Genomic DNA, 219,300 nt, shown 5'->3' with positions numbered 1-219,300 from the left:
GCGGGCGAGGTCGGCGAGGTAGATCGGTCGCTCGCCGGCATCGTTGACGACGATCTGATCCCGCGCTTCCGAGAGGCCGGCCTCGATCCCGCCCCCCAGCACGATGATCCCCGCCGGTGCCGGACCGTCGGCCGGATAGGGCGGGAACCGCTGCTCGAGGGGCAGCAGGACCATTTCCGACACCGGCGACAGGCCGCCTGCGGCGAGCAGCAGCGCGCCGAAGAGCGCGCATCCGAACCCGGTTCTGCGCCACCGCGTCATCGCCGTCAGGCCGAGGCCGACCAGGATGGCGAAGATGCAGAAATTGGAGGGCGTGATCAGGAAGAAGATCAGCTTCGAAGCGGGGAAAAACACGGATCTCAAGCCGGCTTCGTCTCGGATTCGAACCGGGCCAGGGCGGCGGCATCCGGCGGAAGCAGGCTCGCGAGCGTGGCGCCCCGCTCCACCTCGCGCTGGATCCAGAGATCGAGACGCTGCTGCTCCACGGCTTCGAGGGCGACGCGCTCGGCGATCGCGGCCGGCACGGCGACGATTCCGGTGGATTCGCACACGAGGATGTCGCCCGGATGGATCGCCGCCCCTCCGCAGGCCACCCGCTCCTGCGTGCCGACCAGGGCGAGGGTGCCCCCGGCGGCTGCCGGCCGGCTCCAGGCCGGGATGCCGATCTCGTCCGGCAGGGCCGCGTCGGTCACGAGGCCGACGGCGCCCCGCTGGGCGAGCCGCGCGGCCAATATCGCCCCGAACGGCAGGGCGAGGCCGGACGCGGCGGCATCGATCACCACGACCGCGCCGTCCGGCACTGCGTCGATGGCGGCGGCGAGGTCGCCGGCGGCATCGTCACGGGCTGGAATCATCCGCATCGTGTAGGCGGGGCCGACGACGGCGCCGCTGCCGCGCGCCGAGAGGCCGTGCGGGGTGAAGGCCTTCACGCCGGCCCGCGTCAAGGCGCGGGCGAGGCTCGCCGGGGTGACGGCGGAGAGCGCATCGCGCAGGGTCGGATCGATGGCCATCGGGGGCTCCGTGAAAGGCCGGCCCCGGTCCGGGCGGCGCGGTCGGGAAAGGTGGATCGCGCCGGCGCGCCGGCAAGTCCGAGGGGGCCGTCAGGCGATGGGCTCGCCCAGGGCGCGGGCGGCGCCGGGCCGGGCGGCCACCCGCTCGTACCAGCGGTGCAGCGCCGGGCGCTCGATCCGCTCGGCCGGCAGGTTCAGCCAGCGATGCGCCGCGCAGCCGAGGGCGATGTCGGCGATGCTGAAGCCCTCGCCGACCATGTAGGTCCGCTCCGCGAGATGGCGGTCGAGGATCGCGGCCATGGCCTCGCTCTTCTCCAGCGAGGCGGCGATCAGGGCACGGTCGGGCTCGGCCGCCCGGTAGAGTTGCCAGAACGCGTCGCGCATGGCGGGCGTGAAGCTCGTGGCCTGCCAATCGACCCATTGCTCCACGTGGGCGCGCGCCCGCGGATCCGCCGGCAAGGCCAGGGCCGGACTGGTCGCCGCGAGGTAGCGCAGGATCGCGTTGGATTCCCAGAGGACAAAGCCGTCCTCCTCCAGCGTCGGGACGAGACCGTTCGGGTTCAAGGTGCGGTAGCCGGGATCGTTGACGACCCCGTGGGCACCGCCGGCCGCGACCCGCTCGTAGGGCAGGCCGGCCTCGTCGAGCCCCCATACGGCCTTCTGCACGTTCACCGAGGTGAGGCGGCCCCAAAGCCTGCGCATGGTCGAAGAGTCTCCGTCACACCTTGGGCGGGTAGGCATGATCCTGCCCGTTCGGATCGGTCACGCGGACCCCGTCCCCCGTCTCGCGGAGGTAGCCGGGGCCGATCGGCACCTTGCCGTGCCCGCCGGGAATGTCGAGCACATAGGTCGGCTGGGCGAGGCCCGAGAGGCGGCCGCGCAGGGCGCGCATCAGCTCCTGCCCCTCGGGTACACCCGTGCGGAGATGGCCCGTTCCGGGGGCCAGATCGCCATGATGGAGGTAGTAGGGCTTGATCCGGTTCTCGACGAGAACTCGCATCAGCGCCTCGAGGGTCGCGGCCTCGTCGTTGACGCCGCGCAGGAGCACCGACTGGCTCACCAGGGGGATGCCCGCATCGACCAACCGGGCGCAGGCGGCGCTGGCAGCGGCGGTGAATTCCCGCGGATGGTTGGCGTGGATGGCGACGAAGACCGCCCGCCCGAAGCGCTTGAGCGCCTGGACGAGCGCATCGGAGACGAGATCGGGTTTCACCACGGGCACGCGGGTATGGACCCGCATCACCCGGACATGCGGGATGGCGGCGAGGCGCTCCGCGATGACGCCGAGGCGGCGCGGCGAGAGCGCGAACGGGTCGCCGCCGGTGAGCACCACCTCCCAGATCCGCGGATCCTGCGCGATGTAGGCGAGGGCGGTGTCGAGCTCGGCGTCGGTGAGCGTCCCGAGGCCGTCGGGTCCGACCATCTCCCGGCGGAAGCAGAAGCGGCAATAGACCGGGCAGACATGGAGCGGCTTCAGCAGCACGCGGTCGGGATAGCGATGCACGATCCCGGTCACGGGGGCGTGGGCGGCGTCGCCGATCGGGTCGGCGCGCTCCTCCGGCGTCGCCACGGCCTCCTCGGCCCGGGGGACGAACTGGCGGCCGATCGGATCGTCGGGATCCTGCGGGTCGATCAGTTCGGCCATGTCGGGCGTCACCGAGACGGCGTAGCGTGCGAGGACGGCGCCGAGGGCTTCGGCCTCCGCCCCGGAGATCAGGCCGGCGGAGAGAAGGTCGTCCGCGCTGCGCAGGGCCCGGTTCATGGCCGCGTCTCCGCCACGGGTGTCCAGATCACGTCCTCGATCCGGGTCGCCCCGCAGGCCAGCATCGCCAAGCGGTCGAAGCCCAGGGCGATCCCGGACGCCTCCGGCATGACGGCGAGCGCCGCGAGGAAATCGTCGTCGATCGGGTAGCGCTCGCCGTAGACGCGCTGCTTCTCAGCCATCTCCGCCTCGAACCGGCGGCGCTGCTCCTCCGGGTCGGTCAGCTCGCCGAAGGCGTTGGCGAGTTCGACGCCGCAGGCGTAGAGCTCGAAGCGCTCGGCCACGCGCGGATCGTGCGGCGCCGGACGGGCGAGGGCGGCCTCGCTGATGGGGTATTCGCACAGGATGGTCGGGCGGCCGAGGCCGAGATGCGGCTCGATCCGCGCGACGAGGACGCGGGAGAACAGGTCGGCCCAGGTGTCGTCCGGGACGACCCGGAGCCCGACCCCGGCGACGGCGGCGGCCAAGGCATCTCGATCGGTCGCACCGCTCGGCGTGACGCTGGACAGGAGGTCGATCCCGGCGAAGCGGTCGAAGGCCTCCGCCAGGGTCAGGCGCTCCGGTTCCGCGAAGGGATCCGTCTCCCGGCCGCGGAAGACGAGACGACGGGCGCCCGCGGTCTCGGCCGCGCAGGCGAACAGCGCGGCGCAATCCGCCATCAGCGCCGTGTAGGCGGCGCCGGCCCGATACCATTCGAGCATGGTGAACTCGGGATGGTGCAGCGGCCCGCGCTCGCGGTTGCGGAACACGCGGGCGACGCTGAACAGCCGCGTCTCGCCCGCGGCCAGAAGCTTCTTGCAGGCAAACTCCGGTGAGGTGTGAAGGTAGAGGGGCGTGCGGGCACCGCTGGCGCCGATCGCCTCCGTGGCGAAGGCCGACAGATGCGCTTCGTTGCCGGGCGAGACCTGGAGGCAGGCGGCCTCGGCCTCGATGAAGTCGCGGTCGGAGAACCATGCGCGGAACGCCGCGAGGATGCGGTTGCGCAGGAGCAATGCCGGGCGCCGGTCGGCGTGGCGGCCGGCTGACCACCAGGGGGAGGCCGCGCCCGTCACGACCGGCCTCCGCGTCCGCTACGGAGCGAGTCCGGCCGGCTCCGACCGTACGGCGTCGCGTTCTGGAGCACTCTCAATCCTCGGCCCTGACTGGCTCCGGACCGCGGAGACGCGCCGCGGCCGAGGCTGTGTGCCATCGACGGTTCACGCCCGCCCGCTGGCAACCGCGGCGCAGATGCGATAGTGGCGGGGTCCGAGATGCAGCGCCCGCGCTTGGCGCGTGCCGGCCCCCATGTCAATGCAGGACGCAATTCCGTGAAGGTGATCGCCTCAACGCTCCGTAAGGGCAATGTCGTCGAGAAGGATGGCAAGCTCTACGTGATCCTGTTCGCCGAGAACATCCACCCCGGCAAGGGCACGCCGGTGACCCAGCTCGACATGCGCCGGATCACGGACGGCGTGAAGGTGTCCGAGCGCTACCGGACGACCGAGCAGGTCGAGCGCGCCTTCGTGGAGGATCGCGAGCACACCTTCCTGTACAGCGATGGAGAGGGGTTCCACTTCATGAACCCCGAGAATTACGAGCAGATCGCCGTACCGGAGGACGTGGTGGGCGATGCCGCCCCGTATCTCCAGGAGGGCATGGCGGTGATGCTCTCGGTCCATAACGGCGTCCCGCTGACGATCGAGCTGCCGCAGCGCGTGACCCTGGAAGTCGCCGAGACCGAGCCGGTCCTCAAGGGCCAGACCGCCTCCTCGTCCTACAAGCCCGCGACCCTGTCGAACGGCGTGCGCACGACCGTGCCGCCCCATATCGCGGCCGGCACCCGCGTCGTCGTCATGACGGCCGACGGTTCCTACGTCGAGCGCGCCAAGGACTGATCCGGTCCTCGCCGGTCGCCGGGCCCGGGCGGTTCGGCGCCGGGCTCAAGGCGCGGCCCGCGCGGCCGCGTCCAGGGTGGCGTAGCAGGCCTGCGAGAGCCCCTGCGCGCGCAGGCGCTCCGTCCCGCTGAAGGGGCGCCCATCCTCCCGGAACAGATCCTCGCGGAGCAGCGCCTCCGACGTGCAGCGCGCGGCGATGCGGCAGAGCGCCGGCTCGCCGCCCGTGCGGGTGCAGATCGTCACGTAATCGGCGCGGAACGCCCGCAGCCCGGCGCGTGGATTGGCGCCGATCACCGTGACGACACCGGTCAGCAGGGCCAGCAGAACGGGCTGGTGGATGAGGTAGATCGCGAGGCTGTGGCGGCCCGCGAAGGTGGCGGCGCGCCCCAGGCGCGTGCGTGGAGCCCAGGCCCCGAGGCGCGAACGGGCAAGCTTCGGCAGCGCCAGACGACCCAGGACGATCCCGGCCAGAACCAGCCCGAACCAGGGGAAGAGCGGCACGTAATCGTTCGTCCGCGGCACGACCGAGCCCAGGCCGAGAAAGGACAGGGCTGCGGCGTCGAAGATGGGCGCGTGCACAACATGCGGTGCGGCGAGGAAAGCGGCGGCCGTGACGGCCGTGACGGGAACCGGCAGGAACAGGAACGGCAGCCCCAGCAGGCTCGAGACGGCGATGCAGTGGAGCACGCCGAAGAACACGAAGGCGTCCGGGAACATGACCAAGGTGCCGAGGGTCACGAGCAGCGCCGCCCCGCCGATCCGCGCGAACCGCAGCAGGGTCGGCCGGACCCGGACGCCCCGGCCGTTCATCAGCACCAGCCCGACGCCGACCAGCAGCAGGAAGCTTCCGGCGATCGCCTCGGCGGCGTGCCGGCCCAACGGGGTCAGCGCGTAATTCTCCGCCGTCAGCCGCAGATGGCCGAGATCCCAGACCGTGTGGTAGCTCGCCATCGCCACCAGGGCTTCGGCCCGGGCGGCGTCGATGACCGGCAATCGGCGCTGCGCAGCCGGTGATACGGAGACGGGGCGGTCGAGGGTGACGTCAACGGACATGATGGTGCTCCCAAACCATGTCGGCGCCGCCCTTTCCACCGGAACCGGCTCGGGTCGCCTCGGCCCACCGTGACGCAGGCGCGAAGGCTCTCGGAAACGTGAAGGCGGTGGGCGGGCGAATGCGCGGCGACGGTCCGCAGCAGGGGATCGGAAAAACCCTTCGGCGGCCGCGGCGCTTAAACCCCGGTTTCCCCGGTAGCTGCGACCGATCGACTGTTGCGGCCCCGCCTCCGTGCGCCAAGATTGCAACTTCGCGGGGCTCATCAGCCGGCCAAATGGGCTTCCCGGACATCAGGACTTCGTTAATCTTGCCGGGAGAGCGCGCGGCGTGATTCGGTGTAGGTTGCTCGGCCATGTCTGACGAACGCGGATCCGGGCCAGAGAACCCCGAACGGTTGCCGGTCGCCCGAACCGGCGAACACGGTCAGTACGAGGACGAGGCTCTCGATCTCGTCGAGGTGGCGGGGCGCATCAAGTGGTTCGACGTCTCGAAGGGCTTCGGCTTCATCGTGCCCGACGACGGCGCGCCGGACATCCTGCTGCACGTGACCTGTCTGCGTCGCGACGGGTATCAGGCCGCGAGCGAGGGCGCACGCATCGTCGTGGAAGCCGTCGAGCGCCCACGGGGCTGGCAGGCGTTCCGGGTGATCTCCCTCGATCAGGCCACGGCGGTGCATCCGTCCGAGATGCCCATGCCGCGCACCCACGTTACCGTGACGCCGACCAGCGGATTGGAAACGGCCGTCGTGAAGTGGTTCAACCGCCTGCGCGGGTTCGGCTTCCTCACGCGGGGCGACGGAACGCCTGACATCTTCGTGCACATGGAGACGTTGCGGCGCTACGGGATCGCCGAGCTGAAGCCCGGGGAGTCCGTCCTCGTCCGCTATGGCGACGGCTCGAAGGGCGTCATGGCGGCCGAGGTCCGGCTGATCGACGGGGCGATGCCCGCCTCGCATTAGTTTGCGCCCTCCCGGCGGCGCGCCGCCTGCGCCATAGGCTTGGCGAATCGGCGGAAATCCAGCGCCGGATTCCCCTGTCGCACATCCTGGTCTAACACCGGCGCCGGGCGCGCGGGCCCGCGCGCCATTCCTCGAGAGGCTTGAGCCTGTGAGATCCATATTCCGCGCCGCCTCGGCGGCCGCACTAGCCTGTCTCGCCTTGAGCGCGGTCGGCCCGGCCCCGGCTGCTCGGGCGCAGGCTGCGGCGCGCGCCGCTGCGGTCAAGTCGGAGCCGCTGACGATCATCACGAAGTCCGGACCCAAGCGCTTCGACGTCGAGGTGATGCGCGACGACGCCGCCCGCGCCCGGGGCCTGATGTTCCGTCGGCACATGGCGGGGGACCACGGCATGCTGTTCGATTTCGAGCAGGACCAGCCCGTCACCATGTGGATGAAGAACACCTATCTGCCTCTCGACATGGTCTTCATCCGCGCCGACGGGACGATCAGCCGGATCGCGGCCGATACCGAGCCGCTCTCCACCGCGATCATCGCTTCGGGCGGCCCCGTCCTCGCGGTCCTGGAACTGAATGCGGGAACCGCGGCGAAGCTCGGGATCGCGCCGGGCGACCGGATCGAGCACGCCATGTTCAAGGCCCGCTGACGTCCATCCCGGCCCGCGAACGCACCGGGAACAAGTGCCTTGACCGCCGCCGAATTCCGCGCCAGTGTTCCGGCAATGTTCCGGTGCGCCGGAAGGCAGGTTCAGGGCGGAGGACCCGATGGGCAACGCAGCCGCGGCCGAACTGTTCGGCAATGACGACTGGTCGGTCCAGACGGACGGGATCGAGCACCGGGAGACCGGCTATTTCATCGCGCGCGGCGCCCTGGCAATGCGCCGGGCCGAGGGCTTGTGGGACTGGCCGCTGCAGATGGCCGAGAAGCGCTGGTGCCGGCCGAGCCTGTTCCGGGAAGCCTTCCTGGCGGCCCTCGACCGCTTCGGCATTGCGCGCGACGCCGAGCTGATCCGGTCCTTCGCACTGGGCTACGGCATCCGCGCGGTGGTCGCACCGGCCGCCGACACCTTCGTCAGCCTGGGTGAGATGCTGACGCCGCGCGAGACGCTTGAACCGATCCGGGTGACCGTGCGCCGGCCGGCGCGGGCCCTGGCTGCCGCAGGGGCGTGACGGACCAGCGGCGGGCGGATGATTTGACCCGGGCCGCCGCACGCGGATAGCCCTCATCCTTGAAGCAAGGGAGAGAGCATCATGGCGGATCACGACCGGGCTGGACTCGACGGGCTGATCACGCCGCCCTTGTCCCGGCGAGGCTTCGTGATGACGAGCCTGATGAGTGGCTTGACCCTCGCGACCACCCGCGTGGAAGCTCAGGTGATCCACACGGACCCGACCGGCATCGAGGCCGGCGAGGTCAAGATTCCGGCCGCAGACGGGCCGATGCCGGCCTATCGGGCGGTTCCGGAGGGCACCGGCCCCTTCCCGATCGTTCTGGTGATCGAGGAGATCTTCGGCGTCCACGATTATATCAAGGACATCTGCCGCCGGCTCGCGAAGGCCGGCTACTGCGCGGTGGCGCCCGAACTCTACGCCCGCCAGGGCGATCTCTCGACCATGTCGGATCCCACGCAGATCATCCGGGACGTCATCGCGAAGACGCCGGACGCGCAGTGGATCGGCGACCTCGATGCGGCGGCCGCCTGGGCGGCTTCGGCGGCGAAGGGTGATCCGAACCGGCTCGGCGTCATGGGCTGGTGCCGGGGTGGACGCGACGTGTGGCTGTACGCGGCGCATCGTCGCGACCTGAAGGCGGCGGTCGCTTGGTACGGGCCTGTCGGCGGCGAACGCACCGACATTCAGCCGCGCACCGCCGGCGACGTGGCCGCCGAGATCCACGCTCCGCTGCTCGGCCTGTATGGGGGAGCCGATACCGGTATCCCGGTAAAGGCCGTAGAAGAGGCGCGCGATCGTGCTCTGTCTGCGGGCAAGAGCGTCGAGATCGTGATCTATCCGGATGCGCCGCACGGCTTCCACGCGGATTACCGTCCGAGCTACCGGCGTGAGGCTGCCGAGGATGGCTGGACACGCGCTCTGGCTTTCCTGAAGTCACACGGTGTCGGCTGAAAAGACGTCATCGACGGTCGAGCGAACGCGTTCTGCGTTGGCTGTGTTGCCCAAGACACGGCCTCAATTTCTCAATTGTGCAAGGATCAAAGGAGGATCTGTGCCCGCGCGGGTGTGGCCCTTCGCGGCGTTCGGGCGTTGAACCGATCGAAGCGACCGCCGTTCAGCCCCTGTAGAGTGTCCTGGCCCATGAGCGAATCGGTACAGCCTGGCCAGAAGCCCGTGATCCTCGTCGTGGAAGACCAGCCCGACGAGCGCTTCCTCGCGGCCACGCTGCTGGAGGATACGGGCTTCACGGTCATCGAAGCCGAGACCGCCGATCGCGCCCTGGCCATTCTCAATGATCGCGCGGACGAGGTCAGCGTGGTGTTCTCGGACGTCCGGACCCCCGGGCCGATCGGCGGTTTTGAACTGGCGCGGATCATCGGCGTGACCTGGCCGCGCGTGCGGGTCCTCCTCACCTCCGGCGATGCCGGCGACCAGCCGAGCGACCTGCGCGTCTCGGCGACGTTCATCCCGAAGCCCTGGCGCGCCGAAGACATCCTCGCCTGGGTGGAACAGGCCGCCGGCCGGCCGTCCACCGAGCCCGGACCGTCCGTTATCGGACCGGGCGGCAAAATAATCCCCACCGGCCTGGAAACCTGAGGCGGCCACACAGTTGTACGCCACTCCGGAGCAGCAGCCCCCGGACATGCGCAGTACACTTGACCCGCGGCACCGCCATGAAGATCGTTGCAATCAACCACGCCGATTCCCTGCGCCGGCCCGGCGCCCGGGATACGGTCGAGTCCGTCTTTCTCGATACGGTCCGCGAGGGGCTGCTCAGCGTCTACGGCGCAGCGGAGCACGACATTCCGGCGGAGATGGCAGCGATCGTGCGGCGGCTCGACCGTCCGGATATGACGCGGTGCATGCTGTCCTGAGGCTCGACCGCCGAAGCTTGGCGGAAGACTGAGGCGATGAGTCGCCAAGGCGAGAGAATCTGCTATTCAGCGCATTCTGACCTGCCGACGCCAAGCGTCTCTCAGTCGAGTCCCTGATGCGTCTCACAGTTCTTCGCGGATCGCTGACTGCAGCCGCGATCATGACCCTGGCCGGCCTCGTATCCGTCCAGGCGGCGACGCCGCCCGCCCAGCCTGCCGATGGGGCGGGGGGTGCGGGTGACCGCAAGGCCACGATCACCAAGCGGCTGCTCGGGCGCGGCACGGCCTCCACCTATGCGTTCTACGCAGCGGGCGCTGCGCCGGAGGCGGGACGGCCCGTCGCCATCGTCCTGCACGGCTGGGGGGCGGTCAATCCGCAGAGCTATGGCGGCTGGATCGACCATCTCGCCCGCCAGGGCTGGCTCGTCCTGTTCCCCCGGTTTCAGGAGGTCAACCGGACGCGACCGGCCGATGCCCCGGCCATCGCGGAAGGCTTGGTCAAGGCCGCGCTTGCGGAACTTGCGACGGAGAGCGAGGCCAAGCCCGATCTTGGCCGCGTCGCGATGATCGGCCACCTCGCCGGCGCGCCGCTCGCCATGGATCTCGCAGCGGCCGCGAAGGCGCAGGGCCTACCGGTTCCGAAGCTGATCTTTGCGGCGACGCCCGGCGGTATCGCCAGCGGGCCGAAATCCAGAGGTATCGCGCTGACCGACCTGGCGGCGATCGACCCATCCACGCTCCTCGTGGCCATGGTCGGCGACAAGGACACGCGGGCTGCCGACCTCGCGGCGAAGCGTCTCCTGCGCGAGGCCAGCGGCGTGCCGCTGGACCGCAAGTTGTTCGTGCGGGTCCTTTCGGACGATCATGGCTTCCCGGCCCTTACGGCGACGCTGGCCGCCCCTGCGGGCGTCGACAGCGCCTATGACGGGGGCAACATCAAGCCCGCTCCGGAGCCCAAGGATGCGCCTAAGGAGTCGACCAAGCCGCCGCCGTTCCGCTGGTCCGCCGACATGGCCTTGACCGGCGAGCAGCAGACGCTGGTCTCGCAGATCAATCTCGCCCGGGTCGATGCCCTGGACTATCTCGGTTTCTGGAAGACCTTCGACCTCGCCGCCGCCGCGGCCTTCGCCGGGTCGGATGCGACGGCGCTGAAGAACAATCCACGCCTGGCCGACATGGAGCGCTGGAGCGACGGTTGGCCGGTGAAGCGGCTCGCCGTCGAGACGCCCCGGCCCACGCCGGCCGCGCAGGCGGGGACGCCGGCATCCGCGCCCGCAGGCCGCAAGCGCTGAGATCGGCGGTTCCGGCAGCTTGGCCCTGGCGCGGGGCTTGCTAATCTCCTTCCGTTCGACACGGGAGCGCGATCATGCCCGAGTTCGTCGCCAGCCTGCTGGCCGCTGCAGCCTTCTGCCTGACATTGCTCGCGCTGAACGCGCTGACGCGGCTGCTGATCCAGGCGCATTTCGCGCCCTCGGATCTCGGCGAGACCGGCCTCCTGCAAATCGGCGGCGCGCTGGTGATGGCCCGGGCGGCCTACCGCCGGGCGCCGCACCGCCGCATGGGCTGAGCCTCAGCGCAGGAAGGCGCCGAACGAGCGCGGGCCGTTGCCGGTGGGGATGGTCGCCAGCACCTTGAGCGTCTTGGAATCGAGGACGCTCAGGGTGTTGTCGCCCCAATTGGCCACGTAGAGGCGGCCGTCCGAATCCGCGGCGATCCCTTCCGGATGATCGCCGACATCGACGTCGGCGATCGGCTTCAGAGTGGCGAGGTCGAACGCCGTGACGCTGCCGGCATATTGGTCGGTGACGAAGCCGCGCCCGCCGGCGAGGGCGATCACGTAAGGCCGGCGGCCGGTCGGCACGCGGCCGATCTCGCGCCCGGTCTTCAAATCCAGAACCGAAACATCGTCCCCGGTGACATTGGCCGTGTAGGCGCGCCCGGCCGCGGCATCGAGGGTGATGCCGAACGGATGCTGCCCCACGGGAATGACGGAGCTCTCCCGTCGGGTCGCTGTATCCACGACGGAGACCGTGTCGGCCTCGCGGTTGGCGACATAGAGCGTTCCGCCATCGGGGCTGACGGCGATTCCCGAGGGCGAGGCGCCGACCGCGATCTCGCCGTCCGGGACCAGCGTACCGTCGCGCTCGGTCAGCACGAACAGACGGTGCCCGTACCAGTCGGCCACGTAGACGGTGCCGCCCCGCGGGTCGGCCGCGACGCCGAGCGGCCCGCCGGGCAGCGGCACCTCGGCGAGGACGCGGCCGGCATCGAGATCGAGGATCGCGAGACCGTGCCCCTCCGGACGCGTGACGTAGGCGCGCCGGCGATCGGGCGACAGGGCGATCCCGGCCGGGGCCCCGTCGACGGGGATGCGGCGCACCACCGTCCGGGTGGCCAGATCGACGATCTCGACCGCGCCGCCGAGCTGCGCGGTGACGATGGCCTCCCGGGCCGGTTCGGCTCGGGAGGCGGTTGCGATGAGAACGAGGCCGGCGGCGAGGGCCGCGCGGCCCCGAGACAGGCTCACGAGCCCTTCTCGACCTTGGCCTTCAGGTTGGCGAGGCTCGCCTTGATCCAGTCGCCGACGCCCTTCTCGGAAGCCTCGTCGTTCAGATCCGGCGGCGGATCGTTGTTCATGTAGCCGCGATAGAAGGCCGCCTTCCACTCGACCTTCGACTTGGCGTTGCCCTCGGGCTCGACCGTGATCGTCGCCGAGTAGTCGTTCGCCGGAAGATCCTTCACGTCGACCTTGTCGATGTAATAGGAGAACAGCTTGTCATCGGGCTTGTACTTGTTGCTGGTCTCCTGGATCTGATCGCCGTTCTTCAGGGTCAGGACACGCTTGAACTTGCCGGCCGGATCGCCGTTGAGCTCCGTCTTGGTGACGTTCTGCATCCAGTCGGAATTCTTCATATCGCCGAGCACGGCCCAGACCTTGTCGGCGGGGGCGTTGATCTCGATCGACTCGGTGATCTTGCGCCGGGTTGGGCCGTGGGCCTGCGCGGTAGCCGCCACTAGGGCTGCCGTGGCCGCCAGGGCCAGGGTGATTTTCTTCATCTTGTCCTTCTCCTCCCGCCCTCAGCGGTCGTCGCGATCGAGAACGCGCGCCTCGGGGCCGAGCGCCGCCGCGACCTTGTCCTCGATCCAACCCCAGGCCTCGCGCTCGCGCGGTCCAGCGGTCTTGCCGATGGCGATGGCGAGGTAGGCCATCTCCGTCAACACCTTATCGGGCTCCAACATGTGGAGCCGGGTCGAAAGAATGGCGCCTTCGAGGACGGCGGCCTGCGCGCGGTTATAGCCGATGAACGGCTGATGCGCGGCGCTGTGGACCATGCGGCCGCGGAAGCGCGGCCGCGTCTCGTGGGCCTCGACGGCGGCGACGGCGAACTCCGCGTGGCCGAAACTGTCGGCGAGGCGGCGGCCCTCGATCGCCGTGCAGGGCAGCGTCGGCCATTCGCGTCGGCCGGTCACCGCGCCGGCGATCACCCGGATGTCGCGGGGGCTCGAGGCTGCGAAGCAGGGGTTGGCCTCCAGATTGGCGATGGTCGGCGACGGCCGGAACGGCGCGAGGACGTAGCCGTCATCCTCGCCGATCAGTCCGAACGGAACGAGGTGCAGTTCGCCCGCCGGGGACAGGGTCGTGACGATGGTCTCGAGGATCAGCGGCATGGCCTCACGCCTTGTCGGCGGGGACGAGGCGCCCGCAGACCAGCTTCGTCGGCGGGTCCTGCGGACGCTCGGGCGCGGCCTCGGCCCGCACCTGGGCTTCGGGAATGGTCTCGGGCGGCGTTGCGCCGGCCTCGGGCCCGGTCAGCCGGGCATCGCGTGTCCCCGGTGGCGGCGCATCGGGTCCCGAATGCCGGGTATGGCCGGCCTTCTTGAAGGCGGTGGCATCCTCGATGTCGGCGTCCGCGGCGCAGCCCCAGTCGAGCGCTTCGTCCTGGACGTAGCGCTTGCCGAGCCGCCACGCCGTCTCCGCCTTGGCCAGTTCGGCGCCGAGATAGAAGGCGTGGGCGCCGTCGCTAGCCACATCGAGTTCGGGGAAGAAGGCCATCGCGTCGGTGCCGACCCTGTGGATGTCGCGATTGTAGAGGTGGATCCCGTCTTCGGCGGTCACGATCCGGTAATTCGGGTCGCGCACCTCCGCGGCGGCCTGGGCGATCTCGTCGGCCGTCTGCACGAACGGGCGCTTGTCGTGGAGGGCAAGCAGCGCCCGACCGTATCCCTTGGGCAGCGCGGAATCGGCCTTGGCCGCGTACATGACCCGTCGGGCGGCGTCGTGCTCCTCGACGGTGCGCCGGGTGTGGTTGGAGACCTGCACGATCAGCACGTTGCCGATCGACAGCTCCGAGCACATGCCGACGAGCAGCGCGGTGACGCCGAGGGAATCGGCCTCGGTCAGCTCGGTGAGATTGCCGGTGCCCATCATCATGTCGATCTCGGGCCAGCGGGCGCGGGTGTCGCGGTAGCGCGCGATCGAATCGACGAAGCCGTGATGGATCGGCTCCAGGATCGGATCGGCGAGGAAGGGGCGTCCCGCCTTCAGCATGCGCTCGATCGCGCGATCCAGGGAGGGCAGGTCGTCCGGCCGCAGGGGCACGAGGATCGGCACCGCGTCGGTCTCGAAGGCGAGATCGAGGGTCTCCTCATTCAGGCTCAGCAGGAAGTCGGCGCCGGCCCCGGCGCCCCGGACCAGCTCCTCGCGGGAGAAGGAATCGACGCTGACCTTCAGGCCTGCGCCCTTGAGGGCCTGGACGGACTCCTCGAGATGCGGAAACGGAGTGTCGGGCAAGCCGCCGAGATCGATGACGTCCGAGCCGCGCTGGGCGAGATCGAGGCCCTTGGCGACGATCTGCGCGACACTCATCTTCGACGCATCCACGATCTCCGAGAAGATCCGGAGGTCGTGCCGGGACAGATCGACCTTGCGCGCGGTCAGGCCGAGCCAGGCCGGCAGGTCGACCACCTCGTCGGGTCCCCGCTCCACGGGCACACCGAAATGGGCGGCGAGATGCTCCGGGTTGGCCCGGCACCGGCCCGGAAGGATGATCCGGGTGGCGCCCTCGGGGAGGACGATCCGTCGGCGGATGATCTCCTCGGTCATCAGCGCCGCGACCTTCACGCCGGCATCCGCGATGCTCCAGTGCAGATTCTCCGGCAGCCCCGCCGCGACCTTCTCGAGCCGCGCCCGGGCCAGACGGCCGGTGACGAAGACGATGTGCTCGGGGGTGCTCACGCGGCCGTCCTCGTCTCGACCGCAACGCGGCACTGCGGGCCCCAGATCTCGATCGCCCCCTCGAACTTGGCGGCGAAGCCCGGGAAGGCGCCATCCACGATCCCCTCCTGCGCCAGCGCGACGGGATCCCGGCCCTGCGGTACATCGATGGATTTCACCAGGACGCAGCGCTCGGCCCGGATCCGCGTCGCGAGCCAGAGGGCGAGGCTGTCCGAGGTCACGTCCCAGGTTTCCGGAATGTCCGGTTGGCCGCCGCGCAGGCCGCGCGGATTCCAAACCCGAATCCGGGCGGGCGCGGTCTCCGCCCAGGGCTCCAGGCTCTGCGCCAGACGCGGCTCGATCCCGCGGAAGATTCCGGCCGCGTCGCTCATGGCATCGAGGGCCCGGCGATGGGCCTCCGCATCGCCGAACCGCTCCCGTGCCTGCGCGGCACGGACGGCGTCGGCGAAGGCGCCGCCGCCCGGGACCACGATGCAGCGCCCGTGCGCCCCGTCGCCGATCGCCGTCAGCAGGGCGCGGCGGCGATGCGGATCCGCTTCGAGGCTGCCGCCGATCTTGATGACGGTGGTCACGCCGCGTCCTGCCGGCTCGGCCGGAGGGCGCGCAGCGCCTCGGCCACGCGCAGGGGATCGATGCCGTTGCGGCGGTCGAAGTCCCGGCACAGGCCGCCGCGGAAGCCGAGATAATCCGGCCGGTATGCGCACAGAACCGGGATGTCGATCACCCGGAGCGACCCGGCGAGGCCACTCATCAGGTCGTGCACCCGGCAGGCGGCGGTAAAGGCCGAGAGATCCGCGGGAGCGGCGAGATCGGGCAGGCGGGCGCCGGTCTTCCCTGCGGTATCGACCATGGCGCCCGCGAAGCCGGCGGCTGCGAGTGCGGGCACATGCGGGGCCGTCGTGCCGTCCTCGGCGAACAGCACGGCGATCAGCCGCCGCGGTGCCGCCGCGACAAGGTCGACCAGGGCCGACGGATCCCGGAGCAGGGCTGGCGCGATGCCCACCTTCACCCAGTCGACGCCGGTCTGCGCCAGGGCGGCCACGGATCGGACCGCGGGATCGGCCACCGCACTCGTCGCGGCACCGCCGGACACGCGGGCGACGATCTCCCGCACGATCCCGTCGTCCAGGGCGCCGAGCGCCCCGCGCTCCGGATCCTTGGCATCGATCAGGTCGGCACCCGCAAGGCGAGCGGCCTCGGCCTCAGCCGGATCGCGGACGCTGACGAGGAGCCGGGGCAGAGGATCTTGCTGGGTTGAAAACGTGGGCACGAAACACTCGGACTTGAACGGACCGTCTCAGGACTTCCCGGGCAGCGGCTCGGCGAGCAGGCGGTTCTTCACCACCCAGCGCATCGCGTGCGCCCAGGTATCGTCGGTGTCGGCGCGGATCGTCACCTGGCCGCCGCGCACCGCCTTGCCGGTATCGGCCTCGGCGATCGTGACGCTCAGGTTGAAGATCTGACCGGACCCCTTCTCCACATAACCGGTCACGACGAGGTCCGCACCCAGGCTCTTGGCGATGTCCGCCGCGCAGCCGTTGCATTTGTAGAGCGGCCCCTCCTTGGCGACGACGTCGGCCTTGGATGCGGTATCGACGATCTCCAGCCCGGCCCTGTCACGGAGGGCGTTGCGCAATTCGTCCGTGACGAGTGTGAGTTTCCGCGCATCGACCGGCCGCGTCCGGGTTCCATAGGAGGCGCCGGGATCGAAGAGTTCGACCGGAAACACGGCCGCCTTCTCGGCGGCGCTGGCCGCGCCGGGCAGGGCGGCCGAGAGCGCCACGAAACTGCAGGCAATCGCGGCGCGGAGAGACGTCAGGCGCATCGGCGGGAGCTTCCTCTCGAGGCGTTCGGCCGCCCGTATCGGCGGCGTCGTTCCCGCCATAGGTCGGGCGAAGGGACAATTTGGCAATGTACTTCCGCGTCCACCTATCCCACGACGGCAACGTGAACGTCGGGACGACACGCCGCGGTTGAGCGGCCAGAGCGGAAGCTGATAGAGGCCGCCCACATGCATCATCCTGCACCCGACACCGTCTTCCGGCCTCCGACGCGCCCAGCTTGGCTGCGCGCTGCCCTCGTCGCGCTGGCCCTGGCTCCGCCGTCGGCATGGGCCGAGGACCAAGCCCCGGCTGCGGCGGCGCAACCGGCCCAGCACGCGGCCCCGCAGGGGATCGAGACCCATATCGGCCTGATCTACCGGCCGCAGCCTGCGCCGTCCTCCTACGATGCTGAGGCGGCGCCCGAGGACGAGGGCCTGGCCGGCGCCAAGATGGGCATCGCCGACAACAACACCACCGGCCGTTTCACCAAGCAGTCCTACGTCCTCGACGAGGTGGCGCTGACGGACGACAAGCCGGACGCCGTGGCGGCCGCCAAGACGCTGATCGGCAACGGCGTCCGCTACCTCGTCCTGGCGCTCCCCGCAGATTCCGTCCTGGCGGTCGCGGACGCAATCAAGGACACGGGGGCCGTCATCCTCAACGCGGGGGCTGCCGACGACCGTCTGCGCGGCGCCGATTGCCGCGCCAACGTGTTCCACATCCTGCCGTCCCGGGCGATGCTGACCGATGCCCTGGCGCAGTACCTGACCGTGATGCGCTGGCGGAAGCTCTTCCTGATCGTCGGCCCGACCGAGGCCGACAAGGCCTACGCCGACGCGATGCGCAATTCGGCGCGGAAATTCGCGCTGAAGATCACCGCCGAGAAGCCCTGGACCTTCGGCCCGCTCGCCAAGGCGCGCGGCGACACGCCGACCCGGGCCGAGGCGATGGTCTTCACCCGGGGCCTCGACTACGACATGGCCGTCGTGGCGGATGAGGAGGGCGACTGGGGCGACTACGTTCCCTACCGCACCGTCGATCCGCGGCCCGTCGGCGGAACGCAGGCGCTGACGCCCACGACGTGGTCGCCGGTCCTGGAGACCTGGGGCGCCGCGCAGGCCCAGAACCGCTTCCGCCGGCTCGCATCGCGGCTGATGCGCCCGCTGGATTACCAAGCCTGGGCGGCGGTGCGGACAGTCGGCGAAGCCGTCACGGCGAAGAAGACCAACGATCCGGCCGTGATCGCCCCGTACCTCGTCGATCCCGCCTTCACCCTTCCGGCCTACAAGGGCGTGCCGCTGAGTTTCCGGCCTTGGGACCATCAGTTGCGCCAAGCGATCATCGTCGTGCAGCCCAAGGCGCTGGTCTCCGTCGCGCCCGAGCAGGGCTTCCTGCACCAGCGCACGCCCCTCGACACGCTGGGCGTCGACCTCCCGGAGACCACCTGCAAATTCAAGTAGGCCCGCGGCCTGCGGCGATGGAGAGCGGCCAAGGCCCTCGCAACGCGCGGGAATCGCACTACAAACCACCGGAGAGAACGTCCGCCGAGGACGCCGGGAAGCCGCAAGGGAAGGAATTGGGATGAGCCGCCCCGTCGAGGCATGTCTGAGTGGGATCGCCCTTGGGGCGTGGTTCGCCCTGTGCGGTCCGGCCGCCGCCTTCACCGCCTACGTCACGAACGAGAAGGGCAACTCGGTCAGCGTCATCGACACCAACACGATGGCGGTGACGGCGACCTGGAAGGTGGGGCGGCGCCCGCGCGGCGTGACCGTCTCCAAGGACGGCAAGGAGGTGTACGTCTGCGCCAGCGACGACGACCGGATCGACGTGCTCGATACGAGTTCCGGCAAGGTGGTGCGCTCGCTGCGCTCCGGGCCGGATCCGGAGCAGTTCATCCTCGATGCCTCCGGCAACCCGCTCTACGTCGCCAACGAGGACGACAGCCAGGTCACGATCATCGACATCGAGAAGAACAAGGTGCTTGCCGAGGTGCCGGTGGGTGTCGAGCCGGAGGGGATGGGCCTGTCGCCGGACGGCAAGGTCCTGGTCAACACCTCCGAAACCACCAACATGGCCCACTTCATCGACACGAAGACCTTCCAGGTCATCGACAACGTGCTGGTCGATGCCCGGCCGCGCTTCGCCGAGTTCACCGCCGACGGAAAGTACCTGTGGGTCTCGGCTGAGGTCGGCGGCACGGTGAGCGTCATCGACGTGGCGCAGCGCCGGGTGATCAAGAAGATCACCTTCAAGATCCCGAGCGTGAACGACGAGGCGATCCAGCCGGTGGGCATCCGGATCACCAAGGACGGCAGCAAGGCCTTCGTCGCCCTGGGTCCGGCCAACCGCGTCGCGGTGATCGATGCCAAGACCTACGAGGTCGAGAAGTATCTGCCGGTCGGCCAGCGCGTCTGGCAACTGGCCTTCACGCCGGACCAGAAGATGCTGTTCACCACGAACGGCACCTCGAACGACGTCTCGGTGATCGACGTGGCCGCCGAGAAGGTGGTGAAGAGCATCCCGGTCGGGCTCCTGCCCTGGGGCGTGGCGATCTCGCCGAACTGATCCGCGCGACCTCCGGGCGCCAAGCGAGGACGGCCGCGTGCGAAGCGGCCCTAGGGTGGAACACGACATGACGCGCATGTTTCGAACGGCGGCCCTCGGCCTGGCAGGGCTGCTCGCCGCATCCCCGGCGAGTGCCCTCGACCTGACCAAGAAACGGGAGAACCTGCCCGACCTCGTCCTGGGCGACGATCAGGGCAACGACTTCGTGGTCGAGAACAAGGACATCACCCTGGAATCCGGCAAGGCCTACCGGCTGCGGATCGTCGCCAAGGGGCGCCAGGAATACAAGTTCTACGCGCCTGAGTTCTTCCGTTACATCTGGTTCAACCAGATCGTGATCGAGCACAAGGAGATCCACGGCGGCGGACCGCCCGATCACCTGGAGTTCGACGATCCCGGCGAGATCGCCATCGAGTTCGTGGCGATCAAGCCCGGCACCTACACCTGGGCGGCGCGCGGCCTGGAATCCAAGGGCATGACCGGCACGCTGACGGTGAAGTGATGCGCATCCTCCTGCTCTCCGCCTGCCTCCTCGCTGCCGGTCCGGCTTTCGCGGCCGACGATGCCTCCGCCTGTGCCGAAGGCATCACGATGATCCGCGACGCCCTTGCGCTGAATCCGCCGGAGGCGGCCGTGCCGAAGCTCAAGAAGGCCCTGCGGGTGGCCGAGCGGGAGCAGAAGGAGGGCGAGTTCGACGAGTGCCTCGACGCCGTGGCCGACGCCCGGAAGGTCCTGGGCCGATGAGCGCATCCGAGGCGGCGGCCCTCCTGATCGAGCATGTCGGCCACCGGTTCGGCGCCCGCGCCGCGCTGGACGACGTCTCGATCACGGTGGAGCGCGGGCACTTTGCCGCGCTGCTGGGGCCGAACGGCGCCGGCAAGACGACGCTGTTCTCGGTCATCACCCGGCTCTACAACAACCAGACGGGGAGGGTCTCGATCTTCGGCCACGCCCTCGATCGCGAGCCGTCCCGGGCGCTGGCGCGACTCGGCGTCGTGTTCCAGGCCCGCACCCTCGACACCGATCTCACCGTCGAGCAGAACCTTCTCTACCATGCGAGCCTGCACGGCATCACCCGCACCGCCGCCAAGGTCCGGGTCGGCGAACTCCTCGATCGCGTCGGTCTGGCGGATCGGCGCCACGACAAGGTGCGCACGCTCTCGGGCGGGCAGTCGCGCCGCATCGAGATCGCCCGCTCGCTGATCCATCGCCCGGACCTGCTGCTCCTCGACGAGCCCACCGTCGGACTCGACCTCGAGTCGCGGGCCGACATCGTGGCGATCGTCCGCGCCCTGGTGCGGGAGGAGGGATTGTCGGTGCTCTGGGCAACCCACATCTTCGAGGAGATCGCGGACGACGACGATGCGGTGGTCCTGCACCGGGGCCGGATCGTCGCCCGGGGACGGGCCGGCGAGATCGGCATGCCCGGCGAGGCGCTCGCCGACGCGTTCCGCCGCCTCGTGGCCGAACCGGGGAGGGCGGCGGCATGACCCATCCGACACCCCTCGCCACACGGATCGGCGCCGCCCCGCCGCGGAGCCAGACGGAACGGATCGGTCGCCTCGACGCGGTGGGCTACCTGATCTGCCTCGGCGGCATCGTCCGCCGCGAATTGCTGCGCTTCTTCAATCAGAAGGAGCGGTTCTTCTCGGCGCTGGTCCGGCCGCTGGTCTGGCTGTTCATTTTCGCGGCGGGTTTCCGCAACACGCTCGGCGTGTCCATCGAGCCGCCCTACCAGACCTACGTGCTCTACGAGGTCTACGTGGTGCCGGGCCTCGCCGTGATGATCCAGCTGTTCAACGGCATGCAGTCGTCCCTGTCGATGGTCTACGACCGCGAAGTCGGCTCGATGAAGGTGCTGCTGACCTCGCCCTATCCGCGCTGGCTGCTGCTGCTTGCCAAGCTGATCGCCGGCGTCGCCGTCTCGATCGTGCAGGCCTACGCGTTCCTCGCCGTGGCCTATTTCTGGGAAAGCGACATCCCGGTGCTCGGCTACCTCACGGCGCTCCCGGCATTCCTGGCCACCGGGCTCATGCTCGGGGCGATCGGGCTGTTCCTGTCCTCGCTGGTCCGCCAGCTCGAGAACTTCGCCAGCGTGATGAACTTCGTGATCTTCCCGATGTTCTTCGCTTCCTCGGCCCTCTATCCCCTGTGGCGGATTCGGGAATCCTCGGAGACCCTGTACTGGATCTGTGAGCTGAACCCGTTCAGCCACGCGGTCCAGCTCGTCCGCTACGCCCTCTACGTCCAGTTCGAGCCGGTCGCCTGCGCCGTGGTGGTGGGCGTGGGGCTCGCCTTTTTCGGCATGGCGGTGGTCGCCTACGATCCCGGTCGCGGCATCATGGCCCGGCGCGGCGGCCCGGCCGGCGACAACACCTGATGGAGCCTGCCTGATGAACGTCCTCCTCACCCGCATCCTCGGCCCGGTGCTGGGGCTGGCCTTTCTCTCCGGCCCCGCCCTGGCTCAGCCGAAGCCGGACCCGAATTGGCCCTGCGTCCAGCGCAAGGTCGCCACCCTGAGCGCCGGCCAGTTCTGGACCGGACCGGACGTCGCGGCGGCCGGCGATTGGGGCAGCGACAACGATGCGGCGGTCCTGGCGCAGAAAATCGCCTCCCGGCGCACGGACCTGTCGCAGGTCGGGCCGCTCCTCGACACGTTCGTGGAGAAATTCGGGTCCGACAAGGACGCGAAGGACAAGGCCCTGACGCGCGTCTTCGCGGGCGTGTTCGAGGTGCTGAACGGCGAGCGGGACAAGGTGGTCAGCGGCATCGCGCGCTACGCGCAGGGGCAGCGCCGGATGGCCGAGCGGATCCGCGACGAGGCCGACAAGATCAGCCAGGTGAAGGACGCGCCGAGCGCCTCGGACGCCACCGAGCTTCCCAAGGACCAGTCCGAGCTGGAGACGAAGTTCGCCTGGGATCGCCGGATCTTCCAGGAGCGAAGCCAGTCACTGACCTATGTCTGCGAGGTTCCGCAGCTGCTGGAGCAGCGGCTCGGCGAGCTCGCCCGCCTGATCCAGGCGCGACTCTGACAGCGTTCGGCCTCCTCTTGCCGATTCATCCCGGGCACATTGCCGAAACGTCCCTAAGCCTCTGAGATCGTTATCGAAACTGTTGCCGTTTCACCACGTCGTGACGGCTTAGCTTGGCTCCGACCGGAAATAGAGCCGAAACGCGGCTCGCGTGTTCTTGAACCAATTGTGTGCGTCCCCGGCACCCGCCAAGAGAGACCCAAGCTCGGAAGTCACGAGCATGTGTTCGGTCTTGAGGGGGTTGGGGATGTCACTTCGGGCGCTTCGGAGCAGCCTGGTCGCGTCAGCATCGGTCCTGGCGGGGACGGTTCTCCCCACCGCCGTGCAGGCTCAGCAATCGGTGACGCTCGGCGAGATCAGCGTCGTCTCGACGTCGCCGGTCGGGTCCGGCGGCGGCAATTCGAGCCAGGCGCAGATCTTCAACGGGCCCGGCCCGGTGCCGCCGGCGGGTTCGGTGGGACCGAGTATCGGAACGCGGCTGCGCGGCTCCGAGCAGCCCCTCTACAAGATCCCCAGCACCGTCGAGTCGGTCACCGCCAGCGATCTCACGATTGATCGCGCCAGCAACAACCTGACCACGACGCTGGCCCGGCGCACCCCCGGCATCAACGTCTCCGACTCGCAGGGCAACAACAACCGCGTCGACATCACCTATCGCGGCTTCACGGCCTCGCCGGTCCAGGGCGTGCCGCAGGGACTCGCCGTCTACCAGAACGGCGTGCGCATCAACGAAGCCTTCGGCGACATCGTCAATTTCGACCTGATCCCCCCGCAGGCGATCCAGCGGATCGACGTCGTCACCGGCAACCCGGTCTTCGGCCTCAACGCGCTGGGCGGCGCGGTCAACATCCAGATGAAGAACGGCTTCACCTGGCAGGGGACCGAGATCTCGGCCTGGGGCGGCTCGGACGCGCGCACCGCCGGCTACCTCGAATACGGCAAGGTCTCCGGCCCCTGGAGCGTCTACTTCACCGGCGACGGCCTGAACGACCGCGGCTGGCGCTACGAGAGCCCGAGCACGATCGGCCGGATCTACGGCGACATCGGCTACCGCTCCCAGGATTCGGAGTTCCACCTGATCGGGCTCGCCGCCCGCAGCTTCTACGGCGCCGCCGCCGCGACCCCGGTGGACTTCACCCACCGCGACCCGCGGGCGATCTTCACCTACCCGCAGACCACCACCACCGAGGTCGGCACCCTCCAGCTCACCGGCCGGGTGGACATCTCGCCGACCTGGGATCTCGCCGGCAACGCCTATTTCCGCCGCTTCAGCCAGACCTACGTCGACGGCAACGACGGCAACTTCGAGAATTGCAGTACACGGTCGAGCTTCCGCGGGAATCTCTGCTTCGAGGATGACGGCTTCAGCCCGGCTGCCGGCCAGTCGCAGAACGCCTTCCGCAACCAGTTCCTGATCCTGGGCCAGCAGAACCAGCGGATCCCGTTCCGGGCGGGCATCCCGTACGGCACGCTGGACACGACCCGGACGGAAGCCACCGGCTTCGGCGGCTCGCTGCAGGCGGCCAACCGCGACCGGATCTTCGGCCTGTCCAACACGTTCGTGGTCGGCGGCAGCATCGACGCGGCCAACTACTCGTTCAAGTCGTCCAGCACCCTGGGCGTGATCAACCCGAACCTGTCGATCACCACCGATCCGAGCAACCCGTTCTACGGCAACATCCCGGGCCTCGGCACGCCGCAGCTGCGGACCGCGGGCGCGCTGGGCATCGCGCCGAGCTCGGTCAACGGCTCCAACCTCTATATGGGCCTCTACACCCTCGACACGCTCGACGTGACCGACCGGCTGTCGCTGACCGCCGGTGCCCGGCTCAACTTCGCGCGCATCCAGAGCGAGGATCTGACCGGCTTCTCGCCGGACGTGACCGGCACGCACTACTTCAACAAGATCAACCCGGTCGCCGGCCTGACCTACCGGTTCTTCGACGCGCTGAACCTCTACGGCAGCTACTCGGAGTCGAACCGCGCCCCGACCCCGCTGGAACTGGCCTGTGCCAACCCGGACCGGCCGTGCCTGCTGCCGAACTCGCTGGTGGCCGACCCGCCGCTCAAGCAGGTCACCGGGCGGACCTACGAGGTCGGCTTCCGCGGCCAGCTGCCGAACACCTATGACGGCGGCATCATCACCTACAAGATCGGCGCCTTCCGCACCGACCTCGCCAACGACATCCTGTCGCTGGCCACCCCCGGCAACACCGCCCGCGCCTATTTCGTCAACGTGCCGTCGACGCAGCGGCAGGGCATCGAGGTCGGCGGCGAGTACACGGCGGATTACCTGCGGGTCTACGCCAACTACGCGCTGGTGGATGCGACCTTCCAGTTCAACGGCACCCTGTCGTCGCCCAACAACCCGCTGGCGGATGACGGCGCGATCCAGGTCCGCAAGGGCAACATCGTGCCGCTGGTGCCGACCCATCAGATCAAGGCCGGGTTCGACTATTTCGTCACGCCCGACTGGCAGTTCGGCCTCTACCTCCAGGCCTTCTCCTCGTCCTACTTCCGCGGCGACGAGTCGAACCTGAACCGGAAGCTGCCGCCCTACTACGTGCTGAACTTCCAGACGAAGTATCAGGTGACGAAGAACCTCGAGGTCTTCGGCCTGATCACCAACCTGACCAACAACCGCTACGCCACGTTCGGCACCTTTGCCGAGCCGGGCGCGGTGGCCGGCAACCTGCGGATCAGCGATCCGCGGACCACGACCCTGGCGCAGCCGTTCTCGGTCTACGCCGGCATCCGCTACGCCTTCGGTGCCGACCCCGTGCCGATGTCGCCGGAGCCGATCATCCGGAAGTACTGATCCGTCCCAGGTGTCCAGAAGCGGGCGCCTCCCGCGGCCGACCGGCCGCGCGGGGCGCCCGTCGCGTTTCGCGGCCCTGCATGCGGCCTCCTGTCTCGGGAACGGGCCCGTCTGCCCGGCGTCTCCCCGGTAGCCGCGCCGGCGCGTCACAATCCGCTCAGGAGCGGGATGTCAGCGCCGGCCGCAATCCGACACCGTGGAGTTTCATCCTGATGATCATGCGTTTCGCCGTTGCAGCCCTGGCCCTGGCGGCCGCCACGCCGGCCCTGGCGACCCCGTGCGCCGACGAGGTCTCTACGCTGCAGAGGCGGCTCGACAGCGCCGGCGCCGTCGCAGTGACGGGCAAGACGCCGCCCGGCGGCCCAACCTCGTCCAACTCGCCCAAGGCGCTCGACACGCCTCCGAAGCTCACCGAGTCGGATGCCGCGGTGAAGCCCACGGCTGCGGGTGTCGAGGAGGCCAAGAAGCTCGTCGCGCAGGCGAGCCAGCAGGACAAGGCCGGGGACGCTCAGGGCTGCCGCGACACGATCATGAAGGCCAAGGAGAAGGCGGGCGCCCTGCCGTAGCGGCACCCGTGGCCGGCACCGTCCGGGTGCCGGCCCCTCCGCTCAGTAGGCGTTCTCGGTCTTGAACAGCGCGAAGGGCGTGGTGAGCAGGATCTGCAGGTCGAGCAGCACCGACCAGTTCTCAATGTAGTAGAGGTCGTGCTCGACGCGCCGCTGCAGCTTCTCGGACGTATCGGTCTCGCCGCGCCAACCGTTGACCTGGGCCCAGCCGGTAATGCCGGGCTTGACCTTGTGGCGGGCGAAGTACCCGTCGACCACCTGATCGTACAGCGTGTTGGCGGCCTTGGCCTGAAGGGCGTGCGGGCGTGGGCCGACGAGCGACAGGTCGCCCTTCAGCACGTTGAACAGCTGCGGCAACTCGTCGAGCGAGGTCTTGCGGATGAAGCGGCCGACCGGCGTCACGCGCGGATCGCCCCGCGTGACCATCCTGGCGGCGCCGGCGTCGCACTGATCCACGTACATCGAGCGGAACTTGTAGACCTCGATCAGCTCATTGTTGAAGCCGTGGCGCTTCTGCCGGAACAGGACCGGCCCGCGGGAGGTCAGGCGCACGGCGAGGGCGATCACCAGCATGAGCGGCGACAGCGCCAGAAGCATCATCAGACCGACGCACCGATCGAACACCGCCTTCACCACCACGTCCCAATCGGCGATCGGCCTGTCGAAGACGTCGAGCACCGGAACCGAGCCCAGATACGAGTAGCTGCGAGGACGCAGGCGCAGCTTGGCGGCGTGGGCCGAGAGCCGGATATCGATCGGCAGAACCCAGAGCTTGGCGAGCATCTGGAGGATGCGCGCCTCCGCGGTGATCGGGATCGTGAAGACGATCAGGTCGAGCCGGGCGTGCCGCGCATAGGCCACGAGGTCGTCGACATTGCCGAGCTTTGGATGCCCCGCCACCACGTCCGATGACCGATCGGCGTTGCGGTCGTCGAACACGCCGACAATGCGGATGCCGCTCTCGCTCTGTGTCTCCAGGGCGGCGATCAGGGCTTCCGCGGGCTGGCCGCCGCCCACGATGGCGGTGCGCCGGTCGAACCGACCGGCCCGGGTCTGGGCGTCGATGATCCGGAAGAGGACGAAGCGCCCGACCAGCAGCATCGCGAGTCCGGCGCCGAAGAAGGTTCCCAGCCAGAGGCGCGAGTAATGGTCGGCCACCTTGGCCAGCACGAGGCCGGTGGCGACCATCAGAAAGGTCAGCGACCACGCCACGATCAGCCGGATCGCCGTCCTGAAGAAGCTCCGGAAGGCGGCGATCCGATAGCCGCCGGACGCCTGAATCAGCGTCACGGTGGTCACGGCGATCATCCCGATGACGCCCGCATAGGTCAGACCGAACGGCACGCGACCGCGCAGCATCAGCACGTGCAGGAGCGTGCCGAGGCCGAAGATCAAGGCGCATTCCAGCGCGCGCACCAGCCCGGCCACGACGACGGGCGAGATCGCCGTGGGCCCGGGAACCGCAGCCTCGGCGAGGGGGACGCTGTCGCGAGCCGGCGCCGAAGAGGCCTCCATCGGCACGGCGGCGTCGAGAAGATCGCGAATATCGAACGCGCTCATCGATCGGCTCCCCCCGAGCCCTGCAGCCGCCACTTCGAACGGAGCTTGGCACGGGGCATTGATTGAAGACTTAAGGGCGAGGCTGTCGCCGCCTTTTCCACTGCGACGCACAAGCCCCGGCGCATCACGTCCCTGCGACCGAGCTCAGGCGGTCCGGGCTCCGGCGATCTCACCGGGGGCAGGCTTGCGGCTTTGCGCGCGGGCCTCGAAGGCCGCGGCGTAGCCGGAGATCACCTCGCTGCCCATGCGCTCCAGCGAGAAGCGCTGCCGGATCGATGCGCTGAGGCTCTGCGTCCGGGCGGCGAGCACATCGGGTGGGGCGTCGAGGACGCGCCGGATGCCGTCTGCGAGCGCGCCCGCATCCCCGGACGAGACCAGATCGGATGCGGCCGGACCGAAGATCTCCGGTATGCCGCCGACTCGGGTGGCGACCAGGGGCTGCGCCGCCGCCGCGGCTTCCAGCACGACGTAGGGCAGCGATTCCGCCAGCGACGGGACGACCAGGATCCGTCCGCGGGCGAGGACGGAGCGAATCGCCTGGGGCGGCTCGAATGCCACCGCGTCGGCGAGACCGAGGCGTGCCACGGTCTCGCGGAGGCTCTGGGCATCCGGGCCCGAGCCGACCATCAGCAGGCGCAGCGCCCGGCCCTCGGCGCGGAGCCGGACCAGGGCTTCGAGCAGATAGGGCAGACCCTTGGCCTCCCGCAGCTCGCCGACATAGAGCAGGTCGAAGGGCTCCGCGACGCGGTCCAGGGGCGCGAACTCGGCCTCGGCGATACCGTTGTGCACGATCCGCGTCACACGCTCGGGGCCGCCGACGAAGCGCCGGTGCCGGCCGGCGACGTACTCGCTTTCGAACAGGAACGCGTCGGTGCGGCGGGCCAGCATCGCCTCGGCCCCCATGTAGAGACGGTGGAGCCCAGTGCCCGGACGGTAATTGTAGCTGCCGCCATGCGGGGTGTACGCGCGGATCGCCGGTCCCGCCCCAGCAAGGCGTGCATACACACCGCCTTTGGCGCCGTGACCGTGAAGCACCTCCGCGCCGACCGCGGCAGCCCGTTGTGCGACGTTCCGGAGGCAGGACCAGTCCGACAGATGCGGATTGCGGCGCATGGGTATGCGGAGGAGGCCGAGATCCAGGATCGGCAGCAGATCCGCCAGGGCTCCCGCGGCGCGCTCGCCGCCGGTGGTGGCGTCGCAGACGATCCCGACCTGATGGCCCGCGGCGGCCTGCAGGCGGGCGAGATCCATTACGTGCCGGAACAGGCCGCCTACGGGCGCCCGGAACAAGTGAAGGATCCGGTAACGCTCAGCACTGCCAGAGGCGTTCGACTTCGGGACCACGGTTCAGCTCCCGGAAATATAAGTTCCCAGGTTATGATCCACCGGCGGTCGCGGGACACTTAAAGCAGGATCGGGGGGCTCGACCTTTCGGTCGGGACGGTAAGCGGAGTTTTACGTGCGAGGCCGCAACCGATCCTGCCCTAGGTCAGCGGTGCGCCGTTCAGGCTGGCCCAGATCGTCCCGTAATGGCAGGCCGCCGCGGCCAGGACGAAGCCGTGCCAGATCGCGTTCTGGAAGGGCAGGGTCCGCCAGATGTGGAAGATCACACCGATGGAGTAGAGCGCCCCGCCGATGCCCAACAGCCACAGAGCCGTGGGCTGGAGCGCTGCGATGACGGATTCGTACGCGAGCAGGCCGCTCCAGCCCAGCAGCAGGTAGAGGCCGATCGACAGCCGATCGAACCGGCCCGGCAAGAGGAGCTTCACCGCAATCCCGATCAGCGCCACCACCCAGATGATCGCCAGCAGCGCATAGGCTCGGATCCCCGACCCCACGAGGGCGACCAGCGGCGTGTAGGTGCCGGCGATCATCAGGTAGATCAGGGCGTGGTCGGCGCGGCGGAGCAGCCATTTGCGCGGACTCACGGGGTACAGGTTGTAGAGGGCAGAGACGCCGAGCATCAGGACCAGTGCCGCGGCGTAGACGACGACCGCCGCCCGCTCGCCGAGGCCGAGATGTGTGGTGACCGCCGTTGCCACCAGGGCTACCGCGCCGGCGAAACCGAGGAGAACGCCGAGGCCTTGGATCACGCCATCCGCCACGATCTCCCGCGGCGTGTAGTGCCAGGTCAGGGAGAGGGGTCGGCCATCTTCCGCGAGAGACATCTTGAAGCCTCCTGCAACGCTTGCAGCATAAAGCTTGAGAAGTCTAAGTCGTTCCCCGTGCAGATTGCTGATGCGGAGTTATCCCAAGGTTCCACTAAAAGCGGTAAAAGTCTCGTGCAGCGCAGCACGATGGCCGCACCGCACGATAGCCTAGATCCGGCCTCTCGCCAGCCCCTCGAACCCCAGGGGCGGCTCCGCGGCCGCCGGCATCACTACGCCGGATCCCCGGCTGATCCGGGCATGGACTGTCGCCATCGTCAGCACGGCCATAGCCAGCACCTGATGCGCGAGCGCCGCCCAGAGCGGAACGGCGAGGAGCAGCGTCGCGATTCCCAGCGCCATCTGGGCGAGAACGAGGATCACGACACCGTTGGCGCGGCCGGCCGCGTTCGCCGGCCCGGTGAGGCGGGCGTCGATGGCGTGAAGGATCGCCACGACCAGGACCAGATAGGCCGTCACCCGATGGTCGAACTGAACCAGGGCGTGGTTGTCGACGAAGTTCTCGATCCAGGGCCGGATCGCGAACAGGCTGTCCAGCGGCGGCACGAAAGCGCCGTCCATGGTGGGCCAGGTATTGAAGACGAGGCCGGCATGGGAGCCGGCGACAAGCCCTCCGAGGAAGATCTGCACCAGCACCAGGATCGGGAGCACCACCGCGGTCGCCTGCAGGCGTGCCGGGACCGGCGCCAGGACGCCGCGGCGCTCGCCCGCCGCCAGCCAGACGAGGCCGGCCAGGATCAGGCTGGCGGTGGTGAGGTGCAGGGCGAGCTTGAGCGGGGCCACCGCGGTCATGCCGGGCTGGAGGCCCGAAGCGACCATGATCCAGCCGATGGCGCCCTGAAGGCCGCCGAGCACGCCGAGGCCGAGCAGCCCGAATCCGAGACGCCGGCTGATCCGGCCCTGCCACCAGAACACGATCAGCGGCAGGAAGAACACGAGGCCGATGAGCCGGCCGAGGACGCGATGGCCCCATTCCCAGCCATACAGGACCTTGAACGCGGACAACCCCATCCCCTGGTTGAGGATGTTGTATTGCGGCGTGTCCTTGTACTTGGCGAATTCGGCGGCCCAGTCGGCCTCGGTGAGGGGGGGGATCGCCCCGGTGACGGGGCGCCACTCGGTGATCGACAGGCCGGACCCGGTCAGACGCGTCGCGCCGCCGACCGCCACCATGGCGACGACCATGGCCGCGACCACGTAGAGCCAGGTTCGCACCGCCCCCGACCGCCGGTCGCCCGCGCCACTCATGTCCATGCCCGTCCCTTCCGCGGATGCCGGGATGCCCCGGCCGCCGCCTTCGGGTTAGGGGATGTCCGACCGCCCAGCAACGGCGCCGGCGCCGCAGCCCGCGTCAGCGGGCGCGTTGCCAACCGGACCACAGGACGGTAGCCGTCCCCGGTCGGCGCCGGGAGCGCCGGCCGCGAGGCCACGGACACAGCAATGCGCCGCCGCACCCGAACCCTGATCGGCACCCTCGTGATCCTCGCCTTCGTCTGCCTCTACGGCCCGCTGGCGATGGCCCTGGCCGACAGCCGCATCGCGGAGACGCCCGCGCCGGTGCAGGCGGTGATCTACTCGATTCTCGGCATCGCCTGGATCTTCCCGCTGATGCCGCTGATCCGGTGGATGGAGCAGCCCGATCGCTGACGCCGATCCCTCGATTTTGCCGCACTCGGGGATCACAAGCCTGCCCGTTCCCGCTCGAGATCCCGCTCCGTGCACCGCCCGTCCCTATGCCTTACGCCTCTGGCTGCCCTCGTCGTGATGCTGGCGCCCTTGCCGGCCCTGGCTCAGGGGACCCCGCGCTCCATCGGTGAATGCGAGCGCCTGAAGAACGACCTCGCCTACAATCAGTGCCTCGCGATGTTCGGCCCCGCGGCCAAGAACGTCGCCGGCGGCTACGCCTCGGCCGACACCGCTGTGGCCACGGCTGCCACCCCGGCGGCCGCCATGGCAGAGCCGATCCCGCAGGTGGAGGAGACGGCCGAGGCCAGCACCAGCCGCCGCCGGCGCTACCGGTCCGCGCGCGGCCGGCAATACGCCTCGTTCTCGACCGGCTACCGGCACCGGCGCCGGCGCTGACGCCGGCCTCCGGATCGTCCGCTCCGACGCCTGGCATCTCGACCGGGATCCTCTGGGATCTCGACTTTAAGGCAGGTCCGGAGATTCCAGAGCCTCGAGGACCCGCGCGCCCGGCATCGAGCCGTCGCCGGGCCAGACATTCCAGTCGGCGACCTGATCGAGGGCTTCGGCGAGCCGCCGCTTGTAGACGTGCCGCGGCACCTCCTCGGCGCCGAACTGGGTGAGATGGTCGGTGACGAACTGGGTATCGGCGAGCCGGTAGTGCCCGGCGCGGAGGCGGGCCATCAGGTGGACGAGGGCGACCTTCGAGGCGTCGCGCACCTCGTGGAACATGCTCTCCCCGAAGAAGGCCGCCCCCAACGAGACACCGTACAGGCCGCCGACGAGCCGCCCGTCCGCGCCCGCATAGACCTCGACCGTGTGGACATGGCCGAGATCGAACAGGGCGCCGTAGAGTTCGCGGATCCGTGCGTTGATCCAGGTGCGCTCGCTGTCCCGGCGCGGCGCGGCGCAACCGTCGATCACAGCTTCGAAGTCGGTGTCGCAGCGGACCACGAACTGGTCGGACCGCACCGTCCGGGCGAGGCGCCGGGGGACGCGGAACGCGTCGAGGGGCAACACGCCCCGCGCCTTGGGCTCGACCCAGTAGAGCGTCGGGTCGTCGGCGTCCTCCGCCATCGGGAAGATTCCCGCCGCGTAGGCCTTCAGCAGGATCTCGGGGGTGATGTCCACGCGGGCGGAATCGTGCATGCCGTGAGTGTCGCGCGCGGCCGGCGCGAAGACCAGATCCCGCGCGTGGAGCGGTCGCCGCAGCCCCGCCCCGGTCCGGTCAGGCTTTCATGCCGCCGTCTTCCAAGAAATGCTCCAGCCAATGGATGTCGTAAAGGCCGTTCTGCACGTCCGGGTTGCGGACCAGCGTCCGGAACAGCGGCAGCGTCGTGTCGATGCCGTCGATCACGAACTCGTCCAGCGCCCGGCGCAGGCGCATCAGGCACTCGTTGCGGGTCCGGCCATGGACGATCAGCTTGCCGATCAGCGAATCGTAGTTCGGCGGGATCCGGTAGCCCTGGAACGCCGCCGAATCGACCCGGACCCCGAGGCCGCCCGGCGTGTGATAATGGGTGATCTCGCCCGGCGAAGGCCGGAAGGTCTCCGGGTGCTCGGCATTGATCCGACACTCGATGGCGTGGCCCTCGACCTTGATGTCCGCCTGGCTGACCGAGAGCGCCCCCCCCGAGGCGACCTGGATCTGCTCGATGACGAGGTCGATTCCGGTGATCATCTCGGTCACCGGATGCTCGACCTGGATGCGGGTGTTCATCTCGATGAAGTAGAACCGGCCGTCCTCGTACAGGAACTCGACGGTCCCGGCGCCGAGATAGCCGAGTTCCTTCATGGCGTTGGCGCAGATGCCGCCGATCTCGGCGCGCATCGATTCGTTGAGCGCCGGCGAGCCGCCTTCCTCCCACACCTTCTGGTGACGGCGCTGGAGCGAGCAGTCGCGCTCGGCGAGGTGGACGGCGCCGCCGCGCCCGTCACCCAGCACCTGCACCTCGATGTGGCGGGGCTTCTCCAGATATTTCTCGAGATAGACCGCGTCGTCGCCGAAGGCGGCCTTGGCCTCGGACCGGGCCATGCCGATCGCCTGCTCAAGCTCGGCCTCGGTGCGCGCGACCTTCATGCCGCGGCCGCCGCCGCCGGCCGCCGCCTTGACGAGGACCGGGTAGCCGATCTCCGCTGCGACGCGCTTGGCCTCATGGGGATCCTCGACCCCGCCCTCCGAGCCCGGCACGCAGGGGATTCCGAGTTTCAGCGCCGTGCGCTTCGCCTCGATCTTGTCGCCCATGGTGCGGATGTGCTGCGCCTTGGGGCCGATGAAACCGATCTGGTGATGGGCCAGCACCTCGGCGAAGCGGGCATTCTCCGAGAGGAAGCCGTAGCCGGGATGCACGGCATCCGCTCCGGTGATCTCGCAGGCCGCGATGATCGACGGAATGTTGAGGTAGCTGTCGCGGGCGGCGGGCGGCCCGATGCAGACGCTCTCGTCGGCCAGCCGCACATGCATGGCATCCGCGTCGGCGGTGGAGTGGACCGCCACGGTGGCGATCCCGAGTTCCTTCGCCGCCCGCAGAATGCGCAGGGCGATCTCGCCGCGGTTCGCGATCAGGATCTTGTCGAACATCGGACCCGTTAGGGCGTCCTGGCGATCCCGGACCGCGCAGGATGCTCTATCCTCTTGAGTTGCGGCATCGTCCGGGACGGAGCGGCGAGCGCCCGGCGGACGTCCTAAGTGATGACGAGCAGGGCCTCGCCGAACTCGACCGGCTGACCGTCCTCGACGAAGATCGCGCTGATCGTGCCGGCGCGGGGCGCCACGATCTCGTTGAAGGTCTTCATCGCCTCGATGAGCAGAAGCTTGTCGCCGACCTCGACCTTCGAGCCCACATCCACGAAGGCCTTGGCGTCGGGCGAGGGCCGGAGATAGGCGGTCCCGACCATCGGCGAGGGCACGGTGCCGGGCTGCGCGCGGGCCGGCTCGGCCGGGGCGAGGGGGGACGGCGCCGCGGCCGCCGCCGGGGGCGGGGCCACGGCCGCGAGGGGCGCGGGCGCCGCCACCTGAACATTCACGGGTTCGAGCCGCCGCGCGACACGGATGCGCAGGTCGCCCTTCTCGACCTCGATCTCGGACAGGCCGGTCTCGGTGACGAGGTTGGCGAGCTCGCGCACGAGTTCGGGATCGATGGCGTCGTTCTTTGGCATCCGGCCTACTTCGTCTCGCGGCACGTCGGTGCGTCCATCCGGGCTCGGCCCTGGACCTCCACCGCGGCCCTGCGGCTGGCGGCTCTTAGACGAAGGCGCCCCGGCGCGACAAGGCTGCGCGGAACGCCTTCGGGGTCCGTCGGGTCGATCCGTCAGCTCAGCAGGAGGCGTGGCCGCACTGGCGCACGTCGGCGATGGTCTTGCGGATCGGCTCGACGCCGACCGCGCCGGGAATCACCTCGTCGCCGATGATGAAGGCCGGCGTGCCCGAAAGGCCCAGACGGTCGCCGAGACCGCGGTTCTCGCTGAGCGCGGCCTTCACCTCGGGTGAGGCCATGTCCTTCTGGAGCTTGGTCGTGTCGGCGCCGAGGTCCTTGGCGACCTGGATCGCCCGGGCGCCGTTCACCCGGCCCTTGGTCTCCAGGAGCTTCTGGTGGAACTCCCACAGCTTGTCGCCCTTGAGCTGCTGGCGCACCGCGATGGCCACCTGGCTCGCCTCGAGGGATTCCGGGCCGAGCACCGGGAAGTCCTTGATCACCACCCGCAGCTTCGGATCGGACTTGATCAGCGTCTGGACGTCCGCCAGCGCCTTGCGGCAGTAGCCGCAATTGTAATCGAAGAACTCGACCAGCGTGACGTCGCCCGACGGGTTGCCGGCGACGACATCGTGGGGCCCGTTGAGCAGCGCCTCGCGCGACTCCTTCAAGGCGGCGGCCTGGGCGAGACGCTGCGTCTCGGCCTGCTGCTTCTCAGCCTCGGCAAGGGCCTCCTGAAGCACTTCGGGATGCTTGATCAGGTAGTCCTTGACGATCGCCTCGATGCCAGCGCGCTGCGCGTCCGTGAAGGGCGCGGCGGGGGGCGTCGCGGTCTGCGCGAGGGCGGGGACGGCGACGAGGCCGAGCGCCAGGACCAGCGCGGGCAGGGGGCGGATGAAAGGCATGGATCCTCGCTTGCGCGGCAGGCCGGCCCGCGCGTGGCGCGAGCGGTAGGGGCTGGGTTAGGCGTTTTCGCGGCGTCCGGTCAAATCCTGCCCGTGCCGATCGAATCGGTCGCGGCTGCCGGTCCGGCATCCGGTTGAGGCGCGGGCCGCGAGGGTCTACCCCCGGCGCGCCGGCAGCGCGGCGCAGACGACTTTGCAGCGAGGGATGCCATGACCCCGATCTCCCGGCGGGCCGCCGCAGTCCAGCCGTTCCTCGCGATGGATGTCATGGCCGCCGCCGCCGCCAAGGCGCGGGCTGGCGTCGACGTGGTGCGGATGGAGGTGGGCCAGCCCTCCGCCCCCGCGCCCGGCCCGGTGATCGCGGCCGCGCAGGCGGCGCTCGCCACCGGCCGCATCCCCTACACGGAGGCCCTCGGCCTGCCTGCCCTGCGGGCCCGCATCGCCCGGAGCTATGCCGAGCGGCACGGCGTCGCGGTGAGCCCGGAGCGGGTGGTGATCACGACCGGATCCTCGGCCGGCTTCGTCCTCGCCTTCATGAGCCTGTTCGATTCCGGCGACCGGGTCGCCGTGCCGCAGCCCGGATACCCGGCCTATCGCAGCATCCTGACGGCCCTCGACCTCGTTCCGGCGCCGATGGTGCTGCGCGCCGAGGACCGCTTCGCCCCGACCGCCGCCCTGCTCCGCGAGACCCATGCCCGCGCGCCGGTCGCCGGGGCGCTGGTGATGAGCCCGGCCAATCCCTCCGGCACGGTGATCACGGAGGCCGCCCTGCAGGATCTCTGCGCGGCAACGCGCAACCTCGGCCTGCCGCTGATCTCCGACGAGATCTATCACGGCCTCAGCTACGGCCTGCCCACGGTCACGGCCCTGCGCTTCGACCCCGACGCGGTCGTCATCAACTCCTTCTCGAAATACCATTGCATGACCGGCTGGCGCGTCGGCTGGATGGTCGTGCCGGAGGCGCTGGTCCGCCCGATCGAGCGGCTGGCGCAGAACCTCTACATCTCGGCGCCCTACCTCTCGCAGGTCGGTGCGCTGGCGGCCTTCGACGCCACGGAGGACCTGGACGCCGTGCGCGACGGCTACGCGCGCAACCGCGCGATCCTGCTGGACGCGCTCCCGGCCCTCGGCCTCGGCCGCGTGCATCCCGCCGACGGCGCCTTCTACCTCTACGCCGACGTCTCGAACCTCACCGACGACGCCTCGGATTTCTGCCGGCGGATGCTGGACGAGGCCGATGTCGCGGCGACGCCGGGTCTCGATTTCGACCCGGATCTCGGCCACCACCACGTCCGGTTCTCGTTCGCGGGCTCGGAGGCCGAGTGCCGCGAAGCGGTGTCGCGGCTGAAGACCTGGCTGCGCTGAGGATCAGGCGAGTGCGGCCGGTACGAGGGCGTCCACCGCCTCGACAAGCTGCGAGAAGTGCTCGATCACCCGATCGGGCCCGAGTTCGGAAACTGGGCGATCAGTATAGCCGAAGGTGACCGCCACCACCGGGATGCCGGCGGCCTTGGCGGTGTCGATGTCGGTCCGGGAATCGCCGACCATCACGGCGCGCGCCGGATCGCCACCGGCGCGTGCGATCGTGCCGGTGAGGTGGCGCGGATCGGGCTTGGCTTGCGGGAAGGTGTCGCGGCCGCAGATCGCCGCGAAGCGGTGACCGATGCCCAGGAGGCGCAGCAGCTCCACCGATTGCCCCTCGAACTTGTTGGTGCAGACAGCCAGCATGAATCCCGCCGCCTCGAGAGAATCGAGGGCCTCGACCACGCCGGGGAAAAGGTAGGTCGTGTCGGCAAGGTGGTCCCCGTAATGGTCGATGAAGGCATCGAACAGCCGGTCGTGGTCTTCCGGCGAGAGCGGCCGACCCTCGGCCTCGAAGCCGCGCCGGATCAGCGCCCGGGCGCCGGCCCCGATCAGCCCACGCGCCTGGGAAAGGGGCAGCTCCGACAACCCCTCGCGCGCCATCAGGACGTTGAGCGTGCCGATCAGGTCGCCCGCGGTCTCCGCGAGGGTCCCATCCAGGTCGAACACGGCGATCGGGGGCGGGGTCGTCGGTTCGGTGGGCATGCCTAAGGGGCTCCGTGCTGGCCGGGATCTCGAAACGGCGTCGCTATCGGGGCCGGCGATGCGGGGCAAGCCGGCGGAGGGGACGCGGCAGATGCACCGATCGTCTCACCCAGCGCCCCAGACTCGCCTGAAAGCGCGGCGAAACGCAGCGCGTACCAGCCCCGGGATCCGCGATGAAACCGTCTCTGCCCCTTCTGGCCGCCTGCGCCGTGCTCCAAACCCTGCCGGCGGCCGCGACCTCCTTCGAGTTCGTGCCCGCGCCACAGACCGACCTGAACCGGATGTACCGGGTCGACAAGGTGACCGGAGAGGTCACCTCCTGCCAGTACGGGCTTCAGGAATCGGCGGGGGGAATCGGCCAGACGGTCTGCTTCGGGCCGGGCGAGGGTGCCGGGCCCCAGACCCCGTCGGAATACGGGCTGGTGGCGAGCCGCCACACCCGCGAAGCCGGGGTCTTCCGGGTGAATTACCGGACCGGCGAGATGAGCATCTGCTTCGTGCTGGTTAAGAAGGAGCAGGTCGTCTGCACCCAGCAGGGCAAGCCCGGGGTCGAGAGCGCGTCCGATGCGCCGCTGACCGGACCCGCGCCCGGTCGGGCCGGGGCCAGCGCCACGCCGACACAGGGTGGGCGGCCGTGATGCCGCCTTGCCGGCGCGGGCGTTCCGGTCGGCCCGGTCCCGTGCTACGGGCCGACCGAATCTCACGGAGAGACCGGCTGCCCATGACGCGCGATTCCTCGCCCAACCTCGCCGATCGGGCGGTGTCCCGGTGAGCGGGCCGGATCTGCGCCGGGCTGCGGCCGCCCGCGCCCTGGACCTCATCGAGCCGGGCATGCGGCTCGGCCTCGGGACGGGATCCACGGCGGCGGCCTTCGTGGCGCTCCTTGGCGAGCGGGTCGGCGCCGGACTCGACATCCTCGGGGTCCCGACATCCGAGGCGACCCGGGCCCAGGCGGAGAGCCTCGGCATCCGCCTCGCGACCCTCGACGAGCAGCCGGAACTCGACCTGACCATCGACGGCGCCGACGAGGTCGACGACCAGCTGCGCCTGATCAAGGGCGGCGGCGCGGCCCTGCTGCGGGAGAAGATCGTCGCCTGCGCGAGCCGCCGCATGGTGGTGATCGCCGACGCGGCCAAGCACGTGGCGCGGCTGGGCGCCTTCCCGCTTCCGATCGAGGTCAATCCCTTCGGCCTCAAGGCCACGCACCGGGCCGTCGAGGCGGCGGTCGCGGCGGCCGGCTGCTCCGGTGCGGTCCGGCTGCGCGGCCGGCCCGATGGCAAGCCCCTGGTCACCGACGGCGGCCATTACATCCTCGACGCGCATCTCGGTGCGATTCCCGATCCCGAGGCTCTCGGCGCCGCGCTGTGGGCCGTGCCGGGCGTGGTCGAGCATGGCCTGTTCCTCGGCATCGCCGACGCCGCGATCCTGGCGGCGGCGCGGGACGGGCAGGCCGAGGTCACCGTTCTCGGCAGCCTCGCCTGAGGCGCCGTCCTCAATCGCAGGTCATCCTCGCAAGAAAGTCCAGCATGTCCCGACGCCTCATCGCCGCGCCCGGCCTCGCGCTCGGCCTCGCGCTCCTGGCGCTTCCGCATCCAGCTGCAGCCCAGCCTCAAAAACCCGCGCCGACCAAGCCGACGGCGCAGCCGAATGCCCCGGCGGGCGGCACCCCGGCCGCCAATACGCCGGCGGCCTCCACCTTTTCGCCGAGCCATCTGGCACTCGCCCGCGAGGTGATGCTCAGCTCCGGCATCGCCCGTTCGTTCGACTCGGTGCTGCCCGCCTTCGCCGATCAGATCCGCAAGCAGACAGTCACCCGGCCCGAGCTTTCCAAGGATCTCGAGGAAGTCCTGGCCTCGCTGCAGCCGGAGATGGAACTGCAGAAGCAGCGCATGATCGACATCGCGGCGCGGACCTACGCGTCGAAATTCTCCGAAGCCGAGCTGAAGGAGATCGCGACCTTCTTCCGCTCGCCCGCCGGGAAGCACTATGTCGAGGCGCAGCCGCAGCTTCTCGACGAGATGGTGCAGGAGATGCAGGACTGGACGCAGGACGTCTCGGAATACGTCATGGTCCGCGTCCGCGCCGAGATGGGCAAGCGCGGGCATCAGATGCAGTGAGGGTGGCCGCCCCCGCGGGTCGATCGCCGTGAGAGGTCGACCATGAGCGCGGCCGGCCGCCTCTACGCGGCGGGCGGCGTGCTCCTCGCCGTCATGCCGCTCGCCATGGTGCTCGCCAACCGGTCGAGCCCGCTCATCTGCGGGCTGGCGGCGCTCGCCTTCCTGGCCGGGCGCTGGGCGGAGGACGCGGCCGCCCTGCGCCGCCATCTGCTGGGACCGCTCCGGACGCCGCTCGCCGGCGCAGCGCTCGCCTTCCTGGCCTGGGCCCTGATCTCACTCGCCTGGAGCCCGTTCCCGGCCGCGTCGCTCCGGGTTCTCGGGGAGTTCCTGCCGACGCTGCTGGCCGCCTACCTGCTCGCCTGTCTGGCGCCCGGCCGCATACCGGCCTTCGCGCCGCGCCTCGGCGCGATCGCGGTCGGGCTCGCAGGCCTCCTGATCGCGATCGACCTCGCCTCCGATCTTGCCCTGGAGCGTGCGCTCGGGCGCCGGATCGCCGCCTTCGTTCACAACCGGCCGGCCTTGACCCTCGATCTCGTGGCCGGTCCGCTGGCCTTGGTGCTCTGGAAAGGCAGCGCCCGGGGCCTGGCGGCGGCGGTGCTGGGCTTCGCGGCGCTCGGCGTCCTCCGCTCGATCAGCGGCGCCGCCCAGCTCGGCCTGCTGGCCGGCGCCGCGATGGCCGCCCTGGCCCGGATGCTGCCCCTGCGGGTAGGTCTCGGCCTCGCCGGCCTCGGTCTCGGCCTCGCCGTGGCGCTCGCCCCGGTCGAGGGCGACCTTCTCGCCCGCGCCATGCCGGAGGCGGCGCACGAGCGGCTCGTCCAGTCCTCCTCCCGGGCACGGGTCGCGATCGCGCGCAGCTTCGGCGCCGCCGTGGCGGCCGATCCCTGGCGCGGCGCGGGCTTCGGCACCAGCGCGCGCTTCGCCGAGACGCCCGTCGCGCAGACGGTGCCCCCCGAGATGCGGGTCCTGCTCGGGGTCGGGCATCCGCACAACAGCTTCCTGCAGATCTGGGCCGAGCTGGGCCTGCCCGGCGCCCTCCTCGCCGCCTTGACGCTGATGCTGATGCTTGCCCGGATCGCGCGGCTGACGCAGCCGGACCGCGCCGCGGCCCTCGGTCTCGTGGCCTGCGCGGCCGCGATCGCCTTCGTCGAGCACAACGGCTGGGCGGCATGGTGGACGGCGGGGCTCGGCGCTGCCATCACCTGGATGCGTGCGGCGTCTCCTGCCGACGCGAACGAGAGATCCGAGCGGGACGGTCCGGCATGAGCGCGTTCGACGTCGACCTCTTCGTCATCGGCGGCGGGTCCGGTGGTGTCCGCGCGGCGCGGATCGCGGCCGGATACGGCGCGCGGGTGATGCTGGCCGAGGAGTACCGCGTCGGCGGCACCTGCGTGATTCGCGGCTGCGTCCCGAAGAAGCTGATGGTCTATGCCGGCCGCTTCGCCGACGAGTTCGCGGATGCCGCGGGCTTCGGCTGGACGGTGGGACAGCCCCGCTTCGACTGGGGCACCCTCAAGAGCCGGCGCGACGCGGAGGTGACCCGGCTCGAAGGCATCTACGACGCCAACCTGATCCGCGCCGGCGTCGAGATCGTGCCCGAGCGGGCGGTGATCGAGGATCCCCACACGGTCCGCCTGCTGAAGTCCGGCCGCACGGTCCGGGCGGAACGCATCCTCGTGGCGGTGGGCGCGCATCCGGTGAAGGAGCCGGCGGTGCCCGGGATCGATCTGGCGATCACCTCGAACGAGGTGTTCGAGCTGGAGAGCCTGCCGGAGCGCATCCTGGTGATCGGCGGCGGCTACATCGCGGTGGAATTCGCCGGCATCTTCGCGGCGCTCGGCAGCCGCACGACGCTGCTGCACCGGGGCGAAAGGCTGCTGCGCGGCTTCGACGACGAGATCCGCGACGCCCTCGCCGAGGCCTACGGCCAACGGATGGACCTGCGGCTCGGGCGCACGCTGCGGCGCATCGCACGGCAGGACGGCGGCCTCTGCGCGGAGCTCGACGACGGCAGCGAGATCCGGGTCGATCAGGTGCTCATCGCCACCGGCCGGCGGCCCAACGTGGACGGGCTCGGCCTCGATCGCGTCGGGATCGAGACCGACGGGGTCGGAGCGATCCCGGTGGACGCCTATTCGCAGACCAAGGTCCCGTCGATCTATGCGGTGGGCGACGTGACCAACCGCGCCAACCTGACGCCGGTGGCGATCCGCGAGGGCCACGCCTTCGCCGACACGGTCTATGGCGGCAGGCCCTCCTGCGTCGATCACCGCCTGATCCCCACCGCGGTGTTCTCGACCCCCGAGATCGGCGTCGTCGGCCACAACGAGGCGGCCGCCCGGGAGATCTACGGCAAGATCGACGTCTACAAGGCGCGCTTCCGCCCGATGAAGGCGACCCTGTCCGGGCGCGAGGAACGCATCCTCATGAAGGTGCTGGTCGACTGCGCCAGCGACCGGGTGGTGGGCGTCCACATCTTCGGCCACGATGCCGGGGAGGTGATCCAGGCGGTCGGTATCGCCGTGACCATGGGTGCCACGAAGGCCGATTTCGACCGGACCATCGCGGTCCATCCGACAGCCGCCGAGGAACTCGTGACCATGCGGGTTCCGGAGGTCACCAAGCATCCGGTCGGCGTCGGCTGAAACCTCCGTGCGGGCGGGGCCTCGACGCGGTGCGCGACCGAGCCATATCTGTGGCATGGGCAAGCCGAGCACAGGCAAGGGACGACGCGAGGACGACGCGCATGCGCGGCGGCAGGCGATCATCGATGGCCTGCTGGCGGACGCCCTGCGGCCGGCCTTCCATCGGCCACCGAGCCACGATGCCCTGCCGCCCGATATCCGTCAGGCCATCGACCGCCTGCTCGCCAAGGCTGAGGCGCAGCGCAGCCGCAACCTGACCTACGACGATCTGGAGGAGGCGCTGCCACCCCGGGACGTGTCGGCGGAAGACCTGGAGGCGATCTTCTGGATCCTGGCCGAGCACGGGATCGAGGTGGAAGACGGCGAGGCCTGACGCCGAGGCGCGCCTGCCCCCGGTTTCGCGGCACTCGCAAGTGTGAAGGAACCTCTCTATAAGCCGCGCTTCGCGCGACGGCGCGATCGCACGAAGAGGTGCGCGGAGAGAGACCATGGGCGAGCGTTGGACACCGAAAAGCTGGAGACATCTGCCGATCGAGCAGGTGCCCGCCTATCCGGACGCTGCCGCCCTGGGTGCCGTCGAGTCGCAGATCGCGAGCTTTCCGCCGCTGGTCTTTGCAGGTGAGGCCCGCAAGCTGAAGGCGGCGCTGGGGCGCGTCGCCGTGGGCCAAGCCTTTCTGCTGCAGGGCGGCGACTGCGCCGAGAGCTTCGACGAGCATTCCGCCGACAACATCCGGGATTTCTTCCGGGTGTTCCTGCAGATGGCGATGGTGCTGACCTTCGCGGGCGGATCGCCCGTGGTGAAGGTCGGGCGCATCGCCGGCCAGTTCGCCAAGCCGCGCTCCTCGCCCACCGAGACCCTCGAGGGCGTGAGCCTGCCGAGCTACCGGGGCGACATTATCAACGGCATCGGCTTCACCGAGGAGTTGCGGGTTCCGGATCCCCGCCGCCAGCTCGAGGCCTACCGTCAGTCGGCCGCGACCCTGAACCTGCTGCGCGCCTTCGCCACCGGCGGCTACGCCAACCTGGAGAACGCGCACCGCTGGATGCTGGGCTTCGTGAAGGATTCGCCGCAATCCTCGCGCTACCAGGATGTGGCCGGCCGCATGACCGACGCCCTCGACTTCATGCGGGCGATCGGCATCAATCCGGAGACGCATCCGGAGGTGCGGACCACCGATTTCTACACCAGCCACGAGGCACTGCTGCTCGGCTACGAGGAGGCGCTGACCCGCGTCGATTCGACCACGGGCGACTGGTACGCGACCTCCGGCCACATGCTGTGGATCGGCGATCGGACCCGGCAGCCCGACCACGCCCACGTGGAATACGCCCGCGGCATCAAGAACCCGATCGGCCTCAAGTGCGGCCCGTCCATGAAGGCCGAAGGCCTGATCCGGCTGATCGACCTGCTCAACCCGGAGAATGAGCCGGGGCGCCTCAGCCTGATCTGCCGCTTCGGCGCCGACAAGGTCGGCGACCACCTGCCGGCGCTGATCCGGGCGGTCGAGCGGGAAGGGCGCTCGGTGGTGTGGATCTGCGATCCGATGCACGGGAACACGATCCCGGCGGGCCGCTACAAGACCCGGCCCTTCGAGCGGGTGATGCAGGAGATAGAAGGCTTCTTCGGCGTTCACCGGGCCGAGGGCACCTTCGCGGGCGGCATCCATCTGGAGATGACCGGCAAGGACGTCACCGAATGCACGGGCGGCGCCCGGGCACTGACGGCCGACGACCTTCAGGACCGCTACCACACCTACTGCGACCCGCGCCTCAACGCGGAGCAGGCCCTCGAGGTGGCGTTCCGGACCGCCGAGCTGGTCAAGGCCGAGCGCAGCCACGTGGAGCGCCCGCGCCTCGACGCCGCCGAATAGGGCGGTCCCTCCGTCCACAGACCGATGGCGCGCGCGGCCTCCTCGCGGGGGCGGCGCGCGTCCGGCTTCGGCCGCCGTCCTGGCAATCCGGTCCGCCGCAGTGACGCGTGCAAAGCGGTGATGAGGCGTGCCGACGTGAACGCGCAGATGCGATCCGCCCCGAGGCTGTAGACCAGCCGATCACAGGCCTCGAAGATCTCCCCGGCGAGCACATCGGGCAGATCGCACTCCGGGATCCTGCGAACCTGGGGGCGCTCATCCATCGCAGGCCCGAAGAACCGCAACGCGCCGCACGCCTCGGCCTTTTCCGCGATCGCGGGTGGCCTCGGCGTTCTTGATGCGCTTCTCACAGCTCGTCCCGTCGCTCGGCGCGAGGGTGAGGCCGATGGTGAGCCCGACGCGGATTGCAGAGGGCTGTTCCCGGCCGATCAGCGTTGCGCCGATCGGAGCGGCTCCATCGACTGCGGCGGTTTCACGGGTTCGACCGACTGGCCGTCGCGCAAGTCCGGAGCCGGGCTGTAGATGATGCGGCTGTCCGCGGAGAGACCGGAATCCAGCTCCAGCGTGCGCCCGAGATCGCGCCGCACGCGGATCGTCCGCCATGTCACCCGGTCATCGTCGCCCAGGGTCGCGACCTGCAGGCCGTTGCTGTTGAACACCGTCGCCTCGGCGGGGATCGTTACGCCGGGCTCGGTCCGGGGGATCTTGAGGGTGACGTAGGCATAGAGCCCGGCGCGCAGGGTCCGGTCGGGATTGGGCACGTCCACCTGGGTGGTCAACGTACGCGACGCCGCGTTCAGCGCAACGGAGCTGCGCTCCACGAAACCCTCGAAGCGGCGGCCCGGCATCTGCGGGACGGTGATCGCTGCCTGGACACCGGGCTTGACGCCGATGGCGTCGTTCTGCGGGACGTTGACGGTGATCCGCAGGGTGCTGTCCTGATCCATGCTCAGGAGCGGCGTCCCGCCGTTATCGGCCCGGACAAGATCCCCGACATCGACATTGCGCACCGTTACGACGCCATCGAACGGGGCTACGACGCGCTCGAACGCAGTGAGCGCCTTCAGGCGGTCGACGACGGCCTCCTGCACCTTGATGTTGGCTGTGGCGACCTTCACGCCGGCCTCTGCGGCGGCGAGCGCCGCGGCCTGACTGAGCACACCGGCCTGGGTGTTGTCGGCGTTCTGCCGCGACGCCCAACCTTGCACCGCGAGCGTGGAGGTGCGGTTATTGGTGAGGTTGGCGAGGTTGACGTTGGCGCGCGCCTGCTCGACCTGCGCCTGTGCCTGGAGCAACTGCGCCCTCAACTGGCCGACCTGCGCCTCGGCCTGCGCGCGTTGCTGATCGAGATCCGGTGCGGCGATGCGCAGGAGCAGCTCGCCCGCCTTCACGCGCGATCCGATATCGACCCGGCGTTCGGCGATGTAGCCGGTGGCGCGGGCGGCGATCGCCGCCGTGGTGAAGGCCTGCATCTCGCCGGGAAGCACGAGATCGACGGGGCCCTCCGCCCGCACGGCCGCGACGGTCCGCACCTGGGGCACGAGGGTCTTGATCCGCTCCAGCGTCGCGGTCGCCTCCGCGTCGCGCTGCCAATGGCCGTAGGCGCCCCAGGCCAGGAGTCCCATTGCGGCAAGCCCTACGAGAAAGAACGGGACCTTGCCGGGCGGCGGTGGAACGTCCGCACCCGCGTCGTGCGCCTTCATCGATCGGCTCTCCGCCCCGAACGTCCGGTCGGGTCACGGTGAAGGTAGCGGGCGACGGCCGGGCCGGCCAGAGCGGTCACGGGCCGCATCCTCGCAGATGCGTGGGCCTAACGCAGGGGTCCGGTCACCAGCGGGCGTCGGCCGAGGCGCTTGTGGAGGTGGACCATCAGCGCGATTCCGAAGAGCGGCGTCAGCAAGTTGAGGATCGGAACGACCATCAGGGCCGCCAGCAGGCAACCGGCACCGAGTGTCCGGACGGAGAAAGCGCGGCGCATCTCGGCGGCCTCCGGAAGGGGCCGGAACCGGGCCGCCGCCATCTCGAAATACTCGCGGGAGAGCAGATAGGCATTGGCCGCGAAGAAGGCCGCGATTCCGATCACCGGCACGAAGAAGATCACCAGCGCCGCGAGATTGACCAGAAGCGTCAGGCCGGCGAAGCGCACCGCATAGAGCATGGCAGTTCCGAACGGCATGGGGCGTCCGGGCGGGTCATTCGGGAAATCGGTGCGCTCGACGATCTCGGCGGCATCGTCGAGGAAGAAGCCCGCCACGAGGATCGAGACCGCCGGCATCAGGTAGGCGAGGACCACGACGAGACCGACCCCCGCCAGATAGTAGGCGAGGTTGTCGAGGATCGGGTACTGGGTGGAGATGTGGTGGCTCGCCTGGAACGCCTGGATGAGCCGGGTCAGGCCGAGCCAGACCAGGAGCAGGAGCCCGACCGTCAGGCCGAGGGATTTCCACAGGATCGCCCGCAGCGGTGGCGAGAAGGTCTGGCGCAACGCCGCCGCGGCGGACTCGACGAGCATCGGGCGAAGTGTTCCGGCCCGCGCCGAAAGCGGCGCAGGCGCGTTGTGGAGCGGTGTGGCGACCGGTGCAAGGCCGGGAGCCGTCGCAGGGGCGAGAGGGTGCGGGGAGAACGCGTGCAGGATACCACCGGACAGGACACGACCGGACAGGGCACCACCGGACAGGGCACCACCGGACAGGGCACCACCGGACAGGGCACCACCGGACAGGTCGCGATGCCGCAGGCTGCGGAGTCCCGATGGATCGACCCGGCGTTCCGCCCCGCCTACAGGCCGCGCCTCGCGCCGCTTCCCGAAGTGGCAGACGTGCTGGTGATCGGTGCGGGTGCCGCGGGGATCGGCGCGGCCCGGACTCTTGCCGCACGGGGGGTTTCGGTGGCCGTGCTGGAGGCACGGGACCGCGTCGGTGGCCGCGCCCTGACTGTCGCCCTGCGCGGACATGCCCTCGATCTCGGAGCCCATTGGCTGCATGCCGGGCCGATCAATCCCCTGGTGACGCTCGGTCGGACGCGCGGCGAGCGGCTGCGCCGTGCGCCGCAGGAGAGCCACGTCTGGGTCGGGCGTCGGCCCGGCCGCGCCGCCGAGATCCGGGCCAACGGGCGTGCCTTCGACCGGGCCGACCGGGCCATGACCCGCGGCGCCGCGCAGCCCGGTCCCGACCGGCAGGCAGGCAGCGCGCTGCCGCCGGGGCTCGGGCCCTGGGGGGCGCGGGTGGCGCAGGTCCATGGCCTCGTGTCGGGCCGGCCGCTGAACGAGGTCTCGCTTCAGGACTTCCCCAGCCTCGAATACGGCGACAACTACTTCCTCGCCGACGGCTACGGCAGCTACCTCGCCCGCTTGGCGGACGGGTTGCCGGTGGCGCTCGCGACAGCGGTGACGCGGATCGACTGGTCGGGCGGCCGGGTCCGCGCGACAACCGCGGCCGGAGCCGAGCACGCCGCGCGCGCCGTGATCGTGACCGTACCGATGATGGTGTTGCGTGAGGGGCCGGTCTTCTCGCCGCCGCTGCCGAATGCGGCCCGCGCCGCCATCGACGGGTTCACCACCGGCATCTACGAGCACGCGGTGCTGCACTGGCCGTCGAGCCCGTTCCGCGGCCGCGACCGGCTCGCGGCGATCCATGGCGGGCGTCACGCGCCGCCGGGGCTTCTGACCCGCATCGACGGAACGCCGTTCCACTATTATGAACTCGACCTGCACGAGGCGGCGGCGATCGACGCCGCTGGCTCCGGCGCAGACGGCGTGCGCCGCCATGTCCGCGCGGTCCTGGCCGAGCATTTCGGCGGCGCACGGCTGCGCGACCTCACGATCCCGGCGGTGAGCGCGTGGCGCCACGACCGATGGTCGCGCGGATCGTGGGCGGTGGTCCCGCCGGGCCATGCGCCGGCGCGACAGGCCCTGCGCGGCGCGGTGGCCGATACGGTCTGGTTCGCCGGCGAGGCGCTGTCCCGGGAACAGTGGGGCACCGTCGGCGGCGCCTACGAGGAGGGCGTTCGAGCCGCCGAGGCCGTGGCCGCGGTCGTCACGGACGGGGCCGGGACGCGTATCCGTGCAGGCACAGGCTGAGATCCCCGCTGCGCGGAAAGCCCCGAAAAGCTTGCCGGAGCGGGGCAAGACAGGCATCCCCCGGCTGACACGCTTCAGGGGGCGGCCATGGATTGGGTCGAGGGCATCGGCTATCTCGGGACGGCGCTGACCATTTCGGCGACGGCCATGAGCACGATGATTCCGTTGCGGATCATCTCGCTCTGCGCAAGCTGTGCCGTGATCACCTACGGCATCCTGATCGGCAGCATGCCGGTGGTGCTCACAGAGCTGATCCAGATGCCCTTCAACGCCTATCGGCTCTGGCAGATGATGCGCCTCGTCCGCGACGTTGAGACGGCCGCCGACGGCGACCTGTCCCTCGAATGGCTGCGGCCCTTCGGCTCGCGGCGCCCGTTCGGTGTCGGCGAGGTGGTGTTCCGCAAGGGGGATCTCGCCGACGAGATGTACTACATCGAGAGCGGCGTGTTCCGGATCCCGGAAGTCGGCCTCGAGGTGCGCAAGGGCGGGATCGTCGGCGAGCTGGGTCTGCTGTCACCCGGCAATGCCCGAACCGCGTCGTTGGTCTGCGTCGAGGCGGGTCACGCGCTGTGCGTGTCCTATTCGGACGTGAAGCAACTCTACTACCAGAACCCTGAATTCGGGTTCTACTTCCTGAAGCTGACAAGCGAACGCCTGTTCCAGGGCGTTCAGGGCATGGCCAAGCCCCAGGCGGTGACCGGCGACGCCCTCTGATCGCGGCAAGACCGCCCGTGCGGACCCTCTGCGCTTCCGGACCGGCCGTCCACGCCGCGCGATCGAACCATCCCGTTCGCCGGCTCCGCGCCTTGCCCCAGGGAAACACGGCCGGCCATCTGCCGCATCGAGAGCGGCGTCTTCCGGGTTCCGGAAGTCGGTCTCGCGGCGGGCGCGGGCAGTGTCGTGGGCGAATTGGGCCTTCCGTCGCCGGTGCACGCGCGCAGCGCCTCGCGGTCTGCGCGGAGCCGGGCAAGGTGCTGTGCGTCGGCCATTCCGATCTGAAGGACCTCTCCGATCAGAGCCCGGAATGCGGCTTCGCTTTCCTCGCGCCGACCTCGGAGCGCCTGTTCCAAAGCGTCGAGGCCGCCAGAAAGCCGCTGGCGGCCTGAGGCCCCTCGAAGGCGCAGCGCTGCTCAGAGCATGCTGGGCAGGATGCGGTCCGGCGGCCTGTGGCCGTCCATGAAGGTCTTGATGTTGATGATGACCTTCTCGCCCATGTCGGTGCGGCTCTCATAGGTTGCCGAACCCATATGCGGCAGGAGCACGACCTTCCCCTGGCGCGCGAGCTTGACGAGCCGGGGGCTGACTGCGGGCTCCTGCTCGAACACGTCGAGGCCGGCCGCCGAAACCTCGCCGCCCTCGATCAGGCGCGCCAGGGCGTTCTCGTCGATCACCTCGCCGCGGGCGGTGTTGACCACGATGGCCTCGGGCTTGAGCAGCTTCAGGCGCCGCGCCGAGAGCAGATGGTAGGTGGCCGGCGTGTGCGGGCAATTCACCGACACGATGTCGACGCGCGCCAGCATCTGGTCGAGGGATTCCCAGTACGTGGCGTCGAGGGCGCTCTCGATGGCGGCGGGCACCCGGCGGCGGTTGTGGTAATGGACCTGCAAGCCGAAGGCGCGGGCGCGCTTGGCCAGGGCCTGGCCGATCCGGCCCATGCCGACGATCCCCAGCCGCTTGCCGGTGATGCGCCGGCCGAGCATCCAGGTCGGCGACCAGCCCGTGGTCCACTCGTCATCCGGGATGATCCGCGCGCCCTCGGTCACCCGGCGGGCCACCGCGAGGATCAGCGCCATCGTCATATCGGCGGTGTCCTCGGTCAGCACGCCGGGCGTGTTGGTGACCGTGATGCCGCGCTCCAGCGCCGCCGCCACGTCGATGTGATCGACGCCGTTACCGAAATTGGCGATGAGCCGAAGGTTCGGTCCGGCCTGGGCAATCAGGCCGGAATCGATCTCGTCCGTGACAGTGGGGACGAGGACATCGGCCTCGCGCAAAGCGGCCGCCAGATCGTCCGCCGCCAGCGGAGCGTCGTCGGCATTGAGCCTGACGTCGAACAGCTCACGCATCCGCGTCTCGACGGCATCCGGAAGGCGCCGCGTCACGACCACCAGCGGCTTGCGCTTCGACACGTCTCTCTCCCCGTCAGCCCCGCGGCCCTGATTGCGGCACGCGCCCGGCGGCTTCCGCCCGAACCGCTTCCCGCAAGCGTCCGTTAACCGAACTCGGCCAGACAGGATCGGTCACGAGGCGCCGGTTCCGGAGCCAGTTCCGACCCATCGGCCTCTCTACCAGAGGTGGGCCGGAACACAATCGGATGCGGCCCGGTCCGCGTGTCGAACCGGCCCTGCTTTCGACAGGTCCGGCGCCCACCAACGCCACGTCTGGATAGGGAGACGACCATGCGCGTGTCACGCCTCAGCTTCGCCGTCGTGGCGATGCTGGCCGGCGGCCTCGCGACCGGTGCCCGGGCGGCGCCGCCCGCAGGCCCCGAGGCTGGGGTCGGACCGGTGACCAAGCTGCCGCTGCCGCGCTACGCGAGCCTGAAGACCGATCGCGTCAACCTCCGCGAGGGCCCCTCCAAGGATCACCGCACCCTTTGGGTCTTCCAGCGGGCCGGCCTGCCCGTCGAGATCATCGGCGAGTTCGAGACCTGGCGCCGGATCCGCGATTCGGAGGGGACCGAAGGCTGGGTGCTGCACTCCCTGCTGTCCGGCCGCCGGACTGCCATCGTGAATGCCGGCCCCGACAAGGGCGTCGAGAAGGCTGCCGTATCGCTGCGCGCGAAGGCCGACGACGGCGCCGAGGACGAGGCCAAGCTTCAGACCGGGGTGATCGGCAGCGTCAAGAGCTGCACCGGCACGTGGTGCCGCCTGATCGTCGCCCTGCCGAACAAGCGGGACGTGGATGGCTATATCCGTCAGAACCGCCTGTGGGGCGTCTATCCGAACGAGGTCGTGGAGTAGCGTCCGGCGCGATCATCGCCGTCGGGCGATGCCGGCCGGCACGTACACTCCCATCCCGGGACCGCGCAGCAGACGGTATCCGATTTCCGCATCGAGCGCCGCACCCCGACCGGAATGGCCGGCGCTCCGGTGTCGCGCGACCGAGCGCAAACGCAAAGGCCCGGACGAACCCGGGCCTTCGCGACGATCCTGATGGTTCCTCGAGCCGTGCCGTGGCGTCAGCCCTGGCGGCGGCCCGCCGGCCGGCTGCGGCGCAGGCGTACGATCACCTCGACCCCGGCGATCTCCATCCCCTCGGGGGCCTCGGGCAGCGAATCAACCGTGATGCCGCAATCCGGCATGTCGATGACCTGGCTCTCGTCTTCCAGGTAGAAGTGGTGGTGCTCGGTCGGGTTCGTGTCGAAATAGGCCTTCGACCCGTCGAGCGCGAGCTGGCGCAGCAGCCCCGCCTCGGTGAACTGATGGAGGGTATTGTACACCGTCGCCAGCGACACCGGCACCTTGGCGCGCATCGCTTCGTCGTAGAGCATCTCGGCCGTGAGATGGCGGTCGCCGCGGCCGAACAGAAGCCAGCCGAGGGAGAGACGCTGCCGCGTCGGCCGCAGGCCGGCCCGACGCAGGCGGTCGCGGAGGTCGGACAGCGGGCACCCGCGCCGCGGAGTCCCGTTGGCCTCCAACTGGGGGGCGGGGACCCGGCCGTTGAAGACGGCCTGGAATGGCACCGGTTCGGACATCGCTGGACTGAACGCTCGACGAGGGGCCTGAAGGAACGGATGTCGCCCGAGTATATTGAAGTGGTCAGGCTGTCGCAACCCGAGCGTTGCCGCATGCCTGCGGCCGCAGGCTTTGAAGGCGCGACGCCCCGTGCTAACCCGCGCGCCAGCCGACGGGCCGAGTATAGTCGCCCGCGACGTGAAGATCGCGCACATCCGAGGAAACAGCCAACCCAATGCCGCCAGACGCCGAGACACAAGCGCAGGACGCGAACCGCCGGTCGCACTATTCTTACGAGGATCTTCTGGCCTGCGGGCGCGGCGAACTCTTCGGATCCGGGAACGCGCAATTGCCGCTTCCGCCGATGCTGATGTTCGACCGCATCACGTCCATCGCGGCCGAGGGTGGCGCCCATGGGAAGGGCCACGTGACCGCCGAACTCGACATTCGGCCGGACCTCTGGTTCTTCCCCTGCCACTTTCAGGGCGATCCGGTGATGCCGGGCTGCCTCGGGCTCGATGCGCTCTGGCAGATGCTGGGCTTCCATCTCGGCTGGCTCGGCTCGCCGGGTCGTGGCCGCGCCCTCGGCGTCGGCGAGGTGAAGCTCGCCGGCCAAGTCCTGCCGACGATGAAGAAGGTGGTCTACAATGTCGACGTGAAGCGCGTCCGTCAGGGCAAGCTCGTCCTCGGGATCGGCGACGGCTGGCTCGAAGCGGACGGCGAGCGCGTCTATCAGGTTCAGGACATGCGGGTCGGCCTGTTCCAGAGCTGAAACGCGTCGGCCGGGCGTCCGGTTCGCGGCTCGGCCGCAACGCCGGACGATCTCGGTGGTTGAGATTGTGTCCGCGTCACCTTAGCTGACCGGTACGTGGCCCGGGCGACCGAGGCCGCGACGGAGGTAGTGTCACCATCATGCGCCGTGTCGTCATCACCGGGATGGGCATCGTCTCGTCCATCGGCAACAACACGCAGGAGGTGCTCGCCTCCCTGCGCGAAGCCCGCTCGGGCATCGCGCGCGACGCCAGCTACGCCGAGCACGGCTTCCGAAGCCAGGTCTCGGGCGCGCCGACCCTCGACCCCGAAGGCGTGGTGGACCGGCGCGCCATGCGCTTCCACGGCGGCGGCACCGCCTGGAACCACGTCGCCATGGATCAGGCGATCCGGGACGCGGGTCTGGAACAGGGCGACATCTCGAACGAGCGCACCGGCATCATCATGGGTTCGGGCGGTCCGTCGACCCGGGTGATCGTCGAGGCCGCCGCCATCGCCCGGGAGAAGGGCCCCAAGCGCATCGGCCCGTTCGCGGTGCCGAAGGCGATGTCGTCCACCGCCTCGGCGACCCTGGCGACGTGGTTCAAGATCCGCGGCGTGAATTATTCGATCTCCTCCGCCTGCGCGACGTCGAATCACTGCATCGGCAACGCCGCAGAGATCATCCAGGGCGGGCGGCAGGACATCATCTTCGCGGGTGGGTGCGAAGACCTCGACTGGACCCTCTCGGTGCTGTTCGACGCCATGGGCGCCATGTCGTCCAAGTACAACGACACGCCGTCCCGGGCCTCCCGCGCCTACGATGCCAACCGCGACGGCTTCGTCATCGCCGGCGGCGCGGGCGTTCTGGTCCTCGAAGAGCTGGAGCACGCTAAGGCGCGGGGCGCCCGGATCTACGGCGAGGTGGCCGGCTACGGCGCCACGTCGGATGGGCACGACATGGTGGCGCCGTCGGGCGAAGGGGCCGTCCGCTGCATGCGGCAGGCCATGGAAGGCCTGAAGGGCGCGCGGATCGACTACATCAACCCGCACGCCACCTCGACGCCGGTCGGCGACGACAAGGAGATCGAGGCGATCCGCGAGGTCTTCGGCCGGGGCGACGCATGCCCGCCGATCGCCGCCACGAAGTCGCTCACCGGTCACTCGCTCGGCGCCACCGGCGTGCAGGAGGCGATCTACAGCCTGCTCATGATGAACAACGGCTTCATCTGCGAGAGCGCGCATATCGACGAACTCGATCCCGCCTTCGCCGACATGCCGATCCTGCGGGCGCGTCGGGACGACGCGCAGCTTGGGCACGTGCTGACGAATTCCTTCGGCTTCGGCGGCACCAACGCGACCCTGGTCCTGAAGCACGTCGACGCCTGATTACTGAAGGGAACCGCCGGCTCGAGGTCGGCGTTTACTGGATGTTGAGATCTGGTGGTGGCAATGGGGACTTTCATCTTCGGAACGCTGAGCGGACTGGTCATCGCCGGTTGCGCCGCGATCTACGCGAAGCAAGCCCTCATCGACGAGGCGCAGTCGCATACGGACGGCCATTTCTGAGTTCGGCCGCCCCGCCAGGAACGCCCCGCCAACAGGCGGGGCTTTTTTTTGCCTGCCGTCCGACCGCCGACCGGTTTGGAACGCACGGCGAGCCGCGCTAAGGCACCCTTTGGCGGTTCGCTTGCGCGGATCGCGGACCGTCCCCGCCTGGTAGGGGCGGCGTGCTTGGTCAGGATGTGAGTCGGCATGACGGGATTGATGGCAGGCAAGCGCGGCCTGATCATGGGCGTCGCGAACGATCACTCGATCGCCTGGGGTATCGCCAAGGCGCTGCACGCTGAGGGCGCGCGCCTGGCTTTCACCTACCAGGGCGAGGCTTTGGGACGCCGCGTGGCACCGCTCGCCGCCAAACTCGATTCGGATCTCGTCCTGCCCTGCGACGTCGAGGACCTCGCCTCCGTGGATGCGACCTTCGAGGCCCTCGATGCGCGATTCGACGGCAGCCTCGACTTCGTGGTCCACGCCATCGGCTTCTCCGACAAGGCGCAGCTCAAGGGCCGCTATGTCGACGTAACCACCCGCGAGAATTTCGTGCGGACGATGACGATCTCGTGCTTCTCGTTCACCGAGATCGCGCAGCGCGCGGCCAAGCGGATGACGCAGGGCGGGTCCCTGCTGACCCTGACTTACGGCGGGGCGACCCGGGTCATGCCGAACTACAACGTGATGGGCGTGGCCAAGGCGGCGCTGGAGGCGTCCGTCCGCTACCTCGCGAGCGATCTCGGTCCGGACGGGATCCGCGTCAACGCGCTGTCCGCCGGCCCGATGCGGACGCTGGCGGGCGCCGGGATCGCCGACGCGCGGCTGATGTTCAATCACCAGCGGGCCCATGCGCCGCTGCGGCGCACGGTGAGCCTGGAGGATGTCGGCGGCTCAGCCCTCTACCTCCTGTCGCCGCTCTCGGGCGGTGTCACCGGTGAGGTCCATTTCGTGGATGCCGGCTACAACATCATCTCGATGCCGCGCCCGGACGTGCTTCAGGCCCAGGACGCGGCCGGAGTCGTCGGCGACGCCTGAGCCTCACTCCTCCGGGATGCGGCCCGGAGGCAGCGGGCCGCGCCGGACGCCGCGTTCGTCGCGCACGTCCCGCCGCGCCCGCACGGCGCGGATTTCTTCCGCGGAGGGCGGCGCGGACGGGTAGTTCGAGGCGAACGGATTGGGCGGCGTCCCGCGCCCGGAACCGCCGAAGAGCTTGTCGAGGAACCCCTCCTCGGCGCTGGCGGGCCGGGCGACCAGGAGAAGGGCGAGGGCGAGAAGCGGGCGAAGCTGCATCGGGATCGTCTGGATATCGGGATCCGCTGCCGATAGCGGCACTTTCCGGCGGATCGGAGGCCGCCACGCACCACGCCTGGAACCCCCAGCGCATCCGGCGGGTTCGCGCTCAACAATGCCGGGCGTGAACAGGAGGCGTGATGTCTGAGGTTACCTATCGCATCGTCGAGCACGACGGCGGGTTCGCCTACAAGGTCGGCGACGTCTTTTCCGAGACCTTCCCGAGTCGCGAGGAGGCGCTGCAGGCGGCCCAGGCCGCGGCGGCAGAGCAGCAGGTCCCCGGCTCGACCGAGGGCATCCGCTACCAGGATCAGGCCGGCGGCTGGCACGACGAGACCGCCCAGGGCAGCGATCGGCCCCGCGCCCGCGTGGTGGAGTAGCCGGCGCGGACGGGACGGCCGTGTGGAACCCGACGTATCGATGGAGGCCATCGTGGCGCGCGCGCGGCGGGTGACACCGGAACCGCCGCCGCAGGGACGCCGGAAGGCGCCCGCCCTCCCGAAGGGCGTGCGCCGCACGACACCGTCGCCGGAAACGCTGGCGGCGCTCGGCCCGGACCGGTTGATCGGGCTGATCCTCGGCGAGACCGCGCGCAATCCCGCCTTCAAGAAGCTGGTGAGCGCCGCTTTGGCTTCCCTCCAGGGGCCGGACGCCGTGGCGGCCATCGTCGACCGGCGGCTGACGGCCCTGGAGGGGGCCCAGGGCTATATCGACTGGCAAAAGCGACGGACCTTCGCGGCCGATCTCAACGCCACCGTGACGGTGATCCTCGACGAGCTGCGCCCCCTCGATGCGGGCGCCGCCCTCGATCGCCTGAGGCGCTTCCTCAACGGTGCCGACGCGGTCCTGAACCGTGTCGACGACAGCACCGGCGCGGTGCAGGGCGTGTTCGATCGCGCCTCGACGGCCTTCGTGGAGATCGCGGGCAACCTGCCTCCGGCGGAGGCCGCCGGGTTGGCGGCACGCCTCGTCGAGCCCTTCGCGGCCGATCCGTTCGGTCCACTGGGACTCGTCCTCGGGGACATGATCCCGACGCTGCCCGAGTCGGCCCTTGCCGAGATCGACGACAGGCTCGCCGCGGCCGACGCCGCGATGCCGACGGGCGGCGATCCCCGCCGCGAGGCGACGCATCATCGGCAGGCGGCCCGGATCCAGATCCTGCGCCTCCGGCAGGCCATAGCCGACCGGCGCGGCGATCCGGACGCCTTCATCGCCCTGGAGCGCACGGTGCTGCCGGGGCGGGAGAACCGCGTCGAGATTGCCCGGCGCCTCCTCGCCGCCGGACGGACGGAAGAGGCGCTGGACTGGATCCGGCGCATGCAGGATCCGGGATTGCGCATCGCGACGCGGGCGGATCTGATCGCGGGTTTCGATACGCGCGGGCCGGAGCGCGAACGGCAGACGCTGGAGATCGAGATCCTCGATGCCCTCGGCCGGTCCGACGAGGCACAGCTCCTCCGGTGGACCCGATTCGAGCGGGAACTCGACGCGCCGATGCTGCGGACCTTCCTCGCCAAGCTTCCGGATTTCGAGGACGAGGAGGCGCTCCAGCGCGCCCTCGACCATGCCGAGGCCTTCCCGCAGCCGCACCGGGCTCTGACCTTCCTGACGGCTTGGCCGGATCTTCGCCGCGCCGCCACATTGGTGGTCGCGAGGCCCGGGATCTGGCAGGGCGATCAGTACGCGGTGCTGGCGCCGGCGGCCGAGGCGCTCGCCCAGGAACACCCCCGGGCGGCCACGATCCTGTATCGCCGGCTCCTCGACTCCATCCTCGAGGGCGGCCGCAGCGCCGCCTACCCGCATGGGGCGCGCTACCTCGCGGAACTCGACGCCCTGGCGGGGCGCCTCGCGGCCGGCGATGCCGAGCCGGATCCGAAGGCCTACCGCGCGGCGCTGCGGCAGACGCACGGCCGCAAGCACGGGTTCTGGAGCCTCGTCCGGGATTGAATCGGGTAAACCGGGCGGGTGACCGGCTCAGTCCTCCAGCGTGATGGCGTCGACCCGGTCCGGATAGAACGCCACGTGGTCCCGGATCGCCGCGACGGCCGGGTACGGGTCCCCGTAGCTCCAGACCGCGTCGGGGCGCCGGGTACCGTCGACGACGAGGTCGAAATAGTGGGCGTCGCCCTTGTACGGGCAGTGTGTGGTGCGCGCCGAGGCGACGAAGCGATCGGCCCGGATGTCGCTCCGCGGCACGTAGAAGACCGGCGGATACTGGGCCTCCTGCAGCCGGAGGGCGTTCCGGCTCTCGGCGACCGCGACACCCGCCACGACGACGCGGACGCGGCGGGGCTCGGGCTCGATGGTGATCGGGTGGTCCGGTCCAGGCACCTTCATGGCGTGCTCCCTCCCTCGGGCTTCAACTCGACGGTTCCGAGCGCGTCGGCGAGACGCGTCTTCGCGGTCCCGGGCCGAAGCGGCTTCTGCTGGGTCTCGTGCGGGACCCAGCCCGAAAGCCACAGCACCTCGAAGGTGGCCCGCACGCGCCCATCCGGATCCGCGAACCGCTCGGCATAGATCTCGGCCGTCCGCAGGAGCGTCGCCCGCCGCAGCGGCGTCCGCCGCCGCTCGGTGAGCACGTTGGTCATGCCCATGGCTCGCAGATCGCGCATCAGGCCGAACGGATCGGCGTAGCGGACCGTCAGCGTATCGGTATCGGCCACCGGCAGGGCGAAACCGGCCCGCTGGAGCAACCCGCCGGCCTCACGCACCGCCGCGAAGGGCGCCACGCGCGGGCTGATCCCACCCTCGACCTCGCTCTCGGCCTGGGCGAAGCTCTGGCGCAGCTCGGTCAGGGTGGCGCCGCCGAGCAGGCAGCCGAGGAACAACCCGTCCGGCCGCAGGGCGCGGCGCAGCTGGATCAGCGTGCCCGGGAGGTCGTTCACGGCGTGAAGGCTCAGCAGCGAGACGGCGAGGTCGAGGCTTCCGGCCGCCAGCGGCAGCGCCTCCGGGTCGCCGACGATCAGGCCGCCGCCCGTCTCGGGCCGGGCCGCGAGACGGAGATGCCGCGCCTCCGGATACCGGGCCGCGAGCATCCGGGCCGCCACCGGGACGGGCGTCGCGAGGTCGAGCACCGAAGTGAAGCGGCGCAGGACCGCCCCCAGGCGGTCATCGAGATCCTCGGCGAGCCGATCAACGAGGAAGCCCGCGTAGCCGCGGCCCTGGGCTCGGGCGAGGCGACGGCGGGCGAGGGCCGTGTCGAACAGGGCGGAGGGAGCATCCATTGCGGGGGAGATGGCATCTGAAGCCGTCCCGCGCCACCTCTCGCACGGCCGCGCGCACGGATCCGTGAGCCGCGCTAGAATGTCGGAACGACTCGGCAGCGTCGCTGTTCCTGCTGCAACCGGCTTAAACGGCCGAGATTCGTCATGGAGCATTGATCATGAAGCGTATGCTCGTCGGGGCCGCCGTGGCCCTCACCACCCTCGCGGCCGCCGGCGGTGCCGAAGCCAAGGGCTGCATCAAGGGCGCCATCGTCGGCGGCATCGCGGGGCACTATGCCGGCCATCACGGCCTCGTCGGCGCTGCGGCCGGCTGCGCCATCGGCCGTCACCGCGCCAACGCCCGCGACCGCCAGATGCAGCAGCAGCAGATGGCGCCGCAGGCGCGCCCGGTCTCGGCCCAGTAGAGGCGCGGATTCGGGCGGCGCGTCCGCCGCATGACGGCTCTCGAGGCCGTTGCAAGGACCCTGCGCGGACTGCCGCGCGGGGTCGTCTCGCTAATCTATCCGCCCACCTGCGCGGGCTGCGGCGGCGCCACCGCGGATCCCGGCGCCCTGTGCCCGGCCTGCTGGTCGAGCCTGCGGCTGATCGAGGAGCCGGTCTGCCAGCGCTACGGGACGCCGTTCGCGGTCGATCTCGGGGTCGGCCCGTTGCTCTCACCCCGGGCGATCGCCGAGCCGCCGGTCTTCGAGCGTGCCCGGTCTGTAGCCCTGTACGACGCGGTGGCGCGCCGCCTCGTCCATCGCCTGAAATACGAGGACCGCCTCGATCTGGCCCGCGTCATGGCCCGGATGATGGCCGCGAGCGGCCGAACCCTGATCGCCGACGCCGAATGCGTGATCCCGGTACCGCTCCACCGCGGACGCCTGTGGCGCCGGCGGTTCAACCAGTCCGCCCTTCTGGCCCGGGCGATTGCCGGACCGGCCGGGCTCCCCTTCGTCGCCACGGCGCTCGTGCGCGTCCGCGCGACGCGGTCCCAGGTGGGTTTGAGCCGTGCGGCCCGCGCCGAGAACCTGAGCGGCGCCTTCCGCGTGGCAACCGCCGAACAGCACCGGATCCGCGGGCGCCGGATCCTCCTCGTGGACGACGTCATGACCACCGGCGCGACCGGCAACGCCGCCGCTCGGGCATTGTTGCGCGGCGGGGCACGGTCGGTCGATCTCCTGACCTTCGCGCTCGTCGGCGACGCCGCCGGGTAAGCGCGCGGGCTCTCCGCGTGGAAGGCGCTCGCGGATTCAGGCCGGGGGCCGCATCTGCTCCGGAAAGCTTGCCGCCAGGGTGAAGTCGAAAGCCTCCGCGATCCCTTCGTACCAGAGGGAGAACGGCGTCGGACGCGCGAGGTGGAGGGCGCCCTCGATCTCACGCCCCTCGTGCTGGAGGGCCGCCCCGTGCTTGGCCGCGAGGCGCAGCATCGGTCCGTTCCCCGACAGGCAGCGCACGTGCAGATCGACGACGCCGCGATGCCGCGCCGAGCGCGCGATCCGCGCGAACAGGGCGGCGCCGATGCCGCGCCGACGGAATGCCCGCTCCACCGCGAAGGCCGCCTCGGCATGCGGCCCCAGGACGTAGCGCGAGGCACCCGGTACCATGGGCCGCAATTCGCCGAGGCCGCGCAGCGCACCACCCACGAACGCGCCGTACATCACGCCCTCGGCGGTCAGGGCCTGCGTGGCGTAGGCCCGGACCCCGGCCTCGCTGACATTGCCCATGAAGCGGCTCGCCCGGGTCTCCGGATCCAGCCGCAAGAAATAGTTCAGGACCGCCGTGCGGTCGGCCGGCCACAGACGGCGGACGGTGTGGGCCAGACCCTCGAGGGCTTGTGCCGCCATGATGAAGCTCCGGTTCGTGCGCGGTGCCGCGCAGGGAGATCCGGACGCTCCTCCCAAAGACGGAGCGGATCTCGCATCCTCAAAGTCGTTGTGCAATGCAGCGAAACGCTTGGCTGACCCTCCGCGGATCTGCCATGCGCAGGGCCGATGGGACGCTTTCCTGCGACTGTTCAGCCGCGGGGTTGATTCAGGCCGAGCTTGCGCGGCACTGGAACAGGTCCCGGGTCGTTGACCGCCGACGCGGGCGCGGGGGGTGCCGAACCGGTGCCGCGACCAGCAGCGAGGAACCGGCGGCGTGAACGACAGATCCGGCAAGCACATCGCCCCGTCGCCGGCGGCGCGGGCCAGCGCGGTCTCGCCTGGGCCGGTCCACGAGCGCTACGAGGCCCTGGTCGCCACCGGGGCGATCGAGCGCGATCCGGCCCAGGGTCATCTGGTGCGCGCCCTCGACCGCTTGGTCCTGGACCTGCAGCGTCGCAAGCGCGCCAGCAAGACGAGCGCCCTCGGCTGGCTGTTCCGGCGCAAGGACGAAGCCGAACCGATCCGGGGCCTGTACGTCTGGGGCTCGGTCGGGCGCGGGAAGACCATGCTGATGGACCTGTTCCACGAGGCGGCCCCCGAGCCGAAGCGGCGGGTCCATTTCCACGGCTTCCTGGCTGACGCACACGAACGCATCCACGCCTACCGGCAGGCGCTCAAGGCCGGCACCGTCAAGGGCGACGACCCGATTGGGCCGGTGGCCGACCAGCTCGCCGACGAGGCGACATTGCTGTGCTTCGACGAGTTCACCGTCACCGACATCGCCGACGCGATGATCCTGGGTCGCCTGTTCAACCACCTGTTCCGGCGGGGCGTCACGATCGTCGCAACCTCGAACGTCGAGCCGGACAGGCTCTACGAGGGCGGGCTGAACCGGGCGCTGTTCCTGCCGTTCGTCGCGACCCTGAAGGAGCGCGTGGACGTCGTCCGGCTCGACGCCCGTACCGACTTCCGACTGGAGAAGCTCGGCGGCGCGGCCGTCTATCACGTTCCCGCCGACGCCAAGGCGCGCGCCGCCCTCGACGCCGCCTTCAAGGGACTGACCGGAAAGGTTCGGGGCCTTCCGGCGACGGTCACGGTTCACGGCCGGGCCGTGGAGGTCCCCGAGCAGGCGACCGGCGTCGCCCGGTTCGGTTTCGACGATCTCTGCCGCAAGCCGCTCGGCGCCTCCGACTACATGGCGCTCGCCCGCGCCTACCACACGGTCATTCTGGACGGGATCCCGGTCATGGCTGAGGCGGACCGGAACGAGGCCAAGCGCTTCATCACGCTGGTCGACACGCTCTACGACCGGCACGTGAAGCTCGTGGCCTCCGCGGACGCCGACGCGCAGGAGCTCTACACCGCCGAGACCGGCCGCGAGGCCTTCGAGTTCGACCGGACCGTCTCGCGCCTCATCGAGATGCGGTCGCGGGAATACCTCGCCCAGCCGCACGGCCGGCCCGATTCCGAGGCGTCGGGTGCCAGCACCGGGCTGGTGGAGACGTGAGCGCCCCGTCTCGCGTCGGATCGATCTTCTCCTTGCGTCGGCGGAACTGGCGCAGCGCCGGCCCGCTCGGCTGGCTCCTGGGCTCCCCGGCGGCGTTCGTCCTGCTGGTCGTCGCCCTGGGCAGCGGCACGGCGAACTACCTAACCGGCGAGGCCGACCGGACCGCGACGGCCCACGCGAACGACACCGTCGCCGGGATCGAGCGCCTGATCTCCGAGGTGAAGGACCTGGAGACGAGCGAGCGGGGCTTCGTCCTGGTCGGCAGCGAGGATTACCTCACCCCCTACACGAGCGCCCTCACCAAGATCGAGACGGAACTCGCCGGCCTCGGCTCGGCCGCGCAGGATCCGGTCCGCGCCGGCGGCCCCTCTCTCGCCGGACTGATCGCGCAGAAGCGGGACTTCGCGGCCCGGGTCGTGGCGGCGCGGCGCAATCAGGGGTTCGAGCCGGCCATCGAGCTGGTCCGCACCGGCGAAGGCAAGCAGCTGATGGACGCGATTCGCGCCGAGGCGGCGGCCCGTCAGGCCGCGACGCTGGAGCGTCTCGCCACCCTTCAGGCGATCGAGGGTTGGCGCGGGCTCCTGCTGTTCCTGCTCTCGGGGGCGGCGGCGCTGGGCGCGATCGTGCTGCTCGCGCGCCTCGCTCTGGTGCGCCGGCAGGAATCCCTGCGCATGTCGCGCCTGCTCGACGGCGTGCTCGCCAACGCGCCGGTGGGCCTCGGCTTCCTCGACCGCGACCTGAAGATCCGGCACATGAACCGGGCGCTCGCCACGATGAGCGAACGCGGCTTCGGGGCCGATCTCGGCGCGCCGATCTGGGCCATGCTTCCGACCCTCCGGGAAGAACTCGCCCTGAAGCTCGCCGCGGCCCTGAAGGACGGCCTGGTCTCGCCGAACGTCCCGGTGGCCGTGCCGGCTCCCTCCGCTCCCGGCGGTGTCCGCCACTTCTCGATGAGCTTCTACCCGCTCCGGGGCGTGGAGAGCGCCGCGACCGATGAGAACGTGGAGGGCGTCGGCCTCGTCGTGGTCGACGAGACCATCCGCCATTTGGCCGAGGCCCGTCTGCGCCGCAGCGAGGAGCGGTTCCGTTCGCTAATCGAGGCCAGCGCGGCCATCGTCTGGACCGCCAACCCGGAGGGCAGCCTGCACCGACGCCAGGTGGCCTGGAGCCGCTTCACAGGTCAGGACGAGGCCGCCTATGCAGGGCTCGGCTTCCTGGATGCGGTCCATCCCGAGGATCGCCCGCACACCCGGGCCGCGTGGTCCCGCGCCCTGAGCAGCCTTGAGCCCTACGCGACGGAGCACCGGATCCGCGCGGCCTCCGGGGCATACCGGCACATGAGCGTGCGCGCCGTTCCGATCCTCGAATCCGACGGTACCCTGCGCGAATGGGTCGGGACCCATACGGACATCACCGAGCGCAAGGAGGCCGAGGCCGCCATCGAGGCGGCCCGGGCCGCCGCAGAGGCCGCCAACGCCGCCAAGAGCCAGTTCCTGGCCAATATGAGCCACGAGTTGCGCACCCCGCTCTCGGCGGTGATCGGCTATTCCGAGATGGTGCAGGAGGAGCTGGAGGATATCGGCGAGGCCGACTTGGTCGCCGACATGAAAAAGATCGAGACCAACGCCCGGCACCTCCTCGGCCTGATCAACGACGTGCTCGACATCTCCAAGATCGAGGCCGACCGGGTCGAGGTCTACGCCGAGGATTTCGACGTCGCCACCGTGGTGCAGGAGGTCGCCGTCACGGTCGAAGGTCTGATCGCCAAGAAGGGCAACACCCTGGCGCTGGCGCTGGAGGCGGATCTGGGCAGCGCCCACACCGACGTCACCAAGCTGCGCCAGTGCCTGATCAATCTCTTGAGCAACGCCGCGAAGTTCACCGAGAACGGCCGGATCACCCTGTCGGTCGCCCGGGCCGACACGACGATGCGCTTCTCCGTGACCGATACCGGGATCGGGATGACACCGGAGCAGGTGGGGCGGCTGTTCGAGCGCTTCACCCAGGCCGACGCCTCGACGACGCGCCGCTTCGGCGGGACCGGGCTCGGCCTCGCGATCACCCGTGCCTTCGCCGAGATGCTGGGCGGCGCGATCGCCGTGGAGAGCCGGCAAGGGGAGGGCACCACCTTCACGCTGACCCTGCCGGTCCGCTTCGAGACCGGTGCGGCGGAGGAAGCGGATGCGGACAGCGCCGCCGGTCCCGGCGAACGCGGAACCATCTTGGTGATCGACGACGACGCCGCGACCCGGGATCTGCTCGCCCGCTTCCTGGAGCGCGAGGGCTTCTCGGTAACGGTCGCCGAGGACGGGCGGCGGGGGCTCGATCTCGCCCGCAGCCTGCACCCGCGGGCGGTGCTCCTCGATGTGACCATGCCGCAGATGGACGGCTGGGCAGTGCTGCGGGCCATGCGCGCCGATCCCGAGATCGGCGCGACACCGATCGTGATGGTGACGGTCCTGGACGAGCAGAACCTCGCCTTCTCGCTCGGCGCCACCGACTACCTGCAGAAGCCGATCGACTGGGGAAGTCTGCGCCAGATCGTCGACCGCTTCCGGCCTTCGGCCGGTAGCGGGCCGATCCTCGTCGTCGAGGACGAGGCGGACGTTCGGGGCCATGTCTGCGCCTATCTCGAGCGCGAAGGTTTTCCGGTGCGCGAGGCCGAGAACGGCCTGCGCGCCCTCGCGACCCTCGAGTCGGAACGGCCGTGCCTGATCCTGCTGGATCTGATGATGCCCGAGATGGACGGCTTCGCCTTCCTGCGGGCGCTCCGGGCGCGCCCGGACAGCCGCGACGTGCCGGTGGTCGTGCTCACCGCCAAGGACATCACGGCCGAGGATCGGCGCCGACTGGCCGGTCAGGCCGACCGGGTGCTCACCAAGGGATCGACCGGTCTCGGCGAACTTGCCCGGGAATTGCGGGCCCTGGTCCCGACGATGGACGGCGCGGGCTGACCGGGAAACCGCAACACGAGCCGGGCGAGCCGACCCGGCAGCGCCCGACGGGACCGTGCGATCACCCCCGTCGCGCGGACCCGCGGTGCGGATTCACCCCCCGCGGAACGCCAGCATCAGCGCCCCGGCGGCAATCGCCCAGAGAGCCAGCGTCGACCAGATCGCCCGATAGCGTTCGTTGCGGGCGAAGCGCTCCAGGCGGCGGGCATCGCCCGTTCCGGCCTCGTCGAGGCGCACCAGCACGCGCTTCAACCGCATGGCGAGATCCGGAATATCGCCGACCACGTCGGAGACCACACGCAGGGCCTCCAGGCCGCTCTGCGCCCGGCCGACCGGGCCCATGTTGCGGGCGATCCAGGCGCGCACGACCGGCTCGGCCGTGGTCCACATGTCGAGCCGCGGGTCGAGGGAGCGGGCGACGCCCTCAACCACCACCATGGTCTTCTGGAGCATCACCAGCTCGGTGCGGGTGCTCATGTCGAACAGGGCCGTCACGTCGAACAGCAGGGTCAGGACCTTGGCCATCGAGATCTCGTCGGCCCGGCGCTGGTGGATCGGCTCGCCGATCGCCCGGATCGCCTGCGCGAAATCCTCCACGGAATGGTGGGCCGGCACGTAGCCCGCCTCGAAATGGACCTTCGCCACCCGGCGATAGTCGCGCAGGATGAAGCCGAGCAGGATCTCGGCGAGGAACCGGCGCTCGTTCGGGCCCAGGCGGCCCATGATGCCGAAATCCACCGCCACCAGGCGGCCCTCGGCGTCCACCAGCAGGTTCCCCTGGTGCATGTCGGCGTGGAAGAAGCCGTCGCGGATCGCGTGCCGCAGGAAGCTCTGGATGACGGTCCGCCCGATGGTCTGCGGGTCGTGCCCCTGGGCGGCGATCTCCGCCGCGCTGTGCAGGCGGGTGCCCTCGATCCACTCGGCCGACAGCACCTCGCGGGCGGTCAGCTCCCATTCGGGCTTCGGCACGCGGAAGTCGAGGTCGTCCTTGGTGTTCTCGGCGAGCTCGGAGGCGGCGGCCGCCTCCAGGCGGAAATCCATCTCCATCAGCACCGAGCGGGCGAGGATCTCCACGACTTCGCGGGGACGCAGCCGCTCCGCCTGCGGGGACAGGGCGTGCACCACCCGGGCCATGAAGCGCATGACCTCGAGGTCGCGCATGAAGCGCTCGCGGACGCCCGGCCGCATCACCTTCACGGCCAGCGCGCGCTGCGTGCCGTCCGCATCCTGGACGATCGCCTTGTGGACCTGCGCGATGGAGGCGGCGGCGATCGGTTCGCTGAACGACACGAAGAGCTGACTGACCGGCTTGCCGAGCGCCGTCTCGACGGTGCGGAGCGCGACCTCCTGCGGGAAGGGCGGAACCCGGTCCTGCAGCTTCTCCAGGTCGAAGGCCGCCCGCATGCCGACGATGTCGGGCCGCGTCGCCAGGAACTGCCCGAACTTGACGTAGGACGGGCCGAGGCGGGTCATGGCCGCCGAGAGCCGAGCGGCGCCGTCGTCGAGACCCGGCCGCTCGAGGGAGCGGCCGAGCCGCAGGGCGAGCCGCAGATGCGGCGGCAGCTCCGCGGGATCGGCGAAGGCGAGGGCGCCCTCGCGGGCCAGCACGAAGCCGACCCGCGCGCCGCGGAACAGGTTGATGGCGGCGCTGATCACCGGTGCTGGCTCCCGTCGCGCACGGCGGCGGTCAAGAGACCTTCCAGCCCGAATGGATCGCCACGATCCCGCCCGTGAGCGGCCGGTCGGTGACGTGCCGGAAGCCGGCACGCTCGATCATGCCCGCGAAGGCGCCGCGCGTCGGAAACTTCCGGATCGATTCCACGAGGTAGCGATAGGATTCCGCATCCCCGGCGACCCGGGCGCCGATGCGCGGGATCACGTTGAAGGAATAGGCGTCGTAGATCCGGTCGAGCAGCGGGATGTCGACGGCGGAGAATTCCAGGCAGAGGAAGCGCCCGCCGGGCTTCAGCACCCGCCGCGCCTCGGCGAGCGCCGTCTCGATCCGCGGCACGTTCCGGATGCCGAAGGCGATCGTGTAGGCGTCGAAGGTCGCGTCCGGTAGGGGCAGCGCCTCGGCGTTCCCGGTCACGAACGCGATCCGGTCGCCGGCCTCGTCGAGCTTGCGCTCCCGGGCCCGCTCCGCGCCGACGCGCAGCATCGACTCGTTGATGTCGAGAACCGTGACCCGGGTGCGGGGGCCGCCCGCGGCCAGGACCCGGAAGGCCACGTCGCCGGTGCCGCCGGCGACATCGAGATGCGCGAAGGCCCGGTTCTGGGAGGGCCGCAGCATCGAGACGAGCTGCGCCTTCCAGGCCCGGTGCAGGCCCGCCGACATCAGGTCGTTCATGATGTCGTAGCGGCGGGCGACCGAGTGGAAGACGCTGTCGACGCGCCCCTGCTTCTCGTCGAGCGCCACGCGCTCGAAGCCGAAATCCGCGCTCGCGCGCTCAGACGCCCCGTTTCCGGCCTTCATGACGCTCCCATTCCTCGATGGGCGCGTCATAGCGAAGGTCGGGCCCGGCCGCCATGCGTCGAAACACGCGGCTTGGGGACCGACCCCGATGCTGAGACGCGCCGAAGTCCTGTCTCAGCCGACGCGCGCGCGGAGCGCGTCCGCCACCGCCGCCGCCATGGCCCGGGTGCCTATCGGGTTCGTGCCCTCGCCGGCGATGTCGGCCGTGCGCGCACCGCCCGACAGGGCGTCGGTGATGGCGCCGTCGAGGGCGTCGGCGGCGTCGCCGAGGCCGAAGGAATAGCGCAGGCACATGGCGAGCGAGCCGATCATGGCGATCGGGTTCGCCTTGTCCTGGCCGGCGATGTCCGGGGCCGAGCCGTGGACCGGCTCGTACAGCGCGCGCCGCAGGCCGCCCGCATCGACCGCACCGAGCGAGGCGGAGGGCAGCATGCCCAGGGAACCGGTGAGCATGGCGGCGATGTCGGAGAGCACGTCGCCGAACAGGTTGTCGGTCACCAGCACGTCGAACTGCTTCGGCCGGCGCACCAGCTGCATGGCGCAGTTGTCGGCCAGGATGTGCTCCAGCTGGAGGTCGGCATAGTGCTCCGCATGGACCTTGGTGACGACCTCCTTCCAGAGGACACCGGACTTCATCACGTTGTGCTTCTCGGCGGAGGCGACCCGTCCCGAGCGCTTGCCCGCGAGGTCGAAGGCCACATGGGCGATCCGCTCGATCTCGGCCGTGGTGTAGACCTGGGTATCCACCGCCCGCTTGGAGCCGTCCTCCAGCACGGTGATCTCCTTCGGCTCGCCGAAATAGACGCCGCCGGTGAGCTCCCGGACGATCATGATGTCGAGGCCCTCGACCAGTTCCCTCTTCAGGGCCGAGGCTTCGGCCAGGGCCGGGTAGCAGATCGCCGGACGGAGGTTGGCGAAGAGGTCGAGTTCCTTGCGCAGGCGCAGCAGGCCGGCCTCCGGGCGGTTCTCGTAGGCGACGCCGGCCCATTTCGGCCCACCGACCGCGCCGAGCAGGATCGCGTCCGCATCCTTGGCGCGCTGCAGGGTCGCGTCGGCGAGCGGGCTGCCATGGGCATCCAGCGCGCAGCCGCCGACGAGGTCGGTCTCGGTCTCGAAGGTCGCGAGACCGGTCTCCTTGAGCGCCTCGAGCACGACCTGCATGCCGGCCGCCACCTCCGGACCGATCCCGTCGCCGGGGAGGAGCAGGAGCTTGTAGCTGGCCATGACGGTCTCGCGGGTTGGTCTCGACGTGCCGGCGGGCTTTATCGAGGCTGGCCCGTCATTGGCAAGGCGCCGGCCCGATCGTCGATGCGCGTCCGTCCTCTCAGAGGAGCGCGACCTTGCCGGTGGCGATGTCGTAGAAGCCGCCCACGACCTTCACCCGCTGGGCGGCGACGGCCTCCGCGATGATCGGCCCGGACTGCTCCAGCCGTCCGACGGTGTGCCGGACGTTCTGGGCGATGGCCTCGGCGAGGGGATCCTGCGCCCGGGCCTTCGCGGCCAGATCGACCGCGGGCCGAATCGCGTCGACCAGCACCGGGAGATGGCCGGGAAGCACCGCCTTGGTCCGCATGACGTCGATCGTCGCCTTCACGGCCCCGCATTCGGAATGGCCGAGGACCAGGATCAACGGGGCGCCCAGGACGGACACGCCGTATTCGAGGCTGGCGAGGCCGTCGGTGTTGACGAAGTTGCCGGCGACGCGGACGACGAACAGGTCGCCCGGTCCCTGGTCGAAGATGAAGTCCGGGGCGACCCGGGCATCGGCGCAGCCGACGATGCAGGCGATCGGATGCTGAGCCGCGGCCCGCGCCGCGCGACCGGCCGAAAAATCCCTGTTGGCGGGCGCGTTGGCCGCGTAGCGGCCGTTGCCGTCGAGCAGCCGAGCCAGAGCCTCCTCGGGCGTGATGGCCTTCGACCGAGCCCCGTCGGAGGCCGCTTCGGCGCGAAACGGCGGTGCGGACGCGCCGGCCAGGGTGCCGACGGCGACGGCCGTCAACAGGCCGCGCCGTGAGAGTCGCCGTGAGAGGGAGGGTCGATGCAGATCGCACACGCTTGGCGGTCCCCTTCGTCGTCCTTGCCGGCCGAGCCCGGCGAGCCGCTCGTCCCGGCAGCAGCGGGCCGAGCACTCCGGATCGTATCCCCTGCGGATCTTCACCGCCGAGTCCAAACTTTGCAGGAAATACTGGACCGAAGGGGCTGCGCCGGGCATCCCGAAGGCATGGATCCGGCTGCTGCGAGGCGCGGATGTTGGACGATCATTTTCGGGACCGGATCGCTCTGCTTCGGTCCGAGCGCGATTTCCGTCGGGCGGTCGCCGGTTACTGCCAGGGGATGATCGAGCCGTCGCAGATTGTTTGGCCGAGTCACAAGCTGCTCAATCAGATCGGGCGCTACGTGGTCTCGTTCATGCTGATCCACAACGACTACGCATGGCGCCACCATGGCGGCCCCCGTCCGACCCTGACGGCGCTCCAGGCGATGGTCGGACTGAGCCACCGGCAGACGGCCGGTTTCGTGTCGACCCTGAAGGCCGGGCGGTTCGTCACGGCGGTGGCGGATCCGGATGATGCACGCGTGAAATGCCTGCAGGCCTCGCCGGCCCTGGTGACCGAGATCGGCCGGTCCGGGCGCCTGTTCGTCGTCGCCATGGATGCCGTCGCGGGTCGCGATCCGGGCCGCGCGGAAGGACTCGACGGGCCCGGCCGGCTCGGGGAACTCGTCCGCCGGTCGGCGGCCCATGTGCTGCGGCAGGGGACGCTCATCGCGCCGTTCCCCCGGGTGCTGCATTTCGCCGGCCGGGATTGCGGCTACCCGCTGCTCGCCGCCCTCGTCGGCGCCCACTACGCCGCCACGATTCCCGGGGCGCCGCCGGCCGCGCCGCTCAGCCTGCGCGGCCTCGCCGAGCGGCTGGACGTGTCCCGGGCGCATGTCGGCAACCTGCTCGCCGAGGCGGAGGCGGCCGGATGGATCCGGATCGCCGACAGACGCCTGACCTTTTTCGATCCGACAGTGTTGGCGGAATTCGAGGACTGGGCCGCCGGACAGATGCTGTTCTACGACGATCTGGCGGCGGCGGTTCTCGCGGATCCGCCGGCCGTACGGGTTCCGGACTGTGCCTGCACCTCCTGATCCACCGGGTGCGCGGCGCTCGCTTGTGTTCCGGCCGTTCCGGGGATACCTACGGGCTGCACCGCGCCGTGAGACCATCCCGCGTGGGTCGCCGACAGGAGAGACGAGCCTTGGCCAGAGCCGGCTCAGCGCCCGAGATCGCCCGCGCCGCCATGACGGCGCCGCGGTCGCGCGCGCGCCGCGCCGGGCTTGCTCTTCCGCTTCTGCTTACCCGCCCCTGAGGGCCGTCCGGGCGCGCGCCTGGGCCTTCAGGGGAGTTCTTCCATTCGCGAATCCGCCCGCGAGGGCACCACGCCGCGCCGCGCCATCTCGAGCCGGGCGGCCCGCGACAGGGTAATGCCATGACCACGACGAACACCACCTCCGCCCGCGACCGCATCGTAATCTTCGACACCACGCTGCGCGACGGCGAGCAATGCCCCGGCGCCACCATGACCTTCGACGAGAAGCTCGCGGTGGCCGAGCTGCTCGATACGATGGGCGTCGACATCATCGAGGCCGGCTTTCCCATCGCGTCGAACGGCGATTTCGAGGCCGTGTCGGAGATCGCCCGGCGGACCAAGCGCGCCACCATCGCGGGGCTCGCCCGCGCGATTCCCGCCGACATCGCCCGGGCCGGCGAGGCGGTGCGCCATGCCCAGCGGGCGCGGATCCACACCTTCGTGTCGACCTCGCCGATCCACCTCGCGCACCAGATGCGCAAGAGCCAGGACGAGGTCGTCGACATCATCCTGAAGACCGTGGCCCAGGCCCGCGACCTCGTGGAGGACGTGGAATGGTCGGCCATGGACGCGACGCGCACGCCCCTCGATTATCTGTGCCGCTGCGTCGAGGCGGCGATCAAGGCCGGCGCCACGACGATCAATCTCCCCGACACGGTGGGCTACGCCACGCCCTCCGAGTACCGCGACATGTTCGCGAATGTGCGTGAGCGCGTGCCGAACGCCGACAAGGCGGTGTTCTCGGTCCATTGCCACAACGACCTGGGTCTCGCGATCGCCAACTCCCTGGCGGGCATCGAGGGGGGCGCCCGGCAGGTCGAGTGCACGATCAACGGCATCGGGGAGCGGGCCGGCAACGCGGCGCTGGAAGAGATCGTGATGGCCCTGCGCACCCGCGCGGACGTGCTGCCCTACGAGACGGGGGTCGAATCGACCATGCTGACCCGCGCCTCGAAGCTCGTGAGCCACGCCACGAACTTCCCGGTGCAGTTCAACAAGGCGATCGTCGGCCGCAACGCCTTCGCCCACGAGAGCGGCATCCACCAGGACGGCATGCTCAAGAACGCCGAGACCTACGAGATCATGACGCCGGCCTCGGTGGGGCTGACCAAGACCTCCCTGGTGATGGGCAAGCACTCGGGCCGGGCGGCGTTCCGCTCCAAGCTGGAGGATCTCGGCCTGCACCTGTCGGACAACCAGTTCCAGGACGCCTTCGACCGGTTCAAGGCTTTGGCCGACCGCAAGAAGAACGTCTACGACGAGGATATCGAGGCGCTGGTCGACGAGAACCTCGCCACGGCCCACGACCGCATCCGGCTGGTCTCCCTGTCGGTGATCGCCGGCACCCGCGGGCCGCAGCGCGCGACCTTGCGCATCGCCGACGAGGCCGGCACGCGGATCGAGGAGGCGGACGGCAACGGGCCGGTGGATGCGGTCTTCAACGCGATCTCGGCGCTGGTTCCGCATCAGGCGCAGCTGGAACTCTATCAGGTCCATGCCGTGACCGGCGGCACGGATGCCCAGGCCGAGGTCTCGGTGCGCCTGCGGGACGGCGAGCGCAGCGTCACGGCCCGCGGTGCCGATCCCGACACGCTGGTCGCCTCCGCGAAGGCGTATCTCTCGGCGCTGAACAAGCTCTCGGCCCATTCGGTGCGCGTGCATGCACAGCATGCGGCGGCGGAATGAGAAAAAGCGGCGGCGGGGGGTGGACACCCCCCGGCCGCGTTGGTATCAGCCCGTCACCCCGGACGGACTTGGTGGCCACCGGGCGGTCGCAGACGCGATCGGGCGCATAGCTCAGTTGGTAGAGCAGCTGACTCTTAATCAGCGGGTCCTAGGTTCGAACCCTAGTGCGCCCACCAAACAAGTCCCTCAGCCATAATGATTTTTCGCAAGGCGCCCCCGGGGCGCCTTTGTCGTCTCTGGGCCTTGGGCGGGGTTTGGGCGGGAGAAATCTTTATGAGCGACACGTACGATACGCGCCAGGCTTACGAGCAGGGTCACGCCGCAGCGCGCGATGGCCGGCCTAAGAGCGCCAACCCCTACCGCGACAGCGGGAAGTCCGAAGAGGCTTACTGGGACAACGGCTGGTCGGACGCGACGAAGGGCGTCTACCAAGCTCCGTGAGTGGGCTGACGGCTCTCGTCCTAGGTCACTCCTACGGCTCCCGCCCCTGCGCCTTGAGCTGGGAGTGAACAGATTCGTCACGCAGATTGCGGGGGACGGGGCGAGCTGCGAGTCTCGCCGGCATGAGACAGGCCCTCGCAATCACCGTGACCATCGACGCCGCCGGCCGCGTCACGGTCGTCTCCCCGGGCGAGCGCATGCGTGTGGTCGCGGTGCCGGAAAAGATCGCGGCCGCCGCCGGCCAGCGGGTCGCCGAGATCGTAGCTGAGGCCCTGCAGGGGCGCCCGGCATGCCCATGAGCGTCCACGACATGCTGGTGGCCTGGTCCGCCCGTAGGCTCACCACCGCGCAGGCGCTGGAGCTTACTGGCTGCCTCGACGAGGGAGAGCTCCGCCAGGCGTGCCTGAGCTCGGACGTCATCCCCCGTGCTGTTCTCTATCCCGTCGAGGACGGCCCCGGCGCCGGCCGCTACGTGGACGTCACCGTGCGCGTGATGGTCGGCCCCCGCCGGTCCACGGTCCTCGTCGAGAGGCAGGGCGAGCCCGCCTTAGTGTACGAGACCCGGGAGCACGGGCACGAGACGGACGGCCTGGGCGCGGTGGTCGAGGCGGCCGTGCGGGAGGGGCTCGCGGAGCTGCCCTAGCCCGTCAGGATGCCTTCCGACGCTTTGTCTGGGGCGCCAACACAACCGCCTCACGCATCGCCGCGATCAGGGCCTTGCCCGGGATCAGGTAGTCCTTCGGCGGCCCGATTTCCGTCCGGTTCAGATCGTCGACCAAACGGTACGGCAGGACATCCACGGCGATGCCTCGTCGTCCGTTCAAACGCATCCAGTGTGCGATCCGACCAAGGTTCCCGTCCTCAAAGAACGCACTGACCGAGCGCATCCTCACTCGTTCGGCCTCGACCGCCTTCAGAAGGTCAACGAGCCGGACAAGGCCCGTCCGGATCTCCCGAGTGTTTGTGCCGGCGGCCCGCAGGCGAGCGATGACCGCCTCTAGCTCGGCCTCAATCTCTTCCAACCGCTGAGCGACCGTAGGGCCAGACCGCACGAGGTCCGCCCCGGAGATTGCTCCCGGATCGCTCGATGCGACGAGCACCGTGAGCATGCCGTGTCTCTCAGCGACAGGGGGGCCACCGTCCAGCATTTCACCGCGGTCTGCGATCCGGACAAACTTCTCCCAAAGCTTGGGGCCCATGAATTCGCGAAGGCGGCGCTTGGTATCCGCGAACTCACGGATCGCCGGGTCGGCTCGCATGGCCCGCAGGAGTCCGACGAGGTCGTGCCGCTCCGACACCGCCCGCCGCTGGCGCTCGACGTAGCTGGCCCTGTCCTGGGCGGCGTCGAAATCTCGGGCCATGGCATCGAAGGCGACGCCGTAGTGTTTGCGGGCGCAATCGCGTCCGACCAGCCGGCGCTGTCCGGAACGGAACAGCATGACGACGCCCTTGTCGTGGTTGGGGTACCGACAGAACACGCATTGCGCCCGTCCTGCGTCCCGACCGGCGACGTCGTAGGCTAATTCGACCGCCGCCTCCTCGTCCGGCGGCGGATCATCCGAGACGTTTTCGAGGCTCTCGGGATCGTCTGTCGTAAATTGTGTCTGGAGCAACTCGTCGTCGGAGCGGGACTTCCAGTAGCCGCCACCCGTTCTATCGAAAAGCGCGTCGAGGTTCGCCAATTGGCATCTCCCAGCCATTGAAGCCGGGCACATGGTGGCATGGTTAACGGATTTCCACTACCAGACCCCAAATAATAACCCGCGTATCTGTGGATATCGCGAGCTCGCGGCGCGGATCATTCGCCTGTGAATAGCCCCAAGATCGTCATGATACTCGCCGACCTCAAACAGTTTCGTGGGTCGCTCAACCATGGAATGTCCCCACGGCCGGTAGGTCAGCGTCCCGCCTGGGTCTGTGGACGACGAGCTTCACGCCGGGCTCGGACATGGCGTCGAGGATGGCCTGCTGGAACGGGTACAGGCGCAGCGAACCATCGCGGGGTTCGTCGCGCCGCCCGGGCAGAAGGCGTGCGTGCTCCTCGCACCAGGCCACGAGGTCCTTCTTGGGGGCGGCCATCAAGCCCTCCTCGCCATCGCCGCGGCGGCACGCCGGGCCCGGCGGTTCAGGCCATCCGCTTGGGGCTGCGGCCTGGGCACCGCCCGCGCGGCCTCCCGCAGGGCCTGGCGCGCCGCCATTCGTTCCGCGGCCACCATCCGGCCGGCGGCCGCGTCGTAGGACCCGGCCATCGCCTTCAGCCATCGCTCCCACACCCGATCGAGGGAAGGCGCCTTCGCCGGGGCCTCACGCTGATCGTTCGCCAGCGCGCGCAGGGCCTCGGCCTCAAGCGGCGTCGCGATGGAGATCGTCATTCCGTCGAGGTGCGCCACGGAACGGCCTTCCGGGCGCGCCTGGATTTCCGGCGCCACCCGGTCGCCGGCCTGGCGCTTGAGCGCCTCGAACGCGGCATTGTCTTCGCAGTAGATTCCCGGCAGCAGGACGCCACCCTCGGGCTGGTACCAGTAGGTGCCCATGGCTCAGGCCCTCACGGAGAAGCTGGCGAGGTCGGTTTCCATCTTGCGGACAAACGCTTCGTCCTGCTCGACCAGCGGCCCCTGGTGCTCGTAGTTCCAGCCCTCGCCCGAGGCCCTGAACCCCCAGCGGTAGGCATCGCGAAGCATCGCCAGGAGAGGCCCGCCCCGGACGAAACCGCCGTCCCTGAGGATCCCGAGGACCTCGCCCGGATCAGGACGTGCGATCTGGCAGATGTCCGCCACCAGTTCCCAGTCGTCCTTTGCCCGCAGCTCGGCGAGGCGCTCCTCCGTGCGGCGGGCGCGTTCGGCCTTGATGGCGATCAGCGACCGGTCGAACTCGGCCGACTCGTTGGGCGACAGGGCGGCGATCTTTCCCGCCAGCGTGTGGCTCTCGGCCTCGGTCACGACGCCCTCACTGCAGCGCGGCGGCGCAATAGACGGCGGAGTGGGAGGCGAGGCAGTCGCTCCACTTCATGTGCTCCCAGGCGGCGATGCCCAGCAGGAAGGCGGCGCCGACGGCGGCCAGCCCGATCACGGTCCCGAAAGCCTTGGCCTCCTCCAGAATCTTGCGCACGTGCCGGCCCCGTTGAAACCTTGGTGCCCCGGGCTCGGAATCGAACCGGCCTCTCCTGCTTTTCAGACAGGCGCTGTCACCAGGTCAGCTGCCGGGGCTCACCCCGATCGAAGCACCTTTTGCGGATTCGCCTAGCCCCCCCCTGGCCACGAGAAAGGGGCCCCATTGGCGTGAGGACCCCTGATCGTTCCGGGACAAGGCCCCCTGGGATGGGCCCCCGCGCCGGCCGACGCGGGCTCCCGGGCCGGCCGGCTCAGGAGGAAGGCCGGCAGGGTCAGCGATGGCAGGGATTCGTCTAGGGCAGCCGGCGGGTGTGTGATCGGGGATCACAGGACTCCCCTTGCAATCCAAACTGTGTCTGCTAAATACAGACACACTGGATCGGTTCTCATCGGTCCGGGGACAACAAGAAGGCACACCCGATGACCAGCAGCATCACCATCGACACCGCCATCGCCGCGTGGAAGGCTGCCAAGAACCAGATCGACCGCGACCTCGCCGCCCAGGCCATTGGCGAGCACATCGCCTTCAACACCCCCGAGGGCGCCGACGACGAGTCCGCCACGGACGAGCTCCTCGCCCGCCTCAAGGCCGAGTTCGGCCCCGTCCCCGGCGAGGACCTCCTCTACGTCCTCAACCCGCAGCGGTTCTACATCGCCGTGCCGGCCGAACTCACCGCCAACGAGGTCGAAGCGATCTGGGGCATCGGCCGCAGCGAGGAGGAGGCGCTGGCCGACGCCTACCACTGGAACAGCACCAGCGCCCCGTCCGTGGAACAGGACGCCGATGGCAAGTGGACCGTGGCCTACGACGGCAGCCGCGAGACCTTCCCGGACCGCGCCGTGGCCGACGCCTACGCGGCGACCCTGGGCTACCGCGCCGAGCCCTGTACCCGGGCCCTCTACGACCGCGTCAGGCACGAGGGCTACGACGCCCACGGCCGGAACTCGTACTCGTTCGGAAAGAACGGCCGCCTGTATGACGTCGTCGAGCGCGACGCGGCCTGATCCCACTGCCCGCGCCCCGGCAATCCCGCCGGGCGTCCTCGTTTCCGGGATCACGCCATGGGCATATTCGGATACCTCGACAGGATCGCGGCCGATGCCGAGGCGCGGGACACCCGCACCCCCGAGCAGCGTGCCGCCGACGCCGCCGCCTACGAGGCCAGGGGTCGCGAGGCCGCCATCAGACTCGCGGCCGAGCGCGTGGAGTTCCTCGCCGCGGCCCCGCGCTACATCCTCCCCGACGGGAGTGCGTGGCGCTCGGCCGACATGATGGGCACGCTCCGCACCGGCCACCAGGGCGACCGGGGACGTCGCCTCCACGCCGTCCCCGAGGACGACTGCGGGGTCTGGTCCGGCGTCGACAAGGCGCTCTGCGGAGCCAAGCCCGGCCCCCGGTCTATCGGCTGGGGCGACGTCCGCGCCGAACCGGCTGACTGCCCCCGCTGCGTCGCCAAGCTCCGGAAGGCCGGGCTGTGACCCGGACCACCATCACCATCGCGGGCCGCGTCTACGCGGTCCGCTTCGCCATGTGGGCGGTCGCCAACGACGGCGGCCGCCCCGTCGTTTCGGTCGACCTTCTCGCCCCCTGAGGGATCCATGATCATCGAACTCGTTCCCCTCGACGAGGGGTTGCACGACGGCACCGCGGTCGGCCTGCTGGACGGCCGGCCGCTCGTCTACGTCGACCGCCGCGCGCACGTGGACGGGCGCCAGCTCGCGCACGGCGACATCGCGGAGGCGCTGATCGAGGCCGTCGACGTGGCCGCCTCGCGCATCCTGGGCCCCGAGTGGAGCAAGCCCCTGGCCGCCGTCACCGGCCTGAACGCCCGCACCTGCAACCGCGACCGCATCCGTCAGTGGGGCCTGCCACCCTGGGTCCTTGTCCTTCTCGCCAAGGGCGCGGCCTCCGAGCACCCTCGCGCCATGGGCCACATGCTCATGGCCGTCGCGTCCCTGCGCGGCGGCATCGCGGAACTCAAGTACGGCCCCCGCGTCGACGCGGTCGTCGGCAAGAAGGCCAGGGCCATTGTCGAGGAGGCCAGCGAGCTCATCGAGTGGGCGCGAAAACAGCGCCGGGTCCCGGGATCCAAGGATCCGGAGACGGAATCTTAACGGGAGCCCTGTAGGGTCCCACACCTCGGCGTCGGTCTTCATCGGCGCTCCGGACCAAGGAACCCCGAAGATGAACGACGCCACACAGCGTCGGGCGCAGCGCGCCCGCGCGGGCGACCTCGCGCTCGCCCCTCCCGCCTCCACCGTCTACCCGCCGACCCTAGCGCAGCTCCTCACAGGCTGGCCGCTCGTCTGGCACAACCCCTACCGAGACACCGTGGCGTGGATCGGCGGCCTGTCGCGGAAGGGCCTGCCCGGGTCGGTCAAGGCGGTACTCGACGCCGTCATCCAGGCCGACCTGACGCTGCCGGCGGTCCTGGCCCTGGCCGACACGTGCGACGCGGTCGTGCGGCAGGGCGGCTTCCCCGAGGACGTGCTCGACGCCGTCCGCGAGATCGCGGCCCGGGCCCGGTTCGCGGCGATGTGGCTGGGTGACTACACGTCATCGTGCATCGCCATGCACATCGCCGACGTCGCCGCCATCGAGGAAGTCGACGACGCTCGCCGGCGGGCGCTGGCGGTGACGGCGGCCGAGTGCTCGTACACCGGGCACCAGATTCTTCTCGGGACCTACCGGGCTGACGAGCCGGTCCATCGCCGACTGGCGCGCGACAGCGGCTGGCTCGATCTGTGCGCCCGGGCGGAGACGGTCGAGTACATGCGCGGTGTCGACGCCGAACCGCCGCTCGGGCAGGTCCGCGACGACACCGGCCTGGATCCCCGGGACCGGGACGAGGACCGGGCCGAACGCATCGTGTCCGACCTGCTCGACGAGCCCGCGGCGCGGCCGTCCGCCGGCGTCGTGGTGTTCCCGCGAGAGATCCTCGCCGGCGTCGGCAAGTCGGAGAACGAGCGGGACGTGAAGCGCCTGCTCGGGGATGCCCTGGGCGCTGCCCTGCCGCGGGTACCGGTCCCGGTGGACTGGCACGCGTGGCAGGAGGGGCTGATCGTGAAGGCGCCGTGGCTCGCTCCGGCGATCCGCGCCGTCCGGGCGACGCAGGGCGGGCGGACGCACTGGAGCCACGGGTCGGTCTACATCGCCGGACCCGCCGGCGCTGGAAAGAGCCTGATCAGTCGGCTGGCCGCGCAGGCCAGCGGCCTCCCGTTCGCCCGCATCAACCTGGACGCCGCGAGCGATTCGTCGGTGATTGGGGGTACTTCCATCAGATGGTCATCGGCGCACCCAGGGCCCATCGAGGCATTGCTCGCGAAGGCGCGCAAGGCGAGCGGGATGCTGCTCGTAGACGAGTTCGAGAAGTGTGCAGGCAGCCGCCACTCGGGGGGTCACCCCCACGACCTCATGCACGGCCTTCTGGAACCCGAGACGGCTCGGTCGTGGCGTTCGCCGTACCTCCTCGGGGAGGTCGACTACAGCCACATGCTGTACGTCGTCACGGGCAACAGCACGGACGGCGTCGCGAGCTCGCTCCTCGACCGCATGACGGTCGTGCGCGTCGGCGAGCCGGGGCCGGAACACCTCGGCCTGCTGGCCCCCGCGCTCGCCCGCCAAGCCTGCCGCGAGCTCGGGCTCGACGAACGCTGGGGCGACCTCGACAGGGAGGAGATCTCCGCGCTGCAGGACGCGTGGCGCGGAGGGTCGGTCCGCCGGCTCCAGCGGCTCGTCGCCCGCATCCTCCAGGCGCGCGACAGCGCCCCCGTGGCCCGGCACTGAGGGAGGTCGACATGCAGAACGACACCCCGACCGCCGTCCTCGCCCGCATCCGGGCGGCCTGGGCGTCCCGCCGGTCCTGTGGGCTCTGCGCCGTCGGCGCTGGCCTGCGGGTCCAGCGGATCGTCGCCATGGAGGCCAAGGGACGCCTCGCCCCCGACGTGGCCCTCCGCATGGCGTTGGAGGCCGAGGCCATGGCCCTCGCGTTCTCGCCGCTCGAATGGGGGGACGGGCTGTGACCGACGTCTACTACAACCGCCGGAAGTGGATGTGGTCGCTGCGCGAGCGCGGCCGCGTCGTCGGGCACGCGGACAAGGTCTGCATGCGCGACGTCTCCCTGATCGTGAGCCTGCCGGCCGTCATGCGCGTCCGCCGCTCCGGCCAGCGCGCGGTCTGCGCGTTCGCCAGGGGCACGTTGGTCGACGAGACCTGGGACGATGACACGGGGGAGACAATCGGGTTCCAGCCGTGCGTGCACGACTCGTTCGTGAACGTCGACGGCAGGGCGGTCGCGGGGTGCGAGAGGCTGCTGCTGCCAGTCATGGGCCCGGTGCTGGGATGGGGGCTCCGGTGGCTCTGAGGCAGCGCTACCCGGGCCGCCTTCCGGCCGACCTCTACAGGATCTCGCAGGCGCCCCTGTTGGACGAGTGGCTCCTGGAGCCCGACGACCGTGCGGCTGACGGCGCCGTGCTCACGGGCATCATCTCGGGGCACCCCCGCTACCCCGACGGGTCCCGGATCACGACAAGCACCATCCAGATGATCGAGGACGAGCCGGGCGGCGAAATCCAGGGCTGGGCGTGGTGCTATGCGTGGGGCCTCCTCAGACTAGGGCGGTGCATCGATCTGGGTTTCAGTAGAGGGGTCCCGCTATGAGGTTCGAGAGGCTGCCGCTGGCGAAGATCGCCGAGCAAAACCGCCGCCGGGACGAGGACCTCGCCCGGCTCGCGGAGGGCTGGACGCCGTCGGCTGAGGACCTCGCCGGGGCGCCGACGCTGTCGTACTGGGTCGACTACACGCCGGTCGGCACGACCGCCCCGTTCCTCATGGGCCACCTCAAGGGACACCCCCGGCAGCTCGACGGGTGGACGACGACCGAGGTCGTGCTGGCGCGAGGCGACGGGTGGGTTCGCCTGAGCGACGGCTTCGTGCGCCTGGGCCCGCCCATGCCGCCCCGCCCGGCGCCGAAGCCGGTCGAGGCCCGGGAGGCGACGGACGAGGACCTCGCGCACCTGCCGTTCTATGGGCTCGACCCCCGGTAGCGGTGTCGCATCGTTCGCGGCGGTGTCCGATCGCATGAATTCGGTGCCGCCGGTGTCAAAACGTTCGCAGGACGACAGGGGCCGCACGTAGGCCGCCCGCGGGCGCACAGGGCAACCCACAAGAGGCAAAGTGATGCGTACCATCCTCACCCTGGCCGGCCTCGCGGTGGCCGGAACGGCGACGGCTGCCCCCATGGACGAGGCGCGCTGGCACGCCGGCACGACGGAGCGCCGCGGCCACGACGAGCTGACGACCTCGCTGTCATTCGAGCGGATCGGGGCGGGCGAGTGGGCGGTCTCGGCGCGCTGCGAGACGCGGGACACCCGCACCGGCCGGTGGCGCGCCCGGACCGGGACGGGGGCGGCCGCGCGAAGCATGGGCCTGATCCTCATCGACGTCCCGAAGGTCGGCCGCATGGTCCTGAATGAGCGCAGCGGGGAGGTGTTCGGGACCGCCCCGGGCTGTGCGCAGGGGACCGTCGACATCGGGACGGGGGACTAGCCCCACTTGTATTCAGTGAGCCCACGGCCAACCATGAATAGAAGGAAGTCCTTCCCCAACGGTGTAAGGAATGCCTTTGTATTTTCAGTTGGCTCGCCCGGCTCCAGCGTGACAAGACCACGGTTCATAAGGTATTCACCCCACGCCGGGAACTCTTCATCCTTGAAGGTTCCTGGGAAATTACGCAGGGCCGTGTTGTTGTAGATCTCTCGCGCCTGCCGAACAGTAAGCGGGCCGAGCGTGTTTAACTGCTTCAGGGCATGGATCTGGCTACCGAATATGAGCCGGTACGTCTGCTCGTGATTTGCCTCGACCTGAGCCGCTACGGCGATGCGGACCGCCCACGCCATCTGGACGTCGAGCGGTCCCGGGACGGCTTGCTCGATGCGTCGGCGCAGGTCGGCTTCGATGGGGGCATAGACCGGGCTCGGGGGCGGTAGCGCGGGCAGAGGAGCACCGGGCTCCGGAGCCGGCACGGGCAGCCTCTCGGCCTCCGGCGGCGGCGCGTTCTTCTGGGCCTCGACCTGCGCCGTCCCGGAGAGGTCGATGGACCGGTCCTTACCGAGGTTCGCTCCTTTCCAGCGATCAATCGCCCTGGCAAGGGGCTGCCGAAATATGCCTGCTGCGATGACGAAGGCGACGAGCCCGCCCGAGGTATAGACAGCGGCGACCTGGGCGGCGTCAGAGATCATCCACCACAGGTAGCGCGCACACCCCCGCCCGGCGATCTCACTCGGCGGTGGAGCGGCCGATGTCCACAAGCTGCGCCAGATCCTCGCGGATGAGGCCGAGCGCCACGCCGGCCGGGTCGGCACGGGCGTCGTCGTAATCCGCCGGCGTCGGCGTGCGGCCGGCGTAGCGGGCGTGCAGGTCCCCGGGCAGCCGGTAGACGGCGCAGAATACGGCCCGGGCGGGATCCACGCGGAGCCACGCCCGGGGCTCGACGCCGAGCTCGTCGGTCTGCGCGTACGTGAGGAGCAGGCGGCACGAGCGGCCGCGCTGCTCCCATACGCAGAGGGTCTCGACGACGTCGTCGCCGAGCAGGTCGAGGGCATCCATGGACGGTGTCCGGGAAGGCGGGCCGGGGCGCGTGCCGCCGGCCCTGATGGAAGCGAAGGGCGGTTGGCTACGGATTGCAGGTACCGCTTCACATGCCCGGGAGGCGGGGCGCGAACGCCGCCGCGAGCTTGGCCAAGCCCTTCGCCGTGACGCGCACCTGAGTGTACGCCTGGTCCTCCCCGTCGGCGTCGGCTACGACCGTGGTCTTGTGCACGAGGTTGCCGTCGTTGAGGCGGTGTTGGTGGGCGAGGAGGCGCTTGCCGGCGCCGCGGGTGTAGACCCAGCCCTCGTCCCTGAGGTGCTTCGACAGGTCCTTGGGGCGGATCCCCAGCGCCTTGGCGGCGTCGGTGATGCACCACGTCCCGTCGGCGTCCGCGAGCCGGTGGTAGGCCTCGACGGCTGGGCGCTGCTCGGCGATACGGCCGTGGGCCACCATCAGCGCCTTGCCCTTGGCCTTGGCGTCGGCCCGGGCGACGAGCGTCTCCTGCGCGTGGTGGGCGATGAGCGCCAGGACGGTGGCCGGATCCCGCAGGGCTTCCAACATGCCGGCGGGCGAGGCCGCGGCCGGGGCGCCGTAGGAGCCGGTGCGCCGGATCTCGGGGAGGACCGAGGCCGTCAGCCACTTCCGGAACCGGTGCGGCAGGGTGCCCGGCGTCGTCGCGCCCCGGCACCGGAGGATGAGGGTGTAGAGGCCGCCCTCGCTCACGACCCGCATCCGCTGCAGGCCGGAGCTAAGGGTGGGTATTGAGCACCACCCCTTCTCGTCCTCGTCGAGCTTGTCCAGCGCCTGGCGGCCGTCGGCGATCTGGAGCGCCCGGGTGGCGTCGTTGCCGACGAACCACGGCTCGCCGTCGATCATGACGGACCGGACGGGCGTCAGGGCGAAATGGTGGGTGAGCGGGGTGCCGGCGACGTCGACGGTCGCGGGCAGCGTGGTAGAGTAGGCATCAGCCTGGATCACGGGTCTCTCCGTTGGTCCGGTCAGGCCCCCTGCCAGGTGTTCCACCACCTGCGGGGGCCGCCCCTCGGGCGGGGGGCATGAACGATTCTAGCGATTCGTTTTCGGGGCGTCGGACGCCCTAGGCCGCCAGCCCCGGGCGGGCCGCGTGGCACCGCTCCAGCACCTCCCCGACGAGCTCGCGCAGACGGGCATTGAGCTCCGGCCACGCCGGCGTCTCGACCGCGAACCGCCGGGACGCGCGCTCCGCCTCCCAAGCCCGGGCCCGGGGCGCCACGTGGGCATCGGCCAGCGCCGGGATCCCGTCGGCGTCGTCGGGCAGCGGGATGCCGAACGCCGCGAGCGACGCCGGCAGGGCGGCCGCCACGGCATCGAGGCGGGCGTGGCCGTGCGTCAGCATCACGAACAGGTCGTAGTGGTCGCGCAGGCGGTGGTTGCGGGGGCCGTGGCGGAGCATCGCCTGGATCTTGTCGGCCGCGGTGTGGGCGAACGGGACGGCGCGGATCCGGACGGGCTCCCCCCCGAGGATCGAGGGCATCGGAATCTCGATCAGGTCGGCGACCCGGCTGCGCTCGTCGAAGGCGACGTCGCACTTCACGCGGACCTTCTGGCCGCCGACGGTCGCGGTGACGGTGACGGACCCGCCGCCGATCGAGCCGGCCTCGCGCTCGGCCGTGACCTTCCACGTGGCCAGGTCAAAGGCGACGCCGTCGCCGCCGCCGGCGTCGAGGACCTCGTGCATGATGGCCTCGAACTCGGCCATGGTCCCCTCGAACGCCGGGAGCTGGAGGTCCGCATCGGAGGTGGACCGGCCATCGAGGGGCTCGACGCCCTCGGCCATGAACATGAGGGCCCCGCCCTTGGCGGCGAATCGGTCGGCGTGCCGGGACGTGAACACGCGGGCGAACAGGCGCTCCAGGGCGTAGCGCTGGGCGACGGCGGACAGGTCGAGGCGCTTGGCCTTGGCGACGGCCTGGAGGGCGGCGAGGGTCGGGTCCTTGGCCATGTCAGAAGCTCCGGGTCGGGTGGTTGAGGAAGGTGTCGACGGCGAGGGTGAGGCGGTCGGTGACGACGGGCCCGAAGGCGCGGCCGACCTCGATGAGCTCGGTGTGGTCGCCGCCCTCCTGCAGGTACGTCTGCAGGACCTCCTGCACGTGCTGCGGGGGGACGGCCCGGGCGGCGACGGGCCAGCCGCGCCAGTGGTCGACGACGGTGCGGGCGCGGCCGGTCATCCGGAACGGGACGCCGAGGACCTCCTCGGTCTCGACGCCGACGGTCATGCTCTCGGGCAGGCGCGAGCGCAGGAGGAGGAGCGGCAGGTCCCCCGCGGTGCGGCGGGTGCCGGCCGGGATCAGGACCTCGGTCGCGCCGGGCAGGTCGGTCGAGAGGCCCTGCCGCATGGCGGCGGTCCGGCGGGCGATCACGCCCCCGGTCGACAGGGCGATGGCGGCGTCCTCGAACCGCGGGTGGTCGGCGGCCTCGGGGGTCGCGATCAGGCCGTGCCAGGGGCGGACGGCGACGCCGGCGTCGAGCGCGGCGCGGATGGTGTCGGGGTGGATCCCGGCCTCGCGGAGCTCGCCGGTGAGGGCGACGGGGCGGCGGGAGAGGTAATCGGTCAGCCTGGACATTTCTCGCACGATCCTGGTTCGTGCGAGAATGGTACGGGTGGCGATGCCTACGACAACGGGTCAGGCTGAGATTTCCGCCGGCGGCCCTGGCCGGGCTTGGGGCCGCGGCGCTTGGGGGCCGTCGGGCCCGGCCATTTCTTGCCGGCCGCGATGAGCCGCCGCCCCCGGACCGCGAGGTCGGACAGGTAGTGATCGTTCAGCCAGTGCCACCGCTCGCGGCAGGCCTCCCGGCCGCGGGTGTCCATGAGGCCGGCGACCTTGATCGGGTTCACCTCGTGGACCGAGGGATAGACGTCATGGCGGTCGAGGTGGCAGCCCATCAGTCCTGCCCCTCCGGCTTCGCGGCATCGAGGGCGGCGAGGGTCTTCTCCAGCGCCGCGGCGAGGCGGTCCGGGATCTCGCGGTCGTCGGGCAGCTTCATCCTCCAGCGCTCCCGGAACACCAGGTGGCAGGCGGCCTCGATCACGGCCGCGGCGGCTTCATCGCTCAACGGGCTCTCCGGGGCGGGGGCACGAGGCACAGGGCGATCAGGGCGCCGACGACGAAGGTGGTCACCGGCGCGGCCGCCGCCTCTGCGCCGGCGACAGGGCGGCCAGGGCATCGGCGACCGCGTCGGGGCGGCCTGTCTGGGGCACGGGTTCGCCGCGCAGGGCGGACAGGACCGGGGCGTCGACGAGGGGCCGCGGCGGCGGGGACCAGCAGGCGAGCGGCAGGACGACGGCGAAGGTCAGGTTCACGGCGCCGTCCCCGGGGAGAGGACGGGCGGCATGACCAGGCCGATCCGCCACAGGTTGAGGAAGCCCGGGTACCAGGCCTGCCACTCGACCTCGACCGGGTCCCAGTCCCGGACATGCGGCGGCAGCGTCAGGCAGTACCGCATGGCGACGGGGCCCGGCCTGGGCGCGGCCGACGCCCGCCAGGGCATCAGGTTGTCGGCGTGGTACACCGAGGCCACCAGGCGCTCGCCGCCGGCGACGCGCACGTAGACGTCGACGTCGTCGCTCGCCTTGTCACGGACCTTGAGTGCCACCGAGGACCAGCACAGGCGGCCGGCCTCCCGGGACACGCCCTCGACGCGCTGCTCGATGCGGACCGGGGCGAACGTGGCCTCGATGCGGGCCCCGAACGAGGCGACGAACAGGATCAGGAGCCAGGCGAGGGAGACGCCCCAGTAGGCGATCCAGAAGGGGCGCCGCATCACTCGTCCCCCCGGCGCGGCCGCATGGAGCGGATCATCTCCGTCAGGGCGTTGCGGATGCCGTGCTCGACCTTGTCCATCTTGTCGGTCAGCCGGTTCTCGATCCGCTCCAGGTCATCCTTCTTCACGCACGTCTCGGCGATGTGCCCGCGCAGGTCCGCCAGGGCGGTGCCGTACGCCGCGGTCGCCCTGTCCGTGTGGCTCCGGAGATCGGCCAGGGCCGTCCCGTAGGCGGCGACCGCCTTGTCGGTGTCCTTACCCCGCCCCTCGACCTCGACGACCTTGTTCCGGAGCGTGACGTAGCCGGCGTACCCGCCGAGGGCCGCCAGGAAGAGAGTGACGCCGACGGCCAGCAGGACGCCCAGCGATATGGTCGGATCGAGGGTCACTGGGCGGGTCTCCCGAACGCGGCCGAGACCCCGTTCATCCATTCGAGGGCGCGCTCGCCGCAGGCGGTCTTGGCCCGGTCGAGCAGCTTGGCGTCGGCGATGATCCCGACGGCCTCGCGCCGGCCGAAGGCGCGGGCGGGGATCTCGGGGAAGGTGCGGTGGATGCATGCCTCAAGGTCCGCCGGGACCGGGGGCAGCGCGGCGCGGCCGCTAAGGTCGAGTGCCGCGCGATCGGGGCAGCCGCCCAGCGCGATGGCCGTGCCGGCGACGGCGGCGAGGATCAGGACGCGGCGCATCAGAGGCCCCTCAGCAGGCGGGCGTCCTCGTCGGTCACGCACCCGGCGTCTGGCGTGCGGGCGAGGTGGCGCTGGAGCTCGCGCACCCGGGCGGCCGCCAACTTCGCGGAGGCCTCTGCCGCGTCGGCCCGGGCCCTGTCCGCGTCGGAGATCTTCGAGGCGGCCGCCGCCTGGCGCCGGACCTCGGCGAGGGCGGCCGCGGCCTCGTCGCGCTCGCGCTGGAGGGTCTTGGCCGACTCGACCGCGAAGGCGTCGTGCGCGCCCTTGGCCTGCCCGGCCTGGTAGAGCGCGGCGCCGACCAGGAGGACCACGCCGGCGCCGATGAGGGGCCGGCGCAGCCAGCCCGGCAGATAGGCCGCGGCCAGCAGTGCCACCGCGATCAGGCCGACGCCGCCCAGCCCGGCCAAGGTCGCGCTGAGGGAGAACGCGGTCCAGCCGTGCCGGAGGAGCGTGAGGGCCGAGGCGATGTGCTCGGCCATGTCACTCGGCCTCACGCCGGGCTGCCGCCTCGGCCCTGGCGACCAGGACATCGCGGATTACGTTGGCGACCCGCGACAGGGTCAGCATGGCGATGAGTGCAAGCCCAAGGATGGTGTGATTGTCCATTTCAAAGACCCTTCCGGCAGAGGACCTGCTCGTCATCGCGACGGATGGAGAGCCCGTTGACCCGGCGGCCGCCGGCCCGGTCCCACATGTCGAAGGCGTCGCAGGAGCCGCCGACGTCGCCGGCGTTGAAGCGGCGGGCGACGGTGCTGTGGCAGTAGGCCGAGGCGCCGATGTTGAAGGCGAGCGAGACGTGAGCGACCAGGCGCTCGTCCGGGGCGTCGGCCATCTTGGGCGCGCAGCGGAGGACGTCGTCCTCGAAGTCGGAGAGGCCCTTGAGGAGGATCGCCTCGCACTGGGCCCGGGTGAAGACCATGTCCATGGTCACCCCGCGGGTCTCCCCCGCGCAGATCGTCGGCACGCCCACGATGTCCCTGTAGGCCTTGAGGCGCATGCCCTCCTTCCCGCCGACGAACGTGACGGCGAGCGCGGCCGCGGCGGTGCCGGCGACCATGCGCTTGCGGAGCTTGCCCTTGGCGGCGGGACGCGGGGCGGCGGCTGGCACCTTCAGGACGGGCGCGGGGGCCACGGGACCGGCCGCGGCGGGACGGCGCCGGAACAGGGCGGCGAACGAGAAGGCCATCAGGCGTCTCCCTCGGGTGCGGGGGTGGTGACGCCCTGCTGGGCGACGCACCGAACCCCGAGGGCCGCCAGGGCCAGCCCCATGTTCGCGAGGCTCAGCGTCGTCGGGGAGACGAGCTCGGAGCCGGAGAAGAAGGAGACGCTCGCCTGCGCGGCATCGAGCACCGTCGCGAGGGCGAGGAACCGGATGGACCAGGCGCGCCTGATCACCGCCCCCAGGTTGTGGACGAGCTCGAACTTCATGCTGCGGCCCTCTCGGCCTGGCGGCGGGTGACGGGCCCGCGGCTGTCAACGACCGTCACGACGACGTCGCCGTCGAGCACCAGCCGGATGCCGTCGATGACGACGCCGTCGGCGCGGTAGCGGAGCTGCACGCCGCCGAAATACGAGAGCCGGTCCCGGTAGGCCTGCACGTGGTACCCGGCGGCGTGGAGCGCCTCGACCGCCGCGGCGTCATCCAGGCCGGCGAGGGCCTCTTCCCCGATCCCGAGGGAGCGCTCGACGTAGCGGCGGACGCTGTGATTGGTCGCGATGGCGCGCAGGCCGCCGGAGCGGTCGACACGGACGTCGGGGGGGACGGGGGACGGGGCGGACATCGAGGGGCCTGCGCTGGGTGCAGGCTCGATCATCCGGAGGTCGCGGGACCGCGCACGGTAAGAGCCGGGAACCAGGTCGCGATTCGTCGCCAAGCACTGGCGATTCGGTCCTTGAGGCCCTGGATCCCGCCCGCCGCGGCCGGCCTGCGCCCACCCGGGGCGACGTCTACGCACTTTCGCGTTCACGCGGTCCGAGGCTCCAGGACCGGCTTGGCAGGGGTTCTCGGAGGCGGGTGCGCGGAGTCGCCGGATCAGGCCGGATCGGGGCCGCGGCGGGCATCCAGGGGCGCGGACGGGCCGGACGTGGGAGCGTCGGGACGAGCCGGATCGGCGGCCTGGGCGGCGTTAACCGAGGGCCTCCGCGCCGGCGCGGCCGGGCTTGTGCGAGGCGGGAGGACGGTCAAATCTATCCTCAGTCGGTGGGTGTGCTGCCTCGCCGACGGCCCCTTCCCGGACCGAGAATGCTCTCCGACTACTTCATCCCCGAGACCCCGGACTGCCTGCTCGACGAGACGCCTCTCGCCGCGGAAATCCGCGCGCGCTCCACCCTGGCGGCGTCCCGGCGCGCGAAGGTCGTGAAGGCCGAGCCCGCGCCCGTCGTCGATATGAAGGCTGCCGCCGCCGCGGCCGAGCGCGCCGCGCTGGACGCCCGGGCGGCGCACCTCGCGGTCCTGCACCCGACCCATAGCTCGGTCTACGAGAAGGCGTCGAAGCGGAAGAAGGTCCGCCGCCAGATCCCCGTGAAGGGCCGCGCCACGCTGACGGGCGCAAACCCCGGCCACCGGATCACCCGGCATCCCATCCAGCTCGCGCACTCGCACATGCTGCCCGAGGCCGGGTACGTCTCGCTCCAGCGCCATGCCACTGGCTGCCGGTCCGACGAGCTCGTCGCGATCAACGCCTATGCGTGGTTCGACCTGGAGATCCGCGAGGGCGACGGGTTCCACGGGATGGATCCCGCCGACGTCGCCGGCATCATCCTTGCCCGTCATGATGCCGCCGGCGTGCCGCGGCCGGACTACATGACGTTCTCGGGCCGCGGGATCTGGGGCGTCTACCTCGCCGACGGCCACATCCCCCCGCAGGCGCGCGGGCGCGTGCTCAAGGCCTGCAGGACGTACTGGGGCGAAGAGATCACCACCGGCCGCGGCGCGGGCACCGAGCGCGTCACCACGAAGGCGGCCGCCATGCGGTCCCTGTGGGAGGGCGGCCGGATCGATTGGGCCGTCGCCGACATGAGCCGCGTCCATCGCATCGCGGGCTCCACCAACGACGCCAGCGGCGAGACTGTCCGGCTCGTCTGGCCCGCCTCATGGGCCGACGTGCAGCGCTCCGGCTTCGACGCCTTCTGCGACAGCGTGCTCCCCTTCACGCGCCAGGAGACGAAGGCCTACCTCGACGAGCGCGACGCGGCCCGCAAGGCCCGCCAGGAGCGCGCCGTCGCCGAAGGCAGGACCTCCGCGGGATTCCTGCGCGCGCCCATGCCGGGGCGCTGGGCCGTCGTCGCGAACGAGATCGAGGTCCTGATGCGGCACCATGCCGGCGACGGCGCGGTCTCCCCGGACCTCGGCATCCGGAACCTGATCGGCCACCACCTGTGCTGCGCCTGGGCGCAGGCGGGCCGGGGCGGCGACGCCCGGGCATGGGCGGCCGAGCTCGCCCCGTGGCTGTGCGGTCCGAAGCTGTCGGAAAAGGCGCTGGCGACCTACCTCCGCCCCGTCGAGAAGGCGCTGCGGCGCCACGAGGCCGGCGAGACCGTCACGTACAAGCCGCCGGGCGGCGAGCCCCGCGAGGTCTCGCCCCTCTACGAGTACGGCATCGGCCGGGTCGCGCGCGAGTTGAAGGTGACGCGAGAGCTCGCCGCCGAGCTCGGGTTCCGGATCCTCACGCCCGTGATCGAGGACCGGCAGGCCCTGTCGCCGGCTGAGCGGCAGGCGGCTCGGCGCGAGCGGCTGGGGGCGAGAAAGAGGGAGGCCATGGCCAAGGAGAAGCGCGAGCGGTCGGGGCTCATCCTCGAACTCGTCTCAGAGGGCGATCTCGAACCCGAGCAGGTCGCAGAGCTCCTCGGATGCTGCGCCCGAACGGTCGAGCGGGCGCTGGAGGAGATGTTCGAGGGCGCGGCCGACCGTGCAGCCGTCTTCCTCGACCTCCCCGACGAGGACGTTTCCGACGCGCAGATGCAGGCCCTCGTGGAGGCGTGCACGCTCACAGCTCCGACAGATCCGTCACGCTATCTATCTGAGGGCTACGCCCTTCAGGGGGAGCCTGCCCCCGCCGCCACCCCTGAGCCCATCCCGGCCTGGATCACGGCGGATCCGGACCCCGAGCTGGCCCGCCTGTACCCCCTGTGGGCCATGGAGCGCCCCCTCCCGGCCGGCCAGATCCACGCCGACCACGAGGACCGGCTCAGGCGGCTCTGGCAGCACTTCATCTCGGTCTCCGGCTATCGGGACCCGTCGTCCAGGCCGAGGGCCCGCCGCGACGCCCTGGAGACCGCTATGTGGGTCCTGCAGGGCGAGATGGAGGGCGGTCCCCGGCTTGCCATCGCCTCGACCCTGCAGGAGCCTGCGAAGCCCCGCGCGCCCCGCCCCCGTCGCCAGGTCCGCACTCTCGGGCATTGTCCCTCACCGGCGACGCGTCTACATTGACTGCAGGTCGGCGCGAGCCGTCCGGGACTGGCCTCTCGATGCAGCACATCGTCCTGCCAGGACACACGCCCGCCGCCGGGAGACCGCGGCGGGCGTCGTCGTTTCGGGGCCATGGTGCCTTGCCAGCCCCCGCGGCAGGATCGGCCCATGATCCCGTCCCCCTCGCCCTCGATGTCCACGGCCTCCGTTGTCCCGGCCCTGTCCTCCCGGGCCGCCCGTCGCGATGCCGACCGCCAGCGCAAGCGCGCTGAAAGGCAGGCCCTCAGGGACGCCGGCGCCCCCGACCCCCGCCAGCTCGACGCGGCCATCGTCGACGCCCTGCGGGACGCCCTGCGCCCCCCTGCAGGCCAGGGAGCCGTCCGCCGGCATGTCGACCTCCACGACATCCTCGGGGGCGCCGCGCGGGCCCTGAGGGGCAAGGCTCACGGAGGAGTCTCGCTCCGGCGCGAAGCGATCCACGCGGCTCTGGCGGACCGGCTCGCTCCCCGGCAGGACTGACCGGGGGTGGGTGTTCAGCACCCATCCCTAGCGCGGTCCCGGAGCCCCCTGCAGCCTGCCCGGCATGTCTGACCGCCCCCTCGTCGACCTGAAATTCCGCGTGGACACCAAGGGCTGGGCTCGCCAGCTCGGCGGGTTCGCCAAGGACGTGCTCCCGTTCGCCGCGAGCTACTCCCTCAACGGGGTTGTGTTCGCCGCCCGGGACGCGCTCCGGGACGAAGCCAAGCGCGTCTTCGACCGCCCCGTCGACTTCACGGTCCGGAACGCCTTCGGCTACACCCGGGCCCGGCTCAACGGGGACATGACGGCGAGGATCTACATCCGGGACCGGCAGTCGGCGTACTACGCCTACCAGATCAAGGGCGGCACCCGCGTCCCCGGCAACATCGGTCCCGGCCAGACATGGCTGTTCATGCCCGTGGCCGAGGAGCTCGTCGACCCCGCTTCCGGGGGCCTGCGGCGGAACGTCCTGAGGGGCCTGTCCCGCCGGGCCGCCCCCAAGGGCAAGGGCGGGGCCGTCCACCGCACGACCCGCGCGCGGGACGCCAAGCGCCGCCCCGTTTTCTTCGCCTCCGTGTTCGGGACGCAGGCCATCTGGGAGCGCCCGGAGAGGACCAAGGCGACCGGTCCCCGCCGCCGCGGGGTGCGCCAGGTCCACAACCTCTCAGCCCCCCGCCTGCTGGTGGCCGCCTACCGCCAGGAGGAGTACCGGCGGCCGAGGTTCGACTTCCAGGGCATCGTCGCCCGCGCCTACGAGGACCTGCCCGTCCTGTTCGATCAGGCCGTGAAGCAGCGCCTCGGCCGCATCCTGTCCGACCGGGGCCTGTCCGGCCGCTGACCCCATCCCGGGCCCATGCACCCCCATGGGCGCGGGATGGGTCTCCCATGGGCCGGCCGCCCCCGACGCGGCCGGCCTAACCCACTGATATCAGGCCATGACCGGCCACGGCCCCATGGGCACGCCATGGGCCTGAGATGGGGACCGGCGCGCCCCTGGGCGGGGTCCGTGCGCCCACCATCCCAGGCCCATGGATCCCCATGCCTGCCCATGGGGCGCATGGGCCACGACCCGACGCTGGCCTGCCGTCCATCCCATCGGTCCGGCGCGCCCATGGCGGGGTTCGCCTGCCCATCGGTCCGGGACACCGAAGGGTCGAGGCGCCAGGATGCCCGCCAGGCCCTGCCGGGTGGGGGATGGGTAGATGTACGCGCGCGCGTGCGCGAGGGGCTGTGCGGTCGCCCCAGGGCCTCGCCCGACGGATCGATATACCCCCACCGTACCGGGTTGTTTCGCCATCGCACGCTCGCACCGTTCGGGCATCGCCTCGATCCCCGCCAGCATCAGCATCCCCCCCGGGCCGGCCCGCGCCCCGCGCCCCGGGATCCCGCCGCCCTGCAGGCGCGCCCCCATCCCCGGCATCCCCGTCCCCGGGCAGGCGCCCCGGCCATCGAGGGCGACCCGTCCACGCCCCCGGCGCGCCTGGTGGAGCTCGGGCAGCCGGGACGCGGACGCGGTCTATGAGAGCGGGGGGCCCCTGGGGGGTCGGCCCTAGTGCGGGGTTGTTTCGCCATCGCACGCTCTCACCGTTCGGGCATTGCCTCGACCCCCGCCAGCATCAGCATCCCCCCCGGGCCAGCCGGCGCCCCGCGCCCCGGGGATCCCGCCGCCCTGCAGGCGCGCCCCCGTCCCCGGCATCCCCGCCCCGGGCAGGCGCCCCGGCCATCGAGGGCAGCCGGCCTCCGCCCCCGGCGCGCCTGGTGGTGCTCGGCCACTCCATAGGTCAATCGGACGGGTGCAGGCCTGCGCGTTTCATGTCATGAGACCTGCTGAACGGCTCTTACGAGCGCCCTGGATGTAGGGCTCGTGCAAGCGGGATCGTCCCGCCTGTGGCGCAGCCTGGGCGGAGCGTCTTTTCAGGTCTTGGATCATCGCTGCCTCCGAGCGCTAGGCAGCCGGGCGCGCCCATCGGCGCCGGGTCAGCCCTCGCGGGTGTCGGGGTCGGGGCAACGCTCGACGCGCCGGTGGCTACGGGCGGACGGGGCGAGCTCCGCCGCATTCGCGGCGGCGTGTTTTCGGAGATGTCCGGTCATCGGGAGGCTTCCGTAAAACGGGCTCCCGGGACGCGCGGGGCGAGGCGCGCGGCTATCAGCGGGAGAAATCGGCGAAGGCCGGCACGGGGATCCCCGTCCGGTTCGCGGAACAGTTCGTCGGCGCGAACACGCCGTCCTAATTGCAGGTGAACGGTCCTGATCGCAAGCGATCCCGGAACGGGAGCAGGGGACAACCGGCGAGCAGGTTTAACGGCGGGCCGTGGTCAAGCCGTGCTGTCCAAGCCGCAAATGGCACCCATCAGACCATCGGGTGCCTCTTTCGTCTCTGTAGGGCGCCACCCGATGGGGGGATCGGCGTAGTGGCTTGTTTCAGGGGGATATCGTCGTGTCGGTATCGTGGAACTCGACCTCGACCGGGCAATGGTCCGACCCGGTCCGCTCGGTCAGGTGCCGGCAGGCGATCAGGCTACCCTGCAACGCCGGATCGACGAAGGCGTAATCCAGTCGCCACCCGACGTTCCGCTCCCTGACAGTTGGGCGCATGCTCCACCACGTGTAGTGGCCTCCGTCAGGCTCGAACCACCTGAAGGCGTCAACGAAGCCGGATGCGAGCAGGCGGTCGACCCAGGCCCGTTCCACCGGGAGGAAGCCGGCGTTCTTGCGGTTGGCACGGGGATTGGCGAGGTCCGCCTCGGTGTGGGCGACGTTAAAGTCGCCGACGAGGACGAGGGGGCGGCCGCGGTCCCGCAGGCCGGCGACGTACGCGTCGAAGGCCTCCATGAAGGCCTGCTTCTCGGCCACGCGCGTCAGCTTGCGGTGGCTGTGGGGCGCGTACACGTTCACAAGGGTGAAGGCGTCGAGGTCGAGCGTCAGGACACGACCCTCAGAGTCGGAGGCGTGCCCTATGCCGCGCGTCACGCCGCGGACCGGGATGCCCTCCCGGACCAACGTGGCCACGCCGCTGTATCCGCTCCGTTCGGCGCCGTTCCAGTAGGCTACGTATCCCGAGAACCAGTTGGTCGTGAGAAGGTCCTCGTGGACCTTGACCTCCTGCAGGCAGACGACGTCGTTGCCGGCCAGGGCCAGCCAAGCCTCGAAGTCCTGCCGCACGGTCGCCCGGAGCCCATTCACGTTCCAGGTGACGATCCTCATGGGCGGCCCCGGGGCATGGCGGTCCTACACGAGGCCGTAATGCCGCGCGGCCAAGACGGCCAGGACCGCGGCGGCGGCAATGGACGCGTAGGACAGGCGCGGACAGTAATTGTCGATCATCCTTTGGGCCCAGGAAGGGTGGCACGTCTCCACCAAGGCCGGTTCCCGTCCGTCGCAGAGGTACGGGACCCAGAACTCGCGCGCGAACCCCTCGTTGAGGAAATCGCTGTGCCTGAGGTTCGGATGGAAGCGGTCCCGGACGAACCCGCTCCTCCTGAAGCCGAAACTGCCGCTGCTGCCGTAAAGGCCGGAGATCTTGGAGGCGGCGATCGGCCAGAAGTCCCGGGACCCGACATCGTTCAGGAAGCCGGGCCGATCATCGGCGAACTGGTAGTCCGTGCGCAGGATCGACCCGCAGAGGACCACGCGCTGGAAGTTCATGCCGCCGACGAGTAGGCGGCCCACAATGTACGACCCGAAACTGTGCGCCAGCACGACGAAGCAGCCGTCGTCCTTGCCCTGCCGCATGGCCACGATATCGTCGCGGACGCGATCCACCACGTCCCGCTTGGTCCAGTGGAACGGCGTCACGAACCGGAGCAGCGGGAACCGGCCGTAGTTCGTGGTGACGGGCACGACCCCAGCCTGCTCCAGCACCTTCTGGACGGCGGACAGCCAAGGCGCGCGCGTCCTGATGCCGTGGAGGACGAACACGTAGGTGTTCTTCAGGCGAAGCTCGTTCCGGCGCTTGGCGTGGGCGGCCCGGAGCCGGTCGGTGCAGGCGCGGACGATGTCGATGCCGGCCCGGTTCGCCTCGCCCGCCGCCAGCTTCGCCACCGGCAGCGGGATTGGACGAATGCCCGGACCGGCCTCCAGGACACGCTTCAGGAGGCCATGGGCGGGATCGTCGGGGATGCAGGCGAGCAGCCTCTGCCTTCTCGTCTCGCAGGCCGCGAACTCGCGGCAGAAGGCATGCGTCTCGGGGTCCAGCACGAGGACCACGAGCACGTCCACGTCGTCGTAATCCGGCAACAGGCACTCGCCATTGCGGACGCCGAGCTCGACCCTGGCGTCCAGGCCATACCGAACCAGCAGGGTCTCGATGTCCCGCACTGCCGCGAGCACGTCCGTTCGGTCCTGGGGCACGACGAGGGAGACCCGGAACGGCCCGCCGTCGGCCATCGTGGCGGCCAGGATGCCCGGGAAGTCGGCCCCCTCGCGCGCAAGGAAACCGTCCAGGGTCTGGATCCAATCGTCGAGGTGGCTCATTCGGCGCGGGACAGGAACTGCCGGCCTTGGTCGGTGATGCTGAACGTCCCCGCCGCGTCCTCGGCGATCAGGTCGACCGCCGTTAGGCCCTCGACGACCTCGTCGACGCCCGGATCGAAGTCACGCAGGCGCTCGGTCAGCAGGCATCCGCGGCTCGTCGGGCCCGCCCGCCGCAAGGTCGTCAGGATATCGTGAGCTGCGGTCCCGTTCACCCGGACGAAGAAGGTATGGAAGAGCTGCTCCCTGACGTCCACGGATGCCTTGAGCGTCTTCTTGGCCTTGGCGGCCAGGAAGTCGTTGATCTCCTCGGACTCGATCAGCCAGATCCTCTTGGCGACGCTGGGAACGCCGTCGACCTCCTCGTGCGTCCCTTGCAGCTGGGTGAAACGCTTGCCGAACACCGTGTACTGGACGACGTCTTTCGTCGGAGCCGTCCACAGGTCCACGTACTGCTCTCCGATGAGGCGGACCGCGGCGAGCTTGTCGTTCCAGGCGACGTCCTTCCAGCGTCGAGCGCTATGGATCGCGACCTTCCCCGTTGCCGGTCCTAGGTCTCGGGAACCGTCGTAGACGACCTGGAAACGGGTCTTCCCGCTTCGGTAGACTTCCGCGCAAAGGCGACGGTGGAACGGATCCGCCAGGGCGTTCATCTTGCCGGTGATGTGGATGCAGTCGCCGAGGGCCCCGTCGACGAGGACGCGCACGAGCGTACGGTTGGTCGTGGCGTGCAGCTTGACATTCTCGGCCTTGTCGATGGGGCTGTACGCGATAATGCGCATGCGCCTGAACGAGCCGGTGTAGCCCGCCGCCTGCAGCGTCTCGCGCGCCTTCGCCTCCTCCATGTCCTTCCTAAACGGCCACATCGAGGTCCCCGCGCTTCCGGGCCGCGTCGTCCCAGCCGAGCCGATGGTCCCACACGTACTCGTCCTGGCCCGGCTTGAACGAGAAGCACACCGGAACCAGGTCGCCGTACTTCCTGTGGCGGCTGCGGTTGGTGCAGGGGGTCATGCGGTCGAGGTCGTGGCCGGCAAGCTCGTTCGCGTGCGACCGCTCCCAGCCAATCCTACCCTCGCCCCAGGTCGCCACGCCGAACGCCGTGCAGATGAGGTTCGAGCAGATCCGGATGGTCCCGTTGGGATGGACCATGACCCGCTCGCCGAGCTTCACCGGGCAGTACCCGTAGTAGTCCGGCGCCCGGGCGAACTCGGCCTTGGTCACGAAGCACTGGGGTAGGCGCACCTTGATCCCGAAGGCGCCGGCGCGGACCTTGGCGGACAGTTCCTCGTAGACGGGCACCCAGTCCTTCGGGCGGGGCGCGAAGTCGCCCGTCCAGGTGTCCATCGGGATCCCGACCTTGAACAGGTCGTGGAAGTTGACCTGGTGGACGCCTAGCTCCTCGACGAAGCGGATCATCCGTTCGAGGTTGAGCGTCCCCGTCTTGTCCCGGTCGAGGAACAACCTCTGGACGCAGCAGGTGACGGTCACGAAGTAGCCAAGCGCCACGGCCTTGCGGATCGCGTCGACGGCACGGACGAAGGTCCCCTTGCCGCGCAGCGGGTCGTTCGTCCCCGCAGAGAACCCGTCGAGGCTGAAGGCGACCTCGTCGAGCCGTTGGAACGAGGGCTGTGCGAGCAGGGACGAGACGCGCTGCCCGTTGGTGTCGATCCTGACATATTCGTACCCGAGGGCTCGCGTGCCCTCGATCAGGTCCAGCAGCGGCCGCCCGCCTTGCCTGTGGCCGTAGAGGGTCGGCTCACCGCCGAGAAAGGTCACCTTGCCCGCGCCGAGGCCACGGAACGTCGCCAGCAGGCCAAGGGCGTCGTCGAGCGCGATCTCCTCGTTGATGAAGTGCGAGATGCTGGGCTTGTAGATGCACTGCTCGCATTCGAGGTTGCACCGGTCGGTGACGTACATGAACACCTGGTGCAGGCGTCGGAAGTGATGGGCGAACTCGGGGTCCGCCGCGAACGTATTCGGCATCGAGAGACTGTCCTTCCGCCGGGTTCGTCCGTGCCTGAAATGAACCATGGGGTCACTTATTGGACAAGCGCACGGCGTGATGGACCGTACGACCCTTCGAGGTCACCCACAAACTTCACTCCATGATGACGCGCGGAAGAGTGGCCGGTTCACTTCGCGGCTGGGCCACACGCGCCGAGAAGCTTTCACCCCGATGCCTTGCGAACGCCGCAACCGTCCGGCTTTCCCGCCCCAAGAAAAGCCGCCGCGCGTCCTCCACCCATCGGCCCAGGCGGGGATCCGTTGGCGCGCCGGTCGGACAGGCCCCCATCGTTCGCAGGCGGCGCCCACGCATCCCCGCCGGCTATCGCGCGTAGTCGAGGATCAACGGAGTTGAGCCATGCCCGACGAGACGGACCGACCGACGAGGCCACTGCGCCGACCGAGGATCTCGGCCTGCCGACGCCGCCCAGCCCGGGGCGGGTACCGCCGCCACACCTGCCGCCCCCACCCGGGGACGACGCTTCCCCCAGGGAGCCGCATGCCGAGGGCCGGACCTGACGCTCCAGCAGCTCGGGGGGGGCACTTCCACCTGACGGCCTGACCGCGGGACCGCTCGGATCAGGCGGTAAGGCGGCGCGTGTTGTCGGCGACCAACTCCCGGTACCGGGCGATGACCTGGTCCTGCGATCCGCCCGCCATCAGGGTATTGGCCGCCTCCATCGCGGCGACGACCTTCTCGCCGACCATCGACACCATCTCGGCCTGGCCTTCCGCCCCGCCCCAGGCGATCTGCACCAGCCGCAACTCGATGACCTTCTGCGCCTCCACGGCGAGCAGGAAGGCGGCACAGAACGGGTTGAGCATGACGGCTCCGGTTGGTCGGTCGCACCCGACAACGCCTGGGCGGGGCGCCGGTCCATGCGGACGATGACGCAGGTCCGACCCATCCGGGGGGGCGTTCGTGCCTAGGCGGCGGCCGGAACCGTCCCGTGGGGCGGTGATTGGCCAGACATACGGGCAGGCCGACCCCTCAACCGCGTCGGACGCGCTGCCCCGACCGATCCGCCGCCATGGAATATCCGATGACAGATGCCCCGGACCTGCGCCTGAAGATGCAGGACCCCCGTACGCAATACCCGCAACCGCCGTTCAAGCGACAGCCTCAAGAAGCACCCGGCCTCGCTGGCGCGATGGCCCCGAAACCCGACCACGGCGAGACCAGCTACCGGGGTCATGGCCGGCTGGAGGGGCGGAAGGCCCTCGTGACCGGTGCCGATTCCGGCATCGGGCGCGCCGCCGCAATCGCCTTCGCCCGCGAGGGCGCCGACGTCGCGCTGAGCTTCGTCGAGGACGAGATGCCAGACGCCGAGGAGGTCGCCAAGCTCATCGAGGCGGAGGGGCGCAAGGCCGTCCTGCTGCCGGGCGACATCACCGACAAGGCGTTCTGCGAGGCCCTGGTGAGGAAAGCCGTCACCGACCTGGGCGGCCTGGACATCCTGGTCAACAACGCCGGCAAGCAGACGAACCAGAAGGACATCGGCGACATCACGGACGAGCAGTTCGACCGGACGCTGAAGACGAACCTCTACGCGATGTTCTGGATCACCAGGGCGGCCCTGCCGCACATGCCGGCGGGCGCGTCGGTCATCAACACCGCCTCGGTGGTGGCCTACAACCCGCCGCAGATCCTGGTCGACTACGCCACGACGAAGGCCGGCATCGTCGCCTTCTCGAAGGCGCTGGCCAAGCAGCAGGTGGCCAATGGCATCCGCGTGAACGCCGTCGCACCGGGCCCGTTCTGGACAGCTTTGCAGCCCTCCGGCGGGCAGCCGCAGGAAGCGGTCGAGAAGTTCGGGTCCGAGGTGCCGCTGGGACGGCCCGGCCAGCCGGTGGAACTCGCCCCGGTCTACGTGTTCCTGGCGAGCCAGGAGGCGAGCTACGTCACCGGCGAGGTCTACGGCGCCACCGGCGGCAACGGCACCGCCTGAGGCATCCCGGTTTCGGCCGCCCGCGTCCTTGCATGGCGGCCGAAGACGGCAAGCCTTGGCCAGGATGTCCCCGACGCAGGGCGGTGACCCCGACGATCGGGGGCCCGAATGCCTGCCATGCAACGCTCGCGGCATCCTTGGAAGCCACGTCGGCCGACCTCACCTTCGTCTGATGACCAGCGAGTTCGACGTCGTCATTGTGGGGGGGGCGCCGCCGGCATCGCCGCCGCACGGAGGCTCGCCGCCCGAGGCGCGTCGGCCCTGCTGCTAGAGGCATCGTCGCGCATCGGAGGGCGCGCCTACACGCAGGACTTCGGAGGCTACCCGCTCGACCTCGGCTGCGAGTGGCTACACTCGGGCGACCGCAACGCGTGGGTCGTCATCGCCGAGGCATCGGGCTTTCCGGTCGACCGCAGCGACCCGCCGTGGGCGAAGGCGCATCCGGGCATCGTCCAGGACGAGGACGCCCAGGATGCGGCGCGGCAGGCGTACGCCGACTGGGAGGAGCGGCTCCGGACAATCGCGGCCGGCAGCGACCGGGCCAGCGACGCCTTGGAGCCCGGCGGTCGGTGGAACGCCTATGTCCGGGCCATCGCCGGCTTCATGAGCGGGGCCTCGCCCGAGAACATTTCCGCCACCGATTACCTGGCCTACGACGACGCCTCGCCGGTAAGAACTGGAACCTGCCGCTCGGCTACGGCACGCTGGTCGCCGCCAGCCTGCCATCCTCGACGGCCCTGCGGGTGGCCACCCCCGCCGAGCGGATCGAGTTGACCACGGACGGCGTCGCCGTGACTACCCGCACCGGCACCGTCCGCGCCGGGGCGGCCATCCTCACGGTCTCGACCGCTGTCCTGGCCGGCGACGCGCTCCGCCTTCCTTCAGGGGCCGCCCCCTGGCGCGAGGCGGCCGCCGCCCTGCCGCTCGGGCGCAACGAAAAGGTTTTCCTGGAGATCAGGCGCGATTCCGCGTTCGCCCCGGACAGCCACGCCTATGGCGACCTGCACGACCCGAGTTCCGCCTCCTCGATCCGGCCCAACGGCTGGCCGGTCATCGAGGCGTTCCTCGGGGGCGACGGCGCCCGCATCCTGCAGGAGGAGGGCCCGGCGGCCGGCTTCGCGTACGTGTCGGCGCAGTTGGTCGCCCTGTTCGGGAGCGAGGTGGCGTCGGCCATCCGGCCGCTTGCAGCGACGTCCTGGAGCCGGATGGCATACATCGGCGGGGCTTACAGTTGCGCCCTGCCGGGGGAGTCTCGGGCGCGGGCGCGGCTGGCCCAGCCCTTCGAGGACCGGCTGTTCTTCGCGGGCGAGGCGACGCATCCCTTCGACTTCACGACCGCCCACGGGGCGCACGACAGCGGGGTGCGGGCCGCCGACGAGGCCCTGGCGGCGCTTCGAGGCAGGGTCCACGCCGGACGGCGCGACGGCCTCGCCGCGGGGACGCGGGCGGCCAGGTAGCATACTGATCTCAGCGTCCCAGCGCGAAGCAGCCATTCTGCTGGCGACCCAACGCAGTCGTTCGCGCGCAGCTGTGCGCCTCCCGTAAGCGGACACGGCCGCGGACGAACGTAAAATTCGTGTGCGGGTCTCGAAAATTCCTTCGTCAAGTCGCGTAATCAGGGCAGGTACGCCCGCAAGGTTGGCTTATGAAAGCTTACCGCCTGTCGTCTCCGATGCCGGCTCAGGCCATTAGGCGGTGAGTGTTGTCCGCGACGAGCTCCCGGTAGCGCGCGATGACATCACCGTGGCTGCCGCTCGTCATCAGGGTGTTGGCGGCCTCCATCGCGGCCACGACCTTCTCGCCGACCATCGAGACCATCTCGGCCTGGCCTTCGGCGCCGCCCCAGGCGATCCGCACGAGCCGCAACTCGATGACCTTCTGGGCCTCCACAGCGAGGAGGAATGCGGCATAGAACGGGTCCAGCATAACGGCTCCGGTTAAACGGTCGCATCCGACAACGCTCCGAGGGGAGCCTAGTCTCTGCGGACGATGACGCAGACCGGGGCCGTCTCCATCACATTGACGTGCGCCCCCTCCGTCGGCCCGCCCGCAAATTCCCGCAATCGCACCCCATGCGGTGGCCACGGACCCGCGGGCAGACGATGCCCGCGTCCCTCGCTTCCGGCCAAGGTCGCACGCCAGTTGCGTCGAAAGGCAGCCGCGAGCGGCCGGCATGTTCACGGACACCATGACCCAGTACCTCGTCAGGCGCGCCAACCTCCTCGTGCTCGGTGTCCTCATGGCCATCGTCGCCCTGGTCGGCGCGGTGACCTGGGAGCGCCTCAACGCCTCGCGCGCGGCCCGAGAGTGGTCGCAGCACAGCTACCGCGTCCTCAGCACCACCAAGGACCTCGCCATCGCGCTGCGCGACGCCGAGCGCGGCCAGCGCGGCTACGTCCTCACCGGCCGGGACGAGTACCTCGGCCCCTACGACGCCGCCCGTGACCGGCTGGGCCTGCTGCAGGGCGAGTTGCAGAAGCTGACCGCCGACAACCCCACGCAGCAGGAGCGCATCCGCGCCCTGGCGCCGGCCATCCAGCACAAGCTGGAAGAGCTCGCCCAGACCCTGCAAGCACGCCGCGACGGCGGGCTTGAGAACGCCCTGCGCATCGTCAACGGTGACGCCGGCCGCAACCACATGCGGGACGCCGAGGCCCTACTCGACGGCATGCTCGGCGACGAGCAGCGGCTGCTCGACGAGCGACTCGCCCAGAACGACGCCCGGGCCGCCTGGGTGCGCTGGATGGTCATCGTCGGATCGGCGCTGGCGGTCCTGACCCTGCTCTGGGCGGCCCGCCTCCTGAACCGGGCGTGGTCGCGCTCCTACGCGACCGAGGCCGAGCAGCGGGCCCTGGCGCTGCGCCTTCGCACCACCATCGATAGCCTCAGCCAGGGCGTCGCGGTGTTCGGCCCCAACCGCAAGCTCGCGAACTGGAACGAGTGCTTTCAGGTGTTGCTCGACTTGCCGAAGGCGATGCTGAGGTCGGGCACCGCCTACGGCACCTTCGTCGAGCACACTAGCGAGCCCGGTCGCCCCGCCCTGGAAACCGAGGACCAGATCCGCCACGGCAGCCGGAATCTCCGCGAGGCGGTCACCTACGAGCGCGAGGGCACCGACGGACACCACCTGGAGATACGGCGGACGCCGATGCCCGACGGCGGCTTCGTCCTGACCATTTCGGACATGACCAAGCGCGCCCAGGCTGAGGCCGTGCTGCGCGAGGCCCAGAAGATGCAGGCAGTCGGGCAACTGACCGGCGGCATCGCGCACGATTTCAACAACCTGCTGCAAGTCATCCTCGGGAACCTGGAGTTCGTCCGGGCCAAGCTCGACGGCGACGCCAAGCTGCAGCAGCGGATCGAGCGCGCGTCCTGGGCTGCCCAGCGCGGCGCGACCCTGACGGGCCAACTCCTCGCCTTCGCGCGCAAGCAGCCGCTCGCCCCGGCGCCCGTCGACCTCGCCGCGACGATGCCGGACCTGATCCCGCTCCTGCGGCGGACGCTCGGCGAGCACATCGAGGTCCGCTACGTCGAGACCGCCGGCCTGTGGCCTGCCATGGCCGACCCGGCCCAGTTGGAGAGCGCCGTCCTCAACCTCGCGCTGAACGCGCGCGACGCGATGCCGGGCGGCGGCCGGCTGACCATCGAGCTCGGCAACAAGGTTCTCGACGAGGCCTACGCCCGGGAGAACGCCGAGATCACGCCGGGCGACTACGCCATGGTGGCGGTCTCGGACACCGGCCACGGCATGACCCCAGACATCGTCAGGCGCGTGTTCGAGCCGTTCTTCACGACCAAGCCCGACGGCAAGGGCACCGGGCTCGGCCTCGCCATGGTGTTCGGCTTCGTCAAGCAGTCAGGCGGACACGTGAAGATTTACTCGGAGCCAGGCGAGGGCACGACCGTGAAGATCTACCTGCCCCGGGCGGTCGGTGCCGTGGCCGCCGCGCCGGTCACGGGCACGCCCGTCGAGTTGCCGCGCGGCTCGGCCACGGTGCTGGTCGTCGAGGACGAGGCGGGGGTGCGCGAGATCGCCTGCGCGATCCTCTCCGACCTCGGCTACCGGGTGCTGGAAGCCGTCGACGGCGAGGACGCGCTCCGGGTGTTCGGGACCAACGCGGCGTCCGTCGACCTGCTACTGACCGACGTGGTCCTCCCGGGCAAGGTCCGCGGGCGCGAGCTCGCCGAACGGGTGCAGTCCCTGCGCCCCGAGGTGCGGGTGCTGTTCATGTCCGGCTACACGGAGAACAGCATCGTGCACCACGGCCGGCTCGACGACGGCGTGCACCTCGTGGGCAAGCCGTTCAAGCGCGAGCAGCTCGCCCGCAAGGTCGCCGAGGTCCTGGGAAGTGTCGCAGCGGCGAAGGAGGCTGCGAATGTCGTGCCTTTGCGCCCGATGAGGGACGCAAGTTCCTGATGCCCGGAGGTTGTCGCTAGCCCCCATTGATCGGCTCAGGAGGCAGGGGCGCCGGTGACTCGCTCAGAGAATTGTCGTCCGGCGGGGCCGGGTCCGGCGGCGGATCGCCGATGGGCGGCAACGGCTCACCTCCCGGACGTGGCGTGTCGGACTACATGGCATCCACCGTCTGTCCGCCCCGTGAGCGATAGGTCACGTCCACGCGCGAATGGGCTGACCGACACCATCGGGTCACCGCAAGCGAGGTCACTTGCGATCGCGGACGCATTCGCGGCGGCGTCAAGCGGCCCTGAAACTTTTCTCCCGCCGAGCCCCGTAGAACCCTGCGACGTCCCTGGAGGGGCGCAGTATCAGGGAGACACCATGTCCAAGACCCTTCTACGCCTCGCACTCGGCCTCAGCCTCGTCGCAGTCGCCGCGCCGGCGCTCGCCAAGAACCCGATGGTCGGCGGCGCGCCGATGTACGCGAGCAAGACCATCGTCGAGAATGCGGTCAACTCCAAAGACCACACCACCCTGGTCGCCGCCGTGAAGGCCGCCGGCCTCGTCGACACCCTGTCGGGCCCGGGTCCCTTCACGGTGTTCGCGCCCACCAACGCCGCCTTCGCGAAGTTGCCGCCGGGTACGGTTGAGAACCTTGTGCAGCCGCAGAACAAGGCGACGCTGACGAAGATCCTGACCTACCACGTCGTCCCGGGCGTCTACACCGCCAAGGACCTGATGGCGCTCGCCAAGAAGCCTGAGGGACAGAAGCAGCTCACCACCGTCGAGGGCGAGCCGCTCGCCGTCTCGGCCAGGGGCAAGAAAGTCTACGTCACCGACGTGAAGGGCAACACTGTTCCGGTGACCATCCCGAACGTGATGCAGTCGAACGGCGTCATCCACGTCGTCAGCGGCGTGCTGATGCCCTGATCGCGGGGGCGGGCGCCGGCGGAGGCCGGAGCCCGCCTCATTCGCGCAGGAGCTTTCCGGAATAGACGACCGGGCCTGTCGGCGCACCGGTCGGCGAGCCGCCCTTCGGCTCAACCGACACCGCGAGGGTCGCACCCTCCGCACCGGCACGGAGGGCGGCCGGCACGGGCAGGCGTGCCGCCGGGTCAGTGACGAGGCCCAGCGAGCGCGGCGCGGCATTCGCCCCCACGAACCAGAGCTCCAGGCTGCGGTCCGGCGGCGTCTCTGCCGAGAGACTGCGGACCTGAACGGTGCCACCGTCGAGATCGACGCGCACGATCAGCGCCGGCAGGGTGCCGCCGCGGTCGACCACGGCGAGGTACTGACGGTCGGTGGCTGAGGGCCGCGGCCCGACTGCGAGCCAGAGGGCGAGGCCGGCCGCGAGCGCGGTCGCAGCCCCCGCGGCAGACCGCCAGATCCGCAGCCCGCGCTCCAGCCTGCGGACAGTCGCGCCACCGGCATCGACCTCAGGTGAGCGAGCCGTCCCGATCCTGGCCTCGATTGCATCCCATACGTCGGGCGCGGGCTTGACCGATGGGGCCGTCGCCGTGAGCGGCGCGAGCCGCGCCTCCCAATCGGCCACCGCCGCGCGAAGGGAAGCGTCCCGCTCCATCGCCGAGGCGAAGGCGGCGCGCTCGTCGGCGGTTAAGGTCCCGAGGACGTACTCCCCAGCTGCGCCGCTGGGGTCCTCCGCCCAGAAGGGCGCGGCGCCCGTGCCAACATCGCCGCTCATGTCGCCTCCAGGCAGCCGCGCAGGCTCATGAGGCCGCGGCGCAGCCACGTCTTGACCGTGTTGACGGGGCGGTCGTGCCGTGCCGCCAATTCCTCGCGTGACCAGCCCTCGCAATAGGCGAGGACGAGGCAGTCGCGCTGGGCGGGCTCGACGGCTTCGAGGCAATGCGCGAGGGCGTCACGGCGGGCGAGGTCCGCCTCGCCGTCGCTTGTATCGGCGAGGCGTTCGAACCAGTCCTCGTCGGCTTGGGTCAGGCGGGTAGCTTGGTCCTGCCGAAGGCGGTCGATGGCCTTGTGCCGGGCGATGGCGCCGAGCCATGCAGTCGCGGGCCCGGCCCTCGGATCATAGGTGCTTGCACGCTGCCATATGCGCACGAACACCTCCTGCAACGCATCCTCGGCCGCGCCCCTGTCCCTCAGGATACGGAGGATGATCCCGAGAAGTTTCGGGGCGGCGGCGTCGTAGAGCGCGCGCAGGGCCATGCGGTCGCCCGTGGCCACGGCCGCGATCAGCTGCGCGAGGTCCGCGTTTGCAGGAGTCCCCACGTTCGACACGGTTTCTCCCTTGCCGCGGGAAAGCGAATTCCGGCGGGCTCCGGCGCATCGGCCGATTCAAGACATACCTATGGCATGGCTTCGTCCGGAGGGACACGTGTGAGCCGTCAGAGGGGTTCGCGCGGCGCCCGCCATCGGCCGCGGCACCCTCTCACCGCCGCTCGCCTTTTGCCGGCCCGAGCACGGTTTGACGAAGAGTGTCTACGGCGTGGCCGCCATCAAAGCCGGGTGGTCAGGTTCGTAAGCCAAGCCGGCGAGGCGTTGACCAAGATGGTCTCCGCAGCCTTGTCGTAGCCCGTGGCGATCATCAGGCCGGTGGCCACGAGGATGGCGCCCAGGGCGACCTTCAGCCCCTTGCCGAGCCCCATTATCCGGTCGCGCCAGCGCATCAGCACCTCGCGCGAGAGCGCGCCGAGGAGCAGGAGCGGCAGGGCGGCGCCGAGACCGAACAGGAGCATCGTAAGCGCCACCGTGCCCAGGTCCCGCCCCTGAGAGGCGAGGAGGGAGGCGGCCCCGAGGGTCGGCCCGACGCAGGGGCTCCAGACCGCCCCGAGCAGCAGCCCGACCCCGAACTGCCCAAGGAGCCCGGCGGTCGAGAAACCGCCGAATCGGCCCTCGGTCCAGTTGCTCACCGGACCGGCGGCGACGGCGAGCCGGGTCTGGGCAGCCGGAACCATCAGGACGAGCCCAATCAGGACTAGCATAATGGCCGCGACAGTGCGGAAGTCATCGCCGTCGAGGCCGATGGCGAAGCCCACGGTCGCCACAAACAGCCCGATGGCCACGAAGGACAGCGCGAGGCCGGCGGCGAGGGCTGCGGGGCCAAGCCGGTGCTCCGATGCCGCGGCACCAAGCACCAGCGGCAGCAAGGGCAGCACGCAGGGTGACAGCACCGAGAGGATGCCGGCGAGGAACGCGAGGCCGAACGTCGTGGCCACGACCGACCTACAACGCCTTCTCGACGGCGCCCTCGATCCACTCGGGTTGGGTATCGCCGACCGAACGACCCGTCTCCTTCTCACCCTTGAAGGTGATCAGGGTGCTCTGCCTCGTCACGCCGAACCGCTTCAGCACGTCCTTCCGGCTGTCGAAGTCGACGTCGAACACCTGAAGGTCCTTGAACCGAGGCTGGGCTTCCAGCTTGGCCAGGATCGGCTTCTGCGCCGCACATACAGTGCACCACGGCGCGGTGACGTGGACGAGGATCGGCTTGCCCGCTTTCTGCGCCGCCTCAAAGGCCTCGGGGCTGAAGACCGCCTCGGCGGCATTCGCGGCGGTACCGAACAGCAGGGGAGCGGCGGCCAGGGCGCCGAGAAGGAAGCGACGGGTGGTCATGGGCTGTCTGTGTCCTTGGTGATGGGTCTAGGCAGATAGTCGGCTCAATTGGTCGCCTGGGTGATGGCGCGGTCGACGTTCACCCTTTCCGCCCAGTCCTTAGCTTCGTCCTGCCCCTTGAGGTCGATGAGCCGAGCACCGCTGACGTCGACGTTCTTGAAGTCCGCGCCCGTGACTGTGGCGCCGGTCAGGTTGGCGCCCGACAAATCCGAGCCCATCAGCACCACGTCGGTGAGGTCGGCGTTCTTGAGGTTGGCATACTCAAGGCGCGACCGGCCGAGGTTGGCTCCCTTCAGGTTCGCGCCGGAGAGGTTCACCGAGGTGAACACCGTCCGCATCAGGCCCATGGACTGGTTCTTGATGTCGGCCCCGCCCTTGAGGTCGACCAACGTCGCGCCGCTCATGTTTGCGCCCTTGAAGTCTCCGATGGGCATGGAGCGGCTGAGGTCGGCGCCGCTGAAGTTCGCGTCCCGGGCGGTGATGCCAAACATCTTCGCGTCCGCGAGCTTGGCGCCGGACAGGTCGGCCTTCAGGAACCACGCCTGTTCGAGGTTCGCGCCGCTGAGGTCGGCGCCACGGAGGTTGACCTTGTTAAGGCGCGCCGTCCGTAGGTTGACCCCCCGGAGGTTCAGCCCTGAGAGATCGAGCCCGGAGAGGGACTTGTCGTGCAGGTCGACCGGCTTGCCGTCCGCGGCCTTGATCATCGCCTCGACGTCGGCGCGGCTCATCTCGGCCTTGGTCATGGCGGGCGAGGACATGTCCGCTCCGAGCAGCAGGTCCTGTTCGGCCGAGGCGGGGCCGGCGGCGAGGACGGCGAGCATGAAGCTGAGGGCGAGGCGGCGCATCGGTTCATTCCCGGCGGCGCCACACATGGCGGGCGCCTTATCGTGTTCGTTGTGGCTCGACGCTATGCCGGCCCGCTGCACCCGGTCGGTGACCCAGGTCACACAAGTCCGGCGCGGCGGGAGAAAAACGCAACGCGAGCCGGACGATCAGCCCGTCGTCATGGCCGGGGGACTGTGCCGCCATGACGGATGCCCAGAAGGTCGAACGTTGGATCGACCGGTTTCCGCTGCTTCAAGCGCTCAGCCCGGCGCACTTGCAGATCGCCCGGGGAACCGTCCACTTCCCGGTCCTGGACGCCGGCGCCATCGCCTACGAACTGGATGGCGAGTGCGCCAACTACCTGATGTGCCTGGAAGGCCGCACGCGCATCTTCCGGATGTCCGAGGGCGGGCGCGAGGTGCTGATCTACAAGGTCGGCCCCGGCGGCACCTGTGCCCTGACCACGCAGTGCCTGCTGTCCGGCGGCACGTTCCCGGCGCAGAGCGTGGCCGAGGAGAAGACCGAGTTGGCGGCTCTGCCGGTGAGCACGTTCCAGCATCTGATGGGCGAGAGCGCCGCGTTCCGCAGCTTCGTCATGGACGACTACACGCGGCTGATGTCCGGCCTGTTCACGCTGATCGATGAGGTCGCATTCGCGCCGCTGAAGCAGCGCCTCGCGCAACGGCTCCTGGCCGAGGCCGATCCGCGGGGTGTCGCCGCGGTGATCCATCAGAAGCTCGCGGACGACATCGGCAGCGTTCGTGAGGTGGTCAGCCGCCTCCTGGGGCAATGGGCAGAGGCGGGCCTAATCGAACTTCGTCGGGGCGCAATCGAAATCGTCGACCGTGCCAGCTTGGCGGCCGCAGGTCGGCAGTGACATGGGCGTGGGGTGTCTGCTTTCTCGGCCGAGGCGGATCGAGCTTTTCGACTGGATTGGGTCGGAAGCAAGATGGCCGTTCAGGGTGGATTACGGCCGAGACGCTTTCCGACGCAGGCCCGGACGAAGCGGAAGCTCTGGGATCAATTGGAGCAGGCCACCAGCGACTGGTCGGCCATAGCCCTTCGCGAACCGCTCCCGAGCACTCGTTCGGCATATGCGGCCCCGACTAGGAAGTGGTCGTACCAAAAAGCACCTCAGGAGCGGGGGGCTCCCAGGGTGTAGCCGACCTCGCGGCCAGTTTGATCGGGCTCGCTCACAACGAGATCGCATCGACGCTGGAGGCCGGGGACCGTCCGGCCCTCCCTGCCGTCCTCGACGGCCTCGTCCGGACGGAACGGATACTGCGACGCAGCGCGCTCCTGCACCTGCCCGGCCACGTGGCGCGCCTGCGTCCGGCCGACGCCGTCGTCTACGATACCGTTCGCGCCGTGCTGGAGGAGGCGGGCTTGGACCAGCCCCGCCTCACCGTGCTCGCCGAGCGCCTGGGCCGCCAGCCCGACGAACTCCGCCGCCTCCTCGACAAGGTCGGCCGCCTCGGCTGGCTCGTGCGTGTCTCGAATAGCTACTACGCGCTGCCGGAGGCAGTCGCCGAACTGGCGCGCATCGCGGACGCGGTGGCGCGGGAGCATCCCGAGGGCCTGCTGACGGTCGGGCGATTTCGCCAGACGGCCGGCATCGGCCGCAACCTGACCATGCCGCTCTTGGAGTTCTTCGATGGACGGGGGTTCACGGTGCGGATCGAGGCGGGACGTCGCATCCGCGCCGATTGGCGCGTCCTGGCCCCATCGAACTGGCATGACGCCGTGCATGGCGGGTCGGGACCTGATCCCACCGTCATGCCACCGTCGGCATGACGGCAGGGACGCCTTTCCCGGCCCAAGCTGAAACCTTTCAGGACAAGCCTTCGTACGGGCGGGCATACGCCCGGCCAGGGCGCGGCGCGAGGTTTCGCTTCGGCGCCCCTAAAACCGTGCCTGACGGCCATCGCCTGCAGGTAATTTATTCAGAAAATCAGGAACTTACGGCGGGTGCATCGCCTTGCCTCCCTGTGCGACAGGGAATTCCTTCCCCGTACAGGAGACATCGAATGAAGATCACCGCCCTTGCCCTCGCCGCCTCGGTCCTCGGCGGCCTCGCGCTCGGCACCGGTGCCGCCTCGGCCGCACCGATGGGCCCGAACGGCCTTCAGGCGGCCCCCGCCGGCGTCACCCAGGTCCGCATGACGCACAGCGAGCGCATGATGATGAAGAAGCGCATGATGCATAAGAAGATGATGAAGCGCCGGATGATGAAGCGGAAGATGATGATGAACCGCATGTAAGCGGCCATCCCGAACGCGGCGGCTCGACCTTCGGGCCGGTCGCCGCGCCCCGCGGTTCACCAGGATACGTCGCCCACGTGCCACGGACCTACCTGACGCGCTCCGCCCCTGACACCGGCGAGGTCGAGCATCGGCGCTGGATGTTCCGGCACCCCGCCGTCATCCGGATCACCCACTGGGTCAACGCCCTCTGCCTCCTCGTTCTGCTGACGAGCGGCCTGCAGATCTTCAACGCCCACCCGGCCCTGTATTGGGGCAAGGTTTCGACCTTCGACACGCCGCTGCTGGCGATGTCCCAGAACGATGACGACCCGCCCAAGGGCGTGACGACGGTCCTGGGCCACACGTTCGACACCACCGGGTATTTCGGCTCATCGACCGGTGCGGACGGCGAGGCGGCCGACCGCGGTTTCCCGTCGTGGCTGACGCTGCCGAGCGACCAGGACCTCACCGGCGGCCGCAGTTGGCACTTCTTCTTCGCCTGGGCCTTCGTCGTGAACGGCACCCTTTACCTGCTCTACGGCCTGTTTAGCGGGCAGTTGCGCTTCCGCGTCGTCCCGCAGCGCGACCAGGTCCGGCATTTCGCCGCCTCGGTTCGGGAGCACCTGACCCTGCGCTTCCCTGAAGGGGACGAGGCCAAGCGCTACAACGTCATCCAGAAGCTCACCTACGCCGTCGTCCTGTTCGTGCTGCTGCCGGTGCAGGTGTTGGCCGGCCTGGCGATGTCACCCGCGATGGACGCGGCGTTCCCGTTCCTGTTGACGCTATTCGACGGGCGGCAGTCGGCGCGGACCGTCCACTTTGTCGTCGCGGCCCTGCTGGTCCTGTTCGTCGTCGTCCACGTCGCCCTCGTCGTGCTGTCGGGCTTCTGGAACAACATGCGCGGCATGCTCACCGGCTGGTTCGTGATCGAGCGTCGGATCGAGCCCGCGGCGGGGGATGATGTCCGGGAGCACCGCGCATGATCCAGCCTCCCAGCCGACGCTCTCTCCTGCTCGGCGCCACCGCAGCGGCCGGCACCGCGATGCTTGGGGGCTGCGACCGCCTCGGCGAGGCCGACTGGTTCCGGCGCACGCTCAAGACCGGCGAGGACGCCAACCAGTTCGTGCAACGGCTGCTCCTCACCGAGCGGACGCTCGCGCCCGAGTACGCCGAGGCGGACATCTCGCCATGGTTCAAGCCGAACGGCACCGAGGACCCGCCTGATAAGGCCTACAAGGCGTTGGCGAGGCGCAAGTTCGCGGACTACCGCCTTGAGGTCGATGGGCTGGTCGAGACGCCGCTGAAGCTCTCGCTGGCGGAACTGCGCAAGCTCCCGTCCCGGACGCAGATCACCCGGCATGACTGCGTCGAGGGCTGGAGCGCCATCGGCCAGTGGACCGGTGTGCCGCTGGCCGAGCTCCTGAACCGGGCCAGGCTCAAGCCCGAGGCGCGCTACGTCGTGTTCCGCTGCGCCGACACGATGGACCAGGGCGAGGACGAGGGCGCCGAAGGGGACGGGACGGAGGACGTCTCGTCCGGCGGCAACGCCAACCCTGCGATGACGAAGCAATCGGGCGAGGGGGAGGACAAGCGGGATGCTGGAGGCCAGCAGGCCGCCGAGGGAAGCTCCACCGGCGACGACGCGCCCGTTCGCTACTACGAGAGCATCGACCTCGTGGACGCCTTCCATCCCCAGACCATCCTCGCCTACGAGCTGAACGGGAAAACCCTGCCCGTGGCCAACGGCGCTCCCCTGCGGCTGCGTCTCGAACGCAACCTCGGCTACAAGCAGGCCAAATACGTGATGCGCATCGAGGTGGTGGAGAGCTTCGCCGACATCGGCGAGGGCAAGGGTGGCTACTGGGAGGACCAGGGCTACGCCTGGTATGCCGGAATCTGATCTCCTGCGGCGAACGGACGACCGGTCAGACGCCGCGGCTAGCGCTCCGCGATGAGCTCCTTGATGCGGGTGGCGAGCGTCTCCAGCACGAACGGCTTGGTCAGGACCTGCATGCCGGGTCGGAGATAGCCGTTCCCCAGAACGGCGTTCTCGGCGTAGCCGGTGATGAACAGCACCTTCAGGTCGGGGCGCCGCTCACGGCCAGCGTCGGCCATCTGCCGCCCGTTCATCCCGCCCGGCAGGCCGACGTCGGTCACTAGCAGGTCAATGCGCACGTCCGACTGAAGTACCTTCAGCCCGGCGACGCTGTCGGCGGCCTCGATGGCGGTGTAGCCGAGATCCTCCAGCACCTCGGTGACCAGCATGCGCACCGAGGGCTCGTCGTCCACGATCAGCACCGTCTCGCCCTGGCCGGCCTGCTCCACTTCGGCAAGCCTGCGGGTCACCTCGTCCTCGTCGGCCTCGCCGTAGTGCCGCGGCAGGTACAGGCAGACCATCGTCCCCTCGCCGACCTCGGAGTAGATCCGCACCTGCCCGCCGGACTGCTTGGCGAAGCCGTAGACCATGGACAATCCGAGGCCGGTGCCCTCGCCGGTGGGCTTGGTCGTGAAGAACGGCTCGAACACCTTGCCGATCAGGTCCGGCGCCATGCCGGTTCCGGTGTCGGTCACGCAAACGCCCAGATACTGGCCGGGAGCGAGATCGTGCTGGCGGCCGCCGGCCTCGTCGATCCACCTGTTGGCGGTCTCGATGGTGATGCGACCGCCGTCCGGCATCGCATCGCGGGCGTTGATGCACAGGTTGAGCAGCGCGTTCTCCAATTGCCCCGGGTCGATCAGCGCCGGCCACAGGCCCGCGAGGCCGACGACCTCAAGGTGGACGGCCGGGCCCACGGTGCGCCGGATCAGCTCCTCCATGTCGGTGACGAGGCGGTTCACGTTGGTGGGCTTCGGGTCGAGGGTCTGGCGGCGGGAGAAGGCGAGCAGGCGGTGGGTCAGGGCGGCAGCCCGCTTGGCCGCGCCCTGGGCGACGGTCATGTATCGGTCGAGGTCACCCATCCGCCCTTGGGACATCCGGGTCTGCATGAGTTCCAGCGAGCCTGAGATGCCCGCGAGCAGGTTGTTGAAGTCGTGCGCGAGGCCGCCGGTGAGTTGTCCGACCGCCTCCATCTTCTGCGACTGCCGCAGGGCCTCCTCCGTCTTTGCCAGCGCCTCGGCCTGCCGCTTGCTCTCGGTTACGTCGCGTACGGACGAGTAGATCAGCCCGTCGCGCGGCACGGCGTTCCAGGACAGCCAGACGTAGCTGCCGTCCTTGCGGCGGTAGCGGTTCTCGAACGTGAGCTGCGCCTCCCCGCGCGACAGACCCTCCGCCGCCGCCACGGTCGCCTCGACGTCGTCGGGGTGGACGAAATCGAGAAACGGGCGTGCCTTCATCTCGGCATCGGTCCACCCGAGCGTTTGCGGCCAGGCCGGGTTGAGGCCGACGAAGTAGCCTTCGAAGTTGGCCACGCACAGCAGGTCGGACGAGGCCTGCCAGATCTGGTCGCGCTCGGCGGTCCGGGCGGCGACCTGGCGGGCGAGGTCGGCCTCGGTCTGCACCCGAACGGTCACGTCCTGCACGAAGACGTGGAAGCCGTCGACGCGAGCGTCGGCGTCCCGGCGCGGCAGGTATCGGATCTCGGCGACGCGGTGGCGCCCGTCGCGGTGGGGCCAGTCCATCTCGAAGGTGACAGGTTCACCCGCGAGGGCCCGGTCGATGTACGGCCGACGTGCCTCGTAGGCGTATGGCCCGAGCAGGTCCCGGACGTCCCGGCCGACGATCTCGCCTGCGGGGATAAAGAACCAGTCGACATAGGCGTCGTTGGCGAAGCGGTAGACGTGGTCCGCGCCGATGAAGGCGATGAGAACCGGAAGGGCGTCAGCGATAAGGCGCAACTCGCGCTCGCCGGCCTCGGCGCGCTGCTCGACACGGCGCCTCTCGGTGATGTCCGAGAAAAAGATTGCGACCCGGTGCGCGGAGGGTTCGCCGGTGCGCAGGGCCCTGACGTCGAACCAACGCCCGAACACGTCGGCGTAATGCTCGAAGTGGGCGGGCTCGCCGGTCAGGGCGACGCGCCCGTAGGTGTCGAACCAGTGCCGCTCCAGGTCCGGCGCGAACTCGCTCACCCACCTGCCGGCGACGTCTGCTCCGGTCTGCGCGACGAAGGCGGGGTTGGACTCGACGATGCGGTAGTCGATGGCGCGTTCACCCTCGAACTTCATCTCGACGATGCAGAACCCGACCTCGATGCTCTCGAACAGGGTCCGGTAGCGCGCCTCGTTCTCGCGCAGAGCGACCTCCGCGCGTGTGCGCTCCGTGACGTCGTGGCCCTCGACGAAGATGCCCTCGACCCGCCCGTCCGGGCCGGCGACCGGTTGATAGACGAAGTCGAGGTAGCGCTCCGTGATCGCCCCTCCCGCGACGGGCTGGAGATCGAGTCTGGCACCCGTCGCCGTGTGAGGTCGGCCGGTGCGGAACACCTCGTCGAGCAGGTCGACGTAACCCTGGGCGGCAGCCTCCGGCAGTGCCTCCGCCACGGTACGGTCGGCCACGTCGCGACCGTCGACGATGCGTTGGTAGGCCGCGTTGGTCAGCGTGAAGCGGTGCTCGGGGCCGCTCAGGAGGGCGATGAAGCTCGGGGCCTGCTCGAACATCTGCGCGAGGGAGGCCGAATGCCCACGCAACCGGCGAACCTCGGCTTCCAGTTCCTCGCGGGACATCGTTCCCGGGTCCGGTGTGGGTGCGTGCATGCTGGCTCGATAGTTTCCGACCGCTTCGCCCGCGACGGGTCGGAAGATGCAAACTCAATGATGTGGTGGCACGGTCGGGAGTGGCGGCCGACCGCAGCGGCGCGTGCGGTCAGAACGCGTTGATCGGACCGGGTGGCTGCGGTGCCGGCGGCTCCGTCGGCGGATCGCCCTCGGGCGGCGTCGGGTCCGGCGGCGGGTCGCCGATGGGTGGCAACGGCTCGTCCCCCGGGCGTGGCGTGTCCGATTGCATGGCGTTGTCCCCTTGGCGCGTCCGGCTGGCGCCGGACGACAACGCGCGCGGTCCCTGGCGGATGCGCACTCGGCCGATGCTTTCAACCGCGTGCATCACCCGTCAGCCGAACGTCAGTGCCAACCGCTCCCGCAGGGCCTTGCGCAGGGCCCGGCTGAGGTCGGCCACCGAATAGGGCTTGCCCAGCAGCGGGAAGCCGTCGGTGCCTTCGAAGGCCAGCACGTGGCTGTAGCCGGAGGTCAGAACGACCGGCAAGTAGGGCCACCGCCGCCGGATCTCCCTGGCCAAGTCGACCCCGTTCATGCCGGGCATCACCACGTCGGAGAAGACCACCTCGAACCGCTGGCCTGAGGCTTCGATCTCCGCCAGGGCGGCCTGGGCGTCCTTCACCCAGACGGCCTGGTAACCGAGTTCGCCGAGCGCTTGCGTGGCGAAGGCGCCGACTTCGACGTTGTCCTCGACGACCAGGACCGGGGTGCCGTGGCCTTCGGGCAGCGGTCCAGGATCGTCCCGCGCGGGTTCCCGAGCCGAGCCATCGGCGGAGCGGGGGAGAAACAGGGTGAAGGTGGTCCCGGCGCCGACCTCGCTATCGACCGCGACGTCGCCGCCCGACTGCTTGGCGAAGCCGAACACTTGGCTCAGGCCCAGCCCGGTGCCGTGGCCGACGCCCTTCGTCGTGAAAAACGGCTCGAAGATGCGTTCGAGCAACTCAGGCTCGATGCCGCCGCCGGTGTCGGAGACCGACACGGCCACGAAGTCGCCCGGCACTGCCGGGTGCGAGCGCAAGGTCGGGATGCGGTCGGCGCGCCTGACCGCGATGCGCAACCGACCCTCGCCCTGCATCGCGTCGCGGGCATTCACCACGAGGTTCACCAACGCGGTGTCGAACTGGCTCGGGTCGGCATCGACGTGGCAGGGCAGCCGCTCGCCGTCCGCATCCTGGCCTGCATCGGTGTCGGTTTCGACGCGGATGCGCGCGCCGGTTAGCGTGCGTACCATGTCGGCGATGGCGGCCACCGACTGCGCGGCATCGAATACGGTCGGGCGCAGCGCCTGCCGTCGCGCAAACGCGAGCAACTGGCTGGTCAACTTGGCGGCACGGTCGACCGTGTCGGATATGGCGTCGACGTAACGGCTCCGGCGCTCCTCACTCAGGCTCGGTCGCTTCAGGAGGTCGGTGGAGGATTTGATGACGGTCAGCAGGTTGTTGAAATCGTGCGCGACGCCGCCTGTCAGCTGCCCGACCGCTTCCATTTTCTGAGATTGCCGCAACTGCTCCTCAAGGGCCCGACGCTCGGTCACGTCCCGGCCGGTTGCGTGGAAGCGGTCCCCCTGCGGGATGGCGTTCCACGAGATCCAGCGGTGGCCGCCGTCCGCCGTCCTGATGCGGATGTCCAGGTCGGAGAGGGGCAGGCCGGCGCGCAACATCTCGAAGGCGCGTGCCGCGGCCTCCTGGTCGTCCGCATGCACGAGGCTGTCGATGCGCACCCCGACGAGGCTGCCGGCCGGCCAGCCGAGCGTCTCGGTCCAGGCCGGGCCGACGGCGCGGATATTCCCGTCGAGACCACAGACGACGAGCAGGTCGCGGCTCGTCCGCCAGACCAGGTCGCGTTCGACCAAGTTGTCGCGGTCCCGGGCCTCCCGCCGCTCCTCGCCCTCCTGCCTGACGGTGGCGTCCTCGAACAGCACGGCGACCTGGTTCTGCACCTGGCTGCCGATGCGCACCGCATGCACGTCGAACACGCGCCCCAGCCGGGACGCCGCGCCCCTGAACCGCGCGTCGCGTCCCGTGCGGGCGACCTCGCCGTAGGTGTCGAACCAGTGCCGCTCAAGCTCGGGTTCGAGCTCGCGCATCCAGCGGCCCTCGGCGTTCGCGAGCCCGGACTGGCGCTCGAAGGCGGCGTTGACCTCGACGAAGCGGTAGTCCTCGGCCCGGCCTTCCCCGTCGAACCGCATCTCGATGATGCAAAACCCGGCCTCGCCGTCCTCCAGCAGGCTGCGGAAGGAGGCGCCCCGCCGGACGGCGTTGCCCTCCTGCTCCCGGAAACGCGTGAGGTCGAGTTGGCTGCCGAAGAAGAACAGCAGCTCGCCGTGCGGGCCGAAGACCGGGCTGACGTAGAGCTCGTTGACGAAGGGGCTGCCGTCGCGCCGGTAGTTCAACAACTCCACGACCACGTCCCGCCGTGCCGCGATGGCATCACGGATGCGGGCGACGTGGGCCGGGTCGGTCTCCGGACCCTGGAGGAAGCGGCAGTTGCGCCCGATCAACTCCTCCGCCGCGTAGCCGGAGAGTTCCAGGAAGGCGCGGTTGGCGAAGACGATGGGGTTGTCGGTGAGGTTCGGGTCGGTGACGATCATCGCCATCCGTGTCTTGTCGGCGGCGGTGAACAGCAGATCGGGCCTGAGGGACCCGACGCCGGCCTCGCTGGCGGTCGAAGGTGCATGCGGTTCCCGACCGGCACGCAGGCGGGCGACCTCCGCCAGCAACTCGCTCTCGCGCCGGCGCAGCCGCTCGACCTCCCCCCGAAGATCCTCGATGCTCATGGCCTGGATCTCTAAAGGGCGTCCATGCGGGAACCAACGCCCTCGGGGGCGACGGGACGGAAATCGGATGCGGCCTTTGGTCGGGTCGAGGCCTCGTGCGGTTTGGCCGAACAGGAAATCGACGTCATCATCGGCGTTCGGTCCTCGCCGACACGGCCCGGTCGATGGCGGCGTGGAAGCGGCTTTCAATGAATGGGCGTTCGACGAAGGGGACGTGCCCGGGCAAGGCCTCTGGGCGAGGCGTCACTTGTGCCGACACGACAACGACGGCCACGTCTGACCGACGGCGGGTGACCTCGCGTGCGAGCGCCAGGCCGTCCATCGTGCCCGGCATGCGCACGTCGGTGATCATCAGGGTGACCGTGCCGTCCAGACGTTCCAGCGCCTGGGCGGCGTTTCCGGCTTCGACAACGGCGTAGCCCTTCGCTTCGAGGAGGTCGCGGACCTCCAAGCGGAAGAGCATCTCGTCCTCGACCACCAGGGCCGTCTTCGCGTCCGGGGCATCCGTCATGGCGAGCGGCAACGGCCCGCGCGACCCTTCGTTGCGTCGCCCCGTCAAACGACCGCCTGGAAGTCGGCCAGCGCCGCCTCGACGACGCACGCCACACCCTCCGGGCGGTAGTCGAGGGCTAGGTTGGCGTTGACTTGTGCCGTCAGCCCACGCTCGATCAGCCGCGACCCGAACCCTTTTCGCGATGGCGGCACGACCAGTGGACCGCCAATTTCCATCCATGCGATGCGCAGCCGCGGCGCATCTTCCGGCCCAACCAGCGAGGCCGTCAACGCGACCCTGCCGTGGGGTACGGACAGGGAGCCGTACTTGACCGCGTTGGTGGTCAACTCGTGCAGGGTCAGGGCGAGGGACAAGGCGGCCTTGCCGCCGATCTCGACGTCCGGCCCCTCGAACGCGACGCGCCGCCCCGCCGATTCTTGGACGCCGACCCCCTCCCGGACCACTGCCGCCAGGGAGGCGCTCTCGGCGGCGCCGCCGAGGAGCACGTCGTGCGCCTTGCCGAGCGCGACTAGCCGGCTGCCCAGGACCTCGCGCGCCGAGTCCATGTCGGTGGCGCCGCGCAGCGTCGACGCGGCGATGGCCTGTACCATCGCCAGCAGGTTCTTCATTCGGTGCGAGAGCTCTTGGTTGAGCAGGTCCTGCCGTTCCTCGGCCCGGCGGCGGGTGTCGATGTCGGCGACCGCCACGACAGCGCCGACCACCGCGCCGGCGTCGTCGCGCATCGGCGCACCCGCGATCTCGATCCAGAGCCGGGTGCCGTCGCCGCGCTGGTACTCGCAGCGCATCTCCGCGTGCTCGACACCTTCCCGGATGAGGCGGCTGAGCGGGTACTCCTCAGGAGCGACCGGGCGGCCGTCCTCGTGGAAGGCGACCCATTCGCCGTAGCTGTCGGCGTTGGGCGACGGCAATATCGGATGGCGGAAGATCTCCTCCAGACGCCGGTTGCCGGCGACGATGCGGCCGGACGGCGCCTCCGCGAACAGGATGCCAACCGGTACCGTGTCGAGCACGGCGCGCAGCGTCGCCTCGCTGGCTTGCAGGGCCTGGCGTGCCTTTTTCTGTTCCGTGAGGTCGCGCGTGACGGTGCCGTAGCCGAGCTTGCGCCCGTTGGCGTCGCGCACGGGGAAGAGGTTGTACAGGACCGGGACCGCAGCCCCCGTGACCACGTGCCGGAAGTTAAGCTCGCCCTCCCAGAACCCGTCCCGCTCGACCGCCGGCAGCACCTCGTCGAGGACGCGCGCGCGCTCCCCCGGCACGAAGTAGTCCACGATGGGCATGGCCCTGGCCGCCGCGAAGTCGGGCAGCCCGATGAGGCGCCGACCGGCCTCGTTAACGAAGTCGACGCTCCCGTCGGGCGCCGCCAGGCCGATGAAGTCCTGGCTCTGCTCGACCAGGGCGGCGAGGCGGCGCGTCTCGGCATCGGCCCGACGCTGGTCCCCGACGTCGACCAGCACGGTCACCGCAGCCTGGATCGCGCCCTCGTCGTCACGCACGGGTCCGCTCGACACCTCCAGGAGGCGCAGCTCGCCCGTCTCGGCGTTGCGATAGCGCATCTCCTCGCCCCGCACTGTCTCGCCCTTCCGCAGGGCGCGGAGGGTCGGGTACTCGGTGGGCTCGTATCGGCGACCATCCGGGTGCAGGGCGCCGTAGGAGACGTACCGGGCGTCGCCCTGGGCCCCGAGCCCGTGGCCGAGGATCTCCTCGGCCTTGGCGTTCAGGGACGATAGCCTCCCGGCGTCGGCTCCGGCGATGGAGATGCCGACCGGCGCCTGGCGGAAGATCGCCTCCAGCAGTCCCCGTTCGAGCCCTAAGCGGCGCTCGCTCGTGCGCAGGGCGTCCTCGGCCCGCTTGCGCGCGGTCAGGTCGAGCATCGCGCCGATCATGCGGCAGGCCCGGCCGTCCGCGTTGCGCATGACGTGGCCGCGGTCGAGCACGTGCGCGTAGGAGTCGTCGGCGCGCCGGAAGCGGTACTCTTCCGTCCAGGTCGTGCCGACGCCGTCGATGACGGCGTGGATCGAGGCGTCGATGCGGTTGCGGTCCTCGGGATGGACCTGCGCGATCCACCACTCTCCGGTCGGCTCGACCGTCGCGGGTTCATGGCCGTAGGCCTCGGTCAGAGCCTCGTTCCACAGGACGTGGTTGGTGGCGAGGTTCCAGTCCCAGATCGCGTCGTTGGTCGCGCGCGCCGCCAGTTGGTAACGGTCCTGGCTTTCCTGCAGGCGGGCGGCAGCCTCTTTCTGCTCCGTCCGGTCGCGCAGGACCTTGACGAAGCCGATTGCCGCGCCGGCCTCGTCGCGCAGCACCATCATCTCGCCGTTGGCCCAGAACCGCTCGCCGTCGCGGCGCAGGTGCCAGCGCTCGTCGACGCCGGTGCCCGTCTCCAGTGCGGACTGCATCTCCATGGCGGGGATGCCGTCGCGCCGGTCCTCCGGCGTGAAGAACGCGTCGGCGGTCTCGCCGCACATCTCCTCGGGACGCCAACCGAGGATGCGGGTCGCGCCCGCGTTCCAGTCCGTGATCCGGCCGTCGAGGTCGAGCAGGATGATGGCGTAGTCCTGCGCGCTGTCGAACACGGCGCGACGACGGTACTCGGTCAGGGCTGCCGCTCGGTTGGCAGCGCGCTCGCCAGCCTCGGCAAGGCCGGAGGCGACGGAACCGGCGAGGACGCCGAGAACCTGCAGATCCTCCTCAGCGAAGGCGTCCAAGCGGCTCGATTGCAGCTTCAGGACCCCGACCACGACACCGCCGCGGCGGACGGGCACCAGCATGCACGAGCGCTGACGAAGCCGCTCGGCCAGTTCAGGCTCGACCCGGTCATCGCCCAGGACATCGGGGATGAGGAGCGGGACGCCTTCCCGGTAGCAGGCACCCGCGAGGCTACCCCGGAGCGGGACGCGAAGGCCGAGATGCGGTGCGAGGCCGTCCGTGACTGCGCGGTAGACAAGGAAATTGCCCTCGCGGATCTCCACCGTGCCGGCCTCGGCGGCGGGGACGGCGCGCATCGCGCCCGCCAGCACAGCCCGGAAGCTCTCGTCGAGGTCGCCCCCCGCCGCCGCGACGCCGGCCAGGGTCGCGGCGACAGCCTCGCTCTGGCGCCCGACGCGGTCGCGATCCGAGAGCGACCGGCGCAGCAGGAGCTGGTCCATGACCTGCCGGGCGAGCACCTCAAGGTCCACAACCTGTTCCGGGGAGAGGCCGCCCGGGCGCGGCACGTGGTCGATGACGCACAGGCTGCCGAGCACCTGCCCCTCGGGCGTGCGTAGGGGCGCGCCGGCGTAGAAGCGCAGGCGCGGTTCGCCGGTCACCAGCGGGTTGGCGCGAGTGCGGGGGTCGCGCGTCAGGTCCGGGATCTGCAGGACGCCGAGTTCGGCCAGCACGAACTTGCAAACCGAGCGGTCGAGGTCGGTCTCGCAGGGCGGGAAGCCTGCGCGCGCCTTGAACCACTGGCGGTCGCGGTCGACCAAGCTGACTAGGGCCACCGGCGCGGCGCAGAGGCGGCGCGCGAGATGGACGATGTCGTCGAAACCGCGCTCGGGCGGGGTGTCGAGGATGTCGAACGCGGCGAGCGCGGCCAGCCGCGCGTCCTCCTCGACCCGGGCGGGACGCGTGACCTGGTTCACGGGGTCGCGTCCTTCACGAGCGCGGACGGGGGCCTTAGCCGCTCCGGGTCGCCGACATCGACGGCGACGATGCGACCGCCGGGCGCGTAGACGGCACCCATCACCTCCTCGAAGTGGCGCCGAACTGCGGCGTGGCACTCGCACGAGCCGGCTTCGGCGCGTCTCCGGTCCGGGAGGGTAATGCGTCCGTGGCCGATGGTGATCAGGCCGTCGCGCTGCATGCGCCCGAGAACCTCGGTGAGGTAGGCGCGACGCACCCCGAGCATGTCGGCGAGGAGTTCGTGGGTGACCGGCAATTCGGGCGTGCCGATCCGGTCCTGCAGGGTCAGGAGCCAGCGCAGGCATCGCCGCTCGATAGTGTGCGCGGCGTTGCAGGCGACCGATTGCAGGACCTGGGCGAGCAGGCAGTCGGCGTAGCGCACGAACAGGTCGCGGACGCCCTTCGAGGCCTGCTTGGCCTCGGACAGGCGTACTGCGTCGATCCGGATGACCGGGCCGCTGACCTGGACCACGGCCTGCCCGAACGCCGGCAGGTAGCCGTGGCTGACGACGCCTCCCATGGCGCCCTCGCGACCGACAGTGGCGGTCTCGACCGACTTTCCGTCCATGAGCGGCACGACCAGGGTGACGACGCAATGGTGGGAAGGGAAGGTAACGTGGCTGACGTCGTCGCCGGCGCGGAACAGTACGTCGCCGCGACGGACCTCTCGGCGCTCGGCGTGCGGCGCCAACAGGGCGCGGTCGTCGGCATCGAGGGCTTCGAGCAGCAGGTTGCCGTCGATGGTGGACGAGGTTCGGATATTCACGGGGAATGGTCGCGGCGCCGGCGGTCGGGTTGTCCACTAGCGGACTTCCTGGCGCAAAGATGTCCGATACCTGACAACTGATGCCGAAACCGGATGACGGGCGCGACTTTTTCGTCGGCTCGCCGACGGCGACGACGCGCTTGGGCGAAGAGCCTCGTCCGATCCGGAGCGGTCACCAAAGGGGAGGCCACGGGAGCCCTGGGGAACCGGCACGGCGCGGGCAAATTGGCCTTCTGAGCCAAATCAACAGCCAACCGGGAGAAACGCGATGTCGACGGATACCGAGAAGCACCGCGCGCTGCTGAGCGCCCTGAGGGACGCACAGGGCAAGGGAGACGGCTCCTTCGAGCGGGCCGTGACCGATGCCTTCGAGCATGTCTTTGAACACCTCGGCCGCCTCAACGACCACGTGTCGCTCGGCGGTCCCGATGGCGGCGATCCCCACCTCAAGCCCGGCGAATCCCCGACCTTGCGATAGGAGTTGGAACCTACGGAAGCCGCGAGACGGAAGGGACCGCATGATCACGCTCTACACTTGGTCGACCCCGAACGGCCGCAAGATCCCGATCATGCTGGAGGAGTGCGGGCTACCCTACACCGTGGTGCCGGTGGACATCGGCAAGGACGAACAGTTCGCGCCCGACTTCCTGAAGGTCTCGCCCAACAACAAGATCCCGGCCATCGTCGACGACGAGGCGGAAGGCGGTCCCCTGTCGGTGTTCGAGAGCGGCGCGATCCTCACCTACCTCGCCGAGACGACGGGACGCTTCCTCGCCCCCTCGGGGCCTGCCCGTTACAAGGCGCTGGAATGGCTGCACTGGCAAATGGGCGGCCTCGGGCCGATGCTGGGCCAGCTCGGCTTCTTCGCGGTACGTTCCGACGAGAAGGCGCCGCTGGCCATCAAGCGGTTCACCGAAGAGGCCGACCGCCTGCTGCACGTCATGGACCGGCGCCTTGGCGATGGGCCGTACCTTGCCGGAACGGACTACTCCATCGCCGATATGGCCTGCTACGCCTGGACGCTGGCGGCCACGTCGTTCCTGAAGGAACCGCTAGAGGGGACCTTGGCCGACATCGCGAACGTGCACGCTTGGCTGGGGCGGGTAGGCGAACGGCCGGCGGTGAGGCGCGGCATGGAGGTCCCGAAGACCTGAGGTGCCGAAACGCGATGGCGCGGAGGCAGGGGCGGCTCCAGCTTCAGGGGAAACGCGTGACGCCCGTCGCGTCGGCGCGACCATGGGAGACATCACGATGAGTGACAGGCCCGGACCCGACGAACTGCCGCCGGCGGACGAGGATGCCGGCCTGCCGACGCCGCCCAGTCCGGGGCGATTGCCGCCGGCTCACCTACCGCCGGCTCCGGACGAGCGTGACCCGTCATCCGATGTCAAAGGACCGGGCGAGGGAGAGTGATTGGCCGCTCGCAGAGCGAGCGCAGAAGGTAGGCTGCGGCGGGTCCGGCGCGCCGACGCGTTCAACCGGGAGCCTTGTCTCTTTGTTGTTCGTGACCTCGGCCGAGGGCGGCTTGGCGTCCGGGAACCCCCGGCCTTCTCATGAGATGGTCCCGTCCACGGAACCGGGAGACCCACATGCGCCTTGCCATCGCCGCCCTCGCCCTGTCGGCTGTATCCATCGCAGCCCGTGCCGAGGCTCCGGCGGATGCCGTCGCCATCGGTCCCTGGAAGGTCGACGCCGTCTTGAAAGGCCAGAAGTTCGACCGTTGCACGATGACCCGGACGACGGACGACGGCGTCGAGGTCCGGTTCACCCGCGACGCGGCGGGGCTCGACCTGACGATGAGTTCGGCGAAATGGAAGCTCGGGCGCGGGAAGAGCTATCCGGTCGAGTTGGTGGCCGGATCATCCACGCTGCAGGCGGACGTCGCTGCCTCCGGCAACGCGGTGTCGTTGCCGGTCAAGGACGAGCGGTTCCTCAAGTCGCTGAAGCTCGCCGACGGCCTGGACGTGAAGGGCGAGGGCGCGACCATCAAGGTGGCGCTGGATAAAAGCGCCGCCGCACTCGACCGGCTGGAAGCATGCTACGCCAAGAACGGCTCGGCAGCCGAGAGGAACCCGTTCGTGGCGCCGAGCGGCAAGCCATAGTCGACGACCGTCCCTATTGACCGCGGCCACACGTCGCTGCCGCCTCTGAAATCTCTGATGGACGAACGCGAGGAGCCCCTGATTGACCAGCGGCCCCTCGATTACTTAGGCTAATCCGGCGCGGAACATTGAGATCTTAAACCGGATCATCAGTTCGGCTATCGATTGGCGATTAACTGGTGCGATAAGTTGCGGTAGAGCGATGATGATAATCTTGATTGCCGGGATCAAATTAAGATCTTTACGGCCGCAACAGTTCAACTGCAGCTTTGGCTTCAAATTGGGCTAGCGGCTTCCGACCATACTCGGACAATCACCGGGCGTCCGCTTTTTCCATGATCGCGTCCGAAAGCGGAACGGCAAAAATCCACCCATGGGAGACGCTCTGAGGGCCGTCGGCCCCGACAGGAGATGGCCGTAAGCGGAACGGCCGCTTGGGAGACGGTCGGCCGGAAAAGCGGACGGCCTCCTACCGACCCAAACCAGACGCCGCGACAATCCCAACTAAGTGCCCATAGCGGACCCGCTGCAATGCGGTCGGGTCTACTGGAGGGAAGGTACAGATCAGTAGCCGTAGGAATGAACCTCTTACGGCGATGGCTCATCCTTGTTCCGCGCTTTTGCGTGGGCACGCAACGCCGCCAGGACGTCCATTTCGCGACACAGGACCTGCTCGGTTTCGTCAGTATCCTGTCCGTGTAGGATCCTATCCATCAGCAGGGCCGTGTGAGCCCCCGCCCGGGCCTCCGCGGCGATGATGGCGACACGAAGACTCAATCGTTGAGTTTTGGAAATCATTACACGCAATGACGGTCTGGAGGCCGGGTCGGGCCGGCAAATAGACGACCGACTGCCAACATCCAAGCCTCGGGTAAAGCCACTGTGTTTGGGGTATGGAACAACCCTCCCGTCAGCGCATTGGCAGGCTCGGCCTTGTGGCGCCTGCCGCAACGCGGCATGCGAGATGCACGATCCCGACGGTTCGTTGGGCCCCGTCCTTTTTGACAACCCCGCTGTGAAGGGTCGTATCAGTGCCGCATACTCGGCAGCCGCTGCAATCTGTTCCCGCCGCCAATACACCTCTCGTGAGTCTCAGGCCCGGCGCCGGCCAACTATTTGAGACCGAGCGGCGCCTCAATGCCGTGCTTAACAACGCCTCGGTCTCCATCTTCCTGATGGATGACCGGCAGCACTGCATCTACATGAACCGCGCCGCCGAGCAGCTGACCGGCTGGACGCTTGACGAGGTTTTGGAGCGCGACTGCCCGCTGCACGACATCGTGCACCACACCTACCCGGACGGCCGGCCGTTCCCGCTGGCGGAATGCGCGATCGATCGCGCCTTCCCGGAGAACAACCAGGAGCGTGGCGAGGAGGTTTTCGTCCACAAGGACGGGCATTTTTATCCGGTCGGCTTCACGGCCAGCCCGATCCGGGACGACGCGGCCAACATCATCGGCACGATCATCGAGGTCCGCGATATCAGCGAGGAAAAGGCCGCGGCCGAGCGCCAACGCCTGCTGATCAACGAGCTGAACCACCGGGTGAAAAACACCCTGGCCACGGTCCAATCGATCGCCGCGCAGACGTTCCGCGGCCAGACCGACCAAGCCGCGCGGGCTGTGTTCGACGCCCGCATGGCTGCGCTGTCGACCGCCCATAACGTGCTCGTCGAGGACAACTGGGAGAGTGCCAGCTTGCGCAGCGTGGTTGAGCGCGCGCTTGCACCGCACCTTCTGGCAGAGGTCGACGTTAACCGCTTCGTGCTAAACGGACCGGATACACGTCTGCACCCCAAGGTCGCTGTAACTCTGGCCATGGCGCTGCACGAGCTGATGACCAACGCCGCCAAATACGGGGCTCTGTCGGTCCCTGAGGGGCGGGTCGCGGTGACGTGGTCCCTGCAGGCCTTGGACGATGGCCGCGAGCAGCTTGATCTCGCATGGGAAGAGCGCGGCGGCCCGCCGGTCACTCCGCCAACACGCAGAGGCTTCGGCTCCCGGCTTATCGAGCGGCAGCTTCCGATGGAGTTCGACGGCAACGCGGCTATCACATACGCGCCGAGCGGTGTCGTCTGCCGGCTGGAGATCCCATTGACCCAGCTCGGCTGGGTCGGCCAGGAGACACTGGAAGGGCACCCTGCCCGATGAGTTTGCTGGAAGGGCGCCGCGTTCTGCTGGTCGAGGACGAGAGCCTCGTGGCCATGCTCGCGGAGGACATGCTGCTCGACCTCGGCTGCGAGGTCGTGGTGGCCATGCGCCTCGACAAGGCCGTGGATCATGTCCGCGCCGGGAACTTCGACTTGGCCGTGCTGGACGTCAACCTGGGCGACGCCCGCAGCTATCCGGTGGCCGACCTGCTGTTAGAGCGTTGCACGCCGTTCCTGTTCGCGACCGGCTACGGCACGCAGGGGTTGGAGGAAGCGTATCGGTCAGCCCCGGTGCTTCAGAAGCCTTATCAAGCGGCGCCGCTGGCGCATCTGCTAACACAGCTCCTCACTTGCGAAGCGCCGATATGGGACCGCGCCGACGAGAAAGCCACGGCGTGCGCCTGCCACCGGCCGAAAGGGGAACCCTCCGGACCGGAGCCTTTCCAGGCCGACCCTGTCCGCTGACGACCCAACACCGCCATTTATGCGCCGCTGAGCAAATCCCGAAACCGGACGTTTGCTCCGTCAACTCCAGGACGGCAAAGTGCCTCCCCGGGCAGATCGTGCCGGACTGTCTTTACACGGATTGCCTCGGCCGGGGGGCATCTCCAACGATCATCAGGCGGAAGCGGCCGCCCGGATGCGCAGGTCTCGGTCTGAGGACATCATTCCGCCCCTTGACCTTCCAACGGTGGGAAGCCCCATCTCCTCGGGACATCGTCCGAAGGAGAGCGTCATGATCCATTTGAAGGTCGAGAAAGTGGGCTGCGGCGGCTGCGCCAAGTCCGTGACCCGCGCCGTGCAGGCCATCGAGCCGAACGCAGGCGTCGCGGTCGACCTGGGGGCGAAGCTGGTCACCGTGTCGGGAACCAGGGGATCGGCCGACCGGATCGCCCGGGCCATCGCAGAGGCGGGCTATCCGGCCGAGCCCGCCTGAGCCAAGCGCAACCAACCGGCGCGTTCGCCGTTCCTGAGACCGTCAGCCGGACTTTCGCGCCGGCCCGGAATTTGGCATCTTGGATTCGTGACGTTCTGGCTCGCCCTCCGGCGACTGTTGCCGCTCTTGGCGGTCCTCAGTCTCGCCCTGACGCCGGTGACCGCTCCCGCGGCCACCGCGGGCATGCACGCCGCGATGCCGGCCGCCGTCCACGACCATCACGGCCACGCCATGCCTGTCATGGTCATGGCCGACGACGGCTCCGGTCGGATCGACATGGCGGATATGGCCATGGACGACATGCCCTGCTGTCCGCACGAGAAGGCGGCCAAGCCGGACTGCGCCAAGGACTGCCCGCTGATGGCCCTGTGCCTCGCCCCCGTCGCCTCGCTCCTGCCCACAGCGGTCGTCCTCCCGGCGCCCGTCGGAACGCGGGCGGCCTTGGCCTGGCCCGCGGCACCCCCGTTCGCGAGCGTGCACGGGACGCCGCTACCCGAGCCTCCCCGAGCCTGAACCCGATGCCGCCGGCGTGAGCGCCGGCACGATGCCGCGTGCCTGCGCGCCGGCACCCATCGCGTTCAGGAGATGACACCCGTGACCAAGAACACCCTCGCGCGCCCGCTCAAGGCGGCGCTGCTCGGTGCCGTGCTATCGGTGCCGGCTCTCACCTCGTCCGCATTTGCGGACACCAAGAACTACCAGTTCCAACTCGTCCAGCAGGAGGCCAAAGTCGGCGATGCCGTCCTCGCCGTCCGGCTGGTGGACAAGCGCAGCGGCAAGCCGGTGACCGACGCCGTGGTCTTCGCCAAGCGGCTCGACATGGCGCCCGACGCCATGGAGGAGATGGCCACCAAGGTCGAGCAGGTGCCCTCGACCGAGCCCGGCATCTACCGCTTCAAGGCCCATCTCGGAATGCAGGGCCGCTGGCGCCTGTCGCTGGCCGCGAAGGTCCAGGGCGAGACCGGCACGGTCGAGGACAAGCTGATCATCCAGGCCGGGAAATGAACCGGTCCGCATGGCTCGCCGGGGCCCTCGCCGCGCTCGCGGCGGGGTCCGCCGGGTATTGGACCGGGCACGACGGTCCCGCCGTGTCCGACCTTGCGGGTCGGGTGGCGGGGAGCCTGCCGACCGCGCTCGTGGACAGGGCGCGGGACGGCCTCGCTCGCCTGGTGCCGTCGGCGCCGGTGTCGGCGGCGGCTCGTCCCGCCGCCCCGTCCGGCCCGGTCGTCTACTACCGGGACCCGGACGGGAAGCCGGTCTACTCGCTCGCGCCGATGGTCACGGGGGACGGTCGGGAGTTCCGGGCAGTCCACGCCAGCGAGGACGTGCGCTTCGACGTGGAGGACGCCGAGGCCACGGCCATGCCCGCCGGCATGGCGGCTCAAGACATGGGCAAGGACGGTATGGGCAAGGGCGGCATGGCGGCCGGGGCGGCCGGGCCTGGCCCGGGCAATCGGCGTGTCCTGTACTACCGCAACCCCATGGGACTGCCAGACACCTCGCCGGTGCCGAAGAAGGACTCGATGGGGATGGACTACATCCCCGTCTACGCGGGCGAGGACGAGGGCGGGAACGTCGTGACCGTCTCGCCCGGCAAGGTCCAACGCACCGGCGTGCGGACCGAGGTCGTGGACCGGCGGGTCGTGGCGCAGCCGGTGCGCGTGCCCGGCACGGTCGCCCTCGACGAGCGGCGCGTGACCGTCATCGCGACCCGGTCCGACGCCTACGTCGACCACGTCGAGAACGTCACCACCGGCGACCGCGTCCGTAAGGGACAGGCGCTGGTCCACGTCTACTCGCCCGAGATCAACGCGGCCGCGGCCCAGCTCATCGCCAACCCGGGGTTCGACGGGGCGCGCCGCAGGCTCCAGAACCTGAATGTCTCAGAGGCCGTCATCGACGAGATGGAGCGCACCCGGAAGGTGCCGATGGCCATCACCTGGTCCTCTCCGCGCGACGGCCTCGTCCTGCAGCGGACCGCCGTCGAGGGCATGAAGGCCGCCGCCGGCGACACCCTGTTCCGGATCGGCGACATCTCGACGATGTGGGTGTTGGCCGACGTGCCCGAGCGCGACCTCGCCGCGGTGCGCGTGGGCCAGCCCGTCACCGTCCGCCTTCGCTCGGCCCCGGGGAAGACCTTTTCCGGCAAGGTCGCGGTGATTTACCCTCAGGTGAACGCCGACACCCGAGCGACGCGGGTGCGCATCGAGCTGCCGAACCCGGACGGCTCGCTGCTGCCCGACATGTACGCCGAGGTCCAGATCGACACCGGCGACGCCAAGCCGGTGGTGGCGGTCCCCGACGACGCCGTCATCGACACCGGCGAACGCCAGGTCGTGCTCCTCGACCGGGGCGAGGGCCGATTCGAGCCCAAGAAGGTGAAGGTCGGCGTCCGCGGCGAGGGCTTCACCGAGATCCGGGACGGCGTCTCGGCCGGCGACCGGGTGGTCACGGCGGCGAACTTCCTCATCGACGCCGAGAGCAACCTCAAGGCGGCGCTCCAGTCCCTGGCCGCCCCGAAGGACGGCCGGCAGGCCGCGAACGCGGGAGGCAGGCGGTGATCGCGCGTCTCATCGGCTGGTCCGCCCGCAACCTCGTCCTCGTGCTGGTCGGGACCGTGTTCGCGGTCGCGGGCGGCGTGCTCGCGCTGCGGACGCTGCCGCTTGACGCCATCCCCGACCTCTCGGACGTGCAGGCCATCGTCTACACCGAGTATCCGGGCCAGGCGCCCCAGGTGGTCGAGGACCAGGTCACCTATCCGCTAACCACCGCCATGCTGACGGTGCCGAAGGCGAAGGTGGTCCGCGGCTTCTCGTTCTTCGGTGGGTCCTTCGTCTACGTGATCTTCGAGGACGGCACCGACCCTTACTGGGGCCGGTCCCGGGTGCTGGAGTACCTGAACGCGGCGGCGAACCGCCTGCCTGCCGGCGTGACGCCGACGCTGGGCCCCGACGCGACCGGCGTGGGCTGGGTCTACCAATACGTCGTCGTGGCGAAGGAGCGGACCCTTGCGGAGCTGCGCTCGCTCCAGGACTGGGTCGTGCGGTTCGGCGCTTCGCGGGCCGAAGGCGTGGCCGAGGTCGCGGGCGTCGGCGGCTTCGTGAAGCAGTACAACGTCGTCGTCGACCCGAACCGCCTGCGAGCCCAGGGCATCTCCCTCAACAAGCTTCGGGACGCGATCCGCACGAGCAATGCCGACGTCGGCGGCCGCACGGTCGAACTGTCCGAGTTCGAGTTCATGGTGCGCGGCCGCGGCTACCTGAGGAGCATCGCCGACATCGAGAACATCGTCCTCAAGACCGCCGGCGGCACGCCGCTGCGGGTCCGGGACGTCGCCCGCGTCGAACTCGGGCCGGACGAGCGGCGCGGCATCACCGAGATGAACGGCGAGGGCGAGGTCGCGGGCGGCATCGTCCTACAGCGCTTCGGCGCGAACGCCCTCAGCGTCATCGAGGGGGTCAAGGCGAAGCTCGCCGAGGTGGCCAAGAGCCTGCCGGCCGGCACCGAGATCCTGCCGGTCTACGACCGCTCGCAACTCATCGAGGCGGCCATCGACACCCTGCGGCACACGTTGGTCGAGGAGAGCATCGTCGTCTCCCTGGTCTGCGTGGTGTTCCTCCTGCACATCCGCAGCGCGCTCGTGGCCATCCTGATGCTGCCGGTCGGCATCCTGATGGCGCTCGCGGGCATGAAGGCGCTCGGAATCGGCGCCAATATCATGAGCCTCGGCGGCATCGCCATCGCGGTCGGCGCCATGATCGATGCCGCCATCGTCATGATCGAGAACGCCCACAAGCACCTGGAGCGGGCGCCGCCGGGCAAGCCCCGGGTCGAGATCCTGGTCGAGGCCGCGAGCGAGGTCGGGCCGTCGCTGTTCTTCTCGCTCCTCGTCATCACGGTGAGCTTCCTGCCGATCTTCACCCTGGAGAGCCAGGAGGGGCGGCTGTTCGGGCCGCTCGCCTACACCAAGACCTTCGCCATGGCGGCGGCCGCGCTCCTGTCGGTGACGCTCGTCCCGGCGCTGATGGTGCTATTCGTGCGCGGGCGGATCGTCCCGGAGCACCGCAACGCGCTCAACCGCCTGCTCATCTGGCTGTACCGGCCCCTCATCGCGGGCGTCCTGCGGGCGCGGGTGCTCACCATCCTGCTCGCCGTGGGCGTGCTGGCGGCGACAGTCTGGCCCGCCCGGCAGCTCGGCTCCGAGTTCATGCCCGACCTCGACGAGGGCAGCCTGCTCTACATGCCGACCACCCTGCCGGGGATCTCGGTGACCAAGGCCGGTGAGCTGCTGGCGACCCAGGACCGGATCATCAAGTCCTTTCCCGAGGTCGCCTCCGTCTACGGGAAGGCGGGCCGCGCCAACACGGCCACCGACCCGGCGCCCATGGAGATGTTCGAGACGGTCATCGCCCTGAAGCCAAAGGCGGAGTGGCGCCCCGGCGTCACCCTCGCCAGCCTCAAGGAGGAGATGGACAAGGCGCTGCAGTTCCCCGGCGTGTCGAACGCCTGGACGCAGCCGATCCGCGCCCGCATCGACATGCTCTCGACCGGCATCCGTACGCCGGTCGGCATCAAGGTCCTCGGGACCGACCTCAAGCAGATGGAGGGGGTCGCCCGGCAAGTCGAGGCAGTCGTCCGGGCGGTGCCGGGCACGTCGAGCGCCTACGCCGAGCGGGTGATCGGCGGCTACTTCCTCGACATCACCCCCGACCGGGAGGCGCTGGGCCGTTACGGGCTGATGGTCGGCGACGTGCAGGACGTCATCGCGACGGCGCTCGGCGGGCAGGCCGTGACGAACACGGTCGAGGGGCGGGAGCGCTACACCGTCAACGTGCGATACCCGCGCGCCTTCCGCTCGGACCCGCGCGCCATCGCCGATGAGGTGCAGGTGCCCCTGCCGGCCGGCGGCACGGTGCCCCTGCGCGAGGTGGCCAAGGTGGAGATGACGCGGGGGCCGACCTCGATCCGCACCGAGAACGGGCAGCTCGCGGTCTACATTTTCGTCGACATCGCCGGACGCGACCTCGGCGGCTACGTGGCCGAGGCGCGCAAGGCCGTGGCCGACGAGGTGACGCTGCCCCAGGGCACGACGCTCCAGTGGAGCGGGCAATACGAGTACCTGGAGCGGGCCGAGGCGCGGCTTCGGATCGTCGTGCCGCTGACGCTGCTCGTCGTCTTCCTGCTCCTCTTCCTGAACTTCCGGCGGCTGACCGAGACGCTCATCGTGATGCTGTCGCTGCCGTTCGCCTTGGTCGGCGGGGTGTGGCTGCTGTGGTGGATGGGCTTCAACATGTCGGTAGCCGTCGCGGTGGGATTCATCGCGCTCGCCGGCGTCGCCGCCGAGACGGGGGTGATCATGCTGGTCTACCTCGACCACGCCTGGGACGAGGTGCGGGCCGGGTGCAGCCGCGAGGAGCGCCCCCCGACGCGGGCGGACCTGCGCGGCGCCATCATGGTCGGCGCGGTCGAGCGGGTACGGCCCAAGATGATGACGGTGGTCGCCATCATGGCCGGTCTCGTCCCGATCCTATGGAGCACCGGCTCGGGCTCGGAGGTCATGCAGCGCATCGCCGTGCCGATGATCGGCGGCATGGTCTCCTCCACCGCGCTGACCCTCGTGGTGATCCCCGCCGTCTACGCGCTCGTGAAGGGCTGGACGCTGCCGCCGGGCAACCAATCCCAGGCGACGGCCGTCGAGGAGCCGACACATCACCGGGTCGCCGCCGAGTAGCGACGCCGGCGCCCCAACCTGCATCGAAGGAGCAACTCATGCCGTCACCGGCCCGCAAGGCCGTCCTCTACCGGATGGTCACGCCCGAGCACACCTGCCCTACGGCCTGAAGGCCAGGGACCTCCTCGAACGCCAGGGCTTCGCGGTCGAGGACCACCTGCTGACCACGCGCGAGGAGATCGACCGGTTCAAGGACGAGTACCACGTCAAGTCGACGCCGCAGACCTTCATCAATGGCGAGCGGGTCGGCGGCTTCGACGATCTCCAGCACCACTTCGGCAAGGCCGCCAACGACCCGAGCAAGCCGACCTACACGCCCGTCTTCGCGGTGTTCTCGATGACGGCGCTGATGGCCCTGGCGGCGAGCCACGCCGTCTACGGCACCCCGTTCACGATGCGCGCCGCCGCGTGGTTCATCGCATTCAGCATGTGCGTGCTCGCCCTCTTGAAGCTGCAGGACGTGGAGAGCTTCTCCTCGATGTTCATGGGCTACGACCTGCTGGGACAACGCTGGGTCCGCTACGCTTACGCCTACCCGTTTCTGGAGGGCATCGCCGGCGTGCTGATGGTCGCGGGCGCCCTGAACTGGATCTCGATCCCGGTGGCTCTGTTCATCGGCTCGGTCGGGGCGGTCTCGGTGTTCAAGGCGGTCTACGTCGACAAGCGGGACATCACGTGCGCCTGCGTCGGCGGGTCGAGCAAGGTGCCGCTCGGCTTCGTCTCGCTCACCGAGAACGTGATGATGGTCGCCATGGCCCTCTGGATGCTGGCGGTGCACCATTGAGCGCCGCCTTCGCCGCACCGGGCTGGCTTCACGCCCTCTCCGTCGCGTCCCTCTTGCTGGGTGCCGCGTGCTCGCTCGTGTTGTCGGTGCAGGTGATCCGGCACCCGCAGCACATGACGGTGATGAACGTCGTGTGGCCGGTGTGCGCCCTGTTCGGCACGCTCGCCGTGGTCTGGGCCTACTTCCGCTACGGGCGGCTCGGCACGATGGAGGCGCACCACCAGGCGATGGAGCGAAACGAGAAGCCCCCCAACATGACGCAGACGCCGTTCCCGGTGATGGTCGGAACGGGGGCGCTCCACTGCGGCAGCGGCTGCATGCTGGGCGACGTCGCCGCCGAGTGGCTGGCCTTCCTGGTGCCGGCGGTGGCGGTCTGGTTCGGCTGGCACTCGCTGTTCGAGCAGAAGATCTACGCGGTCTGGGTGCCGGATTTCGTCTTCGCCTACGCGCTCGGCATTGTGTTCCAGTATTACGCCATCGTGCCGATGCGGGGGCTCTCGCCGGGCGAGGGACTGGTCGCCGCGATCAAAGCCGACACCCTGTCGCTGATATCGTGGCAGGTTGGCATGTACGGCTTCATGGCCTTTGCTCAGTTCGTCCTATTCCCGCACCTCGTGGGGGACCGGGCGCCGGTGAACTCGGTCGAGTTCTGGGCCGCCATGCAGGTCGCAATGGTGGCGGGCTGCCTGACCAGCTACCCGGTGAACTGGTGGCTCGTCAGTGCCGGCATCAAGGAGCGGATGTAGGTCGGAGGGCTGCTTTATGAGTTTGAAGCCTAAGAGCTGACCGGCGGGAAACCACCCAACTCAGCCGTTCAGAGGCGGCCGCCAAGGAGGCCGAAACTGACCGAAAGCGGCTGGTCCGCTTCCGGGTGCGGTCATGGCAAGAGCGGACAGCCCTTCTCCCGGAGGCTCGCGCCACACTATACGTCCAGCCAGTGCGGGCTCGAATGGTCCGGCGCCGGCATCCCGTAGAACCTCATCGGCCGCGAGGGCCATACCCCGGTCGCACTTTGTGATTTGGCTTTCCAGCAACAATTTGCTCTCTCTTTGCCGCGGACGCATCGTCCCATTACAGTTTCAGGCGCGCGGCGCTGCGCCGACATGAGGGACGCATGACGGCAGCGCTCGGGATCATGTGCAAGGCCCCGCGCCCCGGCCTGACCAAGACACGCCTTGCCGCACGCCTCGGCCCGGAGAAGGCAGCACGTCTCGCTGCCTGTTTCCTGGCGGATGTCGCCGGTGTCGTGCTCGCGGTCCCGGAGGCGCTGGGCAGGCAGGGATACGGCATCTATGCGCCCGCGGGATCGGAGGCCGAGCTCGCTGCCATCCTGCCGCACGCCTTCCGCCTGCTGCTTCAAGAAGGATCCGATTTCGGGGTCATTCTCGGAACAGCCGTGCGTCGTCTGCTGACCGAGCAGGCGCACGACTGCGTCGTGCTGATCAACGCCGACTCTCCGACCCTGCCCGCATCGCTGCTCACGGACACCGTCACCACCCTGCGACGGTCCGGAGACCGCGTGGTGCTGGGGCCCGCCATCGACGGCGGCTACACGCATATCGGGTTGAAGGCCGACCATCCCGAACTCTTCGCCGGCATCCCGTGGAGCACGGACGCAGTGCTGGCCCGTACGCTGGAGCAGGCCGCCGCAATCGGCCTGGAGGTTAAGGTGCTTCCCCATTGGTACGACATCGACGACGCGGCGACATTCCGCCTCCTTCAGGATGAGATCGCGGGAATCCCGCCGGCGTTCGCTGCGGACGGCATCGTCGGGGGGCAGGCGCCCGCGACGCGCGCGCTGCTGACCCAATGGCGTGACGCGTGAGCCCTGTCCGGCGCCTGACGGCCCTCGGCATCGCCGGAACCGTGCTGATCGGGCTCGGCATGCCGCTTCTTCAGGGCTTCGGCGACGATGCGTTCCTGGCGCTCGCCTGCGCCGGTGGCGTGATCGCCGCCCTGGCCGCGCGCCTGGAGGAAATCCCGGGGCCCCGGGCCCTGGCCATCATCGTCGGGGCCGGCCTCGCGATGCGGCTCCTCGCGCTGCCCGCGCCGCCGATCCTGTCGACCGACATCTTCCGCTACGTCTGGGACGGAATCGTGCAGAGCGCCGGGATCAACCCCTATCGCTACGTCCCGGCCGACCCGGTACTGGCGTTCCTGCGCGACGCGCAGGTCTACCCGTTCATCAACCGCGCCGACTACGCGGTGACCATCTACCCCCCGATCGCGCAGGCGTTCTTCCTCCTCGTCACCCGCATCTCGGCGAGCCCGCTCGCCATCAAGATCGCCCTCGTGGCGTGCGAGGCGGTGACGATCTTCGCCCTGGTCGGTCTGCTGCGGCTCACGGGACAGTCGGAGACCCGCGTGGCGGCCTACGCTTGGCATCCGCTCCCGATCTGGGAGATCGCGGGCCAGGGCCATATCGACGGCGTGATGATCGCCCTGACGATGCTCGGCCTGTGGCTGGCCCTGGCCGTCGGCCGGCGCTACGCGGGCGCGACATCGGTGGTGCTGGGGGCGCTGGCCAAGCCGTTCGCCCTGATCGCGCTGCCCGGCCTGTGGCGACCCTGGGACTGGCGGATGGTCGCCCTCGTGCCGGTCGTCATCGCGCTGGCCTATCTGCCCTACCTGTCCGTCGGGAGCGGCGTGCTCGGCTTTCTCGCGACGGGATACGCCGACGAGCAGGGCCTGTCCTCGGGCACCGGCTTCACACTGCTGCGGCTTTGGCGGCAGGCGGTCGGCCAGTGGCCGCACGACACCCAGATCTACCTGGCCCTGTGCCTGACGATCCTGGCGGTCCTCGCGCTGCGGACCGGATTCCGAAGGATCCGGACGCCGGAGCGGAGCCTGCGCGACATCAATTGTTCGATCGTGATGTTACTCTTCCTGCTGTCACCCGAATTCCCATGGTATCTCTTGCTGGCCGTGCCGTTCTTGAGCGTCGCCGCCACGCTTCCAGGTTGGGTCCTCACGGTGGGAGGCTTCATGCTCTACGACGTCGTCCCCGGCGATCCGCAGCTGCCCTACGAGGCCCGCTCGGCGATCCTCGCCGCCCTGGTGGCGGCGGCGTCGCTCGTGCACGTCGAACTCCGCCGCCGCTCCGGACTCACCCGATGACCGCAGCCACCCACCTCGCCACGCCGGCCATCGACCCGCGTCGCTATCACGAGGCGGCGCCGCGGACGGTCGAGACCGTCGTCGAGCGGCTGCCGGTCTGCCTCTATCTGGAGGTGACGAACCGCTGCAACCTGCTCTGCACCACCTGTCCGCGCACCTATGTCGAGCTCGAGCCGCCGGCCGACATGAGCTGGGACCTGTTCACGCGCATCGTCGATCAGGTGCCGGATCTCAGCCGCGCCGTGCTTCACGGGGTCGGCGAGCCGATGCTGGTCAAGGACCTGCCCCGGATGGTGCGCTACCTCAAGGATCGCGGAACCTACGTCCTGTTCAACACCAACGGCACGGTGCTGTCCGAGAAGAACGGACGGGCCCTGATCGAGGCCGGCCTGGACGAGCTGCGCGTCTCGCTCGATGCGTCGACACGCGCCTCGTACATCACCGTGCGCGGAAAGGACTATTTCGAACGGATTCTGAAGAACGTCCGGGCCTTCCGGGCGCTGCAGGAGCGCGAGGGCCACGCGAAGCCCCGGGTCTCGGCTTGGCTCACCGGGCTCAAGGAGACCCTGCCGGAGCTGCCCGCCTTCGTGCGGGTGGCGGCCGAGGCCGGCGTGAAGGAGGTCTACCTCCAGCGGCTGGTCTACTTCGCGGACGACGCCCTCGGCATGGCGCGGCCCGATCAGGCCCTCTACGAGCGCATGGAGGCGGACGAGGCCCATTACCTGTCCGAAGCCGAGGCGGTCGCACGCGCGCTCGGGCTCACCTTCTCGGCGTCCGGGGCGGCGAGCGAGCCGGGGATGAGCCTGCGTCGCGACACCGACGGCTCGCCCTGGTCCCTGTGCCGCCGGCCCTGGAACGTGATGTACGTCACCGCCAACGGCCGGGCGCTGCCATGCTGCATCGCGCCATTCTCGCAGCGCGGCTACGAGAACTACACCCTCGGCGACGCCACGCAGGACACCCTGCGGGCGATCTGGAATGGCCCGGCCTACGTGGATTTCCGGGCCGCCCTTCTCTCCGACACGCCGCCGCAGGCCTGCGGCAATTGCGGGCTCCGCTGGAGCCTGTGACCGCCGAAGCCTTCGTCACCGCCATCGTGCCCTGCCTCGACGAGGAGGCCGCGATCGGCGCCGTCGTGGCGGGTCTCCTGGCGCACGGGGCCGATGCGGTCCTCGTCGTCGATGGCGGCTCGCGGGATGCGACCCGCGATCGGGCCGCCGCGTCGGGCGCGCGCGTCCTCGTGGAGCGCCGCCGCGGTTACGGCCGGGCGATCCAGACCGGGATCGCCGCGCTGCCGCCGGAGACCCGCATCGTCCTGTTCGTCGACGGCGACGGCAGCGACCGGCTCGACTGCGCGCCGGCCCTCCTCGATCCGATCCGCGCCAACCTGGCGGATTTCGTGCACGGCTCCCGGATCCGCGGCGACCGCGAGCCGGGCGCCATGAGCCCCCAGCAGATCGTCGCCGGTCACCTCGCCGGCTGGCTGCTGCGGCTCACCTACGGGGCCCGCTTCACCGACATGTCCCCGTTCCGGGCGATCCGCCGCGACGCGCTGGAGCGCCTCGGCATGCGGGACGAGACCTACGGCTGGAATCTGGAGATGCTGATGCGCGCCTCGGCGGCGGGCCTGCGCTGCGCGGAGGTCGCCGTCGGGCAGCGGCCGCGGCAGGGCGGCGCCTCCAAGGTCTCGGGGGACTGGCGGGTGGGGATGCGCGCCGCCTGGGTGATCGGCACGACCTTCCTGCGCCTCGCCCGCGCCCTGTCCCGCGAGGGCCGCCCGGCCGGCTGACCGGCCGCTCTCAGGTCGCGATGCGGACGAGGTTCGCGGCCCATCCGAAGGTGAGGCCGGGCGGGTACCGGCGGCGCAGTTCGGCGTCGAGGCCGAGGCTGCGACCCGCTCCGAACACGCTGAACAGGGCCATGAGGCCGCCGAGGAAGACGTAGGTCCACGGCCATTCCTGCGGATGCAGGTAGAGGCCGAGCCAGAGCTGCGCCACGAAGACGACGCCGATCGCCCCGACGATCCGGACGCCGAGCCCGAGGAGCAGCGAGACCGCGAAGGTCAGCTCCGTGAAGAAGACCATCACGTCCAGGATGTAGAAGTTCGGCGTCGGCAGCAGCACGCCCTTCACAAACTCCCGGTGGATCGCGAAGGCGGCGTTGGTCACCTCCTCACCGGTCCAATAATAGAGCCCGTTCTCGGTGGAGAAGAGCGGCAGCTTCCAAAGCATGCCCTGGAACCACATGCCGCCGATCAGGGCGCGCAGCGCCCACAGGGTGACGTCGCGGCCGGTCCGCTGGGCCGGATCCTCGATCCATTCCCGGATCGCGATGACGATGCTGGCCAGGACCAGCAGGGCGAGACCGGCCGCGACCAGCCAGCGCCCCCAACCGAGGGCGACCTCGTCGCTCTGCTGCCCGATCAGGAACAGCCACGTATCGGTGAACGGATCCGTCCGCATCGTTTCGATCCTCTCAAGGGCCGCGCGCCGTCAGGTACAGGCCGCCCGCAGCGGCGGGTCGGCCGCGGACCCGTGCAGGGGTTTGGACAGCCGTGTCGGCAGATCGGCGAGGCGCAGCGACCGGCGCAGGGCCCGGGACAGCGCGTCGACCATCGCGGTCAGGAGCGCCGTGGCGACGATCAGCAGCACAGCGACGTCCAGGCGCAACTCCGAGATCGCGGCATCGACGTAGAAGCCGAGCGTCGCCACGCCGAGGATGCCGAAGATCGCGCTCTCGCGCAGGATCAGCTCCCAGCGGTAGAGCAGGTAGGCCAGGAACTGCCCGTAGAGCCGGGGCAGCGTCTCGTAGCTGTAGAGGTTCAGGCCGGTCGGCGCGTCGGGGCGGTAGGCGAGGTCGTCGGCGTGACGCCCCATCAGGAAGCCGACGATGCCGGCATTGTGGATCGTCAGAGCCAGGATCGCCGGCAGCATCGAGGGTCCGAGCAGCTGCAGCAGCACGTAGGCCAGCATGTATTCCGGCGTCGAGCGCACCACCACGAGCAGCACCCGCCCGAAGGGCTGCCCGATCGGCCCGGCAAAACGGCGCGAGGCGAGGGGGAACAGGATGAGCGCACCGAGGCCGGTGGCGACCAGCGCGATCTGCGCCAGCACGAGGGTCTGGAGCGCGCCGGGCAGGATCTGCTCTGTCACGATCGGCCGGAGCCACAGCCAGAACCGGCCCCAGGTCACCGGATCGAGGAGCGCGCCGGACCGGAGCGGACTCGGGACGATGTCGTGGCCGAGGAACCGGCCGAGGCTGGTCAGCCAGTCGGTCGATCCGATGGTCTTGGGCAGGACGAGGGCGCTGCCCACGATCAGCACCGGCAGGGTCGAGAGGCGCATCCAGAGGCGGCGGGAGCCGATCAGAGCGTAGAAGACCAGGAGCAGGGCCCCGGCCTCGGCGTAGCGGCCCTGCCGGAAGGCGGATTCGAGGTAGAAGCCCATGGTGGGCAGGCCGATGAAGCCAAGCACCAGGGTCGAGCGCATGGCGCACTCGAACCGGTAGAGCGTGTAGTGCCGGAAGGCCGGGGCGACCTCCGGCAGGCGGGCGTACATGAAAGCCGAGAGGGCGCCGGTCCCCGCCGGCAGGACCCGCAGGGCGGAGAGATCCGCCTCCTCGATGATCTCCGAATAGACCTTCGCGCAGATGCCCGCGTAGGGCAGCGCGATGGCGAGGATGCCGGTGGTCGCCGACAGGCCGAACACCTGCGTTAGCAGCAGCGCCCAGAACAGCTCGTGGACCGAGCGCAGGCCGGCGCAGGCGAGCCGCACGCTCCGGGACCGGGCAAACGGGATCGCGAGGACGAAGCCCGTCCCGGCCCCGAGCGTGACCCCGAGGACCGCGAAGGCGACGGTGTAGACGACGCTCCAGATCTCCACCGCCGGGAAGTCCGGATGGACCAGGCCGGCGAGCAGGCGCTGCAGGTCGGCCCAGGGATGGAGGCTGGTGATCGCGAGGTCGGCGCCAAGCAGCGCCGCTGCGGCACCGCCGACGAACCAGCGGGTCGCCGTCGCGTAGCCCGCGCCGGGCATCAAACGCGCGGCGTTCATGCGGCCTGCCCGTAAAACGGGACGAGGGCCGCCTCGTCCAGGTCGCGGGCGGGCGCGTCGAGGACGATCCGACCCGCATCGAGGACCACGATCCGGTCCGTGTGCGCCAGCGCCAGGGCGATGTCGTGGAGCGCCAGGACGAGGGTCTGGTGGCGGGCGGCCATCCGCTCCAGGATCAAGCCGCCCTGCCTGCGGTCCAGGGCCGAGACCGGCTCGTCGCCGAGCAGGATGGGACGCCCGTTGTAGAGCGCCCGCGCGACCGAGACGCGCTGCTGCTGGCCGCCCGACAGCGCCCCGGCCTTGGCCCGGACCGCGTCGGCGAGCCCGACCTCCCCGAGGATCCCGCTGACCTCAGCGAGATCGGCGCGGGCCGGGAACGCCAGGGTGCGCAGGTTGTGCAGGGTCGAGCGCCGGTCGAGACGGCCCATGTAGACGTTGTGGAAGACCGAGAGCGTCCGCACCAGGGCGGCCGCCTGCGGGATCAGGGCCACCCGCGGCCGGGCCTGGGCGTGGATCAGCCCGAGCAGGGTGGACTTCCCCGCGCCGGATCGACCCATCAGCGCGACGCGCTCGCCCGCCCGGACGGTGAGGTCCACGCCGAACAGGACGGGCTTGCCGTCATAGGCCGCCGTCGCGCCCGACAGAACGACTTCGGCTTCGGCTCGGGGCAGGCTCACGGCAGCGCGCGGCTCAATCCAGCAGGCCCGTGGATTTCGCCACGCGCTCCACCGGCTCGTAGGCGGCGTTGGTCACCGGGATGAACTTCGAGCGCGCGAAGGGCGCGAGGATCGCAGGATCGGTGATGCCGATCAGCGCTGCCTTGAGCCGCTCCGTGAACCCGGCACCGTAGATCGCGTCGACATCGCCGCGCACGGTCCACTGATAATCCGGGAAGGGTGGGCTCTCCCATATGATGCCGACCTCCTTCGGGTCGATCTTGCCGGCCTTGTTGTCCAGATCCCAGACCGAATAGTCCACCGCACCGACCTCGAAGGCCCCGGACTGGACGAGCTGGATCGTGCGACTGTGATCGCCGGAGAAACCAACGCGGGAAAAAACCTCCTCGGGCGTCTTGCCCGGAAAGGCCTCGCGGATGAAGTATTCCGGCATCAGCCGGCCCGAGGTCGAGGCCCGGGAGCCGAAGGTGAAGGTCTTGCCGGCGATCGCCTTCGGGAAGTCGGTCGTGCGCGTCAGGCCCGTCTTGGTGTTGGCGATGAGGTAGGTCTTGAAGGCCGCATCCTCCGCTCCCTGCGCGATCGCCTGGGCCCCGGGCGAGGCTTTGCGGGCCTGGACGCCGGTGAACCCGCCGAACCACGCGAGCTGGACCTGTCCGTTCGTGAAGGCCGTGACCGCTGCCGGGTAGTTCTTCACCGGGAGGTACGTCACCGGCACACCGAGCTTGCCCTCGAGGTACGCGGCGACCTTGCCGAAGCGCTCGACGAGGCGGCTCTCGTCCTGATCGGGGATGCCGGTGAAGACGAAGGCCGGCTTGGCGCCCTGCGCGCCGGCTGCCTGGGGCAGCGCGAGGCAGGCCAGCGCGCCCAGCAACGACCAGCCCAGTGTCCGTCTCAGCATCGAGTGCTCCCGTTCGGATTCCGACTGCGATCGACGCCACGCCGGCATCGATGTCCAATCAACTGACAGCTAGCCCATGTCTAGCGGAGCGCTCGGCGAGCCCTGCTGATCGCGCTTATTCGTGTCACCGCACCGTGCGGTTACCCATCGCGAAGTCGCTTCGCTGCGGCAATCGGCCCGGCGGGCGCTGTCACGACTTCGGCCTGTTCGAATTCGGCCCTGGCGGCTGTCCCGGTGTAGAGAGTAAAGGCCGGCCGCGGTGATCAATCTTGCTGAAGATGTGATGTTACTGATGCGGCTGGCCGTGCGAAGGACGCCATGACGCCCGAAATCGGGCGCCGGTCGCCCGATGGTGCCTGTCGAGATCAGGCGAGAGGATCTGCATGGCCATGGACGCCGGGACGCCGCAGCCTCCGGAGCCGAACATCGTCGCCCCGACACCGTCATTCGCCCTGGGCGTCGGGCTCACCAACGAGTGCAATCTCGCCTGCTCCTTCTGCTACCGCGATCCCGATCGCCTGGACCGGCTCGGACCGGAACAGCTGCGGACGGTGCTCGACAGCCTGCCGGTGCGCTCGGTCAATCTGGGGACCGGCGAGAACGGGATGCACCCCCAGTTCCCGCAGCTTCTCGATCTGCTCCGGGCCGAGCCGATCAAGCTCACGATCACGTCGAACGGGCACTCGATCGCCGTGATGGATGACACGGCGGTGCAGGCCTTCGCCGACGTGGAATTCTCGATCGACTATCCCAACCGGGAGGAGCAGGACGCGCAGCGCGGGGCCGGCAACTGGGACCTCGTGATGACGCAGGCGGCCCGCTGCCGGGCGCTGGGCGTCGGCGTGACCTTCATCGCCGTGATGATGCGGACCAATTTCGACCGGCTGCACGAGATCGCCGCCCTGGCCCGCGGCTTCGACGCGCCGCTGCGCATCAACGTCTACCAGGCGGTGCGCACCGACGCCTTCGCGCTCACCTACGAGGAATACTGGGACGGGTTCGCGCGCCTCTTCGCCGAGACCGACGTGATCGCCATCGGCGAGCCGCTCGTCCGGGCCATGGCGGGCCTCCCGGCGCGGCGGGGCGGATGCGGGATCGGCACGGTGCGCGTCACGCCCCGGGCGACGGTGCAACCCTGCGTCTACTGGGGTGGCACCGGCCAGAGCCTTGACACCCTGCGCGAGGCCGGCAGCGAGATCGTCGAGACGGCCCCCTTCGCGGCGGTCCGGGCCCTGCCGGAGCCCTGCCGGGGCTGCGACTACGAGGAAGCCTGCCACGGCGGCTGCGCCGGGCGGCGGCGGCTGATGGAGCGGCTCGATCAGGTCGACCCGTACTGCCCGATCGTGCGCGGCGAGGTCCGCCCCCTGTCGATCGTCATGGCGCCGGCCCGCGAATTGCCGAAGCTCGAGAGCGCCTGCACGACGATCGTCCAGGCGCGGCCCGCCCGTGGCTGACGCGCCCGCGGCGCGCACCAGCCTGAGCCGGCTCGCGGAGTCCTATGCGGTCATCCTGTGCGACGTCTTCGGCGTGCTCCACGACGCGACGCGGGTCTTTCCCGCCGCCACCGCGGCGCTGGCCGCCTTCCGGGCCGGCGGTGGCACGGTGATCCTCGTCTCGAACGCGGCCGAGCCCGGCGCACACCTGTCAGAACTCCTCCGCGCCCGCGGGATCCCCGACACCTACGACGATCTCGTGACCGGAGCCGACGTCGCCCGGAGCCTCCTCGACGCGGCGGGTGTCCGGTGCGTCCATCACATCGGGCCGGGGCGCGACCGGGTCCTGTTCGAGGGGATGCCGGTCACGCCGGTCCCGGTCGATGCCGCCGAACAGATCGTCTGCACGGGCTATCCGGATTGCGACGATGGCCTCGACGCGACCCTCGAAGCCGCGTTCCGGCGCGGCCTGCCCCTGCTCTGCACCAACCCGGACACGAGCTTGACGGTGGGTGCGACGCGCCTGCGCTTCGCCGGCCTCGTCGCCGAGCGCTACCGCGCCCGTGGGGGTATCGTCGTCGAGACGGGTAAGCCCGGCGCCCTGATCTACTGCCGGGCCCTGGACAAGGCCGAGCGCCTGCGCGGCCGGTCCATCGAGCCCGCCCGGGTCCTGGGGATCGGCGACACCGTCGCCCTCGACGTGGCGGGCGCCCTCAGTCACGGCTTCGCGGCACTCCAGATCGGCGCCGCGCCGCCCCCGCCGGCGGACGCGTCGGCCCGCCTGTACCGGATGCCCGCACTTGTCTGGTGACAGAGCGCCCGGCCCGGTCCATCCGGGAACACGACACGAGAGGATTGATCGATGGATACGACCCCGGTTCGTCTCACCAGCCTCGCCCATGGCGGCGGGTGCGGCTGCAAGCTCGATCCCGCGGTGCTGCGCACGCTCCTCGCCGACCAGCCGGTCGCCGGTCCCTTCGAGCGCCTGCTGGTTGGCAACGAGACCGCCGACGACGCGGCGGTCTGGGCCCTGGATGACGGCACCTGTCTGATCGCCACCACGGACTTCTTCACCCCGATGGTGGACGACCCACACGATTTCGGCCGGATCGCCGCCACCAACGCCATCTCCGACGTCTACGCGATGGGCGGCAAGCCGATGCTGGCGCTGGCCATCCTGGGCATGCCGGTCGGCAAGATCGCCCCCGAGACCGTCGCCGAGATCCTGAAGGGCGGCGCAGCCACCTGCGCGGAGGCGGGCATCCCCATCGCGGGCGGCCACTCGATCGACACGCCGGAGCCGATCTACGGCCTGGCGGTGATCGGCTCGTGCGACCGCGCGCATCTGCGGCGCAATGCCGATGCCCGGGCTGGTGACGTTGCCATCCTGACCAAGCCCCTCGGCGTCGGGATCTACTCGGCGGCGATCAAGCGGGAGGCCCTCGACGCTGCCGGCCACGCCGATTTCATCGCCACCACGACACGCCTCAATAAGGTCGGGGCGGATCTGGCGCGCGATCCGGAGGTCCACGCCATCACCGACATCACCGGCTTCGGCCTGCTGGGCCACGGCCTCGAACTCGCGCGCGGCGCCGGCCTGACCTTCGTGATCGCCGAGGGCGGCCTCCCGCTCCTGCCCCGGGCCGAGGCCCTCGCGCAGGAGGGTTTCGTCACCGGCGCCTCGCATCGGAACTGGGCGAGCTTCGGAGGCCAGGTGAGCCTGCCCGAGGGCCTGCCGGACTGGCGCCGGCACATCCTCACTGATCCCCAGACCTCCGGGGGCCTGCTCGTCACCTGCACCCCCGCGCGGGCGGACGCGATCCTCGCCCAATGCCATGCGGCGGGCTTCGCGCAGGCCGCTGTCGTCGGACGGTTCGAGGCCGGCCCGGCTGCGATCCGGGTCGAGGCCTGACACCGCCCGATGCCGCCCCACGAGCCGGCGACCGCCCCGATCCTGAACGACAAGGCGCACGGAGAGGCCTCGGCGTTCACGCCCGAGAACCTGCTCCGCGAGGCGCGCCGGCAACGCGGTCTCGGCGCCGGTCTAGTGCCGGCCCTCTGCGTCCTCGACCCGGACGGCGACATCGTGCGCCACCTCTGCGCGACTGGGCGGGCTCGGCCCGATCCCGATTGGGCCTGCTACCACAGCACCCTGTACCGGTTCGAGGAATCCGGGCGCGCGATCGGCATCGTCGGCTGCGCGGTCGGCGCGCCCTTCGCCGTGCTGGTGGCCGAGCAGATGTTCGCCTCAGGCTGCGAACTCCTGATCAGCATCACCTCGTCTGGACAGATCACGGCGCTGCGGGCGCCGCCCTATTTCATTCTCATCGACGCGGCCCTTCGCGACGAGGGCACGAGCTACCACTACCTGCCGCCGGCCGCGTTCGTGGAGGCTCCACGGGATCTGGTGGCGGCCGTGGCGCCCGCGCTGACGGGGATCGGTGAACCCGTCGAACGGGGCGCCACCTGGACGACCGACGCCCCCTATCGCGAGACTGAACGGGCCATCGCGGCGGCCCGGGCGCGGGGGATCCTCGCGGTCGAGATGGAGGCGGCGGGCCTCTACGCGTTCGCCCAGGCGCACGGCAAGGCCGTCCTGTGCTTCGCCCACGTGACCAACCAGATGGGTCAGGCCGGCGATTTCGAGAAGGGCGAGGCCAACGGCGCGACGACGGCGCTCCGCCTCGTCGCTGCCGTCGCGACCGCTCGGTTCCCGATCTAGAGAGCCGCCGTCCGGAAGCCGGCGAACACATCGCGGCGCTCCGGTCCGAAGAAGTTGCGGTAGTCGGTATCGATCATCCGCGCGCGTGTCGCCCAGGCGCCGCCCCGCAGGACCTTACGCGTTCCGAAGGCGGGCTCCGAGTATTCCTTGTAGGCGTCGGGTGCGAAGCCCGGGAAAGGCAGGAACGGGCTCGCCGTCCATTCCCAGACGTTGCCGAGCATCTGCCTGCAGCCCCAGGCGCTGTCGCCCTCGGGGAAGGCCGCGACGTCGACACAGCCGAGATGCCCGCCATCGAGGTTGGCGTGCTCAGGGGTCGGCGCACTGTCCCCCCAGGGATAGGGCCGCTTGGTGCGGCTCAATTTGCCGTCGGGCGTCGGCGCACCGGCCGCCGCAGCCTCCCATTCAATTTCGGTGGGCAGGCGTCTGCCCGCCCAGCGGCAATAGGCGTTGGCCTCGTACCAGTTGACGTGGACGATCGGCTGATCGGGCGCGAGCGGCTCGTCCCGGTCGAACCTCCTGCAGGTCCACTCGTCCCACCCGCGACGCGACCAGTAGACCGGGTGCTCGGCACCGCACCCGTCGCGCCACCGAGTCCCCTCGGCATCCCAACAGGCAGGATTCCGATAGCCGCCATCCGCCACGAAGGCGGCGAACTCAGCGTTCGTCACCGGCGCGCGGGCGATGCGGAACGCCGCGACGGACACGGGATGCGCCCATTTCTCATTGTCGAAGACGAAGCCGCCGTCGGGCTCGGCGCCGAGCTGCCACGTGCCCCCGCCGACCGCGACGTCGCCCGGCCAGGGACCCGTCCCCGTGTCCCGGGCCGAGGCTGAGGCGGCGAAGGACGGCCGCGGATAGCCCAGGGTCTGACGCGTGTAGGTGAAGGCCTCGTCGTGCATATCCTCGTGGAAGGCGACGAGCTGGTAGAGCTCGGCCTCCTGCGGTGTCGGCTCGCGGCCTTCGAGACGACGGACAAGCGCCTCCTGCACACGGGCCATGTAGGCCAGGGTGTCGGGCAAAGCCGGGAGCGGAATCGACCAGCGCGTCGCGTGGGGCACCCGCGCGGAGTCGTAGAGCCCGTCGGCTTCCGCCATTCGGGGCGGCGACCGGTCGAGCCCGCGCAGGATGAAATGTTCGTGAAACCAGGCGAGATGGCCGATTTCCCAGAGAAGGGGGTTCACGATCTCGCTCTGCGGGCCCATCAGACGCGCCTGATCGAGGCCCGACACCAGTTCGAGCGTCCGCGCTCTGGCATCTTCAAGCATCGCCACGAGATCGGCAGTCGAGACCTGTGCACTCATCGAACGTCCCGGATTCCTGTTGCAACCATGAGAATCAGCCTGATTACACCGGCGGCGAGAATGTCTCGTGCCGGCAATCGGACCACGGCGATGCGTTGGGCGCGCATCCTCGGCGAACTCGGGCACCGGGTCGACGTGTCAACAACCTACCCGGAAACCCACCCGGACGACGCCGACGTCGACCTGATGCTGGCGCTTCACGCTTGGCGCAGCGCGGCGTCGATTGCGCGCTTCAAGACGCGGTATCCGGATAGGCCGCTCATCGTCGCCCTGACCGGCACGGATCTCTATCACTACCTGGCGGCCGACCCCGAGCCGACCCTGCGCTCGCTCGATCTGGCGGACTGCCTGATCGGCCTGCACGATGGTGTGCCCGCCGCCCTTCCGGCGCGTCACCGCGGCAAAGTCGCGGTGGTCTACCAGTCTGCGACGGCGCGGGCGCATCGCTGGCCGATCTCGGACGATGCTTTCGAGATTCTCGTCGTCGCGCATCTGCGCTCCGTCAAGGATCCGCTCTGCGCGGCCCGTGCGGCCCGACGCCTGCCAGCTCAATCCCGGATCCGGATCGTGCACCTCGGCGGCGCGCGGGATCAGATCTGGGCCGATCGGGCTCGGGAAGAGATGGCGCACAACCCGCGTTACCGGTGGCTCGGGGACCAGCCCGGCTCCCTGGTCCGGCGCTGGCTGACGCGGGCCCGGGTCATGGTCCTCAGCTCTCAGCAGGAGGGTGGCGCGAACGTGGTGTCGGAAGCGGTCGTCGCCGGCTTGCCGATCCTCGCCACCGACATCCCCGGGACGCGGGGCCTCTTGGGCCCGGAGCATCCGGGCTATTTCCCGGTCGGGGACGATGCGGCCCTGGCTGCGCTGCTCCGTCGGGCCGAAGAAGAGCCTCGTTTTCTGGAACACCTACACGCGTTCGGTGCGGAGCGGGCAACGCTCTTCACGCCGGCCAGGGAGCGCGAAGCGCTTCATCGAATTGTCTCGCGTCTCTGAGCGACGCGCCCGACGTGATTGCGATTGGACCAAGGCTGCAATTCGGCGCAAGTTTGCGTGCGCCTCGTCGCCGTCGAACCTCTGTTCAGGCGCCAATGACCGCTTCCGAGATCTCCGTCAGGGGCATTGCATGTCGGGTGTGGGCGCCAAGCCGAACGTCTGGTTCTGCGCGCGACGGCGATCCGGCGTGACGTAGTCTGGCCGGAAGCAGTCCGTCTGCTCTGATAAGGTAATTTCAGAAAACCGGACGTCCCTCGAACAGCGCCTGCCCGGCCTACTGGCGACTACCCAGGCAGTATAAGTTCGTCTTGACGCTTCGCTCGTCGACGTTGGAAACCCGATAACCACGATCTGCAGAGCTGCCGCGAACTCTCTTTCACTGAAACGATGTCGCCGCCTCCGTGCGGATGACCGAGGTTCGCCGATCGCCGCTGAATCATCCAATAATTCGATCAAAATGTTCGATACGTTCCATTGGAATGATCGATTGGCCGCGGCCATGATCGGGGCAGATCCAGCTCACGATGTGTCCGCACCATGTCCGCAACAACCTTCTTCACGTCGCGCAAGCGTGCCCTGGGCCCCGTCCTGCCCGGCCTGATCCTGTGCCTCGCGGTGACAGGCGTCGCCCTCGCTCTGGAGGGGATCGAGGCGCATCTTTTTGGCCGGGCTTGGCTGGAGGCGCTCGTCCTCGCCATCGTGTTGGGCACGGCCGTCCGCACAGCCTGGAGCCCGGGGCCGCGCTTCGTTCGCGGTATCGCGTTCGGCGCCAAGACCGTCTTGGAGATCGCCGTCGTCCTGCTCGGCGCCTCGCTGAGCCTGGGTACGCTGCTTGCGGCGGGGCCCGGACTGCTCATCGGCATCGCAGGGGTGGTGGCTCTCGCCATTGCCGGAAGCTACGGCATCGGCCGGGCCCTCGGGCTGGCCCCGCGCCTCGCCATCCTCGTCGCCTGCGGCAACTCGATCTGTGGGAACTCGGCGATCGCGGCGGCGGCCCCGGTGATCGGCGCGGACGGCCAAGACGTCGCCTCGTCCATCGCGTTCACCGCCGTGCTCGGAGTCCTCGTCGTGCTCGGCCTGCCCCTGCTCGTGCCGCTGCTCGGGCTCTCGCCGATGCAGTACGGCGTGCTCGCGGGACTCACGGTCTATGCCGTACCGCAGGTGTTGGCTGCTACGGCTCCGGTGGCGGCTCTCAGCGTCCAGGTCGGAACCCTGGTCAAGCTGGTCCGCGTGCTGATGCTCGGGCCGGTGGTCCTGGCTCTCTCGCTGGGCGCGAGCCGGCTGCGGCGAGAGGCGGACGCGGCCGCACCGTCCCTGACGAAAGGGGAGCGCCCCGCCCCGAGCCGGATGCCGCTGCACCGGCTGGTGCCGTGGTTCATCCTCGCCTTCCTGACGCTGGCAGGTCTCCGCTCGGCGGGGCTCCTTCCCGAAGCGGCTGTGCACCCCATGGCCGCGACGGCGAACGCGCTGACCATCGTATCGATGGCGGCCCTCGGCCTCGGGGTCGACGTGCGCAGCGTCGTCAAGGCGGGACCCCGCGTCACCCTGGCGGTCGTCGCCTCGCTGGCCGCCCTGACGGCCGTGAGCCTTGGGCTGATCCGCCTGCTCGGCATCGCCTGACGGCAGCCCGCCACTGGCCGCGTCACAGCGCGTTGGACCCCAATCGTCTTCGAGAGGAACACCCGATGTCGAGCTTGGCTGAGCGCATGGCGCGCCTGATCGTTCATGGGGAGCACCCCTACAACGCCGAGCCGCCGCTATCCCGCCTGCGGGCTAGTTACCGGACCCCCGCGGGTGACTTCTACGTGCGCTCCCACGGCGACCTGCCGGAGATCGACGCTGCGACATGGCGCCTGTCCGTCGACGGCGAGGGTCTCGGCCCCCTCGATCTGTCACTGGCCGATCTGCGGGCGCGTTTTCCCGAGGCGACCGTCACGGCCACGATGCAGTGCGCCGGCAACCGCCGTGCCGATATGCGGGCCGTCGCCCCGGTCTCGGGCGATCCCTGGGACGCTGGCGCCATCGGGACGGCGGACTGGACGGGCGTCCGCCTCGGCGACGTCCTGCGAGCGGCAGGGGTGACGCCGGGAGCGGATCTCCACGTGGCCTTCGAAAGCCACGACGTGGTCGAGGGCCGGCCCTACGGCGTCTCCATTCCCCTCGCCAAGGCGCTCGCCGACGAGACGCTGCTGGCCTTTGCGATGAACGGGGCACCGCTGCTGCCCGAGCACGGCTTCCCGGCCCGTGCCGTCGTGCCGGGCTTCGCGGGGGTGCGCAGCCCGAAATGGCTGCGGCGCATCACGGTGCAGGACCATCCGTCGGACAACCCGATGCAAGCCGACGACTACAAGCTGTTCCCGCCGGACGTGACGGCCGAGACCGCCGATCCTGCCGAAGGCCACACCATCGAGACGATGCCGCTCAACGCGGCGATCTGCGAGCCCCCGCGCGGGGCTCGGCTCGAAGCGGGGGAGACCCCCGTCCGTGGGTACGCGATCGCGGGAGACCGGGCGGTCGTGCGGGTCGATGTCTCGGGCGACGGCGGGCGCTCCTGGCGCCAGGCCACGCTGGAACACGAGGCCGGCGCGCCCTTCGCCTGGACGTTCTGGGAGATCGTGCTGGACCTTCCACCCGGCGAACACGAACTCGCGGTGCGCGCCTGGGACTCGGCCGGGCAGACCCAGCCGGCGCTGCCGGACGACACGTGGAACTTCAAGGGCTACCTCAGCGCCTCGTGGCACCGTGTGCGAGTCAAGGTCGCCTGAGTCGCGCAGCCGGTCAGGGGGCGGCGTGAATTAGGGCGAGCAGTGCGTCGGCGGCGCGACTGCGGTAACGCTCCTTGTGGCGCAGGACCTGGAAGGTCCGCGTCGGCAGGGCGAGGGGCACGGCGACGAGTGCGCCGGTTCGCAGCGAGGGCCCGACGACCGCTTCGGAGAGCACGCTCGCGCCGGCCCCCGCGACGACGGCGGCGAGGACGGCCTCGTTCGACGGCAGTTCCAGGGCGACGGCGAGGGTATCCGGCGCGATGCCCAAAGCAACGAGCGCCGCCTCGAAGGCGGAGCGCGTGCCCGATCCGGGCTCCCGCAGCACCCAGGAGGCCGAAGCGAGGTCGGCTGGTTCCGGCCGTGCGCATCCGGCCAGGGGGTGGCCGGCCGAGACCACGAGCACCAGCCGGTCCTCGGCGATCGGCGTGCTCCCCAGGCTGGCGTCGTCGATCGCGCCTTCCACGAAAGCGAGTTCCGCCGTCCCCGCCCGCACCGCTTCGGCCGCCTCCGCAGTGTTCCCGATGCCGAGACGCAGGACGATGTCCGGGTAGGCCGCCCGGAAGGCGACGAGATGCAGGGGGAGCCAGTGGCTGGCGATGGTCTGGCTCGCCTGGATGGTCAATGTGCCGCGCCGCAGGCCGCTGAGGTCCGCCAGCACCAGTTCGGCCGCCTGGGCGCGGGCGAGCACGGCGCGAGCTTCACCGAGAAAGACGCTTCCTGCCTCGGTCAGTTCGATGCCACGGCCGACCCTGTGGAACAGCTTGACGGCGTGCCGGGTCTCCAGCGCGTTGATGGCGGCACTGACCGCCGACTGGACGAGATTCAACGCCTCGGCCGCCCGGGTGACATGCTGGCGTTCGGCCACCGCCACGAAGATCCGCAACTGGTCGAGGGTCATGGCGTCTCGGGCTTAGAAGGGCCTGGGCTGACGAGGGGAGGTAAGGCGGAACCGTCGCGTCTCTATGCACACTGGACGCGCGCGTCACCGCGCGCCTTCGCGTTGGCCCGAGACCTGCGTATCGACCGCCTGGGCGACCCGGAGCAGCCGCGCTTCGTCCGTGCGGGCGGTCACCACGTAGGACATGCCCGCGTCGATCCACGAGAAGGCCGCCACGTCGTCCGCGCGGGCATAGCGAAACACGCCGCGCCCACCGGACGGCCCGGCCCGGCTGTAGAGGGTCAAACGGGTGCCCCGGTCGTCATCGTACATCAGCATGGCCGCCGGCTCGTCTCCGGCGGGGAGCAGGCGACCGCCCATCAGCCGGAAACCCTGCGTCCGCAGGTCCGGCACTGTGACGGGCCGTCCCAGTCGCGCGGTGAGCCATTGCACGAGGTCGGATGAGCCATCGGCGCGGACCTCGACCGGATGGGCGGCCTCGACCACGTAGGTGCGGAAGGCGGAGACGGCCGCCTGCGTCATCGGTTCGGTGGGGGCGCCTGGACCCGGCACGGAGCCGCGCCCGACCCACCCGGATGCGCCGCCGAGGGCGAGCAGGAGCGCCGCCGCCGCCACGTTCGTCCACCAGCGCGAGATGCGCATCCGGTGCGGGGTCGCAAGGTTCGCGATGCGAAGGCGGGCAGGGATCGGCTCCTCCGCCACGGGCGCGAGCCGCGCCCGCAGGCGGTCCCGCACCTCCCGATCGGCGGCGACCCGGGCAGCTGCCTCCGGATGCGCGGCGAGCCACGCCTCGACGCCGGCACGGCGGCCCGGATCGAGCCGTCCATCCACGAAGGCGTGCAGATCGTCCTCGCCGATGGGACGCGGGTCGGACGCGGTCATTTCACCCTCCGCAGATGCCCGGTGACGATCGTGGGGGCCAGATCGAGAAAGGCGCGCATCCGCCCCCGCGCCCGGCTGAGGCGCGACATTACCGTGCCGACGGGGACCGCGAGCACGGCGGCGACCTCGGCATAGGACATGTCCTCGACCGCGACGAGGAGCAGGACGGATCGCTGTTCCTCCGGCAGCGCGGCGATCCCATTGAGCACGTCCCGCGCGCCCAAGGCCGCTTCGGGATCGGTCCCCGCGTCGGTGATCGTGTCCAGCGCCTCCACGCCGACTTCAATGCCCCGGCGGCGGCGTACGCCTTCGAGGTAGCGGTTGCGCAGGATCGCGAACAGCCACGCGCGCAGGTCGCCCTCGCGGCGCTGCGGCCATGCACGGATCGCCCTTTCCAGCGTGTCCTGGACGAGGTCGTCGGCCGCCTCGCGCTGACGCAGCAGCGCGGTCGCATAGCGGCGCAGGGCCGGTATCTGCGGTTCGATCAGGACGGCGAGATCGTCCAAGGCGGTCTCCGGATCGGGTCGATGGCAGTGCGCACGCCACCACCCAGACGAGAGATGCCGGAAGCGCCCGATTTATTCCGGGATTCGACCTCGAATTCCGATCACGCATCCGTGATCGGTTCACGACGATGCGGCGGGGAATATCCCGGCCCCGCCTGCATCTTTCCCACGTGACCTCGACCCTGTGGGAGACATCATGCGCGGAGCACCAACGGCAATCCTCATCACCCTGCTCATGGCTGGAGGCGTCCTGAGTGGCGGCATGATGATGCGCGCCGGGCATGCGCAGACCGCTCCCGACGGCTTCGATGCGATGATGGCCCAATCGATGGCGCGGATGCACGCGGATATGGCGGTGGCGCCGTCCGGCGACCCCGACCAGGACTTCGCCGCGATGATGATCCCACACCATCAGGGCGCGATCGAGATGGCGAAGGCCGAACTCGCCTATGGCCGCGATCCGGTCCTGCGCCGGCTGGCGCAGGGCATCATCGTCGAGCAGGCGCAGGAGATCGAGGTCATGCGCCGCGCCCTGGCCGAGCGGCCGGTCGCGCAAGCCACGCCGCAGCGGATGCCGGCCCATCACCATCACTGAGCGGATCGCCGCTCACCTTCCCACTTGTCAGCGCGAAGAGACCTTACGATGCGACACGTCATTCCGGCGGCCCTGCTGCTCGCCCACCTCGGCGGAACCGCCCTCGCGGGTCAGGCGCCCGGGGCCGCCTCGGCGCCGGACGTGCCGGTCGGCCCCCGCGACCGGTTCTATACCTCGGACCAGTTCTCCAACACGGTCTCGGTGATCGATCCCGCCGCCAACAAACTCCTCGGTGTGATCCGCCTCGGCGACACGACGCCCGCCAACCTGAGCCCGCTCTATCGCGGCCAGCTTCTCGTCCATGGGATGGGCTTCTCTCCCGACCGCAAGACCCTGCTCGCCGTCTCGATCGGCTCGAATTCGGTCAGCTTCATCGACACCGCCACCAACACGGTGCGCCACACGACCTATGTCGGCCGTTCACCGCACGAGGCGTTCTTCACGCCGGACGGTCGCGAGGTCTGGGTGAGTGTGCGGGGCGAGGACTACGTCGCGATCCTCGATGCGGGGACCGGCAAGGAGACGGGCCGGATCACGGTGCCGAACGGGCCGGGCATGACGATCTTCTCGCCCGACGGGCGTTACGGCTACGTCTGCTCCAGCTTCAGCCCCGAGACGGTCGCCATCGACGTGAAGAGCCGCGAGATCGTCGGGCGGATCAAGCAGGAGAGCCCGTTCTGCCCCGACATCGCGGCGACGCCCGATGGCAAGCAGGTGTGGTTTACCCTCAAGGACGTCGGCCGCGTCCAGGTGTTCGAGGCCACGCCGCCCTTCAAGGCTCTCAAGACCATCGAGACGGGCCCGATCACCAACCACGTCAACATCGCGCGCACGAAGGCCGGGCAGTTCGCCTACGTGACGATCGGCGGCCTGAACCATGTGAAGGTCTTCCGCACCGACGACTTCTCGCAGGTCGCGACCATTCCCACCGGCGCGCTCCCCCACGGTCTCTGGCCATCGGGCGATGGAACGCGGATCTATGTCGGCCTGGAGAATGCCGATGCCGTCGCGGTGATCGACACGGGCCGCAACGCGGTCATCGCCACGATCCCGATCGGCCAGGGGCCGCAGGGCGTCGCCTACGTTCCTGAGGCGGTGCCGGAGGGCGCCGGCGCGCCGAACCTCCAGCCGCTCGGCGCGGCGGGCCAATCGAGCACGCTGACGCTCGCCGGGCCGGACGGCAAGGCCGCCACGCAAGTCACGCTGTTCGACCAGGGCGTGCTGCAGACCTTGCAAGCGGCGGTGACCGGCCTCACGCCGAAGAAGCCCTATGTCCTGGCCCTTTCGGCCGATCCGAAGGGCGCGGGGACCCTTGAGCCTCTCGCCGCCTTCATGACGAACCCGGCGGGCGCGGCCATCGTCAACGCCATCGGCCCGATCCGGCAGGTCACGCAGAACGCGAACGAGGCCGCGCGGCGCAGCCTCATCATCGTCGAAGGCAAGCCCGGCGAGACCGGCGCGACCGTCCAGACGCAAGCGCTCAACTGACGGATGGGGGCGGTCGTCGGGCCGCCCCCCGTGGCACGCCTCAGTAGGTATCGGTGAGGTAGGCGGCGATGGCCTTGGCCTGCGCCTCGTCGATCGGCGCGTGGTAGACCTTGACCATCTTGGTCACCTCGGACTCCCAGAAGGCCGCGCCTTTGCCCGGCGGCTGCATGGCGATGTAGTCCACCGAATGGCAGACGAGGCAGTTCGCCTGAGCGGCCTCGAAGCCCTCCGCGTGCGTGCCGGCCTTCGGCGCCCGCAGAGTCGCGGTGGGCTCCGGCACCTCGTAGGATTTCGGCGCGGCGAGGGCTGTGCCGGCCGCGAGCGCGAGGGCCGCCGTCAGGGCGAGGGTGATGCGGGTCATTCTCGTCACTCCCTCAGGCCGCGCGCACGCGGGTGGTTTCGACCACGTTGCGCAGGTACCCGGCCGGGTTCCAGCGCGGCTCCATCGGCTGGCTCACCCCGTCGTTGCCCGTGGCCCGCACCCGGATCGCGTGCGCGCCCGGCGACAGGTCCACGCCGAGAGTCCAGGGCCGGAAGGCATAGGGGCCGAAATCCTGCCCGAGTTGCGCCTCCGTCCAGGTCTTGCCGTCATCGGTCGAGACCGCCACCGACTTGATCCCGGAGCCCCCGTCGAAGGCGATCCCGCGCAAGGGCGTGCGCCCGGCCTTCACGTCCGCCCCGTCGGCCAGGTTGGTGAGGAAGGAGCGCACGGTGAACCGGTTGATCGGCACAGTCTTGTCCGCCGCCTTGCCGGGTTGCGTGCAGGCGCAGTCGTTGTCGGGGATGCGATAGGCCTTTTGCATCCAGAAGCCGTCGAAGGGCTTGTCGAGCACGCTGATGCTCTCCAGGTGCTTGACCCAATAGGTGCCGTAGAAGCCAGGCACGACGAGGCGCAGCGGATAGCCGTTGAGCCAGGGCAGGTCCTGCCCGTTCATGCCCCAGGCGAGCATCACCTGCCCGTCGCGGGCGTGGTCGAGCTTGAGCGACTTGGCGAAGTCCGGCGTTTCCGGGATCACCGGGCCGTCGAGGCCGGTGAAGGCGACCTCGACGGCGCCCGCCTTCACCCCGGCCTTGTCGAGCACCGCCTTGAGCGGCACGCCGGTCCAGCGGGCGCAACCCATGGCACCGTTGGCGAGCTGCCCCCCGGCCATGCGCGGCTCGAAGAAGCCGCGAGAGTTGCCCGAGCATTGGTTGACCGCGACGATCTCCGTCGTCGGCATGGCCTTCAAGTCGGCGAGCGAGAGCGAGATCTCCCTCTCGACATGCCCCTTGATCGCGACCCGGTAGGTCTCGGGATCGATCTCGGTTGGGATGTCGGCGAGGTGGTAGCGGACGAAGAACGCGTCGTTGGGCGTGATCGCGCCCTCGTCGAACACCGGGAACGGAGTCTCAAGCTGCGGCGGGCGCGCGGTCATCTGGAGCAGAGGGCGCTTGCCCGGATAGGCCACCAGGGGCCGTTCGCCGTTGCCGAAGGGCAGCGCGGCCGTGTCTCCCGCGAGCGCCCGCAGCGGAGCGAAGCTGCCGCCGCCGAGTCCCGCCAGGGCCGTGAGGCCCGCGCGCCTGATGAGATCCCGTCTATCGAACATCCGAAAGTCCTCCCCGTCCGCGCGTGGCTCCGGTGACCGAGCCCGAGCTGTGCGGAGGAGGAGACGCACGTCGCCCCCGGTCTATTCGCGGCGGATCGAAATAAATTCCGTCGTCTCCACTCACCCGGCGCAGGGGCGCTCCGGGAGGCCGGTGGCCCGGTCCAGGGCGATGCGCAGGCGGTCGGTCATGTCCGGCGCGGTGAGCAGCACGGCCGCCTCGGCCAGCAGGGCGAACCGCTCGGTCGGCACCGTCTCGGACAGGAGGACGTAGTGACGCCCCTCGCTGTCCCAGCGGGCCGATCGCATGTCGCGGCTGCCTTTCGCGATTGCGAGGCCGACCTGGGCAGGCGCCGGTCCGCTCCAGAGGGCCAGCCGACAGCCATGGCGCCCCTCGTACCCGGCGAGGCGACCGGCTGGACCGTCGTCCGGGGACAGGTAAACCAAGCGGAAGCCGGCCGCCCCGAGATCGAGGGGGAAGCCAGGGAAGCCGCCCGCGAGCCGCACGTCATTCGCGGGCGAGCCCGCCGCGCTCCAGGCGGCGAAGGCGGCGCGCGCGGGGTCGGCCGGGGGCCGGGACGCCATCACCAGCCACCCGGCGCCGACGAGGACGGCCAAGGCCGCGGCGCAGGCCCATCCGAGGGAGGCGCGGGCGATCGGGGCGCGCCGGGGCCGCACGACCGCCGCCTTCACGCCCTGCTTCAGCCGGGTCAGGGTCGCGACCCGCGCGGCCAGGACCGGGTCCCGGGCCAGCGACCCCGCGACCTCGTGCCGGCTCTGCGCATCGAGCTCCCCATCGACATAGGCATTGAGGGTTTCCCAGCGTATCACGACACCTCACTCCCATCGGATGACCCGGCGATCCGGTGCAGCATGATCCTCCTCGCCCTGTGCAGCCGGCTCATGACCGTGCCGATGGGAATACCGAGCCGTTCGGCGGTCTCCCGGTAGCTCAGGCCTTCGACATCCACGCAGGTCACGACAGATCGGCAGGGTGTATCGAGGGCGGTGAAGGCTTGGCGCACGGCGATGGCCTCGATCAGGCGGTCGTCGAACCCCTCGTCGGGCCAATCGAGGAGATCGTCCTCGTTGCGGATGCGGGAACGGCGGATCCGGTCGATCCAGGCGTGGCGCACGATCTGGAACAGGTAGGCGCGCGCCGCCCGAGGCTCACGGGGAGTCGTCCGCGTGGAGAGCGCCTTGAGAGCGCTCTGCTGCATCAGGTCACGTGCGGCGTCAGGCTCGCGCGTCAGGGTCAACGCGTAGAGATACAGGCGCGGCCATGCGTCGACGAGGTGCTGACCGATGGACCGCATTCTGAGGTGTTATCCTCCCCGCACTCCATAGCACAACTATACATAGCACACCGACTCGCAACGTTCGTCGGTGACCGTGGATGGCCGAAGGCCTCACATTACAGCAGTGCTGATCGAAGCGTTGCTGCTGCCGAACAATCGATGCCAAGCTTGCGCGTCTGCTTTCAGGCATCGTGAGGATGCGGTTGTATGACCGGGATGGGCGCACAGCAGAACGTCCGCTTCTGCACCCTCTTAGATCTATGCGCCGCGTCCACTCGGATTTCAGTTCCCCATCGGGGAAGTAACGGGAGGGCTGGGCGTCCAGGTCCCAGCAGGCCTTCGGACGCGTCACTCGGTATCCCCCGCCCAGGGAATGGTTAATCGTGGAACGACGATCAGCTGGACGCCGAGCCAGCGAGCTGAATCCATAGGCCTCCTCATAGCGACGGAGGTGGCCATGCAGAACCACGGACAGATTCTCCACGACGGTGTTTCCGCCGGCCTGGGAGGCGCCCTGCTGGCCATGGACGCCGGCATCCGCGCCGCTCGCGAGCAGGCCGCGTGGGACCGCGCTGAGGCCCGCTCCGAGGCCGCCGTCCACCGGCTCGGCCAGGCCCTTCTGGCGAGCAAGGCCCGTGAGGCCGACTCGCAGCGCCAGCTTGCCGCCGCCCGGGCGGAGGTCGCCGGCCTGCGGATCCGCGCCCTCAAGGCCGAGGCTCGCCTGCCCGCCCGTCGCGCCTGAAATCGTCGGCATCCCTGACGATTTCGCTTGCGGCTTGCCCAGTACGCCTATTTGCGGCCCGCGGTGGGCGCACAGGGGCCGCACGTAGGCCGACATGAAAAAGCCCGCCGGGGCGACCGCGGCGGGCTTCGTCGTTCCGAGGGGGATTTGTGGCTCAGGCGACCCGGACCTGCCGCACGCGTAGGGCTTCGACGTGCGCAAGGAGATTCGCCATGGCCGTGTCACCCGGGGCGCCCCTGTAGGGCCAGGAGAACGCCGGCGCGGACATGTCCGCATCCTCCTGTGGATGCGTCCCCAGGGCCTCGGACACGTCCACCTCGTGGGGGCCCTGCAGGCCGGGGACATGTGCCGTGCCGGCGGCCAGGGCCTGGGCCTCGTGGGGCATCGTGCGGGCGAGGACGGCGAGCTCGTCAGGCGAGAGCGAGTGCAGCCACGTCGCGACGTCCGCCGGCAGGCCGGTGAGGTCGACGGGATCCCCGCCGGCGGTGAGATGCCGGGCGTGGAGAACGAGGGCCATGCCGACGGGATGACAGGCGCGGATCCCCTTGGGTACCGGGGCGGAGGGAGCGTCCGCCGCGGCGTCGAGGTAGTCCTCGGCCGCGACCGCGGTGGGCAGGACGGGATCGGGGCGGGCGACAAGACGGCGGATCCAGCGCGCCCCGTCCCAGACCATGGCGACGGGGGCGAGGGCGACGGCGGCGATGACGGCGGCGAGGCGAGCGAGGAAACGCATCGGGGCTCCATGATGAGGTGGAGCCCCATGATCGCCCCGCCTGGGCAAGCCACAATCACGCCGCGTCCGCGCTGGCCGCGATCCAGGCTTCGGCGTTGAGGCCGAACAAGCGCTGGTCGAGGTCCGGGGGGAGCTGCCGGCGATGGGTGCGCAGGGCCCGCAGCGCGTGGCTCGCGAGCACGGTGTCGAGCGTCTCGTGGCCCGCGAGGATGTGCCCCTTCACAGTTGTCGTCCGACCCCAGCCCAAGCGATTGTTGATGCTGGCGCGGTCGGCATCGCGCGCGCTCAGGAGCCGGCAGCCCTCCAAGGCCGCGGCCTGGACATCGGGGATGGCAGCGCGTTCGGCTTCGGGCTCGTAGATGGCAGTCATCGCGGCCATCGCCCGGGTGACGTTGGCCGCGGCCCGCTCGACGTACATTTCGAGCGACCACACGAGCCGGCGCTCGATCTGGTCCGGCGGGATAGCGATGAGCCGGCGGGCGCGAGCGACGTCGTCCGCCAGGGCCCAGGCCCACGGATGCAGTCTGAGCGACTCCTCCGCCGCCGCGATTGCCCGGCGCGCGTTGACGAGGTCCTCGGCCGCCTGGCGCTCCCGGTCGGCAGCCTCCCGCGCCTCGCGCTCGGCCGCTTCAGCGCGCTGCCGGGCGACCTTCTCGCGGTGCGCCTGCAGGCCGTTGCGGGCCGTATTGACGAGAACCTGCGCGCCGGCGCGGTCGAGGTGGGCGCTCTCCCAGAAGCACGGCAGACCGCTGAGACGGTCGTAGCTGTAGCCGACGGTACGCAGGCGCCGCCCCTCTTGGCTGGCGAGCGCGTCGTCGTAATCCTGGCTGGGCTCCGTCGCCGTCCAGAGGGCTTTGAGCTCGCCCGAAACTCGGAGCTCACGCGGCGCCGGCCTCCACGTCAGCCCCAGCCCCTGCGGCGGCCCCTGCCACTGCCTCGTCGTCCTGGTCTCGTACGGCATCGCATCCTCGCTCTGACCATCGTGCCGTCATTCGGCACATGACGAATGCTAGCACCCGCACCGGCGCCGGCAAGGACATTTTCTGTCTTGGCGTCAATTTTGAAAAGCAATCGTCCCGTACGAGTACGTGTTCATACGTACATGCCCTCTGCAGCGACAGATTTTTGAACACCGTTCAACTTTGGTTCCGTTAACTTTGTGGCTCCAAGCCCCTTTCGTCAAACGACGAACGTGCTCAAATACAGAAGCGCGGCATCGCGCGGGGATTCGGAGGACGGCAATGCAGATGTATAGGCAAGTCGGCTCGGGCGTGACGGTGCCCGATGTCCGGCGCGTCGTCGCGGCGACGGTCGGCGTCGGCGCCGTGGCCCGCCGGCTAGGCGTGACGCACCACACGGCTCACCGTTGGGCCCGCATCGCCGGCGTCGAGATCCGGCCGTGGCATCCCCGCACGCGGCGCCCTGAGCGCCAGCGGATGTCGGACGCCGCCGTCGCCGCGGCGATCCAGGGCCCCCTGTCCCTGCGGGCGGCCGCCGCCGCGCTGGGCGTTACGTCGCCGGCGCTGCAGAACCGGGCTCGCTACCTCGGCCTGCCGACGGATCCCGTCGGCAGGGCCGCGCTGAGGGGGGCCTGCGCGTGAGCTGGCACCCTGACAATTCGTACGACGCCGCGGCCCTCAGCCGCGAGGAGGCCGCGCAGGTCGTCCCGCCGGAAGCCGTGCTGGTTGAGCTCCGCGCGGCTATCGAGCGCCAGGGCTCCGCCGCCGGCTGGGCCCGCCGCCACGGCGTGGGCCCCGGCTACCTCGCGGACGTCCTGTCCGGCCGCCGGCCGCCCGGAGCGAAAATTTTGCAGGGCCTCGGCATCAACAGGGCGCTCGTCAGGGGATGCCTGTGAGCGCCGCCTCTCAGGCCCGGGACGCCGCCGTCCTCGCCGCCCTCCAGGCCGGGCCGCCGAGCTCGCTCCCGATGCACCTCGCGCCCGCGCTCGGCCTGGAGATCCACCAGGTGTCCGCGTCCCTGCAGCGCCTCCGCAAGGCCGGCCGCGTTCGGTGCACGGGACCCCGCTGGATCGTCGTAGAGGAGACCCGCCCGTGAGCCATCCCCTCCTCGAAGGCCTCGATGGCCTCAAGGGCGCCGCCCTCCGGCAGCGCCTCATCGATGCCCGTGCAGCCGCGCTCGCGGCCGCCGCCGGCGACGAGAGCCATCCCATCGCCGCCCTCGTCCGCACGGTCGAGGACCAGGTCGTGCAGGCCATGCGTGCCGGCGTCATCGCGCTTGTGGACGGCATGCAGCCGTCGGCGGCCGAGGAGCCCGTCCCGCCGCCGGCCCCCATTCCCGCGCCGGCCCCCATTCCCGCGCCGCGCCCGCCGATGGTCCGCGTCCCGTCCCCCGCACCGGCCCCCGCGCCGAGGCCGTCAGCACCCCCCAGGCTGGCGGGGCTCAAGCGCCCGGCGCCGGCGGACGAGGGACCGCCAGAGCTACCCGAGCCGGTGCCCGTGTATCGGCATCCGCCCATCCGGCCGCCGCTCCCCCCGGTGCAGCCCCTGCCCGGGTACCGGCCGCCCCCGCCGCCGCCCCCCATCGATCCCGCAGACGACGCCATCCCCTGGTGAGGAGACCGACAATGAGACTGACCGAGCGCCAGGCCCGCATCCGCCTCGCTGCCGCCGTTGCCGCCGCGGGCGGCCAGATCCCCTTCGCCCAGGGACTACAGGGCGTCCTGCCCCGGGCGGCGCCGAATCTCGTGTCGAGGTCGCTCCTCGGCCGCAACAGGATCTCCCCGCCGATCCTCGCAGCGCTCGGCCTGCGCCGGGACGAGTGCGGCGACATCCACACCGTTGAGCCGCCCGCCCGCATTCAGGTCCTCGCCGTCCGGGCGGAGGGCGATGCCGGCGTCCGGGCCGCGGCCGCGCTCGTCGCCGGCATCCTCGGCCCAAGGCCCTGACATATCCCCCTGGCGCCGGGGGAGTGGCGCCGCATCCCGCAGCAGCCCGACATGGAAGGATCACGCGATGCCTGTCCTCAACATCCCCAGCGCCCTCGGCGAGGCGCTCTACGACTCCCTCCGCGACGCTCACGAGCTCGGCGCGACGCCGGCGCTCAAGGCGCGTTTCCTCCCTGTCGAGGCCGTCTCCGGCCTGCTGCAGGGGATCGAAGACGCCGGGTTCGTGATCCTGCCGAAGGAGGCTCTCCGGGAGCGCGTCGTCCGGATCACTAAGGGCGACGGCGGCAAGGTCGAGACCCGCGTCCCTGAGGGCGCCACCAGGGCCCTCCGGCACCAGCTCTACCTGAACGCCATCCGGCTCATCCGCGGGCCGGCACCGTCGGCCGAGGTCGTCGCGATGGCCCTCGGCGACGCCTCCCCGGACGGGCCCGAGGGCAACGTCTGGGCGCTGTTCGACCAGCGCCTCAAGAGGAGGCTGCGCCTCGTCGCCATGGACGAGGTCGAAGTGCCGCCGGTGAGCGTGCCCGTGCCGGACGAGCCAAAGCCGGACGACCATGTCTGCACGATCAGGTCGCTGTGCGGGCGCGAAGGCGCGCAGGAGATCGTCATCAATCTCGGGCAGGAGCGGATCAACGCCACCTGCCGCCGCGCCGACATCGAAGACCTGGTGAAGGCGCTGCGCATGTGCGGCCTCACCACCCCCCCAGGGGAGACCGCCTGATGCGCGCCTTCCTCGCGATCACATGCGGCACCGTCGGCGCGACTCTCGTGACGGCGGCCTTCCTCACGACGATCCTGTTCGCCCTCATGGGGCACGCCGGCACGCTCGCCCTTGCGGCGTTCGTCCTGTCCGAGTGGGCCCTCGCCGCCGGGCTTGTCTTCCTCGTCATCGCCTACGTCGCTCACGCCGGCGGCGTGCTGGAGCCCGTCAATCCGCCCCGGGAGGATCCCCTCGATGTCTGAGCGCCCCCCGCTGCCGCCCGGGTCCGTCGTCGTCGACGGCGTCACCCGGCACGAGCCGAAGCTGCGCAAGCCTGAGGCCCGGGCGGTCGTGCGCGGCGCCTGCAAGGCAGTGTCGGCATCCCCGCTCGCACGGCCGGTCGAGCCGGTGGGCAGCCACCTGCGCGAGCTCGCCCGCGCCATCGACGGCATGGACCAGGAGGACGGCGATGGGCGCTGAGATCCAGGCCGTCTCCCCCGACCTGCTCCCGAACCTCGATGGATGGGAGGGCACCGACGCCGGCGTCGAGATCGAGGCCCTGCGGCGCGGGGAGCCGTGGCTCGACACCACTGTCGCTGGCCTGCAGTTCTACGACTACGCCGGCATCGACGAGCTGACGGGCGAGCCCCTGATCCCTGCCGCGGGCGACCGCCTCTCCCTCGTGCGCGAGCCCGAGAACCCGCACGACCCGAACGCGGTCGAGGTGTGGTGGCGGAATGGCATCAGGCTCGGGCACCTGCCCCGCCTCGTCGCGGCCGCGGTGGCCGGACCGCTCGATGCCGGCGTCGCGCTCCGGGCGTACGTGGCGCACGGCGGGGACGGCGAGGCCTGGTCCGCCCGGGCCCTGCTCGTCGGGCCCGCGGTGGAGGCGCTCCACGGCAGGCACATCCGCCGGGTGCAGGAGTCCGCGTTCTCGGCGTGGGAGTGGGAGGAGCATTCCCGCGTGATCCGCGAGGACCGGCCGTCCCGTGAGCGCGGGCAGGCCTTCGCCCGCGAGCAGGGGGACCGGCGAACCGCGCGTTTGCAGCAGGCCGTGAACGTCTTCGCCAAGCTCCCCATCGAGTTCGAGCCGCCGCCGGTCGGCTCTGTTCGAAGCGTCTACGCAATCCAGTCAGCCCTCGGCTGCTCGCGGAGCACGGCGTTCCGTCTCGCCCGCGCCGCCGGCGTCGAGCCCCGGCTGCACTACCGGGGATGGCACTGCGACGCCGCCAACGTCGAGTTCACGCCCGAGCTCGTGGCGGCGATGGAGGCTTGGGCGGCCGCGCCCCGGACGCGGTACTCGCTCCGGTGATCCGGAGACCTGGGCGCCAGCAAAACCCGGCGCCCAGGGTTACCGCGAGCTGAGTCATTCCGGTCGAATTTGCCGGCCGAGGAGTCGACGTCGATTCAGACGGGCCTGCTATACGTGTTGCTGGCCCCCAAGGCGACGGACCTACACCGACCACTCCAACAGTAGATCCGATCAACTCTAACCCTGAAAACTATGCCGTAATCCACGGCGTCGCTTTTTCAGGGGGTCGTTGTGTTAGACGAAGAGTGTGGACAAGAGGACGAGAACCACGGGGCGTTGCCGGACTTCTTCGACCCCGACGGCGAGATCCGTCGGCGGACGCAGCAGGCCATGGACGACAGGCACGCCCAGGAGAAGCTCGAACGCCAGCGGGCGCTGAGGCGGGCACGGGATGCCCGCTACAGGGCCAGGCTGCGGGCGAGGCGGAACTGGGACCGGGCGAACCCCGGCATCCCGATGCCGCCGCCGCCCGCGCCTCCGGATCCCCAGCTCACGCTGGGGCTCTGAGCTCCTCCGGCCTCGTGTCGCTGAGTGCCATCGCGTCGATGACGGCGCTCAGCAACACGGGCCGGTAGCCCCACACGTCGACGCCGACGTCGCAGGACTGCGTCGTCCCCGGCAGGCGGCCGTGCGTGTGGCCGTAGAGGTGCAGGCTGCCGCGGTAGCAGCGAGCCCAGCTACGCATGGGGTAGTGGCACAAGACCAGGTGCCTGCCCTCCACCGAAATTTCCCGGATGCCCTCGTGCTGCTCGGCCCACCCCATGCGCCGCGCCTTCCGGTCGTGGTTGCCGACGACGAGGCACTTGCGCCCGTTGAGCCGGCGGAACACTCGCTCGGCCGCCTCGGCCGTACCCAGCGCGAAATCCCCGAGGTGGTAGACCGTGTCGGCCGGCGCGACGGTCGCGTTCCAGGCCTCGATCAAGAGCGCGTCGTGCTCGGCGACGGTGGCGAACGGGCGCTTGCAGGCCGGGATGATGCCGGCGTGTCCGAAGTGCGTGTCGGCTGTGAAGAAGATGGCCATGCCGGCCTCCTGTGCGGGAGGCCGGCGCGCGCAGCGTCACGTCCTCCTAAGGGCGGGGAAGGGCGGCGGGCGCGCGTTTCATGACGATCTCCGGGACGAATCGAGAGGCTAGCACGCAGGGGTTAAGGGTTCCCTGGCCGGGCGGCCCTTTTGCTGGGCACGCTTCGCGAGGAACCCGGCCCGAACCTCGTCGAGATCGAAGGCGGCGGCCGCGGCGTGCTGCTCGACGAGGTCCCACCACGCGCGCATCACCGGCTGCTTAAGGTCGATCCTGTCGTCGTCGACGTAGTGGCGCTCGGACACGCTGCCCGGCGCGACGCCCTCAGCGTGATCGAGGATGAGGTCGAGGACGGCGTCGGGCAGGCGCAGCGCGCGGGCCCCATGCGACCGCAGCGCCCGGCGCAGGTCGTGCGGGCTGGCGTCCACGGGGAGGGCCGCGAGGAGGTGCGTCAGCGTGGACTCCGACAGGTGCCCGACCGGCGCGCCCGCGCGGCGCGGCCGGTGCCCGGGGAACACGTAGACGGCCTCGGGCTCGATCTGCGCCTGCAGGACGGACCAGACAGGCGGGGGCAGGGGGACGGCGTGGTGCGCCTGCGCCCGGCCCGCTTCGCCGGTCTTGCGCCGGATCGGTGGCAGCTTCCACACCCCCCAGCCGCCATCGAGGGCGCTGAACTCCGTGGCCCTGGCAGACACGATGGCGCGCCTGCGCTGGGCGGTCGCCACCAGGAGAAGGACGGCCGCCCCGAGCCGTGGATCCAGCAGGTCGGTCCTGGCGAGCGCCACGAGTAGGCCCACACGGTCCATCGTCGGGAAGCGGACGCGCTGCCTGGGGGCCTCGCCCTCCTTCAGGCGCGGCCGCTTCGGGCGCTGCAGGTCGTCGAGCCACCCCTTCGTCACGCCGCTGTCCCGCCGCGGCCCCGGCGACGCGAGCCAGGCGAAGAAGTGACGCAGGCGGACAAACAGGGCCTCCGCCTGGCGGTGGTGCGTCCGCGCCTTCGCGGCCAGGACCGTCGCCAGCTCGTCGACCGAGACCGAGGCCACGGGCATGCCGGCGAATCGCTTAAGCACCGGATGGCGCAAGTTCTTCCTCGCGTCCGCGTGGGCCGCGGGCCGCCACTCATGCTCGTGCGCCGCGAGGTAGGCGTCGACCGCCCTGGCGTACGTCCACGTGCGGGGCCGGGGAGGGGCCGCCGGCGGCGCGTCGTGCCTGATCACCTCGGGGAAGACGTCCTCAAGTCTGAGGATACCGAGGTCGCCCAGCCGCCGGGCGAGCCACGTCGCCGATGGCCACCCGGCCCCCGACCGCAGCAGGTCCATGGCCTCGCCGGCAACCTGCCGTGCCTGCGCCACGGTCAGCCTGTCCACGGGACCGAGGTCGAGACGGACGGTCCGGCCCAGCCTCTCCGCCTTCCATCCCCAACTGATCGTGCGTGGCGAGACACGCAGGAGCAGCCCGGGCGCACGCTGGTCGCGGACGTCGACGGCGGCGACCCCGGGGCGCTGCTCGCTCCTGGCGCGCTCGATGAACGTCCCAGTCAGGTCGACGGCGCCGGCGGGCGGCCACGGGATCCGGGCGGGGGAGCGGGCCATTTTGGGCGGGATCCTTGGGCGGCTTTGGGCGGGGTCGGGAAAATCACCGGTCCCGGCCTCCGCGTCGAGGGGGAACCGCCCTCCGTGGTTAAGTGACTGTGGACGCTTGCGGAAGCTAACCGCTGATAGGTACGCGTTTCCGGTATCGGATGCCGCCCAAAACGGCGAGGGAAGATGACTCTTAATCAGCGGGTCCTAGGTTCGAACCCTAGTGCGCCCACCAAGAACTTCAAAGACTTAGAAGCCAAATCGACCGAACTCTGAGGACACTCGGAGCCCTCGGGTAACGCTACGGGTAACCGTAAAGCGGGATGGCTCTTGTCGAAAATGCCGCACCCCAGCTTCTAGATCGCTTGCCGCCCGCGCCTGATGCACGAGCAGCGTTCTGTGGCGTAGGTGACATCCTCGAACTGAGGAGGATGCGATGGTCTACGTGCTCATCATCATGCTGGCTGGATCCGGCGCGTCGGTCGGATCCGTCGAGTTCAACACCAAGGAGGCGTGCCAAGCGGCGTCGAAGGCGATCGCCGACTCCGGCCGTCCGTTTGCTGGCGCCTCCGCGATTACGGTGTGCGTCGCGAAGGGATAGGCCCGCGCCGGATGCTTGAGCAGCATTCGTGAGGGGGCGAGGTTCCGGCGTATTCGCCACAGCTACAAGCATCACCCGTCAGCATACTTGTATGGTGTCGGCGCGCCGGGAGGGGGCGGTCTGCCGGCTGTCCACGTCCGCCCTTTGGCCCCCCCAGGCAAGCTGGGCGGGCGTGGATGCCAAGGGGATCGCGAACCGCTACCCCCTACCATGTCAAGGTAGGGATCCCTGGCGGAAGGGGTGGCATTCAAACCCTCAACCAGACCGTTATGAGCGGCCGGCTCGTACCGTCCGATGATGGACTGGACGGACCGGCACTGCCGACTGTCAGGCGCAAAGCGTCACGACCTCCCGCAACAGAGCGATCAGGGCTCGATGACCTTGGTACTGGTCGCCGTCGTCGTGCTCGGCGATCATGAGACGCGCCTTCCCGGCAAGGTCTCGCAGGCTTGCGCTTGGCTCCTGAATGGACCGCTCGATCACCGCGCAGACACGATCGATCTCTCTGTCCATACGCTCATCGGGCCAAGCCTCGTCGGGATGCCTCGGGTCTTTCACCCACTCCCATCGTTCGGCAGCGGAAAAGCAAGCCGCTGCCAAATCGGAGGTTGGGGCGGCGACGGCGGGCACGGACGCCAGCGGGGCTGCGAGGATGGCGCCGAGGGCGGCGCGGCGGGTAGAAGCGGCCATCAGACACCCTCCCGCCATTCGCAACCGACCGTGCTCAACACCAAGGCCGCGCGAGCACCTGCTGTCCCAGTCTGAGCGTGCGCAATCGCCACCGGATCTCGGGGCCAATGCGACATCGCTAGATCGCTGATAGGCTGCATGGGCGAGGAGGCGAAATGCGGCTCGCCCCAGTAGTGCTGATCTGGCGGTGCGAGCCGCAAGAACTCGTCATGCACCCGCCCGTGCTCTCGCGCGAGCCAAGCCGCGTACCGTTTGAGTAGCGGGAGGGATGTCGGGACGGCGACCGCTGACGGAGCGCCGATGAGCGTCACGCCGCCGCCGATGAGCGGAAGCGAGACGAGGCCGCGGAGGAAGCCGCGACGGGATCCGGGGCCGTTCACGCGCGGCCTCCAAAGCTGTCTAACGCATATCCGCCGCCGCCCATGAACACCGGCTGCAACCTCGGCTCGCGATCCGGCTCCTCGTCATGCGGCTCGTCTTGGATGTCACCGCCGTGCTCGTCCTCCTCCTCGCGCTCGTCGCCAGCGTCCTGTTCGCGGTCGTCCGTCGCGCCGCCCGCCCAGTGCTCCTGTTCCTCGAAACGACGAACCCGCCCGTCCCGATGGGACATCAGGCCACCGCCAAGGATGGGTTCGCAGGCGGCTAGGCTCGGCTCCAGGTCCGCGTCGCCGTCGAGTGCATCTAATAAGGCGAGGTCCGCCTCGATCCGGTCGGCGATCCGGCGGCGCAGCTCGCGCAGTCGTTGCCGATCCAGATCTGGATCCGCGGAGCGCAGGGCCGCGATGGCGACGGTGACGGGCCCCGACTGCCGGCCGGGCGCCGCGCCTAATAAGCTTCGAGCGTTTTGCTCGGTCTGAGCAAATCTGCTCAGGCCCTGGCGGTCGGACGGGCGTAATAAGGACGTGCGTGTGCTATGGGCGTGGGTAGCCATGCCGCTCTCCTCGAAAGAGTGGTGGGGTGAGGCCCGAGCCGAAGGTTGGCGCTTTCGCTCGGGCCGCCTTTGTGATTAAATGTAGTCAGACTGCTTGTCAACTACATTTAATGGACGCCATGGGCCGCCCGCCTGTAGAGACCCCCAAGACCTTGCCGGTGTCGTTCCGGCTGCCGCCTGAGGTGAAGGCGGCCGCTGAAAAAGCCGCCAAGGACGACACTCGGTCTGTGTCTAGCTTCATGGAAAAGCTCCTCACCGAGCACCTGAAGGCGAAGGGCTACCTCAAATAAGCTCTTCTCGACGCAGACCTAAGCCCAATCAAATATCGAATTAGCGTAAGCCCTTGGCCGTATTTGCTTCGCTTTTGACAATGCGGTCGATCTTGGAAGGCGCAGCCGAAATTCATGCCGAAGAAGCGAGCGCTCACTAGCGAGGACCTAGGAGATGCAGGGGAAGCGCGGTTCGAGGCGCTTTGCAAGGAAGGAACGCCAAGCCTTATCGTAAACAGAGTCTTGAAAGATAAAAGCGGCTGGGATTTCATTGTCGAGTTTCCGGCAGACAACTCACAATTTGTAGGGCTTGATCGAAGATCCAACCCGATTTCTGCGCGGTTCCAGCAGAAAACAATGTGGGTAGACAATGACAGGGTAAAATTTAAACTTTCTTCTTTGGAAAGATTGGCTAAAGATCCAGGACCGGCATTTATCTGCGTTCTCAAATATGACGACGACGTCAGATGCGTCGAGTGTTACATTATACATATAATCGACGAGATGCTGGAGTATGTGCTTACAGAGCTTAGGCAGCATGAGCTTTTAGGAGGAGGTGCATTAAATCGGAAAGAGGTTGATCTCTATCCCAGTCAGATTGCTCGATGCATAGAACCAACTCATAACAATATAATTGAAGCAATTGCGGCTTCTGTCGACGAAGATGTGACAAGATATGTTCAGAGAAAGGCCGAGCAGCTACAGAATAGTGGGTTTAAGGCCTCTCGCTACGACATCATTTTCGGGTTGCCGGAGGAACATGCTTCAAAACTGGCTGATGCCTTTTTGGGCGAGTCCGAAGAGATAAGCGTATCTCATGTCGATGGTGGCGAGACGCGGTTCGGAATTAGATTGCCGCTGCCAGGTCTCGCCGGTCCGGCAACGCTAAAAATCGTCGCAGCGCCGACAGACACTTGCAATCTGGTATTTAGTGATGGCCGGTCGGATGCCGCTATTTCAAGGGCGGTGTTCTACAAAGTTCCACCTGATCTTGTTTTTGAGGACAATCCAAAGATCGTGAGGTGTAAATCTAAGGGTGTAGAGATACTATTCCGCCGCAAATCCTCAACAATCACAGTCCAAAATAATTTTCCGGCGGCTACGACTATGTCCGTGGTCGATTGGCATCATCATTTTCGGATCTTGAAAATGGTAACTGAGGGTCGCGCGCGAGTAGACATAAGAATGCGCGGCAAGACAATAAAAGCTCTTACCGATGTGCCGCCATTCACGTTTAAGAAAAAACTCGACTATGACAACGTCATTGCAAATATCGATGCGTTAACTGGGTTCTTGCGGAAGTTAGGCTACGATGCGCCAACTTCACTTACATTCAAGACAATTTTAGATCTTGGGCGTCAAATGTATTTTGCTGTTTCGTTGTTCGATAAGAAGGAGAAGATACCGATTGAGCCTCTCGCATTGAGTCAGGATTATGCGGAAGAGGCGCCGGACGAGCTGAATGGTGTTTATATCACATATGTCGACCTCGGAGATGATCTTTTGCTTTGGACGACACACATAAACGCCTCGAAAGAGGGCGATAAATTTAACGTAACATTTCAAAACATGGACGATCTTCCTCCCGAGATGTCGATCGTCAACAGAGGCGATTATAAATCCCATGTCGATGAGTTCAGAACTTCTGGTGTTTATCCGCTAGTTATATATTCCACGGTTTCTTGGGAGGACGGCATACCCGACAGCATACTTTAGCAGTATCTTTGTTAAGATTTGAAGCCTATTACGGTTTGAGCACACCTGCTAAGCTGGTGCCATTCGGTCCGAAATAGCTGATGATCTCGGAGCAGTGCTTTGCGAGCTGCTTCTTGTTCATCTGACCCAGACCCAGCATCTCGCCCTGCATCGCTCCGATGCCCACGACCGAGAACATCAGGGCGGAGGCCATCTCCGGCGTCAGCTTTCCCGTCGGCGCGATCTTGGTCCGAATGATCTGGGCGGTGCCGTCGGTGTCGACCTCGAAGTTGCAGACGTTGGCGTTCGCGAACGCGGAGCCGAGCTTCGAAACCACGCTCATCTGTTCGCGGTCAGCCCAGTCGAGGGAGCCGGCACCGGCAGGTTGGGCCAAGCCAGCCGTGAGTGCGAGAACCGTGACGACGCGCTTCATGGGTACCGATCTCCTGTGCGGCAAACCTACCGGGAGCACAGGCCGCCGCAATAGCTAAGGTTGTGCTCCGCACATAGAGTTCGCCGACAGCGTGAATGGCTCCGTGTCACGCCGCATCCATCACGGGCGTACCCGGCGGCCGCCACTCGCCATGGGTGTCCATGCCGCCGGCCCTGGTGGGGAACAGCATCTTGTTCGCCTGATGGGTGCTGACGACCGCCGCCATCTTCTTCCCGTCCACGATGAGGTTGTGGACGTGGACGCTCTGCTGCCGCTGCGGGGGCGGTCCAGCCGTCGGGGCGTTCTGGGTCTTGTAGCCGAAGCCCTCATGCGTTCCGACGCCAGCAGGCCCGCGCCCGAACCACGGCGCCCAGGTCCGCTTCCGCCCTGCGTAGCCGAGGGCGAAATCGATCTGCTCCTTCCAGTGCTTCGGGTCGCCCGCGTGGTGCCCTGTGGCGCGGCTGTACTCGGTGCCGAGCGAGCCGCGGCCGCCGTAGTGAAGCTGGAACGGGCCGAAGCTCGTGCCCTTGTCGCCCGGCGTCATGCGCACATTCGGGATCGAGCCGCCCAGTCCCTCGCTCGCGGCGATCCGCAGCGCGATGTCGGGATTGATGCCGTTCCGGACCGCGGACTCGCGGATGTAGGCGACCATCTCCGGATTGGCGCGAGACAGTACCCCGCGGGCATGGGCGAGGCCAGCGCCGCCGCCGGAGCCACCGCCAGCCCCACCAAAGCCGCCGCGTCCTAGCGCGCGCGCGACGCCAGACGCACCGCCGAAATTGTCGTTGGCACTGGAGGCGGTACTGAAGGAGGCCTTCTGGATCAGGCCTCCGAGACCGTCGCCGCCTTCGAAGCTGGTCTTTGTGAAGGGGTTGAGCTTGGAGATCAGGCTCTTGAACATGTCGCTGAGGGCCGTGACGAGCGCGGTCCCCATCTCGGTGATGGCCGCAGTGAGTTTGCTGGGCCACGAGGTGATCTCGGCCGCCAGTGCCGTTGCGGTGCTCTTGATCGTGTCGACAGAGGGCGTGATCGCCTTCACCCACTCGCCGAAAGCGACCGCGGCCTTGTTGAAGGCGGCATCGGCAGCGGCAAGCTCAGGCCCCGCCCACCTCCCGAGCGAGACAGCCAGCCGGTTGAGCCCCTTGTCCATGGCGTCGAGCTGCGGCCCCATGCCGGTGGTGGACTTGAGCCACTGCTCGAAGGGCTCTCGGAAGGCGACGAACGCCGCCGTGGCACCGACGACGCCGGCCGCAATCCAGCCAGCCGGACCAAGCGCGGCTATCAGCGCAACCGAACCGCCGGCCGTCAGGGACGCGCCGAGGACTGCGATGCCCTTGCCGACCGCCTCTACGGTACCGGCCATCTCAGGCTTTCCAGCCCACTGTGCCCACCTGGAAAGGGCTTCGTTGACCCGCTTCAGGTTCTCCGTCGCCACGCCGACCAGCGGGGCACCCAGCGCCTGGACAAAGTTCGTCCACTGGGTCTCGAAGGCCTGCTTCTGACCTTCCCAGCTCTGGTCGAGATAGGCGCCCTCGTTCAGGGCCTTGCGAGCCTGAAGCATCAACTGCGCGTCCTTGATGAGCTTGGGCCACTGCTGCAGCATCTCGGTGACCGCCTTCGCGGCGTTCCGATCGGGCAGGATCTTACTGACCCACTGAGCCTGCTCGACGGTGCTGCTCGTCTTCCGGTCCAGCGCCGGCTTGAGGTACTTCTCGACCCACTCGCCTGGGTTGACCGCGAACTCCTTGTCTCCGCGGACGGCGCCCATCTCCACGCGGGTGACCTTGCCGGTGAGCGGGTGGTGCGTGACCTTGCTCTCGTCCAGCAGGCCCAGCGATGACATGGCGCTGAGCGCTTCGAGCTTATTGCCGGTACCCGCCACGAGCTTGTTGAACGCCGTCATGATCATCACGCCGGCATTGGACCCATTTTCCTGCACCAAGGCCGGAAAGACACCGTATCGGAAGTCGTCGCTGACATTTCGCAGAGCCACGCCGCCCGCCCGCTGCGCGGTGAGGTACTGACCGATTTTGAGCTGATCTCCATAAGCCACCCGCATCGCCGTCAACTGCTTGACGTGCTCCGCCATGTCCTTGGGATCGATCTTGCCGGCGATCTCGCCAGACTTCATCGCAGCGATGGCTTCCGCCTCGAAGTTCGTCGCTCCCTTCCCATGCGCGCCGCCCTCGTACGCCTTGAGGAACGACGTCATCTTCACGAAGTCCTCGGCGTGATGCGTCGCAGCTTCCTGCGAGCCGAAGGTCATCCGCGCCTCGCTGATGGTCTTCAGAGCCTCCGCAGCACTGACGTTCGTGTACTTGCCCGTCAGCTTCCAGGCCTCTGCGTAGGCCTCTTGGATCTCTAGGGACTTTACCCCCGCAGCAGCCATGTTCTGCTGGATCTTCACCAGCTCGTTGCCCTTGTCGACCATTTTGCCGACGACGGCTAAGGCAGCCGTGCCGCCTGCGATGGCGAGACCACCGCCAATGGCGAGCTTAACCCGGTTCATCGCGCTCGTGGTGTCGTTCAGCCCCTTGTTAAGCTTGTCGACCTGGTGGTGCGCATGGATGAGGTGCGTCGCCAGCGAGCCGAGGATCGCCGATGCGTTGCTCGACATCTGCAGCGCGACGGCCACCTTGTAGACATCACTCATGCGGGCTCTCCCTGGGTTTGGACCAGTCCGGCAATCTGCTTGAGCCGGTCATCGAGGCGTCTCAGATCCTCGCCCGCCCGCGCGTAGGCGCTACCGGCCGCAACGGCCCAGCGGGTCACGGCTTCCAGCTCGGCGGGCGTACTGGCGCCGGACTCAAACTTCGTGGCCACCTCATCGGTGGTCCGGTGCAGATCCATGATGCGGGCACCGAGGTCGGCTAGGCGCTTGCCGGCCGCCTCGATCGGGTTCTCGGTGGCACCCATCTGCCAGCGCCTGCGCGCGCGACGCTCCGCCGAGGTCGTCATCAGGCGTCCGCCTTGGCTTCAAGGGGCGCCATCTCCTCGGCGAACGCCTTGGCGGTGAGCCCGCTGGCCTTCACGAGGTCGTTCATCACGATGCCGGCGGCGGCGTCGCCCTGGCCAAAGTCAGCCTCGACGGCAGCCAAGTCCTGCAGCGCCGGGCCGTTGATTCGCTCCGCAACCGCGGTCCGCAATTGACCGTAAAAGGGCTCCGACAACCCACTGAGCGCCGGAGGGGCGTCGAGGATCGCGGAAGCCGATGCATCGTCGCGGATAAACTGATTGGCCACGCTGAGGCGTTGGTGCTCAGACAGCCCGCGCAGATAGCTGCGGATTTCCTGCCGGCGAAGCTCGCCAACCGCATCCTTCGGGTCGACCTGCAACGGCTCCTCCAGAACGGCCCGTCGGGACTGGGCATGCTTCCGAGCCTTTCTCACCGAGCGGGTCGCTCGCGCGAGGTCCGGCATCAGATCCCTGCGGACGAAGTTGGCGATTTCCGTCTCACGTCCCTTGGCGCTGAGCTTCACGTCGGACTGGACCGCCGCGAGCTTGCTCCGGAAGCGATCATCGATCTCGAAGACCTGCTGGATGGCTTGGATGACCGTGCCGGTATGCGGCTGACCATAGCGAACACGCTGGAGCATGCTCTCACGGATCGCGGCTCGATTTTGCTTCTCTTGCTCAGTCATCTCAGGCTTCCCTTATCCAACCCTTGGCGATTGCTTCGTCGCGCGAGACCAGACCCTTCGCGATGTCGAGCTTCCATCGCGGATCACCGGGCGCGTACCGGTCGCCGCGGACGAACCAGTCTGGCGGCTCTGGAATGCGGGGGGCGCTGCTGCCGTACCTGCTGATCTGATAGGAGCCGACCTGTGCGACGGGCGCGCTCTGCGTCCGGATCACGAGGGCGCCGGCCACCGCGTTCGCCACGTCGTCGTGCGAGCCCGGAGCGTGGTCGATGCTGTCCCGGCCGCCACGGGCCGTGCGACGCTCCAGGGACACGAGCTGCGCTGCCAGCGCCGGCACGTCGAGCAGCTCGACCTCGCCGGAATTCAACTTCGGCAGCAGGTCGAGGTAGATCGCGCTCTTGGGCTGCTCGGCCGGCACGTAGGTGATGCCGTGGCGCTTAAACGCCTCTCGGGGCCACTCTCCCGCATACCGGTCGCCCGTCACTTGGTTGAGGCCGTAGCGCTTCAGCAGGCCGGCAAACTCCGTCACCACCGACTCGGGGCTGAACGGCGCCTTGCGCTCCCGCACGAGGTCCAGGACCACCCGCTCGCCGACTTGGTGGCTGATCGCGAGCGTCATGCTGTCCGAAGCGCCGCCGGACGGATCCGTGAAGGCGCGGTAGGACACGCCCGTGACTGGCGAGCGTTCGGTGATGCCCGGCGGTACGGCAGCCTCCACCACCTCGCGGGAGACGAAGCTCTCCACGTCCGACCGGAACTGCGCGAGGTACTCGGCCGACGCGCTCGGGAGATCTCGCTCTAGGGCTTCGTCGATCACCGACTGGCGCACCGTCGGGTTCATGGTCCGGGTCGCGGCCTGCCAGACCAGAGCAGGAGCACCGTCGCGGCCATAGTACCGGCGATGCGCATCGTAGAGGGCGCCACGCCTAGCGTAGGGCGACGAGGCACACAGCAGCATGGCATTCGGGATCGTCGCCATGGCGGGCCGCAGCGCGTCCAGAATGGCGTAGTCCGGCTCGGCAGCGTCGTCGGTCGGCCAGAACGCCAGCTCATCGGCCAGCGCGGCAGCAAGGGTGCGCCCGCGGACGGCACGGTACGAGGAGGTCCCGACCTCGATCGTCACCCGGTTGGTGAGGTCGAACTCGTCCGCCGTCTCCCGCTCCACCATGCGGGCCAGCATCGGCACCTCGGTGAGCAGGGCGCGGATGTACCGGATGATGGTCCGGGCCTGCCGGCGGTCGGTGGCGATGATCAGGATGGTCGCCCGCTCGCCTGGAGCGAGGTTGGCGCGGTACTCCCGGAACGTCGCCAGATAGGTGGCGATCAGAGCCAGCACGAAGCTCTTGCCCGCCCGGCGCCCACAGATGAGCCACGCCTCGGTGAAGGCAGCCTCAGGGGCCTCAGAGCGCCCCGTACAGGCTTGGTAGACCTTGGCCTCGGCATCCGACATCGGAAGCCCGAACAAGGCGCCCAGGAACGCCCGCCAAGCTGCCCAGGTGGTCTCGTCCTTGAACCAGGGCCCGAACAGCTTCGGGTCGCGCATCGCCTGAAGCAGGTTCATGCCGCGTTGCCCTCGATGTAGTGGCGCAGATCAGGCGTCACGTCCCGCGGGCGACGCTGGAGGCCGGTAGCTTCGAGGAGGCGGCGAAGATTGCCGGCCGTGCGGCTGTAGAGGTCGAGCGCATCGGGATCGGCAGCGCCATCGGTGGCGAACTGCACCTCCATTCGCTCCAGTTCGACGGTCAATGTCGCCGCCCGGCGGATCAGGCTCTTCTCGGCCTCGGAGACGGCACCCTCGCCACCGAGGTCGGCCAGATGGAGGGCCACGAGGTCACGGAGACGGCGAGCCCAGCCAGTTCGACCGTCTACGTTGAGCAGCAGGGCGCTGCCGTTGGTGATGCGGCTCTGATGGGGGCGCTTGGGGCTGGCTATCTCAGGGCTATCTGGCACCAATTTGCACCCTTGCGTTACCCGGAGCAGGCGGACAACACGGAAAATGCGCGCTAAGCCATTGTCCTGCAACATAACAGGACGCAACACCGTCTGATTTAAGAACAGATGATGCCGATTTTGGCCCGGATTTGGTGCCGCAGCGGACGCTGTTAGATGTCTCGGCGTCGCCCCAGGATTTTTCTTCAAACTTAGCGGTTTTGGCGACCGACCATTCACATCCCTTCTAAGCCGAGCGGTAATCCAGATGTTGTTCACTGCGCCCGCTGACCATCGGGTCGAACCGATGGCTGGGAGAGGACAGCATGTCGAAGGGCACCACCGAAGTCGGGTACGTGAACCGGAACAGGCAGGAGGTGATCCGCAAGACCGACGAGCCGGGTACAGACCACCTTCAGAAGATCTACGTCCTACGCTGCCGCCCGTGTGGGAGTGAGTACGGAGCCAACGGATCTGACATCCACATCCGTCGCTGCCCGACTTGCGACGGTGGGCGTCCAGGCTTGGCGTACGCTGCGTGACCTTCCGGACTGTTACCGGAGGGAGCGCGCAAACCCCCATAACATCGATAACAAGGTAACAAGGGTAGCTCAGTCATCGCCACCCTCCCCATCGTGAGAGCGGCGGTACACCCCGGGGTTTGTTACTTTGTTATCGTTGTTACGGGGGTATTGGTTGTTACCGATGTCAGAGCGGTCGGGATGGCGGTAGCGCCCGCGTCCGCACTTCTCGATCTCTCCGGCCTTGACCATCTTGAAGATAAGCTGCCGGATGTTGAGGTTCGGCATGCCGGTGGCGTCGGACAGATCGGTGGGCGACATCGATGCGTCGGCTTCCAACAGCACGCTGAGGATGGTGCTCCGTTCATCCGTCCGGCGGACATCTGCGGCCTCACCTTGAATGAGCCAGCGGCAGGACTCCTTGTCGAAGGTGACAGCGCTCTCGATCTCCTCAATGTCACGACCGCGGCCGTAGAGAGTGGCACCGTTGCCGTCTCGGTCGAGGATCAGCGCAGTGTCAGCCGCGCCGGACAGGCCGAGGGTTCCCGACACCTTCTCAAAGGGGTCGCTCTCGACTCCAGACTTGCGGGTGTGATGCACCACGACGATGGCGACGCGGTACTTGCCAGCGAGTGCCTGCAGTCCCTTGATGGCGTTGTAATCAGCCTCATAGAGGGACTCGCTTGATCCGCGTGTCTGTTTGAACATGGCCAACACATCGACGATGATGAGCCGCGGATTGTCTTTGCTGTTGATCCACTGCTCGATCTGTTCGAGGCCTCCGTCGTTGGCGCGCGGCCACTCGGTCTGGTACTCGAACGCCGTCGGCCAATCCGGGTTGAAGGGGCCGATCATTTTGTCGATCCGGCGCTGAAGCCGACGCTCGTTGTCCTCCAGCGCGAGGTACAGCACGTCGCCCTGTTCACAGACGATGCCGCCGAGGCAATCTCTGCCGCGCGCCACAGCGAGTCCGGCTTCAAGGACGAGCCAAGATTTGCCGAGCTTAGGCCGACCGGCGAGCAAAGTGCAGCCTTCGGCGATGTATCCAGGCACCACGTAGCGGATCGGGGGGAACACCATCTTCCGCAGATCGGCCGCTGTGCGCGCAATCACTGGCTTCGGCGGAACGAAGCTGATGATTTCATAGCCGTCAGACATGGCTCACCTCCCGCACGACATCATTGAGGTCGTGGCCGAGGGTTTTCGACTTGACCAAGAACACTTCGCGGCCGGCGCGATGCCAGCGATCAGCGCACAGTTCGGATGCGTCACGTCCGGCCGGATCGTCATCGACAGCAATCCAGAGGCACTCGATGCCCGGCAGAACCGGGAAGCTGGTGATCCCGCCCGCGTTCAGGACCGACCACACTGGGGTGTCCCCAAATTCGGGGAGGCCCTGAAGCGATAGCGTGGTTTCGATCCCCTCACCGATGCCGAGGCAGGTGGTCACCTCCTCATCGACCGTGAGTTTTACGGCGCCGCCGCGAATTCTCCCGAGGGCGAGCCGGTCCTTGCCGTCCACCTCAACTTTCTGCCCCTCACGGTTCAGGGCCGTCCGGTGGATGGCTTGCGGCTGATTGGTGATGACGTTCCGGACCAGCGCGACCATGGCTGGCGTCCGCCCGCCCGCGAAGAGACAGGAAGGATGAAACCGCAGAACCTCGGTTACATCATCAACGAGGTCGAGGCCGCGCCGGGCGAGGTAGCGGGCGACCGGCGACCCAGCCGGCTCCCGAGCCTCGCGCCAGATCTGAAGGGCGAGCCCAGTCCGATCCGAGCCGGAGGGAGGGGGTGGTGAATACCCACCCCCTCCGCACGAAGGCGCAACTTGCGCCTTGGCTGTCTTGAAAGGGTGCCCAACTTGGACGCCTATGCCGAGCCGGTCGCGCACGTAGTCCCGGCAAGCGCCGAAGTCGTCGCCGGCATGACTATGCAGGGTGAACCCGCCCGGCGCAGAGGTGTCGAACAGGATGGAGAGGCTGCGGTCCCGACGGCTGTGGTGCGGACCAGGGCAAACGATGCCCCGGCCGACCACCTCGCCACCGAGCACACGTGCTGCGGAGCGAAGATCCATCATCGCGACGCCCTCCACGACTCCGGAGAGGCGAAAGCCAGTTCTGCGATCGCCGCGGCGACGGCCGGGCTGAAATCAAACCGAGCCCTGAGGCGTGCGGCCTGGATTTCGAGCGTGGTCAGTGCTACTTCAGGAGTGTCGTTCTGCCGAGAAAGACATCCCGAGGGCCGCCGGCTTGCCAGAGCCGCGCGGCCTTCATTCTGATAGGCCATGAGTTATGCGGCCTCCGGCATGCGACGCGGACGGCTCCGCTCCCATTCGGCCAGTGCTGCGATACTCCAGTAGCGGAAGCGTCCCATGTAGATCGGCCGCGGGAAGGCCATCCGAGGATCAGCGAGCCACCGGCCAATCGTCATGCTGGTCACACCGTAGCGCTCCCAAACATCCCGCGCGGGCAGGTAGCGCTCATTCACTTCAGGACTGTAGCCGCCTGCGGGCTGCTCAATCAGATTTTGCATCTGTTCCTCGCGTTGCTTCGAGTAGGCACCCGAATAATCGTCAGCATGCGAGGCCAAACAACTAGTGGCTTTGAGAAGAGCCTAGTTCTTTCAGAAAAGAACTAGGGCTCTTTGAAAATGCCCTAGTCAGGAGGCTCGGTAGCGCTTGATGCGCGCGATATCCTCGGCATCAGGCTCGGGTATCCGCACGGTGTAGTCCTCGAAGGGAAACTGCTCCGGGACACGCCAGGGGGACCAATCGTCGATAAGCGGAGAGGCAATTTCGACAAGACGTTCCGCAACCGTCAGCACACGGATGTAGTCGAGCGGCAACTTTTTGCCTGTAGTCATGTACACGTGGGAATGAGCAGCCCACAGATGAGCGCAATTCTTGTATTCCGTCCAATACTTACGTACTGTATTCTTATTCTTCTCGATAGGCTTCCCGAATGCTTGCCCCTCCAACGTGAGCGAGAAAATGCTTTTGTTAACACCGACCTTCAAATCAGGCCTATGCTCGGCGAACACCAATAATTTATATATCAGGCCGCCGGCGTAGAACCCGCCGAGTTCGGCGTTGCGAAAGTTGGCATCCATTTGGCGCCCAAGCTGACTTTTCCTGAAGCCAGTCTGCGAACGCATCCGATATGCACCAATATCATCTTCGATACTGGCCTGATCGTCTGGGAACATCATGTGAGATTGGACGATACCAATGACACAGTCGTCGAGGCTGCCATCAGGAAGCAGAAGGGGCATCTCTCGCATCAGGACACCCTCGCCTTGAGCGAGACGACGTTCGTCTCAGAGGCATTGGTAAAGAGGCTCTCGACGAACCGGCTCCATACTTCGAGCGCGGCCCGCTTTTCATCCGCGAAACTGTGGCGTTGATAGACGCCCACGATCCCACCGAACGACCCAGAGGTGTGGCTCAAGATGCGCTCGATCACCGGCAGGTTGATGCCGAGGCGCGCCATTCCTGAGGCCATCGTTCGACGGAGGTCGTGCAGGGTCCAATGGGGGATCGAGACCGCTTCAGGATCCTCATCGGCGGCGGCGGCCGTACGCGCCAACCGGAGCATCTCCGCGTCGAGGCGCTCCTTGGCCTTGCTGTAGCCGCTGGCGGCGGTCCGACCGGTGGTGGTGAAGACGTAGCCGCGCCCACTGCGGATCCGTCTGACCGAGCTGATGGCTTCGAGAGTCAGGTCCGATAGAGGCACGGAATGCGCGGCGCCGTTCTTCGAGCGCTCCTTTGGAATGGTCCAAGTTCGGTTTGTGAGGTCGATCTCGCGGTCAGACATCTCTCCGACTTCGCGGAGACGTTGACCGGTGAGCAGCAGTACCCTGATCATCGGCCCGAATGGCTGGCCGAGCGCATCGGAAGCTCGCCAGACGAGCTTCAATTCGTCATCGGATAGCACCCGATCCCGGCTTTTCTCAGGGGAGGGGGCTTTGACACCGTCGCAGGGATTGCTGATGACGACGCCGCGCTCGACAAGCCAACCGAACATGCGGCGCACGGCGGCGAGGGTGCGATTTGCTGCGATCGGAGCGCCGCGGTCTACGATACCGTCGAGAAGTTCGATCACGTCGCGGCGGGTGATCTCTTGAACCGGACGATCCCCCCAGGCTAGCACCACGTCGACGTTCAGCAGACGCTGCGTCTCGCGGGCGCTGCTTTCCCGAGTGTTGGCCTTGGCGTAGCGCTCCACGAACCGCTCGACGGTGGCACGCACTGTGTCCCGGCTAACATCGACGGGTGGCAGGCGCCGACGTGCTGCTTTCTCCCCGGCGGGATCAGCGCCGGCAGCGATGCTGATGAGCGCAGCCCTACCGAGATCGCGCGCAGCCTTGAGGTCGATAGCCGGGAAGGCTCCGAGCGTGAGCTTCTTCGGCTTGCCGGCAGCACGGTAGCGCACGGCCCAGGACTTCGCTCCGGACGGTTGCACCACGAGGTACACACCGGGCAGCCCAGCATCGGGAATTTCGAGCCGCCGCACGGGGTCGGGCTTGATGCGCTCTACCGCTGCGGCCGTGAGAATTTTCGACATCACCAAACTCCGCGCCGGGTAACATCCGGGTATCGTGTCGAGGCCGTTATGCCCCGTTACCCTGTGTTACCAACCTGGAACAACAGGAGCAGAACAACAAGTCGGCACAACGCGATAGACGGTCGAAAGCCGCCTGACATGTTGCGCCTTGTTCGCTCGTTTGGCGTGTCTCTTAATCAGCGGGTCCTAGGTTCGAACCCTAGTGCGCCCACCAAGATCTAGCCCACTTCCTGATTACCGGTAATTCAGTCTGGTAGGCACATGGTAAGAGGGGCGAGCTGTTTAGCTTTCCTTCATCGACGCTCTCAGAACTGATCGCGCTAATTTGCGGCCGTCACTGGCAGCTCATCGTGACGGTCTGGGTGATCAGCAGAAAGCCCCGCACGGTGATGCCGGCGGGGCTCATTGGCCTGGAAGAAACGGTCGAACCGACACACGCTGCAGGCCAGCAGGACACCAGACACGAAAAAACCGCCGCGGCCGGAGCCGGGCGGTTCAAGGTGGGTCGTGCTGAGGATCAGAGGCCCATCTACGCGCGGCCGGCCGGGGCGGTTCCGGTCAGACCCGGGGTTCGCGGTCGAGCCAGCGGGCTGAGACGCCAGCGCAGAGCCATCGGGCCAGGGCAGGCGGTGGGCCAGTAGACCTGAGCGCCGCTTTCTGCGTAAGGTGTCCGCGAGGTTGATGACCGGTTCATAATAACGTTTCAGGACCCGGGGGCGGTACCCGGCGCCTCCACCAGAAGCATCCTGCCCCGGATACCGCACGGGGGTGAGGGCGAGCGTCCGGCGTTGCGGACAGCGCGCTGCCAGGGTGCTTCTGCTGGGGGCGAAACAGGTTCGACTGGACGGTAAAGGGATCGCGAGTTCTGCCCTGCCTCGGCAGGGTAAGATGCGGCTTTCGGTAAGGACTCGACCGGTTCGGCGCGGGTAACCCTCGTTCCGAGCACCTGACCAAAACTCTAAATGCCAACGACAACGTCGGCATGGAGATGCGCCTCGCGGCGTAATCTTCCGGGGCGTGGGCACGCCTAGCAACAGAACCCGAGGCTTCGGCCTCGGGGCCCGCTAATTCTCTTCCAGGAACGACGATCGGCCCTGCAGCTGAAGCCAGGGCGCGGGCGCGGGCATTGGCGACCGAATGTCGGCCAGGCGGCGGTCGCTGCTCATCCACGGCCCACCCGGCGACCAAGAAGCCGATGCCCACCCCACCAGGGGCCCGCCGGGATGGATCCGGATCTTCAGCCCCGAGGCTCTGCGGCCGGGTAGCGGCGTGCAGCGCGTCGTACGCCCGGTTCGGGCATGATTTGGATGACGGGCTTCGGGTCGGGCGTGGTGACGAGGATCGGCCCGGCGATCCGGATCGCGACCGCCATCGATCAGCCCGCCCCGTTCCCCTAGCTCTTTGGCACGACGCCATCGGCTACCCTCTTCAGGATCACGTGCAGCACCGCGGCGATCGCCGAGAGCAGTGTCCCGGGCCGAACAATCGGGCTTCCTGGCGGCGAAGGACGACGAGCGGTCAGCCATTCGGAAGCCGCCGCCATGTCGACCGCGGCAGGTTGGCGAGGAGGGCGGGGAGGGGCCCGATCTAGCAGTGCGTAATGATGCCGTTCGTCACGACGAGCGTGGAGAGGCTGACCGTTCCGGCTGCGCATGAAACACCGGCCGCGGTCGATGTGTTGTATGCGGGTGCGGTGACGGTCCCAGCAGTCGTCAAAGGCGAACTAATTTGCACAGTTGAAGCCACGATTTCCAGCTGCTTGAGAGCGCTGTTCGCGTCATTGGCCGACGTGATCGAAGAGCCACCGGCAAGGCTCACGGGCCCCCGCATCAGCAGGTTGGTATCGGCCGCAGCCTGTATCCGGGTCGTCTTGCCATATCCGAGCATCAACTGATCCGAGGTGTCTTTTCCGACCAGGTTAAGATCGGCTGTGTTGGCATTGTTGCGCCACGCTATGGAGTGAGCGCTGGCAAAATGCAGCGCAGCGGATCGCGCGATCATCGCGCCCATATCGATGCCAAAAATCTTTGTGCCACCGAGATAAATGCCGGATCCACCGGAGTTCGTCAGGTCTTCGTAGGTGTTCGTCGCTACGGTGCCGTTATATATGCTGATGCCGCGGCGAAGCTTGAACTGACCCTGCGCCATGTTGATCAGCAGGCCCGAGCCGAGCGCTTTCGAACCATTGCCCGAGACGTAGATCCCCGCACCGACTGCACCGCTCTCGCCACCCGGCCCGCGCACTCCATAATCCATATTGTTGTTGTTGACGTCGACCTCCAGGCCAATGCTGTCATGTGCGCCAACGCCGGGGTCAATACCGAGGATGGTATTGAAGGCATAGGCCGGACCGGAACCGACGCGCTGCTTCATCGCGAAAGTGCCGCACACCTTGCTCACGAAGTAGCTATCGGGCGGATGTGTATGTGTTCCTCCTTTGGTGGCGTAACAGTTCCAAAGGTGCATCATTTCCATTTTGTTCTCGAAGGCCGAATATGTCTCCCCGTAGGATGAAGATTGATTGATTCCGGTCGGATTATCGATCGGGTCGACGGCAAGAGATTGCGTACCGTTCAGACGCTGAGCGCCGATCTCCAGGCTCTTGAAGACGCCGGACGGAGACTTGGAGGTATCGAGTCCGAGGGCAGGCACGGCGAGAAGGCTGGACGCCGCGAGCGCGATAGACAGACGACGGATCATGTGGTGGTCCCTGTCCGAGAGAGGCCGTACCCATTTACGGCATCGCCGACCCGGTACCATGACCCCGGAGCCAAGCCAGCCGGCGCGATTGGCCATGCGTCAGCCCACAGGCTCACAAGCGCGGACATCGGCCCGGCCATCTCGGAAAGCGAGACGTCTCTTTTCGACATGCCGAGGATCGGCCGAATTGCAGCGCCGAGCCTGGGTGGTCCCGGTTCGCCCCTTGTCCCGGAAGGCCGGTTTATGCCGTGACAGGCGCGAGCGGCCGAGGCTTGGCCGTCAGGTCAGCGCTTGGGGGTGCGGTGACGGCGTCCCCACATAGCCCTGAGGCCTCAGGGGGCAGCCGGTATGCGCGCGGCGGTGCTGTAGCTTCAAACGACCGGTACCGGTGTAGCTCCCGGCGACGATCACTTGGCCATGGCAGGCCGGGCATCGCTTCGGGGTCATCGTGTACAATCCGCGTGCCTCCGCGAGGCTAACCGGCGTCCACGCCTCGCCCACCTTCACCTCACAGATCTGCTGGTCAGCAGCGGGGATATTACCCACCGCTATCGACCGAGCGATGGGCCGCCGGATGTCCCCCCGGTGCCGGGCGGCCCGCTGGTGGGCGTGCCGCCGATGTTCACATCTGGCGTCGTGCCCGGCACCGATGAGTTGCTGGGATTGGCTTCGTTCCCCCGTGTGATCGGGCTGGGGCCCAGATCCCGGGTGCCGGGAGGGACGCCGCCGACCGTCGCGGGTGGGGCGACACCGGTGTTCCCGGCGCCTCCTGTGACCACCTGGGCAACGGCAGGGACGGCCAGAACGATGCTCAGGACGCCGGCGAAGGTCATGGTGGTGCGGGTCATACAAGTGTCCGTGCTGCGTGCTGCGGCACAGGAACGGCCCAGAGGTCCCGAAGTTCGAGGGGACCGTGCGCTGGGCCCGGAGGCAGCCCGATCAGGGGCGCCGTCCGGGTCCCGCGGATCCGGATGTGGTCCGGACCCGGGCTGATCTGCCGGCCGATACGGCCGGTGTCCATCGCGTGACATCGTCTCTCTCCGGAGGGCGGAGAGAGGCTGCATCGCGGGGCGTATCCGTGCGGACCGCCGACGCAGCCGCGTCAGGCTGAGGGGCGCCAGCGCGATCCGCGCGCATACACAGAAGTCGAGACGAACCTCCCGCCCGACGGGTGGGTGCCATCGCAGATCCGAATCCCTATTCCGCCGCCGAGGCCATGGCATCGGCACCATCGTCGGCTTCGAAGCGCGCGATGCTGCTCTCGAGCCGCAGCGCCGCGTTGATCAGGGCCATGTGGGAGAAGCCCTGCGGCATGTTACCGCGCTGCGCCCCTGTGGCCGGATCGATCTCCTCCGCGAGCAGCCCGACATCGTTGGCCCGGGCGATCAGCCGCTCGAAAGCGGCCTTGGCCTCGGCCGCCCGTCCGCCGAGGGCGAGACAGCCGACCCGCCAGAAGGCGCAGGCCGTGAAGGTGCCCTCGTCACCCTCCAGGCCGTCGTCCATGCGGTAGCGATAGATCAGGTCGCCGACACCGAGTTCCCGCTCGACCGCCGCGAGGGTCGCCCGCATGCGCGGCTCCGTCGGATCGAGGGCGCCGAACAGGGCCGCGCGCAACACCGCGGCATCGAGATGATGCGAGCCGTAGGCGCCGACATAGGCCTGCTTCTCCGCGTTCCAGCCCTGTTCGAGATACTCCGCCCGGATCTCGGCAGCGATCCGCTCCCATTCGGCAATCGTCTCCGCGGCCACGCCCGCGATGTTGCGGGCGATCCGGGCGGCGTCCCTTAGGGCCACCCAGATCATCGCCTTGGTGTGGACCTGCTGGCGCGGCCCGGTCCGCAGCTCCCAGATGCCGTGATCCGCATCGTGGCGGTGACGGATGGCGCGGGCGGTGAGGTTGTGCAGCACCTCCGGCAGGCGGTCGTTGACCTTCTCGGGCGGGTCGTAGTCCACAGCCTCAAGGAAGATGCACAGCGCCCGGAGCAGCTCGCCGTAGATGTCGTGCTGGTCCTGAGCCTCGGCGACGTTGCCGATCACCACCGGCCGCACGCCGTTCCAGCCCGCGAGATGGCTCAGCTCTTCCTCCGGCGGCATGCCGTCGGCGATACCGTACATCAGCCGGGTCTCCCGCCCGTAGGTGCCGTCGCGCTCGCGCAGGAAGCGCAGGAATTCGGACGCCTCGCGGACGTAGCCCAGCATCACGAAGGCGGTGACCGTGAAGGCGGCGTCCCGCATCCAGGTGAACCGATAGTCGTAGTTGCGGTTGCCCGGCACCGCCTCGGGCAGACCGGCGGTGGCCGCTGCCACGATCCCGCCCGAGGGCGAGTAGGTCAGCAGCTTCAGGCAGAGGGCGGACCGCATCACCGCCTCCCGGTAGGCGCCGCGATAGGTGCTGCGGGCGCACCAGCGACGCCAGTAATCGGCGGTGGTCTCCAGACGGCGTCGGGCGCCGGCGTAATCCTCGATGCAGGCCTCGTCCTGATCCTCGCCATGGGTCAGGACCAGATAGGCGGTCTCTCCGGCCGACAGGCTGAACCGCACTTCGGCGGCATCCCCGTCGAGGGTGGGACAGGGCTGCGCGTTGACGCGCAGACGCCAGTCTCCGGCCTCGAACAGGACGGACCCGCCCGCCATCAGGGGCGTGCAGGGGCGTCGCGCATAATCGAAGGTCGGCCGCACCCGGAACGCGCCCGTCACCCGGCCCTGCTCGCAGGTGAGCAGCCGGATCAGCCGGCTCTCGCTCTCGCCATCCGGGCCCTCGTCGGGCTCCGGGCTCGGCGGGTTGACCGGCATCAGGTCGACGAGGCGCGCCCGGCCGGTCGCCGTCGTGAAGGTCGTCTCCAGGATGTTGGTGTCGGGCAGGTAGCGGCGCACGGCCTCGGTCGGCCCGTCGAAGGCGACGCTGCACGAGCCACCCGTGTCGTCGTCGAGGAGCTTCACGAACAGGGCCGGCGAATCGTGACGTGGCCAGCACAGCCAGTCGATCGATCCGTCGCGGGCGATCAGCGCGCAGGAATGGGTGTCACCGATGAGGGCGTAATCGCTGATGGGCTTCGACACAGGGCTTCCGGCTGGCGGCACCCGGTCCGCCGGGCAGTACAGAGTCCTGAGGTAGCCGGAGTACGCCGGGCGGGGAGTCCCGCTCGACGATTCGCCGCACGAGCGATCAGGCCGCCGGCCGGGGCAGCATCCGGTCGCTGATGATCCGGCGCTGGATCTCGCTCGTGCCCTCGAAGATCGTGGTCAGCCGCGCGTCGCGCCAGTAGCGCTCGACCCGACGCTCGGTGGTGTAGCCGTTGCCGCCATGCAGCTGCATCGCCTGGTTGGTGACCCGCACCGCCATCTCGGTGGCCAGGAGCTTCACCATCGCCGATTCGCTCTCGGCGGCCTCGCCCTGGTCGAGGAGGTGGGCGACCTGATGCCAGAAGGCCCGCGCCTGCGCGACCTCGGCCGCCATGTCGGCAAGGGCGAAGCGCAGCGCCTGGAAATCGCCGATCGGGTGGCCGAACTGGACCCGCTCCTGAAGATAGCTCTGGCAATCCTCGACCGCCGCCCGCGCGACGCCGACGGCCCGGGCCGCCGTGTGGACCCGGGCGATGTTGAGGCCGCGCTGCACCGCGGCGAAGCCGCCGGAATCCGCGTCCGCTCCCTGGTCACCGTAGAGTCCGGTGAGGCGGTCGCTCTCGGGCACGCACACGTCCTCGAGGGTCAGTTCGAAGGTCTGGAAGCCGTGGTAGCCGATCTTGTCGATCACTCGGCCTGTCACGCCGGGCGGGAAGCTGTCGCGTTCCTTGAGCACCAGAAACGGCTCCAGGCCGGCGGAGCGCGATTCCCCGGGCTCCGGATCGCGGGTGCGCGCGAGGACCTCGATGAAATCGGCGCCCTTTGCGAAGCCGGCCCAGCGCTTGGTGCCGGTGAGCCGCCAGAGGTCGCCGTCCCGCACCGCCCGGGTCTGCACGCCGGCGAGGTCGGAGCCGGCATTGGGCTCCGACAGGGAGATTGAGCCGATCCATTGTCCCCGGGCCGAACGGCGAAGCAGCTCCGCCCGGCGCTCCGCGTCAAGGGTCTGGGTGCCCAGCCCCTGGCCGCGCGCGAGGATGCTGCCCACCGAGAGCCACGCCCGTGCCAGTTCCTCCGAGACGAGGCAGTACTCGAACACGCCGAGGCCCAGGCCGCCGTGCTCCGCGGGGATCGTGATGCCGAACCAGCCCTTCTCGGCCATGGCGTCGATGAGCGTACGCGGCATCTCGGCCTTCTGCCGGTCGAGCGTGTCGGCCATCGGCAGCACCGTGTCGCGCGCGAAGGCGCGGGCCTCGGCCTGAAGCGCCGCCCGGGCCTCGGTCCGCCAGGGCGAGGCGAGTTCCGGAGGCTGCGGCGCGATCAGGTCCTTCCAATCCTCGGATCCGGTCATCGTTACCCCCGTATGGTTTGACGCCATGTGGCAACTCAGTTGAGGCCCGTGCGGGAAACACGCGCTTACAAATTGGTTCCGTCGCCCACCTTCGAATAATCGGCGGATCGGGCCATAATAGCCTGATGATGCAGGCCGAACCGCTGACCGATTCCTTCGCGATGAACGCACCCGCAACACCCCACATCCTCGTGGTCGAGGACGATCGAGAGATCTCGGCCCTGATCGCGCGCTACCTGCGCGGCAACGATTGCCGGGTCACGCTGGCGGGTGACGGGGCCGAGATGGACCGGGTCCTTTCGGAAGCGCGGATCGACCTGATCGTCCTCGACCTGATGCTTCCCGGCGAGGACGGACTGAGCCTGTGCAAGCGCCTGCGCGGCACGTCGCAGATCCCGATCCTGATCCTGACGGCGAAATCCGAGGAGGTGGACCGGATCCTCGGCCTGGAGCTCGGCGCCGACGATTACCTCGCCAAGCCGTTCAACCCGCGGGAGCTGCTCGCTCGCATCCGCGCGATCCTGCGGCGGGTCGCGGCCGAGGCACCCGACGCGGACGAGCGGCGGCGGCTGCATTTCTCGGGCTGGACGCTCGACGTGTCCCTGCGCCAGGTTCTGTCCCCCGAGGGCGCCCGCATCTCGATCACCGGTGCGGAGTTCGATCTCCTGCACGCCCTCTGCCTCCGGCCCGGGCGGGTTCTGTCGCGGGACCAGCTCCTCGACCTCACGCAGGGCCGCTCTGCCGGCCCGTTCGAACGCAGCATCGACGTGCTGATCTCCCGGATCCGTCAGAAGATCGAGCGCGACACCCGCAATCCGGAATTCATCCGCACGATCCGGTCGGGCGGCTATCTGTTCACGCCGGAGGTCACGCGGTCATGAGCGGTCTGCGCCGTCTTCGCGCGCGGCTGCGTCCGAAGACCATCGCGGGCCAGATCGCGCTGCTCGTGGTCGCCGGCATCGCGGTCGCCCATGTGGTCGCCACCGCGGCATTCCTGATTCTGCACGAATCGCAGAACCCCGACACGCTGCCGGGTGTGGCCGCGAGCCGCCTCGGAGTGCTGGTGAGACTGCTGGACGCCGCCGATCCGGCGGCGCGGCCGGCCCTGCTCGCGAGCGGTCGCAGCCTGCCGCTGATCCATGTCGAGCCCTGGGACGGCACCGTATTGCCGGGGGCGACGTCGCCGCCCGACCTGCCGGTGATCCGGCGGCTGCGCAACGGCGCCGGCCGGCCGGTGACGATCACCGACCTCTCCGCGGCCGATCCGGACGGGGAGCGGTCGGACGCGCGGCTGCATATCGGCATCGTCACGCCGGCGGGCGCGCGGCTCCAGGCGACGCTGCCGAACGATCCCCTCCGGGGGCCCCGCCAGGGTGCGCTGATCTTCACCGTCGTCTTCCTGGCGCTGACCCTGGCGCTGCTCTGCGTCTGGGCCACCCGGGCCCTCACGGCGCCGCTGAAGCGGCTCGCCGGTGCCGCCGAGGCGTTCGGCGCCCGCGACGACCACGTGGCGCTGCCGGAGGCGGGCCCGCGCGAGGTGCTCGCCGTATCCCGGGCGCTGGATCGGATGCGGTCGCGGGTGCGCCGCCTGATCGACGACCGGACGCAGATGCTGGCGGCGATCAGCCATGACCTGCGCACGCCGATCACCCGGCTCCGCCTGCGCGCCGAGTTCATCGAGGACGAGCACGCCCGCGCCTCCACCCTGCGCGACCTCGACCAGATGAACGGCCTCGTCGAGGCAGCGCTCTCTTTCGTGCGCGACGGCCAGATCCGGGATGCGAACAGCCACAGCCTCGTGGACCTCGCATCGGTGGTCCAGACGGTCTGCGACGACTTCTCGGATTTCGGATCCCCGGTCAGCGTCAGCCGCAGCCGGCACGTCCTGGTCCAGGGAAGGCCCGAGGAACTCCAGCGGGCGGTGACCAACCTCGTGGACAACGCCGTGAAGTACGGCGGCCGCGCCGAAGTCCAGATGGAAGCGTCCGAGCGCGGCGTCCGGGTCTGCATCCTGGATTCGGGCCCCGGGATTCCCGAGGCGGAGCGGGAGGCCATGCTCCAGCCCTTCGTGCGCGGCGACCGCGCCCGCAACCTCAACGAGGCGAGCGGCTTCGGACTCGGCCTGTCGATCGTGCAGGCGATCGTCGAGGCCCATAACGGGCGCCTGCAGCTGGAAAATCGCCCCGGGGGCGGGCTCTGCGCCGCGATCGAACTGCCCCTGGCCGCACAGGCCTTCGCGGGGCGCGCGGCGCAGAAGCCCGTGCCGCGTCCGGCCGAGGCGGCCTGAGGCCGCCTCGGGTCTCGTCCGGTCTACGCGGCCCGCACGTTGCGCAGGAACTGCGCCACCTCGGCGCGGAGCTGCTCCGAGCGCGTCGCCAGGGCATCGGACGCCTGAGCAACCGAAGCCGCGGCCTGACCCGCATCGCCCGCGACCCGGGCGACCTCGGCGATCTCGACGGTCATCGTGCCGGTGCCGGCGGACGCCTGGCCCATGCTGCGGACGATGTCCTGCGTGGTGACGCCCTGCTGATCCACCGCGGCCGCGATGCTGGTCGACACGTGATTCATCGCCTCGATCTGAGCCGTAACTCCCTGGATCGCACCGGCCGCATCGCCGGTGACGGTCTGGATCGCCGCGACCTGCCGGCTGATCTCCTCGGTGGCCCGGCTGGTCTGGGCGGCGAGTTCCTTGACCTCGGAGGCGACCACCGCGAAGCCGCGCCCGGCCTCGCCGGCCCGGGCCGCCTCGATCGTGGCGTTCAGGGCCAGCAGATTGGTCTGACCGGCAATCGTCGAGACCATCCCGACGACGTCGCCGATCCGCGTCGCCGCGGCGGCCAGCTCCGTCATGGTCTGCTCGGCCCGACGCGCCTCACCGACGGCCGTCGCCGACATCCCGGCCGCCTGCTCGACCTGGCGGCCGATCTCCTGCACGGTGGCGCCGAGTTCCTCGGCCGCGGCCGCAACGGTGTTGACGTTCTCGGAGGTCTGCTGGGCGGCACTGGCGACGCTGGTCGAGCGTTCGGACGTGCCCGCGACCGCACTCCGCATGGTACCCGAGGCTCCCTGAAGCTCCGTGACGGCCCCCGTCAGGCCCTCGACGATGGCCCCGACCGAGCGTTCGAAGCCGTCGGCGAGGTCTTTCAGCATGGCGCGGCGGCTCTGCTCCTCGCGCAGACGCGCGGCCTCGGTCGTCTGAAGCTGCTGGGCGGCATCCTCAAGCGACATGTCGCGGATGGTGACGACCGCGCGGGCGATGTCGCCGATCTCGTCCCGCCTCTTGCTGCCGGGAACGTCGGTCAGGGCCTGGCGGTCGGCGAGGGCCTTCAGCGCGCGGGTCAGGGCTCCCAGCGGCGACACGATCGAGCGCGCGAGCAGCAGGCCGAGCACCGCCGTGACGGCCAGGACGATGAGACCGGTCAGGATCAGCGTCCGAGACAGGGCCTGCACGGCATTGATCGCCTCCGCCTGGGTCTGCTCAGCCAGCACGGTCCAGGGCGCGCCGAGGACCGTCACCGGCGAGGCGGCCGCCATGTGTGCGCCGTTCTCGGCCGTGAAATCGACCGGACCGCCGACCTTGATCCGGTCGGCGGCCAGGCCGATTCCGGCGAGGCCTGCACCGGCATGCAGAGCCGGGTTCAGCGGTGGATTGCTGCGCAACAGGCCGTCTGTCCCGACCGCCAGGATCTGCCCGGTCTCGCCGAGACCGGTCCGCTTGGACAGCGTTTGATCGAACAGGGTCGGCGTGACCCGCATGACGATGTAGCCGGTCCGCTCGGCCGCCTGCGCCGTGCCCATGGCGACGTTCGCCCGCTTGGTCATGACACGGCCGATGAAGGCAGCCGGGGTCCCATCCACCGGGTAGGCGGCGAAATCCTCGAAGAGAACCGCGCCCGGATCGGCGGACTTGAGACGCTCGACGAGCCGCGCGAGCGCCGAGCCCGCCAAGCCATCCTCCGAGACCGATTTGGCGAAATCGGCGCCCTTGGTCGTGGTGTAGACGATCCGGCCGTTGTTATCGACGAACATCAGGTCGGCGTAGCCGGGCTGGGCCACGAGCTTGTGGGCCACTTCCTGGACCTTGACGTGGCGCCGGGCATACATCGACGTCATGCCGCTGCCGTCGAGGGCGATCCGCGCCTCAGCCGTCTGAGGCGTTTGGAACGCCTCGATGACGCTCGCGGTGTCGGGCTTCGCAGGGTCGAGATTCTCTATCAGGTCCGTGAAATTCGAGACGATCTGCGGATGGGTCGCCACCGCCTGGAAGTCCGCCTGCATCCGGTCCGCCACCAGCTCGATCGCGTCCCGCCGCGCCGCCGCGGCGAGTTCGAGGCGCTCGTGCGCCGCGGTGATCAAGCCCGACCGCGCCGAGTACCAGCTGAATCCACCCATGGCGGTGGCGCTCAGAAGCGCGAGGCCGACGGTCGTCGCGGGAAGGCGCGTGCTCAGCCGCGAAAGCGTTTTCATGATGACCCTGAACTATTGAATGACGGCGATCCAACCAGTCCAATGGCCCGACTCTTATAAAAATCTCGTAAACATCGATGCAGCGCGCGGATATCGAGCACTGGCACTATACAACCTGAAAGAACGTGCTCTGCCAAGAATTCAAGTTGTGGACGGGCCCCCTTCGGTTTTCGATAGTCACCCGCCCTGCGGCCATGGCGGAGGGTCTGCAGCATTGCGGACCCGGCCGGCGCGCGTGCTGGCTCTCCTGCTCCCGGAATCTCGGATCATCACGGTCATGTCCACGGACCGTCCTCGAAAGCACTCCGCCATCTGACGGTGACCCAGTGCCGGTCGGGCTCCGAACCCAAGGCGTGGATGCGCACGGGCCGGCGGCGATCCGATGCGCGACGGTTGGGCCGCCGCTGGGGGCAGGCGAACGAACGGTTTGCGACTGTCGAAAGGCAACAGTCGACCGCCCTGCGCGGCCGGACGCGCGATCTGGATCCCCGAGACCGCGCCGCGATCTGGCCCGCCGCGCGGGCCTTCGGCCGCTCGTGAGCCCGCCATCTCGGGCTGTGATGCAGCATCCGCCGACGATGCAGCCGATATCCGGAGGTTGGACAAGTCGGGTGCTGCCGCGCGACCCTTGGCGGCGGTAAGTTCGGTCGCATCTGCCGCGTCGGCGGAGGCACGGTATGTTCATCAATAGCGACGCCCTCGCCGGCGTCCTGCGACTCCTCTGGATCGCGATCGTCCTGCTTGGGGGTGTGATCGTCGCGCATCTCGTCTGGGTCAGCCTTGTCGCGCGCTGTCGGGCATTGGCGTCCATGCCGCTGCCGACGAAGATCGCGATCGTGGGCGCGGCCTTCGCGACGCCCGTCGTCGGCTTCTATGCCGTCGAGATCGCGTCTTGGCACCGGCGGCAGGCGGCGCGGCCGCGCTTCCGCGTCCCGCGACACATCGCGGTCGCCGCTTTGCTCACGCTGGCGCTGGCCGCGGCCGGCACCCTGTTGGTGGAAGGGCGGGCGGTGCCGGAGGACCGATCCTGGTGGCGTGCGGCAGGTCGTTTCGAGGGACAGGTCTGCGTGCTGCTGATCGGGCAGATGATGGTGTTCATGATCCTGCGCGTGTTTCTGACGGCCCGACGTCCAGCGCTGCTGTGGATCGCCTACGTCCTCTCGGCCGGGATCCTCGCTGTCCTGCTCGCCTGAACTTGTCTTCGAGAGCGGCCGGGTACACGTCGATCCCTGAGACCGATCGTTGCGCGTGTGCCAGGACATCCATCGCGCGCAGGATCCATCTCCGGCCCGGGATGCGGTCTCGCAACCGCCATCGGCGGAAGGTTATGAGCCCGATGGCCGAGGCCCTGCGGAGCGCGGGTGCGCCGAGACGGCGATGGTGACGGCGATGGAGACGGGATGAGCAGCGAAGTCAGCCTCCACGCGGCGCGCAGCATTGCGCTGATCGGCGCGCCGATCGAAGTCGGAACCAGCGAGCCCGGCGCCCTTATGGGACCTGCGGCCCTGCGCACGGCTGGGCTCGTCCGCGCGCTCAGCGAACTCGGCCATAGCGTCACGGATCGCGGCGACGTCGCCCCGGAGGGGCCCGCCGGGATGCGCGGGCTCGATGGCGTCGCCGCCTGGACGCGGGCCCTGTCCCGGGTCGTCGAGGGCGCCCTCGATGCCGGGTCGCTTCCGTTGACGGCCGGGGGCGATCACAGCCTGTCCCTGGGCTCCGTCGACGGCGTGTTGCGGCACTGTGCGCGGCATCGCCGATCCGTCTTCGTGCTCTGGCTCGACGCCCATGCCGACTTCAACACGCCGGCGACATCGCCCTCCGGGAACGTGCACGGCATGCCGCTCGCCGCCCTGTGCGGCGAGCCGGGCTTTCCACGCCTGTTCGCCGAGCCGGTCCCGCAGCCATTGTCCCCCGCCAACGTCCACCTGTTCGGGCTGCGATCGATCGATGCCGGCGAACGTGCGCTGGTGACGACGCGGCGGGTCGGCATCACCGACATGCGGACGATCGACGAATTCGGCGTGGTGGCGCCGCTCCGGCGGGTGCTCGACCGGGTCGCGGGCCAGGGCGCGCATCTCCATGTCAGCCTCGACATCGACTTCCTCGACCCGTCGATCGCGCCCGGCGTCGGCACCACGGTCCCGGGCGGCGCCACCTTCCGGGAGGCGCATCTCATCATGGAGATGCTTCACGATTCCGGTCTGGTGCAGTCCCTCGACGTGGTCGAGCTCAATCCCTTCCTCGACGAGCGCGGGCGCAGCGCCCGGGTGCTGGTCGAGCTGGTGGCGAGCCTGTTCGGCCGTCGCATTCTCGACCGGGCCACCCTGCCGATCGAGGCCGCCCCCATCGAGCCGGCTGGGCGCGGCTGATGGACCACCGCCTCCCCACGTCGTCATGCCCGCCCGCGGCGACCGGCGCCCCACCGGCACGCCAGCGCTCGGACGGGCGCGTCCGGCTGCGGGTGGGCCCGACCCACCCGGGCGGCGCGACGCGCATCCTCGATCTCGCCGAATCCGGCCCGTCGCGGCTCCGATTCCCACGGGGAACGGGCGCGCTTGAGACGGTCCTGGTCAACACCGCAGGCGGCGTGGCTTGCGGCGACACCTTCGCCATCGACCTCGCCCTCGATCCGGGCGCCGAACTGGTCCTGACCACCACCGCAGCCGAGAAGATCTACCGATCGGACGGCCCCGTAAGCCATATCGCCAACACCCTGGCTCTCGAGGCCGGCGCGCACCTCGCCTGGCTGCCGCAGGAGACCATCCTGTTCGACCGCGCCCGGGTGCGCCGCCGCTTCACGGCCGATCTCGCCGAAGGTGCGGCGCTGATCGCCGTGGAGGTCGTCGCCTTCGGCCGAGCGGCCAGGGGCGAGCGGATCACGGACGGGCTGTTCGCGGATTCCTGGCGCATTCGCCGGGGCGGCCGGCTCGCTTACGCCGACGATCTTCTGCTGGACGGCCCGATCAGCGATCTCCTCGCCCGTCCGGCGGTGGGCGGGGGAGCGCGCGCCTGCGCGACCGTCCTCGACATCGCCCCCGGCGCGGAGGCGCGCCTCGAGGAGGCCCGCGCCCTCTTGGCCGGGGCCGCCGCACCCGGAACAGCGGCAGCCGCGAGTGCCTGGAACGGTCACTTGGCGATCCGCGCCCTCGCGGAGGCCGTCGGCCCGTTGCGCGGCCTCATCGCCCGGTTCGTGGCGCAGTATCGCGGCGTCGCGATGCCCCGGGTCTGGCAGAGCTGACAGGAACCGCCACGTCGGCAGCTCAGGACCGTTGCCTGCGACGGCCGACCTCTGCTAGAGACGCGCACCCGGAGCTGTCCGCCAAGCTCCGGACCGGATGGCAACGCCGTTCAGGAAGGCCTCGTGGCGGAGTGGTTACGCAGAGGACTGCAAATCCTTGCACCCCGGTTCGATTCCGGGCGAGGCCTCCATCCTTCTTATTCCTCTCCTGGCTGATCCCGCCGTGATGCTCCGGCGTGAGCGTCGCCGCGCGCTCATGCGCTGTGGACCTGCGTCGTGAAGGTCTCGATGGCCTTCTGCAGGCTGTGCGCCCCGGACGTGACCCGCACGGCGCCACCGCGCACCTGTCCGGCCTGCGCCTCGTTGGACGCGGCGGCGGCCTGAACACCGGCAACGCTCTCCGAAACCCTCCGGGCGTCCGCGGCCGCGCTGGAGATCGCCCGCGCGATTTCCTGGCTGGCCTGGCCCTGCTGATCGGTGGCCTTCGCAACTTCGGAGGCGATCAGGCTCATGCGGGCGATCGTCTCGCCGATCGTGCCGATCGCGCCGACCGTGCGTCCTGCGGCCCCCTGGATCGCCCCGACCTGCCCGGTGATGCGGTCGGTTGCGAGCGCCGTCTGGCCGGCCAGGGCCTTCACCTCGGCGGCGACCACCGCGAAGCCGCGCCCGGCGACACCGGCCCGGGCGGCCTCGATCGTCGCATTGAGCGCCAGCAGATTGGTCTGCCCGGCCACCTCGCGGATCAACGTGACCACCGTGCCGATCTCCTCGGCCGCTTGCGACAGGCTCATCACCGTCTCCTTCAGGCCCTGCGTGTCGGAGAGGGCGGAGGAAGCGATCTCGCTCGTGTGCCGCACCCGGGCCTCGATCTCCCGGGCCGAGACCGAGAGTTCCTCGGCAGCGCTGGCGATGCTGTCGACCAAACCGGCACTCTGGCTGGAGGCGCCCGCCACGATGGCGGCCTCGGACGCCATCGCGCCGGCATTGCCGGTGAGCGTGTCGGCGGCCGCCTGCATCGCCTCGGCCGATCCGGCGAGATCGGCGACCGCGCGATGCGTCTCGGCCTCGAAGGCATGGGTCGCCGTCGCCAAGGCTTCCGCCCGGATCCGGTCACGATCACGGCGCATCTGCGCCTCCGCGTCCAAGTCGCGCTTCTCGATCAGAGCGGTCTGGAACGCCGCGATGGCGGCTGCCATCTCGCCGATCTCGTCGCGACGATGCGTGAACGGGATGACAAGGCCGAGGTCGTTGGCGGCGAGCGCCGTCATGCCATCCTTGAGACGGTGCAGGGGGCGCCGCACCTGGGTGACGATGATCCAGACCGCCGCGAGCAACCCCAGCACGAGCGCCACCGCCGGCACGACCACGAGGGTGATCCGCGCCTGCCGCCGGTCGACGGCGTCCCCGGCGCGTCGGGCATTCAGGCGGCTCAGCACCTCCCGTCCAAGGGCGCCGATCTCGGCCACCATGCGCTCCCGATTCTTCACGGTCGCCTCGTCGGTCGCCTGGATCAGGGCCGCCTTGGGCGACACCGTCAGCCCCAGCTCGGCCGTGTCGGTCTGGTAGGCGATGAATTCCTTCACGAAGAGATCGAAGCGCCGGCGCCGATCCTCGGGAAGCTGATCTTCCATCGCTGCGAGGAAGGGTCCGCGCACCTGCTCCACCGTCGCAAGGGCGTCGTGGAGTGCCGACAGGCGTGTCCGTGCCTCCGCGGTGTCTTCCGCGGTGTAGAGGGCCGTGGCCTGCACCACCGCGTGCTCGATCGCCTGCCCCAGGGCACCGGCCTGCAGCCCGGCATTCCAGATCCTGTCCGTCGCGGCGGCGCGCTCCTGCTCCCAGTTCGACTGCCGGACGGCGAAGGCCGCGATGCCGATCGCCACGAGGGCCAGCAATCCGATCACTGCCGAGAGCTTGAGGCCGAGTGAAATTCGCATAGGAGCCGCGCCGCTTCAGCGAGGGTTACGAAGAGGCGCAGATATACACGAACACTTCCTTTTGAACAGGTAAATATAGCCGGCAAAATCTATTATCTGATATGGCGATCGAGGCCGCGATCTATCAACGAATAGCCAGATCCTGCAGCACGCACTCAGAATGATCGCGCGCATACCGCGTGCTTCCGGACCGGACGACTGCGAATGCTGGATCTCGCGAGCGCTGGAGCCGCGTATTGGACCGCTTCGGGCCTATGGACGCCCGCGTGCCGGTGGCGGGCTGCGCGCCCGCCGCGAGACCCGTCAGCGATCCCGGGCAACGGGGGCCGGACTGCCGACCGGCTGACGGCGGGACTGCTCCTGCATCCGGAGCGCGGCGACGATCTCCCGGCGGAGGTCATCGCGCTGCACGTCGACGAGATCGGGCAGGATATCGGCCTCGTGCTCGTCGAGGGCCGCGATCAGTCGGGGACGGTCGGCGGCCCACTCGAAGGCGACACGCACTTCGCGCTCCGCATAGGGGTCTTGGGGGTTCAGGCAGTGATGGGTCAGCATGATAGCAACGGACACGCACCGGGTCGTCCGGGCTGGCGCTCCCGTAGGATCGCGTCGCGACATTCGGATGACCCAGGCGGCGACGGCCGGAGCGAGCGGGTCAAACCAGCGGCGGGACCCGGCGCATATGTTGCCAAAAAGCCACATAGCAGGCGCTCGACTGCCATCGGTGCAGGCCGCGCCCTGTGACGCAGAGCGCCGTGCCGTAGAATGCCCGCGGATCATGCGTCGAGGCCCTTGCGTCCCGCGATCGCGGTGTGTAGAGACCCCCTCGTGATCCCCGATAGCTCAGTTGGTAGAGCAGGCGACTGTTAATCGCCTTGTCGCAGGTTCGAGTCCTGCTCGGGGAGCCATCAGCCCCCATCACAGCCCCGCCTTTCGGACCGCACGGCGTTGAGCGCTGATGCCGATCCGTTCTTGCGACAGGATCTCGGGGCCCCTTAGGCAGCAGCCGCTTCATCCCGTCCGTGCGCCGGCCCAAGATCCCGGCCGTCGATACGGCTGAGACGCGCGCAGCGCTCAAGGCGAAATGCCGATCGCGAGCGCCACCGGACGGTCTCGGGGCGGCCGCGCATGTCGGCGACCGCGTTCACTCGGAACGGCACCCGAAATGTCGGCGGGCCGCGGCGGGGACCGAAGGAGGCGACCCGGCTCTGCCTAGCGTTGAGCGGATCAAGATCGCCGTGCTTGTCTTCGTCGACGGACAGCCCCCCGCGCCGCACCGACCTGATCCGCCCCCTGTCGGCGGGGTAGAGCGGCAGAATCTGCCGCTGGGCCGATCCTGCCGGTCCCCGACCCGGGAGCATCGCTGAAATCATTGGGAAAATTCTGGAATGCGCCGTGCCTCCCCGAACCGAAGGCGGTCGCGGAGGCGTAGCATGTCGGCGAATGCGGTTACGGGCAGTTCTCTCCAGCGGGATCTTGTCAGCGCCCTGAGACAGGCGCGTGCGGCGAATACGGCCCGGATCGAGGCCGGCGCCTCGACCACGGCAGGCCAGGATCCGACCACCACCCAGGCTACCGGAAGCACCGGGCAGACGACCGGCACCACATCGACACCGACCCTGTCGAACGATCTGATGGCGTCGCTCCTGCAGCTGCAATCCGACTTCAGCCAGATGGGCCTTCAGAGCGGCGTCACCACACCGGCGGACGCCACCGCCAATGCCGACGAAGCCTCCGCGACCGGCACGTCATCGAGCCCGACCGCGGACGGCGCGGCGCCCGTCCATCACCGTCGCGGCCACCATGGCCATCGGCCGGCGTCGGACGCGACGCAGAGCGGTGCATCCGCGCCGACCGGCGCCGCAACGGACGGCGCGTCGTCCACAAGTGCGTCCACCGGTACGACGGCGACCGCCGATGCCGCGTCGGCGACCGGCAGCGGCGACGGCCTGCAATCCTTCCTGCAACAGGTGACGAAGGCGATCGCCGCCTATGCGACGGGCGGCCCGGTGGGCATCGCGGCTGCACTCACCAGCAGCACCCAGGCCTGACCCGGCCGGGATCGCCTGGCGTCTGGAGTGGTCCGCCGGCCTCTGGCATGATCGGGGGAACCGGAGATCGCCATGCCCCTGACCATCCCCGTGATTCTCGGCAGCGTCCGCACCGACCGCATCGGCAACCGAGCCGCGCAGTTCCTGATCGCGCAACTCGAGGCGCGCGGCCACGCCGCCCCGCTGGTGGACCCCGCCGAGCTGAAGCTCCCGCTCCTCGACCGGATGTACAAGGAATATCCGGCCGGCACCGCGCCGGAGCCCCTGCAGCGCCTCGCCGACCTCTTCCGCGGATCGGACGCCTTCCTGGTGGTCACGGCCGAGTACAATCACGGCGTCCCGCCCGCGCTCTCCAACACCCTCGACCATTTTCTGGAAGAGTACTTCTGGCGACCGTCGGCCATCTGCTGCTACTCGGCCGGTCAGTTCGGCGGCGTCCGGGCGGCAATGGCATTGCGGGCGATGCTTGCCGAGATGGGCATGTCCAGCATCCCCTCGCTCCTGCCGATCCCGCGGCTCCAGAAAGCCATCGACAGCCAGGGCATTCCTGCCGAGCCCTGGATCACGACGGCGGCCAACCGCTTCCTCGACGAACTCGAATGGCACGCCGAGGCCCTGCGGGACCGGCGCCAGCGCGGCACGCCGTACTGAGCGGCAGCCGGCCGCCCCCAGCCCCGTCGCGGCGGCGTCATCGCCCCCTCGCGGGAGACAACGCCCCCGGTGCATCGGAGGTATTCGAACGGCCAAGCGCACCTCGATGCGCGCAATTTTGCGCCATGAAGTGATCGAGACAGCGCTTTCGATTCTCAGGATGAGCAAATACTCGACACACGATTGCAGAACAACTTTGCATGATCTCGCCGACGAAACGGTGAACGCGCCGCGCGCCCGGCGCACGAGACAGTATTGCTCTGTTGCAAAAAGGTGGCTGCACGGTGAGCCGAAGTATGAGAGCTTGGCCGTGTTCCCCAACGCGGACCGATTCCGATGAAGATCGACGAGAGGGCGCTCCTGCAGGAGCGCGTGCGGACGCTTGTCCTGCGCCATGCCCTGGAAGCCGTACTGGACCGTCTTGCATCGGCCGCGCGGGATGCGGGACGGGATGCCGAGGCGGAATTTCTCGGCCTGGAGCAGTCGCTGATCGCGGCCGCCCGCAGCGTCGCCGACCGGGCCAGCGCCCAGAAACTGGCTGTCCTGGTTGCCGTCGAGGACGCGAGCACGACGATCCGGGCCGCCTTCGACAACGCGCACGAGCGCCTCGACGTGCTGCGACCGTCGCATCTCACCCTCGTCGAACCGGAAGCTGCCGTCGCAGCCTAGCAGCCGCGCCGTCCCCCGCAGAGAGCCGGACCGGTCGTCGGGCTCAGGGCTCTCAGCGCGGCCCCGCCTCAGGCAGGGAGCCTTCGGGGTCCAAGGGAATTGGCGCGCGGAACGCCGCGAGACCGGCGGAGAGCCGCGCCAGCGTGGCGAGGCCGAGCGCCAGGAAGACGGCCCCGCCGGTCAGGACGACACGCTCGATCCGGTCCGTATTGATGATGTGGTCGGGGACCTCCACGCATTGCACGAGGATCTCGGCGACGAGCCCCAGCACCAGCAAGGCGAGTCCGCAATGGTGGCAGAGCGCGTCGATCGCCGCCTCGCGATCGGGATCCTCGGTCGGAAGGCCGCCGAGGAGATGGCTCACGCCAGGGCGCTCTTCCAGCACCACGCCCCAACCGATCAGGATCACGCCCATCCCCTCGATCAGATGCCCGGCCTCGTGAATCGTGGCGTGATGCTGAAATCCAGCGCCCCAGAGCAAGATCGCGACATCGACAAGCGCAAGCGTCAGCGGCAACGCGATCAGCACATTAAACGCGAAGATCGACCAGCGGTTGAGAAGTGATCTTGCCAGCATGGACCGGACGAAAGTCTGAACACGCAGGGGCACAGAACTCTGGCGCGACTCAGAGCCACTGTCCCTGGACGAAATCAGCAAGAGCGCGTCGCTTCAGCCCCGTCAAGAACTAGCGACTGTTTGGAACGCAGGGGCCGCGATATGGGATTACACGCCCCCCCCTGAGAGACCCTGGGCACCGCGCGGCGCCAGCGGCCGCGCCGCGCACGGCGTCGAATCCCGTTTCCCATTCGGATGCGAGGCACGAAACCATCGGCCCGGCCGGATGGTGCTCGACCGCGGTCCCCGACTTTGCAGCGATACGGGCGGAGGCGTCAGGAAGGCCGCCCGAACGAACGCATCCGATCCGCTCCTGCCCCGGCGCTCACTGCTTGGCGCGATTGATGATCGCCCACAGCACGCGGGCGACGGGCTCGGTGACGGTGCGGCGGTACTTGCGGTGGACCAGCTGACCGTTGTGATAGACGTCCTGCTCCACATAGAGCCGCTCGCCGTCCCAGCGGACGATATTGTCGGACTCGATAGTCTCCTCGACGCCGAGATCGCCTCGGAGAATCGAGTTGCCTGTCTGGGTCAGCATACGCGCGTCCTCGTTCACGCAGTCGGTTCCACCCGGGGAGCGCCACCGCGGCCCTGGCAGCGCGGCTCCCGGCGGCCCCCGACACCGGGCAGCATAGGAGTGCATCGGTGTACACGCCAGCGACCCGGTGGACGCAATCGTCGGACCGTCACCGCACCGGGCGCCAGGCTCCGACGCGCCGGGATCGGTCTCGACGCGCCCCGTGTGCGCTTCGGCACGTTCAGCTCGGCCGTAAGGTGCGATGCTTCACATGCGCTCCGATCCGCATGCACGTTGCAGGCGGGACCGGCGGCGCGACGGAGGCGTCCATGCTCGCTCGCCCGTTCCGCCTGATCGCCCCGGCGCTGGCCGCCCTCGGCCTCGTGGCCCTGCGCCTCGCAAGCCCCTTCATCGGGCCGGCCTCGCCCCCGCAACCCGGCACTTCCACGGATACGGGGGTCGTGTTCCGGCACTACCTCTGAGGCTCAGCCGCGCCGGCTCAGAACGGCCGGCCCGGGCACCGGGCATGCGGATCCGACTGCGGGTCCGAGGACGATGTCGCCCTGCCGCGGGTTGTTCACCGTGAAGGGAGCCGTCTCCTGAAGACCGATGAAGCCGCGCCCCAGTTGCGGCACGAACAGGTCGCCCCCGAACCGGACGAAGCAGCGGTCGAGGACCGCCTCATAGTCGAAGGTCCGCTGGACAACCGGGCCCGCACCCGCGCCCGGCATCCCGCAATAGCCCGTGATGTCGATCTGGCCCGGCCGTGACAGCCGCATCGGCAGCGACCGACCGGGCAACAGCGTGGCGGGCGGCCCGCCATCCTGGCGGGCGACCAGGACCAGATTCGATCGATTGTAGACCCGCCGCAGGCAATCCGCCGACGCGCCGGAGACGCTCGAGACCGTCCCGGCGATGCCGAGCGCGAGTCCGGCCCATGCCCATGCTACACGCTTCGTCACCGCAATTCCTCCGCCGGCCGGGCGCTCGATCGGTCGAGGCCGTCGATCATGCCGCTTGCGACTTGAACAGCGGCCAGCTTGGCCGCGCAAGACGAACGCGGCAAGATCGGCCGCGTTCACGCGCGCCGCGTAAATTACCGCACGCTTGAAAGCCCGCAGGCTCGCCGGTCCCGCGAGGCGCGTCCTCCCGGCTAGCGCCGCTCGTAGAGCAGGCGGGCGCGGATCGTGCCCGGGATGGCGCGGATCTCTGCGAGCAGTGCCTCCGCATCCGCGTCGGTGGCGTCGGTCTCCAGCACCACGTACCCGACCTCGCCGTCGGTCTGGTAGAACTGCGCGGCGATGTTGACCTGCCCGCGGGAGAACACGCCGTTGAGGCGTCCGAGCATGCCGGGCAGGTTGCGCTGGACGTGGATGAAGCGCGTTCCGGTCGGGCGGGCCGGGAGTTGCACCTGCGGGAAGTTCACGGCGCCGACCGTCGAGCCGATATCGGAATAGTCGAGGAGCTTGCGCGCCACTTCGGAGCCGATGCGCTCCTGAGCCTCCTCGGTCGATCCCCCGATATGCGGCGTGAGGATCACGTTCTCGAGTCCCTGGAGGGGGCTGACGAAGGCCTCCGCGTTGGACCCGGGCTCCGCCGGGAAGACGTCGACGGCGGCGCCCTTGAGGTGGCCGTCGCGCAGCGCCGCCGCCAGAGCCTCGAGATCGACCACGGTGCCCCGGGCGTTGTTGATCAGGAAGGATCCGGGCTTCATCGCACGGATCTCGGCCGCGCCGATCATGTTGGCGGTGGCCTCCGTCTCGGGCACGTGCAGCGAGACCACGTCGCTCTGGCCCAGAAGCTCGTGCAGCGTCTCGGTCGGCTCGGTGTTGCCGTGGCGCAGCTTGTCGGTGTGGTCGTAATACAGAACCCGCATGCCCATGGCTTCGGCGAGCGTGGAGAGCTGCGTGCCGATGTTGCCGTAGCCGACGATGCCCAGCGTCTTGCCGCGCACCTCCAGCGAGCCCGCCGCCGACTTGTCCCAGCGGCCGGCATGGGCGCCCACCGAGCGCGGAACGATCCGGCGCAGCAGCATCACGATCTCGCCGATCGTCAGCTCCGCCACCGAGCGCGTGTTCGAGAAGGGGGCGTTGAAGACCGGAATGCCCCGATGCCGGGCGGCCTCCAGATCGACCTGATTGGTGCCGACCGAGAAACAGCCCACCGCCAGGAGCCGGTCCGACGCCGCGAAGGCGGCCGCGTCGAGTTGCGTCCGCGAGCGGATGCCCACCATGTGCACGCCCTGGAGCGCCTCGTGCAGGGCCTCCCGGTCCAGCGCCTTCGGCAGCCGGGTCAGGTTGGTGTAGCCGGCGGCCCGCATCAGTGCCACGGCGCTGTCGTTGATGCCCTCCAGCAGCAAGACCCGGATCTTGTCCTTGGGCAGGGAAAGCTTGTCGGGCGTCATGGGCATGGATCGTCTGGCAGCAGGCCCCCGGCGGCGGCCGGACGACCTTGGGTTCGAAGCGGCTCCGGATACGAGGGCGCCCTGTGCGTTGCAACATGGCGCGACGCCGGGCAGCCCCGCCCGGGGAGCGCTTCAGAGCGCGCAGCGGGGTCGCGCGGCCTCGGCCCGCGCCGAACCGTGCCGAATATTCGGGCAGGTCGACGACGCTCGGCGGGCATCTCCGACGGAACTTGAGGTCGCCTCGCGGCTTGTAGGGCCCTGTACTGTTAACGGCTCGATTTCCGGCAGCGCCGGACAGCGACCTACCATTCGGTCCTCGACGATGCACATCCGCACCGGCTTCTCGATCGCGTTCGACACGTTCGGCCCGACGCCGATGAACCTGCTGCTCAACGTCCGCCCGGAGCTGAGGCGCGACCTCGTGACCCCGGAGGTGATCACCTTCGATCCTCCGGTGGCAGCCCGGCAGCACGTCGATGCCTTCGGCAATGTCTGCACGCGCCTCGTCGCGCCGGGTGGACGGATCACCATGACGGCCGATTTCACGATCGCCGACAGCGGCCGGCCGGACGACCAGGCGCCCGACGCCCGCCAGATCGCCGTGCAGGACTTGCCCGACGACGTCCTGACCTTCCTATTGGGCTCGCGCTACTGCGACACCGACAAGCTCTCGCAGACGGCTTGGTCGCTGTTCGGCGCCACGCCGGAGGGCTGGGCGCGCGTCCAGGCCATCGTCGATTTCGCCCATAACCGCCTGCGCTTCGACTACCAGCAGGCCGACGCGACCCGCACCGCCTTCGACGGCTACACGCAGCGCGTCGGCGTGTGCCGGGACTTCGCGCATCTGGCGATAACCCTGTGCCGGTGCATGAACATCCCCGCGCGCTACGCCACCGGCTATCTGGGCGACATCGGCGTGCCGAAGGATCCGGCGCCGATGGACTTCTCCGCGTGGTTCGAGGTCTACCTCCACGGGCCCGACGGGCCGCGCTGGTACACGTTCGACGCCCGCCACAACCGGCCCCGGGTCGGCCGCATCGTCATGGCCCGCGGCCGCGACGCCACCGACTGCGCCCTGACCACGAGCTTCGGTGCCGCCCAGCTGATCCGCTTCGATGTCCATACCGACGAGGTGCCGGCCGCACCGGATGCGCTGGCCCAGGCCGCCTGAGGCGTCCCCACGCCCTAGACGGTCTCGACGGTTGGGTGCGCAGGGGCGGCGTTGTTCGCGAGGTGCAGGAACGTGGGGTCGAACTCGGCGACTTCGGCGAGCGCGTGCCAGTTCTCGATGGTCAGGATGCCGCCGCCCAGCGTGACGAGCCCGCGGCCCCGGAGCGTCCGCAGAACCCGGTTCAGGTGGACGCTCGTCAGGCCTAGGGAGTCCGCGAGTTCGGACTGCTTGGGCGCCAGCGGACAGCTCAGGCCGCGCGTCAGCCCGACCGCCTTCTGCCGGAGATAGAGCTCGCAGAACATGTGGGCGACGCGACCGAGCGCCTGCCGCCGCCCGAGACTGGTGATCCGCTCGCGGTAATGCGCGGCGTCGATCAGGCTGTCGCGCCAGAGGGTGGCGGCGAGACCGGGATTCTTCAGGAGAACCGCCCGCAGGTCGTCATGCGCGACCAGCGCCACGACGCAGGACGTCAGCGTGGCGAGGTTGTGATCCATCCGGTGCAGATGGAGGCTCTGCAGGTCTGGAAGGTCGCCCGCGATGTAGAACGACAGGATCTGGCGTCCGCCCTCGGCCAGGGCGGAATAGCGATAGACCCAGCCCTGAAGGACGAGGCAGCTCTGGTTCGGCCTGTCGCCGAACCGGACGATGTCGTGGCGCGCGGGCAGGTTCCGGACGGTGTGGGGCAGCGCGAGGAGCGCCTCGCGGTCGGCATCCGCAATCCGCGCGATGCTGTCGAGCTTGCGCGCCAGCATCTCCATCGGGGCGTTGTACCCGTTCGGCATCGGGCGTTCAGGCCTCGGTTCGCGGGGCATGGGGGATGCCGCTGTGCCGCAGACGCGGGGCACGATGGGAGACGAGATCAGGACGCAGCACGCTTCTTCCCTCAAAACGCTCCGGATGCGCCGGACAGACACCAGGCCGCGCCCGACGGACCGGTGCGGGCTCTCCTGACCGGCGGATATGCGCCGGGCAAGCGTCCGGCGGCAGACAGACTTGCCACATCCGCAGCCGGCGGCAAGACCGCACGCAAGACCGCACCTGCGCCGCGGCCATCCGACGCCCGGCGAGGCTAAAACCCTAATCGGTTGAAGTCGCAAGGCCGATGTTGTAAGGGACCCGCGTCCTCCCGGATCCCCTCTCGCGCGCCCGCCTTTCCGGTGCGCCCGCCAGGTTTCCGGCTGGACCGCCCTCGTCATCCGTATCGACGCGTCGGCAAGCCGGGTCCCGCGGGACCGGCCGCCTCTCCCGAAAGACTCCGGGAAGGCCGCGGCGAACGGGGGCGCCTGCAACGCGAGCCGCCGACGCAACGGGCCTCCGATGGAGGCCGTTCAGGAGACAGAATGACCGCAGGTACCGCTCTGGGGCGTGGCCCGAGCCGCGAGGATTTCGCAGCCCTCCTCGAGGAGAGCTTCCTCGAACACGAGATCACCGAAGGCTCCGTCGTCAAGGGTCGCGTCGTCGCGATCGAGAAGGACGTGGCCGTCATCGACATCGGCGCCAAGACGGAAGGCCGTGTCGCGCTGAAGGAATTCACCGGTCCCGGCCGCGAGGGCGAGCTGAAGGTCGGCGACGAGGTCGAGGTCTACGTCGACCGGATCGAGAACGCGCTGGGCGAAGCCGTCATCTCGCGCGACAAGGCCCGCCGCGAGGAGAGCTGGGTCAAGCTCGAGAAGTCGTTCGAGAACAACGACCGCGTCACCGGCACGATCTTCAACCAGGTCAAGGGCGGCTACACCGTCGACCTCGACGGCGCCGTGGCGTTCCTGCCGCGCTCGCAGGTCGATATCCGCCCGGTCCGCGACGTCACCCCGCTGCTGGGCACCCCGCAGCCGTTCCAGATCCTCAAGATGGATCGCCGCCGCGGCAACATCGTCGTGTCGCGCCGGACCGTCCTCGAGGAGAGCCGCGCCGAGCAGCGCTCGGAGCTGGTGGCCAACCTTGAGGAAGGTCAGGTCATCGACGGCGTCGTCAAGAACATCACCGAGTACGGCGCCTTCGTCGATCTCGGCGGGATCGACGGCCTGCTGCACGTCACCGACATGGCGTGGCGCCGTGTGAACCATCCGTCCGAGGTCGTGACCATCGGCCAGACGGTCAAGGTCAAGATCATCAAGATCAACCATGAGACGCACCGCATCTCGCTCGGCATCAAGCAGCTCCTCGCCGATCCGTGGGAGGGCATCGCCGCCCGCTACCCGGAGGGCGCCAAGCTCAAGGGCCGCGTGACCAACATCACCGACTACGGCGCCTTCGTGGAGCTGGAGCCGGGGATCGAGGGCCTGATCCACGTCTCTGAGATGAGCTGGACCAAGAAGAACGTCCATCCGGGCAAGATCGTCTCCACCTCCCAGGAGGTCGAGGTGCAGATCCTGGAGGTCGATCCGGTCAAGCGCCGCATCAGCTTGGGCCTCAAGCAGACCCTGCAGAACCCCTGGGAGGCCTTCGCCGAGAAGCACCCGGTCGGTTCCGAGGTCGAGGGCGAGGTCAAGAACAAGACCGAGTTCGGCTTGTTCATCGGCCTCGAGGGCGACGTCGACGGCATGGTCCACCTGTCGGATCTCGACTGGAACCGTCCCGGCGAGCAGGTCATCGAGGAGTTCAAGAAGGGCGACATGGTCCGCGCTCAGGTTCTCGACGTCGACGTCGAGAAGGAGCGGATCTCCCTGGGCGTGAAGCAGCTCGGCGGTGACCCCTTCGCCGAGGCCGGCGAGATCAAGAAGGGCCAGATCGTCACCTGCGAGGTCGTCGAGGTGAAGGATGCCGGCGTCGAGGTGAAGATCGTCGACACCGACATGCAGACCTTCATCCGCCGCGCCGAGCTGGCCCGCGACCGCGGCGACCAGCGTCCCGAGCGCTTCGCCGCCGGCGAGAAGTTCGACGCCCGCGTCGTCCAGTTCGACCGGAAGGCCCGCCGCGTGCAGGTCTCGATCAAGGCCCTCGAGGTCGCCGAGGAGAAGGAGGCCATGGCCCAGTTCGGCTCCGCCGATTCGGGCGCCTCGCTCGGCGACATCCTCGGCGCCGCCTTCAACAAGAAGCGCTCCGACGACGAGTAAGACGCCGACCCCGCCGCCCGGCCCGTCCGGGCGGTGGATCCCTGGCTTCGACACCCGCGCAGGACCGACGTCCTGCGCGGGTTCTTTTTTGCGCCCAGCAATTCAAGGTTGACGATGGCGGAGCGCGGGTGGGGTCGCCCCGTCCGGAACGACAGGGACGGGCCACCCGGTCATTTTCTTCGCGCGCCCCGTATCCACGCCTGCGGAAAATGCTCTAGAACACCGGCCTCGCCCGGCGCGGACCGAGCGAGCCGAAGGAAACCAAGGACTTGCCCGGCGCGAGCGCGATGCGCCCGCATCCCGTCGAGGGGGCCGGCCGGGGGGCTTTAGGGGAAGCGACAGCATGGCAGCCGATGCCGAACTGCTGATTGACCGGCGGCGCCTGCGTCGCAGGTTGTCTCTCTGGCGCGTGCTCGGCGTCGGCGGCCTCATCGTGGCGGTCGGTGCTTTGGGCTATCGGGCGCGGACGGGCGTCGAAGGCGCGTTCGCGGTGCAGCCGCAGATCGCCCGCATCTCCGTCTCCGGCTTCATCGCCGGGAGCGAGGCCACCGCCAAGCTGATGAAGCGGGTGGGGGATTCGGATGCGGTGAAGGGCGTGATCGTCTCGATCAACTCGCCCGGCGGCACGACCACGGGGTCGGAGGAGATCTTCCGCAACCTCCGGACGCTCGCCGCCAAGAAGCCGATCGTCGCCTTCGTGGACGGCACGGCCGCGTCCGGGGCCTACATCACGGCCATCGCGGCCGATCACATCGTCGCGCGTGAGACCAGCCTGGTCGGATCGATCGGCGTGCTGTTCCAGTATCCCGATTTCTCGGGGCTCTTGGACAAGGTCGGCGTCAAGGTCGAGTCCGTGAAGTCGGCGCCGCTCAAGGCCGAGCCGTCGGGCTTCACACCGACCTCGCCGGAGGCGCGCGCCGCCCTGGCCTCCGTCGTCGGCGACACCTATGCGTGGTTCAAGGGCCTCGTCGCGGAGCGCCGGGGCATGGATCCGGCGCAACTCGGCGCCGTGTCCGACGGCCGGGTGTTCAGCGGTCGCCAGAGTATCCCGCTGAAGCTGGTCGACGAGCTCGGCGGCGAGCGTCAGGCGGTGGCGTGGCTGGAGAGTGCCCGCGGCGTCCAGACGAACCTGCCGATCAAGGATTGGAAGCCCGCGACGGAGAGCCGGTTCACCCTGTGGTCCGCGGCCGGCATCGGCGCCGACCTCCTGGGCGTGGACGGCCTCGCGGCGCGCCTTCGGTCCGTGGGGGCCGAGGCACAGGCCGCCCGGGGTGGGATGCTCGCCCTCTGGCGTCCGGAACCCTGAACCACCGCCACCGCGCAGCCCGCCCCGATCCCGCGAGAAGATTCCACGCCATGATCAAGTCGGAGCTCGTCCTCAGGATCGCCGAGCAGAACCCGCATCTCTACCAGCGTGACGTGGAGATCCTGGTCAACGCGATCCTCGACACCATTTCCGATGCGCTGGCCCGCGGCGACCGGGTGGAACTGCGTGGCTTCGGGGCCTTCTCGGTGAAGCGCCGGGAGGCGCGTCGGGGACGCAACCCGCGCACGGGTGCCGCCGTTGCCGTGTCCGAGAAGGCAATCCCCGTCTTCAAGACCGGCAAGGAGATGCGCCAGCGCCTCAACGCCGCCGGGATCGGCGAGAATGCCTCGGCCGCCGAGTAGGAAGGACCTGTGAGCGCGATGATCCGTTTCCTGAAGAGCCTCGTGCTGCTGCCGATCGCCGCCTTGGTGATCCTGCTGGCGGTGGCCAACCGCGCGCCGGTGCAGCTCTCCTTCGATCCGTTCAACGCGGACGCGCCGGTCTTCAGCGTCGCTCTTCCGCTCTACGCGATCCTGTTCGGCGCCGTGGCCCTCGGCATCGTGGTGGGCGGCATCTTCACGTGGCTCGGCCAGGGCAAGACCCGCGCTCGGGCGCGCTACCATCGCCGCGAGGCCGTCCGGTACGAGCGCGAGGCGACCCGGCTGCGCACCTATGCGCCCGAGAGCGAGACCGCGGGCACCTATACGGTCCCGAATACGGGCCGGACCGCGCTGCCCGCGCCGCGCTGAGCGGTTCCCGTTCGCGGCGCTGAGGCGGAAACCTCAGCGCGCCCGCCGCGCGGCCGCCACGAAGGCCGCGATCTTCGCCGGATCCTTCACCCCCGGCGCCGTCTCGACCCCGGACGAGACATCGACGGCGCCCAGTGCCGTGCGGGCGATGGCATCGGCGACGTTGCCGGCATCGAGGCCGCCCGACAGCATGGTGCCCTCCGGAAGCGCGGCGCCGCGCAGGATCTCCCAGTCGAAGCATCGGCCGTTGCCGCCCGGCAGGGCCGCATCCGGCGGCGCCTTGGCATCCAGCAGGATCCGGTCGGCGACCGCGGCATAGGCCGGCAGGACGGCGAGATCCGCGGACGTGGCGATGCCGAGGGCCTTCATCACCGGCCGGCCAGCGCGGGCGCGGATCGCCGCGACGCGCTCCGGGCTCTCGCGCCCATGGAGCTGGATGAGATCCGGATCCACCGCCGCGACGGCCGCGGCGAGCAGAGCGTCGTCCGGATCGACCAGCAGGATCACCCGCTCGGCCCGCCCGCGGGCGAGGGCCGACAGGGCGGCCGCTTGCTCCAGCGCCACGTGCCGAGGACTGCGCGGGAAGTGGACGAGCCCGATCCAGTCCGCCCCGGCGTCCAGAGCGGCGGTCAGAGTCGCTTCGGTGCTGAGCCCGCAGATCTTGATACGGGTCGGGGACGCGGATGAGGCCATGGGCCTCCTATAGCCGATCCGGCGTCGCCGAGCAGGCCCGTGCGACAGGCCCGTTGCTGCAATCCGCGCCCAAGCCGACGCACCAGGCATCGCGCGCAGGGCGACACGTGCTGTCGCGCTGCGCGGTCATCCCGTAGCCGCGCCGCGGCGCCTGGGATCCCGACGCGCCGAGGCCGCGAGATCCTGCACCACGAGATCCTGCACCACGAGCGCCTTTCCATTCCGGTCTCGCCGGCAACGCCCCGGCCTGACGGCGCAGGACATCGATAGTGAGCCAGGGTGTCCGATGCGCGCGGCCATGAGCCCGGACAGGCGGCAAGCCGCGTTGCATCGTCTTGCGCCGAAGACGCGCCTGTCCGGGCGTGTCAGAGGCCCCCTCAGACCGAGAGCCGTCCTAATACAGCGCCGGCACGAAGACGTTGGGGATCGGAAATCCGCTGAAGACCACCTTCCCGTCGACGAGCCGCAGGGGTGGGAGCGCCTTGAGGGGTGTCGCGTCGGCCGGCGCGTCCGGGTTCGGACGCTGGGCCAGCCCCAGCAGGCCGCCGACCAGCTGGCCGACCAGCGCGCCCCGATCCGAGCCGAAGCGCTGGCCGACGATGCTGCCGACCAGCGCGTCGACGCCGGCCGCCCGCAGGTCGATCTGGCCCGCGGGGCGGTGCGCGGCATCGAGGGCGAGGGTGCCCTTCGCCTGAACGCGCTGTGCGCCCTTGGCCAACGACAGGGCCGTCAGGTCCAGGTTGCCGCCGGCTTGGCGCCAGCGCTCCAGCTCGCGCGCCACCGTCCCGGTCCGCAACACGGTGGCCTGCGTCAGGCTCGCATCAAGGGCCAGATCGACCGGATCCCGTGTTCCGGTGAGGGCATCGAGTTGAGGCACCGCCGCCTGATTCAGGCGCAGGCTGAGATCCACCGCACCGTCGGAATCGAAACGGCCGGGGCTCGGCCGGGCGTGCAGTTCGAGATGCCGGCCCGCAACCGCGATCGGACCGGGCTCTGCCCCCTTCACGGTGACATCGGGATTGTCGACGACCAGAGAGGCGCGGGTGAAGCCATCCGCGGCGCCGTGGAAACTGCCCTGGAGCGCGGACCAGGACGCGTCTCCGGTCAGCGCGCCCTGCTCGACATGGAACGGACCGGCGCTCTCGAACACGACGAGGCGCGGCTGATAGATCTGCGCCACCGCGGTGCTCGGTCCCAGCCGGAAGCGTCCGTCGGCACGGTCGAGCGTGACGGCGCTGCAGCGCAGCTCGAGCCGGAACGGGTAGCCGCCGAGCGAGCGGTCCGCACAGGTCCAGGTGCGCCCGGCCGACGCCTCCCGGGCGATCCAGCCGTCGATCTCGCCGGCCGCGCGCTCACGCATCCACAGCCAGCCGGCCGACCAGCCCGCCACCACGAGGGCGAGCAGGATGTAGGGCAGGAACAACCCGAGCCGGGATCGCCGCGCGCGCCCCACCGGGGCTGTCTGGTCGGCACCCTCCGGCCGCGTCCGATCCTGCACCATGCGCTCCGCTCCCCGACCCGATCCCCGCAGGGACATCGCGGCCTCGCCTTGAGGCCATGCAAGGGGCGAAACTGGGGCAGCGCCGCCCCGGGTCGACCGCTGCGGACGTGATCCGTCCGCGCGCGTCGCGTTTCCGGTCAGACCTGCGCCGGCTCGACGGTGTCGACCTGCAGATCCTCGACGATCGCCACCCGCTCGACGTCGTTCTCGGCCAGGCGATGCACGTGCATCTCGGTGGCGCCCCGGCGGCGGACACGGTCGAGCCAAGTCCGCCGCAGATGATCGCGCGGACTCTCGCTGGAGCTGGCCACCGAGACCATTTCGGCGATGCCCGCATTGTCCCGGCGGACGGCGATCACCACGGCCTGGGCCATCTCGTCGAGGTCGAAGCCCCCGGCCGGATGAACCCCGACCACGTAGCGGCGGCCAGAACGGCCGCGCCAGGCCGAAAGGGGAAGCGCGGGCGAGCCGCGCAGACCTGCGGTCGTCTTGAGGCGTTCTTCACGCACGTCCTGCCTCCGGGTGCGATCGTCCTTCAGGTCGCGGAGCGCGGCCGACCAGGACAGGGCTCTTCTGTTCGCCATTTGTTCCAACCTAACGCGCGATATCCACAGGCGTCAAGCGCGACGTTCCCAAGGGCAGATGTGGCGACGATGCCCGTTATCCACAAGCCGGCGCAGCGCCACTCGGGACGGAACGCGGCGGTTGCGCGGGGCTCAGCGGCGCGGCCCGGCCACGGCCGGTGCCTCGTCCGCCGGTACGGCATGGCCGTCTGCCGCGCAGCCTGCGAGGCCACCGTCGACGAGGGCGTTCGAGGCCGTCTCGAGCCGGTCCTGGACCAGCGCCTGGAACTCCTGGCGGGGCAGGCCGGGCGGGATGGGCGGCAGGAATTCGATCACCGCCGTGCCCGGCCGGCGCACGAGGCTGTTGCGCGACCAGAACAGGCCGGTGTTCAGCGCGACGGGCAGGCAGGGGACCTTCAGGGTGGTGTAGAGATGCGAGAGTCCCTGCTTGTAGGCGGGCGGCGCGCCGACCGGCCGGCGGGTGCCCTCGGGAAAGATGATGAGCTGGCGCCCGTCCTGGATCGCCGCACCGGCCGCGGCATTCATCAGGCTCATGGCCCGGGTGCCTTTGGACCGGTCGATCGCCACCATGCCGCTGCGCGACAAGTACCAGCCGATCAGGGGGATCAGCAGCAGCTCCTTCTTCAGGACGTAGGCGAAGTTCGGCAGCACCGTGCAGAGGGCCAGGGTCTCAAGGGCCGACTGGTGCTTGGCCGCCACCAGCAGGGGACCCGTCGGGATATTCTCCAGCCCACGGAACTCGACCCGCGTTCCGGCGACGACGCGCAGCAGCCACAGGGTGATCCGCCCCCAGGCGCGGGCCAGCCGCAGAACCGACCGGCCGGAGACCAGCATGGGCAGGCCGGCGACCGCCAGGACCGCCGTGACGGCGTAGAAGCAGATGTTGAAGGCGAGGGAGCGCAGGGCGAGCATCGGATACCGTGTCGTAGCGGCCTCCTGTAGCGCGCCCGCGTGTCCGCGGCCAAGGGCGACGTCGCCGGGAGCCGTCAGGCATCCTCGGAGAGGTCGGCCTCGCGGATGCGCCCGGCGCCGCGCCCCGCGACCAGCCAGTAGACCAAGCCCGCACTCGCGCCGACCACGAACAGGATCAGCGTCAGGCGCACCTCGCCGGCGAGGAGGGCGGCATCCCGGGTTGCCCCGCCGGACCGGAGCGCGCCGCGCGTCAGCCAGGGGAGGGCGGCGGTGAGCAGGCCGCAGCCGGCGCCGTACCACAGGAAGCCGCGACATCCGAGGATCTCCCCGCCGAGACCGATCAGGGCCGGGGGCACGAACAGCAGCACGAACAGCGCCTTGGCGAGGCCGGCGACGAACAGGGCGAGTCCCTCCGGCGGGAGCCCGGCCGAGAGGTCCGACAGGGCCATGTCGAGGCCGGCGAGCGCCCCGCCGCTCAGCCAGGCCTGCGCGGCCGGATCGACGAGCAGCGCCAGGACGAGAACCACGAAGCCCGCCGGAACAGCGAGCAGGAGGGCGAAGGCCCCGAGAATGAGGCGACCGAGGGCGTGCATGGCGCCAGCCTCTACACCGGGCGCGCCCGCCCGTCGCGCGAAAGCCGCGCCCGATCCTCGCGGATCCGGCGCGGCTTCCAGGATACGGCAGCCGAAAGGGTGCCCGT

The 219,300-nt window shown here is 69.4% G+C and carries 237 protein-coding genes, 4 tRNA genes, 1 other RNA gene and 2 pseudogenes (2 of these 244 running past the window's edge); 125 read left to right on the top strand and 119 right to left on the bottom strand.

The features are described from left to right. The 5 genes from P9K36_RS15285 to epmA form a co-directional block, all read right to left on the bottom strand. Positions 1–354: the beginning of a YdcF family protein gene (locus P9K36_RS15285; protein WP_043356991.1), read on the bottom strand. The gene continues 462 nt to the left of window position 1, outside the view; only the first 354 of its 816 coding nucleotides appear in the window; it begins with the start codon at positions 352–354; its stop codon lies off the left edge, out of view. A 5-nt stretch (positions 355–359) separates the two neighbouring features. Further along, entirely contained in the window at positions 360–1,010 is a 651-nt protein-coding gene (locus tag P9K36_RS15280; protein ID WP_043356989.1) for a dimethylmenaquinone methyltransferase, read from the bottom strand. A 90-nt stretch (positions 1,011–1,100) separates the two neighbouring features. After that, entirely contained in the window at positions 1,101–1,712 is a 612-nt protein-coding gene (locus P9K36_RS15275; RefSeq protein WP_043380758.1) for a glutathione S-transferase family protein, read from the bottom strand. Positions 1,713–1,728: 16 nt separating this feature from the next. Further along, a complete protein-coding gene (locus P9K36_RS15270) occupies positions 1,729–2,772 on the bottom strand; it encodes a lysine-2,3-aminomutase-like protein (RefSeq protein ID WP_043757902.1) in 1,044 nt (347 codons plus the stop codon). Next, positions 2,769–3,824, bottom strand: coding sequence for an EF-P lysine aminoacylase EpmA (gene epmA / locus P9K36_RS15265; protein WP_111473883.1), 1,056 nt, complete (start codon positions 3,822–3,824; stop codon positions 2,769–2,771). The genes P9K36_RS15270 and epmA overlap by 4 nt, the downstream gene beginning before the upstream one ends. Before the next feature lie 198 nt (positions 3,825–4,022). Between epmA and efp the strand changes: the two genes are divergently transcribed. After that, positions 4,023–4,646 carry an elongation factor P gene (efp, locus tag P9K36_RS15260; RefSeq protein ID WP_197739341.1) on the top strand — a complete coding sequence of 208 codons (624 nt, stop codon included), beginning with the start codon at positions 4,023–4,025 and terminating at the stop codon, positions 4,644–4,646. Positions 4,647–4,691: 45 nt separating this feature from the next. On the opposite strand, the gene P9K36_RS15255 is transcribed toward efp, so the two are convergent. Continuing rightward, on the bottom strand, positions 4,692–5,699 hold the full coding sequence (locus tag P9K36_RS15255) for a heparan-alpha-glucosaminide N-acetyltransferase (protein WP_278307256.1): 1,008 nt from the start codon (positions 5,697–5,699) through the stop codon (positions 4,692–4,694). Between the two features lie 353 nt (positions 5,700–6,052). Here P9K36_RS15255 and P9K36_RS15250 point away from each other — a divergent pair, with 353 nt between their 5' ends. The 8 genes from P9K36_RS15250 (at position 6,053) to P9K36_RS15215 (ending at position 11,268) form a co-directional block, all read left to right on the top strand. Then, a complete protein-coding gene (locus P9K36_RS15250; RefSeq protein ID WP_278307255.1) occupies positions 6,053–6,658 on the top strand; it encodes a cold-shock protein in 606 nt (201 codons plus the stop codon). 148 nt (positions 6,659–6,806) lie between these two features. Next, a complete protein-coding gene (locus P9K36_RS15245; protein ID WP_043757887.1) occupies positions 6,807–7,301 on the top strand; it encodes a DUF192 domain-containing protein in 495 nt (164 codons plus the stop codon). A gap of 118 nt (positions 7,302–7,419) precedes the next feature. Then, on the top strand, positions 7,420–7,824 hold the full coding sequence (locus tag P9K36_RS15240; RefSeq protein ID WP_043347060.1) for a hypothetical protein: 405 nt from the start codon (positions 7,420–7,422) through the stop codon (positions 7,822–7,824). 81 nt (positions 7,825–7,905) lie between these two features. Beyond that, on the top strand, positions 7,906–8,778 hold the full coding sequence (locus P9K36_RS15235; protein ID WP_111473885.1) for a dienelactone hydrolase family protein: 873 nt from the start codon (positions 7,906–7,908) through the stop codon (positions 8,776–8,778). Between the two features lie 189 nt (positions 8,779–8,967). Continuing rightward, a complete protein-coding gene (locus tag P9K36_RS15230; RefSeq protein ID WP_043347066.1) occupies positions 8,968–9,423 on the top strand; it encodes a response regulator in 456 nt (151 codons plus the stop codon). Between the two features lie 77 nt (positions 9,424–9,500). After that, a complete protein-coding gene (locus tag P9K36_RS15225) occupies positions 9,501–9,701 on the top strand; it encodes a hypothetical protein (RefSeq protein WP_278307254.1) in 201 nt (66 codons plus the stop codon). A 116-nt stretch (positions 9,702–9,817) separates the two neighbouring features. Continuing rightward, a complete protein-coding gene (locus P9K36_RS15220; protein ID WP_043757883.1) occupies positions 9,818–10,993 on the top strand; it encodes a hypothetical protein in 1,176 nt (391 codons plus the stop codon). A 74-nt stretch (positions 10,994–11,067) separates the two neighbouring features. Beyond that, on the top strand, positions 11,068–11,268 hold the full coding sequence (locus P9K36_RS15215; protein WP_043757880.1) for a hypothetical protein: 201 nt from the start codon (positions 11,068–11,070) through the stop codon (positions 11,266–11,268). Positions 11,269–11,271: 3 nt separating this feature from the next. On the opposite strand, the gene P9K36_RS15210 is transcribed toward P9K36_RS15215, so the two are convergent. The 7 genes from P9K36_RS15210 to P9K36_RS15180 are packed head-to-tail and all read right to left on the bottom strand — an operon-like array spanning position 11,272 to position 16,762. Next, a complete protein-coding gene (locus P9K36_RS15210; protein ID WP_043380736.1) occupies positions 11,272–12,228 on the bottom strand; it encodes a YncE family protein in 957 nt (318 codons plus the stop codon). Beyond that, entirely contained in the window at positions 12,225–12,758 is a 534-nt protein-coding gene (locus P9K36_RS15205) for an SRPBCC family protein (protein WP_043380734.1), read from the bottom strand. The genes P9K36_RS15210 and P9K36_RS15205 overlap by 4 nt, the downstream gene beginning before the upstream one ends. A 21-nt stretch (positions 12,759–12,779) precedes the next feature. Further along, positions 12,780–13,370 (bottom strand): DUF447 domain-containing protein, encoded by a 591-nt coding sequence (locus tag P9K36_RS15200; protein WP_043757877.1) that lies wholly within the window; start codon positions 13,368–13,370, stop codon positions 12,780–12,782. Between the two features lie 4 nt (positions 13,371–13,374). Next, entirely contained in the window at positions 13,375–14,937 is a 1,563-nt protein-coding gene (locus P9K36_RS15195; RefSeq protein WP_043757874.1) for a DUF6513 domain-containing protein, read from the bottom strand. After that, on the bottom strand, positions 14,934–15,509 hold the full coding sequence (locus tag P9K36_RS15190; RefSeq protein ID WP_043757870.1) for a uridylate kinase: 576 nt from the start codon (positions 15,507–15,509) through the stop codon (positions 14,934–14,936). The genes P9K36_RS15195 and P9K36_RS15190 overlap by 4 nt, the downstream gene beginning before the upstream one ends. Continuing rightward, complete coding sequence (locus P9K36_RS15185) at positions 15,506–16,207, bottom strand: (5-formylfuran-3-yl)methyl phosphate synthase (protein WP_043757868.1); 702 nt, start codon at positions 16,205–16,207, stop codon at positions 15,506–15,508. The genes P9K36_RS15190 and P9K36_RS15185 overlap by 4 nt, the downstream gene beginning before the upstream one ends. A gap of 27 nt (positions 16,208–16,234) precedes the next feature. Next, positions 16,235–16,762 (bottom strand): DUF3280 domain-containing protein, encoded by a 528-nt coding sequence (locus P9K36_RS15180; RefSeq protein WP_043380837.1) that lies wholly within the window; start codon positions 16,760–16,762, stop codon positions 16,235–16,237. 186 nt (positions 16,763–16,948) lie between these two features. Between P9K36_RS15180 and P9K36_RS15175 the strand changes: the two genes are divergently transcribed. The 9 genes from P9K36_RS15175 (at position 16,949) to P9K36_RS15135 (ending at position 25,741) form a co-directional block, all read left to right on the top strand. Beyond that, on the top strand, positions 16,949–18,220 hold the full coding sequence (locus P9K36_RS15175; RefSeq protein ID WP_043757863.1) for an ABC transporter substrate-binding protein: 1,272 nt from the start codon (positions 16,949–16,951) through the stop codon (positions 18,218–18,220). A 121-nt stretch (positions 18,221–18,341) separates the two neighbouring features. Next, on the top strand, positions 18,342–19,325 hold the full coding sequence (locus P9K36_RS15170) for a YVTN family beta-propeller repeat protein (RefSeq protein ID WP_043348205.1): 984 nt from the start codon (positions 18,342–18,344) through the stop codon (positions 19,323–19,325). Between the two features lie 67 nt (positions 19,326–19,392). After that, the gene (locus tag P9K36_RS15165) at positions 19,393–19,827 is read left to right on the top strand and encodes a hypothetical protein (protein ID WP_100793965.1); all 435 of its coding nucleotides are present in this window, start codon (positions 19,393–19,395) and stop codon (positions 19,825–19,827) included. Next, positions 19,827–20,069 carry a hypothetical protein gene (locus P9K36_RS15160; RefSeq protein ID WP_043757860.1) on the top strand — a complete coding sequence of 81 codons (243 nt, stop codon included), beginning with the start codon at positions 19,827–19,829 and terminating at the stop codon, positions 20,067–20,069. Before P9K36_RS15165 ends, P9K36_RS15160 begins: the two co-directional genes overlap by 1 nt. Further along, entirely contained in the window at positions 20,066–20,815 is a 750-nt protein-coding gene (locus P9K36_RS15155) for an ABC transporter ATP-binding protein (protein ID WP_043757857.1), read from the top strand. The genes P9K36_RS15160 and P9K36_RS15155 overlap by 4 nt, the downstream gene beginning before the upstream one ends. Next, positions 20,812–21,705: an ABC transporter permease gene (locus P9K36_RS15150; RefSeq protein ID WP_043348198.1), complete on the top strand. Its 894-nt coding sequence runs from the start codon at positions 20,812–20,814 to the stop codon at positions 21,703–21,705. Before P9K36_RS15155 ends, P9K36_RS15150 begins: the two co-directional genes overlap by 4 nt. Positions 21,706–21,718: 13 nt before the next feature. After that, complete coding sequence (locus P9K36_RS15145; RefSeq protein WP_043348195.1) at positions 21,719–22,357, top strand: hypothetical protein; 639 nt, start codon at positions 21,719–21,721, stop codon at positions 22,355–22,357. 247 nt (positions 22,358–22,604) lie between these two features. Beyond that, positions 22,605–25,175 (top strand): TonB-dependent receptor, encoded by a 2,571-nt coding sequence (locus tag P9K36_RS15140; RefSeq protein WP_043757855.1) that lies wholly within the window; start codon positions 22,605–22,607, stop codon positions 25,173–25,175. Positions 25,176–25,387: 212 nt separating this feature from the next. After that, positions 25,388–25,741 carry a hypothetical protein gene (locus P9K36_RS15135; RefSeq protein ID WP_078947280.1) on the top strand — a complete coding sequence of 118 codons (354 nt, stop codon included), beginning with the start codon at positions 25,388–25,390 and terminating at the stop codon, positions 25,739–25,741. Positions 25,742–25,783: 42 nt separating this feature from the next. On the opposite strand, the gene P9K36_RS15130 is transcribed toward P9K36_RS15135, so the two are convergent. From P9K36_RS15130 to P9K36_RS15115, 4 genes are all read right to left on the bottom strand, one after another. Then, positions 25,784–27,301, bottom strand: a complete 1,518-nt coding sequence (locus tag P9K36_RS15130) for an undecaprenyl-phosphate glucose phosphotransferase (protein ID WP_043757853.1) — start codon at positions 27,299–27,301, stop codon at positions 25,784–25,786. Positions 27,302–27,445: 144 nt separating this feature from the next. After that, complete coding sequence (locus tag P9K36_RS15125) at positions 27,446–28,645, bottom strand: glycosyltransferase family 4 protein (protein WP_043757850.1); 1,200 nt, start codon at positions 28,643–28,645, stop codon at positions 27,446–27,448. Positions 28,646–28,785: 140 nt separating this feature from the next. Beyond that, on the bottom strand, positions 28,786–29,469 hold the full coding sequence (locus P9K36_RS15120; protein ID WP_278307253.1) for a hemolysin III family protein: 684 nt from the start codon (positions 29,467–29,469) through the stop codon (positions 28,786–28,788). A 150-nt stretch (positions 29,470–29,619) separates the two neighbouring features. Beyond that, positions 29,620–30,723: a COX15/CtaA family protein gene (locus tag P9K36_RS15115; protein WP_043757847.1), complete on the bottom strand. Its 1,104-nt coding sequence runs from the start codon at positions 30,721–30,723 to the stop codon at positions 29,620–29,622. A 186-nt stretch (positions 30,724–30,909) separates the two neighbouring features. Here P9K36_RS15115 and P9K36_RS15110 point away from each other — a divergent pair, with 186 nt between their 5' ends. Together P9K36_RS15110 and P9K36_RS15105 are read left to right on the top strand one after the other, a co-directional pair. Next, on the top strand, positions 30,910–31,116 hold the full coding sequence (locus tag P9K36_RS15110) for a DUF2842 domain-containing protein (protein WP_043757845.1): 207 nt from the start codon (positions 30,910–30,912) through the stop codon (positions 31,114–31,116). Positions 31,117–31,185: 69 nt separating this feature from the next. Further along, positions 31,186–31,551: a hypothetical protein gene (locus P9K36_RS15105; protein WP_043345929.1), complete on the top strand. Its 366-nt coding sequence runs from the start codon at positions 31,186–31,188 to the stop codon at positions 31,549–31,551. Between the two features lie 66 nt (positions 31,552–31,617). Here the strand turns inward: P9K36_RS15105 and aat are convergent, their stop codons facing one another. From aat to P9K36_RS15085, 4 genes are all read right to left on the bottom strand, one after another. After that, the gene (aat, locus tag P9K36_RS15100; RefSeq protein ID WP_043757844.1) at positions 31,618–32,301 is read right to left on the bottom strand and encodes a leucyl/phenylalanyl-tRNA--protein transferase; all 684 of its coding nucleotides are present in this window, start codon (positions 32,299–32,301) and stop codon (positions 31,618–31,620) included. A 79-nt stretch (positions 32,302–32,380) separates the two neighbouring features. Next, positions 32,381–33,733: an acetyl-CoA carboxylase biotin carboxylase subunit gene (gene accC, locus P9K36_RS15095; protein ID WP_043380714.1), complete on the bottom strand. Its 1,353-nt coding sequence runs from the start codon at positions 33,731–33,733 to the stop codon at positions 32,381–32,383. 104 nt (positions 33,734–33,837) lie between these two features. Then, positions 33,838–34,311: an acetyl-CoA carboxylase biotin carboxyl carrier protein gene (gene accB, locus P9K36_RS15090; RefSeq protein ID WP_043345938.1), complete on the bottom strand. Its 474-nt coding sequence runs from the start codon at positions 34,309–34,311 to the stop codon at positions 33,838–33,840. Positions 34,312–34,468: 157 nt separating this feature from the next. Next, positions 34,469–35,251, bottom strand: coding sequence for a DsbA family protein (locus tag P9K36_RS15085; protein ID WP_043345940.1), 783 nt, complete (start codon positions 35,249–35,251; stop codon positions 34,469–34,471). A gap of 210 nt (positions 35,252–35,461) precedes the next feature. On the opposite strand from P9K36_RS15085, the gene P9K36_RS15080 reads away from it, so the two are divergent. Continuing rightward, positions 35,462–36,616, top strand: a complete 1,155-nt coding sequence (locus P9K36_RS15080) for an aminotransferase class I/II-fold pyridoxal phosphate-dependent enzyme (RefSeq protein WP_043757840.1) — start codon at positions 35,462–35,464, stop codon at positions 36,614–36,616. Positions 36,617–36,619: 3 nt separating this feature from the next. On the opposite strand, the gene P9K36_RS15075 is transcribed toward P9K36_RS15080, so the two are convergent. Continuing rightward, positions 36,620–37,318: a phosphoglycolate phosphatase gene (locus tag P9K36_RS15075; protein WP_278307252.1), complete on the bottom strand. Its 699-nt coding sequence runs from the start codon at positions 37,316–37,318 to the stop codon at positions 36,620–36,622. A 173-nt stretch (positions 37,319–37,491) separates the two neighbouring features. Here P9K36_RS15075 and P9K36_RS15070 point away from each other — a divergent pair, with 173 nt between their 5' ends. The 7 genes from P9K36_RS15070 (at position 37,492) to P9K36_RS15040 (ending at position 43,948) form a co-directional block, all read left to right on the top strand. Then, positions 37,492–37,956, top strand: coding sequence for a hypothetical protein (locus P9K36_RS15070; RefSeq protein ID WP_043380709.1), 465 nt, complete (start codon positions 37,492–37,494; stop codon positions 37,954–37,956). A gap of 130 nt (positions 37,957–38,086) precedes the next feature. Continuing rightward, the gene (gene rpiA, locus P9K36_RS15065) at positions 38,087–38,800 is read left to right on the top strand and encodes a ribose-5-phosphate isomerase RpiA (protein WP_043757834.1); all 714 of its coding nucleotides are present in this window, start codon (positions 38,087–38,089) and stop codon (positions 38,798–38,800) included. Positions 38,801–38,844: 44 nt separating this feature from the next. Continuing rightward, positions 38,845–39,435, top strand: coding sequence for a DUF2059 domain-containing protein (locus tag P9K36_RS15060; protein WP_043380704.1), 591 nt, complete (start codon positions 38,845–38,847; stop codon positions 39,433–39,435). Between the two features lie 42 nt (positions 39,436–39,477). Beyond that, on the top strand, positions 39,478–40,698 hold the full coding sequence (locus P9K36_RS15055; RefSeq protein ID WP_100793964.1) for an O-antigen ligase family protein: 1,221 nt from the start codon (positions 39,478–39,480) through the stop codon (positions 40,696–40,698). Next, positions 40,695–42,077, top strand: a complete 1,383-nt coding sequence (gor, locus tag P9K36_RS15050) for a glutathione-disulfide reductase (protein ID WP_043380702.1) — start codon at positions 40,695–40,697, stop codon at positions 42,075–42,077. The genes P9K36_RS15055 and gor overlap by 4 nt, the downstream gene beginning before the upstream one ends. Before the next feature lie 55 nt (positions 42,078–42,132). Further along, on the top strand, positions 42,133–42,450 hold the full coding sequence (locus P9K36_RS15045) for an RNA polymerase sigma factor region1.1 domain-containing protein (RefSeq protein WP_043380700.1): 318 nt from the start codon (positions 42,133–42,135) through the stop codon (positions 42,448–42,450). 115 nt (positions 42,451–42,565) lie between these two features. Further along, on the top strand, positions 42,566–43,948 hold the full coding sequence (locus P9K36_RS15040; protein ID WP_111473890.1) for a 3-deoxy-7-phosphoheptulonate synthase class II: 1,383 nt from the start codon (positions 42,566–42,568) through the stop codon (positions 43,946–43,948). Between the two features lie 428 nt (positions 43,949–44,376). On the opposite strand, the gene P9K36_RS15035 is transcribed toward P9K36_RS15040, so the two are convergent. Together P9K36_RS15035 and P9K36_RS15030 are read right to left on the bottom strand one after the other, a co-directional pair. Beyond that, complete coding sequence (locus P9K36_RS15035) at positions 44,377–45,651, bottom strand: efflux RND transporter periplasmic adaptor subunit (RefSeq protein ID WP_043757828.1); 1,275 nt, start codon at positions 45,649–45,651, stop codon at positions 44,377–44,379. Positions 45,652–45,758: 107 nt separating this feature from the next. Further along, positions 45,759–46,460 (bottom strand): sulfate transporter family protein, encoded by a 702-nt coding sequence (locus tag P9K36_RS15030; RefSeq protein ID WP_043757826.1) that lies wholly within the window; start codon positions 46,458–46,460, stop codon positions 45,759–45,761. Between the two features lie 216 nt (positions 46,461–46,676). On the opposite strand from P9K36_RS15030, the gene P9K36_RS15025 reads away from it, so the two are divergent. From P9K36_RS15025 to P9K36_RS15015, 3 genes are all read left to right on the top strand, one after another. Beyond that, on the top strand, positions 46,677–48,026 hold the full coding sequence (locus P9K36_RS15025) for an NAD(P)/FAD-dependent oxidoreductase (protein ID WP_278307285.1): 1,350 nt from the start codon (positions 46,677–46,679) through the stop codon (positions 48,024–48,026). Positions 48,027–48,113: 87 nt separating this feature from the next. Beyond that, on the top strand, positions 48,114–48,740 hold the full coding sequence (locus tag P9K36_RS15020) for a cyclic nucleotide-binding domain-containing protein (protein WP_043380688.1): 627 nt from the start codon (positions 48,114–48,116) through the stop codon (positions 48,738–48,740). A gap of 257 nt (positions 48,741–48,997) precedes the next feature. Further along, positions 48,998–49,132: a hypothetical protein gene (locus P9K36_RS15015; RefSeq protein WP_257791599.1), complete on the top strand. Its 135-nt coding sequence runs from the start codon at positions 48,998–49,000 to the stop codon at positions 49,130–49,132. A 24-nt stretch (positions 49,133–49,156) separates the two neighbouring features. On the opposite strand, the gene P9K36_RS15010 is transcribed toward P9K36_RS15015, so the two are convergent. Continuing rightward, entirely contained in the window at positions 49,157–50,155 is a 999-nt protein-coding gene (locus tag P9K36_RS15010) for a D-glycerate dehydrogenase (RefSeq protein WP_043380685.1), read from the bottom strand. Between the two features lie 270 nt (positions 50,156–50,425). Between P9K36_RS15010 and P9K36_RS15005 the strand changes: the two genes are divergently transcribed. Then, entirely contained in the window at positions 50,426–50,989 is a 564-nt protein-coding gene (locus P9K36_RS15005; protein ID WP_043355011.1) for an SH3 domain-containing protein, read from the top strand. A 218-nt stretch (positions 50,990–51,207) separates the two neighbouring features. On the opposite strand, the gene irr is transcribed toward P9K36_RS15005, so the two are convergent. Continuing rightward, entirely contained in the window at positions 51,208–51,723 is a 516-nt protein-coding gene (gene irr, locus P9K36_RS15000; protein WP_012319639.1) for a Fur family transcriptional regulator Irr, read from the bottom strand. A gap of 215 nt (positions 51,724–51,938) precedes the next feature. Here irr and fabA point away from each other — a divergent pair, with 215 nt between their 5' ends. From fabA to fabI, 4 genes are all read left to right on the top strand, one after another. Then, a complete protein-coding gene (gene fabA, locus P9K36_RS14995) occupies positions 51,939–52,475 on the top strand; it encodes a 3-hydroxyacyl-[acyl-carrier-protein] dehydratase FabA (protein WP_043355013.1) in 537 nt (178 codons plus the stop codon). Positions 52,476–52,615: 140 nt separating this feature from the next. Further along, positions 52,616–53,842: a beta-ketoacyl-ACP synthase I gene (gene fabB, locus P9K36_RS14990; protein ID WP_043380680.1), complete on the top strand. Its 1,227-nt coding sequence runs from the start codon at positions 52,616–52,618 to the stop codon at positions 53,840–53,842. Between the two features lie 57 nt (positions 53,843–53,899). Beyond that, the gene (locus P9K36_RS14985) at positions 53,900–54,022 is read left to right on the top strand and encodes a hypothetical protein (RefSeq protein WP_257787406.1); all 123 of its coding nucleotides are present in this window, start codon (positions 53,900–53,902) and stop codon (positions 54,020–54,022) included. Positions 54,023–54,208: 186 nt separating this feature from the next. Next, entirely contained in the window at positions 54,209–55,039 is an 831-nt protein-coding gene (gene fabI, locus P9K36_RS14980) for an enoyl-ACP reductase FabI (protein WP_043757822.1), read from the top strand. Positions 55,040–55,042: 3 nt separating this feature from the next. Here the strand turns inward: fabI and P9K36_RS14975 are convergent, their stop codons facing one another. Further along, complete coding sequence (locus P9K36_RS14975; RefSeq protein ID WP_043380675.1) at positions 55,043–55,294, bottom strand: hypothetical protein; 252 nt, start codon at positions 55,292–55,294, stop codon at positions 55,043–55,045. 140 nt (positions 55,295–55,434) lie between these two features. Between P9K36_RS14975 and P9K36_RS14970 the strand changes: the two genes are divergently transcribed. Both P9K36_RS14970 and P9K36_RS14965 read left to right on the top strand, forming a co-directional pair. Further along, a complete protein-coding gene (locus P9K36_RS14970; RefSeq protein ID WP_020092122.1) occupies positions 55,435–55,674 on the top strand; it encodes a hypothetical protein in 240 nt (79 codons plus the stop codon). Between the two features lie 52 nt (positions 55,675–55,726). Then, positions 55,727–57,241, top strand: coding sequence for a DUF6880 family protein (locus P9K36_RS14965; protein ID WP_043761194.1), 1,515 nt, complete (start codon positions 55,727–55,729; stop codon positions 57,239–57,241). Between the two features lie 27 nt (positions 57,242–57,268). Here the strand turns inward: P9K36_RS14965 and P9K36_RS14960 are convergent, their stop codons facing one another. Together P9K36_RS14960 and P9K36_RS14955 are read right to left on the bottom strand one after the other, a co-directional pair. Next, complete coding sequence (locus tag P9K36_RS14960) at positions 57,269–57,631, bottom strand: DUF427 domain-containing protein (protein WP_043757821.1); 363 nt, start codon at positions 57,629–57,631, stop codon at positions 57,269–57,271. Continuing rightward, positions 57,628–58,518 (bottom strand): methyltransferase domain-containing protein, encoded by an 891-nt coding sequence (locus tag P9K36_RS14955; protein ID WP_043380670.1) that lies wholly within the window; start codon positions 58,516–58,518, stop codon positions 57,628–57,630. The genes P9K36_RS14960 and P9K36_RS14955 overlap by 4 nt, the downstream gene beginning before the upstream one ends. Before the next feature lie 158 nt (positions 58,519–58,676). Here P9K36_RS14955 and P9K36_RS14950 point away from each other — a divergent pair, with 158 nt between their 5' ends. Both P9K36_RS14950 and P9K36_RS14945 read left to right on the top strand, forming a co-directional pair. Further along, entirely contained in the window at positions 58,677–58,922 is a 246-nt protein-coding gene (locus tag P9K36_RS14950; RefSeq protein ID WP_043355746.1) for a hypothetical protein, read from the top strand. Positions 58,923–58,952: 30 nt separating this feature from the next. After that, positions 58,953–59,714 (top strand): ComF family protein, encoded by a 762-nt coding sequence (locus tag P9K36_RS14945; protein ID WP_043757819.1) that lies wholly within the window; start codon positions 58,953–58,955, stop codon positions 59,712–59,714. 36 nt (positions 59,715–59,750) lie between these two features. Here P9K36_RS14945 and P9K36_RS14940 read toward each other — a convergent pair whose 3' ends face one another. After that, entirely contained in the window at positions 59,751–60,344 is a 594-nt protein-coding gene (locus P9K36_RS14940; RefSeq protein ID WP_278307251.1) for a GNAT family N-acetyltransferase, read from the bottom strand. A 295-nt stretch (positions 60,345–60,639) separates the two neighbouring features. Here P9K36_RS14940 and zapE point away from each other — a divergent pair, with 295 nt between their 5' ends. After that, the gene (zapE, locus tag P9K36_RS14935; protein ID WP_043757815.1) at positions 60,640–61,872 is read left to right on the top strand and encodes a cell division protein ZapE; all 1,233 of its coding nucleotides are present in this window, start codon (positions 60,640–60,642) and stop codon (positions 61,870–61,872) included. Next, complete coding sequence (locus tag P9K36_RS14930) at positions 61,869–64,826, top strand: response regulator (RefSeq protein WP_043757813.1); 2,958 nt, start codon at positions 61,869–61,871, stop codon at positions 64,824–64,826. The genes zapE and P9K36_RS14930 overlap by 4 nt, the downstream gene beginning before the upstream one ends. A gap of 93 nt (positions 64,827–64,919) precedes the next feature. Here P9K36_RS14930 and ubiB read toward each other — a convergent pair whose 3' ends face one another. From ubiB to P9K36_RS14910, 4 genes are all read right to left on the bottom strand, one after another. Next, positions 64,920–66,482, bottom strand: coding sequence for a 2-polyprenylphenol 6-hydroxylase (gene ubiB, locus P9K36_RS14925; RefSeq protein WP_043345888.1), 1,563 nt, complete (start codon positions 66,480–66,482; stop codon positions 64,920–64,922). A 31-nt stretch (positions 66,483–66,513) separates the two neighbouring features. After that, positions 66,514–67,299, bottom strand: a complete 786-nt coding sequence (ubiE, locus tag P9K36_RS14920; protein ID WP_043345890.1) for a bifunctional demethylmenaquinone methyltransferase/2-methoxy-6-polyprenyl-1,4-benzoquinol methylase UbiE — start codon at positions 67,297–67,299, stop codon at positions 66,514–66,516. A gap of 114 nt (positions 67,300–67,413) precedes the next feature. Continuing rightward, positions 67,414–68,523: a 3-isopropylmalate dehydrogenase gene (gene leuB, locus P9K36_RS14915; RefSeq protein ID WP_043380654.1), complete on the bottom strand. Its 1,110-nt coding sequence runs from the start codon at positions 68,521–68,523 to the stop codon at positions 67,414–67,416. Between the two features lie 100 nt (positions 68,524–68,623). Then, positions 68,624–69,352 (bottom strand): carbonic anhydrase, encoded by a 729-nt coding sequence (locus P9K36_RS14910; protein WP_043757808.1) that lies wholly within the window; start codon positions 69,350–69,352, stop codon positions 68,624–68,626. Between the two features lie 194 nt (positions 69,353–69,546). Here P9K36_RS14910 and P9K36_RS14905 point away from each other — a divergent pair, with 194 nt between their 5' ends. The 6 genes from P9K36_RS14905 to P9K36_RS14880 all read left to right on the top strand — a co-directional run bounded on the left by P9K36_RS14905 (position 69,547) and on the right by P9K36_RS14880 (position 73,422). After that, the gene (locus P9K36_RS14905; RefSeq protein ID WP_278307250.1) at positions 69,547–70,431 is read left to right on the top strand and encodes a hypothetical protein; all 885 of its coding nucleotides are present in this window, start codon (positions 69,547–69,549) and stop codon (positions 70,429–70,431) included. Between the two features lie 341 nt (positions 70,432–70,772). Then, on the top strand, positions 70,773–72,338 hold the full coding sequence (locus tag P9K36_RS14900; protein WP_043757805.1) for a 2-isopropylmalate synthase: 1,566 nt from the start codon (positions 70,773–70,775) through the stop codon (positions 72,336–72,338). A gap of 100 nt (positions 72,339–72,438) precedes the next feature. Then, a tRNA-Lys gene (locus tag P9K36_RS14895) sits at positions 72,439–72,514 on the top strand. Between the two features lie 97 nt (positions 72,515–72,611). Further along, entirely contained in the window at positions 72,612–72,779 is a 168-nt protein-coding gene (locus tag P9K36_RS14890; RefSeq protein WP_278307249.1) for a hypothetical protein, read from the top strand. Between the two features lie 122 nt (positions 72,780–72,901). Then, positions 72,902–73,078 carry a hypothetical protein gene (locus tag P9K36_RS14885; RefSeq protein WP_278307248.1) on the top strand — a complete coding sequence of 59 codons (177 nt, stop codon included), beginning with the start codon at positions 72,902–72,904 and terminating at the stop codon, positions 73,076–73,078. After that, entirely contained in the window at positions 73,069–73,422 is a 354-nt protein-coding gene (locus P9K36_RS14880) for a hypothetical protein (RefSeq protein ID WP_278307247.1), read from the top strand. Before P9K36_RS14885 ends, P9K36_RS14880 begins: the two co-directional genes overlap by 10 nt. Before the next feature lie 4 nt (positions 73,423–73,426). Here P9K36_RS14880 and P9K36_RS14875 read toward each other — a convergent pair whose 3' ends face one another. The 6 genes from P9K36_RS14875 to P9K36_RS14850 all read right to left on the bottom strand — a co-directional run bounded on the left by P9K36_RS14875 (position 73,427) and on the right by P9K36_RS14850 (position 75,985). Then, the gene (locus tag P9K36_RS14875) at positions 73,427–74,461 is read right to left on the bottom strand and encodes a hypothetical protein (protein WP_278307246.1); all 1,035 of its coding nucleotides are present in this window, start codon (positions 74,459–74,461) and stop codon (positions 73,427–73,429) included. A 184-nt stretch (positions 74,462–74,645) separates the two neighbouring features. Next, entirely contained in the window at positions 74,646–74,858 is a 213-nt protein-coding gene (locus tag P9K36_RS14870) for a hypothetical protein (protein ID WP_278307245.1), read from the bottom strand. Then, a complete protein-coding gene (locus tag P9K36_RS14865) occupies positions 74,858–75,313 on the bottom strand; it encodes a hypothetical protein (RefSeq protein ID WP_278307244.1) in 456 nt (151 codons plus the stop codon). Before P9K36_RS14865 ends, P9K36_RS14870 begins: the two co-directional genes overlap by 1 nt. Positions 75,314–75,316: 3 nt before the next feature. After that, on the bottom strand, positions 75,317–75,718 hold the full coding sequence (locus tag P9K36_RS14860) for a hypothetical protein (RefSeq protein WP_278307243.1): 402 nt from the start codon (positions 75,716–75,718) through the stop codon (positions 75,317–75,319). A 7-nt stretch (positions 75,719–75,725) separates the two neighbouring features. Beyond that, positions 75,726–75,887, bottom strand: a complete 162-nt coding sequence (locus P9K36_RS14855; RefSeq protein WP_278307242.1) for a hypothetical protein — start codon at positions 75,885–75,887, stop codon at positions 75,726–75,728. 21 nt (positions 75,888–75,908) lie between these two features. Beyond that, positions 75,909–75,985, bottom strand: a tRNA-Phe gene (locus tag P9K36_RS14850). Positions 75,986–76,309: 324 nt separating this feature from the next. Here P9K36_RS14850 and P9K36_RS14845 point away from each other — a divergent pair. The 9 genes from P9K36_RS14845 to P9K36_RS14805 all read left to right on the top strand — a co-directional run bounded on the left by P9K36_RS14845 (position 76,310) and on the right by P9K36_RS14805 (position 81,437). Continuing rightward, a complete protein-coding gene (locus P9K36_RS14845; protein WP_278307241.1) occupies positions 76,310–76,894 on the top strand; it encodes a hypothetical protein in 585 nt (194 codons plus the stop codon). 57 nt (positions 76,895–76,951) lie between these two features. Beyond that, on the top strand, positions 76,952–77,368 hold the full coding sequence (locus P9K36_RS14840; RefSeq protein WP_278307240.1) for a hypothetical protein: 417 nt from the start codon (positions 76,952–76,954) through the stop codon (positions 77,366–77,368). A 120-nt stretch (positions 77,369–77,488) separates the two neighbouring features. Further along, on the top strand, positions 77,489–78,004 hold the full coding sequence (locus P9K36_RS14835; RefSeq protein WP_278307239.1) for a hypothetical protein: 516 nt from the start codon (positions 77,489–77,491) through the stop codon (positions 78,002–78,004). Positions 78,005–78,074: 70 nt separating this feature from the next. Beyond that, complete coding sequence (locus P9K36_RS14830) at positions 78,075–79,676, top strand: AAA family ATPase (protein WP_278307238.1); 1,602 nt, start codon at positions 78,075–78,077, stop codon at positions 79,674–79,676. A gap of 11 nt (positions 79,677–79,687) precedes the next feature. Next, a complete protein-coding gene (locus P9K36_RS14825) occupies positions 79,688–79,912 on the top strand; it encodes a hypothetical protein (protein ID WP_278307237.1) in 225 nt (74 codons plus the stop codon). Further along, entirely contained in the window at positions 79,909–80,253 is a 345-nt protein-coding gene (locus tag P9K36_RS14820; RefSeq protein WP_278307236.1) for a hypothetical protein, read from the top strand. The genes P9K36_RS14825 and P9K36_RS14820 overlap by 4 nt, the downstream gene beginning before the upstream one ends. Further along, positions 80,244–80,549 (top strand): hypothetical protein, encoded by a 306-nt coding sequence (locus tag P9K36_RS14815; RefSeq protein WP_278307235.1) that lies wholly within the window; start codon positions 80,244–80,246, stop codon positions 80,547–80,549. Before P9K36_RS14820 ends, P9K36_RS14815 begins: the two co-directional genes overlap by 10 nt. Next, positions 80,546–80,935, top strand: a complete 390-nt coding sequence (locus P9K36_RS14810) for a hypothetical protein (RefSeq protein ID WP_278307234.1) — start codon at positions 80,546–80,548, stop codon at positions 80,933–80,935. The genes P9K36_RS14815 and P9K36_RS14810 overlap by 4 nt, the downstream gene beginning before the upstream one ends. 133 nt (positions 80,936–81,068) lie before the next feature. Further along, entirely contained in the window at positions 81,069–81,437 is a 369-nt protein-coding gene (locus P9K36_RS14805; protein ID WP_278307233.1) for a hypothetical protein, read from the top strand. On the opposite strand, the gene P9K36_RS14800 is transcribed toward P9K36_RS14805, so the two are convergent. From P9K36_RS14800 to P9K36_RS14725, 16 genes are all read right to left on the bottom strand, one after another. Beyond that, on the bottom strand, positions 81,434–82,129 hold the full coding sequence (locus P9K36_RS14800; RefSeq protein ID WP_278307232.1) for a hypothetical protein: 696 nt from the start codon (positions 82,127–82,129) through the stop codon (positions 81,434–81,436). The two genes, P9K36_RS14805 and P9K36_RS14800, sit on opposite strands and share 4 nt — an antisense overlap. Before the next feature lie 37 nt (positions 82,130–82,166). Next, positions 82,167–82,496, bottom strand: coding sequence for a hypothetical protein (locus P9K36_RS14795; protein ID WP_278307231.1), 330 nt, complete (start codon positions 82,494–82,496; stop codon positions 82,167–82,169). An 88-nt stretch (positions 82,497–82,584) separates the two neighbouring features. Next, the gene (locus P9K36_RS14790; protein ID WP_278307230.1) at positions 82,585–83,457 is read right to left on the bottom strand and encodes a phage antirepressor KilAC domain-containing protein; all 873 of its coding nucleotides are present in this window, start codon (positions 83,455–83,457) and stop codon (positions 82,585–82,587) included. A gap of 118 nt (positions 83,458–83,575) precedes the next feature. After that, entirely contained in the window at positions 83,576–84,460 is an 885-nt protein-coding gene (locus tag P9K36_RS14785) for a nucleotidyl transferase AbiEii/AbiGii toxin family protein (RefSeq protein ID WP_278307229.1), read from the bottom strand. Between the two features lies 1 nt (position 84,461). Further along, a complete protein-coding gene (locus P9K36_RS14780) occupies positions 84,462–85,082 on the bottom strand; it encodes a hypothetical protein (protein WP_278307228.1) in 621 nt (206 codons plus the stop codon). A gap of 47 nt (positions 85,083–85,129) precedes the next feature. Continuing rightward, a complete protein-coding gene (locus P9K36_RS14775) occupies positions 85,130–85,402 on the bottom strand; it encodes a hypothetical protein (RefSeq protein ID WP_278307227.1) in 273 nt (90 codons plus the stop codon). Next, entirely contained in the window at positions 85,402–85,572 is a 171-nt protein-coding gene (locus P9K36_RS14770; RefSeq protein WP_278307226.1) for a hypothetical protein, read from the bottom strand. The genes P9K36_RS14775 and P9K36_RS14770 overlap by 1 nt, the downstream gene beginning before the upstream one ends. 61 nt (positions 85,573–85,633) lie before the next feature. Next, complete coding sequence (locus P9K36_RS14765) at positions 85,634–85,819, bottom strand: hypothetical protein (RefSeq protein WP_278307225.1); 186 nt, start codon at positions 85,817–85,819, stop codon at positions 85,634–85,636. Further along, entirely contained in the window at positions 85,816–86,280 is a 465-nt protein-coding gene (locus P9K36_RS14760) for a hypothetical protein (RefSeq protein WP_278307224.1), read from the bottom strand. The genes P9K36_RS14765 and P9K36_RS14760 overlap by 4 nt, the downstream gene beginning before the upstream one ends. Further along, positions 86,280–86,669 (bottom strand): hypothetical protein, encoded by a 390-nt coding sequence (locus P9K36_RS14755; RefSeq protein ID WP_278307223.1) that lies wholly within the window; start codon positions 86,667–86,669, stop codon positions 86,280–86,282. Before P9K36_RS14755 ends, P9K36_RS14760 begins: the two co-directional genes overlap by 1 nt. Then, positions 86,666–86,965 (bottom strand): hypothetical protein, encoded by a 300-nt coding sequence (locus P9K36_RS14750; protein ID WP_278307222.1) that lies wholly within the window; start codon positions 86,963–86,965, stop codon positions 86,666–86,668. The genes P9K36_RS14755 and P9K36_RS14750 overlap by 4 nt, the downstream gene beginning before the upstream one ends. Beyond that, complete coding sequence (locus P9K36_RS14745) at positions 86,965–87,444, bottom strand: hypothetical protein (RefSeq protein WP_278307221.1); 480 nt, start codon at positions 87,442–87,444, stop codon at positions 86,965–86,967. The genes P9K36_RS14750 and P9K36_RS14745 overlap by 1 nt, the downstream gene beginning before the upstream one ends. Position 87,445: 1 nt before the next feature. Next, positions 87,446–87,571 (bottom strand): hypothetical protein, encoded by a 126-nt coding sequence (locus P9K36_RS14740; protein ID WP_278307220.1) that lies wholly within the window; start codon positions 87,569–87,571, stop codon positions 87,446–87,448. Position 87,572: 1 nt separating this feature from the next. Beyond that, positions 87,573–88,151 carry a lysozyme gene (locus tag P9K36_RS14735; RefSeq protein ID WP_278307219.1) on the bottom strand — a complete coding sequence of 193 codons (579 nt, stop codon included), beginning with the start codon at positions 88,149–88,151 and terminating at the stop codon, positions 87,573–87,575. Further along, positions 88,151–88,393, bottom strand: coding sequence for a hypothetical protein (locus P9K36_RS14730; protein WP_278307218.1), 243 nt, complete (start codon positions 88,391–88,393; stop codon positions 88,151–88,153). Before P9K36_RS14730 ends, P9K36_RS14735 begins: the two co-directional genes overlap by 1 nt. Then, positions 88,390–88,746, bottom strand: coding sequence for a hypothetical protein (locus tag P9K36_RS14725; protein WP_278307217.1), 357 nt, complete (start codon positions 88,744–88,746; stop codon positions 88,390–88,392). Before P9K36_RS14725 ends, P9K36_RS14730 begins: the two co-directional genes overlap by 4 nt. 461 nt (positions 88,747–89,207) lie before the next feature. Here P9K36_RS14725 and P9K36_RS14720 point away from each other — a divergent pair, with 461 nt between their 5' ends. The 3 genes from P9K36_RS14720 (at position 89,208) to P9K36_RS14710 (ending at position 92,730) form a co-directional block, all read left to right on the top strand. After that, complete coding sequence (locus P9K36_RS14720) at positions 89,208–91,394, top strand: hypothetical protein (protein ID WP_278307216.1); 2,187 nt, start codon at positions 89,208–89,210, stop codon at positions 91,392–91,394. 147 nt (positions 91,395–91,541) lie between these two features. After that, positions 91,542–91,892, top strand: a complete 351-nt coding sequence (locus tag P9K36_RS14715; protein WP_278307215.1) for a hypothetical protein — start codon at positions 91,542–91,544, stop codon at positions 91,890–91,892. Between the two features lie 64 nt (positions 91,893–91,956). Then, positions 91,957–92,730 (top strand): hypothetical protein, encoded by a 774-nt coding sequence (locus P9K36_RS14710; protein ID WP_278307214.1) that lies wholly within the window; start codon positions 91,957–91,959, stop codon positions 92,728–92,730. Positions 92,731–94,313: 1,583 nt separating this feature from the next. Here the strand turns inward: P9K36_RS14710 and P9K36_RS14705 are convergent. The 5 genes from P9K36_RS14705 to P9K36_RS14685 all read right to left on the bottom strand — a co-directional run bounded on the left by P9K36_RS14705 (position 94,314) and on the right by P9K36_RS14685 (position 99,191). Further along, complete coding sequence (locus tag P9K36_RS14705; RefSeq protein ID WP_278307213.1) at positions 94,314–95,096, bottom strand: exodeoxyribonuclease III; 783 nt, start codon at positions 95,094–95,096, stop codon at positions 94,314–94,316. Positions 95,097–95,120: 24 nt separating this feature from the next. Then, a complete protein-coding gene (locus P9K36_RS14700) occupies positions 95,121–96,365 on the bottom strand; it encodes a hypothetical protein (RefSeq protein ID WP_278307212.1) in 1,245 nt (414 codons plus the stop codon). Next, positions 96,362–97,207: a hypothetical protein gene (locus P9K36_RS14695; protein WP_278307211.1), complete on the bottom strand. Its 846-nt coding sequence runs from the start codon at positions 97,205–97,207 to the stop codon at positions 96,362–96,364. Before P9K36_RS14695 ends, P9K36_RS14700 begins: the two co-directional genes overlap by 4 nt. Before the next feature lie 7 nt (positions 97,208–97,214). Next, the gene (locus tag P9K36_RS14690) at positions 97,215–98,345 is read right to left on the bottom strand and encodes a radical SAM protein (protein ID WP_278307210.1); all 1,131 of its coding nucleotides are present in this window, start codon (positions 98,343–98,345) and stop codon (positions 97,215–97,217) included. Positions 98,346–98,945: 600 nt separating this feature from the next. Next, positions 98,946–99,191, bottom strand: coding sequence for a hypothetical protein (locus P9K36_RS14685; protein WP_278307208.1), 246 nt, complete (start codon positions 99,189–99,191; stop codon positions 98,946–98,948). A 218-nt stretch (positions 99,192–99,409) separates the two neighbouring features. Here P9K36_RS14685 and P9K36_RS14680 point away from each other — a divergent pair, with 218 nt between their 5' ends. Then, positions 99,410–100,315, top strand: coding sequence for an SDR family oxidoreductase (locus tag P9K36_RS14680; RefSeq protein WP_278307207.1), 906 nt, complete (start codon positions 99,410–99,412; stop codon positions 100,313–100,315). A gap of 172 nt (positions 100,316–100,487) precedes the next feature. Next, positions 100,488–101,772: pseudogene (locus P9K36_RS14675) on the top strand (FAD-dependent oxidoreductase). A gap of 223 nt (positions 101,773–101,995) precedes the next feature. Here P9K36_RS14675 and P9K36_RS14670 read toward each other — a convergent pair. After that, positions 101,996–102,241 carry a hypothetical protein gene (locus P9K36_RS14670; RefSeq protein WP_042673477.1) on the bottom strand — a complete coding sequence of 82 codons (246 nt, stop codon included), beginning with the start codon at positions 102,239–102,241 and terminating at the stop codon, positions 101,996–101,998. Positions 102,242–102,488: 247 nt separating this feature from the next. Between P9K36_RS14670 and P9K36_RS14665 the strand changes: the two genes are divergently transcribed. After that, on the top strand, positions 102,489–104,732 hold the full coding sequence (locus P9K36_RS14665; RefSeq protein ID WP_244435336.1) for a CHASE3 domain-containing protein: 2,244 nt from the start codon (positions 102,489–102,491) through the stop codon (positions 104,730–104,732). Between the two features lie 363 nt (positions 104,733–105,095). Continuing rightward, positions 105,096–105,644 (top strand): fasciclin domain-containing protein, encoded by a 549-nt coding sequence (locus P9K36_RS14660; protein ID WP_278307205.1) that lies wholly within the window; start codon positions 105,096–105,098, stop codon positions 105,642–105,644. 37 nt (positions 105,645–105,681) lie between these two features. Here the strand turns inward: P9K36_RS14660 and P9K36_RS14655 are convergent, their stop codons facing one another. The 5 genes from P9K36_RS14655 to P9K36_RS14635 all read right to left on the bottom strand — a co-directional run bounded on the left by P9K36_RS14655 (position 105,682) and on the right by P9K36_RS14635 (position 109,150). Further along, positions 105,682–106,416, bottom strand: a complete 735-nt coding sequence (locus tag P9K36_RS14655; RefSeq protein ID WP_182180415.1) for an anti-sigma factor — start codon at positions 106,414–106,416, stop codon at positions 105,682–105,684. Next, entirely contained in the window at positions 106,413–106,898 is a 486-nt protein-coding gene (locus tag P9K36_RS14650; protein WP_042673488.1) for a sigma-70 family RNA polymerase sigma factor, read from the bottom strand. The genes P9K36_RS14655 and P9K36_RS14650 overlap by 4 nt, the downstream gene beginning before the upstream one ends. Positions 106,899–107,188: 290 nt before the next feature. After that, entirely contained in the window at positions 107,189–107,908 is a 720-nt protein-coding gene (locus P9K36_RS14645; protein ID WP_042673471.1) for a cytochrome c biogenesis protein CcdA, read from the bottom strand. 7 nt (positions 107,909–107,915) lie between these two features. Next, positions 107,916–108,305 (bottom strand): thioredoxin family protein, encoded by a 390-nt coding sequence (locus P9K36_RS14640; RefSeq protein ID WP_278307204.1) that lies wholly within the window; start codon positions 108,303–108,305, stop codon positions 107,916–107,918. Between the two features lie 44 nt (positions 108,306–108,349). Next, the gene (locus P9K36_RS14635; RefSeq protein WP_278307203.1) at positions 108,350–109,150 is read right to left on the bottom strand and encodes a pentapeptide repeat-containing protein; all 801 of its coding nucleotides are present in this window, start codon (positions 109,148–109,150) and stop codon (positions 108,350–108,352) included. Between the two features lie 182 nt (positions 109,151–109,332). Between P9K36_RS14635 and P9K36_RS14630 the strand changes: the two genes are divergently transcribed. The 5 genes from P9K36_RS14630 (at position 109,333) to P9K36_RS14610 (ending at position 113,273) form a co-directional block, all read left to right on the top strand. Continuing rightward, positions 109,333–110,007 (top strand): Crp/Fnr family transcriptional regulator, encoded by a 675-nt coding sequence (locus P9K36_RS14630; protein WP_278307202.1) that lies wholly within the window; start codon positions 109,333–109,335, stop codon positions 110,005–110,007. Between the two features lie 302 nt (positions 110,008–110,309). Next, complete coding sequence (locus P9K36_RS14625) at positions 110,310–110,924, top strand: SelB C-terminal domain-containing protein (RefSeq protein ID WP_278307201.1); 615 nt, start codon at positions 110,310–110,312, stop codon at positions 110,922–110,924. A 233-nt stretch (positions 110,925–111,157) separates the two neighbouring features. After that, positions 111,158–111,391 carry a hypothetical protein gene (locus P9K36_RS14620; RefSeq protein ID WP_042672433.1) on the top strand — a complete coding sequence of 78 codons (234 nt, stop codon included), beginning with the start codon at positions 111,158–111,160 and terminating at the stop codon, positions 111,389–111,391. 140 nt (positions 111,392–111,531) lie between these two features. Beyond that, complete coding sequence (locus P9K36_RS14615) at positions 111,532–112,356, top strand: cytochrome b/b6 domain-containing protein (RefSeq protein WP_042672438.1); 825 nt, start codon at positions 111,532–111,534, stop codon at positions 112,354–112,356. Then, positions 112,353–113,273, top strand: a complete 921-nt coding sequence (locus P9K36_RS14610) for a molybdopterin-binding protein (RefSeq protein ID WP_042672432.1) — start codon at positions 112,353–112,355, stop codon at positions 113,271–113,273. Before P9K36_RS14615 ends, P9K36_RS14610 begins: the two co-directional genes overlap by 4 nt. Before the next feature lie 38 nt (positions 113,274–113,311). Here P9K36_RS14610 and P9K36_RS14605 read toward each other — a convergent pair whose 3' ends face one another. The 5 genes from P9K36_RS14605 to P9K36_RS14585 all read right to left on the bottom strand — a co-directional run bounded on the left by P9K36_RS14605 (position 113,312) and on the right by P9K36_RS14585 (position 123,796). Continuing rightward, positions 113,312–116,032, bottom strand: a complete 2,721-nt coding sequence (locus P9K36_RS14605) for a PAS domain-containing protein (protein ID WP_244435284.1) — start codon at positions 116,030–116,032, stop codon at positions 113,312–113,314. A gap of 382 nt (positions 116,033–116,414) precedes the next feature. Continuing rightward, positions 116,415–118,856: a PAS domain S-box protein gene (locus tag P9K36_RS14600; RefSeq protein ID WP_278307200.1), complete on the bottom strand. Its 2,442-nt coding sequence runs from the start codon at positions 118,854–118,856 to the stop codon at positions 116,415–116,417. Between the two features lie 127 nt (positions 118,857–118,983). Then, positions 118,984–119,379, bottom strand: a complete 396-nt coding sequence (locus tag P9K36_RS14595) for a response regulator (RefSeq protein ID WP_244435283.1) — start codon at positions 119,377–119,379, stop codon at positions 118,984–118,986. Positions 119,380–119,411: 32 nt separating this feature from the next. Continuing rightward, positions 119,412–122,990 (bottom strand): PAS domain S-box protein, encoded by a 3,579-nt coding sequence (locus P9K36_RS14590; RefSeq protein WP_278307199.1) that lies wholly within the window; start codon positions 122,988–122,990, stop codon positions 119,412–119,414. Beyond that, a complete protein-coding gene (locus P9K36_RS14585; protein WP_278307198.1) occupies positions 122,987–123,796 on the bottom strand; it encodes a Crp/Fnr family transcriptional regulator in 810 nt (269 codons plus the stop codon). Before P9K36_RS14585 ends, P9K36_RS14590 begins: the two co-directional genes overlap by 4 nt. A gap of 268 nt (positions 123,797–124,064) precedes the next feature. On the opposite strand from P9K36_RS14585, the gene P9K36_RS14580 reads away from it, so the two are divergent. The 16 genes and pseudogenes from P9K36_RS14580 to P9K36_RS14505 all read left to right on the top strand — a co-directional run bounded on the left by P9K36_RS14580 (position 124,065) and on the right by P9K36_RS14505 (position 140,405). Further along, positions 124,065–124,274, top strand: a complete 210-nt coding sequence (locus tag P9K36_RS14580; RefSeq protein WP_043759356.1) for a hypothetical protein — start codon at positions 124,065–124,067, stop codon at positions 124,272–124,274. A gap of 40 nt (positions 124,275–124,314) precedes the next feature. Continuing rightward, positions 124,315–124,950, top strand: coding sequence for a glutathione S-transferase N-terminal domain-containing protein (locus P9K36_RS14575; RefSeq protein ID WP_042672428.1), 636 nt, complete (start codon positions 124,315–124,317; stop codon positions 124,948–124,950). Between the two features lie 435 nt (positions 124,951–125,385). Continuing rightward, entirely contained in the window at positions 125,386–125,898 is a 513-nt protein-coding gene (locus tag P9K36_RS14570) for a hypothetical protein (RefSeq protein WP_042672427.1), read from the top strand. Between the two features lie 1,031 nt (positions 125,899–126,929). Then, complete coding sequence (locus P9K36_RS14565) at positions 126,930–128,048, top strand: HWE histidine kinase domain-containing protein (RefSeq protein WP_043387244.1); 1,119 nt, start codon at positions 126,930–126,932, stop codon at positions 128,046–128,048. Between the two features lie 53 nt (positions 128,049–128,101). Then, positions 128,102–128,512, top strand: coding sequence for a response regulator (locus tag P9K36_RS14560; RefSeq protein WP_244538995.1), 411 nt, complete (start codon positions 128,102–128,104; stop codon positions 128,510–128,512). Between the two features lie 271 nt (positions 128,513–128,783). Next, on the top strand, positions 128,784–128,984 hold the full coding sequence (locus P9K36_RS14555) for a heavy-metal-associated domain-containing protein (RefSeq protein ID WP_043346024.1): 201 nt from the start codon (positions 128,784–128,786) through the stop codon (positions 128,982–128,984). Positions 128,985–129,071: 87 nt separating this feature from the next. Next, positions 129,072–129,497 (top strand): hypothetical protein, encoded by a 426-nt coding sequence (locus P9K36_RS14550; RefSeq protein ID WP_043346022.1) that lies wholly within the window; start codon positions 129,072–129,074, stop codon positions 129,495–129,497. An 81-nt stretch (positions 129,498–129,578) separates the two neighbouring features. Next, on the top strand, positions 129,579–129,989 hold the full coding sequence (locus P9K36_RS14545) for a FixH family protein (RefSeq protein ID WP_043346021.1): 411 nt from the start codon (positions 129,579–129,581) through the stop codon (positions 129,987–129,989). Beyond that, positions 129,986–131,545 (top strand): efflux RND transporter periplasmic adaptor subunit, encoded by a 1,560-nt coding sequence (locus P9K36_RS14540; RefSeq protein WP_278307197.1) that lies wholly within the window; start codon positions 129,986–129,988, stop codon positions 131,543–131,545. The genes P9K36_RS14545 and P9K36_RS14540 overlap by 4 nt, the downstream gene beginning before the upstream one ends. Continuing rightward, complete coding sequence (locus P9K36_RS14535) at positions 131,542–134,715, top strand: CusA/CzcA family heavy metal efflux RND transporter (RefSeq protein WP_043387238.1); 3,174 nt, start codon at positions 131,542–131,544, stop codon at positions 134,713–134,715. The genes P9K36_RS14540 and P9K36_RS14535 overlap by 4 nt, the downstream gene beginning before the upstream one ends. Positions 134,716–134,753: 38 nt before the next feature. Beyond that, a pseudogene (locus P9K36_RS14530) lies at positions 134,754–135,499 on the top strand (glutaredoxin family protein). After that, positions 135,496–136,245, top strand: a complete 750-nt coding sequence (locus tag P9K36_RS14525) for a DUF4396 domain-containing protein (protein WP_043387236.1) — start codon at positions 135,496–135,498, stop codon at positions 136,243–136,245. The pseudogene P9K36_RS14530 and the gene P9K36_RS14525 overlap by 4 nt, the downstream one beginning before the upstream one ends. Before the next feature lie 368 nt (positions 136,246–136,613). Continuing rightward, a complete protein-coding gene (locus P9K36_RS14520; protein ID WP_043387234.1) occupies positions 136,614–137,324 on the top strand; it encodes a TIGR04282 family arsenosugar biosynthesis glycosyltransferase in 711 nt (236 codons plus the stop codon). Next, positions 137,321–138,616, top strand: coding sequence for a DUF2029 domain-containing protein (locus P9K36_RS14515; protein WP_051976237.1), 1,296 nt, complete (start codon positions 137,321–137,323; stop codon positions 138,614–138,616). The genes P9K36_RS14520 and P9K36_RS14515 overlap by 4 nt, the downstream gene beginning before the upstream one ends. Further along, the gene (locus tag P9K36_RS14510; protein ID WP_043345667.1) at positions 138,613–139,686 is read left to right on the top strand and encodes a radical SAM protein; all 1,074 of its coding nucleotides are present in this window, start codon (positions 138,613–138,615) and stop codon (positions 139,684–139,686) included. Before P9K36_RS14515 ends, P9K36_RS14510 begins: the two co-directional genes overlap by 4 nt. Beyond that, complete coding sequence (locus tag P9K36_RS14505) at positions 139,683–140,405, top strand: glycosyltransferase family 2 protein (RefSeq protein WP_043387232.1); 723 nt, start codon at positions 139,683–139,685, stop codon at positions 140,403–140,405. Before P9K36_RS14510 ends, P9K36_RS14505 begins: the two co-directional genes overlap by 4 nt. Before the next feature lie 10 nt (positions 140,406–140,415). Here the strand turns inward: P9K36_RS14505 and P9K36_RS14500 are convergent, their stop codons facing one another. Genes P9K36_RS14500 through P9K36_RS14485 form a run of 4 tightly spaced genes read right to left on the bottom strand, consistent with a single transcriptional unit; the run spans position 140,416 to position 144,243 of the window. After that, positions 140,416–141,078 carry a hypothetical protein gene (locus P9K36_RS14500; protein ID WP_043345662.1) on the bottom strand — a complete coding sequence of 221 codons (663 nt, stop codon included), beginning with the start codon at positions 141,076–141,078 and terminating at the stop codon, positions 140,416–140,418. 30 nt (positions 141,079–141,108) lie between these two features. Next, positions 141,109–142,668, bottom strand: coding sequence for an ABC transporter permease (locus tag P9K36_RS14495; protein ID WP_075379934.1), 1,560 nt, complete (start codon positions 142,666–142,668; stop codon positions 141,109–141,111). Continuing rightward, on the bottom strand, positions 142,665–143,345 hold the full coding sequence (locus P9K36_RS14490) for an ATP-binding cassette domain-containing protein (protein ID WP_043345651.1): 681 nt from the start codon (positions 143,343–143,345) through the stop codon (positions 142,665–142,667). The genes P9K36_RS14495 and P9K36_RS14490 overlap by 4 nt, the downstream gene beginning before the upstream one ends. 13 nt (positions 143,346–143,358) lie before the next feature. Next, positions 143,359–144,243 (bottom strand): putative selenate ABC transporter substrate-binding protein, encoded by an 885-nt coding sequence (locus tag P9K36_RS14485; protein ID WP_043387230.1) that lies wholly within the window; start codon positions 144,241–144,243, stop codon positions 143,359–143,361. Positions 144,244–144,626: 383 nt separating this feature from the next. Between P9K36_RS14485 and P9K36_RS14480 the strand changes: the two genes are divergently transcribed. The 4 genes from P9K36_RS14480 to P9K36_RS14465 are packed head-to-tail and all read left to right on the top strand — an operon-like array spanning position 144,627 to position 148,398. Further along, the gene (locus P9K36_RS14480) at positions 144,627–145,697 is read left to right on the top strand and encodes a radical SAM protein (RefSeq protein ID WP_236952895.1); all 1,071 of its coding nucleotides are present in this window, start codon (positions 144,627–144,629) and stop codon (positions 145,695–145,697) included. Beyond that, complete coding sequence (locus P9K36_RS14475) at positions 145,690–146,487, top strand: TIGR01459 family HAD-type hydrolase (protein WP_051044594.1); 798 nt, start codon at positions 145,690–145,692, stop codon at positions 146,485–146,487. The genes P9K36_RS14480 and P9K36_RS14475 overlap by 8 nt, the downstream gene beginning before the upstream one ends. 51 nt (positions 146,488–146,538) lie before the next feature. After that, the gene (gene selD, locus P9K36_RS14470) at positions 146,539–147,588 is read left to right on the top strand and encodes a selenide, water dikinase SelD (protein ID WP_043756442.1); all 1,050 of its coding nucleotides are present in this window, start codon (positions 146,539–146,541) and stop codon (positions 147,586–147,588) included. 9 nt (positions 147,589–147,597) lie between these two features. Further along, the gene (locus P9K36_RS14465; protein WP_043345644.1) at positions 147,598–148,398 is read left to right on the top strand and encodes a nucleoside phosphorylase; all 801 of its coding nucleotides are present in this window, start codon (positions 147,598–147,600) and stop codon (positions 148,396–148,398) included. Here the strand turns inward: P9K36_RS14465 and senA are convergent. Beyond that, positions 148,395–149,663 carry a selenoneine synthase SenA gene (senA, locus tag P9K36_RS14460; protein WP_265737135.1) on the bottom strand — a complete coding sequence of 423 codons (1,269 nt, stop codon included), beginning with the start codon at positions 149,661–149,663 and terminating at the stop codon, positions 148,395–148,397. The two genes, P9K36_RS14465 and senA, sit on opposite strands and share 4 nt — an antisense overlap. Here senA and senB point away from each other — a divergent pair. From senB to P9K36_RS14445, 3 genes are all read left to right on the top strand, one after another. Continuing rightward, entirely contained in the window at positions 149,550–150,692 is a 1,143-nt protein-coding gene (gene senB, locus P9K36_RS14455; protein ID WP_236952897.1) for a selenoneine biosynthesis selenosugar synthase SenB, read from the top strand. The two genes, senA and senB, sit on opposite strands and share 114 nt — an antisense overlap. Before the next feature lie 537 nt (positions 150,693–151,229). Next, on the top strand, positions 151,230–152,312 hold the full coding sequence (locus P9K36_RS14450) for a putative sulfate exporter family transporter (protein ID WP_278307196.1): 1,083 nt from the start codon (positions 151,230–151,232) through the stop codon (positions 152,310–152,312). 65 nt (positions 152,313–152,377) lie between these two features. Continuing rightward, positions 152,378–153,457 (top strand): molybdopterin-dependent oxidoreductase, encoded by a 1,080-nt coding sequence (locus P9K36_RS14445; protein ID WP_278307195.1) that lies wholly within the window; start codon positions 152,378–152,380, stop codon positions 153,455–153,457. A gap of 13 nt (positions 153,458–153,470) precedes the next feature. Here the strand turns inward: P9K36_RS14445 and P9K36_RS14440 are convergent, their stop codons facing one another. The 3 genes from P9K36_RS14440 to P9K36_RS14430 form a co-directional block, all read right to left on the bottom strand. Next, complete coding sequence (locus tag P9K36_RS14440; protein ID WP_278307194.1) at positions 153,471–154,355, bottom strand: LysR family transcriptional regulator; 885 nt, start codon at positions 154,353–154,355, stop codon at positions 153,471–153,473. An 84-nt stretch (positions 154,356–154,439) separates the two neighbouring features. Continuing rightward, a complete protein-coding gene (locus tag P9K36_RS14435; protein WP_278307193.1) occupies positions 154,440–155,237 on the bottom strand; it encodes an anti-sigma factor in 798 nt (265 codons plus the stop codon). Further along, the gene (locus P9K36_RS14430) at positions 155,234–155,743 is read right to left on the bottom strand and encodes a sigma-70 family RNA polymerase sigma factor (RefSeq protein ID WP_278307192.1); all 510 of its coding nucleotides are present in this window, start codon (positions 155,741–155,743) and stop codon (positions 155,234–155,236) included. The genes P9K36_RS14435 and P9K36_RS14430 overlap by 4 nt, the downstream gene beginning before the upstream one ends. Positions 155,744–155,939: 196 nt before the next feature. Here P9K36_RS14430 and P9K36_RS14425 point away from each other — a divergent pair, with 196 nt between their 5' ends. Together P9K36_RS14425 and P9K36_RS14420 are read left to right on the top strand one after the other, a co-directional pair. Beyond that, on the top strand, positions 155,940–156,338 hold the full coding sequence (locus P9K36_RS14425; protein ID WP_278307191.1) for a DUF305 domain-containing protein: 399 nt from the start codon (positions 155,940–155,942) through the stop codon (positions 156,336–156,338). 48 nt (positions 156,339–156,386) lie between these two features. After that, a complete protein-coding gene (locus P9K36_RS14420) occupies positions 156,387–157,826 on the top strand; it encodes a YncE family protein (protein WP_278307190.1) in 1,440 nt (479 codons plus the stop codon). Between the two features lie 40 nt (positions 157,827–157,866). Here the strand turns inward: P9K36_RS14420 and P9K36_RS14415 are convergent, their stop codons facing one another. The 4 genes from P9K36_RS14415 to P9K36_RS14400 form a co-directional block, all read right to left on the bottom strand. Continuing rightward, a complete protein-coding gene (locus tag P9K36_RS14415) occupies positions 157,867–158,187 on the bottom strand; it encodes a cytochrome c (RefSeq protein WP_043347276.1) in 321 nt (106 codons plus the stop codon). 13 nt (positions 158,188–158,200) lie between these two features. After that, the gene (locus tag P9K36_RS14410; protein WP_278307189.1) at positions 158,201–159,412 is read right to left on the bottom strand and encodes a molybdopterin-dependent oxidoreductase; all 1,212 of its coding nucleotides are present in this window, start codon (positions 159,410–159,412) and stop codon (positions 158,201–158,203) included. A gap of 120 nt (positions 159,413–159,532) precedes the next feature. Then, positions 159,533–160,240 carry an anti-sigma factor gene (locus P9K36_RS14405; RefSeq protein WP_278307188.1) on the bottom strand — a complete coding sequence of 236 codons (708 nt, stop codon included), beginning with the start codon at positions 160,238–160,240 and terminating at the stop codon, positions 159,533–159,535. After that, the gene (locus tag P9K36_RS14400; RefSeq protein WP_278307187.1) at positions 160,237–160,725 is read right to left on the bottom strand and encodes a sigma-70 family RNA polymerase sigma factor; all 489 of its coding nucleotides are present in this window, start codon (positions 160,723–160,725) and stop codon (positions 160,237–160,239) included. The genes P9K36_RS14405 and P9K36_RS14400 overlap by 4 nt, the downstream gene beginning before the upstream one ends. A 439-nt stretch (positions 160,726–161,164) precedes the next feature. Between P9K36_RS14400 and P9K36_RS14395 the strand changes: the two genes are divergently transcribed. Beyond that, positions 161,165–161,449, top strand: a complete 285-nt coding sequence (locus P9K36_RS14395) for a hypothetical protein (RefSeq protein WP_278307186.1) — start codon at positions 161,165–161,167, stop codon at positions 161,447–161,449. 154 nt (positions 161,450–161,603) lie between these two features. Here the strand turns inward: P9K36_RS14395 and P9K36_RS14390 are convergent, their stop codons facing one another. After that, positions 161,604–162,182, bottom strand: coding sequence for a hypothetical protein (locus P9K36_RS14390; RefSeq protein WP_278307185.1), 579 nt, complete (start codon positions 162,180–162,182; stop codon positions 161,604–161,606). Positions 162,183–162,237: 55 nt separating this feature from the next. Beyond that, positions 162,238–163,143, bottom strand: a complete 906-nt coding sequence (locus P9K36_RS14385) for a hypothetical protein (RefSeq protein ID WP_278307184.1) — start codon at positions 163,141–163,143, stop codon at positions 162,238–162,240. Between the two features lie 286 nt (positions 163,144–163,429). Here P9K36_RS14385 and P9K36_RS14380 point away from each other — a divergent pair, with 286 nt between their 5' ends. From P9K36_RS14380 to P9K36_RS14335, 10 genes are all read left to right on the top strand, one after another. Then, positions 163,430–163,783, top strand: a complete 354-nt coding sequence (locus P9K36_RS14380; RefSeq protein WP_278307183.1) for a hypothetical protein — start codon at positions 163,430–163,432, stop codon at positions 163,781–163,783. After that, on the top strand, positions 163,780–164,037 hold the full coding sequence (locus P9K36_RS14375; RefSeq protein WP_278307182.1) for a hypothetical protein: 258 nt from the start codon (positions 163,780–163,782) through the stop codon (positions 164,035–164,037). Before P9K36_RS14380 ends, P9K36_RS14375 begins: the two co-directional genes overlap by 4 nt. After that, positions 164,034–164,237, top strand: a complete 204-nt coding sequence (locus P9K36_RS14370) for a hypothetical protein (RefSeq protein ID WP_278307181.1) — start codon at positions 164,034–164,036, stop codon at positions 164,235–164,237. Before P9K36_RS14375 ends, P9K36_RS14370 begins: the two co-directional genes overlap by 4 nt. After that, positions 164,234–164,755: a hypothetical protein gene (locus P9K36_RS14365; RefSeq protein ID WP_278307180.1), complete on the top strand. Its 522-nt coding sequence runs from the start codon at positions 164,234–164,236 to the stop codon at positions 164,753–164,755. The genes P9K36_RS14370 and P9K36_RS14365 overlap by 4 nt, the downstream gene beginning before the upstream one ends. 11 nt (positions 164,756–164,766) lie before the next feature. After that, entirely contained in the window at positions 164,767–165,087 is a 321-nt protein-coding gene (locus P9K36_RS14360) for a hypothetical protein (RefSeq protein WP_278307179.1), read from the top strand. 67 nt (positions 165,088–165,154) lie between these two features. Then, positions 165,155–165,808 (top strand): hypothetical protein, encoded by a 654-nt coding sequence (locus P9K36_RS14355; RefSeq protein ID WP_278307178.1) that lies wholly within the window; start codon positions 165,155–165,157, stop codon positions 165,806–165,808. Then, complete coding sequence (locus tag P9K36_RS14350; RefSeq protein WP_278307177.1) at positions 165,808–166,050, top strand: hypothetical protein; 243 nt, start codon at positions 165,808–165,810, stop codon at positions 166,048–166,050. The genes P9K36_RS14355 and P9K36_RS14350 overlap by 1 nt, the downstream gene beginning before the upstream one ends. Continuing rightward, a complete protein-coding gene (locus tag P9K36_RS14345) occupies positions 166,043–166,267 on the top strand; it encodes a hypothetical protein (RefSeq protein WP_278307176.1) in 225 nt (74 codons plus the stop codon). Before P9K36_RS14350 ends, P9K36_RS14345 begins: the two co-directional genes overlap by 8 nt. Next, on the top strand, positions 166,257–167,099 hold the full coding sequence (locus P9K36_RS14340) for an HIRAN domain-containing protein (RefSeq protein ID WP_278307175.1): 843 nt from the start codon (positions 166,257–166,259) through the stop codon (positions 167,097–167,099). Before P9K36_RS14345 ends, P9K36_RS14340 begins: the two co-directional genes overlap by 11 nt. 231 nt (positions 167,100–167,330) lie before the next feature. After that, entirely contained in the window at positions 167,331–167,606 is a 276-nt protein-coding gene (locus tag P9K36_RS14335) for a hypothetical protein (protein WP_278307174.1), read from the top strand. On the opposite strand, the gene P9K36_RS14330 is transcribed toward P9K36_RS14335, so the two are convergent. Together P9K36_RS14330 and P9K36_RS14325 are read right to left on the bottom strand one after the other, a co-directional pair. Continuing rightward, positions 167,590–168,120 carry a metallophosphoesterase family protein gene (locus P9K36_RS14330; RefSeq protein WP_278307173.1) on the bottom strand — a complete coding sequence of 177 codons (531 nt, stop codon included), beginning with the start codon at positions 168,118–168,120 and terminating at the stop codon, positions 167,590–167,592. The genes P9K36_RS14335 and P9K36_RS14330 overlap by 17 nt on opposite strands. 108 nt (positions 168,121–168,228) lie before the next feature. Continuing rightward, complete coding sequence (locus P9K36_RS14325; RefSeq protein WP_278307172.1) at positions 168,229–169,710, bottom strand: integrase family protein; 1,482 nt, start codon at positions 169,708–169,710, stop codon at positions 168,229–168,231. A 424-nt stretch (positions 169,711–170,134) separates the two neighbouring features. Here P9K36_RS14325 and P9K36_RS14320 point away from each other — a divergent pair, with 424 nt between their 5' ends. Next, the gene (locus P9K36_RS14320) at positions 170,135–170,299 is read left to right on the top strand and encodes a hypothetical protein (protein ID WP_173009321.1); all 165 of its coding nucleotides are present in this window, start codon (positions 170,135–170,137) and stop codon (positions 170,297–170,299) included. 327 nt (positions 170,300–170,626) lie between these two features. Here P9K36_RS14320 and P9K36_RS14315 read toward each other — a convergent pair whose 3' ends face one another. Continuing rightward, positions 170,627–170,989: a hypothetical protein gene (locus tag P9K36_RS14315; RefSeq protein ID WP_278307171.1), complete on the bottom strand. Its 363-nt coding sequence runs from the start codon at positions 170,987–170,989 to the stop codon at positions 170,627–170,629. Between the two features lie 376 nt (positions 170,990–171,365). Next, on the bottom strand, positions 171,366–171,920 hold the full coding sequence (locus tag P9K36_RS14310; RefSeq protein WP_278307170.1) for a hypothetical protein: 555 nt from the start codon (positions 171,918–171,920) through the stop codon (positions 171,366–171,368). A 158-nt stretch (positions 171,921–172,078) separates the two neighbouring features. Between P9K36_RS14310 and P9K36_RS14305 the strand changes: the two genes are divergently transcribed. Both P9K36_RS14305 and P9K36_RS14300 read left to right on the top strand, forming a co-directional pair. Continuing rightward, on the top strand, positions 172,079–172,210 hold the full coding sequence (locus tag P9K36_RS14305; RefSeq protein ID WP_278307169.1) for a hypothetical protein: 132 nt from the start codon (positions 172,079–172,081) through the stop codon (positions 172,208–172,210). A gap of 114 nt (positions 172,211–172,324) precedes the next feature. Continuing rightward, positions 172,325–173,905: a hypothetical protein gene (locus P9K36_RS14300; protein WP_278307168.1), complete on the top strand. Its 1,581-nt coding sequence runs from the start codon at positions 172,325–172,327 to the stop codon at positions 173,903–173,905. 28 nt (positions 173,906–173,933) lie between these two features. Here the strand turns inward: P9K36_RS14300 and P9K36_RS14295 are convergent, their stop codons facing one another. The 11 genes from P9K36_RS14295 to P9K36_RS14245 form a co-directional block, all read right to left on the bottom strand. Further along, a complete protein-coding gene (locus P9K36_RS14295; protein WP_278307167.1) occupies positions 173,934–174,317 on the bottom strand; it encodes a hypothetical protein in 384 nt (127 codons plus the stop codon). A gap of 106 nt (positions 174,318–174,423) precedes the next feature. After that, positions 174,424–176,970, bottom strand: a complete 2,547-nt coding sequence (locus P9K36_RS14290; protein WP_278307166.1) for a hypothetical protein — start codon at positions 176,968–176,970, stop codon at positions 174,424–174,426. Beyond that, positions 176,967–177,275: a hypothetical protein gene (locus P9K36_RS14285; protein ID WP_278307165.1), complete on the bottom strand. Its 309-nt coding sequence runs from the start codon at positions 177,273–177,275 to the stop codon at positions 176,967–176,969. Before P9K36_RS14285 ends, P9K36_RS14290 begins: the two co-directional genes overlap by 4 nt. Then, on the bottom strand, positions 177,275–177,958 hold the full coding sequence (locus tag P9K36_RS14280) for a hypothetical protein (RefSeq protein WP_278307164.1): 684 nt from the start codon (positions 177,956–177,958) through the stop codon (positions 177,275–177,277). Before P9K36_RS14280 ends, P9K36_RS14285 begins: the two co-directional genes overlap by 1 nt. A 1-nt stretch (position 177,959) precedes the next feature. After that, complete coding sequence (locus P9K36_RS14275) at positions 177,960–179,519, bottom strand: hypothetical protein (protein WP_278307163.1); 1,560 nt, start codon at positions 179,517–179,519, stop codon at positions 177,960–177,962. After that, positions 179,516–179,908 carry a hypothetical protein gene (locus tag P9K36_RS14270; RefSeq protein ID WP_278307162.1) on the bottom strand — a complete coding sequence of 131 codons (393 nt, stop codon included), beginning with the start codon at positions 179,906–179,908 and terminating at the stop codon, positions 179,516–179,518. The genes P9K36_RS14275 and P9K36_RS14270 overlap by 4 nt, the downstream gene beginning before the upstream one ends. Before the next feature lie 590 nt (positions 179,909–180,498). Then, on the bottom strand, positions 180,499–181,566 hold the full coding sequence (locus P9K36_RS14265; RefSeq protein WP_278307161.1) for an AAA family ATPase: 1,068 nt from the start codon (positions 181,564–181,566) through the stop codon (positions 180,499–180,501). After that, positions 181,559–182,017, bottom strand: coding sequence for a toprim domain-containing protein (locus tag P9K36_RS14260; RefSeq protein WP_278307160.1), 459 nt, complete (start codon positions 182,015–182,017; stop codon positions 181,559–181,561). The genes P9K36_RS14265 and P9K36_RS14260 overlap by 8 nt, the downstream gene beginning before the upstream one ends. Before the next feature lie 680 nt (positions 182,018–182,697). Continuing rightward, a complete protein-coding gene (locus tag P9K36_RS14255) occupies positions 182,698–182,940 on the bottom strand; it encodes a hypothetical protein (protein WP_278307159.1) in 243 nt (80 codons plus the stop codon). A gap of 126 nt (positions 182,941–183,066) precedes the next feature. Continuing rightward, on the bottom strand, positions 183,067–183,678 hold the full coding sequence (locus P9K36_RS14250; RefSeq protein WP_278307158.1) for a hypothetical protein: 612 nt from the start codon (positions 183,676–183,678) through the stop codon (positions 183,067–183,069). 8 nt (positions 183,679–183,686) lie between these two features. After that, positions 183,687–184,970, bottom strand: a complete 1,284-nt coding sequence (locus P9K36_RS14245) for a site-specific integrase (RefSeq protein WP_278307157.1) — start codon at positions 184,968–184,970, stop codon at positions 183,687–183,689. Positions 184,971–185,629: 659 nt separating this feature from the next. Here P9K36_RS14245 and ssrA point away from each other — a divergent pair. Continuing rightward, positions 185,630–186,009, top strand: a transfer-messenger RNA (tmRNA) gene (gene ssrA / locus P9K36_RS14240). 548 nt (positions 186,010–186,557) lie between these two features. On the opposite strand, the gene P9K36_RS14235 is transcribed toward ssrA, so the two are convergent. The 4 genes from P9K36_RS14235 to P9K36_RS14220 form a co-directional block, all read right to left on the bottom strand. Then, complete coding sequence (locus P9K36_RS14235; protein WP_278307156.1) at positions 186,558–187,670, bottom strand: hypothetical protein; 1,113 nt, start codon at positions 187,668–187,670, stop codon at positions 186,558–186,560. A 548-nt stretch (positions 187,671–188,218) separates the two neighbouring features. Then, the gene (locus P9K36_RS14230) at positions 188,219–188,518 is read right to left on the bottom strand and encodes a hypothetical protein (RefSeq protein WP_078947275.1); all 300 of its coding nucleotides are present in this window, start codon (positions 188,516–188,518) and stop codon (positions 188,219–188,221) included. 349 nt (positions 188,519–188,867) lie between these two features. Beyond that, positions 188,868–190,730, bottom strand: coding sequence for a glycoside hydrolase family 15 protein (locus P9K36_RS14225; protein ID WP_111473893.1), 1,863 nt, complete (start codon positions 190,728–190,730; stop codon positions 188,868–188,870). A 106-nt stretch (positions 190,731–190,836) separates the two neighbouring features. Then, complete coding sequence (locus tag P9K36_RS14220) at positions 190,837–192,081, bottom strand: acyl-CoA dehydrogenase family protein (protein ID WP_043757749.1); 1,245 nt, start codon at positions 192,079–192,081, stop codon at positions 190,837–190,839. 125 nt (positions 192,082–192,206) lie between these two features. Here P9K36_RS14220 and P9K36_RS14215 point away from each other — a divergent pair, with 125 nt between their 5' ends. Both P9K36_RS14215 and P9K36_RS14210 read left to right on the top strand, forming a co-directional pair. Beyond that, a complete protein-coding gene (locus P9K36_RS14215; protein ID WP_278307155.1) occupies positions 192,207–192,962 on the top strand; it encodes a response regulator in 756 nt (251 codons plus the stop codon). Beyond that, the gene (locus P9K36_RS14210) at positions 192,959–194,368 is read left to right on the top strand and encodes an ATP-binding protein (protein ID WP_043380636.1); all 1,410 of its coding nucleotides are present in this window, start codon (positions 192,959–192,961) and stop codon (positions 194,366–194,368) included. Before P9K36_RS14215 ends, P9K36_RS14210 begins: the two co-directional genes overlap by 4 nt. A gap of 23 nt (positions 194,369–194,391) precedes the next feature. On the opposite strand, the gene P9K36_RS14205 is transcribed toward P9K36_RS14210, so the two are convergent. Continuing rightward, a complete protein-coding gene (locus P9K36_RS14205) occupies positions 194,392–196,548 on the bottom strand; it encodes a methyl-accepting chemotaxis protein (protein WP_043757746.1) in 2,157 nt (718 codons plus the stop codon). 677 nt (positions 196,549–197,225) lie between these two features. On the opposite strand from P9K36_RS14205, the gene P9K36_RS14200 reads away from it, so the two are divergent. The 4 genes from P9K36_RS14200 to P9K36_RS14185 all read left to right on the top strand — a co-directional run bounded on the left by P9K36_RS14200 (position 197,226) and on the right by P9K36_RS14185 (position 199,977). Beyond that, entirely contained in the window at positions 197,226–197,741 is a 516-nt protein-coding gene (locus P9K36_RS14200; RefSeq protein WP_043757743.1) for a hypothetical protein, read from the top strand. Between the two features lie 207 nt (positions 197,742–197,948). After that, complete coding sequence (rocF, locus tag P9K36_RS14195) at positions 197,949–198,917, top strand: arginase (protein WP_043757740.1); 969 nt, start codon at positions 197,949–197,951, stop codon at positions 198,915–198,917. Then, on the top strand, positions 198,917–199,786 hold the full coding sequence (locus P9K36_RS14190) for an urease accessory protein UreD (protein WP_043757736.1): 870 nt from the start codon (positions 198,917–198,919) through the stop codon (positions 199,784–199,786). The genes rocF and P9K36_RS14190 overlap by 1 nt, the downstream gene beginning before the upstream one ends. 117 nt (positions 199,787–199,903) lie before the next feature. Continuing rightward, a tRNA-Cys gene (locus tag P9K36_RS14185) sits at positions 199,904–199,977 on the top strand. Positions 199,978–200,040: 63 nt separating this feature from the next. On the opposite strand, the gene P9K36_RS14180 is transcribed toward P9K36_RS14185, so the two are convergent. Further along, on the bottom strand, positions 200,041–201,720 hold the full coding sequence (locus P9K36_RS14180; protein WP_043345914.1) for a HAMP domain-containing methyl-accepting chemotaxis protein: 1,680 nt from the start codon (positions 201,718–201,720) through the stop codon (positions 200,041–200,043). A 303-nt stretch (positions 201,721–202,023) separates the two neighbouring features. Then, positions 202,024–202,290, bottom strand: coding sequence for a hypothetical protein (locus P9K36_RS14175; RefSeq protein WP_236961374.1), 267 nt, complete (start codon positions 202,288–202,290; stop codon positions 202,024–202,026). 262 nt (positions 202,291–202,552) lie between these two features. Between P9K36_RS14175 and P9K36_RS14170 the strand changes: the two genes are divergently transcribed. From P9K36_RS14170 to P9K36_RS14155, 4 genes are all read left to right on the top strand, one after another. After that, a tRNA-Asn gene (locus tag P9K36_RS14170) sits at positions 202,553–202,628 on the top strand. A gap of 525 nt (positions 202,629–203,153) precedes the next feature. Next, positions 203,154–203,771 (top strand): hypothetical protein, encoded by a 618-nt coding sequence (locus P9K36_RS14165; protein WP_043757731.1) that lies wholly within the window; start codon positions 203,154–203,156, stop codon positions 203,769–203,771. A 72-nt stretch (positions 203,772–203,843) separates the two neighbouring features. After that, on the top strand, positions 203,844–204,422 hold the full coding sequence (locus P9K36_RS14160; RefSeq protein ID WP_043352726.1) for an NADPH-dependent FMN reductase: 579 nt from the start codon (positions 203,844–203,846) through the stop codon (positions 204,420–204,422). A gap of 336 nt (positions 204,423–204,758) precedes the next feature. Further along, on the top strand, positions 204,759–205,091 hold the full coding sequence (locus tag P9K36_RS14155) for a hypothetical protein (protein WP_043352724.1): 333 nt from the start codon (positions 204,759–204,761) through the stop codon (positions 205,089–205,091). A 52-nt stretch (positions 205,092–205,143) separates the two neighbouring features. Here the strand turns inward: P9K36_RS14155 and P9K36_RS14150 are convergent, their stop codons facing one another. Together P9K36_RS14150 and P9K36_RS14145 are read right to left on the bottom strand one after the other, a co-directional pair. Further along, on the bottom strand, positions 205,144–205,749 hold the full coding sequence (locus P9K36_RS14150) for a hypothetical protein (RefSeq protein WP_236961378.1): 606 nt from the start codon (positions 205,747–205,749) through the stop codon (positions 205,144–205,146). A 283-nt stretch (positions 205,750–206,032) separates the two neighbouring features. Further along, complete coding sequence (locus P9K36_RS14145; protein WP_043351006.1) at positions 206,033–206,248, bottom strand: hypothetical protein; 216 nt, start codon at positions 206,246–206,248, stop codon at positions 206,033–206,035. A gap of 308 nt (positions 206,249–206,556) precedes the next feature. On the opposite strand from P9K36_RS14145, the gene P9K36_RS14140 reads away from it, so the two are divergent. After that, the gene (locus P9K36_RS14140) at positions 206,557–206,709 is read left to right on the top strand and encodes a hypothetical protein (protein ID WP_164706381.1); all 153 of its coding nucleotides are present in this window, start codon (positions 206,557–206,559) and stop codon (positions 206,707–206,709) included. 3 nt (positions 206,710–206,712) lie between these two features. Here P9K36_RS14140 and P9K36_RS14135 read toward each other — a convergent pair whose 3' ends face one another. Beyond that, positions 206,713–207,189 carry a hypothetical protein gene (locus P9K36_RS14135; RefSeq protein WP_043351003.1) on the bottom strand — a complete coding sequence of 159 codons (477 nt, stop codon included), beginning with the start codon at positions 207,187–207,189 and terminating at the stop codon, positions 206,713–206,715. A 191-nt stretch (positions 207,190–207,380) separates the two neighbouring features. Continuing rightward, positions 207,381–208,631, bottom strand: coding sequence for a phosphoglycerate dehydrogenase (gene serA / locus P9K36_RS14130; RefSeq protein ID WP_091955054.1), 1,251 nt, complete (start codon positions 208,629–208,631; stop codon positions 207,381–207,383). 322 nt (positions 208,632–208,953) lie between these two features. Here serA and P9K36_RS14125 point away from each other — a divergent pair, with 322 nt between their 5' ends. Continuing rightward, complete coding sequence (locus P9K36_RS14125; protein ID WP_043757722.1) at positions 208,954–209,802, top strand: transglutaminase family protein; 849 nt, start codon at positions 208,954–208,956, stop codon at positions 209,800–209,802. A gap of 14 nt (positions 209,803–209,816) precedes the next feature. Here P9K36_RS14125 and P9K36_RS14120 read toward each other — a convergent pair whose 3' ends face one another. After that, on the bottom strand, positions 209,817–210,584 hold the full coding sequence (locus P9K36_RS14120; RefSeq protein WP_043757719.1) for a Crp/Fnr family transcriptional regulator: 768 nt from the start codon (positions 210,582–210,584) through the stop codon (positions 209,817–209,819). A gap of 558 nt (positions 210,585–211,142) precedes the next feature. Between P9K36_RS14120 and rpsA the strand changes: the two genes are divergently transcribed. From rpsA to P9K36_RS14100, 4 genes are all read left to right on the top strand, one after another. Next, a complete protein-coding gene (gene rpsA / locus P9K36_RS14115; RefSeq protein WP_043351014.1) occupies positions 211,143–212,855 on the top strand; it encodes a 30S ribosomal protein S1 in 1,713 nt (570 codons plus the stop codon). 343 nt (positions 212,856–213,198) lie between these two features. Continuing rightward, entirely contained in the window at positions 213,199–214,161 is a 963-nt protein-coding gene (sppA, locus tag P9K36_RS14110) for a signal peptide peptidase SppA (RefSeq protein WP_278307154.1), read from the top strand. A 50-nt stretch (positions 214,162–214,211) separates the two neighbouring features. After that, positions 214,212–214,523: an integration host factor subunit beta gene (locus P9K36_RS14105; protein WP_043351019.1), complete on the top strand. Its 312-nt coding sequence runs from the start codon at positions 214,212–214,214 to the stop codon at positions 214,521–214,523. An 18-nt stretch (positions 214,524–214,541) separates the two neighbouring features. Next, complete coding sequence (locus P9K36_RS14100) at positions 214,542–214,910, top strand: LapA family protein (RefSeq protein WP_043351022.1); 369 nt, start codon at positions 214,542–214,544, stop codon at positions 214,908–214,910. Between the two features lie 33 nt (positions 214,911–214,943). On the opposite strand, the gene P9K36_RS14095 is transcribed toward P9K36_RS14100, so the two are convergent. From P9K36_RS14095 to P9K36_RS14070, 6 genes are all read right to left on the bottom strand, one after another. Beyond that, entirely contained in the window at positions 214,944–215,603 is a 660-nt protein-coding gene (locus tag P9K36_RS14095) for a phosphoribosylanthranilate isomerase (protein ID WP_274927219.1), read from the bottom strand. Positions 215,604–215,997: 394 nt separating this feature from the next. Next, entirely contained in the window at positions 215,998–217,104 is a 1,107-nt protein-coding gene (locus tag P9K36_RS14090) for a DUF2125 domain-containing protein (protein WP_278307153.1), read from the bottom strand. Positions 217,105–217,241: 137 nt separating this feature from the next. Further along, positions 217,242–217,688 (bottom strand): hypothetical protein, encoded by a 447-nt coding sequence (locus P9K36_RS14085; RefSeq protein ID WP_043380600.1) that lies wholly within the window; start codon positions 217,686–217,688, stop codon positions 217,242–217,244. 132 nt (positions 217,689–217,820) lie between these two features. Beyond that, the gene (locus P9K36_RS14080; RefSeq protein ID WP_278307152.1) at positions 217,821–218,600 is read right to left on the bottom strand and encodes a lysophospholipid acyltransferase family protein; all 780 of its coding nucleotides are present in this window, start codon (positions 218,598–218,600) and stop codon (positions 217,821–217,823) included. Positions 218,601–218,674: 74 nt separating this feature from the next. Continuing rightward, complete coding sequence (locus P9K36_RS14075; RefSeq protein WP_043757711.1) at positions 218,675–219,193, bottom strand: hypothetical protein; 519 nt, start codon at positions 219,191–219,193, stop codon at positions 218,675–218,677. A 106-nt stretch (positions 219,194–219,299) separates the two neighbouring features. Continuing rightward, a protein-coding gene (locus tag P9K36_RS14070; protein ID WP_043380596.1) for a multidrug efflux RND transporter permease subunit crosses the window boundary here: on the bottom strand, position 219,300 shows a 1-nt sliver of it. It continues 3,197 nt past the right edge of the window; only 1 of the gene's 3,198 nt is visible here; its start codon lies beyond the right edge, outside the window; the stop codon is cut by the window's right edge — 1 of its three bases falls inside, at position 219,300.

The sequence above is a fragment of the Methylobacterium sp. 391_Methyba4 genome, assembly GCF_029691625.1.
Classification (GTDB): domain Bacteria; phylum Pseudomonadota; class Alphaproteobacteria; order Rhizobiales; family Beijerinckiaceae; genus Methylobacterium; species Methylobacterium fujisawaense.
This window is presented reverse-complemented; position numbering and strand designations above follow the sequence as displayed.

What these genes read in the sequence shown, in the direction of transcription:
- P9K36_RS15280 (WP_043356989.1), bottom strand. Translation starts at nt 1,010, where the DNA reads ATGGCCATCGATCCGACCCTGCGCGATGCGCTCTCCGCCGTCACCCCG.
- P9K36_RS15275 (WP_043380758.1), bottom strand. Translation starts at nt 1,712, where the DNA reads ATGCGCAGGCTTTGGGGCCGCCTCACCTCGGTGAACGTGCAGAAGGCC.
- P9K36_RS15270 (WP_043757902.1), bottom strand. Translation starts at nt 2,772, where the DNA reads ATGAACCGGGCCCTGCGCAGCGCGGACGACCTTCTCTCCGCCGGCCTG.
- efp (WP_197739341.1), top strand. Translation starts at nt 4,023, where the DNA reads ATGCAGCGCCCGCGCTTGGCGCGTGCCGGCCCCCATGTCAATGCAGGA.
- P9K36_RS15255 (WP_278307256.1), bottom strand. Translation starts at nt 5,699, where the DNA reads ATGTCCGTTGACGTCACCCTCGACCGCCCCGTCTCCGTATCACCGGCT.
- P9K36_RS15250 (WP_278307255.1), top strand. Translation starts at nt 6,053, where the DNA reads ATGTCTGACGAACGCGGATCCGGGCCAGAGAACCCCGAACGGTTGCCG.
- P9K36_RS15240 (WP_043347060.1), top strand. Translation starts at nt 7,420, where the DNA reads ATGGGCAACGCAGCCGCGGCCGAACTGTTCGGCAATGACGACTGGTCG.
- P9K36_RS15235 (WP_111473885.1), top strand. Translation starts at nt 7,906, where the DNA reads ATGGCGGATCACGACCGGGCTGGACTCGACGGGCTGATCACGCCGCCC.
- P9K36_RS15230 (WP_043347066.1), top strand. Translation starts at nt 8,968, where the DNA reads ATGAGCGAATCGGTACAGCCTGGCCAGAAGCCCGTGATCCTCGTCGTG.
- P9K36_RS15225 (WP_278307254.1), top strand. Translation starts at nt 9,501, where the DNA reads ATGAAGATCGTTGCAATCAACCACGCCGATTCCCTGCGCCGGCCCGGC.
- P9K36_RS15220 (WP_043757883.1), top strand. Translation starts at nt 9,818, where the DNA reads ATGCGTCTCACAGTTCTTCGCGGATCGCTGACTGCAGCCGCGATCATG.
- P9K36_RS15215 (WP_043757880.1), top strand. Translation starts at nt 11,068, where the DNA reads ATGCCCGAGTTCGTCGCCAGCCTGCTGGCCGCTGCAGCCTTCTGCCTG.
- P9K36_RS15205 (WP_043380734.1), bottom strand. Translation starts at nt 12,758, where the DNA reads ATGAAGAAAATCACCCTGGCCCTGGCGGCCACGGCAGCCCTAGTGGCG.
- P9K36_RS15200 (WP_043757877.1), bottom strand. Translation starts at nt 13,370, where the DNA reads ATGCCGCTGATCCTCGAGACCATCGTCACGACCCTGTCCCCGGCGGGC.
- P9K36_RS15180 (WP_043380837.1), bottom strand. Translation starts at nt 16,762, where the DNA reads ATGCGCCTGACGTCTCTCCGCGCCGCGATTGCCTGCAGTTTCGTGGCG.
- P9K36_RS15175 (WP_043757863.1), top strand. Translation starts at nt 16,949, where the DNA reads ATGCATCATCCTGCACCCGACACCGTCTTCCGGCCTCCGACGCGCCCA.
- P9K36_RS15170 (WP_043348205.1), top strand. Translation starts at nt 18,342, where the DNA reads ATGAGCCGCCCCGTCGAGGCATGTCTGAGTGGGATCGCCCTTGGGGCG.
- P9K36_RS15165 (WP_100793965.1), top strand. Translation starts at nt 19,393, where the DNA reads ATGACGCGCATGTTTCGAACGGCGGCCCTCGGCCTGGCAGGGCTGCTC.
- P9K36_RS15160 (WP_043757860.1), top strand. Translation starts at nt 19,827, where the DNA reads ATGCGCATCCTCCTGCTCTCCGCCTGCCTCCTCGCTGCCGGTCCGGCT.
- P9K36_RS15155 (WP_043757857.1), top strand. Translation starts at nt 20,066, where the DNA reads ATGAGCGCATCCGAGGCGGCGGCCCTCCTGATCGAGCATGTCGGCCAC.
- P9K36_RS15150 (WP_043348198.1), top strand. Translation starts at nt 20,812, where the DNA reads ATGACCCATCCGACACCCCTCGCCACACGGATCGGCGCCGCCCCGCCG.
- P9K36_RS15145 (WP_043348195.1), top strand. Translation starts at nt 21,719, where the DNA reads ATGAACGTCCTCCTCACCCGCATCCTCGGCCCGGTGCTGGGGCTGGCC.
- P9K36_RS15140 (WP_043757855.1), top strand. Translation starts at nt 22,605, where the DNA reads ATGTCACTTCGGGCGCTTCGGAGCAGCCTGGTCGCGTCAGCATCGGTC.
- P9K36_RS15135 (WP_078947280.1), top strand. Translation starts at nt 25,388, where the DNA reads ATGATCATGCGTTTCGCCGTTGCAGCCCTGGCCCTGGCGGCCGCCACG.
- P9K36_RS15130 (WP_043757853.1), bottom strand. Translation starts at nt 27,301, where the DNA reads ATGAGCGCGTTCGATATTCGCGATCTTCTCGACGCCGCCGTGCCGATG.
- P9K36_RS15120 (WP_278307253.1), bottom strand. Translation starts at nt 29,469, where the DNA reads ATGTCTCTCGCGGAAGATGGCCGACCCCTCTCCCTGACCTGGCACTAC.
- P9K36_RS15115 (WP_043757847.1), bottom strand. Translation starts at nt 30,723, where the DNA reads ATGGACATGAGTGGCGCGGGCGACCGGCGGTCGGGGGCGGTGCGAACC.
- P9K36_RS15110 (WP_043757845.1), top strand. Translation starts at nt 30,910, where the DNA reads ATGCGCCGCCGCACCCGAACCCTGATCGGCACCCTCGTGATCCTCGCC.
- aat (WP_043757844.1), bottom strand. Translation starts at nt 32,301, where the DNA reads ATGCACGATTCCGCCCGCGTGGACATCACCCCCGAGATCCTGCTGAAG.
- accC (WP_043380714.1), bottom strand. Translation starts at nt 33,733, where the DNA reads ATGTTCGACAAGATCCTGATCGCGAACCGCGGCGAGATCGCCCTGCGC.
- accB (WP_043345938.1), bottom strand. Translation starts at nt 34,311, where the DNA reads ATGCCAAAGAACGACGCCATCGATCCCGAACTCGTGCGCGAGCTCGCC.
- P9K36_RS15085 (WP_043345940.1), bottom strand. Translation starts at nt 35,251, where the DNA reads ATGCCTTTCATCCGCCCCCTGCCCGCGCTGGTCCTGGCGCTCGGCCTC.
- P9K36_RS15080 (WP_043757840.1), top strand. Translation starts at nt 35,462, where the DNA reads ATGACCCCGATCTCCCGGCGGGCCGCCGCAGTCCAGCCGTTCCTCGCG.
- P9K36_RS15075 (WP_278307252.1), bottom strand. Translation starts at nt 37,318, where the DNA reads ATGCCCACCGAACCGACGACCCCGCCCCCGATCGCCGTGTTCGACCTG.
- P9K36_RS15070 (WP_043380709.1), top strand. Translation starts at nt 37,492, where the DNA reads ATGAAACCGTCTCTGCCCCTTCTGGCCGCCTGCGCCGTGCTCCAAACC.
- P9K36_RS15060 (WP_043380704.1), top strand. Translation starts at nt 38,845, where the DNA reads ATGTCCCGACGCCTCATCGCCGCGCCCGGCCTCGCGCTCGGCCTCGCG.
- P9K36_RS15055 (WP_100793964.1), top strand. Translation starts at nt 39,478, where the DNA reads ATGAGCGCGGCCGGCCGCCTCTACGCGGCGGGCGGCGTGCTCCTCGCC.
- gor (WP_043380702.1), top strand. Translation starts at nt 40,695, where the DNA reads ATGAGCGCGTTCGACGTCGACCTCTTCGTCATCGGCGGCGGGTCCGGT.
- P9K36_RS15045 (WP_043380700.1), top strand. Translation starts at nt 42,133, where the DNA reads ATGGGCAAGCCGAGCACAGGCAAGGGACGACGCGAGGACGACGCGCAT.
- P9K36_RS15040 (WP_111473890.1), top strand. Translation starts at nt 42,566, where the DNA reads ATGGGCGAGCGTTGGACACCGAAAAGCTGGAGACATCTGCCGATCGAG.
- P9K36_RS15035 (WP_043757828.1), bottom strand. Translation starts at nt 45,651, where the DNA reads ATGAAGGCGCACGACGCGGGTGCGGACGTTCCACCGCCGCCCGGCAAG.
- P9K36_RS15030 (WP_043757826.1), bottom strand. Translation starts at nt 46,460, where the DNA reads ATGCTCGTCGAGTCCGCCGCGGCGGCGTTGCGCCAGACCTTCTCGCCA.
- P9K36_RS15025 (WP_278307285.1), top strand. Translation starts at nt 46,677, where the DNA reads ATGCCGCAGGCTGCGGAGTCCCGATGGATCGACCCGGCGTTCCGCCCC.
- P9K36_RS15020 (WP_043380688.1), top strand. Translation starts at nt 48,114, where the DNA reads ATGGATTGGGTCGAGGGCATCGGCTATCTCGGGACGGCGCTGACCATT.
- P9K36_RS15005 (WP_043355011.1), top strand. Translation starts at nt 50,426, where the DNA reads ATGCGCGTGTCACGCCTCAGCTTCGCCGTCGTGGCGATGCTGGCCGGC.
- irr (WP_012319639.1), bottom strand. Translation starts at nt 51,723, where the DNA reads ATGTCCGAACCGGTGCCATTCCAGGCCGTCTTCAACGGCCGGGTCCCC.
- fabA (WP_043355013.1), top strand. Translation starts at nt 51,939, where the DNA reads ATGCCGCCAGACGCCGAGACACAAGCGCAGGACGCGAACCGCCGGTCG.
- fabB (WP_043380680.1), top strand. Translation starts at nt 52,616, where the DNA reads ATGCGCCGTGTCGTCATCACCGGGATGGGCATCGTCTCGTCCATCGGC.
- fabI (WP_043757822.1), top strand. Translation starts at nt 54,209, where the DNA reads ATGACGGGATTGATGGCAGGCAAGCGCGGCCTGATCATGGGCGTCGCG.
- P9K36_RS14975 (WP_043380675.1), bottom strand. Translation starts at nt 55,294, where the DNA reads ATGCAGCTTCGCCCGCTTCTCGCCCTCGCCCTTCTCCTGGTCGCCCGG.
- P9K36_RS14970 (WP_020092122.1), top strand. Translation starts at nt 55,435, where the DNA reads ATGTCTGAGGTTACCTATCGCATCGTCGAGCACGACGGCGGGTTCGCC.
- P9K36_RS14960 (WP_043757821.1), bottom strand. Translation starts at nt 57,631, where the DNA reads ATGAAGGTGCCTGGACCGGACCACCCGATCACCATCGAGCCCGAGCCC.
- P9K36_RS14955 (WP_043380670.1), bottom strand. Translation starts at nt 58,518, where the DNA reads ATGGATGCTCCCTCCGCCCTGTTCGACACGGCCCTCGCCCGCCGTCGC.
- P9K36_RS14950 (WP_043355746.1), top strand. Translation starts at nt 58,677, where the DNA reads ATGAAGCGTATGCTCGTCGGGGCCGCCGTGGCCCTCACCACCCTCGCG.
- P9K36_RS14945 (WP_043757819.1), top strand. Translation starts at nt 58,953, where the DNA reads ATGACGGCTCTCGAGGCCGTTGCAAGGACCCTGCGCGGACTGCCGCGC.
- P9K36_RS14940 (WP_278307251.1), bottom strand. Translation starts at nt 60,344, where the DNA reads ATGGCGGCACAAGCCCTCGAGGGTCTGGCCCACACCGTCCGCCGTCTG.
- ubiE (WP_043345890.1), bottom strand. Translation starts at nt 67,299, where the DNA reads ATGAAGGCCGGAAACGGGGCGTCTGAGCGCGCGAGCGCGGATTTCGGC.
- leuB (WP_043380654.1), bottom strand. Translation starts at nt 68,523, where the DNA reads ATGGCCAGCTACAAGCTCCTGCTCCTCCCCGGCGACGGGATCGGTCCG.
- P9K36_RS14905 (WP_278307250.1), top strand. Translation starts at nt 69,547, where the DNA reads ATGTTGGACGATCATTTTCGGGACCGGATCGCTCTGCTTCGGTCCGAG.
- P9K36_RS14900 (WP_043757805.1), top strand. Translation starts at nt 70,773, where the DNA reads ATGACCACGACGAACACCACCTCCGCCCGCGACCGCATCGTAATCTTC.
- P9K36_RS14890 (WP_278307249.1), top strand. Translation starts at nt 72,612, where the DNA reads ATGAGCGACACGTACGATACGCGCCAGGCTTACGAGCAGGGTCACGCC.
- P9K36_RS14885 (WP_278307248.1), top strand. Translation starts at nt 72,902, where the DNA reads ATGAGACAGGCCCTCGCAATCACCGTGACCATCGACGCCGCCGGCCGC.
- P9K36_RS14880 (WP_278307247.1), top strand. Translation starts at nt 73,069, where the DNA reads ATGCCCATGAGCGTCCACGACATGCTGGTGGCCTGGTCCGCCCGTAGG.
- P9K36_RS14870 (WP_278307245.1), bottom strand. Translation starts at nt 74,858, where the DNA reads ATGGCCGCCCCCAAGAAGGACCTCGTGGCCTGGTGCGAGGAGCACGCA.
- P9K36_RS14865 (WP_278307244.1), bottom strand. Translation starts at nt 75,313, where the DNA reads ATGGGCACCTACTGGTACCAGCCCGAGGGTGGCGTCCTGCTGCCGGGA.
- P9K36_RS14845 (WP_278307241.1), top strand. Translation starts at nt 76,310, where the DNA reads ATGACCAGCAGCATCACCATCGACACCGCCATCGCCGCGTGGAAGGCT.
- P9K36_RS14840 (WP_278307240.1), top strand. Translation starts at nt 76,952, where the DNA reads ATGGGCATATTCGGATACCTCGACAGGATCGCGGCCGATGCCGAGGCG.
- P9K36_RS14835 (WP_278307239.1), top strand. Translation starts at nt 77,489, where the DNA reads ATGATCATCGAACTCGTTCCCCTCGACGAGGGGTTGCACGACGGCACC.
- P9K36_RS14830 (WP_278307238.1), top strand. Translation starts at nt 78,075, where the DNA reads ATGAACGACGCCACACAGCGTCGGGCGCAGCGCGCCCGCGCGGGCGAC.
- P9K36_RS14825 (WP_278307237.1), top strand. Translation starts at nt 79,688, where the DNA reads ATGCAGAACGACACCCCGACCGCCGTCCTCGCCCGCATCCGGGCGGCC.
- P9K36_RS14810 (WP_278307234.1), top strand. Translation starts at nt 80,546, where the DNA reads ATGAGGTTCGAGAGGCTGCCGCTGGCGAAGATCGCCGAGCAAAACCGC.
- P9K36_RS14805 (WP_278307233.1), top strand. Translation starts at nt 81,069, where the DNA reads ATGCGTACCATCCTCACCCTGGCCGGCCTCGCGGTGGCCGGAACGGCG.
- P9K36_RS14800 (WP_278307232.1), bottom strand. Translation starts at nt 82,129, where the DNA reads ATGATCTCTGACGCCGCCCAGGTCGCCGCTGTCTATACCTCGGGCGGG.
- P9K36_RS14795 (WP_278307231.1), bottom strand. Translation starts at nt 82,496, where the DNA reads ATGGATGCCCTCGACCTGCTCGGCGACGACGTCGTCGAGACCCTCTGC.
- P9K36_RS14785 (WP_278307229.1), bottom strand. Translation starts at nt 84,460, where the DNA reads ATGGCCAAGGACCCGACCCTCGCCGCCCTCCAGGCCGTCGCCAAGGCC.
- P9K36_RS14780 (WP_278307228.1), bottom strand. Translation starts at nt 85,082, where the DNA reads ATGTCCAGGCTGACCGATTACCTCTCCCGCCGCCCCGTCGCCCTCACC.
- P9K36_RS14775 (WP_278307227.1), bottom strand. Translation starts at nt 85,402, where the DNA reads ATGGGCTGCCACCTCGACCGCCATGACGTCTATCCCTCGGTCCACGAG.
- P9K36_RS14760 (WP_278307224.1), bottom strand. Translation starts at nt 86,280, where the DNA reads ATGCGGCGCCCCTTCTGGATCGCCTACTGGGGCGTCTCCCTCGCCTGG.
- P9K36_RS14750 (WP_278307222.1), bottom strand. Translation starts at nt 86,965, where the DNA reads ATGCGCCGCGTCCTGATCCTCGCCGCCGTCGCCGGCACGGCCATCGCG.
- P9K36_RS14745 (WP_278307221.1), bottom strand. Translation starts at nt 87,444, where the DNA reads ATGGCCGAGCACATCGCCTCGGCCCTCACGCTCCTCCGGCACGGCTGG.
- P9K36_RS14740 (WP_278307220.1), bottom strand. Translation starts at nt 87,571, where the DNA reads ATGGACAATCACACCATCCTTGGGCTTGCACTCATCGCCATGCTGACC.
- P9K36_RS14735 (WP_278307219.1), bottom strand. Translation starts at nt 88,151, where the DNA reads ATGGCCTTCTCGTTCGCCGCCCTGTTCCGGCGCCGTCCCGCCGCGGCC.
- P9K36_RS14730 (WP_278307218.1), bottom strand. Translation starts at nt 88,393, where the DNA reads ATGAAGTTCGAGCTCGTCCACAACCTGGGGGCGGTGATCAGGCGCGCC.
- P9K36_RS14725 (WP_278307217.1), bottom strand. Translation starts at nt 88,746, where the DNA reads ATGTCCGCCCCGTCCCCCGTCCCCCCCGACGTCCGTGTCGACCGCTCC.
- P9K36_RS14720 (WP_278307216.1), top strand. Translation starts at nt 89,208, where the DNA reads ATGCTCTCCGACTACTTCATCCCCGAGACCCCGGACTGCCTGCTCGAC.
- P9K36_RS14715 (WP_278307215.1), top strand. Translation starts at nt 91,542, where the DNA reads ATGATCCCGTCCCCCTCGCCCTCGATGTCCACGGCCTCCGTTGTCCCG.
- P9K36_RS14710 (WP_278307214.1), top strand. Translation starts at nt 91,957, where the DNA reads ATGTCTGACCGCCCCCTCGTCGACCTGAAATTCCGCGTGGACACCAAG.
- P9K36_RS14705 (WP_278307213.1), bottom strand. Translation starts at nt 95,096, where the DNA reads ATGAGGATCGTCACCTGGAACGTGAATGGGCTCCGGGCGACCGTGCGG.
- P9K36_RS14700 (WP_278307212.1), bottom strand. Translation starts at nt 96,365, where the DNA reads ATGAGCCACCTCGACGATTGGATCCAGACCCTGGACGGTTTCCTTGCG.
- P9K36_RS14695 (WP_278307211.1), bottom strand. Translation starts at nt 97,207, where the DNA reads ATGGAGGAGGCGAAGGCGCGCGAGACGCTGCAGGCGGCGGGCTACACC.
- P9K36_RS14690 (WP_278307210.1), bottom strand. Translation starts at nt 98,345, where the DNA reads ATGCCGAATACGTTCGCGGCGGACCCCGAGTTCGCCCATCACTTCCGA.
- P9K36_RS14685 (WP_278307208.1), bottom strand. Translation starts at nt 99,191, where the DNA reads ATGCTCAACCCGTTCTGTGCCGCCTTCCTGCTCGCCGTGGAGGCGCAG.
- P9K36_RS14680 (WP_278307207.1), top strand. Translation starts at nt 99,410, where the DNA reads ATGACAGATGCCCCGGACCTGCGCCTGAAGATGCAGGACCCCCGTACG.
- P9K36_RS14670 (WP_042673477.1), bottom strand. Translation starts at nt 102,241, where the DNA reads ATGCTGGACCCGTTCTATGCCGCATTCCTCCTCGCTGTGGAGGCCCAG.
- P9K36_RS14665 (WP_244435336.1), top strand. Translation starts at nt 102,489, where the DNA reads ATGTTCACGGACACCATGACCCAGTACCTCGTCAGGCGCGCCAACCTC.
- P9K36_RS14660 (WP_278307205.1), top strand. Translation starts at nt 105,096, where the DNA reads ATGTCCAAGACCCTTCTACGCCTCGCACTCGGCCTCAGCCTCGTCGCA.
- P9K36_RS14655 (WP_182180415.1), bottom strand. Translation starts at nt 106,416, where the DNA reads ATGAGCGGCGATGTTGGCACGGGCGCCGCGCCCTTCTGGGCGGAGGAC.
- P9K36_RS14650 (WP_042673488.1), bottom strand. Translation starts at nt 106,898, where the DNA reads ATGGCCCTGCGCGCGCTCTACGACGCCGCCGCCCCGAAACTTCTCGGG.
- P9K36_RS14640 (WP_278307204.1), bottom strand. Translation starts at nt 108,305, where the DNA reads ATGACCACCCGTCGCTTCCTTCTCGGCGCCCTGGCCGCCGCTCCCCTG.
- P9K36_RS14635 (WP_278307203.1), bottom strand. Translation starts at nt 109,150, where the DNA reads ATGCGCCGCCTCGCCCTCAGCTTCATGCTCGCCGTCCTCGCCGCCGGC.
- P9K36_RS14630 (WP_278307202.1), top strand. Translation starts at nt 109,333, where the DNA reads ATGACGGATGCCCAGAAGGTCGAACGTTGGATCGACCGGTTTCCGCTG.
- P9K36_RS14620 (WP_042672433.1), top strand. Translation starts at nt 111,158, where the DNA reads ATGAAGATCACCGCCCTTGCCCTCGCCGCCTCGGTCCTCGGCGGCCTC.
- P9K36_RS14615 (WP_042672438.1), top strand. Translation starts at nt 111,532, where the DNA reads ATGTTCCGGCACCCCGCCGTCATCCGGATCACCCACTGGGTCAACGCC.
- P9K36_RS14610 (WP_042672432.1), top strand. Translation starts at nt 112,353, where the DNA reads ATGATCCAGCCTCCCAGCCGACGCTCTCTCCTGCTCGGCGCCACCGCA.
- P9K36_RS14605 (WP_244435284.1), bottom strand. Translation starts at nt 116,032, where the DNA reads ATGTCCCGCGAGGAACTGGAAGCCGAGGTTCGCCGGTTGCGTGGGCAT.
- P9K36_RS14600 (WP_278307200.1), bottom strand. Translation starts at nt 118,856, where the DNA reads ATGAGCATCGAGGATCTTCGGGGGGAGGTCGAGCGGCTGCGCCGGCGC.
- P9K36_RS14580 (WP_043759356.1), top strand. Translation starts at nt 124,065, where the DNA reads ATGTCGACGGATACCGAGAAGCACCGCGCGCTGCTGAGCGCCCTGAGG.
- P9K36_RS14575 (WP_042672428.1), top strand. Translation starts at nt 124,315, where the DNA reads ATGATCACGCTCTACACTTGGTCGACCCCGAACGGCCGCAAGATCCCG.
- P9K36_RS14570 (WP_042672427.1), top strand. Translation starts at nt 125,386, where the DNA reads ATGCGCCTTGCCATCGCCGCCCTCGCCCTGTCGGCTGTATCCATCGCA.
- P9K36_RS14560 (WP_244538995.1), top strand. Translation starts at nt 128,102, where the DNA reads ATGCTCGCGGAGGACATGCTGCTCGACCTCGGCTGCGAGGTCGTGGTG.
- P9K36_RS14555 (WP_043346024.1), top strand. Translation starts at nt 128,784, where the DNA reads ATGATCCATTTGAAGGTCGAGAAAGTGGGCTGCGGCGGCTGCGCCAAG.
- P9K36_RS14540 (WP_278307197.1), top strand. Translation starts at nt 129,986, where the DNA reads ATGAACCGGTCCGCATGGCTCGCCGGGGCCCTCGCCGCGCTCGCGGCG.
- P9K36_RS14520 (WP_043387234.1), top strand. Translation starts at nt 136,614, where the DNA reads ATGACGGCAGCGCTCGGGATCATGTGCAAGGCCCCGCGCCCCGGCCTG.
- P9K36_RS14510 (WP_043345667.1), top strand. Translation starts at nt 138,613, where the DNA reads ATGACCGCAGCCACCCACCTCGCCACGCCGGCCATCGACCCGCGTCGC.
- P9K36_RS14500 (WP_043345662.1), bottom strand. Translation starts at nt 141,078, where the DNA reads ATGCGGACGGATCCGTTCACCGATACGTGGCTGTTCCTGATCGGGCAG.
- P9K36_RS14495 (WP_075379934.1), bottom strand. Translation starts at nt 142,668, where the DNA reads ATGAACGCCGCGCGTTTGATGCCCGGCGCGGGCTACGCGACGGCGACC.
- P9K36_RS14485 (WP_043387230.1), bottom strand. Translation starts at nt 144,243, where the DNA reads ATGCTGAGACGGACACTGGGCTGGTCGTTGCTGGGCGCGCTGGCCTGC.
- P9K36_RS14480 (WP_236952895.1), top strand. Translation starts at nt 144,627, where the DNA reads ATGGCCATGGACGCCGGGACGCCGCAGCCTCCGGAGCCGAACATCGTC.
- selD (WP_043756442.1), top strand. Translation starts at nt 146,539, where the DNA reads ATGGATACGACCCCGGTTCGTCTCACCAGCCTCGCCCATGGCGGCGGG.
- P9K36_RS14465 (WP_043345644.1), top strand. Translation starts at nt 147,598, where the DNA reads ATGCCGCCCCACGAGCCGGCGACCGCCCCGATCCTGAACGACAAGGCG.
- senB (WP_236952897.1), top strand. Translation starts at nt 149,550, where the DNA reads ATGGCCGATTTCCCAGAGAAGGGGGTTCACGATCTCGCTCTGCGGGCC.
- senA (WP_265737135.1), bottom strand. Translation starts at nt 149,663, where the DNA reads ATGCTTGAAGATGCCAGAGCGCGGACGCTCGAACTGGTGTCGGGCCTC.
- P9K36_RS14450 (WP_278307196.1), top strand. Translation starts at nt 151,230, where the DNA reads ATGTCCGCAACAACCTTCTTCACGTCGCGCAAGCGTGCCCTGGGCCCC.
- P9K36_RS14445 (WP_278307195.1), top strand. Translation starts at nt 152,378, where the DNA reads ATGTCGAGCTTGGCTGAGCGCATGGCGCGCCTGATCGTTCATGGGGAG.
- P9K36_RS14440 (WP_278307194.1), bottom strand. Translation starts at nt 154,355, where the DNA reads ATGACCCTCGACCAGTTGCGGATCTTCGTGGCGGTGGCCGAACGCCAG.
- P9K36_RS14435 (WP_278307193.1), bottom strand. Translation starts at nt 155,237, where the DNA reads ATGACCGCGTCCGACCCGCGTCCCATCGGCGAGGACGATCTGCACGCC.
- P9K36_RS14425 (WP_278307191.1), top strand. Translation starts at nt 155,940, where the DNA reads ATGCGCGGAGCACCAACGGCAATCCTCATCACCCTGCTCATGGCTGGA.
- P9K36_RS14420 (WP_278307190.1), top strand. Translation starts at nt 156,387, where the DNA reads ATGCGACACGTCATTCCGGCGGCCCTGCTGCTCGCCCACCTCGGCGGA.
- P9K36_RS14415 (WP_043347276.1), bottom strand. Translation starts at nt 158,187, where the DNA reads ATGACCCGCATCACCCTCGCCCTGACGGCGGCCCTCGCGCTCGCGGCC.
- P9K36_RS14410 (WP_278307189.1), bottom strand. Translation starts at nt 159,412, where the DNA reads ATGTTCGATAGACGGGATCTCATCAGGCGCGCGGGCCTCACGGCCCTG.
- P9K36_RS14400 (WP_278307187.1), bottom strand. Translation starts at nt 160,725, where the DNA reads ATGCGGTCCATCGGTCAGCACCTCGTCGACGCATGGCCGCGCCTGTAT.
- P9K36_RS14395 (WP_278307186.1), top strand. Translation starts at nt 161,165, where the DNA reads ATGCAGAACCACGGACAGATTCTCCACGACGGTGTTTCCGCCGGCCTG.
- P9K36_RS14390 (WP_278307185.1), bottom strand. Translation starts at nt 162,182, where the DNA reads ATGCGTTTCCTCGCTCGCCTCGCCGCCGTCATCGCCGCCGTCGCCCTC.
- P9K36_RS14385 (WP_278307184.1), bottom strand. Translation starts at nt 163,143, where the DNA reads ATGCCGTACGAGACCAGGACGACGAGGCAGTGGCAGGGGCCGCCGCAG.
- P9K36_RS14380 (WP_278307183.1), top strand. Translation starts at nt 163,430, where the DNA reads ATGTATAGGCAAGTCGGCTCGGGCGTGACGGTGCCCGATGTCCGGCGC.
- P9K36_RS14360 (WP_278307179.1), top strand. Translation starts at nt 164,767, where the DNA reads ATGAGACTGACCGAGCGCCAGGCCCGCATCCGCCTCGCTGCCGCCGTT.
- P9K36_RS14355 (WP_278307178.1), top strand. Translation starts at nt 165,155, where the DNA reads ATGCCTGTCCTCAACATCCCCAGCGCCCTCGGCGAGGCGCTCTACGAC.
- P9K36_RS14350 (WP_278307177.1), top strand. Translation starts at nt 165,808, where the DNA reads ATGCGCGCCTTCCTCGCGATCACATGCGGCACCGTCGGCGCGACTCTC.
- P9K36_RS14345 (WP_278307176.1), top strand. Translation starts at nt 166,043, where the DNA reads ATGTCTGAGCGCCCCCCGCTGCCGCCCGGGTCCGTCGTCGTCGACGGC.
- P9K36_RS14340 (WP_278307175.1), top strand. Translation starts at nt 166,257, where the DNA reads ATGGGCGCTGAGATCCAGGCCGTCTCCCCCGACCTGCTCCCGAACCTC.
- P9K36_RS14330 (WP_278307173.1), bottom strand. Translation starts at nt 168,120, where the DNA reads ATGGCCATCTTCTTCACAGCCGACACGCACTTCGGACACGCCGGCATC.
- P9K36_RS14325 (WP_278307172.1), bottom strand. Translation starts at nt 169,710, where the DNA reads ATGGCCCGCTCCCCCGCCCGGATCCCGTGGCCGCCCGCCGGCGCCGTC.
- P9K36_RS14320 (WP_173009321.1), top strand. Translation starts at nt 170,135, where the DNA reads ATGGTCTACGTGCTCATCATCATGCTGGCTGGATCCGGCGCGTCGGTC.
- P9K36_RS14315 (WP_278307171.1), bottom strand. Translation starts at nt 170,989, where the DNA reads ATGGCCGCTTCTACCCGCCGCGCCGCCCTCGGCGCCATCCTCGCAGCC.
- P9K36_RS14310 (WP_278307170.1), bottom strand. Translation starts at nt 171,920, where the DNA reads ATGGCTACCCACGCCCATAGCACACGCACGTCCTTATTACGCCCGTCC.
- P9K36_RS14300 (WP_278307168.1), top strand. Translation starts at nt 172,325, where the DNA reads ATGCCGAAGAAGCGAGCGCTCACTAGCGAGGACCTAGGAGATGCAGGG.
- P9K36_RS14295 (WP_278307167.1), bottom strand. Translation starts at nt 174,317, where the DNA reads ATGAAGCGCGTCGTCACGGTTCTCGCACTCACGGCTGGCTTGGCCCAA.
- P9K36_RS14290 (WP_278307166.1), bottom strand. Translation starts at nt 176,970, where the DNA reads ATGAGTGATGTCTACAAGGTGGCCGTCGCGCTGCAGATGTCGAGCAAC.
- P9K36_RS14285 (WP_278307165.1), bottom strand. Translation starts at nt 177,275, where the DNA reads ATGACGACCTCGGCGGAGCGTCGCGCGCGCAGGCGCTGGCAGATGGGT.
- P9K36_RS14280 (WP_278307164.1), bottom strand. Translation starts at nt 177,958, where the DNA reads ATGACTGAGCAAGAGAAGCAAAATCGAGCCGCGATCCGTGAGAGCATG.
- P9K36_RS14275 (WP_278307163.1), bottom strand. Translation starts at nt 179,519, where the DNA reads ATGAACCTGCTTCAGGCGATGCGCGACCCGAAGCTGTTCGGGCCCTGG.
- P9K36_RS14265 (WP_278307161.1), bottom strand. Translation starts at nt 181,566, where the DNA reads ATGTCTGACGGCTATGAAATCATCAGCTTCGTTCCGCCGAAGCCAGTG.
- P9K36_RS14260 (WP_278307160.1), bottom strand. Translation starts at nt 182,017, where the DNA reads ATGGTCGCGCTGGTCCGGAACGTCATCACCAATCAGCCGCAAGCCATC.
- P9K36_RS14255 (WP_278307159.1), bottom strand. Translation starts at nt 182,940, where the DNA reads ATGCAAAATCTGATTGAGCAGCCCGCAGGCGGCTACAGTCCTGAAGTG.
- P9K36_RS14250 (WP_278307158.1), bottom strand. Translation starts at nt 183,678, where the DNA reads ATGCCCCTTCTGCTTCCTGATGGCAGCCTCGACGACTGTGTCATTGGT.
- P9K36_RS14245 (WP_278307157.1), bottom strand. Translation starts at nt 184,970, where the DNA reads ATGTCGAAAATTCTCACGGCCGCAGCGGTAGAGCGCATCAAGCCCGAC.
- P9K36_RS14235 (WP_278307156.1), bottom strand. Translation starts at nt 187,670, where the DNA reads ATGATCCGTCGTCTGTCTATCGCGCTCGCGGCGTCCAGCCTTCTCGCC.
- P9K36_RS14230 (WP_078947275.1), bottom strand. Translation starts at nt 188,518, where the DNA reads ATGACCCGCACCACCATGACCTTCGCCGGCGTCCTGAGCATCGTTCTG.
- P9K36_RS14220 (WP_043757749.1), bottom strand. Translation starts at nt 192,081, where the DNA reads ATGACCGGATCCGAGGATTGGAAGGACCTGATCGCGCCGCAGCCTCCG.
- P9K36_RS14215 (WP_278307155.1), top strand. Translation starts at nt 192,207, where the DNA reads ATGATGCAGGCCGAACCGCTGACCGATTCCTTCGCGATGAACGCACCC.
- P9K36_RS14210 (WP_043380636.1), top strand. Translation starts at nt 192,959, where the DNA reads ATGAGCGGTCTGCGCCGTCTTCGCGCGCGGCTGCGTCCGAAGACCATC.
- P9K36_RS14205 (WP_043757746.1), bottom strand. Translation starts at nt 196,548, where the DNA reads ATGAAAACGCTTTCGCGGCTGAGCACGCGCCTTCCCGCGACGACCGTC.
- P9K36_RS14200 (WP_043757743.1), top strand. Translation starts at nt 197,226, where the DNA reads ATGTTCATCAATAGCGACGCCCTCGCCGGCGTCCTGCGACTCCTCTGG.
- rocF (WP_043757740.1), top strand. Translation starts at nt 197,949, where the DNA reads ATGAGCAGCGAAGTCAGCCTCCACGCGGCGCGCAGCATTGCGCTGATC.
- P9K36_RS14190 (WP_043757736.1), top strand. Translation starts at nt 198,917, where the DNA reads ATGGACCACCGCCTCCCCACGTCGTCATGCCCGCCCGCGGCGACCGGC.
- P9K36_RS14180 (WP_043345914.1), bottom strand. Translation starts at nt 201,720, where the DNA reads ATGCGAATTTCACTCGGCCTCAAGCTCTCGGCAGTGATCGGATTGCTG.
- P9K36_RS14165 (WP_043757731.1), top strand. Translation starts at nt 203,154, where the DNA reads ATGTCGGCGAATGCGGTTACGGGCAGTTCTCTCCAGCGGGATCTTGTC.
- P9K36_RS14160 (WP_043352726.1), top strand. Translation starts at nt 203,844, where the DNA reads ATGCCCCTGACCATCCCCGTGATTCTCGGCAGCGTCCGCACCGACCGC.
- P9K36_RS14155 (WP_043352724.1), top strand. Translation starts at nt 204,759, where the DNA reads ATGAAGATCGACGAGAGGGCGCTCCTGCAGGAGCGCGTGCGGACGCTT.
- P9K36_RS14145 (WP_043351006.1), bottom strand. Translation starts at nt 206,248, where the DNA reads ATGCTGACCCAGACAGGCAACTCGATTCTCCGAGGCGATCTCGGCGTC.
- P9K36_RS14140 (WP_164706381.1), top strand. Translation starts at nt 206,557, where the DNA reads ATGCTCGCTCGCCCGTTCCGCCTGATCGCCCCGGCGCTGGCCGCCCTC.
- serA (WP_091955054.1), bottom strand. Translation starts at nt 208,631, where the DNA reads ATGACGCCCGACAAGCTTTCCCTGCCCAAGGACAAGATCCGGGTCTTG.
- P9K36_RS14125 (WP_043757722.1), top strand. Translation starts at nt 208,954, where the DNA reads ATGCACATCCGCACCGGCTTCTCGATCGCGTTCGACACGTTCGGCCCG.
- P9K36_RS14120 (WP_043757719.1), bottom strand. Translation starts at nt 210,584, where the DNA reads ATGCCGAACGGGTACAACGCCCCGATGGAGATGCTGGCGCGCAAGCTC.
- rpsA (WP_043351014.1), top strand. Translation starts at nt 211,143, where the DNA reads ATGACCGCAGGTACCGCTCTGGGGCGTGGCCCGAGCCGCGAGGATTTC.
- sppA (WP_278307154.1), top strand. Translation starts at nt 213,199, where the DNA reads ATGGCAGCCGATGCCGAACTGCTGATTGACCGGCGGCGCCTGCGTCGC.
- P9K36_RS14105 (WP_043351019.1), top strand. Translation starts at nt 214,212, where the DNA reads ATGATCAAGTCGGAGCTCGTCCTCAGGATCGCCGAGCAGAACCCGCAT.
- P9K36_RS14100 (WP_043351022.1), top strand. Translation starts at nt 214,542, where the DNA reads ATGATCCGTTTCCTGAAGAGCCTCGTGCTGCTGCCGATCGCCGCCTTG.
- P9K36_RS14095 (WP_274927219.1), bottom strand. Translation starts at nt 215,603, where the DNA reads ATGGCCTCATCCGCGTCCCCGACCCGTATCAAGATCTGCGGGCTCAGC.
- P9K36_RS14090 (WP_278307153.1), bottom strand. Translation starts at nt 217,104, where the DNA reads ATGGTGCAGGATCGGACGCGGCCGGAGGGTGCCGACCAGACAGCCCCG.
- P9K36_RS14085 (WP_043380600.1), bottom strand. Translation starts at nt 217,688, where the DNA reads ATGGCGAACAGAAGAGCCCTGTCCTGGTCGGCCGCGCTCCGCGACCTG.
- P9K36_RS14080 (WP_278307152.1), bottom strand. Translation starts at nt 218,600, where the DNA reads ATGCTCGCCCTGCGCTCCCTCGCCTTCAACATCTGCTTCTACGCCGTC.
- P9K36_RS14075 (WP_043757711.1), bottom strand. Translation starts at nt 219,193, where the DNA reads ATGCACGCCCTCGGTCGCCTCATTCTCGGGGCCTTCGCCCTCCTGCTC.